Consider the following 230686-nt stretch of genomic DNA (forward strand, 5'->3'; position numbering starts at 1 on the left):
TATACATATGGCGGTACATTGACATGTTTTCATCCAGCCCCCAGCTTGCGGAAACATGGTCTATCATGATGTTGCCAACCGGGTTTCCGCCAATCGCATCATCCCTGCGTCCTACGAAGGTTTCTCCCCTTCTGAAGCGCATAAAACGCACAATCACATCATGTGTATTTAACCAAACTGATTCGCCTGCTACACAAACCCCGTCGCCCGGTGCAGTTTGCCCCGCAATGGTGATGTAAGGTGCGCGAATGATCAGAGGGGTTTTGATGCGGATAATACCTGAAACGTTAAATACCACGATCCTTGCCCCTCCCTGTTCACAGGCATCACGCAGAGAACCAGGACCGCTGTCGTTCAGATTGGTCACCACAATCACACGGCCTCCGCGACCGCCAAAGCTGTGCGCCCCTCCGCCTTCTGCCCCTGGAAATGCCAATAAGTCTGACTGTGGCAAGTCTACCGGTCTGCCGGCCCATGGGATATAGGGTTTTCCTTCTCTGGCTTCTTTTTCTATAACCGGAAGGGCTTTCTGCCAGGCTATTTCCGATTGTCGGTAGGCCTCCTTCATCATATCGTCGGAAGCTTTTTTAATATCTGGAGGTATATTTGGATATTGGGCGAAGGCGAGAGGTGCTGCAAAAACCAGCGCAATGAACAATGCCGCAGGTCGTTTTGCAGAAGATACAAATTTCAAAAATTGTGTTTTCATTTTTGTCTCGGATAATAGATATACCAAAAAGTACGCAATTATTTTTTAGATCAAAAATTCTAAAAATGACATAAAGGACGTGGCTCAGTTTTTAAGGTATTTCAGGTTAATAAAATTTGGTTAGATTGTATATTAACCCAAAAATGCAATCTAAAAAATGGCTTTTACTATAGCATTTTCGCCATCTATTGTACGATCTTATCAGATTGCATTTTATACGTCAAAATAACGTTTATGTCGCATAAATATTACAACCTGCAGTTGCCTCCGGCTCAAGGTTACAGCTGATAATTATAATTAATTATTTCAGAAAAGTTCCCCCCCCATTTCTTCTATTTCATCAGCTTTTCTACGGCCTGTTCCGTTGAGCCTACAAAATTAACCAACCGTCCACTGTTACTCTCGTAAATAAAATCCCGGATACTTTTGCCCGGATATTTTGAAAAATCACCGACAATAGCCAGCCTTATCCTGTAATTGCTGAACTTTTGAAGAACCTCCCCGGCAATACCGGTCTTCAAGTCAAAAAAATCAGGTGTAATGTTGCCCTCATGCAGGACAATGCGATCAAAATCCTGGTAATAAAGGTCGACCATCAATTGCAATGCCTCTTCGGGAGTGTTGATCAGTATCCCCTCCGCTATAACTTCTGCAATTTTGACAGGGTTTTCCCCTATGGGCTGGTGTGTTTTTACAATCATCATCTTAAAATTTCAGCATTGAAGCAGCTAAGATAATGATCAAAAGTTGTGAAAGGATTTTACCGCTTATATATTTGTGGCTTTTGAGGCCATTGCAGATGAGACCAGGCATGCTCAAACAAAAGTTATTTCCTGCGGGTAGATTTTCTGACAATCAATTTTGGTTTAATGCTGATTGTTTTAGGCTTAATCTGTGCTTTGCCTTCAGTTTGCTCGAAATATAGCTCTGCAATGGTTTTACCCATCTTGAAGCTATATTGATCTATAGTGGTAATGGAAGGACTGGTCAATTCTGTAAAAGGCTCATTGGAATATCCGCAGATGCCCAGTTCTTTTGGAATCTGAATGCCTTTATTCGCGGCAACTTCCAGTACACCCAGAGCAGAAAAATCTGAGGTGGAAGCAAATATCGCATCGGGTGGGTTTTCCAGGTCCAGTAATTTAGCCGTAGCAACAGCCCCCAGCTCCTTGGTCCAGGCATTTTCATACATCAGCTCCTCCAGTACGGGAATATTATGTTGCCTCAGCGCAGCCAGGTAGCCTGCCTTGCGCTGCCGGAAAATATCCAGCTGTTGCGGACCTTCCAACAGGGCTATCCTACGATACCCCTGCTCAATAAGATGCGACACGGCTTCCAATGAGGCTGTCTCGTTATTGTTGATCACCTTAAAAGTGTCCAGCTCATCTACCACGCGGTCAAACTGGATAAGGCCGATCTGCCTATCTAACACCTGCTGCAAATGCCCATAGGTCCCGGTTTCTGCAGCAATAGAAATAATGACACAACTTACATGCTGGTTTACCAGTGCATTGACACAATCTACTTCACGGGCATGCTGTTCATTGGACTGACATATAATCAAACTGTAACCCCTGCTATAGGTTACCTCTTCAATTCCGGCAATCACATTAGAAAAATAATCCTGATTGATCCGTGGCACCACCACCCCTATTGTGGGGTTGCTTCCTTTCCGCAGGTTTGAAGCCATCGCATTGTGCTGGTAATTCATTTCAACTGCAGTTTTGAGCACCAGGGCCTTTGTCTCCGCATTGATTTTACTGCTGTTACTCAGGGCTCTGGACACAGAAGAAGCCGCCAGGTTTAGCTTTAAGGCAATATCGTAAATGGTAGTTCTCTTCTGACGTTCCATATGGAATACAAAAATGATAAAAATAAATAAGGCAATCGATTGCAAAATAAAAATATTCTACTATTTTCGTTTCAGTAACCAGATTTGAAAAATCATAAAAAAGAAACATATGCTCCTACTAGGAATAGACATAGGCACTTCATCTGTTAAAGTTGCCATCATCCATGCGGAAACGCAGCGGCTGGTCGCAGCTGCACAATACCCTGAGGAGGAAAGTCCAATTATTTCTGTGCAAACCGGCTGGGCAGAGCAATCGCCCGAAATGTGGTGGGAACATATGCTCCTGGCTTTTGACAAATGCAAAGCCCAAGCCACATTTCAGCCCCGGGACATTGCATCCATTGGCATTGCCTATCAGATGCACGGTCTGGTATTGGTAGATAAAGAACAACAATTGGTACGTCATAGTATCATCTGGTGTGATAGCCGGGCAGTAGAAACAGGCAAGCGCGCTCTTGAAGCACTAGGACAAGATTACTGCCTGTCACATTTGCTGAATTCTCCTGGAAATTTTACCGCTTCAAAACTGGCCTGGGTAAAAGAGAATGAGCCGGAGGTTTATACCAGAACCGATAAATTTATGCTTCCGGGGGATTTCATTGCAATGAAACTCACCTCACAGATCACCACCACTGTCTCTGCCTTATCTGAAGGGGTATTCTGGGATTTTAAGACCAACAGCATCTCTGCCCCGCTAATGGACTATTATGGCTTCAGCCCCGAGCTTATCCCTGAAATCAGGCCTGTATTTGCTGAACATGGCCGAGTTACTGCTGCCGTAGCCCAACTTACGGGGCTTTCGGAAGGAACACCGGTTACCTATAAAGCGGGTGACCAACCCAACAACGCGCTCTCCTTAAACGTACTGGAGCCAGGAGAAATTGCGGCAACAGCAGGCACTTCCGGTGTCATTTATGGTCTGAGCGATCAGCTGGTTTCCGACCCACAGTCCAGGATCAATACTTTTGCACATGTGAATGACACAGAAGCCCAAAAAAGGCTTGGTATTCTGCTTTGCATTAATGGTACAGGAAGTATGAACCGGTGGGTACGCCATAACCTGGCACCGGGAGAAACTTATGAACAGCTCAATGCTTCGGCAGCGAAAGTAGCAATAGGCGCAGCAGGATTACGTGTACTTCCATTCGGAAATGGCGCAGAACGCATGCTCAACAATAGGATCATTGGTGCACAAATGGGGCATATAGACCTGAACATACATCAAAAGGAGCATATTTTCAGGGCAGTACAGGAAGGGATTGCCTATGCATTCCGCTACGGACTTGACATCATGCGTTCCAATGGGCTTGCCCCTAAAGTAATCCGTGCTGGTCAAGCTAACCTGTTCCTCAGCAACCTATTCCTTGAAGCTTTTGTAAACAGCACTGGTATTCCAGTAGAATTGTATGAAAATGATGGAAGTACCGGTGCGGCTTTGGGGTCCGGAATCGGTGCAAAAACATATAGCAGCAGTACCGAGGCTTTTCAGCAATTAAAACCTTTACAGTTCATAGCACCTTCATTAACGGACGAGTATGAGCCCAATTATCAGGACTGGCTTAAACTTTTAAAAGAACAACAATAACCTAAACACCATTTGAAATGACTAAAATAATAACAGGAGAAAAAGAATTTTTTAAAGGAATCGGACAAGTTCAGTTCGAAGGGACTGAATCTGACAATCCGCTGGCTTTCCGTTGGTATGACGAAAATAAGGTCATTGCAGGAAAAACCATGAAAGAACACCTGCGCTTTGCCTGTGCCTATTGGCATTCCTTTGTGGCAACCGGCGGAGACCCTTTTGGCGAAGGCACCATTATCCGTCCCTGGAACGAAAAAGCAGATCCCATAGAACGTGCAAAAGATAAAATGGATGCTGCATTTGAATTCATGACCAAGATGAACCTACCCTATTATTGTTTTCACGATGTAGACCTGGTAGATTATACAAATAACGTCGAGGAAAACGAAAGACGTTTACAAAGCATTACGACATATGCCAGCGAAAAGCAGGCTGAAAGCGGTGTAAAACTACTTTGGGGAACGGCTAACTTATTTTCCAACCGTAGATATATGAACGGGGCTGCCACCAATCCAAATTTCCATGTACTGGCCCACGCCGCCGCCCAGGTAAAATCTGCATTGGATGCTACCATTGCGCTAAACGGTGAAAATTACGTGTTTTGGGGTGGCCGGGAAGGTTATATGAGTTTGCTGAATACGCAAATGAAACGTGAGCAGGAACATCTGGCCGGATTTCTTCATGCTGCTAAAGATTACGCAAGAGCACAGGGTTTCAAAGGTACCTTCTTTATAGAGCCAAAACCATGTGAGCCCAGCAAACATCAATATGATTATGATGCCGCTACCGTAATTGGCTTCTTACGTGAATATGGTTTACTGGAAGATTTTAAACTGAACCTGGAAGTAAACCACGCCACACTAGCGGGACATACTTTCCAGCACGAGCTACAGGTGGCTGCAGATGCAGGTTTACTGGGTTCTATAGATGCCAACCGGGGCGATTATCAAAATGGCTGGGATACCGATCAGTTTCCAAACAACATCAATGAAGTTACGGAGGCGATGCTGATCATTCTGGAGGCAAATGGCTTGCAGGGCGGTGGAGTGAATTTCGATGCCAAGATCAGGCGGAACTCAACAGATCCCGCCGATCTTTTCTATGCGCACATTGGGGGGATGGATACTTTTGCCCGCGCCCTGGTTACGGCTGACCAGATCCTTCAGCATTCGGACTACAGGAAAATCAGAACAGAAAGATATGCTTCATTTGATAGTGGAAAAGGAAGGGATTTCGAGCAGGGTAAATTAAGACTGGAAGACCTGCGTGCGTACGCTATTGAAAAAGGTGAGCCTGCAACAATCAGCGGACAGCAGGAGTTGCTGGAAAACATCATCAACAGGTTTATCTGAATTTAAGTTCATAATCTCCTCAACCTTTCCTCTCGATTTTCAGTTAACAGCTCCGAAATCGGCACCGTTGCTATGACCGACTTCCTGGATGAAGCATCTTGATTATTGCAGACAAAAAAACCCGCTTCTTGTGGAAGCGGGGTTTTTCGTTTAGAATTTTACCAAAGCTCTTCCGGGGCCTCACCCTTCTTCAGTTTTTCTACGTTGGCGAGCAACAGCTTTTGTTTGTCGTTGCCTTGTATAAAACCATCTTTACTGGCTTTCAGCATCATTTCAGCAGCTTCCGTTTTTTTGCCGATTTTCATCAACAAACCTGCATAGACCGCTTCTGTAGAGAAATGCGGAAAATAGCTTTCTGCCATTTTTGCCCATTCTATTGCCTGAGTCAGGATTTTAGGGTCGTCTACCAGTGCATAAACAGCCTGGGCAGCCGAACGAAGTTTATAAGAGAAATCAACCATTTTCTGATTGGCAGATATCCTTTGCATGGATGCCCAGTTCTCTACTTTCGTTGAATCCTGTTTGCCGCTTAAATAAGGCTCCCGCATTTTCTGGTAAGCAGCTTTATCAGCAGCTATTCTTGCCTGGATGTCCAGGTTCAACAAGCTATTGTTTACGTAGTCGTGGGCCGCTGGCACCAACTTTTTAGCATTCTTGGTACCTTTATAGTAGTTCATCACCAACCCCTTCAGTTCTACATCAATTTCGTCCCTCTTCATCAATTCCATCAACTTACGTTTTGTAGCCAACATTACCGGCAGCAGCTGCTCCCTGTTATTTTTGATGATATCTGTATTGAAATACTGCTGTGTACCTACGTCCATCAGGCTCAGCACATAACCTTCTCTTTTCCCGAGCAATTGATCAAGTGCAGCATGGTTTGCCACCACATGACCATAAAATTTTCCACCCGGTACAAAAGTCATGTTCGGATCAAAGGCAAATACGCTTCCCATAAAATCTTTGTCAGACAGGTCATTTGCTGTCAGCAACGGAAAAACTTCTTCCAGCAAGGGCCCGTTAGGTACTTTCACCACTGCACGTTTCCTGATGTAGCCTTTCAGAAAATCCTTATCTCTTTTTCCGGCTGTATACTCATCTTCCCATTTGGCCAAAGGTTTCGGGTCATGCTTTTCCTTAATGGCAATAGCAGCCTCATTCAGAAATATTTTCGGCAGGTTATACCCCCCCGAACGGTAAACCAGCTCCCCGTCACCATTTACAAACAGATATGTTGGATAAGATTTCACGCCGAACTTTTTGGCAATTTCTATACCCTCGCCCTTTTCTGCATCAATTTTATAATTTACGAAGTTGGGATTAAACACCTCACCCACTTCTTTTAATGGAAAAACCTCGGCCACCATTTTTTTACAAGGCCCGCACCAGCTGGTATATACGTCTACAAATACCAACTTATCTTCCTGTTTGGCTTTAGCCAGTACTTCCTTCCAGGTACCATGGCTAAATTCAATTCCCTGGGCAAAAAGCTTACCTGTAAACATCATCAGACAAGCCACTAAAACATATCTCTTCATCATTATAAGATTAAATTATTTACCAAAAACCTGTTTTAGTTTTGCATCAATTTCGCTTCCGTCCCCTACGTACCGGGCAATGATCTTTCCCTCTTTATCCAATAGTATCTTGGTTGGAAAAGCCGTAACCCCATAAGATTTAACCGCGTCAAATTGCGCTACATCTTCATTGTTCAGTACCTGTATCCAATCTATCCCATCTTCCTGTATGGCTTTGATCCATGCCTTCCGACTAGATTCCAGCGTTTGCCCCTGTTCCTGCGCAATGCCTACAATCTCAAAGCCATCAGCTTTGTATTTGGCATATAATGATTTCAGGTGTGGATGTGAGGAACGGCAGGGCCCGCACCAGCTGCCCCAGAAATCGATCAGCACATATTTTCCTTTCAGGGTTGCGAGGTTTACAGGATTGCCATTGATGTCTTTTTTTTGAATAGCTATGGCCTGTTTGCCGATAGCTGTAGCTTCCATATTGGCTATTTTACCGGCAATAGTTTTGGCAAAACTGCTGTTTTTATGGGTATTGCCCAGTTTTCCATAAGCAGCTTTCAGTTCATCAAAAGTAAGTGAATTCTGCATACCTGATAAAAAATACATACTGACCAGTGAACCTGGGTTCTTTTTCATAAAATCAAGCTTCAGTTGCTCTTCTTTAGCAGAGTTGCCGGAACGTAATTTGTGTGCATTGATAAAAACGACAGAATCATCACCAGGTTTAAAACTAGCATAGGCACTTTTCATTGCCATCCAGCTTTGATCAGTCAGTTCATTTAACCTGGGTTTAATGGCTGCCCATTCTGCATTGGCCTTTCCGCCCGTTACTTTGGCCACGTAGATCTTATCGGCATCCCCTTCTACCTTTATTTCTTCATTGGTCAGGAAAAACTGAAGTGCAGGCCCCGGAATAAGGCCCTTTCCTGCTGCAATGAAAGATGCAGGGTTACGCCTCAGGCCAAAACTGACCAGCACTGGTTCCTTTACTGTCCCCTTAAAAACCATCCAGTCGTTTTCCCTTGTATAACTGGTGTCGATCACATATTTACCATTTTCTGAATAGGCGATATAGGGCGTATAATTTTTAAAATTGCTCACTTTCACTTTAAGGGTATAACCCTCCTGTGCAATGCAGCTCAACATACTGAGGATGCAGCATAGTGTTAAGACATACTTTTTCATATTAGATTTAATTATTTTTTTATCAATTCAGTTAGTTTCTTTTCCAGTTCTTCGCCACGCAGGTTTTTTGCCAGGATAATGCCGTCCGGACCAATAAGAAAGTTTTGAGGAACGGCCTTTACATCGTACATACCAGCCACCGCATTTTTCCAGCCCTGCAGATCGCTGACATGGATCCATGGCAGTCCATCAGTTTCAATGGCCTTTAACCAGGGTTCTTTTTTATCATCGAGCGATACGGCAATGATCTCGAAATTGCGGTCCTTAAATTTTTGATAAGCTTTTACCACGTTAGGGTTTTCAGCTCTGCAAGGCCCACACCAGCTTGCCCAGAAATCAATCAGTACATATTTACCTTTGAATGATGCCAGGGAAACCGGTTTGCCTTCCGTATTGTTCTGAACAAAATTGAGCGCGGGTTTACCGATGTCTGTTTTCATGGCCACCTTTAAGCGCTCGCCCAGCTTTTTGCCCTGAACCGAGGTCTTCATCCGCTGGCTCATTGCATTGAACACCGGACTGGTCTTTTCTACATCTATTACCACGCTCCTGCCTTCCAGCAGGTCGAGCGTAACGTAAGAATCCAGGTGCCGGCTCATAAAAGCATCTTCAACACCAGTCATCTCTTTACGGATGGCCTTTAACTGCGGGAACAGTTCCTCCCTGGCTTTATCGTTTTTTTCCTTGAAATATTGCTGCATTTTTTCACTCAGCGGCTTCATCTTGTCCTGCAAAGGCTTTAACTGCGATTGCAACAGCAGGTAATCTGCCTGTGCAGCTCCGCCTTTAATGAGCGCGTTCTTTAAGGTGGCACCTGCCACGCTGAAATTTTTGTTTTCCAGAAAGAACTCCTGCTCGTCCTGAGCAAGCCTCTTTTCCATGGTCATCGGGCCTTTGTCGGCAGGGTCTTTCAGACTAAGCTTTGCCTTTACAGCATCTGCCACCTTGCCTTTCAATGAAAAGCTGCCATTTTTTACCAGGGCCGAGTCTTTCAATCTTTGACCACCGGCATTATAGGTTAGCATCACCTGCTTTCCCTCCTGGTTTCCGGAGAGCTTTCCATTGATCAGGAAAGCATTTTGTGCATGTGCAGCCAGACCTGTAAGGCCTAGCGCTGCAATAATTAATGTTTTTAGCATGTTATTTATGAATTAAATTGGGATCTCGTTTAAGGGTTGTTCACTATTCCGGGATTCATATCCATGATTTTTCCAGGGATCCGGAAAGTAAACCGTTCCGGTTTCAAAGGAAAGCTGGCAATGACATCTCCGGTTTTTGACAGGACCTGGTGTGTATAGGTCTTATTGTTAAAAAGCGGATCGGTTGACAAACGCCTCATGTCAAACCAACGATGGCCCTGTAAAGCGAATTCACGGATACGCTCGTCCAGAACAAACTTTAACATATCCATGGGATCTGTCAGGTTAACGGTAGCGTCGGTGGCAGACATCCTGCTTTTTCGTAGCGTTTCCAGGTCCGACTTCGCACCAGCAACATCATTTGCCCTGGCCCTGCATTCTGCACGCATCAGGTAAAGATCTGGCAAGGTAATGCCAATCTGGATATAAGGGAACCCTGCTTTTCTTCTAACTTTTGGTGTAGCAATCAAACCACCGCCGTTTTGCCTATCGCTATAAAGCTTCAGCCTTTCATCCGAATTACCAGCTGTTTTAAACAAATCCATTGTTGCCGGAGATAACATAAAGTCATTCTGAAAGTAGGCATAGCCGCTCAGCATCGATTTATAGAAAAGGACTTCCTGGTTTTGCGGTTCATTGGCCGGACCAGTAACGTATCCATCCGGACTGCTCACCGGATTATATCCCCATGCGCCTCCCGGGGCAAGGTTTACCTTATAGTCGAACAAAGCCATGGAAAAATTGGTAGGCATATGTGTGAACGCATTGTTAAACTGTGCAAGGGCTTCAGCATATTTTCCCATAAACCAATAGGTCTTCCCGAGCAAAGCCTCGGCAGCCGATTTTGACACCCGCATTCTACTACCTAATGAAAGTGAAAGTTCTGGAATGGCAGTTTTTAAATCGTTAAGGATAAAATCATAAACCGCCTGTACGGAAGCACGTTCAAATTTATTGACGTTTACATCAGAAGTAGTAATGATGAAAAAGCCTGGGTCATTTGCAGCTGTGGCCGCAGCATAGGGCTTACCATAGTAATTGATCAGCCAGAGATAAATCCATGCCCTGTTGGTTAAAGCTTCTGCTTTAATGGCCAGCTTTTGTTGTTCCGTACCACCTTCAGATTCCATTACCTCATTGATAACCTTATTGTAGGTATACAATAATTTCAGTAAGGCAGCAGCCTCTACAGGGGTTTCAGTAGGCAGGTAAATGTCGTCTGCATACTGAAATGAAAGTTTGGCTGGAATAGAAACTATAGAGGTATAGTATGGTTCTACTGAAACGATTTCATCTCCCATCACCACATGGTTAAATTGTCCATTGGTGTAATAGGAAGAATTGTTTAAAAGGAGGTTGTAGTCATTTGTAACTTTTGCAATTACCTTTCCTTTCGGGTCTACTTCCAGGAAGCTCTTTTTACAGGAGCTAAGGCCTGTAACCAGGAGTATAACGAGGTATATTTTAATGTGAATATTCATCTTGATCAAAATTTAGATTAAAAGGTAACATGGGCTCCAAACGTTATGGTATGCTGGTTAACCGGCACCTTCCGGTAACCACCATTGTAAATGCCAATGATATTTGCAGAACCATCCCATCCGCCATAAGCATCCATAAATTCAGGATCAATGCCATGTGAATTTGCTTTCCACAACATCACATTGGAAAGCTGTACCCTAAATGTTACAGCATCGGCGCGCAGCTTTACCAGCATACTTTTTGGCAAACTATAAGCAAGCGTAATGTCCCTCAATTTAACATAGGAAGCATCAAGCACGTTCCGGTCGGCATTGGTATAATACGTCATGCTACCACGGGCAGCGGTAACCGGGGCAGTTGTGTATGCCGGAATATCGGTAAAGGCCTCATCTCCGGGCTTTTGCCATCTGTCCGAAAATTCTGCATTGATGTTACCAGTATACATCGCGTTAAAACCACTGTTCGCAATTAAGCCACGTCCACCAAAAAAGGAATTTACATCCCTTCTCATCACATATCCAAGGTTATATACTGCATTCAGGCTTAAAACAAAATCCTTGTAGCCAAAACTGTTGCTGAGCCCTCCGCTCAGTTTAGGTTGAAATGTTCCCATGTATTTCATATCGTCTATGCCTGCAATCGATCTGGCCTTGGTAACTGTACCGTCCTTAAGCCTGATCTGAGGGTCTCCCTTACTGTCCAGACCGGCATAATTGTAGGCAAAAACGGCGAAAGCCGGATAGCCCTGCACATAAGGGTTCGAGATCAGCTGATCGCCACGGATGATAGGTGTAGCACGGTTAACATAGGTGATTTCATTTTTATTGTAGCCCAGATTAAGTAAGGTGGTCCACCTGAAATCAGGAGTACTGATGTTTACGGAGTTCAGGTTCAGGTCTATCCCCTTATTGGTCATGTTGCCGGCGTTACCAGTAATGGTGGCATAACCTGTAAGTATGTTAACCGGCATTTCACCGATCAGGTTTTCGGTTTTTTTGTTATAGAGATCGATAGAGCCGCTCAGCCTACTTTTTAAAATTGCGAAATCTATGCCGACATTTAAATTGCGGGTGGTTTCCCAGGTTAGCTTCTTATTGGCCGGGGTAGACATTTCCAGTCCGGTGCCCTCGGGATACAGAATCCCATATCCGGTAAACAGTTTGGCCAGAATATCTTTAGACGCTGCGCTTCCTGGATTTGGGGAATTACCTGTAAGCCCGTAGCTGCCCCGCAGGGCCAGTTTACTTACCCAGGGCATTTTTTGCATGAATTCTTCTCTGCCTATTTGCCACGCCAGGCCAAAGCTCCACAATGGTTTGTTCTGGGCCGATTTATCTTTGCCAAATAAATTGGATTGATCTATACGTGTTGCCGCATTTAAAGTATACTTATTGTTATAAGTATACGCACCATTGGCATAGTAGGAAGAAATCCTGACCATTGATTCTGTTTCGCTGTAAAAATCAGGGCTTAGCGAGCTCGTACCGCTTGAACTGGTCGGCATTACCACATTTCCGACGCCGACTGAGAGTAAGTTATAGTCGATAATTGCGTTACTCAACAGCTGGCTGTTGTATCCTCTTACAACAGAACTGCTTAAATTGTAAAATTGCTCCTGTGCCTCCTGTCCGGCCAATAAGATCAATTGATGTTGGCCATTTTTCCAGGCCTGATCAAAGATTAGCTGGTTTCTCACGGTCCAGTTCCTTTGAAGTGCATTTGATGTGCTATGCCGACCTCCAGTTTCGGGAAGATAAGGTTTTGATCCATCCAGTGGGGTAAAGGATGCCAGTTCTGCCCGCACATCATAATTGTTCTGATCGAGATCATTTACCGTTTTGGTTTGGGCCTTACTGATACTGAATACTCCTTCATACCTCAGCCCCTTTAGCAGGTTTACGACAGTACCTGCATTGGCTCTTCCTGTAAATATGTTGCTCTTGGTTCGTCCCCTGCCCATTTCGTCAAGCGGGCTGTAGGCCAGGCTTACACGACTTTTATTTTCATAGCCTGTTCTGTTGGCGTTGTCACGATAAACCCACGATAAATCGGCATTACTGCCATCAGGGTTCTTAAACAATACATAAGGCAGGAATGCAGACGTAGGCTGGCTAAAATTAAGAGAGCCAAGGTCATTATTGATCAGATCGGCAACTAGGTAAAATTTAATGTGCTTGTTCAGTTGAAAATCCTGGCGAAGGTTTACGCCATAATTCCTGTTTTTATCACCTGGCCTGCTGTTTTGGGTATTGGTATAAGAACCCGAACCATAAAAACTGTATTTATTGTTCCCACCGCTTAAAGAAATGGAATGGTTCATCAAAACTGCATTGCGGTAGAACAATTCCTTCATTTGTGCTACACCATCCTGTGACGCCAGCTGCGCAAGTTTGGCGTTAACCTGATCCTGGGTCAGGTTATCCAGGTTATACAAAATGGTTTCATGTGGCATTACCGGGGCTTTACCAGCACCCTGGGGCTTAGAAATTGTCGCATAGCTGTTTAATGCCGGATTAAAAACCGCTTTTGCAGCCTCAATAAACTGACTGCTGTTCAACATGTTCAGGTTTCCGATATCTGGCTTGCCCTGCAGGTTTACAAAGCCATCGTAGTTGATGCTCAGGGCCTCCCTGGCCCTGCCCTTCTTTGTAGTAATCACAATAACGCCATTAGCTGCTTTGGAACCCCATATTGATGCAGATGTTGCATCTTTAAGGATCGTCACATCTTCAACGTCGTTGGGATTGATCTTTGCAACGTCATCAACAGGAACACCATTTAAAACAATCAGCGGGTCGCGGTTGGCATTCAGCGTGTTCAGTCCCCTGATCATTACAGAATTACCACTGGAACTTTTTCCAACACCACCGTTTCCGGTTGGGCTGGAAGAATTGTTGATCACCAGCCCTGGGATCAGCCCGTCCAGGCGTTGGAGCACATTTGTTGTTCCGGAGCGCGCTTCCAGAATTTTCATATCCGGCTTGGCATAAGCACCGGCGCTTCTTTCTTTAGATAAGGTCTGATAACCGGTATTTACCATGATGTTAACTTCTACAAGTTTTCCGGCATCGAGCTCCATAGTGATGTTGCCCAGATCTTTTGCAGCCCTTAACTGCTGTGGTTTGTAACCAAGAAAAGAGACAATAATAAAAGCCCGTTCATCTACATTTTTCAATGTAAATTCTCCGTTGATATTGGTTATGGCCACTGCATTCTTCAACTTAACTGCAATGCCATTGCTTCCGGTCCTGACAATTTCAATCGCATCGCGCTCCATGCTCACAATAATTGTTGCCCCCGCCAATGGCTTTCCTTCTTCATCTACAACCCGGCCTGTAACATCAATGGTTTTAAATACATTGATGATCCTATCCAGTATCGTAGGTACTTTGGCCTTGATGATGATGTTCCTGGAATCGATCACATACTCCAGGTCTTGTTCATTCATTACATAGGTTAAAGCTGTTTTAAGATCAGTATTCCTGAAACTCACATCTACCCTGCGGTTTACATCAATGCCCTGATCGGCATAAAACACATGGTATCCAGTTTGTTTCTTTACTTCAGCAAAAATCTCTTTTAAACTTGCATTCTTTTTCACGTAGTTCAGCCGCTGGGCAAAGCTTGCAGCGCTGACCTGGGTTAGCGACAGTATTAATATGAAAGTGGTCAGCCTCATGATTAACAATAATTTTACAGGCAGCTTCAGATGAAGCAAACCTGAATAAAAAGCATTTTTATTCATACTTTTGTAATGGTTTGAGTTGATTAGGAATAGTCGTTCTATTTATTTATCCCATTGCGGTTCCGCCCGCGGGGAAAGGTTGGCTCAAACTTCCGCCGGATTGTGTTCCACCACTTTCCGGCTTCTTTTTTGCCTACCCGAAGGGTTTTTAGGGTAAAGTTCTGCTCATGATTTAGGTTTTATGATTTTATAAGATTTGAATTCTTCTGTTCTCCAGTTTAAATTTTATTGTACCTGCAAATTCCAGCGCCTTCAACACACCAATTACATGGTCATAGCGCGATAAGGAACCACTGTAAGTACGTTCCTTAAGCTCAGGATTACTGTACACCACTTCCACATCATACCAACGGGAGATCTTTCTCATCAGGCTTTCCAGCGGTTCATTGTCGCATATAAATTCACCATTTTTCCAGTCTACCGCATCTGTTGCGTTCACTTCCCGGATACTGATGTTTCCAGCTGCCTGTACAGCCTGTTGGTCAGGTTTAAGTATTTTATGGTTAATCTGGATAGAACCCTCCAATAAGGTAGTTTTTGTAGCCGCTTCGTCGTCATAGGCATTTACATTAAAATGCGTGCCCAGCACCCGCACCTCCTGGTTTCTGGATTTTACAATAAAAGGCTGCTTTTTATTTTTGGCTACTTCAAAATAAGCCTCACCATTTAACTCAACCCTACGTTCGGCCAACGATTTAAAGCTGGAAGGGAACTTTATAGAAGAAGATGCATTAAGCTGTACTTTAGTGCCATCGGGTAACACCACTTCATAGGTACCACCTCTCGGGGTTACCACACTTGCCATTGCCGTCCGACTTGCCCTTGACGCAGTTGCTACCGGACTACCATCATTATAGCTCAATTTTCCATCGCCCATAACCACTCCTGATTTACCGTCGCTAAGGTCTATCATTTTACCATCATCAAGCGTGATGGTTGCCCTGTTCCTGCCCGGCGCAACATCATGAGCATATTGTGCAGTCCTGTCCTGAAAACCCGGGATATAGGAACTGCCAAGCCACAGTCCGACACCTGCCAGCAATATGATTGAAGCCGCAGCTGCAATACGTGGCCATAATTTGTGCGTTTTTGAGGGAAGTGCTTCTGTAGGTACAGCAGCCCACATTTCTTTTCTCAGGACCTCAAAATCTGTTTCCGACAATCCTGTGTGCTCATCAACAGCAAACTGCTGGTACCATTGGTCCACCAGCTGCTGCTCTTCAGGTGTGCACTGTCCGGTATTGTATTTTAAGATCAGTTCCTTTGCTTCTTCATTGGTCATAGTCTGACAGCTTTTTTATCTTCAATTACTACCATAAAGAATAAGTAAGGCAGAGGGGTGACAAGAAATGAAAAAAAATTAGCTGTGCTTACAGCTTAAAGAACATGGCCAGGTAAAGGACTAGTCCGAGCCTGACCCTAAGTACTTTTAAAGCCCTTTTTATCTGGGTACTTACCGTTTCTTCCGAAACCTTGAGCTCTTGTGCGATCTCCTTATGACTAAGCTGATCTACCCTGCTCATCAGAAAGATCGCCTGCATTTTTGGTGGCAGCGCAGCAATCTCACGACTAATGATATCCTGCAGCTGTTTTTCACGCACACGGTGGTCTGTAGCCCCCTCAGTATGGCTGGCGAAGCCTGCCAGTGAATCAAAATACCTTGATTCAATACTTTTATGACCAATAAGATCGAGTGTTTTATGTTTTACGGCCAGCATGAGGTATCCACCCAAACTGCTCTGGGGGTTCAACTGATCACGTTTTAACCATAAAGCTGCAAAAACTTCCTGCACAATATCCTTTGCTTCTTCCCTGTCGCGTAATTTTTTATAGACATGGGCAAAAAGCAGGCTATTATATTTATCAAAAATAGCCGCAAAAGCCTGCTTATTGCCTTCTTTTAATAAAGCAATCAGTTCAGTATCGTTAAGTTTACTGTAAGCAGACATCGTATCAACTCCCGGTATAAATTTATCTAAAAACTTTACAAGTCTAAGCTTTTAAAAGAAATAAACCATACAGAGAAAATTATATTGTACTATTGCTGCCTCTTGGCTGTACATTATCTTTATAATGTAAACCAATTCCAGTATCGGACATTATCGTTATACCAATTTACAAAACGATAAACAGTTCTGGTAAGCCGTATTTTTTTTCAACTTGACTCTGGCTGTACTCGCCATCTAAATACTCTAAAGCTACCTGGATCCTGAAACTATCAGAATGGATAGATTCTTTTCCTAATTTTCCCTTACGGGGTAATTCATTTGTAATACTCATTTTCTTAAGTTTTGAAAACTTTCTTATGTAAACTTTTTTTAGGAATGGACACAACCAGGCTAGTCTGTTAGCGCTGTACCATCAGGCTATCGCTTTCCTGTCAGGTACATATAGTTACTAATCTTATCGCTCTGCAAACCAACAGCTTCTGCCGTCCTCTTTTGCAGAAATACACCGGCAAAAGCACTCAGATCAAATACGATCATGATCCAGGCGAATAACTGCAGCCCCATTACTGCGCCGATAAACAGGTGCATCATTACAGCAGCAATAAGCGTTAACTGGTTGATACGCATAAACCGTATAAATATCAGTACCGGAAAAAATGCTTCTATAAAAAGCGTAGCCCAGCTTAAAAGCGCCGACATGCCCGGAAAACTCAACAGATTACGGAAGAGTGGAGTAAAATCCGTATAAAACTGTGGCTGATTGATGGCCTTCCAGATCGCAGTCCCTCCCATCCAGTCCTGACCACTTTTAGAAACCCCTGCTGTAAGGTATACCATGCAAAGGTGCAATTGTAACACCAGCAGGTAAAGTTTAAGGTTTTCGGCATTTATCGGACCGGCCTGCCCCCTCACCTCATCAATTGCATAGACCTTGCCTACCGGAAAAACAAAGGTGTAGAACAACAGCGAGAACAGAAAACCATCGAAGCCAAAGGCCAGCAGGTTATAGCCGTTAAAAATCATCATATGAATAACCAGACAGATAAAAGCACTGATCCGGGATTGATAGCCCAGCAACAATGTGCAAGCAGCAATACCAAAAACAATATAAGTGATGCTGAGAAAAAGATGCTCATTATGAATATGAAAAAAATCGGTCAGCAGAGGAAGTGCCAATGCATATTTTACGGCCATTGGCTTGGAAAGCACCCCCTGAATAATACCTTGCTGGCTGAAAAGCATGTCCAGATCATTAAATTCGGCAAAGATCTTAAAAAGCACTGCAATAGCAACCCCGATGCGTAATATGGCCAGCTGGAAGCCTGGTTTAAGCTGAAGAGATTTCATGATGGTAAAGTTTAAGGGTTTATTGGGTATAGGTACCGGTGTAAACCTCCCTGTAGGTGGCGGACGATTGGTTTAAGCGGTAGGCTGTAACCGTAGGCACCTGGTATTCACCCACCGAGATATGGGCTATAGCAGAGCCCGGGTATTTGGCAAAAACATAGCTGGCCACAATACGCGACATCAGTTCGTAGGCCTTTCTGTTCCGGAAAGTGTGGATGGCAGCTCCGAACCTGCTGTCGAACATGCTGGTCCCGGTGCCAAAGGCATCCTGCCGCAGGGTTTTATCAGACCTTAAGGTATAAACTTTAACAACAGTCTGGTTGCCTACGTTAGGCGAAAAGAAACTGTAACCAAAGCCACCGCCGGTATAGGATGCATATGGCAGTACAATACTGTCTATAAATTTACTTTTGTAATCAAACAGGTTTGAACCAACAAAAACAAACAGCAAGTGTATACCGAAAAACAATTTTAGGTGTAGATTTTTCATGATTTTTGGTTTTGGGATTAAAAAGGGGCGGGCCGTATCGCCCGCCCCACAATAGGTGATGTAAGGGTCGTTTTATCTCATTACTTTCATCGTCCTGTTGATCTGTACGGTTTTAATCGCTTGCTTCGACAGATTGGTATTCAGTTTAGAAATTACAGCATCCTGTATTTCCTTGCCCGAGAATACGTTTTTAACCAGGATCACAATGTCATTAGCTGCCACGCCACCGCCAACCGGCCTTGAAGTACCACCGATTTTACCGATACTGCCGAGCGCTGCTGTACCATAAGTTTTGGAGCTTAAACGGCCGCCTTTTGAATTGGTAACCGTAAAACGATAGGTAGAGGGATCCTGACCTTTTAAGCTTTCCAGGATTTTGTCAACTTCGGCCTGTGAAGAAGTATTAACGATCAGACCTTTTGCAGTTTCCTGCTGAGCTTTAACCGTAGTTCCAAACATAACAATTAAAGCTGCACACAATGGGATGAATAGATTTTTCATTTTTTCTGTTTTTTAAGGTTTAAATAATTCAATTTTCTATGTTGTCTAGACACACTACATTAGTCGTGGTCTTTACCAGAAGGGAAACAACATTTTAAACTTTTTTTTATTTTTTTCTTTTAAGCCAGAAAAACAGCATTGAAACAGCAATCAGCAGGGATCCCGCGATCCAGGAATATAGATTTTTATGATCTGCAGGAGGCAATGGGGCAGCATCTCCCACCAAAATTGCAGCTGCCCAGTAGTAAGGGAGGGTGTGCATCCTACCCTCGTCCCCAATCAGGTCAAGTTTTGCGGTATTCAGGGCCACGTCTTTGGGCAGCCCTTCGCGCAGGTGCGCATAAAAAGATTCTGTAAGTTTATAGGTGACCTGATCGTCTACCTGCCACAAGCTGGCAATGCTTGCAGGAACACCCGCAGCCATAAAGCCCCTGGCCATACTGAACACCCCTTCGCCGCTTGCCTGCCTTCCAATACCCGTATTACAGGCAGAAAGCAGTACCAGCTGGGTGTGCTTAAACTGAAGTTTTTGTATTTCCGAAAGGCGGACCGGGGCATCGGCCAAATACAAAACCGGTTCCCGTAGCTGTTGTATGTTCACATCCGGCGTATCGTAGCTGCTGGCATCTGCATGTGCATAAAGCTGAACCAAGGCATGCTTATCTGCATTTTTCAAAAAAGCAGCTTTAGTGGCCTGCGCACCTGTTAGCAACAGTGGTCCCTTAAACAGCGCGGCAATTTTGCGCAATGAAAGATCAGATCCCCGCAAATCGGAAAGACCGGATCCCGAAGCATAATTTAAAGGCGCAATTCCAAGAAAATCTCCTGAAGCCACAAATTCCTGCTGCTTTTTCATTAATACCCTGAAAGCAGGTACATAACTAAAAGCATGCTTTCTGGCCAGGTAGGCTACTGCTGCTGCACCGGTATCAGAAACAAGGACCTCAAAGGGTATAAAATGTCCGTCCTGCGAAACAACAACACGGGCGGTTGGCACTGCCAGCGATTTAAACAAATTGGTATACAACCTGAAAGCCAGCTTACGGTATGCAGTAAAGTTCTGGTTCAGCAATGCGGGCGAAGCGCATAAGGCCATCAACGACCTGCTTTGCTGTTCATAATCAGGATAATTAATTTTCAGGAGCCTTTGCTTTTGCCCGGAGACCATTAAAGCGTAAATGATCTTTTGACCCCGGAAATAGGAAACGAAAGTACTTTTATCCTTGCCCATTTTACTGCTTACACCTGCATAGGGATAGACCGAGCGGTCATATTTATAGCGATAATAGGCCGTATATTTTCGTTCCAGGGCAGCAATGTAATTTTCCCATTGCTGCTGGGCATTAAGCCATTTTTCTTTTGCCCGGGCATAATCTGCTCCTTTTGACGAATTGACCAGTAACTGCCCGCTCAGTATACCTGCCTTTATGCGCAACTGCTTTTCTTTGCTCCGCTCCTTTTCCGGTAACAGGCTTTCGGCTACCGTCTGGTTTAGCTGATCGTTTAACAGTACTGCCCGGCTTTTTTCAAGAAAGTAATAGGCCTTATCAACCGCTTTCAGCTGATAGCATACCTCCAGGCAATGCGCATACATTTCCCTGGTGTTTTGTCGCCATACCAATTTACTTTCGCTGGCGCTCTGTTTCCAGCGCATGAAATCGAGCGACTGGTCTGCCAGCTCAAAGGTGGCCAGCGACAGCAGGAGGTCTTCCCTTTTCTGCAATTGCTTATATCTTTGGAGCAGCGCAGCGCCTTTGTTGGACAGGATGGTCACCATAAAATAATCGTTGGCCACCAGTTTCAACTGCTGAACATCGGGATTGACGCTCAGGCTTGTATTGTTAAAGTTTATGGGCAGGGTATTCAGCGCTTTCTGGTAATATTTTAAAGCCTGGGTATAGTCTTTTGCATATCCATGTACTACCCCTATATTGGCATACAAAGCAGACAGCTGGTATACGTCGCCAACTGCTGTAGCCAGTTCAATTCCCTGGGCGTAACAGGCCAGTGCCTGTTTGCCCTGCCTCAGTACATCGGCATATACACAACCCATATCCTGCAGGTCCCTTGCACTTTGCTCCAGATTGCCATTGGCCTTGTTCAATGCGAAAGCCTTTTGGTAATACCGTATCGCCAGATCAGGTTTATGGCTTTTGCTTAGGATGGCTGCATATACCGAGTAGCAAGTGGCCAGATGTACGGGATCGTTTCCTGATTTTTCCAGCAGCGCAATGGCCATATTCACATCTGCCTCTGCCGTTTCAAAGTGCGAAAGTTCTCCTGCTGCCTGGGCGCGCTGGGCCAATAACGCGGCCCGCGCATTCTGGTCGCCCGTTATTGCAGCAAACCTGAGGCCTTCATCTGCAGCTTGCACCGCTTCCTGGTAATCTCCTGTTTGGTACCAGGCATAGGCCTGTTGCTCAAAAGCCATGAAAACGATAAAGTATTTATCAGGAAACCTGCTGCCTGTGGCAATACAGCGCGTAAAATAATGATGGGCCTCTTTAAGTAAATGTAAACGCTTGTAGAAGACCCCAAGGTTAAAATAACTGTTGACCAGGAACGAAGGATCAGTATCCGGCGCTCCCGAGGAGTTGACCATTACTGCTTCCCTGGTGTAAAACACAGCCTTTTCAGGATCACCAGCCTTATCGAAAGCATCGCCCAGACGGTGTACGAGCAATGCATACGCCGCATTTTTAGGGTAATGGGACCGGAACAGCCGTTCCTGCAATTGTTTGAACAGGCTTATCTTTTTCGCCGGACTATAACTCAGGTCTCCATGGATTGCATTGACCTTTTTAACCACTAGACTATCGGGCACAGGCGCTGCATTTATCCTGGGGGCCAGCAAGATCAACAACAATATACAAATCCGGTGAAAAGGCCGCATACGCTTACTTCAGACAGGATCCGTTTTTCACATACTTTTTGCTAAGCGGGGGCAGGTCTGTCAGGATATTTCCGCTGCCATCAGCAAGCCCAATTGTTTTCAGCGATTGTAAAAAGGCTTGTTTCTGAATACCAGGCACATAAAGTGCGGGATCACAATTGGCACCTATAGTACCACTGGCAATTGCCGTAGCAAAAGATGAACCACTGATAAAAGCACCCACCACACCTTCAAAGGGCACTTCAAAATCCATTCCCAGCCTTGTAAACTGATCGGCCATTACGCCCAGTTCCACAAACTTGTTTGAATAGTTTTGCGTAGCGCTCACGGTGCGTCCATCGGTAGTTGTAGCCACAATTACACTATTGGTTGCCGTACTGAGCTGGGCGGGATAAAAGTTATGAATGGCCAGGTTACGCAGCTGATCGTCTGTTAAGGTGACCCCGTATTCTGCCTGATAGATCTGCCGGGCAATTAAATCGTCGGCCGCGATCTGGTTGCCCGCAGCAGTGACAAACAGAATGCCCTTTTTCCTGAGTACACCTGTAATCAGCGTTTTCAGGTAAGGCATCGGCGTATCAAAATAGTAATAAAAGCCCCAGCTGGCATTGATGATCTTTGCCCCCTTGGCTATGGCGAAATTGATACCGCAGATGATGCTGAACAGGTCGCCCACACCATTCCGGTCATGGGTTTTCAAGGCCATGATTTTTACCCCATTGGTTTTGGAATGTTTGAACTGGTTGATGATATACTGACTTACTATTGTACCATGCCGGGCAGGGTTATCGTCTTCAAAATTGCCATTGTCCTGCACAAAATTCCAGCCGGCATGTACATCCTGATAACATTTTTCTCCTTTCGTTCCAGCTGCTTCCCCCCAAAGATATTGCGGGTCTGCCAGTTTAGGATCGAAGCCGGTATCCAGTACCGCAATCACAATTTCATGCTTCTTGTGCTGTGGGTTATGTTTTCTTCCTGCTTCAATTCTACGCTTCAGGCCTTCGTCAAGTTCGTTTACTGAGGGGGCCGGCACCTGGTTTAAAAAGTTCAGGGAATAGGATTCCCCTACGGTGGTAGCTGCAGGCCCCGATCCGGCCCTGATGGAATTGCCGCTGAGCAGGGTATGGATCCCTTTGGCCCTCCAGCGCTGTACCGGGATATCGCAATTGCCACAACTGCCGATTTGAATGTTATCAGCCTTAAAACCAGCTTTCCGGAAAGACTCACGGATGGTATTTACATCTTTTTCTGTCGGTTTTCTTTTGTAAAAGACCAGTAACTCATCCTTGCGGTACGACTGGCTAAGCAATCTTTCCAGTTTCAGGTTCTTCCGGCTGATCCAGGCTGGTCCTGCGGGGCGTTTCGGGTTTTCATTTTGGTGGTTCATTTGGATTAGGGATATAGGGTTCAACCATTATAGTTTTTTCAACCAGACCTCAGCCTCACTTTTTCCGGGCAGGTCCTGCTCAACAACCTCCTTCAGGCATTTGCGGGCAGCTTCTATGTCTGCAGGTCCCGAACGCTGCATCAGTGCTATCGCCTTGTAGAACAGTCCCGGATTGGTAAACAGGTCCATCCTGGCGAGTGCATCAAAACTATCAACCGCTCCTGTATAGTCGCCTGCCATCAATTGGGTAATACCCAGATTTTTAACCGCTTCCGCCTTCAGGGAACTGTCCTTACTTAAGGTTTTAAAAATATTGGATGCTTCGGTAAAATGCCTGTTGTTAAAGGCGGCAATTCCCTGCTGCATCCTTTCCTGTTCCCCGGCGCCCATGGTTACCCCCAATTGTTTAAAGTGAGTGGCTGCGTAAGCATTGGCCAGATCCTTCGGTGGCGTGTTGGTAAAGAAAATAAGCCAGGTCGCAATTAAAGCAATACAGGCAGCAGCATACCAGACCAGGTTTTTAATCCCAAAATACGGATGTCTTGTTGCTGTTTCAGCCGCCACCTCCTGATATAGTTCAGCGAAACGCTGGTGTTTTTGCTGATGCAGTTCCTCACGCAAGGCATCGCGCATCATCACATAGTCTGCCACTTCACGCGCAAATAAGGGATCGTTCAGGCAACGCTCTTCAAACGCTGTCTTTTCTTCCTCTGGCAATGTACCTTCAAAATAAGCTGCTATGTATGCCTGTTCCTCCATTTTTATATTGAGCTACCTGTCATTAGTTTTTTTAATTTATCCAGACAGCGCAACCTGCTGGTTTTTACCACCTCTGCCGAATTGTACTCCATTATGCCTGCAATTTCCTTGTCGCTGTAACCATCTTCAAAAAATAGCAGTACCTGCTTACATTTTTCACCTATTTCCTGAAGCCTTAGCATCAGACTTGTCCTTTGTTCTTTCGCAATCAGTTGCTGCACCACATTCCTGGCGCCGTCTGGCAGCTCCATTACCAGGCTGTCTATAGACATTCCATGATCGGCCTTTCGTTTATTAGTCGTTTCTTTTCGCAAAAGGTCAACACATTTGTTGGAAAATATTTGATAGGCGTATGATTTCAGGGTAGATCTGCCTTCGAACCTGGCTGATAGCACCTGCTGAATGATGCTGATAATGGCATCTGAATAGGCACTGGCAGCATCTTCGGCAGTGATGCCGTACTTCTTTGTGCCATGCTGGATGAGGTAAAAATAAGCCTTATACAAATCTCTTTCGAAAATTTGACGTTGTGATCCTCCCGCCTTCAGTCCTTCAATCAAAGCAGCATCTGAAACTAAACTCATTTTTATAAGTTATTGCATCACTAATGTTACAATGATAACGATTAATCTGCGTATTGTGGTAATAAAATAAAAAAGCCGATACCTTTCGATATCAGCTTTTTATACTTAAGGTCTACTGTCTGCTAGTAACCATTGTTGCCAAATTCGTTTCCATTATTGATGGTATTCAGGAAAGAAAAAGGAATAGGCCTGTTGTAGTGTTTCGCAGAGATAAAGCTGGCGGCAGCCCTGCCGTTATATTGCGCCAGGCGTGTTTCGAATGCTTTATGACGTTTTAAAAGTGCCCAACGGGTAAATTCACCGCACAATTCACGTGCGTACTCATCAAAAACATCGTTCATTGTTGCATTGGTTAGCTGCATGCCGGTGGCTACGTTAAAATCTGCAGGATTACGGCATGCGCGTTTGCGGAGTTCATTTAAATATCCTGCAGCTATAGCGCCACTTCCACCAGATTTAATGGTAGCTTCTGCTGCAAGCAAATAAACTTCTGCCATACGCATCACCATAATATTACCCAGTTTTTGCTGGAAATTACCACCCAGCCAGCCACCATCAAAATTGTGGTTAAACTTACTTAAAGCCGGGAAAAGGTTGGCCATACTTATAGGAGTTAATCCATTACCTGTAGGGTCTTTGTATTTAGACCCGGTCGCATCGGAAGGATCAAAAAGGTCGTTGATATTGACTACTGCATATTTGCGGAGTGCCTTTTCTGCAGGACTTAGCGGATCTTTACTTAAAAAAACGAAAAACCTGTCTTCGTCAACATCCAGTGGATATGGGTGGACATTCGCATTTGCAACGGTCTGTAAAGCAGCAATGGCGCCGGTAGTCACTCCCTTTGGCCATACTTTTGGCGGATACTGCCAGGTTGCATTCGCGGAAGCATTCTTAGCGTCTACATCCACGTAAGGATAGATCTTCTGGCCGATAAATGCGCTATTGATACCATATTTGGTACACATTGCAGCGGTTAGCGTAACTGTAGCATCGGTATAGCTTACATTTGCAGGACCGGGCGGGCTTGGATTGGTAGTTTTTGCCTGCACGCCCGAATAGTTTGTAAATGCTGTCTGAAAGGAATTCTCCCATCGCTTGTCATATGTCGCATTAAAACAATTGATCAGGTATTTTGTAGGCGCAATAAATGATTGGTTCAGGCGTCCGTAATAGGCATTTGAAGTATTGGAGCCAGCACCCCTTTTTAAAAGGTCTGTGCCTGCGCCAAATGCGTTATCAAGTGAGGGATAAAAATGCAGGTACCAATTGGGTTTTGAATTGCCTGTAAAAGCATCGTACGACGGACTATAGGGATTCAGGCCATAAGCGGTAAACAAGGCTTCCGCATTATTTCTATTGTTGGCATAAGCAAATACCTGGGCAAAATCAGTATATAACGTGGCACCATATCCTCCTTTATTTGTAATCAGATCTTCAGCCACTTCTTTTGCCCTCAGCCAGTAACTTTTTGTTCCCTCCATCAATCCTTCGCCCCCACCTTGTGCGTATACCCGGGCCAGCAGACCAAGCGCTCCTTTTTTGGTCACACGCTGAAGATTGTTCTGATAAGGTACTACAGGAAGATCTTGTGCTGCTGCAGTCAGATCTGCAACGATCTGGGTGTAAATTTCGGCAACGGTACTTCTGGTAGGATTTAAATTTTTCACCGGGTCATCAGTTGTGATCAGCGGGATATTGCCAAACTGTACCACAAGTACAGAATAGTAGTAAGCCCGCATTGCCTTTGCTTCTGCAACCAAGGTTTTAATATCAGCCGCATTGCCATCTTTAATCAGGGGAGCAATTTGAATGGTCTTATTGCAGTCTTTGATGGAACCCCAGGCAAAATCCCAGGTATTGGTAACCAGGTTAAAATTATTGGTAAACTCCTCATACCGCATCACCTGTCTGTTACTCACACTATTGGTTGGTGATGTCCATAAATCCGTTCCTGTTTCAGCTAAGAATCCGTATGGCATGCCGATTAATGAGCCCCAGAGCCCGGTGTAAATGTTAGATTGAAATGACCGGAAACCGTTAAAATCTCTAATTACTTCCTCTTCAGACAACGCATTAGGATTATATTCGTCTACCTTGCAGGATGATATGCTCAATATCATCAGTATGCCTAATCCGCATGTACAAAATACGCTCTTTATAAATTGATTTTTCATGACTAATTTTTTATTTAAAATGACACATTTAAACCGAACACAAACTGTTTGGTTAACGGATAATCCATCTCGCCATTCATTTCCGGATCGTAGTCTTTTAGCAAGTGGCTTTTTGTAATCACCAATGGATTGGTCAGGGTACTATAAAAACGCACTTTACGCATGGCAATCTTTTTTGCAATGTTTTCTGGCAAGGTATAACCCAGGGTGATGTTTTTGATTTTAAAGAAGGACCCGTCTACATAATTCAGTCCGGAAAATCCGGTCATACTTGAAGGGGACGCAAGAACATTCATTACAGGAAAATCATTGGATGGATTTTCTGGTGTCCAATAGTTAAAACTGGAAAGGAAGGTTCTTGGCGGACTGGCAACTGTTGCCAATGCACTTGGGTTATACCACCCCATCATCACGTAGTTGATGGTTTGCCCCCAACGCAAATAAGAATAGATCCCTAAATCAAAATTCTTGTATTTAAAATTATTCTGGAAGCCCAGTGAAAAATCAGGGGTATTGTGTCCTATAGTTTGAAAATCATTTGTATTGTTATAGGTGTAAAGGGAAGATGCAGCTGTTAATGCAGGGTTAAACCGCTGCGCATCAGCAAGGTTGGTATAATAGTAAAGGTCTGTACCCTCTCTTCTAAATACGCCGTCGGCCAGTTTAACAAGACCAGGTGTATTTACCTTTAAGTCTCCCGGACGTCTTCCAAATGCCCCGGCATCAGCTTCCTCGCCAATTTGCCAGATCCCATCAATTTTGTAGTTTCTAAATGTAGCAATGGGTTCGCCAATCGTTAACGCGTAATTTCCCCCTGCACGGTTGTCTCCTGCCGCCACATTATTGGTAATATTGTTGGCAGTACCATCTGACAGTTTTAAAATTTTCTCCTTATTGCGCGTGAAAGCAATTGAAGAGCTCCATTCAAAATTCTTACCCACAATATTACGTGTATTCATGGTGAGTTCGAAACCTTTGTTATTGGTCTTTGCAATGTTGAGATAAGTTTGATAAGGCGTACTGCCGGATCTGTATGCCCCGTAGATTATAGGTGAATTGAAGTTATAGATAACTCCGTCAGTATTGGTATTGTAATAATCCAGCGCCATATCAATGCGGTTGTTAAATAATCCCAGATCCATACCAAGGTTCAATGTTTTAGACTTCTCCCACACCAGGTTTGGATTGGTAATAAACTGCGAACTCCTGTAAATGGGTACAAGCTCACCACCTAAAGACATATTGGACTGCTCTACAAAACTGGAAGAAGAATTAGCAGGGATATAAGCGGTTCCGGCAATACCCCAGGTGGCTCGAACTTTCAGGTTATTGATGTATTTTTTTGTACCCTCCATAAACTTCTCATCAGAAACCCTCCAGCCAGCAGACAGTGCCGGGAAATTATCCCACTTATTGGTTTCGTATAATACCGAAGATCCGTCCCTGCGTATTGAAGCCGAAAAAAGATACTTCCCTTTATAGGCATAATTGACACGTCCCATTAAACCGAAGGTCTTAGACATTGTATAAGAAGATGTGGTGGTACTGTTCACATCGGGGGTAAATCTGTACCATTTAAATTTATTGTTGGCCACGGCCTGGCCCATCTCAGTTCTTGTGTCCTGAGTGTGAAAATAAGAGGTAACACCGGTAAAGGTAAAGTCATGGTCTGTTCCAAGCAGGTAATTATAGGTCAGCACGTTTTCCCACTGATATTGCTGGTAACGGTTCTGGTTGATCCTGGCTCTGGCAATGTTCGCATTTACATAAGTATAATTCACAGAACCCACCCCATCAAAACGATAAGTATTTAAGTAATCCATACGCACGCCCCCGCGACTTAAAATGGTGAGTCCTTTTACAGGTCTGATTTCTACATATGGATTAAAAAAGACTTTTGTGTTGTTGTCTACATTTCCATAAACGCCAGGCTGATAATCGAGTAAAAGATTGTATACGTTGCTACCCAAATCAGGGTTTATAGATCCGTCGGCTTTATAAGGCTGTACCAGAGGATCAGTAACAATGGCATTTTCCAGTTTGTCCTGCGCTTTATTCCTGTCTACATAAGAAGCCTGAAGGTTAGCCCCAATAGAAAGCCACTTTCTGATCTTGTGATCCAGACGCATGCTTGTGGAATAGAGTTTATAATCATCTCCGATATATTGGCCTTTTTCATCGTTTAAATTAAATGAAACGTATGCTTTTGTAGCATCAGTACCGCCGGAAGCAGCTAAGCTGTAATTTTGCAAAGCCGCGTTGTCTCTCATGAAAACATCTGCCCAATTCACAAAATTGCCTTCATTGAACAGTTTATATCTTTCCGGCCCGAAAATGGCTTCATCGTTTGCCGGGGATTGCCATTGAGGCGGACCAGCTTGAGGAAATCCATTTGCTGCAGTAACTGCAGTGGTTACCCATTTTCTGGTTGCACCATCAAAGTTATATTTATAGGCCTCTCTTTTGGCCTCCAGGTACTGTTCTTTGCTAAGTGCCTCCGGAACAACCGACCAGCCATTATTACCATAATAAGAGTTGAAATCGATGTTTAATTTTCCTGCTTTTCCACTTTTTGTAGTAATGATGATCACACCATTTGCTCCTGCGGCCCCATACACAGCGGTTGAAGCAGCATCTTTTAAAACATCAATGGTTTCAATATCGTAGGGGTTTAAAGTAGCATAGTCACCCGGCAAGCCATTGATGATAAATAAAGGCAAGCCACTGGCGGCAATTGACCTGGTTCCGCGTAACTGCAGGTTAACGCCCTCTCCGGCTTGTCCGGATGAACGCGTAATGTCAAGCCCGGCTACCCTACCCTGTAAAGATTCCATAGGGTTCGGACCTGGCCTGGCCGTGATTTCCTCTGATTTTACCGATACAACAGATCCGGTAAGGTCGCGTTTTTTGGTAGTACCATAACCGATCACCACAACTTCGTCCAGTCCGGCTGTACCTTCTTCCAGGGTAACATTTAAGGTTGTTCGGCCAGATACAGCCACCTCTTTTGTACCAAAGCCTATTGAACTAAAAATCAGGGTTTCAGTACCCAATGGCAGGTTTAAGCGGTAATTGCCGTTAACATCGGTACTGGTACCAGCATTACTTCCTTTAACTTTTACGCTTACACCAGGAATGGCTTGCTGTTTTCCGTCTTTGACAGTACCGGTAACCACGATCTGCATAAATTGCTTTCGGGCAGGACTGGCGTCTCTGGCAGGGGAACTCATTGGGCTGCTGTAAGCCGCCGATGACAACAACATAGAGGCCAGAAAAGGCTTCCACACCTTGTTCAATCTAAATGAGTAACGGTGGGTTTGTAAAATTTGCTTCATTTATATGAGGTTTTTGGTTAGTATTTTTAAAATTAAAACCAACAAAAAACATGAATAAAACTATGGAATCACACAAAACAGACGAAAAACATCGGGAATAACAGTCATTTACACGTTTAATATTTGGCTTATTCAAAGCTAGTTGCTATTTCTACTTTTTAATGTAGGATATTAGCTAAAACATATATCATCTTAACATTACAAGAATACGGGGCCAAACCTGTTTGTCTGTCCCCGTATAAATTCAATCTCATTCGTTTTTAAACCCTGTTTTTATCTGGCCACCTTTACATCAACATTCATAAATACTGCTTTTCCGACATTATTGGTTTCAATTGAATTCACATAAATGGCACCATATTTTCCTTCAGGAGTAAGGAAGTAAAATAAACTCCCCGCAATCAAACCAGTATTCGTGCGCGTTAGCGTCGGCTTTGCGCTTTTACCTGCAGTAATGATCTGTTCACCTGTTCTTAAATTCAGGAATGCACTGGCTTGTCCGGTTTTTGGCGCTGCAAATAAAGTTGCCCTTTTAGTCCAGGAACTGATATCGTACGCAGTAAAGGGCAAAGGATTTGAATTTAAGGCGTATACATCGTATTTATAACCAGTAATTCTACCTGTGGTAGCTTCTGTCACAGGAACCCTAAATAAGCCCATATCAATTTTGTCCGAATTAGTAGCTCCGGACGTGTAACTAAACAGTTCACCGGTAGACAATGCGTAATAACAATTGTTCATCTTTTCAAGTGTATCCGGAATTTTAAGTTCGCGCCCGGCCCAGTAATTATAATCGGATTTTACATCTAGAGTAATGGTTTTATAGCCATCCCCCAGATATACCCCCGATTTGTCCAAGGCCCAGATGCGATAGGAAATTTTACCTACACGCGTGTTCATCTTCAATTTTACTACGCCGGAATAGCTTCTACGCTCATTGTCTTTCAACATGATCTTGGTGGGGATAGCCGCTGAAGTTTCAAAAATAGCTACAGCATACATATCTTTTTTTGCAGATTCAATAGTATATTCCAGGTATACGCTATCACCCGGATTTAACTCCTTATAATCAGTAACCGCATAGGGGCTGTTCGAATGATAGGTAACCTTAACATCATCAAACATGTTAAAGATGTTCGTAGTTTCCTTTTTGCAGGAGGTGAATATAAGGCCGGCAATTGTTGCCAGATATAAATATTTATAAATTGATTTCATCATCATCTTTTTTAGTGGTTAGACCAAATAACTTTACAAAGGATCGAAAGTTCCTCCGTCCCATCCGATTGTTTGCTCAAGCAAAGGACTGGAATTCATAAAAGTAGAAGGTAAGGCATAAAAATAATAAGTTTCGGGAATACTAAAACCAGTTACGCCTACCGTGTTTACAGTTGTTTTGAAATACTTTTCGAAAGTCGTCTTATCGTTTACATTAACCCCCTCACGGAACATCGCACCCGTAGCAGGGTTTATGGCCTCCAGCTCGGTTCTGAGCGCATCCGTTTTAGTTTCCCAAACAAGTATGCGCATCTGGCCTGCTAACAAGTGAAAACGTCGTGTGCGCCTAAGGTCGTAACCACGCTTACCTTCAAATGCAAATTCAATCTTTCTTTCTTCCATAATCAAATCACGCATCTGGGTTGTATTTGTTGCCAGTGCCAAACCATAATCTTTGGCACCTTGTTGTATACCCGCACGAATTCGTATTTCCCTTACCAGATTTTTGGCTTCCGTAAGGTTCCCTACTTCATTAGCACATTCTGCATAGTTCAGGATTACCTCCGCATAGCGTAATTCTATCCAATCCATGCCGTTCCCGCCAAAATCATTTGAATAACTAACTGACCCCTTAGCCAGATCAGGATTTGCGAAACGCTTCATATAAAAGCCCAGAATCCCAGTACTTCCTTCAGACGCATTCTTAAGGTAATTCCATTGCCTGCGCGCGGCATTCCCACTTAGTTTCCAATTCGATCCATTATAAGCTATTGTGGCATCAAACCTTGGATCACGATTTAACCAGAACAATACAGGATCATAAGTGTATGAAGACCCCTGACCTATTGGCACTCCATCTTTCATTGGATAGCTTTCTACAAGTTGAAGCGTTGGCTGAAAAGCAGATGCTGAACCACCCTCTTGCCCTGGTCTTACTTTCGCTTCTACATTTTGTCCTCTTTTGGCAACCCCGCTGGAATAAGATCTTACAATAATTGCTTCTGTATTTACCGTGCCTTCTTTCAGAAACACATCCGAATAGTTTTGCATCAGCGCAGTTCCCGAAGCCTTACAAATATCATATGCATCCTTGCATGCAAGATAGGCCATTTGCCATCTGCTTGCATCATAAGGATGAGCAGGGTCGCTAACTGGATTAAATTGCGGACTGGCCCAATACAACAATACCCTACCTTTTAGTGCGGCAGCTGCCTTCCGTGTGAATTTACCGCGTTCAGTTGCATCATTCCATGTTACGCCATTTAACAATGTCATTGCAGAATCGAGATCACTTACAATAGATTTAAAACATTCTGCAGCTTTTGCCCTGCCTTCCAGTTTCACATTATCCGGATTTTGTGGTTCCAACACTAAAGGCACCCCTCCATATAAACGCACCAGTTCAAAATACGATAGTGCGCGTAGCGCGTAAAACTGCCCCCGAAGTTTATTTTTAATATCCTGAGCAAGATTCCCTCCTGGTATTTCTTTTAGAGCTGTATTGCATCGTGCTATATCAAAATACCTATTGTCACCTTTTGTACCCTGGTATTTGGTAGCTATAAATTTAACATCGTTGGATACTAAAGAGCCGTTTACACCAATTGCTTTTCTCATGATGGCATCACTTGAAGAAAAACGATCCTCATCGCTGGCATAAATCACATTATTTGCTGAATATTCATATGGAAATTCCGGCATCACTACATCGTAAGTATCATTTAGCAAAAATTGTATTGCTCCTTCGTTGTTCCAGATTTGGGAATCAAGTGCATTTCTGTCCTTCAGGTCAAAAAAATCCTTTTTGCAACCTGTAAATACAGACATTAATAAAGCTATTGCCAGAACTAATGTTGTTTTATGTTGAGTTTTCATGTTTACAGTTTTGAAATTAATGACCATTATAAGCTTACGTTTAGCCCAAGAGATATTGTCCTCAAAGTAGGATAATCATATATTGTGGAAGAATACGGGTCTTTATATTTTAGAGGATTAATGATTGTCCAAAGATTATTCCCTGTTAATACCAGTCTGGAATCTGCTATACCAATTTTGTTAAGGAAAGACTTTGGCATCTTATAGGTCAATGTCATGCTGTTTATCCGGATCATAGTGCCACTTACAGCCCAGAAATCAGAGTTCCAACCTGCCCCTATGGAAGCATCGTCATATCTTGGAAATTTCGCATTTGGATTTTCTGGCGTCCAATGGTCCTTCCAATATGCGGGTACATTTACTGTAGTACTCGCAGGTGCTTTTGATTTACTGTCGTAGAATTCCTTGCCCCCAAACCTGGTGACAAAGTTAGTGCTCAGGCTAAAAGTTTTATAAGTTACTCCTACATTGAAACCAACGCCGAACGAATTGGTGTTATTGAACATCGGAACCTGGTCTTTTTCTGTTATTTTACCATCACCATTTGTATCTTCATAATACAGCCATCCTACTTGAGGTATTTTATTATTTATGGTATAGGTTGGATTTTCATTCAGGAAAGCATCAACTTCTGCCTGGGTACGGAACATGCCCTTTGAGATCAGTCCGTAATTAGCACTATTGTATTTTTTTGAATCTGTACCAAATTGATATTTCAGGTCGGGATAAGTGATATCCCATAACTGAAATTCGTTATAAAACATCCTGTCAATACGGTTATTTGAAAAACCAAACATTACATCAGTACTGATACCCCAGTTTGTACCAAGTTTGGTTCGGTAGCCAATACTAAATTCGGATCCCCAACTGGTTCGTTGCTGGTAATTGATAGTGGGGGCCTCAAAACCTGCATACATCGGAAAGTTCTCGTTACTCCCTGTATCATAGGCATCGTAAGAATATCTATGGTAAAATTCGTAAGTAAAATTAATCTTGTTATCTAAAAGGGAAGCATCCAATCCAAGATTAAGCGTACGGGCCTTTTCCCAGGTAATATCTGGATTGGGCATTGCGGATGGGTTTGCCCCTCCCGTTAGTGTTTCATTATACAGATAACCATTAGGATCCACAATATAACGGTACTGCCATAAACGTGCGTTTACACGGCTCTCACCTACCAAACCATAATTTGCCCTAACTTTTAAACGGTTAACAAATTTTACATTCTGCTTAAAAAATTCTTCCTCACTAATTGCCCATCCTAAGCCCAGACTTGGAAATACCCCCCAACGATTACCAGGCGCAAAATTAGAAGAGGCATCAGCACGTGCTATGGCTTCAACGAAATATTTTTTATTATAATCGTAATTTAACCTACCGATATAGGACCGCTGTACGCTTTCGAAAACACTTTTATTTTGCAAAGTAAAAGACGATCTGTCAAAACCCCAGTATTCGTCAATATTTTCGAGAACCTGGTTTCTCCAGTAAACCTGAAGGCTTTCATTAAGCCCTTCTGATTGATCGAACGCTGTCATTATATTCAAATTATGTTTACCAATTGCTTTATCGTAACTCAGAGAAGCTATTGCCTGATAACTGGATCCAAGACTTGTACCCGTAAGCAACTGTGCGTTTGCAGGACTAATAGCTTGTATAACCGGATCTACAGTTGCAAGTGTATTGGTGTATAATAAACTGTTATTTCCTGTCATCTGGAAATTATATACGTTATAGGCAGGAATGTACTGATTATTGTTACCGCTTCGATTATTTTTACCAAACTGCACCCTGGCGGTTAAACCCGGAATGAATTTGGGTTTGTAATCAACCGAAGCATTTAAAGCTAAGCCTTGAGATTTATCCCATATGTTGTTACCCGCCTGCATTACTCCATATGGATTTGTTTTATTGTTATAATTTACCGGTTTACCATCAATTTGCATAGGTACCCATTTAGGTGTGGTAATTAGTTGTTGAAAGAATGCCTGATCATTTTCACCACCATTTTTGTAGGTGTCACTTGTTTTTTTGGAAAAGTCGGCATTTAAGGTCACTGTTGCATTTAACCCGTCGATGATCTTTGCCGTCATTCCCGAACGGAATGCGTATTTGCTGTATTTGATACCCCCATAATTCCCAGATTCGTCATAGTAATTTCCCCCGGCAAAGAACGTAATGGCATCAGATCCACCAGAAATATTCATGTTATGGCGGTTTACTGCAGAAGTCTTCCATAGTTCATCAAACCATCCTTTTATCTTATTATTCTTTAACAACTCCAAGTCCGCGTCTGAAAAGAATGCAGATGCACTTGCATTGGCAACTCGAAAACCATCATTCAACAGGACTGCGTGATCGTAAGCAGACAGCATATCTACGTTCGAAGCATTATCTGATACCCCCCTAAACCCAGTATAAGAAATTTGAGGCTTACCTTTGCGACCTTTTTTTGTTGTAACTAAGACTACCCCTTTAGCACCTGAAGCACCATATATAGCTGCCGAAGCATCCTTAAGAAAAGAGATATCTTCAACCATTGTAGGATCAATATTATCAAATTCATCTCTGGTAACCGTAATCCCGTCAATTACGTATAAAGGCTCACTGGTCACACCAAGTAGCTGGGCAGATTCCGATCGTGTCGAATTCCGAATGTTAATGGTAATTGAAGAACCAGGCTTTCCAGAAACTGCATTTACACCAACACCTGGCAACCTGTTTCTTAACGCAGCTGCGATATTGGGTACTGGAAGATCCTGAATGTCCTCAGCTTTGATATTTGCAACAGAGCCCAGAATCTCGGATTTCTTCTTGGTACCATAGCCCACTACAATCACCTCATCGAGGTCAGCGTTTGAAGAAGCCAGCGCAACGTTCAATGTAGACCTGCCTGTAAGGGAAATGGTTTGCCTGGTGTAGCCGATATAAGAGAATACAAGCACATCAGTTGCCGGATCGGCCTGAATGGTATAGATACCGTCAGCATTGGTACTTACATTGCTGGGTTTACCCTTAATGCTGACGTTTACTCCGGGTATTGGCCCGCCATCACTACCGTCGGTAACTTTACCGGTAATTTTCTTTACTTGCGCATACGACGAAGCACAAAAAAGCAAGGACAATAGCATTATCCCGTTTAACGTTCGTAAAAGTTTAAAGTTCATACTTGGTTGGTATTAATTGGTTTAATTTTTTATTTAAGACTGAAGGCGGTTAGTCCTTCCCTTAAACAAAAACAACTGGTTTATTTCGTAATTAGCTGATAATTTGTTTTTAGTTGTAGAAGTCTGATCGAATAGAATTGGTATTAGGTTTATAAATTAGTTTCTGTTGAGAAGAAAGATCCGTTACCAATTGAAATAACCGGTAACGGAATTCCTAACCAAATAAAGAACGAATGAGCGTAATCATCTAACCAAGAGTGCGTTGTTTTGTTTAATTTACTTTTGCAGCGGCTGCCTTTCTTCTCTTCTCCCACTCGGCCCCCTCCTTTTTCAGGTCATAGCCCGCAGCTGAAAGGTAATTGTTGATCCTCCCTTTATATTTGCCAAACCAGGCATGTTTCTTCTCTGCCGACTCCGCGTCAATGGCATGCTCGCGTGCCTCTGTAAGCCATGCCAGAATTTGTTTTTTCTGGTCATCGGTCAAAGTCAGTATCTGTTCCTGATATGCTTTATAGGTATTTGGCAGCACATTATAGGTCATGCCATTTTTAACCTGTTCTATCTGTTCTTCATTCAGCTGCGATGAAAGTTTAGACAGGTATTTTTTGTGGAGTTTAGCCAGTTTTGCATCCGTTTTAACGGCCTGCGCTTTTACAGCAGTTTCTATTGCCGCTTTATCCTGTAGTTTCTCCTTAATCACTTTCAGAGCTGCATCACGTTCGGTGTAAATATCGTTAAGGTTGCTGTACTGGTCTCTGATGATATTTGCTACCTTTTCCTGTCTGGCAACATCATTGAGCTGAAGTGCAGCTGTGATTTTTGCAGCACGTTGGGTAATAACCTCCATATAGGCTTCTTTTTCTGCCGGTAGGCCAGGTTGCTGTGCAAATGCACCGGCAACACAGTAGAGCACCAATGACATGAATAGATAAACTCGTTTCATAATTAATATTTGGTTATAGCCGTTGATGGGCTTTATACAAAACTCCACAATAGCGTGTTTCATTTACTAATGCTTATTATCAAATAATTGTATGATATTATCATAAAATACACTAATTTTAATAATATTACCTTTATTATTTGCTATAATAGCGTTTTCAATAATTAAATATAAATATAATATTCAAATATAAAAATAAAATGAAGCCTCATTTTCACAAAATCCCCGGCTCGCCTCAAAGCTCGTTTAGTATCCGTCACGACGTTAAATCCGATTTCGGGAACATCTGGCATTACCATCCTGAACTTGAACTTCACTATGTCATAAAAGGTGAAGGCGTACGGTTTATTGGCGACAACATCAGTAATTTTACAGCAGGAGAAATGATCCTTCTTGGTGAAAACCTGCCACATACCTGGCGCTGCAAGGATGAATATTTTCAAAGCAACCCGGATTTGAATGTGGAAGCGATGGTAATCCAGTTCCTGCCGGACTGCCTGGGAAAATACCTGCTTACCCTTCCTGAAGCCTACCTGATCCCCAAGCTGTTTGAAAAAGCCAAAAGCGGAATGGTTATCAATGGTAAAGCAAAGCAAAAAATTGCCCAGCTGATGAGCTCTTCTATAGAAGCGACCAACCTTGATCGTATCATTATATTGTTAACCATATTGAAGACCCTGGCAGAAACAGACGAGTATTCCAGCATTGTAACCGGAAAAAACACTTTTTACCAGAGCAATGAGTCGGAGACGCAGCGCATCAACAAAATCTGTACTTATACCATGACCAACTATAAAAAGGACATCACATTGGAAGAAATAGCATCGCTGAGTAACCTGAGTATCACTTCTTTTTGCCGGTACTTTAAACTGATGACCAAAAAAACCTATTATGATTTCCTGATTGAGATCCGCATAAGCCATGCCTGCCGTTTTTTAATTGAAAATAAACTGCCTACCGAAATGATCTGTTTTGACTGCGGGTTTAACAATGTATCTAATTTTTACCGGCATTTTAAAAAGGTAACAGGGCTAACCCCGCTTGATTACAAACGAAAATACCTGAATGAATAGCCTAGATCAACATTTTAATATCAAGATCATTTCTTAGCAGATCGTAACGCTGAAACAAAGCCTCTACTTCTTTTACAATCCTGTTATTGAATGTGCCCACATCCCTCCTGGTAAATGTGGAAATGCTGAGTCCTCTTTTTTGCAGAAAATATTTAGAAACTATGGGATAAACCTCATGCATCACATCCATGTTGTCGATCAGAAACTGCTGCACCCTGTTCACCTCTGCAGCTAACAAGGCATCATTGTAATGATCGCACAGCCACACAATCAGCTCAGGAAAATAGTTACCCTGAATGCAGGACAGTCCTGCCGATCCGGCTTTTAAAGATGCTACAGCATGCACCATATAAGCATCGTACAAACCAAACTTAGGATAGCCTGCTGTTACTTCCAGCTTTTCTTTAATCTGCCCAAGATCCAGACAGGTATCTTTATGGTAAATCACTCTTCCACTTTCCACAAACTTTTGCAATTGCCTGGCGTTTAATGTTCTTTTATAAGGCACAGGGCATTCATAAAAGCCCATGGGAATACCTGGAGTCTGATCAAACAGATCAAATACACGCTGATCAAATACCTCATCTGCTTCCTGCTCTTCAGCCAATAAACCTGCAATCATAATTACAGCCTCAGTTCCAAGGTCATTTACTCTTTTAACAAAGTCTGCCTGTCCTGGTATTGCACCTCCAAATGTACCTGTAGCTACAACTGGTACAGCCCCATCCACAACCTCGATTACATGGCTGATCACTTTAAGCCTTTCATCATTGCTCAATTCAAACATTTCGCTCGATAGGCAATTGGCAAATAATCCGGTTGCACCTGCTTTTAAGTACACTTCTGTAAGCTGCGTCAGTGCGGCATAATCTATTGCTCCATCGCCAGAAAAAGGCGTAAGCATGACCGGGATGAACCCTTTTTGTGAGTTTTCCATTGTATTTTATTCTGATATTTTTCTGTTAAATTTCTGTATGACCGGCTTAAACCGGAAAGCTTCAATCAGCGGTTTTTAAATTCTTATTCTTCAATTTTGTAAGCAATATACCCGCAAGGAAAATGCTGAGTGTACCGATTACGATGATCATATTTTTATGCAGGGGGCTTCTTAAAAACTCATATTGTTGCGGCAGTTGTGCAGAAAAAGTCATCCATACAATTACCGCTATACCGATGAGCGTTGCCAGAAGAGCTTCATGGTTTTTGGTTTGCCGGCTGATCATCCCCAGCAGGAACAAGCCCAGCATCCCGGCAGCAAAAATGCCCGACAACTCCCACCACACATCCAGTATACTTTTTACCCCTATCATGGCAATTCCGGCCCCCATGCCCAATAAGCCAAAAGCCACTGTAGCCAGATGCAGCAAGCGCAGGTTTTGCTGCTCTGTAATGCCTGGTTTAAAGTACCGCTTGTAAATATCAACCGTAAAAACAGTGGCCGATGAATTCATCCCTGAACTGATCGTACTCATCGCCGCAGAAAGGATAGCCGAAACAATCAGCCCTACCAGGCCTGCAGGTATTTTGGTTACCATAAAATGAGGCATGATCTTATCACCATAATCCGCAGGCTGGAGTGTCTTTTCCAGTTCCAGTATTTGGGCAGCCGATGCCTGCAGTGGCAACCTTTCTACCGCTACCTGATGTTTGACTGCCTGCACCAGCTCAGGATTCACCTCGTAGTAGGCATATAGCGCTGAACCAATGATAAAGAACATGAGCGAGGCAGGCACATACAGCCATACGCACAGCCAGATAGATTTGGATGCTGCTTTTGATGAAGATGCGGTATGGTAGCGCTGCACGTAGTTCTGGTCCATTCCAAAGTTATTCAGGTTGATAAAAAAACCATATAACAACACCACCCAGAAAGAGGAACTGATAAAATCGGGAGAAAAACTACCCAGACTAAACTTGCCGGCCGACTTCCCGATCTCGATTATCTTAGAAACACCTCCTGGCATATTGCTGACAATCAGGTAAAGAATAAGCAATGCGCCAAATGTTTTGACCACTGCCTGCACCACCTCGGTCCAGATCACGGCCTCAATCCCACCCATTACCGTATAAATAATGATGCAAATACCCATCACGATCATGATCATCTGCATAGAATACCCCGTAAGCGCCTGCAGACTTAAAGCAATCCCAAAAAATATAGAACCCATACGGGCCAGCTGCGTGAGCAGGAAACAGACCACTGCATAGGTACGTGCCCAGGCACCGAAGCGATGTTCCAGATGCGTATAAGCCGAAATTTCTCCGGTACTGCGGTAAAATGGAACAAAATACCTGGAAGCCACCCATGCGGCCAATGGCATGGATAAACTAAATACAAAAGCATTCCAGTTACTGCCAAAAGCTTTACCCGGAACCCCCAGAAAAGTGTTGCTGCTCAAAAAAGTAGCGTATATGGAAAGGCCTATTGCCCAACCGGGTATAAGTCCGGACGCTTTGGTGAATTGATCAGAATTTTTGTTGTTTCGGGAAAAATAAATCCCTACCAATATCATCCCGATAAGGTAAATGACGATTATCACAAGATCGAAAACGGGGAGCCCCTTCATTTTAGCGATAGATTGATTTATAAATTGGTAAAGCAAATATCTACTTGCAGGTTCCTATATTAATATAATATTTTCGCTATATGTTGTAATATCTTATCTTATTTCATTTCAATTTTTAACCTAAAGCCCGACTATTGTACATCAAGGGCATCGACACTCAAGCCTGATGCGTCATCAGCGATCAGACGGACCCGATAACTCCCGGCATTGATCATTGTCCCGGTATTGGTACTGAAGTAATTCCATTTGCCTTTTTTGGTGGGATTGAATTCAATCCGTTCTGCAGCCTTAAGTACCACTCCATCCATTGTAAGCAGTTCTATTTTGCCCTTCAGGAGATGTTCAAAAGGATTGTGGTATTTCAGGGTAAGTGAATAGGTATCAGCCACGCCTACATTAATGACGAACTCCAATACATCGTCTTTCGGTTTTTTAAAGGTAACGCGTTCTTTTTCCATCAAGACCTCCTTAACCAGTCCGCTCCCTTTTAAACCGGCATCAATGGCTTTATAAGTCGTAATGTTTTTCAGGTCATAGGCGGGTTGCATATTGGTTTTAGGTACAACTGCAATCGTATACCCGCTGGCATTTGAGGCCTTCGGCGGCAACTGCACAAGGGCTCCTTTTAAGAATGCTTTGCGGTACACCTTAAAGGTGGTGCCAATGCTGTTGGTGATGCTGTTCCGGGTATCTTCGTAGTCTTTTAACCAGCCAGGCTGTGCTGCAGCATCCACCGCCAGGTAAACATCCGCATCTGTGTTGACTTTAAACTGCAATGCCTCTGCCCGGCGGTTTGCCGTTTGCAGCCACTCTGCACCATATAAGGCTGAAGGCAGGGAAACAAAGGACACCTTTTCATCCGCATAATGCCGTTCGCCCAAATCCATCCAGGTCGCGGCCTTCATACCTTTTGCAGCCGTAACAATAGAAGCCGGCTCGGGTGCCGGGCGAATATTTTTATTTAGCGTAGCGATGGCAATAGCTGAAATTAAAGCCTGACCGGATTTTACCTGCGGGAAGGAGATGACCAGCATGCCACCTTTAACCTCAGCTTTTATGGTCTTTTTCAAAGCGGCATCATGCCCCGCTTCCTTCCATATATCCACATTTCTGAATACCGTATTACCATTTACCGCTACATCAAACAAGCGCATGCCGCTTGCATCCATCCCTCCCCCGGTGCCCAGCCAGGGTTCTATAAAATACAGTTCAATCAGGTACTCCCCGTCGGGTACAGGAAAATGATAGGTAAGCTGATCTCGTCCATATCGAAAGGTCTGAAACAAGGGCCAGTCTTCCGCTCCCCTGATGGGATCAAAGGTGCGGCGCTGACTGGCGAAAAATGCCGGTATTCCCGGGAACGCGTTCGTCCAGGATTTGGAGCCAAAGCTGCCCCTAACCAGGGCCCTGTCGGCCAGCCAAATCTGTCCGTTCCGGTCTTTATATTCCGGTCCGCCGCAGTTTACCCGGTACAGATAATGGTAGCCCCCGGCTCCTTTGGTCACATTTGCCGATGTTCTATTAAATTCGTTAAAATGGGGTGCTTCGGGTAAATGACTTAAAACAATGTAGTCTTTGGCAACTGCTTTTCCGTTTACATATCCTATGGCATACAGTACATTATAGCGGATATCTGCACCATCCCACTGAAAATGGGTACCGGTTCCAGCACGTTTTCTTTTTCCAAGAGATATTTCATCCACATCATTAAATAATTCTACCTCATCGCAATTGGAATATACGGTGATGCTGTCTTTAATACCCGGTTTCAGCCAGCGTGCCGGCCAGGTATGGGACACGATATACACCATTGGCTCAGTTGTTTTAGGCGCATAATTTGCCCTGAACATATAAAAAACATCCAAAGGCTCTTCCCATGGGGTAAACATCCCCTTGTAATTCACGGGTCCTATCCGGTCCAGTTCCCTTAGACCTTCGCCCCCCTGCACCCGGCCCGGATTGTCATGTGAGCTGAACAACCAGAAAAAGTGCCCCGCTGTTTTGTCTTTCACAGCTTCTGCCAGCCGTATCTTGGTTTCCATCAGCTGGCTCATGTTGTTCTCGCTATAGGGACCTTTCTGCATAAAGGGCCCTTCGGTGTGGAGGTCTAAGGTACGCCAGGCACCATATTCACCAATTAACACCTGTCGTTGTACATCTTCGCCATAAGCTAGCGGGTCACCGCCATAGGTCCCTGTCCAGTTTTGTGGTACGTCCCAATCCGTCCCTTTACCGCCATTACAGGTGGTCACTTTTCTTTGTGAAGAAGCTGTAGGATCCAGCTGTCGGATCAGTTCCGTGCATTCCCGGGCAAAATCCTCGGGCAGCGTACTTTCATTTTCCAGTCCCCACAATACCACAGAAGGACTGTTTCTGCGTTCTTTTACCCAGTCAGTAAGCAAGTTCTTGAAATTCCTTCTGAATTCAGGTGTGTCGTACCAGATATGGGCAGCCATTTGTGTCCAGGATAAGATGCCCAGCTTATCCCAATACTCCTGATAAAGGAGATTATGCGGCTGGTGCGCATCCCTGAAAGCATTAAATCCGGCAGCCCTGATCTGCATCACACGCGAACGGATCTGCTCATCACTAAAGGCATGGCTTTGTCCTAACAGGTGTTCATATTCGGCAACACCATTAATAAAAACAGGTTTACCATTCAGCAGAAAGCGTTTGCTATCGGCTGGATTTTCGCCTACAGGCCAGCTGATCCAGCGGATGCCATAAGGCGTATGCAACTCATCAATTATTTTATTCCCTTCGGTTATGGTAGTCTTTAAAGTATAGAGATAAGGATCTTCAAGCGACCATAACCGTACATTTTTAAATGCTTCCGTTTGTTGCTTAAGCTCAAGAACGGCACCTGGCATAAGTTTTTCAGCTGTTTTAATTTCAGCTATTTTTTTACCCGACCGATCAAACAGCTGGCTGCTGAGCGTAATGGTCCGCACTGCTCCGCTATAGTTTTTAAGTGTGGTCTCCATCTGCAACACGGCTGACTTTTCTGAGACTTTATTGTCGTTCCACACATGTACTCCAAAAGGCTCAATCCTGACATCCCCGGTTACCATCAATTGCACCGGCCTGAAAATCCCCATGGGCTGTGAACCTTCAGAAAATCCCCTTTCCGTAGAACAGCCCCCGTCTACCCAGGGCAGGTCCCTGATATTTGCCGGGTGATCTGCGCGAACAGCGAGGACATTGGGCTCACCGTTCAGCTTTATACCCTCCGTTACATCCAGTGTAAAGGTCGTTCGCCCTCCGGCATGATAGCCCACCTGTTTGCCATTGAGCCATATGGTGGCATAAGAACCTACCCCTTCGAAATATATAAAAAACCGCTTGCCGGCTTTATTTTCCCTGTGCACAAATGTTTTACGGTACCAGGCATAACCATGTCTGTTGCCGTGCAGCAGCCGGCGGTAGCCTTCATACTGGTCCCAGTTGTGCGGAACATTTACTGTTTTCCAGGATTTATCATTAAATCCTGGGGCCTCAAAACCCTTGTATGCTTTAATGTCGGTATCATTGGCAACAGTCTGCCACTTATTGTTCAATGAAATACTTTTACGCAATCCTGTTTGTGTAAATCCTGTACTTGTTATCAAAAAGCAAATCAGAAAAGCGCTCAGCTTTCTTTTCATCATAATTTCTCCAGATCTCCGTTAAACTTATAGGTCATGCCTTTCTGTGTGGCAATGCTTGTTATTTTATTTCCGTAGCGTAATAAACAAACGCCATCCCCTTTCGAATATACTTCAAACGCTGTCAACGCCCCTTTGCTCCATTTAATATTCAGCAGAAAGCCTCCTCGGGCTCCTATCCCTTTAACTTCACCATCAGGTAAACCGGCAGGCAAAGCCGGCAGCAACTCAACAAACTGGGTATGACTTTGTAAAAGCATTTCTGCAATGCCCGCTGCACCGCCAAAATTCCCGTCAATCTGAAACGGCGGATGTGCATCCAAGAGGTTTACATAGGCACCTCCCCCCTGTGCTGCCGGACTGATTAGCATTTTCACCATTTTCATCGCATGATCTCCATCTTTAAACCTTGACCAGAAGTTGATCTTCCAGGCCAGGCTCCAGCCCGTTCCTTCATCTCCACGGTAAATCAAAGACTGCCGTGCCGCCCGCATCAGGTCAGGGGTATCCCAGGTAATGTCATTTCCCGGATGTACGCCCCATAAATGCGAAACATGCCTGTGTTTATTGGTGGTATCGTCTTTATCCTCCAGCCATTCCTGCAGCTGATTGTATTTACCGATCTGATTAGGTGCTATCAGCGTTATTTTCTGCTGAAGCGTTTTCCTGAAAACCGTGTCAGTTCCCAATAGCTCAGTTGCCGCAATACAATTTTTAAAGAGGGTCCGGATGATCTGATGGTCCATAGTTGGCCCCGCTACCAATCCGCCGTTCTCGGGCGAGTTGGAGGGGGTACTGATCAGCCAGCCCGTTTTTGGGTCTTTAACTAAAAAATCGTTAAAGAATACCGCAGCCTGCTTCATAATGGGATAAGCCTCATTCTTCAGAAAATTAAAATCCTGTGTAAAAAGATAATGTTCCCAGAGGTGCTGGCATAACCAACCTCCCCCAGTTACCCAAATACCATGATTGGAAGCATTGATAGGCGCAGTGCCATTCCAGAGGTCAGTATTGTGGTGCAGCACCCATCCATTGGCATTGTAATGTATTTTAGCGGTCTGTGCCCCATTTTTTGCCAGTGCATTTATTTTTTTAAACAAGGGTTGGTTCATTGCCCCCAGGTTTAGTACCCCTGTTGGCCAGTAGTTCATTTCCAGGTTGATGTTGGTGGTATATTTACTGCCCCAGGGGGGTGTCAGTAAATCGTTCCAGATCCCTTGCAGGTTTGCAGGCTGCGTACCGGGCCTCGAGCTTGAAATCAGCAAATACCGGCCATACTGCATGTACAATGCCGCAAAGGCAGCATCATCTGAGCCTGCGAATTTCTCTATGCGCTCATCTGTAGGCATATCCGCATGCGCATCATTTCCAAAACTTACCGAAAAAGTATGATAGTATTTCTGATATTCTTTAATGTGGGCAGTTTTAACCTGTGCATAGCTTTTGCCACTTAAACCCGAAAGGGCTTTTACACAAGCTGTTGCCGGAATGCCCGTTACGTCTTTATCGTTCACAAAATTGGTGCCTGCGGTAAGGTAAAGCGTCACTGCATCGGCAGCCGTAATGCTGATTTTGTCTTGGCCCGCCAATAATTTCCCACCGGTAATTACGGCGCGCAACTGGGCTTCACCTTTGAGCACACCCCCTTTTACCCGTAAAGACAGGGCAACAGTATTGGCACTTATCTTTTTCAGGACATGGTATTTATGCGGACTGGACAACAAGGCATCCAGGCTGATGGCTGACTTTTTATCTGCCGTCAGCCGGATCACGAGGGCCTGATCCGGCTGCGACACAAAATACTCCCGCAGGTAACTGGTACCGTTCAGCTTATAGGCAGTAGCAGCTGTTGCTGTATTTAAATCCAGCTTTCGCTTATAACCGGAAGCCGCCATCTCATCTGTTTTAAAATCAAGGTACAAATCGCCAAACGGCTGATAGCTGGCCTGGAACTGCGGTACAACAGGAGCTTCGTCGTTTTGCACCTTATACTTCCATTCCTTAACCAGGGAAATCATATTTTCAGGCTTGTCTTTGGCATAAACTCCGATGGCTTTGCTGGTATCTTTATAACCGGCCAAACCGCCCTTATCGAAATAATTAAGCACTTGTATGGCAATGGTATTCTTTCCTTTTTTTATCAGGCTGGCTGGAATGGTATACTTTCTTGGCGCTGTACCATCTGTATTGCCGATCAGGCTTCCGTTTACATAAGTCAGGTCCTGATCGCGGATCCGGTTCAGATCGAGCACCAGATCTTTAACCTGCCAGTCGTCGGGCGCATCGAAGGTGGTACGGAACCACACCGCTCCGTCCAATCCCGAAAGACCAACGGACTCCCAGCCTTCATAACTCGGAACCTTAATGCTTTTCCATAACTGATCGTCGTAATGCTCCTGTGCAGGATTTCCCTGAAGGCCTTTCCCGGCTTTCATTTCCGCAACCCACTTGTCGCGGTCGCCTGCCCCGCTCATACTGCCCATAAACTTTTCAGCAGCCAGCTGCTCGGCTTCCTGTTGTTTGCCTTCAAATAGTAATTTCCTGATTTGAGGCAGGTAAGCAGCTGCGCCTTTATGGTTATAATCCCTTGGCCCGCCCGTCCATAAGGTTTCTTCGTTAAACTGGATGCGGTCTTTTGCTATTCCCCCAAATACCATCGCACCTATGCGACCATTCCCTATGGGAAGGGCATCTGTCCATTTTACGGCGGGTTTAGTATACCAGAGTTGATAATCGGGCTGCTGAGCAGCAGCTGTCACAGTAAGAAAAGAGAAAAATACTGCAAACAGCAGCTTTTTTAAGGCGTGAACCATGAGATACAGATTAAAAATTAATTTAGAGGATCCCCCGAAATAACCCTTACTGCTTCTGTAACTTTCCCTTCCGTTACTACAGGAGTTTTAACTTGCCTAAAGTTATTGTTTCCCAGCGTGATATCCTTACTTTTTTCTCCGATAATTTTCAAATATCTGTCAGTTCCCAATGCAGGAAAAGCATTATACACAAAGGCCCGGCTTACATTTCTGAATTCAGCCACCGGAACACCGGCATGTGGCGTATAGGTTTTTAACCCGTTAACCGTTAAATCACTCACTTCATTTGCTTTTAATGAAGGGCCAATAGTGGTATTTACCTGTACATTGTGAAACTCGATACGACTTGCATGGTTGATGCTGAAACCAGTTTTAGCCTCCATATTGATGTCATTAAAACTGATGTTTTCTATTGGCATTTCTTCAAGTCCATTTAAATAGCCGGCCTGGTTCACCTCTCCGGTGATATTGCTGAAATGGATATTCCGGAAACGCGGCGTACGTTCAGAAACCGCTTCCGGATTTGTTTTTGCATACTGCATATCCAGCACAATTGCCTGTTCCCGGATATTCTTCATGATAATGTTATCTACCCTGATCTCCTCCACTATTCCGCCCCTGCCACGTGCCGTCTTGATGCGGATACCCCTGTCGGTACCATCAAACACACAATTGGAGATGGTAATTTTGCGTACATCACCCGACATTTCGCTGCCAATTACCACGCCCCCATGCCCCGACAGCATGGTACAATTCGTAATGGTATAATTCTGCGCCGGGGCAGCCATCTTCCGGCCGGGCGCATCCTTACCGGATTTAATGGTAATGCAATCGTCCCCAACACTGATATGGCAATCAGAGATGTGTACATTGCTGCAGGATTCCGGGTTAATCCCATCTGTATTTGGCGCAAAAGCACCCGGATTGCTAATCGTTAACGCATGTACGGTTACATTTTCACAAAATTCGGGGTTTACGGTCCAGAATGGTGAGTTGCGTATGGTGATCCCTTCTATGAGTACATTTTTGCAATACAAGGGTTGTATAAACGGCGGACGTAAAAAACCTCGGGTCATTTGCTTAGGCTCATCCGGTAATAGTATGCCTTTGTTCAGTTCATCAAATAGGTGCTGCCATTTGGAGCGTGGCTGATCAGCTTTGTAGCCTTCCACAAAGTCCCACCACTTTTTACCGTGCCCGTCGATAATTCCCCTGCCTTTAATGGCGATATTCTCTGCCTTATAGGCATAAAACAAAGGCGAGAAACTGGTTACATCTACTCCTTCATACCTGCTTTTCACCATCGGCAGGTAATCGTCGAAGTTATCACTGAAATGCAGTTCAGCTCCGGCATCTATAAAAATGGTGATGTTGCTTTTCAGGTGAATAGCACCCGTCAGGTATTTACCTGCAGGAAAGTAAACTGTTCCGCCGCCAGCTGTTGATGCTGCATCAATAGCTTTTTTTATGGCCTGGGTAGCCAGTTTGCTGCTGTCATTTTTTGCGCCATATTTCAGCACATTGTAATAAACCTGTGCATCGGCATTCAGGTTCACGAAACATAAAAATGCAACTAAAAGGCTGTAGTACTTCATTTCGGTTATTTATTATTGATTTGGATGACTGCGGGTTTTAAACTCGTGCTATGATAAATTTCTTTTCCATTGGCATATACATACAATCCCTTTCCTTTATTGTATTTCTTGCCGGTTTTATCCCAGCGTATATTTAGTGTTCTCCGATGATAGCTGATATTTTCCAGTGAAAACCAGTCCCACTTCCCTTCGGGGATCAAAGGATAGAACCCCAGCGCTTCATCTGCCCTGGGTTTAATACCGATCAGATCGTTGATCACCAGATCGCAAAAAGTAGAATGGTTGTAAAAGCTGCTTCTTGGGTTATCTCCTTTCAGCCATTCCCCATTTTTTTCATCCTGATATTCGCCCAGATATGGCTTTCCATTCTTCTGGTGGGAAAGCGCATACTGACGCAACTCCTTGTAAAACACGGCCGGTTTCATTTTGCTATGGTTTTTATAATTGGTCAGCAGGTTGGCCAGGCCTTTTAAAGTTTGTGAACTGGCAAAAGGCCATAATGCACCGTCCCATTCACAGCTATGGCCCGAACCTCTTGTCCTGAAGGTCGGCTCCCTCCTTTCGGCGGTGGTCAGGCCCCAGGGCGCTTTAAACCCTGCAGTATCGAGCAGCTGGTCCCAGGCCTTTGCATATTGCGGTTCATCAGCAGGCAAATCAAAGTCCCAGGGCACAAAACCTATGGCCTCACGTGCATTCACCAGTTGTCCCTTCGGCGTCCTGGTTTTAAAGAAACTGCTGCCACTGTCCCACAAGCTATCCTGCACCAGCTTTTTAAGCTGCACCGCTTTAGCCCGGTATTTTTCTACCAGTGGCTGATCACCTGTAATTGCGGCTATAGCAGCCAGCGCTTTCGCATTTCCATACATATAACTGCTGATGGTTGGCCTCCGGTTCTCCTCTTTCCTGGACCCGCTTACGGATTCTTCCATTCCATCTTTTACATCAAACTGCCAGAACAAGCCACTTTTTACCTGTCTTTCTTTTTCCCATTTGCCATAGTCGGCATCCAGTGCAGGTAAAATCCGCTTAAGGTATTCCTTGTCAGGGTTAACCAGGTAATTTTGATAAACTGCATCGTCTATCCAGCTGCTGAACTGGTGAAAACGCGGTTTACTTTGCCCCACATCAGCATGGTACAACCAGAAATCAATATATTCCTTTAAGTATTCCTTGTTTTTAAGCCATCGACCTTCGTAAATATGGTGTCCTGCAGCACAACTGATAGCGTTGTATTTGCCGGCATGTTTTACTGGCTCAATAAACTCAGTAAAAATAAATCCTTCTGGTGTCTTTACCAGATGCTTGCGGAAGGACCACCAACGATAATAATAGTTCTTTTCTATTACCTCATCGGGGCATTCCAGCAGCGGTACATTTTGCTTTAACCAATCAAAAGCGAGTGCATTGGGTACAAAGTTCTTTACCGCTTCTGTATCAATAGCATTAAAATAGCTTACATATTTTTTGAGTCTTTCCGTTGCGGCGGACGACTGTGCAAAGCTTCCCTGCCCGCAAAACAGGAATAACGCCATTGTTATCAAGTGTTTTCTCTTCATCTTTATTCAAATAACCAGTCGATATCTTTTCCTTTTCCATCCAGGCCAGCATTGTAAATACGCATTGCTTTTCGGTCATCAATAAAACCCAAAACCATACAGGCACCTTTTCCTAATGTTAATGTGTTTATACCAGCTCCAAACGAATATGCGTGTATATTAACTGGCGGATGCCCTTCCAAAACCAGTGCATTGGAAATCTTTATTTCCGATTGTCCGTAATTGTTGGCGCTGGCATCGGTCTCCAGTTCAGGGGCTTTCAAATAAGCAGCATCTTTTTTATTGAAAAAACCCACCAGAACTTTTACGGCAGCAGCGTTACTGAATTTAAGGGTAGTGCCCGATTTTATTTGCTGTGCCTTGTTTAATTTTATGCCCTTAAGACCAAGCAGCTGTCCATCAACATCTTTGATACGGATCATTGAATCTGCATAAACTACGGTACCTCTGGTAATCGCATAACGTTCCTGACCAGACAACAGCTTTACCGGTGCATTATCAAATGCTTTTAGCTTATTTTCATTCCCCTGCCCTGCTGATTTTAAGGAATCTATACTTCTTTTAAAGTGGTTCAGTTCTTTGGTAAATACCGGAAGCATTTCTTTCCAGTGAATAAAGGTTTTATCCACACCCCGCATAGGAATTTTACGCTGCTTGGTTTGCATGCTGTTGGCATACAGGTAAGTTCCGGAAGTTAGTTTTACCAGCTCAGCATAGTGATCCACGCTCTTTTGCAGAAAAGGCAATGCTTGCTCCAGATCGCGAACATCATTTGAATATTTGTAGCGCAATACCAGAAGGGCCGACTTCACCTTTTCTGCGTAAAAGTTTGCCATGGCATTGTAGCAATACATATCATTTCTTAATCTTCTGAATTCTGCTGTATCCCTGCTTACTGCGGGCGAAGCTTCACAGATAGACTGCAATGCGGCTTTTCCATGTGCCACCACTTCCCGGGCCACCTGTACCGGCGTTTCGCCAATATGCCCCTGCTTTTTCCATTCTTTTTCAGCGTATTCGATAATCATCTCTCCTTCAGGGGCTTCCGATTCATACATTAAAGTGAACAGGCCGTAACGGTAAGGATTAATCAACTGCGTCATCAGCATACCTAAAGTAAGCGTTTGCCTGTTCCCATCTGTAATCCCATAACGGCGCAGCAGCTTAGGGGAAATTTCTCCGACTTGCTCATAAGCATTTAAAATGGCTTTTCCCGCGGTTAAATCTGTACCATATTTATTGGCCAGTTCCTGGCCCCAATAGCTGATCTCGTCTTCTCTCCTGCGGTTTGAGTTCCAGGCATATCTGGCCCATTCCTTATACCAGATCCAGTCCCGGTCCAGCTGCAGCTGTCTTGTACCTGTGTTGTCGGCTGTATAAGGCCAGTCCCAATAACCCGATTGTGGGTATAAGTGTAAACCTTTGGCCCCATATATTTTATTCATAGCCTGTACAGATTTTTGTATAAAATCTGCCGATCCATAGCGAAAAGGTTCCAGGTTGGCCAATATGTGTACATTGGCAATATGTACCGGCGCAACTGCACTTAGTTTCCTGTGCAGTTCTGCCCAGCTCCCACGGGGCTCGTAAGTAGTCAATGCTTCACCATTAAACTTATTTTCGGTATACAGATTTTTATACAGCGGCAAAGCGGCTTTCATCACGGCCGGGGCGTCAGTATCGTGCGCGCGCAGCACAATGGGTGGCTCATTCCTGATGCCTGCGGCCTTTAATCCATCTTTTACGCCCGGAATAATGGTTTGGGTAAACCAGTCGATATCGTCCTGCCCCACACCTTCCATGGCTTCTCCCAATGCAACCAACAAGCCTACATTGGGGTATTTTTCAACAAAAGCTGCAATAGATTTCCTTGTATAATCGGCAATCAGTGGAATAATGGGCCGGTTTCGGTCCTGTGTTTTAAGGCCATGCTTTTCAGCAAAAGGCTTGGGAATTAAAATATTGTAGAACATCTGGATCACCCATATCCCCCTTTTATCTGCTTCTTCTGTAAGGAACTTAAACATTTCCTCGTTCTTTTTAAAAGTGGCATCATCGACTTCAATTGCATAAGGGTAGTCTTTAAGTCGCACGAGTGATGAAAAAGGATGACCATTCCAAAGGTAGAGGGAATTATAACGATTTTCTACCATCATGTCCAGATAGCGGAGCCATAAAGCCTTGTCATAAAACCAGGGAAAACTCTCCGGAGTGTAGGGGTATTCATAAACATCATGTCCAGGCAAATAATCGGGTTTCTGCAAACCAATACAGGTTCCCCTTAATGCCATTTCCGGCTGATCGCTGATGGAAATATTTTCCGGGAGCTTACCATTTCTTGTAATTCTGTCTGCAAGTTCCATGCAGCCGTATAAGGTTCCTGAGGGGTCGGTGCCTTCCACAACCAGATTTTTGTGCTGTGCATACCCTATAATAAACCCTTCCTTTCCAGGCCGCTTATTATCACTGGCTCGTAAATCAGCCAGTAAGCGATCGTCTTTGACGCCCACCAGTATGAAGCCGCCGGTTTCAGGAGCTTTATCCTGCTGTACGATCTTAACATGATAACCGGCTAATTTCAAAGCTTTTGCAAGCCTTTCTGCGGCAAACTTCACTCTTGGATTACTTTGTACCGGAATTAAAATGCTGCGCTTTTCTGCACCAGGAGCAGCTGATGCAGTGATGCCGATGAACAAAAGGGCTGTAAAAATCAATAGCTGAAATCTTCTCATTCCATACAGTTTTTCAGGAAATCCAGATGAAAAAACTCCTCCGGAAATATTTGGTTATTTTGCGAATTTCAAATATAATACCCTACGTTCAGGCTTTCCTGTAGCATTTCCCCAAAATTCTATACGATTTTATCATCGCTCAGCCGTCAGCATCTATCTGCCAGGCTCCGTTGAATTTCTGATGAACAATGAAGTTGGAAAAACCACCGTTTCAAACTCCTCCGTTCGTTTATTTTCAATCTGGCCGATCAGGAGCTGGGTGGCCTTTGCCCCCATTTCAAATCCAGGCTGAAATACAGAACTTAATGGTGGGTTCAGAATATCCGCCAGGTGGGTATTGGTGAAACCCAGGAGCCCGAGCTCTTCGGGTATCCTGATCCTGTTTTTTCTTAGCAATGCCAATGTTGTGGTCGTTATCCTGTCTGAAGCAGTAAAAACGGCATCTGGCTTGTTCCCGGAGTTTAGCAATTCTGCCAGGGCCTCTTTTATCTCCTCGTCATTTTTTCCGCCATGCGGGCAATATTTAATGTGCTGCTCATTCAATTCTATGTGATGTTCCTGCAAGGCAAGCTTATAGCCCTGTAAACGTTCGGCGGTAATTGATGCATTGGCAGAGCTGGTAATGTGTGCTATTTTCCGGTATCCGGCCTGAATCAGGTGGCAGGTAGCCGCGTAGGCACCTTTTAGATTATCGGCTATAACTTTATGCGCCTCAATTTTATCGCTTACCCGATCAAAAAGTACAATCGGCAGGCCCCTGGCTTTCAGCTCGAGTAAATGTTCCGCATCCTGGGTTTCTGTCGTAACAGAAATCAAAAGCCCGTCTATTGATTTGCTGTAGAGATCTCTTAGGCTACGCAATTCATATTCATAGGACTCATGTGTTTGCGTGATGATAATGCTGTAGCCCTTTTCATCAGCTACAGACTCAATACCGTTGATTACCTGGGCAAAAAACGGGTTGTCTATTTCGGAAACAACAACACCTATTGAACGGCTACGCCCATACCTCAAACTCCTTGCCGCAAGGTTCGGATGGTAATTCAGCTCCCTTGCACAGTCGGCAACTAATTTCTTTGTCTTTCCGCTAATTTCATGACTGTCCCTTAATGCTTTAGATACAGTGGATCTGGACAATCCTGTCTTATCGGCAACATCTTGTAAGGTCGCAGCTTTCTGATGTAATTGAGTCATACTGCAAAATTAAAAAAAAGACGCCTTTACTTTCCTGTAGCCTTGGTATACTTTACCTCGGTAGTATCTGTTGGTAAGCGATGGTCAATTACAATTTTGATACCAGGTTGCGGAAGTTAATTACACTAGCGGCAACATCAGCGCTGTTGCTTTTCCAGTTGTATTCATATTCAGCGGAGATAGCCCCTTTAAAATTTTGTCTCTTTAACTCTGCAATGACAGCAGGGATGTCAGAAACACCTTCTCCCCAATGCACATCATGGCCCCCTTTGCCTTTTTGATGAAGATCTTTCATGTGTGAATGCAATATGTGTCCGTCAAGTTTTTTCAGACACTCCACAGGATCCAATCCTGAACGCACCCAATGACCTATATCAGCACATGCGCCTAAGCGTTTGCTTTTTCCTTTAATGGCCTTTAAAACCACCTCTGGATTCCAGTAATGAGAGGGATCCGGATGATTGTGAATGGCAACATTGATCTGGTACTTATCACATAGATCCGATATCAACTGCAGATCTTTTTCATTAGGCTCTGAAGTAATGGTGTGAATGCCCATTGTCTTGCAGAATTCGAATAACTTAATCCAGTCAGCTTCACTGTTAGCGGCTGTAACACCAAATGCCACAACTTTTACATTGTTTTCTTTAAGTTTCGCCAACACAGATTTCCTTTTAGCCTCATCCATATCCGGACCCATTGTTCCTTCTATGCCACCACCAATCTTCTGGCCCGGGTAAGCCTCCACGTACCTTAAGTTACAGCTATCGATCTTTTTAATTGCCTCGGCAAATGTGAATAGTCGGAAAGTATAGGCTTGGGCACCAAGTTCCCAACCTAATTTTGCCTCAGGATTTTTAGTGGAAGCATTAGAAGCGCCTGTCTTTACACTTTTACAAGCGGTAAGGCAAGCCAATAAGACAGCTGTTGTTTGTAATTTTAAAGCAAATCTATTTTTTAATAAATTCATATCCGGTTAATTAATGTTTGACAGTTCTCTGAGTTACGTTTATTATGCTGTCTTTCCAAAATGATATTCGGAAAAGAGCTTGGCAATATAGTTATTAACTCTGAATCCCGGAAGCGTTTGAGGCCAGGTTTATTGGCACCCGCATGGGTATACGGGCTGCCCTTTCTTGCCATCGCATTTAGATTCTATTTTCTTCCCAGCAGCTGTTTCAGGCTAACCGTTTTGTTGTTCACAATAGGCCTGGCATAAAAAGCCAGGAACAGGATATAAGCAAGCGTAATGTACAGGAACATGAGGGCAAAGCGCAGCCCTATCCAATCGCCTAGCGAGCCGATGATCAAAGGCACCAGTGCGCCCCCAAAAATGCCTGAACACAATATCCCGGAAAAGGAACCATGGTGCTGTGCCACAGAATTCAGCGCCAGTGAAAAGATAATGGAGAACATCACAGAAATGAAAAAACCTGCAGCCGGAAAAGCATACACCGCTAGTTCCTTACTGCCAAATAAGGCTATTGAAAGCACCGCTACAGCAATAAGGGTAGCCACTTTTAGCACTACCCTGGAGTCCCATAGTTTTAACAGGGCAAGCCCCAGCAGGCAGCCGAAAGACATCAGCCCCCAGAACCAGGCCACCGCCTGTGCACCTTCCTTATTGGGATCTACCTGGTGGTAGCTCCTTAAGAATTCCGACATCCAGTTGGCCAATGCCTGTTCTGTACCTACATAGGCTACAATCCCCAGAAAAAACAAGATTACGTCCCTGTTTTTTAACAGTTCGAGGTAAACACTGCCAGCACCCGATTTCTCATCGTCCTTTAATTCTACCACCGGCATTTTTATAAAGGAAAGCAATACCAGGATCAGTAAAAAGATAAAGCTAAACAGCCAGTACAAAGCTGTCCAGGACAGGCCATCTTTAACCAGGCTTGCCAGCAAGCCAATAAAAGGGTTTTGAACCTGGCTTGCCGATAGTTCGGTAAGCAGGTACGAAAATACAAAAGGGCTGATAAAAGAAGCCAGGCCAAACACCAACTGCCCCATTACCGAAAAGAAGGCAAAATTCTCTTCGCCGCCTGCCGTACGCATTAATGGATTGATGATTACCTGCAGCATGGCCATCCCTATGCCTATAATAAACAGCGAAGCCAGGGCTATGCCATATTGCGGATATAAGCCAAAGGCGATAGCGCCAATAAAATTCAGGGAGAAAGCAATGAGCATCGATTTCTTCTCGCCCAGCTTTTCAATCATGATCCCGGATGGGATAGACATGATCCCGTAGGCCAGAAAAAATGAAAAAGGCAAAAATGCTGCCATTGTCAGGCTCAGTTTGTAGGTTTGGATAATGATGGGCATTAAAGGCCCCAGAATATTGGTTACAAAGGAAATCACAAACCAGATGAGCAAAATCACGCCGACCAGGAAATTGTTACGCTGCATATTTAATTTTTTAAATGGTTAAAATTTGAAAACACCCTGGCCGCGCAGCCCAGCAAGCCAGCCTGGTTGCCTAATTTTGCGGCTACAATGCGGGTATATTGGCTAGTTCCGGGCATTGCGATCTGCATTACCCTTTTGCTGATCTCCTCTATGTAAAAATCACCGGCTTCACTGATGCCCCCGCCTATTACAACTTTTTGCGGACTAAAAACATTGATAAAGCTGGCAACACCGGCGGCCATATAGTCAAAATGTTTTCCCATCGCTTTCAGGGCCTGAGGTTCGTTTGCCCGGTAATTCTCTACGATCATCCTCCCGGTAATGCCCGATGCATCAGTCTGATGCATCGCGGCGTAATCCTCAATCAGCGCTGCTACAGAAGCATAGGCCTCAAAGCAGCCAGATGCCCCGCAACTGCATTTTGCACCACCATGCTGTATGGTGATGTGCCCCAGCTCAGTGCCCCTGTTTTTATAGCCCCCGTACAGTTTCCCTTCAATGATCAGCCCCCCGCCTATACCGGTTCCCACCGTAATAAAAACCACGTCCGAGCAGTTGCCTGCCGATCCGTAGATCAGTTCGCCCCAGCCCATCATATTCGCATCATTGTCGATCACCACATTCAGGTGTGTAGAAGCCGCAATGATGCTGCCCAGGTCCAGGTTTTCAAAGCCAGGAAGGTTGTCGGCCCCGCCAATTACAATATTGTTGTCTACAATACCCGGAAAGCCAATGCCTACACCCAGTACTTTTTCTGGTGATTGTTCAATACACTTTCGTATGGCCGCATGGATAAAGGCAATGACCTCTCCTTCGGTTAAAACATTGTTCAACGGAAATAAAAAAGAATAGATAACTTCTCCGGCGCTGTTTACTAGTCCGCATTTTAGGGATGAGCCGCCAACATCAATTCCGATAGCGTAAGATTTTTTCAATTTTCTAAGGTTTATAAAATCGAAATTACCCCGAAAGCCCGCAAACGGGTTTCAATATTGTCTTTTATGATTTAGATTTTGTGTTAAAGCTCAGGGATTACGCTCTAGATCCTTTTTAGCAAGGTACTCGGTGGGCATGCAATCGTAATATTGCTTAAAGGCAGTAGAAAAATAAGATGGGGAATTGAAACCCGACATGTAAGCCACCTGTGCAATGGTATATTGCCTGGATTCCATCAGCTCCACAGCCTTCTTAAAGCGGATCCTTTTGATAAAATCGGTAGCAGACTCTCCGGTAATGGCCTTTAACTTCAGATACAGGTTAGAGCGGCTCATGCCAATCTCCCTGCTGAATTTGTCTACAGAGAAATCCGACTCTGTAATGTGGTTTTCAATAATGGCAATAGCCTCCCTTAAAAAGTCTTCGTCCAGTGTATTGAAGGCAATGTTTTCAGGAATGATCTCTGTAGAGCTGGAATAATATTCTTTAAGTCTTTTGCGGGAACGGACAATATTCTGCAGCTTGGCTTCCAGCAGCGCGATAGAAAAAGGTTTGGTTACATAGTCGTCCGCACCTACTTCCAGGCCTTTGATCTGGTGATCGGTTTCGTTTTTAGCGGTAAGCAGGACAACTGGGATATGACAGGTCTGGATGTTCTGTTTTATTTTTTTACAGAAATGGATACCGTCCAGTTCGGGCATCATCACATCGCAGATAATGAGATCTACCTGTTCTTCTTCCAGCAGCTCCAGGGCCTCCCGCCCATCATAGGCCGTTCTGACTCGATAGGTATTGCTAAAATAGTTGCTCAGGTATGCTACAATTTCACGGTTATCGTCTATGACCAGCAATTTCTCCTTTTCATTGGCAGGATCTGACTCCGTAGTTTCAACCAATTCCGGCCCTTCGGTTTTATAAGGCTCATTCTCTACAGAAAGTGCGTAATTTACATGCTCTGTATGCTCATCAGCATCATATTGCTCATCATCCACCGGTAGACTTACCAGGAAACTGGCCCCCTCGCCCAATGCACTGTCTACGGTGATCTGGCCGTGATGCAATTCTACCAAACGCCGGGTAAATGCAAGCCCAACTCCCGAGCCCAGGTTCATTTCCTGTCCGTTTACCTGGTAAAAACGGTCAAATATCCTGCCCTGATGCTGAGGATCAATCCCTATTCCCGAATCGCTGACCTTAATCAGCGCATTTCCATTCTTTTTAGAGAGCTCTACAGCAATTGTACCCCCTGCAGAAGTATATTTAAATGCATTGGAAAGCAGGTTAAATAAGATCTTTTCAATAGCGTCTTTATCAAAATAGAAAGACAGTTTGGCCTCAGTGGAATTGAAGGTGTATTTGATGTGGTTTTTATCAGATAGGGTGACAAATGAACTGTATACCTCGTGGATAAAGCTGACCATATCGGCCTTGTTTACCTTTAGCTTTTTGGTTCCCAGCTCGGTTTTCTTAAACTCAAAAAGCTGATCTACCAGATGGTACAGCCGCTTGGCGTTAAGCAGCATCATTTCATGGTGCTTACGGAGCGACTTATCAGCCGAAGGCTTACTCAGTAGCTCTTCCAGCGGTGCGAGGATTAACGTTAAAGGTGTCCTGAATTCGTGGGAAACATTGGTAAAAAAGTCCATCTTCATCTGGTTGATGTAGTTTACTTTTTCCCTTTCCATCCTTTCGAGTTTCAGCTGGTGTAATGTCCTGATCCTTTCAGAAACCACTTTATAGACCATATATCCTGCCCCTGCTGCCAGCATAGATACCAGCAGGTAAAACCAGTTGCTGTTCCACCAGGGCGGCGACACTATAATTTCCAGGCTTTTTACCGCACTGCTTTCACCCAGCGGACCAACAGCCTTTACATGAAACTTATACGTTCCGGGCTGCAGATTGGTATAACTGGCTTTAGACACATTTTCTGTAAGCTGCCAGTCCGTATCAAAACCATCCAGTTTATACTGGTATTTCGTTTTGTTGGGGGCGATATAGTTAAAAGCATTAAAAAAAATGCTGAACTGTTTCAGTTCATGTCTGAAAGTAAGTTTTTCTGCCTGGTCTATATGCCGGTCCAGCACATCATAGCCGTCGTCCGGCACCACAGTTTTGTTAAACACTTCCAATCCGGTAAAGGTCACCTTCAGCTGCTGCTTGTTTTGTTTTAAATCTTTAGGATAGAAATAGGAAATCCCATTGATACCGCCAAAAAGCATCATACCATCTGATGCCTTGCAAAAGGCATACAGGTTGAACTGGTTGTTCTGCAGGCCATCCTTATTGTCAAATACCTGAACCTGCCGGGTATCGGGGTTAAATTTAACCAGGCCTTTGTTTGTGGAAATCCAGAGCAGTCCTTCATCATCCGGCTGAATGCCATAAATGGTACCTTTCAGAAAATCCTTACGCGTATTAAAACTGATAAAAGAACGGGTGCCTTCATCAAAAAGGTTCAATCCGTCACGTGTGCCCACCCAAATCCTTTGTTTTTTATCCTCGGCAATACAATTGACCACATCATTGCTCAATATACTGCCGGGAAAAGGGTCAAAAAGCATATTGTCAGGGTAAAAAATATTTACTCCATCTGTAGTACCTATCCATATCCTGTTTTTGGAATCTTCCAGCAAATAGGTCACTTCATCGGAAGTTAAACGTTTCCCGGCCTTGTCTATATAAATATGGGAAAAGGAGTTGCTGCCTGTGTTGAACTGGTCGAAACCGGTCCTGGTACCTACCCAGATCCGGTTCTGACGGTCTTTCAGTAAAGCATATACCATGTCGCCGCTAATACTCTCCGGGTTGGCAGCCGAATGCCGGTATACCCTGCTGCTGCCGCTGGCAGGGTCCAGTAAATTCAAACCTGCATTATGTGTACCGACCAGCAATTTTCCGCTGGGGTCAAAAGCGATCGATTTAATGTTATTTGAGCTTAAAGACCCCGTACCTGATTCCTTATAGGTATAATATTTAATGCTGCCGGTTTTTCTGTTCCAGTAGTTGAGGCCTTTATCGTTGGTACCGATCCAGAAGTTACCGCTTTTATCCTGGCGAATGACATTGACCACCTGATCGTTCAATGACACCCCTCCTGTATTCTGGTTCAGCAGGTTAAATTTGATATCGTTCTGATGGTAATAGTTGATGCCCCCGTAAAATGTCCCCATCCACATGCCATCCTGCTTATCGCGGTAAATGCAGCGTACCGAATTCTGGTTAAGGGTATAGGGTATGGACGACTGGTGATAATAATTCTGAAAAATACCTGTTTCAGGCTCAAGTATGGAAAGCCCCCTGAAAGTACCGAGCCAGATGTTTCCCTGGGTATCTTTGCTGATGCCCCTTACATCATTATCGGCCAGGCTCTGCGTTTGGGTCACCTGGTGCAGATATTGACTGGTACTTCCGTTCAGCAGGTTGTATTTAATCAGGCCGTTGCCCTCCGTTCCTATCCACAGCCATTGCCCCTCCATAAACAATTCGTTGATCCTGGGTTTGCTTGCGCCTAGGTTTATCGCAGAAAGTTTACGTGTACCTGCGTTCATTTTAAATAAGCCTACGTCTGTACCTACCAGCAAAGTGTTTTTGAGCAAAGCCAGATGAGTGACGCTTTTTATGCCATGGGCCGATGCATCAAAATTCACCTGTTTGAACTGGTCCGACTGCCGATCCAGGTAAAACAATTCACCTGATGTGGAGCTGACCCAAACCAGCTTACCTGCATCCTGGATAATTGAGGAGATGTACCATTCTCCGGATTTCCGCGGAAGTTTATAGTTCTGAAAGTTATTGCTCGTATAATCGTACCTGCTGACACCCTGGTTGCCGCCTATCCAAAGCGCCCCCTTATGGTCCAGGTAAATACTGCGGATGTAGTTAGACTGTAAACTGTTTTTGTCGCCTTTTGACGGTCTGTAAACGGCAAAGCTTTCTCCGTCGTAACGGTTAAGCCCATCCTGTGTGGCCATCCACATAAAGCCCAGTGTATCCTGAACAATGGCAAATACGGTGCTTTGTGAAAGTCCCTTATCTACAGAAATACCCCTGAAATAACGTTTTACCCCATTCACGGGCATATCCTGAGCAAAGCCGGTATAAACCAACCCTGCCAGTAACACCAGCAAACCATAACCGTATAAAGCAGCCCTTCTCATGATACCCCACGTTTAAAATCGTTGAATATACGCTTTTTTCTCTATCTGACCAAAGCATTAAAGGAGTCGCCATGCGTTTTGGCCCACTTTTTCAGGTAGCTGCGCATTTGGCTCAGGATCTTTTTGGCTGCCGGCTTAACCGCCAGGTTATCCATCTCTCCCGGATCATTTGTCAGGTTAAACAACTGCTCCCTGATCTCTCCTTTATCGTAAACAATATATTTAAAATCTTTGGTAATCACTGCCCGCCCCCTAATGCCCAGCAAACGCTCATTGTCTGCAAAGTCAGTCTCTATAACCAGCGTATCCCGCAGTTTTAAGTCCGGGTTGTCCAGGCGCCTGCCCAGGTCCAGACCTTTAAGGCCCGGGGGTTTAGGAATGCCGGCAAAGCCGCATATGGTTGGAATGATGTCAATACCATTACACACCAGCTGGTCGTCTGTCTTAGCTTTCCACTGCCCTATTTTGGAAATGATGAAAGGTATTTTTGCCGATTCTTCGTAAAGCACCTGTTTCTGGTTCCACTCATGTGCAGCATAGCCGTCGCCGTGATCGCTGGTAAAAATGATGATGGTATTGTCTTCAATGCCATATTTTTTCAGAGAGCCCAATACCATGGCAATGTAGTTATCTACTTTCTCTACAAGGCGGTTGTAAGCCCAGCGGTATTTGCGCCATTGGGTCTCGTTCCAGCCTACAGCAGATGGATAGGTACGCAGGTTCGACTTTTGCTGCTCCCTTACAATTGCCGGTTCATGTGTTGGGATACGCCAGTTGGCAGGCAATTTCGGGCATTGCGAAGTATCGGGTGCAGCATCCAGTACATCCATTTTCAATTCATCACCCCTGGCCCATTCACAGATGTCGTGCGGGTTCAGAAATGAAGCCACCAGCAGAAAAGGATTGTCTTTGTTCTTTTTGATAAAGGCTGCACAGCGCGATGGTGTAACTGCATCTGTATAATCGCCCGGGCCGGTATTTTCAATGGTTTCGAAACCATGCTGTGCAACCTTGGTTACAGGAACAGGCAGGTGCCACTTGCCGACGTAGCCAGTTTTGTAGCCCCCTGCCTTAAATATTTTTCCCATCATCAGTACGGAGTCTGCCCATTGCCCATCCTTTTCAGGTGAGTTTCCTGTAAAGCCGGTCTCGTGCGGCATCTTGCCACTGAAAATGGCCGATCTGGAAGGCGTACACAAGGGTTGCGCACAGTAGGCCCGTGTAAAGCGGGTGCCATTGGCGGCCAATACATCCATTGCAGGAGTATTCAGGTCTTTATTTCCTGCATTGCTCATCGCATCGGCCGTCTGCTGATCGGTCATGATGATGATCACATTTGGCCGGGAAGATTTTGGAGCCTGGGCCCCTGCATGTAGGGCAGCTGCAAGCAGTGCCGTACACATCCATCCCTTTATTGTGTACTTCTTCATATTTCTTACTTCAAATAATTATAGGCAGAATCCAGTTTAAAACGTTTTTGCATCTCTTTGCTTGGCTTAGGTGTTTTATCTGCCTCACTAAAATAATCAGCAGTATCCCAAACCTTTGAGTTCCCGTTTGTTTCCCTGGGATCCTTTGTTTCTACCAGGTAATTACGCATTTTAGCAGCCAATTCCTGTTTTATTTTCTGATATTCAGGAAGCGCTGCCAGATTGTGCAACTGATCGGGGTCTTTGTGAATATCAAACAGTTCTTCCGCCGAACGCTTGCCCATGCTCAATTCAAAAAGCGGCTTAACTTTCGGATCATTTTTATGTTCTATCAGGTAATATTTAGTTTCACCGGGCCAGTTGAACATATAAGGATCAATATCTCCGTAAAATGGCGGATCGCCTGCAGGCCATCTGTCTGGCTCATAATTTTTGATGTACAGGTAATCTTTAGTACGAATGGCCCTTCCAGGATACCCCAGACCATGCTGGCGCACAAAGGCATGACGCTCGCGGCCAAGTACAACGAAATCTCTTGATTTTTCCTCTTTTCCGTTTTCTACAACGGGCAATAAACTTTTACCCGTCATTTCAGCTGGCACCTTCGTTTTTCCCAATTCAAGAAAAGTAGGTGCCAGATCGTTCAGGGTAACCAGGTTATCGGCCACCACACCTTGTTTAAATTTGCCTGGCCATGAAATGATCAGAGGCACATGTGTACCGAAATCATAAAGATTGGCCAAACCCCTTGGCATTTGCCAGCCGTTATCGCTGCACACCACAATTACCGTATTGTCTAGCTCCCCACTCGCCTTCAACTGTTGTAAGGCCTCCCCCAATTCACGGTCAAAGGTTTCAACCGCAGCATAATAATCGGCAATATCTTTTCTGATACTGATATGGTCGGGCAAATAGCCCGGAACAGTTACCTTATTTGGATCAATGCCAGCCTTTTCACCAGAACCTTCTACATAAGGGCGGTGCGGGTGCAAACTGCTAACCCAGTAGCACCACGGACCTTCTTTTTTACCCTTTAAAAATTCTGCAAAGCTGCCAAACTTATTTCCTGCCGGGTTTCTTGGCCTCTTATTGGCCTCAAAACTACCGGGCCCCCAACCTTTACCCTGAAAACCGATCTGGTAGCCCGATTCCTCGAGCAGATCAGGATAAACCTTATACTGAACAGGCAATACGCCCCATAAATTTGCCCCTTCATTTAAACGCCAGATATCTTGTCCGGTCAACATCGCCGCTCTTGCAGGGGTACAGGAAGGCGAACTACAGAAAGCATTGGTAAAACGTACACCTTCCGCTGCAATGCGGTCCATATTCGGAGTACGTACAGTTTTGTCACCATAACTGCCCACATGGTTCCAGGACTGGTTGTCAGACATGATCATGAGGATGTTCGGACGCTCCTGTTTTTTTTTCGGTGAGGAACAGGATGCCCAGGTCAGCACCAGGACCAGTGCTGCCGGAATATATCTTAAATGGCTAAATTTCATCGTTGTCTATTTTGAAAGGGTTTCCGTTGGATTTGTATCTTTATATTGTAGCTGCAGTTTTTTCATTTCCGCTTTAAGCTCATTAATTACAGGCTGATATGCAGCATTGCTGTACAAATTGTGTAGTTCCTGCGGGTCTTTCTGCATATCGTACAGCTCCCACTCGTCTACATCATTGTAAAAATGGATCAGCTTATAACGTTCTGTCCTGATGCCATAATGCCTTTTTACCATATGCCAGCTCGGGTATTCATAATAATGATAGTACACGGCTTTACGCCAGTTTTCAGGGGCTTTACCTGCGTTGTCAAGCACCGGCCTTAGCGATACGCCCTGCATATCTCCGGGGATTTTTACGCCGGCGTAATCCAGTAAAGTAGGTGCAAAATCCAGGTTCATGGCAAAAGCATTGCTTATCGACCCTGCTTTAACTGAAGCCGGGTATCTTACCAGCAAAGGTGTACGAAACGACACATCATACATAAAGCGTTTATCGAAATAACCATTTTCGCCCAGATAAAAGCCCTGATCGGAGGTATATACAATAATGGTGTTATCCAGTTCCCCTATCTTTTTGAGGTAATCCATCAGCCGGCCTACGTTTTCATCTACCGAAACCACACAGGCCATGTAATCGCGCATGTACTGCTGGTATTTCCAGCGCACCAGGTCGTCACCCTTAGGTTTAAGCCTGTTAAACTCGGCTACACGTTTGTCATACACTTTTTTCCATTGCTGTTTTTCCTGCTCGTCCATGCGGTTATAAACCTCGAAAAAGCGGCTTTTATCCAGCGAAGGGTCGTTGGCCTGCTTGTAATCATCGCCTTTGGCATCTTTAAACTTAGCCTTAACGGGCAGTTTAGCCATGGAATCCAGCTGGGCGGTCGACATCATTTTCAGGTCCCATGCAGGCCACATATCGGTAGAGATGTTCATCATCTGTTCTTTCGCAGCCCTGCCCCTGCCTTTAAAATCATCAAGCAGTGTTGCTGGTTCAGGAAAAACCTTATCGTCGAACATGCCCAGGTGGCGTGGTGCAGGCAGCCAGTTCCGGTGCGGAGCCTTATGCTGGTAAATCATCAGGAAGGGCTGGTCCTGGTTCCGCTTTTCCAGAAAGCGAATAGCCTTATCAGTAATCAGATCTGTTACGTATCCTTTTTCCTTCACCACTTTACCATTCTCTATAAACTCAGGCTGGTAATATTGTCCCTGATTGGGCAAAATGCTGTAATAATCAAAGCCTACAGGATTAGAGCCCAGGTGCCATTTACCGATCATAGCGGTCTGGTAGCCTGCTTTTTTTAACAACTGCGGATAAATGACCTGGGTGCTGTCGAACACCTTTGAATTGTCGGTAAGGCCGTTCAGGTGGCTGTATTTTCCGGTAAGAATGGTTGCCCTGGAAGGGCCGCAAACTGCATTGGTCACAAAGCAGTTGTTAAACAACATCCCTTCATTGGCAATTCTGTCCAGGTTTGGCGTCTTAATCAGCTTACTGCCATAAGCACTCATGGCCTGAATGGTATGGTCATCCGTCATGATGAACACAATATTCGGCCTTCTGGCACTTTCAGCAGGTTTAGGCTGCTGGCATGACGCTAAAGCCATGCCAGCAATCAAACCTGAAAAGATCAGTTTCAGTTTAACCATTTTTAGTATTTAGGATTTTGCGATAGGTTCGTATTCAAATCCCTTTCAATCTGAGGGATCGGGTATAGTTCATTTTTGTTGTCTTTAAAATTATCTGCTGCTACATAAGCATAGTTACTACGGTAGGCTTTCAAAGCTGCCTGCGTAGCCCGGATGCTTGTTCCAAGAATATTCCAGCGGATCAGGTCCATCCTTCTCATGCCTTCAAAGCAAAGCTCCCATGCGCGCTCCTGTTTCACTCTTTCAAAAAAGTCTGATTTGTTCAAGCCTGCAGGTAAATCAACCGTTGCATCAGCAGTGTTCAGCGGCTTACCATATGCCCTTCTCCTTACCTGGTTAATGGCATCGTAAGCTGCAGCATTTGGTCCCTCGTTCAGCTCATTCTCAGCTTCGGCACGCATCAGGAGTACATCGGCATAGCGCAACAAGGTCCAGTTGATGTCTGTATTGTTCAGGTCTTTAGGCCCTGTATTCTGCCAATCACGTCTCCATTTTCCCGGGGCCCAACCTTCATCCAGGCGGCCAGTAAGCTGAGGTACCTGATTACCTGCTACATCCAGTTTATAAGTACACACGGCCACGTCTCTACGCAGATCACCAGTTTTATAGCTCTTTTGGAACAATGCCGTAGTTTTGTAAAAAGAGTTGGCCCTGCCGTAAGGGTTTCCGGCATCAGCAATAGGTGCGTTCCAGGTACCTACCACACCACTGTTTCCGGCTCCTCCCGTTGCGTTAAACAATGCCACTTCGTACATGGATTCTTTAGGCTCCAGGATAAATTTGCAATGGTTTTTGAAAATCTGCTCATAGCTGGTATTCAGCGCATGTTCACCTGAGCCCATCACCTCTGAAGTCATTTTCTGTGCAATGGCATAGTACTCTTTATAGTTGGAAGGACGTTCCATCTGACCGCTTTGTCTTAACGACCAGCCTCCGGCAAATAAAGCCACACGCGCCAGCATACCTTTCACTGCTCCCTTGCTTAACCTTTCGTCTTTAGATTTTGCAGAGTTTTCAGGAATAAGTGCAGCTGCTTCGGTCATGTCCTTAATGATCTGGGTATAAATTTCGTACCTGTCTGTCCTGGGCAGCAATACGTCATCTGTAGCTTCGGTAGATTTAAGCTTCATTGGCACATCACCAAACAAGCGCACCAGGTCGAAATAATACTGGCCCCTTAAAAATTTAGCTTCTCCCAATATCTTGTTCAGGATCGCTTTCTGCGCATCGGTACCGTTTTTATAAAGGTCCATCTGCGGCACCTTTTCAATTACGAGGTTGGCCCTGTTGATGCCCCTGTACATCTGTCTCCAGGTATCAAGCATATACGAATGGGCAGTAGGTATGCCATAATGGGCAACCTGCCTGGGGCCGTCACTAAGCGCTGTCCCCTGCATCTGGGCAATATCTGTATCGATATCAAATACCATTGACATGTAGAAACCATAGCCGGCTGTTCCCGTCATTTGCTGATAAACCCCAAGTACGGCCATATCTGCTTCATCAGTAGTTTTGAAAAAAGTATCACTTGCATAAAGCGAATAAGGTTCTTCTTTCAGCCATTTTTTGCAGGAAGTTGGCATAACAAATATAGCCGAGGCTACAACCATTAATTTAATATATCTTTTCATGATCTTAATCTTGAATTTTAGAAGGAAACATTTACACCGGCCACAAATGAACGGCTTCTGGGATAAGCACCAAAATCTACACCCGGTGTTAAACGGGTTGGGTTAGCCGTACTTACTTCCGGATCATAACCACTGTATTTGGTAAAGGTATGCAGGTTATAGGCTGTTAAATATACCCTTGCACCGCTCATTTTTAATTTGGACACCCAGTTTTTAGGGAAGGTATAACCCAGGCTTACATTGCTGATGCGCAGGAAAGAGCCATCTTCGATCATTTTATCGTACAGGCGCAAAGCGGCACCCCTACCGGTGTATGATGGTATGGTTTTACCTGCATTCAGGGCGGTCATTTCCTCAGGAGTGGTAATGCGTTGCCCGGCAGCATTTACCGTAATCCAGCGGTCCGCAAAATAAGCCATGGTATTGATGTTGTTAAGATTGGTCTGACTATTATTCAGGAGGTTTCCATTGTAAATGTCATTGCCATACGACCAGTTGATGAACACGCTTAAATCAAAACCTTTATAGCTGAAGTTATTGTTTAAACCTCCGATGAATTTTGGTGTAGCATTTCCGATTACCGAACGATCATCAGCATTGACTACCCCATCCCCGTTTACATCCAGATATTTCAATGTACCTGGTTTTGCCGGATTACTTGGGTCCTGGGCAATACCGCTTTTTAAAGTAAACACCTGAGTAGTTGGATTGTAATCAAAATCATCAACCGTATAAACTCCATTGGTTTTGTAACCATACATACGACCTACAGACTTGCCTACTTCTACGATATAATCATTTTCCAGGTTCTCTCCCCATCCTGAATTTGCCAGCATAAACTTATCACCTTTGTTCAGACTGGTTACCTTGTTGTTGTTGAAACCAATGTTAAAGGTACTGTTCCAGCTGAAATCGCTTTTCTTAATGTTAACGGTATTTAAAGTAAACTCTATCCCTTTATTGCTGGTTGAGCCCACATTGATGAGCATATTGTTAAATCCGGATACACCCGAAACCACTGAATTTAACAGCAGGTCAGAAATACGGTTATCATAGGCATCAACGGTTAATTGTACACGCTGACCAAATAAGCCCAGGTCCAGACCAAGGTTTTTAGAGATGGTCGTTTCCCATTTCAGATCCGGGTTAGGCAATGAATTCGGGAAAACAGCAATCACATTGGAGTTGTTCAGCGGATAAAAACCAGACTGGAACAGGTCCAGCGACAAGTAGTTACCAATACGGTTGTTACCTGAAGCCCCATAACTTACACGCAGTTTCAGGTCGGAAATCTGTTTGATGCTTTTCATGAAGCCCTCATCACTTATCCTCCAGGCAAAAGCTGCAGAAGGGAAATAACCGAATTTATTGTCCGCACCAAATTTGGATGAGCCATCGGCCCTGAAGCTGGCCGACAAAAGGTACCTGTCTTTATAGGAATAATTGGCCCTTCCAAATAAAGAGAATAATTTGTCATCTTCTTTCCTGGAGCTCAACGGTCCCAATACGGCACCCTGGCCAATATCGTCCAGTCCTAAATTCACATTAGGGAAATTACTTGCTGCCATAGAGAAGTTCTCCGACAGGTTGTACAATTGTTCCTGGCCCGCCATCACAGTAAGGCTATGTGATTTTTTTAATTTAGGGACATAAGTCAAAGTATTGCTGTAGTTCCAGCCGTTCTGATCGGCCTGAGCGATAGAGCCATTCGGCCCATTTGCACGCTTGGCATTCATAGAACGTGCATCATTAAACAGCTTTGTTTTGTTGTTGGCCGTCTTAAAGCCTACCAAAGCACGATAAGTTAAACCCGGAAAAATCTCATAATCTACAGAAGCGTTCAAATTCAAAAGCTTGCTATTGGCTGATCTCAGTTGCGATTCGGCATTGGTAATGGGGTTTTGCAGTACATTTCCTGAATTCTCATCCAGAAAAGGATCGGTATCCTGATTGATCAGGTCATCATCCGTTCCACCAATGCCAAATGTTGGCCTGTACTGCAAAATATTTTGCAGCTGGTTAAAACGGTTATTGCCTTCTCTGGTACCCACACCATAAACATTCTGGTTAGAGTAGTTTACAATTCCGTTTACCTTCAATTTTTTACCCAGGTTATGGTTCACGGTCAGTTTCATCACATCTTTCTCGGCCGAGCTGTTCAGCATCGTGCCTTCATCGTTGTTATGGGAATAAAACAGGTTAAACCTGGTTTCAGTACTTCCTCCACTCAAGCTTACTTTATGGTACTGACTGTTTGCCGTATTGCCCAATGCCAAATCCTGCCAGTTTATACCAGCCTTTCCGGCATATAGCTCATCTCTTCTGGAAAAATCGCCAAATGTCCTGGTGTAACGATCCATCTCGGTTGCATTACCCAATGCCCTTTCATATTGTAATAAGGTATACTGGTATGGGTTTAACAAAGGCAGTTCCCTGGTTATCTTTTTTGCACCATAATACATATCGTAATTTATGGTCAGTTTTCCGGCTTTAGGTTGTTTGGTCGTAATCAGGATTACCCCATTTGCACCACGGGCACCGTAAATAGAAGTGGCAGAAGCGTCTTTCAGTACATCTACGCTTTCGATATCCATAGGATCAAGAAAGCTTAGTCCATCTGTTTGCGGAATACCATCCACAACATATAAAGGCTCATTGCTTTGGGTAATGGAACCACCACCTCTTATGGTAATGGTAGGCTGGGCGCCCGGAGTTCCATCAGATGGCGCAACCGTCATCCCTGCAACGCGCCCCTGCAAAGCACTGGCTACGTTTGGCACAGGTACTTTACTTATTTCTTCCCCTTTCACAGAAGAAACTGCCCCGGTCAGGTCTTTCCGTTTCACTGTACCATAACCAATCACAACCACCTCGTTCAGGTTTTTGTTGTCATCAGCAAGTTTTACATTGATCACACTACGCCCTTTAACAGCCCGCTCGGTAGTGGTCGATCCTATAAAGGAAAAGACCAGTATGGCATCCTGCTTTACCCTGATTTCATACGCGCCATTGTTATCGGTTACTTTTCCGTTGGCAACACCTTTCTCGGTCACTGTGGCACCGGGTAGCGGGTTGCCCGCTTCGTCGGTAACCACCCCCTTAACACTTATATTTTGGGCATAGAGCGTAAGGTTACCCGCAACAATAATTAATAGCAGTAAAAATCGTTTCATAACATTTTTGGATTTACATAATTTGGTTTTATTGACAAAACGAATGTAAAACAGTATAATAAGAATGGATTTAGGTATTGTTTAAAATACTATCACTTTTGATTAATCCCCCTTTTATTTTACAAAAATACAAGCTCTTCCATCAATAACCTATTTCATCATTATGGCTACCTCCTGCAGTGGAACAATTTTTTTCAGGATTCAACAATTTTTAAATGAATATATCCCATTCTGAAAGCATGTCCTTTTCAGGCTCCCTACCTTCATCAACATTAAAAACAAAACTTAGATCGGAATATGAAAACACTACTCAGTACGTTTGCTGCAGCTATCGCCTTGATGGGCTCAGTAAATAGTATGGCAGTCACGAAAGGCAACGGGGATGACTGGTTAAAGAAATCTACAAAAACTGCAGTATACCAGTTAACCAAAGCTGCGCAGACTTATACACCGGGAATGAATCCGAGGTCCATCAATCCGGATGGTACGGTAAGGCTGGCGCCGCTGCGCGACTGGACCACTGGTTTCTTTGCGGGCAGCCTTTGGTATGGCTATGAGCTGTCGGGAGATCAAAATATGGCCACCGAAGCAAAAAGATTTACCCTGGCACTGGATTCTATACAATATGTAAAAGATACGCACGACCTGGGCTTTATGCTGTATTGCTCTTATGGAAATGCATGGAGAATAACCAGGGATAAAATTTACCTTAAACCTTTAGAAAATGGTGCAGCCAACTTATATGCCCGTTTCAACAAAAAAGCAGGCGTAATCCGCTCCTGGGATTTCGGCCACTGGCAATATCCTGTGATCATCGACAACATGATGAACCTGGAATATTTATACTGGGCCGGTAAAGAATTCAATAAACCGGAATGGTTTAATGCAGCTAAAACACATGCCGTAACTACGATGAAAAACCATTTCAGGAAAGATTACAGCTCTTATCACGTCATCAGCTACGACACCCTGAGCGGAAAAGTACTGCAGCGCGAAACCCACCAGGGCCTCACCAACGAATCGGCATGGGCACGCGGACAGGCATGGGGCCTTTATGGTTATACCATGAGCTATAAAGACACCAAAGACAAAAAATTTGTGGAGCAGGCAGAACACATTGCAGCCTTTATCATGAACCATCCTGCAATGCCGGCCGACAAAATTCCGCTTTGGGACTTTGATGTACATAACCGCGACCGGTCGCCAAGGGATGCCTCTGCTGCTGCTGTAATTGCTTCGGCATTGTTAGACCTGAGCACACAGGTTAAAGATGGACAGAAATATTTTAAATATGCAGAGGATATCCTGAAAACGCTATCTTCTGATGAATACCTGGCCAAACCGGGTGAGAACAAGTTTTTTATCCTGAAACATAGCGTAGGTGCACTGCTGTACAATTCAGAGATTGACACCCCATTAAATTATGCCGATTATTATTTCCTTGAAGCATTAAAACGTTATGCAGCGCTGAAAAAGATTGACCTGAAAACCCTGAACCAGTCTTAATTGAAAAAACAGGATCAATTGTAAAAATATCCGACCTGACTTACAAACAGTGAGTCAGGTTTTTTTTATTCCCCCCAAGGAATCGGCATTAACAAATGATCAGTTCAAACTGTCAGCGACAGCACCTTATCATTTGCAAATATCCCGGTTAACTGGTCAAAACTTAAATCAAAAAAAACAAAAGCGAAACCCAAAGCGCATACGGAAAGATAGATTTGATTTGATAACCAAACTATTAAATGTATGAAAAGAAAACTTTCCTTATTATCTGGACTTTGTTTCCTGGCTACGATTGCACTTGCCCAGGTTAAAGGCACTGTGGTAGACGAAACGCAGCTGCCTTTACCCGGGGTTACCGTAACTGTAAAAAATACCAAAACAGTTACTACAACCGATCCCAATGGAGCCTTTTCCATCAATGCGCCCTCTAATGCAACACTTGTGTTCTCCTACATTGGCTATATCAGCCAGGAAAAGCAAGTAAATGGTAATACTTTGCGTGTGGTATTAATAAGCGACAGCAAAGCCCTGAATGAAGTAGTAGTTACTGCCTTAGGTATCACTAAGGAGAAGAAAACACTGGTGTATGCTACCCAAACAGTAAATACCGAAGAACTCAGCAAGGCCAGGGAACTAAATGTGGTGAACTCCCTGACCGGAAAGGTAGCCGGACTTGATGTTGTCCGCTCTTCCTCAGGTCTGGGCGGTTCATCGAGGGTAACCCTGCGGGGCGACCGCTCTATCAGTGGCAATAACCAAGCCCTTATGGTAGTAGATGGTGTGCCGCTGGATAATTCCACGGCCCAGGCCGGAAGGGTTAACGGCGGAAGGGATTCGGGAGATGGCATATCCAGCCTTAATCCGGATGATATAGAATCCATAAACGTTTTAAAAGGTGCTTCTGCTACGGCTTTGTACGGAAGCAGGGCTTCTAATGGGGCAATCATCATCACCACAAAAAAAGGAAAACAACGTAAAGGTGTAGGCATTAGCTATACCGCTGGCCTACAGATAGAACAGCCTATCTTTTTACAGAAATTCCAGACCGAATACGGGCAGGGCGCTTCAGGCATCTTCAGTGCCTCAGGCGAACAAAGCTGGGGCCCAAAGCTGGATGGTAAAATGGTTCCTACCTGGAGTAAGGATCCTGCCGATGCCGGCAAGACCAATGCCTATGTTGCGCACCCGGATAATTTCAGGGATTTTTACAGCAACGGCACCAATCTGGTAAACAGTATTGCTTTAAATACCGGCACAGAACAGGCACAGGTGTATTTTTCCTATACCAATACCAACGCAACGGGTATTGTAGACAACAACAAACTGAAACGCCATAACTTTAATTTAAGGGCCAGTGGAAAACTTGGGGAGCGTTTTACTGCGGACCTCAAAGCTACTTACCTGAACCAGGACATCATAAACCGTTCAGGTGTTGGAGGTGGTAACGACAACCCCAACCTGGGCATCTACCGCGTGCCCATCAATATTGCCCCTGAAGATCTGCTGAATTACGACTATATTAATGGCTCTGGCTTTTTACGTCAAAACTACTGGAACCCAGGTGCCACTGCTGCTGCCAATCCATATTGGGCAAAAAACAGAAACCTGGCCGATGAAGAAAGAAACAGGCTTACCGGCTTTGCCTCTTTGACCTACAAGATCTTACCCTCATTAAATGTAATGCTGCGCTCCGGTATTGACAGGTACACGGACAACGGAGAATTTAAATGGTATAATGATACCTATGTTATAGCACCTCAGGGTGACTATCAGCTCAATACCAGGGATGTGCGAGAGATTAACCACGACTTCCTGTTCTCTTACAATCAAAACCTATCTAAAGCTTTTACCTTAAGCGCTAATTTTGGCGGAAATATCCAAAAGAATGACATTGTAACCACCGGCACCCGGAACAATAGCCTCATCATCGAAAACCTGTTTACGGTAGGCAATACCAATGGCTCAACACCAACTAGGGGCATTTATCAGAAAGAAAAACAAGCGCTTTATGCAACGGCCGATCTGAGCTATAAAAACTATTTAACCTTAACTGTTACCGGCCGGAACGACTGGTCATCTACCCTGCCTAAAGAAAACAACAGCTATTTTTTCCCTTCGGTAGGTCTTAGCGCACTGCTTTCCGAGATGTATAAACTTCCGGAATTCATCAGCTTTGCAAAATTACGGGGATCCTTTGCCCAAACAGGTAACGATGCCGATCCGTATAACCTTAGCCAAACCTATACTTCATTTCAGGGAGGAAACAGTGTAACTATTGGCAGGGATGCGACCAAGCCAATACCTGGCCTGAAACCGGAAATTACCACGGCCCAGGAACTGGGCTTGGAGGCCAGGTTCTTTAACAGCCGTTTAGGTTTTGATTTTACCTGGTACAACAGCAACTCTAAAAATCAATTGCTGGCCATTACCCTGCCGGCAGGCTCGGGATGGGCCAGCCAGTACATCAATGCCGGTAACATTAAAAACGACGGTATAGAGTTTACGCTGAACGGTACCCCCGTAAAAACCAGCAGCTTTAAATGGGATGTGTCAGTAAACTATTCTAAAAACAACAATAAAGTGCTGGAGATCTCGCCTACGCTGAATGAATTTCTATTAACCACCGCAGGCGACTTTATGAATACGGTCAAAATTGTAAAAGGCAAACCTTTCGGTGAGCTGTATAGTCGTGGTTACCTGCGCAATGCCGGCGGTCAGATCATTGTTGATGCCAATGGCCTTCCGGTCATCAGCGGTGCCCAGGATGTATATGTAGGCAATACCCGGCCCAATTGGACAGGTAGTGTGATCAACAGGTTTTCGTACAAAAACTTCTTTACCAGCTTTGTCATCAGCGCCCGCATGGGTGGTGTGGTATCTTCATTTACCAATGCCAATATTTATGCCGACGGTGTAGCCGCAAAAACAGCCCAAAACCGCGATGGTTTTATATTTGACGGCGTATTTGCCGATGGCAGCAAAAACAACAAACAGATTACCGCAGAGCAGTACTGGAAAAAAGTGGGTGGAAGGAACACCCCTGCAGGTGAGGTATTTACCTACGACGCATCTAACATCCGTTTAAGGGAATTTGTATTGGGCTATAACCTGAGCGGCAAACTTTTAAACGGAAAGCCTTTTCAATCGGCCAGCATCTCGCTAACAGGACGTAACCTGTTCTTTTTGCTGAACCGTGCAGAGGGCTTTGATCCTGAGCAGGTGATCGGAAGCGGAAATTCTACCGTTGGTATCGAGGCTTTTGCTCCGCCAACCACCCGCTCATTCGGTCTCTCGTTAAACCTTACTTTTTAATCCGGACTTATCCGAAATAATTCATATACATGATGAAAGCACATTATATAAAAAAGACATTAGGTACCTTACTGGCGGCAACAGTAATGCTGTCATGCACCAAAAATTTTGAAGACCTGAATACAGATAAAACCAAAATTTCGACAGTCGATAATGCCACACTGGAGTATATCTTTTCTGCAGCACAATACCGGGGCTGTTTTGGACCGAATACCACCAATTCCGGTGCCACCCCCTTTCAGCGTTTCGCAAACCGCTATTCGGATGCACAGGCCCAATATTTTTCCAATACGTCGCAATCTGCCGAGTCGGACAGGAACGTGATGGTGGGCAACTGGCTTAACGATGGCTGGAACCATTTTTACAGCAATGCAAACGCACAGCTTAGCGTAGTGATGGAACAAACCGAAGCGGGCGGTCCCTTGCAGGATCCTATAAAACACGCCATCGCCAAGGTATGGAAGGTATTTATGTTTATGCCGGTAACCGACAACTGGGGCGCCATTCCCTATTCGCAGGCCGGCAATGGCAATACTGAAGTATTGTACGACAGCCAGGAAGACATCTATAAAGATTTCTTTAAAATACTGAAAGAAGCCAATACCACTTTATCTGCCTATACCGGTACCACCCGTTATTTTGAAAAAGGGGACCTGATTTATGGTGGTGATGTAAAGAAATGGACAAAATTCTGTAACTCCCTCTGGTTAAGGGCTGCCATGCGGGTGTCTAAAAAAGATCCTGCGCTGGGCCGCCTGCAGGCCGAAGCGGCCATTACCGCCACAGGTGGTATGATTACGACCAATGCCGACAATGCACTGATGAAAGTGAGTACTACCACCCCGCACCTTACGGCATCTATATCTTCTTTTAATGAGTTCCGCATGAGTGCAGCTATGGAAAGCGTATTAAAAGGCTATAACGACCCTCGTTTGCAGAAGTTTTTTGACCCTGCCAGTGGCGGTGTGTACAAAGGCATCCGCAACGGCTTATCGCAGGTGCAGATTGGCCTCGCCCAAAACAACGTAGCCAACAACAGCAACATCAATTCTTCATTTGGCTTTGCCAACCGCGGTGTAGCCCCCTGGACGCTTTTTACCGCGGCAGAAACCTTCTTTTTGATGGCCGAAGCCAAACTGAACAACTGGACCGTGGGCACAGGTACGGCGCAAAATTATTATCAGCAGGGTATTGACGTGTCTATGGCACAATGGGGTGTAACAGATGCTACGGTGATCGGGAATTACAAAACCGGAACCAGCACACCTGCAGCCCTGGGCGATATTTACAATACACCGGCCATGACTAACATTCCTGTTGCCTTTGGCAGCACAGAAGCCGTACAGAGAGAGCAAATAGGTACCCAGAAATGGCTGGCACTTTATCCCTACGGACTGGAAGCCTGGGCCGAAGTCAGAAGAACGGGCTTCCCTAAATTGTATCCCCGTTTAAATTCTGACAATACCGATGCTCCTGCCGGTGATCCGGGAGCAGTAAAGAGATTAACCTACCCTCCTATTGAAGCCTCTGCAAATGCCGGTGGACTGGCATCGGGCATCAGCAAGCTGGGCGGTCCGGATAAAGTCACTACCAAACTGTGGTGGAACCCTTAAACCACAAAAAAAAAGGTGTTACAGCAATCTGTAACACCTTTTTTCCTTGCGGGTATGGCTCAATGCTTTTCCTTACTTTTAAAATACCGGATCATTTCAGCTTTCAACTGCCTGGCCGTCTGTGCATATTTTTTATCATTTAGCACATTAACCTTTTCCAGCGGGTCTTGCACATAATCATACAGTTCCTGGCCTACAACAGCAGATGCTTTAAAGGGCTTGTCAGTCCTGAAATTTTCTACCCAGATGGTATAACGGTATCTTTTTGTACGCATGGAATAACCCATAATCTTAGCTGTAGCGTCTGTCATGCGTTGTGTTTCAATTGCATTGGCACTTCGCGGGTACTGACTTAACGCAAACTCCTTTACCGAAGCACTCGGGTTCTTCATCAGCGGTACCAGGCTTTTACCTTCCAGGTGAGCAGGAACCGGAATACCGCTCAGTTCACAAAGCGTAGGAAAAATATCTACAAATTCTGAAAGGGATTTGGTGGCAGAAGCTTTAATATGAGGTGCTGAAAAGATCAGCGGGCTGCGTGTGGCTTCTTCAAAATTGGAGTGTTTGCACCATAGGTTATGATCGCCCAGATGCCAACCGTGGTCACCCCAAAGCACTATGATTGTATTTTTACTTAAGCCGAGTGAGTCCAGGGCATTCAGCACTATACCAATCTGTGCATCGGCATAGGAAACAGCAGCATAGTATCCATGTATCAGTTCCTTTTGCCGCTCTACAGGCAATGTTATTCCATAGCTTTTCTGATCGGTAAAGGCCAGTAAGGCCGGAATATCGGAGTAAGCACGCAGTTCTCCCGAATTCTGATAAGCCACATCCACTGCATTTTTTGATTGCTCCTGAAACGCAGCTACCGGCATCTTGTCCCGTTCATAAAGGTCCCAGTATTTTTTAGGCGCATTAAAAGGCAAATGCGGTTTGGCCAGACCTATTGCGAAAAAGAAGGGCTTGTTTTTCTTTTCAAGCGCAGCCAAAATGTCCTTTGCCTGAAGCGAATTGGCCCCATCGATATAGGCATGATCAGGTACATCTACACATTCCATTGAAGGCCGTATGGTAGCCAGCAGCATCTGATCGGTCAAGGTCTTTTCGCCAGCTGCTCTCCTCTGTTTTTCCACCAGTGCTTTCGTATCTTTTGCCTGGTAATAATTTAGAACAGGTTGCCCAGTAGAAGCCGCATAATAACTTTTGTCTGTTTTATAATGCGGAACAGTCCAGCTGGGTTTATCCAGGTCTTCATCCACACATCTCGGATCGTAAATTTTGCCGATAGCCTGGGTAGAATAACCCTGGCTGGCAAAATATTGCGGGATGGTCAGAATATCCGGATTCACGTCCCGCATCTTCGTTTTTAAATCCCATACTTTGGTCACGTCAGGCCGCATTCCGGTCATGATGCTGGCCCTGGTTGGGCCGCAAACCGCCTGTTGGCAGTAATTGCTTTTGAAAACCGTACCCATTCTGGCCAGACGGTCTATATTGGGCGTTTTAGCCAGCCCATCACCATAACAACCCAAAAGCGGCTTCAGGTCGTCTATAGCAATAAACAAAACATTAGGTTTATCAGGCTTTTGGGCAAAGCTTGAAAGTCCGGATACAGCCAGAATTAAAAAAGAGATGAGCGGAGTTCTTAGGATCATAATTGTATTTATTTTTTACCAAGGGCTATTTTTAGGGTCTGAGGAGCTGCTGAACCTGTACTGAAACTGATCACCACCGGATAAGCTTCTACACCAGGAAAGGGCGACCAATACCGGTCTGCATCTTTGCCCAGCGTTATTTTATAGGGCACGGTGCTGTTCAGCACTTTTAACTCCCATTCTTCATTTGGAACTGCTGTCTTGATGATGACCGTGCTGTCGTTTTTCAGCCGTAACGTAGTCCCCTTATCTTTCACTATAGGCTCAACAATGTTGTATTGCTGACTTTCTCCTTTTACAGTGATCTCTTTTACAAGATAACTGTCATAGAAACGGTTAGTTAAAAGATAGCTGCTGGCAGATTCTACCCCTTTTATGGTTTGCATATTTCCAACTGTGCTTACTTTAACATGATCAGTTTCCTGCAGCACGTCCATCTCGCCTTCGGCTTCAAATATATTGGCGTAGTAGGCGGTATCTTTTGTAAACTCAATCCTGGATGTCAATGGAAGCAGGTTCTTTTCAACTGGCATGTGCATGGCTTCAATCCTATCATAGGCAGAAACAGAGGAAGACTGTAAAAAGCCGTTTTTCCCGAAGCCATCGTACCAAAGATTGGTAATGCTGCCGCCACGGCAAACAGATTCACGCGGATATCTTCTTATTTCCCCATAGGCAGATACTGTGGCCATCATTTTAGGGGTACGGATAACCGCCACCTTAATATCCGGAAAAAACTGGTACCAGCTGAGCTGCTGTGCCGGCAATAAGGCTTTTTCCCGGGCCTTGGTTTTAGCACCATATTCAATAGCCAGTGCAATGCTCTGTGCCCTTGCAAAAGTAGAGTAATTGCAGGGCGGGGAACTGCTGCTATGATTTGCAGCATGCGGGCCGTAACCAATCCATCCATCCTGCATAGCGCAGGTATTTAAATATTCCAGGCATTTTAATCCTGCAGCCCCGAATTGCGGGTCCATATCGGCCAGCAGGGCAAAACTGAAATAAACACCAGGAGCAGTTTTTGTTCCGCTTTCATAATTCCATTTAAAAGAGCGTGTGCCCCATGAATTGTCGATAGAGCCGTTGGGATAAACAAACAGCCTATGCGTTTTAAGCAGGTTGGCCGCAATCTGCTTGATCCTTGGATCGTCTTTCAATAGGGCATAAAGTGCAATATAACCTATACTTTGCGCGATATTGTAACCTTGATCAATCCCTTTTCCTTCACCACTCAGAAAATTATCGTTGGTTACAAAGTTTAAAGTGCTGTTGTTCATCAGGGAATCGGCTTTAATGAGCCAGCGCTCTTTGGGCCTGGCGGCAACTTTATAGGTATAAAGCAAAGTAGCGGCACCGGTAGGATTATAATTGATATTTCCGAGGGGAAATGTTGCTACGATATAATCGGCAGCTGCATTCATGCTCTGGTTCCAGTTCTCAATTTCTGCTGCATTGAGCCAGGGTTTCAGAATGGTATAGGCACCGGCCAGCGAGATCAGCTGATCGGTAGTAGTTCCATGCCAGCCTTTTTGTTCAGGATCGGGCCAGCTCTCGCTCCAGCCCCCCGCATTTTTGCCTTTCGTTTCCTGGATTTTTACCAGCCAGTTGCCCAGTTTAATGGCAGCATCACGATATTGAACTTTATGGGTAAGTTTATAGGCAACAGCAAAGGGATACACAGCCTCTGCTGCCCGCGAATGTATGGGGTGATTTTCGGGATTGGTAGACCTGCAAACCAGGGCACCAAAGTTTGGATCGGAGCTCTCGTTGATTTGCGTGCTAAGCAGTACATCACATAGGGATTGTAATGTAGTCTGGTAAGGATCTTTCTGAGCAAATAAATTGCCCGAAATAAATAATAGCACAAATAAGATTGTTATCCTCATAATCTCGTTTTAGATTGTTGTTTTTCTTTCACACCACTCAAACGAATTTATGAAAATCATGAGCCGAACAGTTTCACTTCTGTTTTAAATACTTTTGAATTTGATTGAAATCACCGTATAATATATAAAAACAGTGTAAGACAGATGGATCATGCCTGAAACATGTTTGGTGTGCATTGGGGATCTGCCCTTGGTTGGTTAAGCATTGGATAAGCCTTAGTTAGGGGTTGGTTAGGCATTGGCATACTGAACAGCTTATCCAAGCCCTATCTAACGCCTGCTTAAGCCATGTGCAAACTCAGGCGCATCCCGAACGCAGCTACACCTGGTATCAAACCTGGAAACGGCAGACAGTGCAAAATAAAACTCCCTGCCAAATGGTGTTGACAGGGAGTTTCATATTTATTGAAAAGTAGCTTTACTTAGCCGGAGTGATCACAATTTTTCTGAACTCAATGGGTTGGTGGTCTCCCTGCAGATAAATTGGTCCTGGTTCGCCTTCATTGCTGTCCAGCGCCCCGCCGGTAATGCCCGGGATTTCCTGGTTGCTGATGATTGTTTTTCCATTTGCCACTACGGTTACCATACGGCCAACCAGGGTGATGTCATAAGTTTGCCACTGATCAGGCCCCAGGGTCACCATTTCATTGGCCGTCAAAAAACCGTAAATACCGCCAAACAATACACTGTTTGGATGCGCATCTTTTTTACTGTCTTCTATTTGCGTTTCGTAACGCCCCCTCAAATACACACCGCTATTGCCACCCTTGCCATATTTAAATTCAACATGCAGTTTAAAATCATTGAACTTTTGTTCGGTGATCAGGTTTGAACCTGCTTTCGGACTCGTTAATATGCCATTTTTCACTACCCACTGGTTTTCGCCACTGGCTTTCCAGCCTTTAAGGTCTTTGCCATTAAACAGGCTAACAGGCTTACCCCATACCGGGGCTGCTGTTCTCTTTAAATAAGGTGCTTTAACACCTTTCCAGCTATATTTTTTTCCATCGCAATCGGTCATGCTACCCTGCATACCTGTAGTGGTGAGCTCCCCTTCTATGATCATGTTCTGGCTTCCGCTTTCCCATTGCGGCGGAATCTCAAATCTGAACTTACCATTGTCGAACTTTACTTCTGCTACAGGCCTTGCGCTGCCCGACATTGCTACAAAATAACCGACCAGGGTTTTAAAGCCTGAAAGTTTTACCTCCAGCCATGAAGGTACCGGTTTACCATTAACATCAACGGTAAGGTCCCAGCGCCCGATCAACTCTTTAGCCTCTGCAGCCGTATGGATGTTAACCGGTGTAGAATTTTCAGATGCCTGCAAGGCCGGAGCTGTACCAGTCATCAATAAACAGCCTATGCCCAGGGCAAGGAAGTTTTTACGCATTAGATTTTCTTTCAATAACATTTTTAGGTTCATTTTAAGCCAGATGATCCAAATGGCAGGTTTGTATGTGAACGGCAAGATAAGGTTTATTTGTTTTTTGAGCAAACGGTGCAGAAAACTGCCTTTGTAAATTTCATAACATTTATTTTTTAATTACATAACATTTCAATTTATTAAAAAATATTATATTAGTGCTTTAAAAAATATTAAATTATATTTTTTATTCTTAAAGATTTTGATGTAACCGGTATCTAGGTCAGGCAGTAGCAGCAAAATACATCAAGCGTGAGTTGGGGTTATTTTTAAACGCATTCGTAACCAAAAACTAAATATCACTTAAACTACATCAAAATGAAGAAAACAAACTTAGGCCGTTATGGCCTGAAAAAGTCAATCCTGACTTTAACTGCTGCGCTCTGTTTTGCAGGATGCAAGCAGGCCGAAATGAACAAACCGGAAGATGACGCCAAGGGCAGGCCTCCTCAAGCCCTGTCAAATGCCGCATTGCTGGCCGGTGAAGGCCCTTTCAAAGTCCTTTCCTTTAATGTAAGGCACGACGATGCCGGTGACCCTCAATCACTCGACCAGCGCAAAGGAAACATCCGCCAGATCATCGTTGACAATAACCCGGATGTTTTTGGTGTGCAGGAATTTTCTGACGATTTCTTTGAAACCTGGTTCAGGGGACAAATGTCGGCATTGGGTTATGGAGAATATTACAGCACCGCCATCACCACCACCCCTAAAGCCATCTTTTATAAAACATCCAGGTTTACACTAGAAAGGAGCGGTACGGTAAGGCTTGGCGCCTCCCCCATTATCAATACAGCCACATGGGTAGTATTGCTCGACAATACCACCTCCAACAAATATTTCATCAGCAACAGCCACTGGCAGTTCGACTCACAGCCTACGCGGATTGCCAACGCCAATGCATTGGTTGATATGGTGAACCAATACAATACCGACAACCTGCCGGTAATTGTGTTTGGTGATTTTAATGCCCAGCCGGGCACAACCGAAATCGGAAATCTTAAAAGCGGTCTTGACGTAGTAGATGCGCTGGGCGACAGTACCGGCGACTATACTTTCCATGGCTGGGATGCTACCGGCAATTCAAAGCTCGACTGGATCATGAGTGACAGGAGTATGGCCTTTACGTCTTCCAGTGTAATTACCACCAGCTATGGGGGTTACTGGCCTTCGGACCACTGGCCAATCATTGCCACCTATGTACCTGGTATATTTGGCGGTCCGCATACCGATGCCAATGGTAAAAGCGCCAGCGCCAGTACAAACTTTTACTTTGCCGACGTAAATGGCGATGGTAAACAGGATAAAATATACTGGAACCCCACCTACGATAGCGGCAGACCACAGGTATTCCTGTCTAACGGTAATGGCACCTTTGCCTCACCGGCTGTGGTGCATGCCGCCGGCGCATCAACGCTCAGCACAACGCGTTACCACTATGCCGATGTAAATGGCGATGGAAAAGCCGATCAGATTTTATGGAACCCAACCTTAAACTCCGGACATACGCGTGTATATCTGGCTACAACCGGCGGCAACTTCAGTGCAACCGTTGTAGATAACCCCGAAGGAACAAGCGCAGGCACAACAACTGTTTATAATTTTGCAGACGTAAACGGAGATGGAAAAGCCGACAAAATATACTGGAACGCAACGTTCGATTCCGGAAAAACCCGGGTTTACCTGGCTACCTCTGGCGGGAACTTCAGCGGTTCGGTAGTAAATGGCTCCGAAGGTGCCAGTACTACTGCGGGAACTATTTTCTACTATGCTGATGTAAACGGTGATGGAAAGGTAGACAAAATACTATGGCACCCTACACTGAATTCTGGTAAAACCATGGTTTATCTGTCGGATGGTGACGGCACCTTTACCGCTTCCTCCACATTCAGCAACTCCGGTGCTACCAGCGTTTCGGCATCAACTGTATTCTATTTTGCCGACATCAATGGTGACGGCAGGGCTGATAAGGTTTACTGGAGGCCAGACCTCTACTTAGGTAAAATAAAAGCTTATTTTGCAACTACAGGAAATGCTTTTGGCGGCCCCATCTATTCCTTAAGGGGTACCTCGCAAAGCGCAAATACCAATTTCTATTTTGCAGATATTAGCGGTGATGGGAAAGCAGACCAGATCCGCTGGAATTATGCAGAGTATACCGGCGAATTGAGAAACTACTTCGCCAAATAAAATGTGATAAAGAAGGCTGTAAATTGTATTTTGCAGTCTTCTTTATTCTAAACCTGTTATGCGTAATGAACTTCCTTTTATCGGTCTGCTTTTAGAGGCGATAAAAACTTTCGGAACCGACAAATCATTTGCCAGGGGGGATTTTATTTTGAAACAGGGAGAAGTTGAAAAAAACCTTTATTATGTGGCATCCGGTGCCATCAGGGTTTTTCTGTTATCAGAGCATGAAGAACAAACCATCAGGTTTGGCTATACGGGCTCAGTGATCAATTCATTGCCCTCCTACATTAGCGGCAAGCCTTCTGATTTTTATATAGAGGCCATCCGTAAAACTACACTCAAAGTAATTTCGAAGGAGGAAGTCTTAAAGCTGGCCCAACAGGATGAAGCCCGCCTGAAAGCTTACCTCGGTTTAATGGAAACCGTCATCGTCCAACAAATGGAGCGGGAGATTGACCTGCTTACACTATCGCCTACAGAGCGACTGAACAGGGTTTTACAACGCAGTCCGGATCTTTTCCAGCACATCCCTTTGAAGTACATCGCCTCCTATTTAAGGATGGCACCCGAGACCCTAAGCCGGATCCGAAATTCTTGATTTCAATCAAGGGTCAGAAAATCCGTTCTTTTCAAATTTGCATCGAATCAAAGATCAATTATGAAAGCAGAAAACCAAGCGCTGATAACAACATTGTTAAGCATCACAGAAAAATCAATCTCGGAGGCCGTCTATCTTAAAACATTGAGCAGCGAACAGCTGAATTTCAAAAACCATCATCACCAATGGAATGCACTTCAATGCCTGGAACATTTAAACCTGTATGGAGACTTTTATCTGCCCAAAATCGAAGCTCAGATTCTGACGCAAAAACCAGTTAGCGGCAAACTCAGCTTTAAAGCTGGAATGCTGGGCAACTATTTCGCCAATATGATACAGGTCAAAGGTAATAAGGTTAAAAAATACAAGGCCATGAAGCATATGACAGCCCAAGGCGGACTGCTGGATACCCTTACAATTGAACGCTTTTTGAAACAGCAGGAATTGTTGAAAGCTTTGCTAAAACAATGCCTCTACATTGACTTGAATAAGTCAAAAGTTGAAACTGCATTGAGCCGGTTCATTAAACTGAATATGGGCGATACACTCCGTTTTATGGTATACCATACCGAACGTCATATGCTTCAGGCCTTAAATATGGTCAATTAAGCAAAAAAAAATTATATGTTTTCTTTTAATTTAGCTTTAAGTTGCTCAAGGTTCAGGTTTTCTGCAACTACAACGCCTTTTTCATCCAACAGGAACATGGCCGGAATAGCTCTGATTTTCCAGGCCGCGGCAGTAGCACCTTTGTCCAGAAAACTTGGCCATTTCAAATTTTCCTCCTGTTCAGCTTTCAGCCAATCGGATTCCTTTTTATCAATAGAGATGCTTACAATTTGCAACCCTTTACTATTCATTTCTTCGTATAAAGCCTTCAGCGCTGGAATAGACTTTCGGCAAGGCGCACACCAGGAAGCCCAGAAATCTACAAGTGTATATTTATGGCCTTTTATCAGCTGGCCAAGCGCTGCATCTTTTTTTGCGCTGCTGACAGCCTCAAAAACCGGCGCTTTCTGGTTTAAAAATCCTTTGGGAAACAGTTCGTCTTTTATTTTCCGGCCATAGTAGCTATTCTTGGCCGTTGCAGATAAAGATTCAAACAGCGGTTTCTGCTCAGGTGTAAAATAACTGTAAGCATTCAGCATCAGGAAAGCCCCCCACCAGGAATCTTTATTGGCCGTAATCAGATCTGTAGAGGTTTTGGCTACCTTATCAAAAAATGCTTTTTCTTCGGCTGCGAACTGCAGATAAGCAGGAGATTTCATTAACTCTGACACTTTTACAGAATCTTTCGCGTTCTTAGCCGCGCTAATCTGGTTCACAATGTCCTCTCCGCTTTTATGATAGGCTTCGTAATCCCGGTTCAGCATTTCCCTGTAAACAACTTTTTTCAGGTATTCCTCATGAACGGGGCTTCCGGTAATTTTCAGCCCCTTCAGATCTAAAAACTTAGCACCATTCTGTTCTACCAGGGCTGCTTTTGCAGTAACCGAGATATTGGTATTGTTTACCATTAACTGACAACCACCAAAATTACCTTTTACAGAAATACGGAACAACCTGGGCCCTTCTACCGCTCCTTTAAAACTAAATTTACCGGCTTTAACAACTGCATTGGCCACCGCTTTTTCATCATCATGTGTACCAGCCGGGATCAGTTCCAGTACGGTACCGTCCTGCAGACCGGTAAATATTCCACTGATGTGGTATCCCTGTTGAAGAACTGCAGCATTTGTAAGTATGGACAACAATAGCAATACTAATGTTGCGCCCATTTTAATTGATTTCATATGGAATTGTTAAATTATTTGTCTACGTTTTGTTTCAGTGTGCCGTTACCCGGATTTTTAATTGCGCCATAAGGGAAAGGCATGGTCCACAGGTGCGATGCAGGCGAGAGACTGTAGTTATTGCCATTCTCTGTTTTGGTCAATGTGCTTGCATATTGCGGATCTTTATTGAGCCTGCGGGCATCGGCAAAGACAGTAATGCTAAAAATCAGCTCATTGGCCTTTGTACGTTGTATCAGTTTTACAGCATCGGCAGTATTTGCAGCGCTAAGTGCTACATAATTTGCCGGGAATATGCGTTTTACACGTACCGCATTAAGTGTACCCATTGCTCCGCCTACATCATTTAAACGGGCCTGGCATTCTGCTTTGGTCAGGTACACTTCAGTGGTGGTCAGACCTCCAATATTGTAAAACCCTGTTGTGATGCTGGTATGATAGGTATCAGCACCTACAGTCCTCAGTTTCCACCTCGATTTAAAACGGGCATCCCCATTTTCGAACCGCGTTGCCCGGTCTAAGCGGATTGCAGCCTCACGACCAGGCTGATGGGTAGCTCCGTGGCGGAAATAATAATTCTCTACGTAGTTATGGCCCATTGGAGATGGTGCGTTGGTATATACGTTAGGTGCTTCTATCTGTGCCTTATACGTATTGTAGTATTGGACCCAATCAAACAGTTTATCGTTGTACTTTAAAGCTTCATTAGCTGCATTCAAGGCCTCCTGGTACCTGCCCATGGTTAGGTTAATTCTCGCTTTCAAAGCATATGCCGCTCCAAGGTTAGGGTGCAATACTGTAGCGCTGGTGGCCTGCAAGGCCGGGATGGCCTCATCGATGTCTTTCAGCATAAATGCATAGATGTCCTTAATGCTCACCTGGGTATATGCGGCACCGATATCGGCACTCAGTATCAGCGGAACAGATAGTTTACTGGCTGCATTTGCTTCTTCATAGGTATCGGCATAATAGTTGGCCAGAATGTAGTAATTCAGTGCCCTTAAAACCTTTGCCTGCGCAATCAGCTCATCTTTCTGTGCCTGTGTGGCCTCAGTAGCTTCGCCAGCATGCTCAACAAGCAGGTTGCTGGTTGAAATGGCCCCATAAGTGGCATAGTACGTGGTTTCATCTGCATTGTTCATGGCTATCCGGTCTGCGCTTTCATTCCAGAAATAGTTTGCCGTGTACAATGGGTAAAAATTTAAGGTTGAACTGGCCTCAAACTTATCGTTCTGCAACAATAGCGCCTGGGTAATCACTGCACGGTGGTTACCATATTCATCACGCATCAAAGCCTCATAATCCGTAAAAGTTTTAGGGATTTTTTTCCCGGGAGGAATAACATCTATAAACTTTTTACAGCCGCTGAAACTGATGAGCAATAACAGCAAAATTGACATTTTCAGGTTATTTAAAAATATTGTCTTCATATCTCAATCACTTAAAAATTAACATAAACACCCCATACATAGTTTGGCGAGCGATAGCCGTTCAATAAATACTTGGCTTCTTTACTTTTGGCAATGGTGAATGCATTCTCTACATTAAACTGGAACCTTACATTGCTCATGGCCGCTTTTTTAGCGATGGCTTGAGGGAGTTTATAGGCCAATGAAATATTTCTCAGGCGCAGATTGGATGCATCAATAACGTTGATATCGGCGTTCCGGTAAATATCCATGCTCTGACTATTGTATGCAGGGTCTTCGCCAAACACAAGCCTTGGAATGTTGGTCCAGGCTTCGTCGCCCGGATTTTTCCACCTGTTCACAATGTCTTTATTTACAGCACTGATCTGGGTGACCCATCCGCCGAGCGCCCCGTTGTATGCAGAACCGAGTACCGGCAGGAAAGTATTTCTCATTTTATGCCCGCCTTCAAATGTCAGCAGGAACGAAAACGTAAAATTCTTATATTCCAGCATATTATTTAATGAACCGCTGTAAACCGGCACAGTTGTACCGGCATAATGTACAGATTGCAGGTTGGCCGGGGAAGCCAGCACTTTTTCACCTCTATCATTGTATACCTGTGGCAAGCCCGTTGAGCTTAGTCCGGCCCAGCGATAGCTGTAAATGGCGGTGTATGGATTTCCTATCTGAGGGTAAGCCTGCGGATAATCCAGTTGCAGGAAATACACCGGGGCCTCTACGTTTACGTAAGTTACCTTGTTCTTATTGTTTGCATATTGCAGGCCCAGGTTCCAGGTTAAGTCATTTGAGCGGACAACATCTCCTGACAACGATACCTCGATACCTTTATTGGACATTTGCCCGTTATTAATGGCATAAGTTGAATAACCAAAGCCTTCTGTGGGTACGCCCATAGTGTTAGCCAGTAAATCCTTGCCCTGTTTGTAATAGTAATCCAAGGTTCCTGTTAAGCGGTTATTAAACAAGGTAAAATCTAAACCGGCATTGGTTGTAGTTGTTTTTTCCCAGGACAATAATGGATTTGGCCTGGAGCCTATCGTTCCGTATACACCGCCTACATTGTTGTTGGGATAATAATTTACGGTCATAAAAGGTGCGTTTGAAGGGTCTACGTTACCAGCGATACCATGCGATACCCTAAGCTTCAGCACATCTACCCAGGCGGCATCAAAAAAGGACTCTTTATAGATATTCCAGCCCGCACCAAACGACCATATCGGTGTATTCTGATACTTGGAACTTGTACCCCAGAGGTTAGACCTGTCCCAGCGCACACTGCCCGTCAGCAGGTATTTACTATCGTAGGCATAACTCAGGTTTGCATACAGGGAAATGAAGCGGTTAATATCTTCAGTCCTGGAACCGCTATTGAAACTGTTACCTCCAAACAAACCTCCCCCAAAACTGCCGAGCAGTTTTTCGTTCAGCAAAATATTCGTCAATGTCTGGGGATCGTAGCCATAAAGATATTTAACATCAGTATTCAACTTAGAATTTCTGAGTTCTGTGCCGGCAATTGCTGTTAAGTTGTGTTTTTCAGCAAAGGTCTTATCAATATTCAGCTGCTGACGGAAGTTGTAGGAATTGTTGAACCTGGTCTGGTTGTAATTGATGTTACCATAAGGCACATTGAATGTTGCAGTGGTTCCCGGGTTTCCGGTTGCAAAGCTGTTCACATAGCTACGTACATAATAAGTGTTTTTATCGTACAGGCGGTTTAAACGACCAGTGGCATATTCATATTGAAAACTCGCATTATAGCTGATCCAGTCATCAATTTTTGCTTTCAGCATAATAAATGATCTGCCACTCATATTTTTTTGCTTGCCAAGGTTCATGGACTGTTCGTCGAGCGGGGTAATGTCCATGCTGTATAAGCCATTGTTTTGGATAACGGTCATGTTATTGGCACTTATACGTGAAGCTGCCAGCGATGTAAAATGGCTGCCATCAGGGTTAATCAACCTGTCGTATGGCATATATGCATAGCCCGGAGAAAGTGTATTGTAGCTTTGTCTGGTCTCTTCATTGTAGGATAAGTAAGTTCCTATTTGCATATTCAACCATTTACTGATCTGAGTAGAATTGTTGAGGTTAAAACCAATGGTTTCGTCGCCCGCGTATTTATCTTCAGCTTTATTGTTACGATAAGTTACAGATGCATATAGGGCATTCGTTTCGGTTGCCGTGCCCACGTTCAGGTTATATTGCTGATAAAACGGATTGCGTTTGCTGTATTTCGCTACATCATCATAATACTGATAACCTGCCGATGCCAGTTCGTTCAGTTTTGTTTCCATGGCAGATTGCGTGGTCTGACCGGCATAATAACGAAGAATCGAATTGATCCCCTGGCTTGGATAGGCTATATTCTGCAGTAGATTTGCCGCATAAGTAGCTGCATTTGCCGTTTTCAGGTTAGGATTGTTGGCTGCCCATTCCCTTTCCAGATCTACCACATCGGCAGCGTTTGTAAAATTATCATTGTACATGCGATAGGGTGACACTGTCCAGGTACTTGAAGCAGCAATCTGCGGCCTGCCTTTTTTTCCTTTTTTAGTAACGATAACAACAACACCGTTGGCTGCGCGGGCCCCATAAATAGATGCGGCAGCAGCGTCTTTCAGTACGGTAATGCTCTCAATATCCTCGAGGTTCAATCCCGGAATGCCGTTGGTAGCATTTTCCGTTGAATTGAGGTTGATATTGTCAATAGGAAAGCCATCAACTACGTATAGCGGATACAATTTCTGTGTCATGGAAGTGGTACCCCTGATGAGGCCGTTGTTGTAACCCGCGATCCTGCCTTCCAGGAGGGAGCCCATGTTGCTTAGCCTTTGCTGCTCCAGACTCTTTGCAGAAACACTGGAAAAAGAACCGGTTACCCGTTCTTTTGGCAAGGTCTGGTAACCTGTTGATATGGTTACCTCGTTCAGTTCCCCGGCCGAGACCTCCAGGCTGATTGTGCCCAGATCTTTTGCTGCATTTACCTCCTTATTTTTATAACCCAGAAAGGAAATGACCAGCACCGCATTTTCGTCGACACTGTTCAGCGTAAAATTTCCTTCAGTATTGGTCAGCACCTGTCTGCTGCCCCCTTTTACTTTTACAGTTGCTCCGGGCAGCGGCAAACCTTTTTCGTCTACTACTTTTCCCTTCACATCAATTGCTGTAAACTGTCCGATGAGCTTATCAATAACAGATGTTTCTTTTCTCTTCACCAATACCGAATTGTTATTGATGGTAAATTCAAAAGGCTGATTTCTGAATACCTGTTCCAGCACCTCTTTAAGCGCTGCATTTTTTACATTTATGGTCACTGTTGAAGCATCCTTCAAAATAGAATTGGTAACCACAAAGCTATAGCCTGTCTGGTCACTGATCTGATCAAAAATAGTCAGTAGTTTGGCTTCCTTAAATGATAAGGATACCCTTTGCGCGTACGTTCCGGCGCTAACCTGCATGATCACTGCAAATAAGAGCAGAGTGGTTAACTTCATAACTCTCCATATTTTATACTGTGCCTGCGATGCGCACAGCATTTGGGTGCAAATTTTGTACATTTGTTTAGGTTCGGTTGTTAAGCTGTCTGCCTTGTATTTTCCAGATTCGCGGCATCCAGCAATGAGTTGATATTCGTATTAATTACTGCCACCGTACTTAAACCGGTCCGATTGCTGTCGGGCTGGTTTTTTTGTGGCCTGTTGTGTAGCATTTTACTTCATTACAGTCACCCTCCTTCCCTCTATTTTAAATTTCACAGCCTTAGCGTAGCTCAGCATGCTCAACACTTCACTGATGTTTTTGTTTCGGGCGATGGCGCCATTAAACTGCTCTTCGGGCATTTTACCAACATAACTTACTTCAATATCATACCAGCGGCTAATCTGCTGCATGACCTTGTCGATAGGCTGTGCCGTAAAACGGAAAAACCCGTTCTTCCAGGCCATCGTTTCCCTGGCATCTGCCGGCACTACTTTAATACCATTGTCCGCCGTCAATATGGAGGCTTCTCCTGGTTTTAAGATTTTTCCATGGGTTTTATCGGCAGCCAAGGATGTGACACGTAAACTTCCTTCCAGCAAAGTAGTTTTTGTAGTCATTTCTTCTTTATAGCTATTGATGTTAAAATGGGTTCCCAGAACTTCAGTCTGCTGTTTATCGGTTTGCACAATAAAGGGGTGCAGTTTGTCCTTTGCAATTTCAAAATAAGCTTCCCCAGTCAGCATTACCTTTCTTTGTTTTAAAGCAGCAAAAGACGCCGGAAACCGGATTGAGGACGCAGCGTTTAGCCAGATCTTACTTCCATCTGGCAAACTTATTGCATATGTTTCTCCCCTGCTGGTAGATAAAACATTCATCTGTCCCGGTTTCACATTATCACTTGCAACTACCTTATAGAGCAGTTCGCCTTCGGCCGTTTTTGATATACTGACCCCTGCTTCCCTGGCCAGCTGCCCGCTGCTTTGAGCTGAAAGTACAATCTGCTTTCCGTTTGCCAACGTTAGTGTTGCAGATTTTTTGCCTGGAGCAATATCATTGTTCACCACCAGCCGGGGTTGTTGCTGTTTATCTGAATTGTTATAAAAATACAGGCTGAAACTTAATATGATAGTAATAGATGCAGCGATGGAGGTATAGATCCATTTTCTATTATTCTGCAACTTGGTAATGCCCTTTTTACTTTGGATATGGACATTTACTTTCTGGTAAATCCCCTCCAGCCTTCCGGCTACATCTATCGCATTAATAGGTATTTCCTGCTGCCTCAGTTCGGCAATGATAAGTGCTTTTAAATGTCCTGCCTCATCTTCAGTTTTAAAGTGTTCAAGCAGTAGCTTAATTTCCTCTTCGCTACAGCTATTGAGCAGATATTTATGAAAAAGATGGTTTACAGAGGCTTTCATTTCCGGTAATTTGATAGCTAATACACCGCCAAGCGCAAATCCAATGACCCTTACTGAAAAAAAATCAAAACAAAAACACAACAACCTGTTAATCAGACCAATATTTTTACCTCATTTACAAAACCTGGGATACCGCAAAAAACGCCGAAAATGTGTTAAATTTGTAAATACATATCATTGGAGCTTGAGAATCCTGGAAGAAACATATCAGAAAGATTTGTTAGTAAAACTGAGCCATGGCGACGAACAGGCATTTAATGCACTGTATAAAGCCTATAGCCCACCACTTTACTACAGGGTGCTCCGCATGGTAAAAAATGCAGACATTGCAGACGAGCTGCTTCAGGAACTTTTTATAAAGCTGTGGGACAAGCGCAATACACTGGATACCGAAAAATCTTTCCAGGCCTATATGTATACGGTGGCGCAAAACCTGGTGTACAATTATTTCAGGAAAGTAGCCAATGATCAATCCCTGATCCAATCACTCATTGTCAATTCGGCCGACCATTATCTGGATGGACAGGAATTGCTGGAGAACAAGGAAACAGCGGGTATTTTACAGAAGGCCATCGACCAGCTTTCTCCTCAGCGAAAGCAAGCATTCCAGCTTTGTAAAATTGAGGGCCGGAGTTATGACGAAGCTGCCGGCATTATGGGCATTTCTGTTGCAACGGTAAACAGCCACATAACCAAATCGCTTCAGACCATTAAGGCGTACCTGCTGAAAAACCAGGACACGACCTTATTACTGATGACTGTCTATACCATAAATGTTTTAAAAAGCTAAGCAAAGGCTTGGACAACTTAAATCTGCTGCTACATCAGCTTTCACCTGATTATCTGTAGCAATAAAGTTGCACGTAAACCCCTCTTTAAATTTGGCTCATCCGCCATATATAATGCATCTTTGTTGCATTAAAATAATTATAAGGAAATGAAAAGACTTTTGTTGGCCGCATCTCTCGTATTTTCGGCTTTTATACTGCAGGCACAGGATAGCCCGCTGTGGCTGCGTTATCCGGCCATTTCTCCGGATGGAAAACAGATTGCCTTTGGTTATAAAGGCGATATTTACCTGGTAAGCAGCAGCGGCGGACAGGCGATCCCTTTAACGCTGAACGAAGCGCATGACATGATGCCGGTATGGAGCCACGACGGCAAAACCCTTGCATTTGCCAGCAACCGCTACGGCAACTTCGATGTATTTACCGTTCCTGTAAGCGGTGGTGCAGCAGAAAGGCTCACCTACCACAGTGCAAACGACTATCCTTACGATTTTACACCAGATAACAAGCAGGTACTGTTCGGTAGTTCGCGCAACAGCACTGCACAAAGTGCCAGGTTCCATAGCCCAAGGGTTTTCCAGAACCTCTATTCGGTAAAGCTTGGCGGGGGCAAACCCATCCTTGTTAGTGCGGCGGGCATAGAAAACGCACGCTTTAGCAGCAGTGGCAAACAGCTTGTTTTCGAAGATAAAAAAGGCTTTGAAGATGCCTGGAGAAAACACCATACCTCATCTGTAACGCGCGACGTCTGGCTGATGGATATTCCTTCCAACACGTACACCCGGCTTTCAAACTTTGAAGGCGAAGACCGGAACCCGCTGTTCAGTGCCGATGATCAGCTGATCTATTTCCTGAGCGAAAAAAATGGCAATCAGAACCTATACAGTATGCCGGTAAAGGGCGGTGGTAGTTATACACAACTGACCAGCTTTAAAGACAATCCTGTTCGTCACCTTAGCCGTTCCCATAACAATACCCTTTGTTTTTCACAAAACGGGGAGATCTATACCTTAAAAAATGGAAAGCCAGAAAAAGTCCAGATCCGCATCCTTAACGACGGGCGGGACAACCTGGTTAAAACCTATCCCGTAAATGGAGATATCAGCGAATTTGCGCTGAGCCCTAATGGAAAGGAAATTGCATTTGTAACCCGTGGTGAAGTGTTCGTAACCAGTGTTGACAATGGACAAACCAAGCAAATCACCCAAACACCGCAGCAGGAAAGGATGGTCACCTGGTCGCCCGACAGTAAGGCAATCATTTATGCTACGGAAAGGAACAAAAGCTGGGACATTTACCGCAGCATCATTGTACAGAAAGACGAACCTTATTTTTACGCAGCTACGGTGATCAGAGACGAACCGTTGATTGAAGGGACTTCAGAGCAGTTCCAGCCAGAAATTTCGCCCGATGGCAAAGAAATAGCCTATGTGGAAGACCGCAACATCTTAAAGGTGTATAACCTGAAAAGCAAATCGAGCCGCACCCTGCTTCCTAAAGGCCACAATCATTCTTATAGTGATGGCGACTGGAGCTTTCAGTGGAGCCCCGACGGCAAATACATCCTTACCGACGATCAGAACGGCTATATGTCCAGAAGCAACCTGGCCATCATTAAGGCCGATGGATCTGGCGAAAGATTATATCCTATAAACAGTGGCTTTGGCGAGCGCATGGGCAGATGGGCCCTCAACGGAAAAATGATGACCTGGGCCAGTGGCCAGTATGGCCGCAAATCGCTGGCCATACAGGGCAACCGCGAAATGGATATCTTTGGGGTATTTTTTGACCAGGCAGCTTACGATCAGGCCAGTATGAGCAAAGCTGATTACGACCTGTTTAAAGAAAGGCAGCAGCGCGAACGCATAGCTCCAAAGGATACCATAGCCGATAAAACCAAGCCTAAAAAACCAGACACCCTTAAAAAAGGCTTTGTGCCCGATTTCAGCAATCTTGAAAACAGGCGGGTAAAGCTCACCATAAACAGCAGTTCACTGGGCGGATATGCCCTTAACCCTGATGCCAGCAAACTGTATTACCTCGCAGCCTTTGAAAGCGGGTACGATCTTTGGGTTACCGATACCCGCAGCAGGGAAACCAAAATACTAGCCAAGCTTTCGGGCGCTCCGGGTGGTTTGGAAATGAGTAAAGATGGCAAGAGCCTTTTTGTAAGCAACCGTGGCCGCCTGGTAAAAGTAGAAAGTGAAAGCGGCAGGGTAAGCCCTATTGGCATCAATGGCGACATGACGCTGGACGCAGCAGCCGAAAGGGCCTTTATCTTTGAACATGCATGGCGCCAGGTTAAAGCTAAGTTTTACGATCCGGAACTGCATGGTGTAAACTGGGATATGTACCGCAATACTTACAGCAGATTCCTCCCGCACATCAGCAACAATTTCGATTTTCAGGAAATGCTGAGCGAGATCCTTGGCGAACTCAATGCCTCACATACCGGCGGACGCTATACCCCTGGCCTGCCCAATGCAGATGAGACTGCAGCATTAGGACTGCTGTATGACGAGACTTACAGCAATACAGGGCTTAAAATTACCGAAGTTATAGCTGGCGGGCCATTGGCGGTAAATACCAGCAAGGTAAAAGCAGGCTGCATACTTGAAGCCATTGACCAGGTTCCCTTAAGTACCGATGCAGACTGGGCAAAAATGCTCAACAATAAAAAAGGCAAAAATATCCTGCTCAGTTTCTTCGATCCTGCAGGTAAAACCCGCTGGACGGAGAAGATCAGACCCATCGGCCTTGCCGAAGAAAACAGCCTGATGTACAAAAGGTGGATCAAAAAGATGGAAGATATGGTGAGCCGTTTGAGTGGAGGAAAAGTTGGCTATGTACATGTTGAGGGGATGAACGATGCCAGTTTCAGAGAAGTATTTGATGTGGTATTGGGTAAAAACATGGAAAAAGAAGCTCTTATTGTGGATACGCGCTTTAACGGAGGTGGCTGGCTGCATGACGACCTGAACACCTTCCTTTCCGGCAAAAAATACCTAGAATTTTCGCCTCAGGGCAACAGGTTAAAAGGCGGCGAGCCGAACACCCGCTGGTATAAACCTTCCTGCGTGGTGATGAACGAAGCCAACTACAGCGATGCTTTTATTTTTCCTTACATCTATAAGCAAAACGGCCTGGGCAAACTGATCGGAATGCCGGTTGCCGGAACGGGAACTGCAGTATGGTGGGAGCGGCAGATTGACCCTACCATGGTTTTCGGGATTCCGATGATTGGTACCATAGGCAAAGAAAACCGCACAACCGAAAACTTACAGGTTGAGCCAGATATTAAGGTACCTGTTAAATACGAAGATTACCTGAGCGGAACAGACACCCAAATAGAAATGGCCGTGAAAGAAATGCTAAAGAGCATTAAAAAGTAGCAAAAATGCTAAAGTACCGGCCCTTGTTAAAGCAGGGGCCGGCGCCAATATCCGCACAAACAAAAAGAATATTTAAATACTTTATATATATATTTATAGTATATTTACATACTATATATGTATATGTGTATGAACTATGAAATCGTAAAAGAGGTAATACGGCTGGTTGAGCAATTTGACACTGGCATAAGCACCGGTTCTTATCCTAAAGATGTAAATGGCTTTAAACGCTGGATTTACGATAATGAAAAACAAAAGGCACTTCCGGCCGACGAACCCCTTTGGGAAGGAAAAGCGCATGGACGAAGTCCTGAAAGTGTGATCAGTACTTTATTGGTTCATATGAACAGGTATGCAAAAACTTATTCACGTGCAGCCATACACAATTCAGACTTTACCACACAGGAAGATTTCATCTACCTGATCAATCTCAGGGCTTTTGGGGCCATGACAAAAATGGACCTGATCAAAAAAAACATCCAGGATAAACCCACCGGCATGCAGATCATCGGCAGGCTAATAAAAAAAGGCTGGGTAGCACAAACCAATTCTGAAACAGACAAGCGCAGTAAGGTAATTTCCATAACCCAGGCTGGCCTCGAATCTTTGGACCGGCAAATGGATAAAATACGCCAGGCCACTACAATCGTTACTGGAAACCTGTTGTATGCGGAAAAAATGGAGCTTATACGGCTACTTGGTAAGCTTAATGATTTTCATCATCCTATTTTCTCGCAACATATGGAAAGCAGCGATTTATTAAATAAAGCAACCTATAGTCTTTCAAAAAATCAGCAGACATGAAAAACAAGATCGCCATAATCGGTTCTGGTATTTCCGGTCTGTCGGCTGCAGCATATGCTGCAAAGGCGGGTAATGAAGTCCATGTTTTTGAAAAGCACGATCAACCTGGCGGCCGGGCCAGGCAAATGAAAAGCGATAATGGTTACACATTTGACATGGGGCCCAGCTGGTACTGGATGCCCGACATTATCGAAGATTTTTTTAATGACTTCGGGCACCAGGCTGCCGATTTTTACCAGCTGGTCTCACTCGACCCGCAGTTCGAAATGATCTTTAAAGACGGAAATATCAGCGTACCTGAGTCGTACCACGAACTCAAAGTTATATTTGAAGCATTAGAGAAGGGGGCGGGCAGGCAGCTGGACACCTTCATGAAATCCGCCAGGTATAAATACGAAGTGGGAATGCGTGAATTTGTGAACAAGCCTTGTCACAGCTGGCTGGAATTTATGTCACCCCGCATAGCAGGCAGTGCGTTAAAGCTAGACCTGCTTTCCAGTTTCAGAAACTATGTAGGCCGGTATTTTTCACACCCAAAACTGAGGGTACTTATGGAGTTCCCGGTCATTTTTCTTGGCGCATCTCCGGAAAAGATCCCGGCCCTGTATAGCTTAATGAATTATGGCGGATATGCCCTGGGCACCTGGTATCCTATGGGAGGTTTTTACGAATTGGTAACCGCAATGAAAAAAGTTGCGGAAGAACAAGGTGCTGTTTTTCACTTCAACCAGAATGTAGAAAAAATCGTTACACATGGAGGCAGGGCAACAGGAATAATTACGAACGGCACCTACCTGGAATTTGATGCGGTCATAGCCTCTTCAGATTATCACCATACCGAAACCCTGCTGGACAGTGAAACTCGGAACTACAAGGAAGCGTATTGGGAAAAACGCATTTTTGCCCCTTCCTGCCTTATTTATTACCTCGGTTTTAAAGAAAAGATCCCAGGGCTTAAACACCATACCCTATTTTTTGAGCATGATCTGGATGAACACGTTAAAAGCATCTATGATGAAAAAAAATGGCCTGACAACCCATTGTTCTATGTTTGCTGCCCGTCAAAAACAGATCCGCAAGTGGCACCGCAAGGGCATGAAAATCTGTTTTTACTCATGCCATTGGCAACCGGCCTTACAGATGATGAACATATACGTGAGCATTACCTGCTTGAAATGCTCAAACGACTGGAACAACATACCGGAGCCCAAAATCTGTCTTCCAAATTAGCTTACAAGAAAAGCTACTGTATAAGCGACTTTGTAACCGACTACAATGCCTATGGCGGAAACGCCTATGGTCTGGCCAATACCCTTGGTCAAACGGCAGTATTGAAACCATCTATTAAAAACAAGCACCTGTCTAATTTATTTTATACCGGCCAGTTAACCGTACCTGGCCCGGGCGTACCCCCATCCATTATATCAGGTAAAATTGCAGCTAACGAAGTAAACACCCTTAAAATTAACAGGCATGAAAAAGCTATTTGATGAGTTATCTTATAAAGTAAGTGAAACCGTTACCCAAAAATACAGCACCAGCTTTTCCCTGGGTATCCTGGCTTTAAAGTCTGCTATACGCCCCGCCATTTATGCCATTTACGGGTATGTACGTCTGGCAGATGAAATCGTTGACAGTTTTCACGAATATGACAAGGCGCGCTTACTGGAGCGCTTTAAAACCGAAACCTGGAATGCTCTGGACGAAGGAATTTCACTTAACCCCATACTCCAGTCTTTTCAGGAAACAGTGAATCGTTTTGACATTGACAGATCGCTGATCGAACAATTCCTGCACAGCATGGAAATGGATCTGCAGCAAATTAATTACAATTCCGAACTTTATAAAGAGTACATCCTGGGTTCTGCAGAAGTTGTTGGCTTGATGTGCCTGCAGGTCTTTGTTGAGGGAAACAGAGAAGCCTTTGAAAGACTTAAGCCATACGCCATGAAACTAGGCTCGGCTTTTCAAAAAGTAAATTTTCTGCGAGACCTGAAAGAAGACTATCAGGCCCTGGGGCGCAGCTATTTCCCTAATATCCAAATGAATATTTTCAGCAATGAGACCAAGCGCGAAATAGAGCATGAAATTGAAGCTGAATTTGATGAGGCTTTGAAAGGTATTAAAAAATTACCCGTCCAATCCAGGTTCGGGGTATATCTTGCCTATAAATACTACCGGTCATTGTTTAAAAAGATCAAAAATACCCCGGCAGAGAAAATAATGCAGCAGCGCATCCGTATTCCCAACACAGAAAAACTTTCGCTGGCCATGCGTAGTTATTTACGATATAAAATTGCGGTGTTATGAAATTCCTTACTGTATTAACTATATTGTTTCTCCATGTGCACATAGTTAACGCCAATACAGAAGATATGGAGCATATCCGTACAAATTATGCAAAGGCTGTTTCCGACAAAAAACTATGCAAGGCTATGATTGAGGAATTGAGGACAAAAACCGGAAACCCCGTTCATCTGGCCTATTTAGGTGCTTTAAAAGTGGTATGGGCCAGGCACATCATCAACCCTATTGCAAAGTTCAGCACCTTCAACAAGGGTAAAAAAGATATCGAAAATGCCGTAAAAGAAGCGCACAACAACGTTGAAATACGCTTCATTCGCTTATCTGTACAAAAAAACTGTCCTTCATTTTTGGGATACAATGCCCATATTGCGCAGGATAAACAATTCATTCGTGACAACGAAAACAAAATCACTTCTGCCCGGTTAAAAAAAATGATTGCAGAACTATGAATTTTATCACAACACTATTGACGTTTATATCGATGGAGGCTGCCACCTGGCTCATCCACAAATATGTGATGCACGGCTTTTTATGGGTCTTACATCGCGATCACCATGACCACAGCACCGAGGGACCGCTTGAAAAAAATGATTATTTCTTTATCATCTTTGCTTTACCTGCCATTGCACTCATGTATACAGGCTCCATAAACCATTTCAGTGCCCTGTTTTACATTGGTCTTGGAATAACGCTGTATGGGATGGCCTATTTTTTTGTGCATGACATCTTTATACATCAGCGTATCAGGTTCCTGCGTGAGACGCAAAACCCTTACCTGCTGGCCATCAGACGGGCCCATAAGCAGCATCATAAGCATGTGGTAAAACATCACGGAGAATGCTTTGGTTTTCTGTGGGTTCCTCCAAAATATTTCAGAATGTATTTTAACAAAAATAAAAAATGAAGCCTTACACCTATTTGCTGATCAATTTTCTTACTGTGATCGTATGTTTCATTTTTTCATTCGATAAAAGAATACAATTCTACAAACACTTTCCTGCTTTTTTTAAAGCAGCTTTACTGGTAGCGGTTCCCTTCATAGCCTGGGATATTTATTTTACCAAGATGGGTGTCTGGTGGTTCAATACTGGCTATACAACCGGTATAACTTTATTCAGCCTACCGGCTGAAGAATGGTTGTTTTTTATTTGCATTCCATTTTCCTGTGTCTTTACTTATTTCTGTATCGACAAGTTTTTTGATCTGAGCTGGGCCGATGCATTTAATACCATCATTGTGTTCGTTAGTGTAATCACTTTAACCTTAATTGCCTTATTGCATTACGATAAGATCTACACCTTTGTAACTGCTGCAGCTACCACTTTAACACTTATTTTTCTACACTTTTTTGTAAGGGCACAATGGATTGGTAAAGCTTCGCTGGTATTTTTCATTTTAATGTTAGGTTTCCTTCCGGTAAACGGGGTACTCACCGGTACCGGACTGGAGGCGCCTATTGTAAATTACAATCCCAGGGCCTTCCTTAACATCCGTATACTTACCATCCCGCTGGAAGACGCCGTATATGGTTATACACAGTTCCTGCTCAATATTTATTTCTTTAAGCGCATGTCGAACCAGTTAATAAAAAAATAGATTTTTATGGTGCTAATTGCTTTTCATTAAAAAAACGTGCTCAGGCCACAGCCAGAACTCCAAATACGGATCCAAAATTGGAGAATGTTGCATTGGCTGCATCAACAGCCTGCTGCTCTTCTATAGCATCGCCCGCCTGTGCGTTCATGATTGCTACAAAATTGCCCCACATTTGTCCGGTAGCTTCACCATATCCTGAAAAGAAGGAAATACCCCTGGTGATGCCAAATTTCTCCAGCATTTTTACGATAATGGGTCCACCCATGATCGAACCTTCCATTACATAAAGCGCACCCAGTGCCTGAATGGTGTTAGTGATTTCAGGGACCTTTACAGCGGGAAGCTCACTTACATTTGCGCCCAACTCCTCAATGTCCTTTTTCAGATAGGAAGAGTTGCGGCGCGCGGCGCGATCGGGCAACAATTCGGATGTGATATATGGTGCAATTCTCTGCTCTACCGCATTAAAATAGGCATAAAAGTGCTTTAAGAAATCGGCATAATCTGAATCGCTGCGAATGGATTTCATTTTCAGTATTACTTTTTTTTCAAGGTCCTGGTGTGCTTCTCTGGTCGCTTCTTTAATTGTATTGCTTAGCATATACCTGATGCTTAATTATTAAGTTAATAAATATATTAATTTGATGTAGCTTCAAAATCTGGTGTTACTTTAGGCACACTATGTACTCAAACGTATAATTTTTTTTTTGCGTATGTAACATTTTTTTGATTTTGAGCTGTTCTTTTATTGCGCATCAGGTCATTTGTTTCCATAGGTTTTATCGCTTGGATTAATATGCAATTCAATTTCCCGCCCGATGCAGTTAACCACCTGTTTATCCGGAACCAGCTCTAACCGATCGGCTTTCTGGTCGGGTATATACATGGGCAGGTCGCCTCCTTCCAGATCTTTGGCTTCTATCCAGTTCCATTTGCCGGCAACGCAATAGACTGCCCCCATGATCCCGCCAAAATAGATCACTTTATAATACTTTTCCCTGGGAAGAATAGTTAAAGTCACTTCTTCCGTTCTGTATTCCAGCCGGATGTTAAAAACCCCTTGTTTCATGTGATTATATTTAAATCAGTTCCAGGCTACGATGCACTTCGGATGATGTGTGGCCTGGCCATGAATTAACCACCGGTAAGAGAAAATGTTTTCAGTTTCCGACAGCGTTGGCTGCTTGTGATGCGACGAAGCACTCAATTTTTTTATTACGGGTATGTTGTCAAACTTACTCAAGACGTATATGGCATGACTGCAGATAGCCTGGAACCTGAGATGTCAACAACATTAAAGCTTATCTGGAACTCTTTGAAAGTAATGTTAAAAAAGCTCTGAACATTAAATTCGCTTACTGACCAAATAACTGCTGGACAACCGGACCACTCCTCTTCAACTAAATTTATCACCACCGTGGCGACATGATTATCTATCCAAATCCATCGCAGAAATGATCTTGAAACCATAGCACTCTTGCTGGTGTGACCTTACACTTTAATAGCTTTTGAACCATGACGCTAAATGACAGTTATTCGGTTCTTAAAGAATAAATTTATTTAACCAGCTATTACCTGCTCCCCTTATACACGCAAGTACTAACGCCTTACCTTCCACATTCACATAATGCATCCAGGGCATCGCCTACAAATTCTTCCGGCAATTATAAAACCACTTCCTTATCGCCCCTTAGTGCGGCAGCTTCTAAAATTACAAAGGACTCCTTTGCCGGGTTGTAAATGATAAGACTTGCCTTACCCTACGTTATCACTATTAAAAGCCGATGTCGGCAAATTCTCCCATTTAATGTTCAGCACCGCATTTATCAGGCACAGCACCTCGAGTATCCAGGATATCAGTTCTCCCTGCTAAAACTGCTTTTTTAAAATCAATGCCATAATCAGGACCATCTCCTGTTACGGCTTCTTTCAGGTGATAACACACTGCTTACCTTGCAGGCCAACCCCTTCACCAATTGGGTCATAAACTAATGCCACAGTAATTTAAGTCTTCACATTGTCTTGTGCTCAAATCTTGGACAAAATCGGCTTCTACATTTTGTCTTACCCTTGAATAGCTGTACAATTTCAGCTCAATACTTCACCTGGCTTGGACTAATGCTGTACTTTTTCTTGAATGCATTACTGAAGTGCTGCAATGAGCAGTACCCCAATTTAAATGCGATTTCAGTAGCTTGTTTTTTGCCTTCCAGTAAATCTTTTTTTGCCAGCTCCAAACGCAAGTCAGATAAATAAGAAAAAGCTGTTTGATTAAACATCTCTTTAAACCCCCGCTTCAGTTTGTATTCATTTATCCCTGCTATTTTTGCCAATTCTACCAGCGTAGGCGGCGACTCCATATTTTTGACTAAATAATCGCGGGCAAATACAATCCGTTCTTTGTCGTAATCATGTTTGACGTATTCAGATTTTGATTTTTGAAAGTTATGAAATGATTCCGCCTGCAAAACAAGTAGTTCAATCGTTTTAGAAAGCAAAAATAACCGCTTTAACCCTCCCAAATAGTCACAGTTCAAAATCGAATAAATACAGGTCTGTAAAGGCAGATCAATATTTAGATTAGCATTCGAAAAAGCTACGGGTGTTCCCGAAACTATTTTGTCTGCAAATTGCTTAAGTGATTCATTTCCATCTTTTGATATCGCCAAAAAAGAATCCTTTTCAAATTGAATCATAAATGATTTCATGTGCAGTTCATCAAACTTCATTTTGCCTTCGGCTTTGGTGCCATAGAATAAATTATGTTGGTTCCCGTTCAACTCAAAGGAATTGCCCATTCCATCCTGTTTTATAGAAGTTCTTCCCTGCAAATTAAAGTGCATGGTTATCTGCTCTGTATCTCCTTTCCAATCCAGTTCGGCTGGTTTGTCAAGATCAGTTTCGGAGTACAGGATTCTGATGCCATCAAAAAGCCATTGTTTAGCCCTTAATTGTCCAAAAGGGATATCTATTTTAAAGGTGTCTTCTTTAAAACCCTGATTATTGATATCATTTTCATCGAAGGCCATTTTAAATGCCTTGCTGTCATTTCTTAACTCAAATCCCATGCTCCCTAATTTACTAGTTTAACTCCTTTTTTTGCAAGCTCGTTTCCTGATCGTCCAATAATTTTGAAAAAAAACGTCGCCTGGTGACGGTAAAACTAAAATTTAAACATGGAAAACATATACCAATACCCCAGAGCTACCCAATGGCTATTTTATTCCATCTGCGCTTATTTTATAATGAATGGAGCACAGGTCTGGGAAACCGTGCTAATGGTTCCGGCATGGACAGCAGCCCCTCCTGCTTCGTTAATCTTTTTTCAAAAACCCTATGGATTGGACTTTAAGGTGTTCTGGATAATAACACATGGGATACATGAATTGATATTTATTACAGCTTTGGTTTTTAACTGGAACGTAAAGAAACGGAGAAATTTAATTCTATTGATTCTTGCCGGACATATTGCAGTTAGGGCTTGGACATTGATGTATTTCGCACCAGCAATCATAGAATTCCAGGCATTACCTTGTACAAATACTGTTGATGTGTTTTTACAACAAAAAGCAGCGCATTGGCGCAATCTAAATTATATAAGAGTGGCGATATTTTTTGTACTAAACCTTTTACTGATACCGGGATTAAAAATAAAGGAGCAAAACAATGCATAAAACAGCAATCATCATAGGGGCCGGTGTTGCGGGCCCAATACTGGCTTTACAACTAAAAAAAATAGGTTTTGAGTCTGAAATATTTGAATCAAGATCAGAATACAATACAAAAGAGGGCGCCTTTTTAGGGCTCACTCCTAATGGCCTGAATGTATTGAAAGAATTTGTTGATTTGGAAGCGCTTAAAGAAGATTACACTCCGGGCTCAATGAAATTTTTCAACTCCAAGGGAAAACAAATAGCAGAACTGGGTACGGCTTACCAGAAACAGCAATATGGTGTAGAAACAATTCAGCTAAAACGCTCAAATCTTAATAAATATGCCCGGAAAGCAGCCATTGACGCCGGCATAACCATAAGGTACAACAAAAAATTTATCGGATATGATGAAACAAATGAACAGATAACGGCTCGCTTTGTAGACGGAACAAAAGCCACCGGAGATATTATGATTGGCTGTGATGGAATGTTTTCTGAGGTCAGAAACCAATTGTTCCCTGAAGCAGCCGTACTCAGGTACACAAAACTGATCTCTACCGGTGGTTATGCAAAGATTCCTGAACTTTCAAAACCGCTGGATTCCATACGGATGACCTTTGGCGAAAGGGGATTTTTTGCGTATTCAGTTTCTGACAAGGGCGAAGTCTGGTGGTTCAATAATTACTTCAGAGCGCAGGAACCAAAGCCACAGAAAATTGAGCAAACACTAAAGACTGAAATCCAGGACCATTTAGCAAATGTTCATAGGAACGATGATCCTTTATTTTCCAAAATCATCAAAAACAGTCATGAAATTATTGCTTACCCTATTTATGATGTCCCAAAGCTTTCGCACTGGTATAAAGGCCGGGTTTGTCTCATTGGAGATGCTGCACATGGCATTTCTCCACATATCGGACAGGGGGCGTCACTCGCATTAGAAGATACAGCTGTAATTGCTGACTTATTAAAATCATATGATGACTATAGAATAGCGTTTCAGATGTTTCAATCCGAGCGCCAGCCCAGGGTAGAAAAAGTAATAAAAAGCGCGAGAAAAATAGGCAATACCAAAACTAAGACAAATCCAATAGCTGCATGGTTCCGCGACCGTTTAATTGGTTTCTTTATTTGCAAGCAAATTCAGCAGCTCGACTGGATTTATGGCTGGACTTATTTACATACGAAATCTTTTACCTCCACTTCCGATACCCGGAAATATCCATAAGCAAAGTTTGCAAAATGGGTCTGATTGACGACATTCCCCCGCACCGAACCAGGTATTATCTGAAATGGCCCGTTCCCAGACCCGGATGCTGCTAACACCTTTCTGAAATAATCGTAATATCTTCTGGAAATGCCATACAACCTGATGTTTATCAAATCTCCGGCCTTCAGGTCTTTATCAGAAAAATATTCCTGCATTAAATTGCCTTGGGTTTTCTCGTCATCTATCGCTTTATAATCCGGAAACGTTGATACAGGTGATATAATACGGTGTAGATAGTAATTTTCCTCATTGCCATTATCCTGATAGTAGTAGGTAATTTCCACTTCATCACCTCCAAATCCGCCGTTATTATTCTGTTCAATTTTATTTTCAATATTCGGTACACCCATACAAGTTTCGGTTGCGGCATAGATTTCTCCATTTAAAACTATTTTTAAGGTATAAGTTTCCCCGATAACCGGATGAAAATTGGAGCAGATATATTCTCCCGTGCCAGGACTTTCTATAAAACTAAAGACAGCATTTGCTGAATTTGTGACCACTATTTCAGCTCCAGAAACTGTTGGAAATATTGTACTGTAATATCCTGTTGTGGTAGAAAGTTTGATTTTTTGCGCACTGCCGGTTGTACCCTTTACCCAATCAATCGATGCGTCAATGACCAATTTAGGTTCGGCCGTTTCCAAGTCAATCTCTATCACCTTTGTGCAGGACAGAAGAAAAAAACAGCAGGAAACAACCAGATATTTAAGTATAATTTTCATTTTTGCAGGATTAGAAATTAGAATCTGAAATTGTAAGTTACACCCGGGATGATACCGAAAATTGACATTCTATTTGCTTCGCTCAGCCCCGTCTCCCTGTTTTGTTCAAACATAACAGATGCAGCATTACCCCGGTTGTAAACATTGTAAATGCTGAATACCCACTCACTTTTCCAGTTTTTTTTGCTTTCGGGCTTTGGCAGGTAGGTGGCCGATAGGTCCAGATGATGATAAGCCGGAAGCGAGTTGACATTTCGCGCTCCGTAATTCGCAACCGTAATTCCCTGGTACTGATATTTGCCGATGGGATAGGTTGCTGCTTTCCCGGTCTGGTAGCTAAAAATGCCCCCAAAACTCCACTTTTTCGTTAATTGATAAGCGGCTGTAAGTGAAAGGTTATGTGTTTTATCATAATTGGCCCGGTACCATTCGCCATTGTTGATACCAGGCTCATCCGCATTTCTTCCCGGCGTACGTTGCATTGCCCTGGATAGCGTGTAAGAAAGCCAGCCGGTCAGCTTTCCTGTATTTTTCTTGAGCATCAACTCCAGTCCGTAAGCCCTTGCTTCCCCGTTTAGCAATACCTGTTCTAGGGCCTCGTTGGCAATCAATTCGGCCCCGTCAATGTAATCTGCTTTGTTTTTGATTTTCTTGTAAAAAGCTTCAGTTTCCAAAGCATATTTTCCACTGCTGAAATTTCTGAAATAGCCCAATGCAACCTGGTCAAGAATTTCTGGTTTCAGATATTGGTCGCTCGGTGCCCATATATCAAGCGGAGAGACGGAAGCTGTGTTGGAAATTAAATGGATATACTGGCTCATCCGGTTGTAACTCGCCTTAATGGATTGATTGTCATTGATGGCATAACTAACTGCCAACCGAGGCTCTAAATTCCCAAAACCAATGATCCTCTTGTTTTTGTTGTAATGTATTGTACCGCCGGGCGTTCCTTTCTCATAAATTTGTAACCCGGGGTTGAAAACTACTGCCTGATTATTGGCATAAGTATTTACATTCTGTTCGCCCAACCGCTGGAAATTGCTATAGCGCAGTCCATAATTCAATGATATCTTATCCGTGAGTTTTTGTTCGGCACTGATATACAATGCATTTTCCCAGGCATATTTTTTTTCAATCTGATCGGCATTGATCGGCGATGTGGCATCCATAGGTTTTATGGTGCCCGGATTGAATTGATAATAGATGGAATTGACACCATAATTCAATACCAGCTTATCCGACAGGAGATGGTTAAAATTGTACTTCAGATTATGATTACGAATGTCTGATACCCAATCAATGCCAACATTTTTTATCTTCAGGCCATAATCATACTTACTGTAAATGACCGATGCATTGGAAAAAAAATTCTTGGAAAAGATATGATTCCAACGAAGATTAAAGAATGAGTTTCCATAATTGTTACTGAAAAAATTGCTGAAATCCATTTTATCCTTGCCGAAATATCCTGAAAGAAAAACCCTGTTATTGTCATTGACCTTATAATTCAGTTTGGCATTCAAATCATAAAAGGAAACAGCATTAGGGTTGTCGGCCAGTTTCAGAAACAAATGGGCGTAAGAGGTGCGACCAGCAACTACAAACGAACCTTTATCTTTTACAATAGGGCCTTCTGCCAGTAATCTGCTCGAAACTGCCCCAACTCCACCCATTAGGTGATATTCTTTATTGTTCCCTTCTTTTTGATAAATATCCAAGACAGCCGAAGTGCGCCCACCGAAATTAGCAGGTATCCCGCCTTTATACAATTTCAGATCTTTAATCACGTCAGCATTAAAAACGGAGAAAAAACCAAACAAGTGTGAAGTATTGTAAACAACGGCTTCATCTAACAAGATCAGATTGCCATCAACCGAACCGCCCCTAACATTAAAGCCAGTAGCTCCTTCCTGTGCAGTAGAAACACCCGGAAGCTGCAGAATAGCCTTCAAAATATCAACTTCGCCCATAACTGCCGGCATCTTTTTGATGGTCGAGATAGAGAGTTTATGCACGCTCATTTCCGGTTTTCGGATGTTGCTTGCTGAACCATTGTGTTTTATCACGACCTCATCTAAAGCTTTGCTTTTTTCAAGCATCGAAAAATTTTTCTTAGTATTTTCTTCCAGAGAGATATGTTCTTCAATATTCTCAAATCCTACACAGCTGACAATGATTGTATATTCTCCTTTGGGCAGGGTGATCGCGTAAAAACCATATGCATTGGTAGCTGCTGAAACTCTTGATTCAGGAATAAAAATGCCTGCACCGCTTATAGTTTCGGTGTTTGTTTTTATGGTAACTACTCCACTCAATGTGACTTTCTCCTGCGAATAGGCCCCGAATGAAATCGCTATAAACAGCAGTGTACAAATTATTTCGTTTCTCATCCTTTAAAAATCGGTTTAACGATTACAATTTTGGATGTAAAACTACCCTTCGGGATAACAGCTTTTTTTTGAATTATACCAAACGGTGCATTTATTATAGCAAAGCATGCCAGGGCGCTACCAAAATATTTTTCTTGATTTAAGCGTTTCTTAGATGTTTCCTGCTTTTGTATAAAAAGGATGTACTTTGGTATAAAAAGCAGGCCATATCATAAATTTAAGTCTAGATTTGTTTTATAAAACTTTATGAATGAATGACTTTCCTCATCAGCAGTTCACTAACGAAAACTCACTTTTTCGTTTCCTGATTTCACCTGACCGCAGGATATTCCGGCACCTGCTGCTCATTGTTTTTATTGGAGCCGTATTGTTGAACAGCAGATCCGAGATTGACAACCCGATAGCGATATTTGTATATTTTATTCTATTGTTCTATGTAAATATGTACCTGCTGGTGCCAAAACTTTTGTCCAGGAACAAGAATATCGAATACTGCTTATCTGTGCTCAGCATCATTGTTGTAGTGGCAGTTTGTGGTTATTTTTTCAATCCTTTTGACAAAGACCATGGGCTGAATATCCCGCTTTTTTCCTTTCTTACCGTGCTGTTGCTGGCCGCTTCCTCCTCTATAAAACTGTTTCAAAAGGGAATGACAGATAAGCAATTGATCTACGAACTGGAACAATCTAAAACCTATGCAGAATTGGAACAATTGAAAAACCAGATCAACCCCCATTTTTTATTTAACATGCTAAACAATGCCAATGTGCTTACAAAGAAAGACCCCGAAAAAGCCTCGCAGGTTTTAATGAAGTTGAGCGATTTACTGCGCTATCAACTTTATGACAGCGCAAGAGATAAGGTGTTGCTGACCTCAGATATCCATTTCCTAGAGGATTTTTTAAACCTGGAAAAAGTACGGCGGGATAGTTTTGATTTCCTGATTTCAAAAGAGGGAGATTTGAGCGGCATACAAATTCCTCCCTTGCTACTTGTTTCGTTCGTTGAAAATGCGGTGAAGCACAATAACGATGTCACAAGAACCTCTTATGTAAACCTGTATTTTGATGTCAGAAATGATGAACTTTTCTTTAAATGCATCAATTCCAAATCTATGCTTAAATCCATCAATGATACAGGCGGATTGGGCTTGGCAAATGTTAAACGAAGACTGGAGCTTTTGTTCCCTGCAACACACCGTTTAAACATAGAAGAAGACACGGAATGGTATTGCGTAACCTTAACCCTAAAGCTATGAACTGTATTGTTATAGATGATGAACCATTGGCAAGAGAAGCCGTAGAGATCCTGGTTAACCAAACAGAGGGTTTAGATTTAATTGGTTTGTTCAACAGCCCTGAAACCGCAGTAAGTTTTATAGAAAGCCATACCGTTGAATTGATCTTTCTTGACATACAAATGCCTGGAATTAATGGAATTGAATTTGCCAGAACCATTCCGAAAGAAACATTTGTGATTTTTACAACCGCCTATTCTGAATTTGCTACAGACAGCTACGAAGTAGATGCTATCGACTACCTGATAAAGCCCTTAAAATTGGAGCGTTTTCAAAAGGCGATTGAAAAAGCCCGCAGTTATTCCAAATTATTCAAAACAGATTATACCAATAATAACATCGAAAAGGTAGCAGATGATTTTTTCTTTGTGAAGGCAGACCGAAGAATTTTTAAAGTCTATTTCAATAACATACTTTTTATTCAGGGTTTAAAAGATTATGTCGTTATGCACAGCGAAAATCAAAAAGTAATTACGGCCATGAATATCAAAACTATCTACGATCAATTGCCAAAAGATATATTTGTAAGGGTAAGCAAGTCCTATGTCATCAATGTTAAGCATATCAGTTCTATGGATAACAATACAGTTTACATAGGTACAAACGAAATCCCTATAGGCAATATCTATAGGGATTTCTTTTTCAATGAGTTTGTGACAAAAAAAATGGTGAACAGGTAAGCTATTTAACCTGCTTCAATATAACAAAATCTTCTTCCAGGCCATAACTATAGGTCTGATAATCACTTCCTGAAGGATAGGTTTTTACATTATACCATTTACCGGGATCTACCAATCCGGGCAAAGGCTTATTGTGGTGCGGCCCCAGTAAATTCTTCAGGCTTCCGATCACTTCAACCTCAACACGGTTGCCACCTTTTTTAAGACAATGGCCTATCTTCAGCTCATTGGGTTCTGAGCTGATAATTCCGGCCGGGACACCATTAACTTTTACCGCAGCAACTGTGCCGTTCCACTTTTTCAGTCTGAGGATATACTCCGTTCCAGTTTTTTGAACCTGAAGTTCCTTAATGTACCTAATGCCCTGCCCGTACAACGGCAGTCCTTGTTTATTCCATGGACCGAAAGTCAGCGCTTGGGGGGATACAATCTTCCAGCCTCTGGCAGCAGGGGCAAGGTTAAAATTGCCCAGAATATAAACCGGTTCTATCTCTGCATATACACGCATAGGCGAAACCGACAAGGCCAGGCTGTTTTTGCCCGGCTTCAGGTATTTACCAATTTCAAAAACACCAAAAGAGCGGTCGAGCCACCACTCACCTTTCAAGACATTTACTTGTGTGCCATTTATGGTAACACGCTGCCAAAGGCCGCGCTGTTCTACCACAGCACGGCATTGCTTGAGATTTACATTCCCGGCCAGTTCAAAATGATAAGTTGCCGTATACCCGGTGCCTACAGAAAAAGTGTCGCGGGCAACAATCTTATCCTTAAACTGCGTACGGTTATTCCATGGATTGCCAACCCCGTCTTTAAACCCAAAATGCTTAAAAGCTGTATTCGAAGCTACACCAACATGCAGGTCCCGGTATGCAGTGTCGGGCCGTTTTAATTCCAGATCGCAAAAGTCGATCATCAATGAATTTTCAGCCGGACGGAGAACTGCGGCCGGCTTTGTTTGTACAAGCGTTTGATGAAGTAACAGGTCGCTTGCCCTGAAGCCAGCCTGTTTCTTATCCGATGCAAAGACCATCATGCTTCCGGCTGGAGGAATCTCGAAACTGAACTCCACTTTACCCTTACCCTCTTTGTCTGGGTAATCCCGTATTTCTCCGGTAAACAGATCCATAACCAATGCATCTTTGCCGTTAAGCAGCACCTTACCTTTAGACGTCCCGTCCATACTGACGTTAGAAAGAAAGACGAGCTGTCCATCAGATAACTGCCTGCGCTGATAATAAAGGTTACCTCCCAGCCCATGACTGTCGGAAGCAGCGATCCTGAAATCTTTCGGGAGCAGATGTTCTCTGATGATCTGCTTCTGCGCTCCCGCTGTAACCTGCAGCACATTTATTTTACCAGCTGCGAAAAAATTATCCGCAGGAATGGCACCTCCGTCTACAAAAGCAGGTTTTTCAAACAGGATGACTTTACCACCCTGGCCGACATATGTTTTTAACAGGTTAAATGTAGGGCCATCAATATTATCCATACCTGGCGGAACAACTATCGTGCTATAGGCACGCTGCCCGATAACGAACTTTCCATTTTCAATTCTTCCCTGGTCTTTGATGATGTTTTCACAACCCAGATCGTACTCTACATGTTCTTTTTGTAAAGTGGTCACAAAATCATTGAAACTTTTTCCGATTTCAAAGAAGCGTTTGTTTTCCTTACCCCTAAAATAATACATCCATGCAGAAGTGGTAGGTTCCATAACCAGCACATCATTTTTTTGCTGACCACTGGCCAGGCACAACGACAAGCGCGCAAAATACTGATTCAGTGTTTTATAAAATGGCCACCAGGGTTCATGATAAGAAAAACTTGGCGGGTAATCGTATTTTCTGGCCCCGGTAATGGTCATGAACGAAAGGTGCTGGTTCATAAAATTTACCCCTAATACAAATTCCCAATCGGCCAGTCGCTTCATGTCTTTAAATGTAAGTTCCCAACCGCCGCCACCATAGGTTTCAGATAGTGTGCGTTGCTTACCCAGCTGATTGGCAACACTCCCCAGCTCTTTAACAGCCCTGATGTTGCCAAACTGCACCGGCTTTTCTTCATTATACTGGTTAAACAGCATATCTATTCCAGGCATCTGGTGCCAGGCATACATGGCCATATTGTCGGGCCCATGATATGGACTGGGCCAGCCATGTTCCCAGTAATGCCCCGTCCAGATCAGGTTGTGCTGCCGCGTATAATTAAACATCGGCTTCGACCAGCGGTCTATAAACAGCTGTAACAAGGTCTGATAATAGTTATGCCGTACTTTTTTCCAGTTCCCGGTTTCCTCAAACAGTGAAGGGAGCTGAAGGCTCAGGTCGTAACCCCATTTCTCTTTGAAACTAGCGAACAGATCTGGTGTCCAGCGCACACAGTCCCTTCCTTCATTAATAATGGTCGGTTCATCAGAAAAAATACCCGGAACAGTTTTTCCAAATTCATGACCCGCAACTCTTTCATATCCTTTAAAGGTAACGTCCATGAACTTCTGGGTTACTCCTTTGGCCATCAGGTCTACATAAGAGGAACCAATAGGGCCTGCCACCGTACCCCGGTTTGACTTTTCGTAATTCACTTTTTTGAAAATCCGGTACTTTCCTTTTTTGCCTTGCACTGCATTCAGGTTTGAACTTACATCGATGTATGTTCCGTTTTCGGCTTTCAATGCGATGAAAATATCTGCGGGGCTGTCAGGAAGCTGTTCAACCTCGCTCATGTAAAGCATCTGGCCCTGGTTATACGATTCCGGCATCTGATCGGGGACAAGGCCGCCCCCAAAGCCTGTAGGATAAGAATTTTCGTCATAGATCCATACCTTTAGCCCCAGCTTTTTGCCCAACTGCATGGTATAATCAAACAGCCTGAACCATTCTTCTGACAAATATTCGGTAATCAGTCCGGGCCTTGGGTGAACGATCACCCCGGCAAAGTCGTTTTTCTTATAATCGAGCATCATCGAATCTATAAGTTCCCTGCTTACCTTAGCATTCCAAACCCAAAAGGGCGTTGTACCATATGCCTTAACCGGGTCTTTAAAACTCTTTTTCAATACTTCAAAACTGCCGGGATTGGTTTGTTCCTCCCTTCTCAATTGAAAGCCTGCCAGACAGAACAATCCCATTGCCAGAATAAGGATTAATGGTTGTTTTAATTTCATTTGTGTGTTTCTTTAAATGCTGTTATCCAATGTTATACTGGTGACTACGCTCCTTCTGCCGGAGGGCGAAATCACAATTATTTTCAATACCCTTTTCTTTCCCTCCGGAACATCAAAGCTTACCGGTTCCCGATATTCATGGTCTGCATCGCCCGGCAAACGGTTATTCAGCGTATAATATATCTTAGCCCCGGCCATAGGCACCTTCAGGTCAAAGTAAAAGTGTTTTCCAGTCATGGTCGTGTCGGTATAGGCAAAAGGCGTTGGCACACGGTAATTGTAGCCCGATTTATCCAGCTTCCCAAGGTGCTTTGGCAAAGCGGTTTCAGCAAAAACTTTATAATCTTTGTTGTATTCCTGGCTCCACGCCGTTTCTGCAAGGGCAAACATTCTTGGAAATACCATGTATTGCAGTTTGGAAACAGAAGGGATGTGTTCAGTCCATACACAACCGGAAACACCCATAATGTGTTTTTTATCGTCATCGTTCAACCCTCCATATTCAGGGTTGTAGCCATAAGCTTTCCAGACCGGAGAAAAACCACCATGGTTTATAGGTTCCATGTCCGAACGGCTTTGTGCATAATCAAAATACAAACCATTATTTCCCGGTGCCAACACAATATTTAGCCCTTTTTTTAGCTGGGCCACTGCCCCTTTCTCTCCAAACCGGTTCATTATGGCAACCTGCTCGTTCAGTCCGCCTTCCAATATTTCATCCCAGCCGATCAGCTTTTTCTTCTTCGACAGGATTATCTTATTCAGCCTGGTGATAAAGTAGCCCTGCAGTTCATGTGTGCTGCCTATATTCATTTTTTTCATGAAGGCCTGTACCCCGGCATCTTTCTCCCAGAATCCTTTAAAACACTCATCGCCACCAATATGTATGTATTCGTAGGGGAACAGGGCTGCCACTTCTGTAAAAACCTTATCCAGGAACACATAAGTTGCTTCACTTGCGGGGTTAAGTGTATTGTCTGTATACATTTCATATTTCCCATCAGGGAACCATTTGGCAAAACTACTACCCGGGTTCACTTTGATGCTGGTATCCTGTGTGCAGGAAAGATGCGGGTAGGCGGCAATTGCCGCCATGGAATGTCCCGGCACATCTATTTCAGGCATCACCTGGATATTCCTTTCCGCAGCATACCTAACCACATCCTTTATTTCCTCCTGCGTGTAAAAACCACCATCGGTAGCTTTTTCGCCCGGACGTGGAGCTTCCATAGCGCCAAAATCTCCGTTACGTGGCACCCTAAAGGCCCCTATCTGCGTAAGTTTTGGAAGACTTTTGATTTCTATCCTCCAGCCCTGGTCGTCGGTTAAATGCCAGTGAAAGCGGTTTAATTTATAATGTGCCATGATATCAAGCAGATCTTTAACCTGGGCTACGGTAAAAAAATGGCGCGACACATCCAGCATCAGGCCACGATAAGCAAATCGGGGATAATCCGTGATGTTCATACAAGGGAGCTTTACGTTATCCGAAGCCTGAACTGGAAACAGCTGGATCAGCGATTGCATGCCGTAAAACAATCCTGCTTTTTTGCCCGTTATCATTATACCTTCTGGTGTAATGTTCAATTTATAACCTTCATCTGGCAAACCATCAGCGCCTTTGCTGGTAAACCTTATTCGATTGCGCTTACTTTGTACACTACCAGGTTTACTGCGATCCGAAACGTATGCTTTAAAAAAACGCGCAATGGGCTCCGCCTGCATATCGTCTGCTGTGATGCCTGTCTGGTCATTAAACACAAATTCACCCTCAAGTTTCTCAACCTTTGCCGGTGCCGGGATGATGGAGCTCCGCAACCCTGCATCCTGCGCCTTTGCACCCATAACACAAAACAGAAATACCAGAAAAAGGGCTTTTACTTTTAATCTCATATACAGACAACTTTAATAATTCGGATCAAATGATTTCCCCCTGTAAAAAGCTGCAGTACTCACAGTACGCGAATACAGAAATGCACCTGTAGCCAAATTGTAAAAGTCTACATGGTTAGCACACCAGCCGTTAAAGGTACACCCCGGGTCTTTGTAAGTCTGCACCATAATGTTCTGGCCCGGAAGGGTGCTTACCGAATTCACAAAAGGGCGTTGTGCAGCTCCGGTTATTGCTCCCGGAATAAATGCACCAGCAGATTTACTGAATACATAAACGCCTCCATTAGTAGTAACCAGCAGCTTATTGGTATCTCCATCATATGTGGCAATATCGTGCCCCCAGGGCGTAATGGTACTCAGCGAATAACTCATCAATAAAGACAGCTTAGGATTGGAAACCGTTCCACCATTTGCAGCAGTATTGTACGCGTACTTATTGAGGGTAGCCCCAATGGCCCAGAGACAATTCTGCGACGGGTCCCAAAGCACCTGATGGGCAGAGGTAAGCGGGTATATGGTGTTTACATATTGATTGGGTGCGGCCTGAGAAGAAGAATAAATCCGGATGTAATTGCCACCAGTACCGGCACTTGTGCCCGCGGCTGCAACCACACAATTTCCATCCGGAAGGATTTCAATACCGTGAATCCCCGCATCAGTAGGGAATCCTGTTGCCCATATCCGCTGCCCGCCCGGATATTTCGCAATTACGGATAGCCTGTTTGCATGGGCCACTATCACCTGACCAGAGCCCCAATGGTTGTTGTTTCTTACTTTCAGATCAACGGCATCTCCCCATAAGGGTATTTCTGCCGTAGAGCTATACCCTAAAGCGGTGGTTGGCTTAAAAGACCATTTGGGGCTTGCCCAGCTGGTCACAGCAGGATCGTAAGCCTCCATCGTGTCGCTGGCCTGATTTGTGGTACCAATCCAGCAACAAGTGGCTAAGGCGACATTAGCATTCGATTGTTTTTTTGCAGGAGCTTCTTTATCTGCTTCCTGTTGTCCACTATCTTTTTTACATGCTGAAAATAGAATTGAGCAGCAAAAAAAGAACATAATTTTAGCATTCAATGTTTTCATCTTGATAAGTTCTGATTGTCTTTGAATAATAGGGATGAATTAAAGACCGGCTACTGATAGTTGCTGTTCAGCAGTTTGACTTTATAAAAACACGCTCCGTTTACTACCCTGGTTCCATCCAGTTGACCGCCGGACGAATAAAAATCCACCGTACTTGTACTCCAGTCGTTCAATCCGCAACTCATAGCTGGCCTTGGGATTTTATTGTAATCCGGGCGGGTCAGTACAATTTGTCCACTAAGCTGGTTACCCATTCCTTTTACAAAGGTGAGGCCTGCCGTTGGTGCTAGCGAAAACGATTTTGTGGTTTTGTTGAACAGATATTCTCCGCCATTGCTGGTTACCCAAAGTAAATTGCTGTTGCCATAATATGGAGATATTTCGTGCCCCCATGCCGATGGGATTGTAGTTCTCCAGGAAACGATTTCTGTAAGCTCAGGCATGGCATCTGTACCGGTAATGGCAAGGGCGGTGAGGACATGCGCTTTGGTTGTGGAGTGCTGCCCGGTAACCCAGAGCACATTCGTTGTGGGGTCCCACAAAACCGCGTGTGCGGAAATTAACGGATATTCAGCATAATATTCCTGATCAGGGCCTTGTGAAGAGGCATACAGCCTTACCCAGCCCCCATCAGATGCTGCAATGGCAACATTGCCGTTTGGCAATAATTCTGCCGAATGAAGGTTCCCGCTAAGGCGCTTTGACCATTTCCGCTGTCCGGAGGGGTATTCAACAATGGCGGCAAAACTGTTATCAGTAATGGCCGCGTATTCGGCGCTGTTCCATACCGGCACCTTTCTAAGTTTAAAATCTGTCCCTCCGCCAAAAGTGCTGACATCGGCAGTCACAAAACCCAATGAAGTAGCAGGTGCCCATGACCATTTTTTTGCTTCAGCTGAATTCCAGTTTTCTATTGTCGGATCATAGATCTCTATCTTTTTGCTCGCATCATTGGTAAGCACTGTCAGAAATCCAGCAAAAGCTTCGGGCGGCTTGCTTACAAAAGGAGGTTTAACAACCGGTGGTTCTGCAGTATTGTTTTTACCGCAGGACCAAATCAGTCCTGCGGTAAATAAAGCACATAAAATGAGGTTTCTTTTCATGTCGGTGTGTTTATTGGTCAGTAGCCTTCATTCTGTGTAAGCTTTTCGTTCAGCAATATCTCTGCATTGGGTATCGGGAACAGCAGGCGGTTTTGCGTAACATTGTAACTTCCCGTTTGCAGGTAACTGTATAGCACTTTTTGCTTCACACCAAAAGCATTCATCACCGTTATGGCATTTCCCGTCCGCACCAGATCCAGCCAGCGTTTGTTTTCAAAGGCAAGTTCTGCTCTTCTTTCTTTCAGGATGGCTGCCCTCAGTACCGTCTGGTCTGTGCTTGTAATGTTAGCTGTGGCATTGCCAAAAGCCCTGCTTCTTACCGCATTCAGATAAGGCAGCGCCTCTCCCCCTTTGTTTTGCTCGTTCAGGCTTTCTGCCAGCAGCAGTAAAGTTTCTGCATAGCGGTAAACCGGCCAGTTGTCGTTGGTTTGCCCGCCGATAGTATGGGTATGCAGAAATTTCTTCGGAAACGGACGTCCTACCTTACCCGCAGGTGCGGTATACCCTACTACTGATTTTACAGCAGTAGCCGTAAAGTCATCTGTTGCATTGAAAGTACCCTCAGCAATAGCAATCGAAGCATCCAAACGCTGGTCCCCAGCCTCATAAGAACTGATCAGGTCTTGTGTAGGTGTGTTGAAACCTCCAACTGTAGTAACATTGTTAAAATTTACACCTGTAACCACCGTAGTGTTCACCATACGTGGTAAAAAATTATAAACAGAGCCCTCTACATTTGCCTGTGGCACGGCCAGGGCGGTATTGAACTGTATCTCAAAAACAGATTCCCTTCCATTTTTGTTAGCCAGCTGAAAGGCATCCCCATAATTCGGGAACAGGGTATACCCCATTCCGGTTACCTGCTTCAATACCTGCTCTGCCAGATCGTATTTTTTTAAGCTCATGTAAACATCGCCCAGCAATGTTAAAGCTGCACCTTTTGTTGCCCGACCGGTTTGAGGAAAAGCAGGCGCACCCAGCATCGCTGCTGCATCTGTGGCGTCGGCAATAATCAGGTTATACACTTCCTGAACTGAGGAGCGCGCAACATAGGTCTCTGCCCGTGTAAGAGGTGCACGTGGATAAATGGGCAATCCGCCATAATAACGCACCAGGTCAAAATAGGCTAAGGCACGGATAAATTTAGCCTGCCCAAGAATGGAATTGCGGCTGGCATCGGGCAAAGTAATGTCATCAATATGGTCTATAATGACATTGGCGGCCGAAATGGTATTGAAACCCGCATTCCATTTGGGTGGGGTCTGGTTGTTAAATTTATCGTCCAGAAAATCAGCGACCGCACAGCGGTTAACAGTAGCAACGGCCTGATCTGATGACTTATAATCGTAATGCGTATTATCTGAGCGCATTTCTCCCATCGTCCAGGCACTTCTGCTGTTGTAAAGTCCACGCAGTTGATTGTACGCACCGTTGACGGCCAGGTTAAAATCATTCTCAGTTTTAAAATAGTTGCCCAATGTGATGTTGTTGGGATTGGTTTCGTCCAGGAACTTTTTACACGAAAGTTCCAGGAAACTCAGTACTATTAGGATGAAGTAAGTAATCTTTTTCATTTTAATCGGTTTTTAAAGGTCGAGGTTTAAACCAAACGTAAATGTCCGTTGAAGTGGGTAAGCCCCAAGGTCCTGTCCCTGCTGGGTTACGAATCCGAGCCCTCCGGCGCTTACCTCCGGATTGCCCGGATAGCTGGTAAAAATGTAGGCATTCTGCACAGAAGTATATATCCTCAGATTTTTGATGTAGGGCGTTCTCCATTTTTTAAAGGTATAACCAAGGGCAACATTGTTGATGGTGAGGTGCGAGGCATCGTAAATAAACAAGGTATTGTCTGTACGGTAAGCTGCCGTGGTACCCGCCAAAGTTCGTGCGATCCTGCCGTTGCCGGGATCTTCTTCAGACCGCCAGCGGTTGAGCAGTTCCGGAGGCCCGTTAAACACCCCATCCAGGTTATAAGTACTTTCCTGCATGCCGTTTTTCAGCTTATTTCCGGAAGTGCCTGAGATGGCTATGCTCAGATCGAAATTTTTGTATTGAAAGTTATTGCTCAAGCCAAAAATAAATTTTGGGTTGGGATCACCAATCACAGTCTGGTCTTCCGGATAAGTGATTTTACCATCACCGTTCAGATCCTTAAATCTTACTGTTCCTGCACGGGAAAGTGTGGTTGTACCGGTACCATAATATTTAGGTCCGGCATCAGCCTCGGCCTGGTTCATAAATATCCCGTCAAATATATAACCATAGAACTGGCCAACGGGCTTGCCAACCAGTGTCCTGTAATCCGTAAATTCGCTGAGTGTCGTTGTAGGTGAATCTGCAAAAGAAATATTGTTCAATCCGATCCGTTTAACCAGGTTTCTGTTAAAGGAAATGTTGAAACTTGTATTCCACTTAAAGTTACCCGTCATGTTTTTAGAGCTCAGCACAAACTCATGTCCCCACTGGCTGATATCACCCAGATTATCTTGTACCGTGGTAAAGCCTGAAGATTGCGGTACAGGAACCGAAAACAATAAACCTGAAGTCAGTTTATTGTAGTAATCGTAAGTGAAATTGATGCGGTCATTAAACAACCCCAGGTCCAGCCCGGCATCAAACTGCTTATTACGCTCCCAGGCCAGGTCCTGATTGCCCAGACTGTTTTGTACTTTTCCCGGGGCCAGGCCGCCGGAAAAGGTGTAATTGGCGTTCCCTATACTGGCTGCTGTAGTATAATTACCAATTTCATTCATACCCGTTAATCCATAACTGGCCCTTAATTTCAGAAAGCTTATTTTTGGAACATTTTTCAGGAAACTTTCTTCGCTCACAATCCAGCCGGCACCAACCGATGGGAAAGTACCCCATTTGTAATTGTTGCCAAAACGGGAGGACCCGTCTCTTCTCAAGGTGGCCTGTACAATATAACGCTCTTTATAACTGTAATTTAACCGGCTCAGCACAGACATCATCGACCAGGCGTTAAAACTCGAAGTGTTGGTGGTAAAACGTGTGGCTGCACTTAAATAGGTAATCTTATCGTCCGGGAAATCGCGCCCTACCATGTCACTTGCCAGACCGGTTGAGCGCTGAATGCTGAGACCACCCAGTAATTGCAATGCGTGTTGCCCAAAACGTTTTTGATAATTAAGTGTGTTTTCGTTAAGCCAGGTATAGTCACTATTGCTCAATGCCTGACCCAGCGCGGTATTGTTACCCGGCGGAGGGTTTTCAATAGGCACAGCGTTAAAACCGCCCATAGAGGTAGAGGGAATAAACCTGTTGCGCGTCATATTTCCTATATCAGCACTTCCTGAGGTCCTGAAAGTTAAATCATTGGTCAGCTTTATTTCTGTAAACACATTGGCCAGTACGCGGATCCTGTTGGCGTCATCCTGTACCTCCAGCAGCTGCCGGAGTGGATTTGCCCAAACAAACTGATTGGTAAAACCTGTAATACCCAGTGCCAGCGAGCCGTCCGGATTATAGGGTGAACCCATAGTAGGGATCATTGAAGCGGCTGCAAATATATTCCGCTGACCGTCGACATTAAATCCGGTTCCCTGCCTGTTGTTGTGCTCCAGCTGGATAGATGGCGCCACACCAAAACCGATTTTGATGTTTTTACTTAAATTGATGTCGCCGTTGGCCCTTAGGGAAAAGCGTTTGTAGCCTGTATTTTTAAGTATGCCCTGCTGGTTAAAAAAGCCTCCGATCAGACTAAAAGAGGATTTTTCATTTCCGGTGTTGATGGAAAGGCTATAGTTTTGGACGGGCGCATTCCTGGTCAGTACATCAAACCAGTCTGTACCCACCCCATATTGTTCAGGATTTTGGTAAACTGACGGAACGGAACCAGTAAAACCTTCATATTTGATCTTATCCTCATAAAACCCTTTCATGTAGGTAGCCAGCTGGTTGGCATTCATTACCGGAGGAATGAGTTCTTTCATGAGGGAAGCAACACCATAATAAGAATTGAAATTTATTTGCGTACCTCCCACTTTTCCTCTTTTTGTAGTAATGATAATTACCCCATTTGCTGCCCTTGAACCATACAAAGCAGTTGACGAGGCGTCCTTCAGAATCGTGAACGACTCGATCTCGTCGGCATTGATGTTATTGATATTGTCTGGATTTGCCGGCATGGGCTGTCCGTCAACTACAATTAAGGGCCTGACGTTGGTCCCCAATGAAGCCGCCCCGCGTATCCGCAGGTCCATACCCTGCCCTGGGCGGCCTGTTGTTTGTGCCACCTGGGCACCGGGCAGCTTTCCGCTTAGCCGCTCTGCAAATGTTCCCGTTGGCTGGTCTTTAATATCTGTAGCAGATAATGTTGCAACAGATCCCACCAGGTTCCTGGCGGTCTGCGTGCCATAAGCCACTACCACCACTTCATTCAATGCGGTATTCGACTCTGTTAGCTGTACATCAATACTGGTTCTTCCTTCTACCGGAACCTCCCTTGTGATAAAGCCCATAAAAGAAAAAACCAGGCTGCCTGATGGTTCAGGTACCGTTATGGTATACTGGCCTGAGCGATTGGTACTTGCACCTCCGGAAGAAGCTCCCTTCAGCTTAACCGACACCCCAGGCAAGGGCTGGCCTTTGGTATCCGTTACTACTCCTTTTATAGTCACTATTTTTAATTCAGGGAGCTGGCCTCCTGCCATTTTTCTGACTACAATCATGTTGTCTATAAAACTGAAAGACACCTTTTGTCCTTCAAAGCACTTCTCCAGCACCGTGGTCAGGGGGCTGTTTTTAACATCCAGCGTAATCGGTTTGGTTTGCCTGATGATGTCTGCATCACATAAAAAATCAAAACCGGTTTGCTTGCGGATTTTACTGAAAACCTGCTCCAGCTTTGCATTTTTTTCTGACAACGTTACCCGCTGGGCAAAGCCGCTTGCACTTACCTGCAGCAAACCCGTGAGAAGAAAAAAAACTATTAGTTTCATGATCAAGAATAGTTTATAAGCCCTGTAACATTTTTTACTACAGAGTTCATAAGAATAAATTTCCATATCTTTGAATATTAGGTTGGTTTAATAATTTGTTCGATCTTATTATAATGTCTCTAAAGGCAATGATCACCTAAACCGCATTGATGCGGGTAAACCGGGGGCGCTGCAATCGCTCCTGGTTTTTTAGATAACTATGCTGAAATGATGTATAGCTATTTCATAACAATTATCCTCCTTTCTTTCCCCTTAGCATTCAGGTTATCCATTTTAAAACGTACCACCCCTGTAAGTTCCAGGCGTTTTAAGACTTCTGATACATTTTTAAAACGCGATACCGTACCCCATAAGGCCCTGTCCTTCAGGTCGTCCTCATAAACAACAGTTACATCGTACCAGCGGGATATTTTACGCATAATGCTCTCAACCGGCTCATTGGCAAACATAAAATATCCGTTCTTCCAGGCTACAACCTGTTCGGTATCTACATCCTTATTCAGTTCAATTACTGCCCCTTCCTGTTCCGAAATTTCAACCTGCTGCCCTGGTTTCAGCAAAACTTTTTCTGCTCCCCTGTTTACTTTAACTGCACCTTCAAGTAAAGTAACTTTACTGGCTAACTCATCTTTGTAGGCCATAATGTTGAAATGGGTACCCAAAACCTCTACTGCTGATTTACCATAATTCACTACAAATGGCTTTGTCTTATTTTTAGCGACTTCAAAATATGCTTCTCCACTGAGCGTTACTGTACGGTCATTGCCGGCGAACTGTGAAGGGAATGACAATTTGCTATCGGCATTTAACCAGACATGGGTTCCGTCGGATAAAATCACCTGATAAGTCCCCCCTTTTGGAGTGGCCGCTGTGATCATTTCACCGGATAAAATCCCCCTGGCTTCGGTACGCATGCCTACCACAGTGCCATCATTGTATTTCAATTTGTCCTGATTAATGAAAACAGCTTTTCTGGCATCACTGAGTTGAATTACCGCTCCATTTGAGAAGGTCAGCGTAGCCGTATTTCTGCCAGGAGGGATGTCGTTTTGGGTTACATTCTGCAATGGATATTCCATTGTTCGGTTCTGATAAAACCACAATCCGGCACATAGGGCGATCAGAATGGAGGCCGCAACCGCAACCCGAGCGAACCAGCTATTTTTTGCCTTGCCTTGTAATGTATGACTATTGATTTCTGCTGTTGTTTCAGCTTCAAGTTTATCGTTTAGTTTTTGGAGAATCCTTGCTTCCAGCACCGGCTCAGCTGCTGCAAAAGAAGCCGGAATATTTAATGGGGTATCCAGGTTTGAAGTATACCATTCATTAAACTCTCTGAGCTCATCTTCGGTAATGCTATGGTCCAGCCATCTAGAGGCAAGGTATCTATATCTTTGTAGTTCTTCTGAATGTTCCATTTTTTAGGGCCTGTAATTATAATATCCATCCTGAAATGAAAATCCCTTAGTTATATTCAAAAAAAATTACAATAAAGTCAAAAAGAACTGGTTAAACCTTGTCCGTAAAGTTTTTATCGCCTTTCCCATATGCGCCTCCACTGTTTTTTCAGAAATATTGAGCTCCTTGGCGATTTGCTTCTGAGACATGTTCAGGTTCCTGCTCATGTTAAAAACCAACTGGCATTTTTCAGGCAGTTCAGAAATGTACCGCTCAAGAATTTCTTTCAGATCCAAAAATTCCAGCCATTGCTGGGTAGAATCGTCGAGCACATGGTTGGCAATACTTTGTGTATATTTTTGCTCGTGGTACTGCTTGTCCAGTATTTTAATGATCCAGTATTTTACTGAGGTGGTTAGATAAGCACCCAAAGTAGTCGTGATCACGATGACCGCTCTCCGGTTCCAGAGCGACATAAAAATATTCTGAACCACTTCCTCTGCTTCTTCCAGATTGCCCAGTTTTTTTCCGGCGATGTAAAACAGTTTTTTCCAATACCGCTGATAAATCTCTGTAAAGGCAGCATGGTCTCCTTCTTTAAGCAAGTCAGTCAATTCCTCATCAGTAAGTGTGCCGTAGGCCGCCATGGTTCTTATATCTCGCTTAATACTATAAAAGATAAAGTTCCGGAAAAATTCCGCAATTAAACAAGCCGTAAGATATTAACTTTGTATTATATAATGTTACGCGTATGCCTCGATAGCCCGGGTCACCTGTTCCAATACTTCAAAAGCAGTTTCGGCCATCTTATTCCCTTTATTGTCGAGCAAGGGGTTCACCTCTACCACTTCAAAACATACAACTTTCTGAGATGCAACAATTGTCTCTATAACAGCCATGACCTCATACTGATCAAAACCTTTTGAAACCGGGGTGCCGGTCCCATCCGAGATCAGGTCACAATCCATACTGTCCACATCAAAGGATATATAGATCAGATCGCATTCCCGTATTTTCTCCAATGCCTCTCCTACGCAGATATCCAGTCCTCTGAAACGGACTTCTTCTACCTTATAGTTTCTGATACCTGAATTTTGCATCTGGGTATCTTCTGCTGCTTCCGTGTCCCTGACCCCGAAATAGATCAGGTGTTCGGGTTTTAGTTTAGGTTCAGCAGTTCCTATTTTCTTTAAGTTATCCCACAGCAATACGGTCTCTACCTCAACCTCATTCACCTTGCAACTCAGGTTATCGCTGGCCAGGGCAGCCGCCAGGGGCATACCATGTATATTTCCCGAAGGCGAGGTAAAAGGCGAATGCAGATCGGCATGGGCATCTATCCAGATCACAGCAAGTGTTTTATCCGGATACGCGGTTTTAATACCGCTTATGGTACCTAAAGCCGAGGAGTGATCGCCCGAAAATACCAGTGGAAAATAGTTTTCTGTTAAGGTGTTTTCTACAGTTCGGGCTACACGGGTACATTGCTCCAGCACATGCTCTATTCTTTTGGCAAATGAATTTCTGTCTTTATTGTAGATCGTCTCATTGTGGGTTTCTACATCAACAAAAGGAAAATTGTTAAAATATTCACTTCCCTTGTTGATGGCAGCGATTTCAATGGCATCTATGCCCATGTCAGATCCCCGGGTACCAGCACCAATATCAGATCTGTTTTTGATGAGCCTGATCGGATTTTTCATATAATACTAGGCAAATTCCATCAAAGACTTTTCGATGATGGCCAGACATTCTTTGATCTGCGCCTCAGTAATAACCAATGGAGGGGCTAAACGGATCTTATTGCCATGGGTAGGCTTTGCCAGCAAACCATTCTCTTTAAATTTCATGCAGATCTGCCAGGCCAGGTCAGACGTTTCTTCGCTGTTGATCACGATGGCGTTCAGCAGGCCCTTTCCCCTGATCAGACTGATCAGGCCAATTCTGTTTGCAATTTCAGTTAAGCCTGTCCTGAACAATCCGCCAAGCCGGTGCGCATTTTCTGCCAGTTTTTCATCAATTACAACCTGGAGCGCTTCCATGGCTACCGCACAGGCAAGCGGGTTCCCGCCATACGTAGAACCATGCTCTCCAGGTTTAATGGTGAGCATGACCTCATCATTGGCCAATACTGCCGAAACAGGCAACACACCACCTGAGAGCGCTTTGCCCAGTATCAAAACATCAGGCTTGCTGCTCTCATCAGCCCCCACATTGTATGAAGCCAGCATGCTTCCGGTGCGGGCAATACCGGTTTGGATCTCATCTGCAATAAACAGCACCTGGTGCGCTTTACATAAAGTCTGTATATGGCTTAAGTAATGGCTGTCTGGCACAACAACACCAGCCTCTCCCTGTATAGGCTCTACAATAAAGCCTGCAATATTTTTATCTGCTTTTAACAATGCTTCAAAGGCAGCGACATCGTTATATGGAACCTGCACAATCCCCTCTACAAAAGGACCAAAATCTTTCCTGGCGCTTTCGTCATCGGATGCAGAGATGACCGAAATGGTTCGGCCATGGAAATTGCCGTTTGCAAAAACTATTTTTGCCTGGTTGGCTGGAATACCTTTTACCTGGTAAGCCCATTTACGGCAAAGTTTTATGGCGGTTTCCACTGCCTCGACCCCGGAGTTCATCACCAGGGCTTTATCAAAGCCAAATAAATTGCAAATGAATTCTTCAAAACTACCTAATTTGTCGCTGTAAAAAGCCCGGGAAGTAAGGGTTAACTTTTCTGCCTGCTGTTTCAAGGCATCAACAATCCTTGGATGACAATGGCCTTGGTTAACAGCCGAATATGCTGAAAGAAAATCATAATAACGCCGACCTTCAACATCCCAGACAAAAACGCCTTCACCTTTTTCCAAAACTACCGGTAAAGGGTGGTAATTGTGTGCGCCGTACCTGTTTTCTTTTTCAATTAGCGTTTCACTTTTGCTTAAATTCGCTGAGATTTCCATTGCTGAAGTATTTGGTGTGAGGCAAAGGTAATTAAATTTATTATTTTAAGGGTCAAAAAGCTAAATTTGACTTTATTAAAAAGCATAAAAGTCAATTTAACTTAAATAGCTGTTTTAGCTAAAACCTAATCTTAATTATTAATGGAGCACATAGATGAATTTGACGTTCAAATTTTAAAGCAACTGGAACAAGACGGACGGATGGCCTATTCTGCTATTGCAACTGCCCTGGGTGTATCCAATACCATGGTTCACCAAAGGATAGCCCGGTTAACCGAACAAGGTATTCTAACCGGGATCAAACCCGTTTTAAATGAAAAAAAAATAGGCTACGACTGGGGGGCTTTTACTGGCATCACGCTAGAAAAAGACCATGATTCCAATCGCATTATAGACGAGCTCAAAAAAATCCCTGAGGTTACTGAGTGTTATTACATTACCGGTAACTATACCCTATATGTTAAGATCGTTGCCAAGAATCATGAACACATGAGGCAGGTCCTTTATGAAAAAATTGACAACATACCCGGCATTGCCAAAACCGATTCCATAATTGAGTTAGGTTGTGCTTTTAAAAGGAATATCATGCTGTAAGAATAGCTCGTCAGGATTCCAATCCCCTTGCGTTTTTTTACATTTAAAAAGATTAACTTCAGGTGAATAAAAAACGCTTGCCATGAAAAACAAAAACTACATCGTATTGCTGTATCTGGTTATCGGAAGTATATGGGTAATTCTGAGCGATCAGGTCATTTCAGTGTGGATTGATGGAATGCCGGCCCATAATCGGGCGGTGATGCACAGCTTAAAGGCTTTTTTGTTTATTGGCATTAGTGCCTTGCTGCTGCAATATCTGATCAACCTCTACCACAGGGGCCAAAAGAAAAACCTCGACTTCCTGAAAAAAAGCCTGGAAGAAAGCAGAAAACAGCAGTCACTCATCAACGAACAAAACACCATGCTAAAAGAAATTGCCTGGGTAAATTCTCATGAAATACGGAAGCCACTGGCCTCTATACTTGGACTGTCTGCATTGATCAGGGAAACCGATGATCAATTGGAAAAAGGCAAATATTATCCGATGATAGACCGTTGTATTGAGGAACTGGACGAAATCGTGTGCCAGTCTGCTGCCAGGTTAGATGAGCTCATTGCAAATGGGAATCATGATAATCATCCCTGAAAATCACCTCAACCTTTTTACCAAAAGTCTTTTACCATTGATTTCGAATTTAAATGTGGCATTTTTTTGCAATGTACTTAAAACATCAGTAATACGGTTGTAACGAATAACTGTACCAGATAGCAATTCATGTTTTAAGCTTTCTTCTTCATACTGAACATTAAGATCATACCATCTTGATATTTTGTTCATGATACTTTCCATCTCTTCATTCTTAAACTTAAAATAACCGCTCCTCCAGGATACCGCATCTTCGATATCGACCACCTTAACAGCCACACCACCTCTGCGCGATATTGTAGCCTGTTCCCCCGGCCTTAAAATCCGGCTATTTACCTCTACCAACCCTTCCAATAGGGTAATCTGCGCTGGTTCGGCAGGATAACTGCTGACATTAAAGCATGTCCCCAGCACAGCTATGCTATGCCTTTTACCCAGCACATAAAAAGGCCGCTTTCTTTTTTTTCCCTGCCATTGCCTGGCTGATTTGGCCACTTCGAAATAAGCCTCTCCAACAAGCCCTACCGTTCTTGCAAAATTGTCATTAAATGATGCAGCAATTTTTAATCTGCTATCTGCATTCAGCCATATCTTACTTCCATCAGCAAGCTGAACATGATATTGCATGGCAGGGGGCACACTGACAATCAGCTCATCGCTCTGTATGCTGAGGTCTTCACTTTCCCGGAGCCTGGCTTCAGTGCCCTGCACAAATGAGCCATCGTCGTAGCTTAATTTATCGCCTTTTATTACAATTCCAGACTTTGCTGCATTCAGCTGCAACACCTTGCCATTAGAAAAAGTGAGTGTTACGCCCTTCCTTACCTGGAGGCTGTCTTTAACCCCTGCAACCAGCGCACTGCTGTTTTCTACCGCCGGATTTGGATTGTATTTGTAAAACCAGAAGCTTAGCCCAAAAAATACCAACAGTATAGCTGCTGCAATACCTATCCTACCCAAACGGTATACCCGGGCCGGTTTCTGTATATCAGGGATAGCCTGACGAAGTACAATTTTTAAACTATTTTCTTTTCTTAACCACAGATCCTGAGGGAATTCAGCAGCAATCTGCTGATCCGCATATTGGTTGTACCAGCTTTCCAATAACCCGCGCTCCGAGGCAGTGGCCCTGCCCTGTTCATACCGTTCTATTGCTGCTATAACTTCCTCTTGTGTCATGTGTTTTGCATTCGCCTAAATTACAAGACAACTGTGAAGCCGGGATAGACTACATGAATTTATTTTTTTTTAATCCATCATGGCAATGATAGTCAGCAACACCGCATGGGACACCCCTAATTTGTTCCTTAGAATTTTGAGGGCTCTTTGTACCTGTGTACGTACGGTATGCTCGGATATGTTCAGCATTTCAGCAATTTCCTTGTGCGACATGTACTGGTTACGGCTCAATTCAAATATCTGCCGCATCTTTTCCGGCATTTTCTCTACTTCAGACTTCACAATGGCTGCAAGTTGCTTATACCGCAGTGCTTCATCTGCTTCATAACTTCCTTTTTGCATAAACAACCTGATGTCTTCCAGCCGGTTTGTTTTTACCTTTTCATGTTTGATCCGGTTAAATACACGGTTTCGTGTGGCGGTATACAAGTAAGCAGCCAGGGAGCTGCTGAAATGAAGTTCGCTCTTATGCTGCCAAAGCCAGCCGAACATATCCTGCAATACGTCCTGCGCCTGATCGTCATCGCTCAGCATGCGCCTCACATGGAGAAAAAGTGGGGGCCAGTACCTGTTATAAATATTGGTAAAAGCCTGCAGGTCGCCTTCTTTAAGCAAGGCGGTGAGTTCGGTGTCAGAAAGTACAGCACTGTTGACCATTATCTGTAAAGCATAGGTAAATACCGGGTACGAAAGTGCAAGTATAATATTTTTTCCTGTACTCTGACACGCCTTCACCGGCAGCGAAAAAAAAATTGACCGCTAATACACCTAATCAGGAACAAACATTCTTATTGGCACCCTGCACCTAATCATCTATATTTGAACGATACTTAACAAAATGATAAAACCGCTTTGCTTAGTTATAGTTGCTGTATTATGTGCTTGCCGGAATGGAGCTCCTGATCATAAAACGCTGTACCGTGCTATCCATACAACAGATACCGCTATGCTCAATATCCATCTGACTGAAAAAGAATTTTATGGTCAGCTTGAGATCAACTATAAAGGACTTTATACAGATTCCGGGAATGTAACAGGAATTATAAAAGGTGATACACTGAGAGGCACCTATCGTTATCGCCATTATGGAATAGAAACCTGGCATACCATTCCAATAGCCTTACTAAAGAAAGGGCACAGGTTGATTATGGGTGAAGGTGAGACAGAAATTTATATGAACATGCGCTATTTCAGGAAAAATGCGCCTATCAATTATCAGAACCCGAAATTTGTATTTGAGCTCTCTCAGTAACCCTATTCAGTCTTTTCATTATTATTCAGTATCGGACATATTGTAAACTTATTCCAGTATAGGACATCCCTATGTTATAGATTAGTTGCGTCGTAGTTGACAGGGGGTTGACAGGGCGTTGATTCGGTAAATGACGACCAAAGTGCGACTGAAGTCAGTACCTTTTCCTCTGCAACAACGGCGCAACTAAAGTACAGCAAAGGAGTTAAGTATTTTCGACACTATAACGTATAGACACCAACCCGGTGTCATATGTTTTACTTTCCAGAAGGCTGAGTTTGCGCCTTCCACCCTGCTTCCCGAACAGGGTTTTGCCGCTGCCCAGCAAAATCGGGTGCACAGACAGCCACAATTCGTCAACCAGCCCCTCCTTCATCAAGGCGCTAAATAACGAAGCACCGCCAAACAGCCAGATGTCTTTCCCTGGCAGATTTTTTAACCTTCTCGCTTCCGAAATACTGTCTCCCGATACCAGTGTCGCCCCTTCCTTTACAGCTTTCAACGTTGTAGAGAATACATACTCCGTAAATGCAGGCATCCCTGGTACTACCTCTCCATCAACACTTTCACTATACTGCTGCATCATTTCGTAACTCTTACGGCCAATAAAAATGGCATCGATGCGCTTAAAAAATTCGTTTAATCCATAGTCCTGATCAGTAAAGCACCAGTCATATTCGCCATTGGGCCCTTCAATGTACCCATCCAATGTGATGGCCAATCCTAATATTAATTTTCGCATGTTGTTTATATTTATATTGCAAAAATGCGCAGGTTCAATTGCAGTTAATTGTACAAAACGGACATCAAAATAAAATATCCTGGTTCAACGCTACTTGTCGCGGTGTATAACCTGTGTAGTCCTTGTAATCGCGAATAAAATGGGCCTGATCGTAATAACCACTTTTGCAGGCTATTTCGGTAAGTGAAAGTACAGGATGCCTTTTCAGGTGATCGAGTGAACGTATGAACCTGTAGACGCGAAGGTATTCCTTTGGTGACAAGCCCACCTGTTCCTGAAACTTCCTGGAAAGCTGACGCTGGCTAAGGCCAGTATCAAATGCGAGCTGCCTTGCAGGGACCAATCCGCCAGAAGATTGTGCTGCGCTCAGGCATTGGGTCATATGCAAATCATCCTTAGCATAAGCCAGTTGCCCAAACAAGTACTGCTGGATAAGGCCTACGCGATCCTCATTACATCCGGCACATGCCATCTTTTCTTCCAGCGCTGTGGCCATATCATGCCATACATCAGCAAGGGCGGTTGTAGTGTTTGACAATTCATGCATCGGGATTTGAATAAACCTATATGCCATACCCGGATGGAAACAAACGGCAACAACCCCTGCACCCTTACGCATCTGTACATCCATAAACTGGTTCATCCGGAAAGTAACTATACTGCGTTGATGTAATTCGCCACCAATGTGGGCAACAGGCGTATTGGTATAATTTAAAAACAGTTCCGCACAAGTATCGGGAAGTACACGAATATGGCTTGTCTCGGTATCATCGTCACAATCCATGGTACATATCAGTTTTACATAAGCCTGCAGAACCGGGATGATATCGTAGGTTTGTATACGCATACTGTATCGCTATAATTTATCTTTTCATCAAATATAAGGGTAATATTTTGGTTAGATTGCTGGCATACACGCATATTGGAGATTATATATGCCGGACAGGGGCTATCGATTCTGTCACCCTGCAAGAACTCGAAAAAAATTTCTACCTTGCCTTTTAGTAAACTTATATTTTTAGAACGAATGGTCAACGTTAATCAAACTGATGAGCAGGCTTTATTGCTGCAACTGAAGAACGGAGACGAGCGTGCATTTGAAATGCTTTACAACACTTATAAATTTCGGATAGCTGGAAACTTATTTAAACTCCTTAAATCTGAGGACCAGGTCAAAGAAATTCTGCAAGAGCTTTTTTTTAAAATATGGGAAGCGCGAACTCAGATTGATCCTGAAAAATCTTTTAAATCTTATCTTTTTCGGATCGCTGAGAACATGGTGCATGATTATTTTAGGAAAGTAGCAAAAGACAAACGTTTATTGGCCAAAATCGTAGCATCCAGTTCAGAAATGTACCTGCACATTGAAGAAGACATGCTGAATAAAGAGGAGGCTCAAAAGCTACAGCATGCCATAGACTTGATGCCTCCACAGCGTAAAATGGTATTCACACTCTGCAAATTAGAAGGTAAATCTTACAAGGAAGTAGAGGAGATTATGGGAATCAATGCAAAAACTATAAGTAGCCATATGCTGCAAGCCAATAGATTTCTCAGGGCATATTTTAAAGATTCAGCTACATTTACTATTTCACTGGTTTTAAGCGCTTTATTTAAAAATTTTTGATACTGATCATTATTTTTTGGAAATTAATTGTTATTTTTTTGTTAACCGACTAAGGATATTTTTGTTCAGCTCCGTATTAGCTGTAAAAATTGAACCTTGAGACCATCTGACCAACTCCATATCCTCTTCAAAAAATACCTGGACAACACCTCTAGCCTGGAAGAAACACAGTCTCTGATGAATTACTTTCAACTTGATGAAGATCAGGAAGCGTTGAAAGCCATCATCATAGATGTTTTAGAAATGGAGGACGAAAGTTACGCAACTAACGCTGCCATTGCAGAAGTACTGGCAAAAGTTGACCGCGATTTATTTTTTCAGATTAAAGGCTCCATTGAGGTTATACCCGTCAGAAAAAATAAAACCCTTAAACTATGGCTACAAATTGCTGGTGCTGCTGCTGTTTTGGTTGTTGCATTCACAGGCATTTATTTTTTCAATAGCCAATCGAAAAAGGTTGAAAAGGTTGACACTGTTGCCCCAATTGCGGTACATGATGTTAAGCCCGGTGATTTTGGTGCCACACTTACCCTGGCAAATGGCAGGAAGATCAGCTTGGCTAATGCTTCGAAAGGCGTAATTGGCAGAGAAGCGGGATTGACGATCACCAAATCCGGTGATGGCAGACTGGTGTATGAAGTTGATGAAAATATTGCTGATCCAAATACCTTGAATACCTTGTCTACCGCCCGAGGGGAGACTTACCAGGTACGTTTGCCTGATGGTTCACTGGTCTATCTAAATGCCGCTTCAAGCCTTACCTATACCGCTGCGCTGATGCAGGATGGAAAACGTGTGGTGAAGCTGATCGGTGAAGGATATTTTGAAATAGCGAAAGATAAGCAGCACCCATTCATTGTAAAGACAAACAGACAGCAAATAGAAGTTTTGGGCACACATTTTAACATCAACAGTTATGCCGATGACGCAGTAGAAAAAACTACGTTGCTGGAAGGAAGCGTTAAATTATCTGCATCGGGCAATTCCAAAGTATTAAAACCAGGCCAGCAAGCCAAGCTGTATGATGGTAAAATACAGATCAATGAAACAGATACCGACCTCGCCGTTGCCTGGAAAAATAATGAATTTGTAGTTGAAAGTGAAAACATCGAAACCATCATGAAAATGATCGGGCGCTGGTATAATGTGGAGGTTATTTACATTGGCGAAAAAACAAACCAGCGGTTCAGTGGTAAAGTGTCAAGGTTTGATAAATTATCAAAAGTCCTTGAGATCGTAGAATCAACCGGAGAAGCCCGTTTTGAAGTAAAGGGAAGAACCATATATGTATCAAAATAATACCTAAATAATAATTAACAGAATGATAACCTTGAACTACATCAGATGAAAAGAAAACTACAATAGCCAAAGATGTTTAAACGAAACCAGGCCCCGATTAGCCATCAGAACCTGGTAAAAGTTTGGAACATTTCAATTAAAAATCAAAGTGATAACCGCAGTTCTCTCTACGGTCCAACGCAAAAGAGACTGCTTAACCAAACCGACTACTAATGTATCAAAAATCAAGGAAATTTGGTATGCCTAAGCGGCTGTACCTAAAATTATTGTTGACTATGCGCTTAACCATCGTAATAATAATAGCATGCTTTATGCAGGTAAGTGCGTCGAGCCTTGCCCAAAAAGTGACTTTAACCAAATCAAGTGCTTCACTCCGATCTGTCTTTAAGGAACTGAACCAGCAGACAGGTTACAACTTTTTTTATACGGACAATTTGTTGGAAAATTCATCTCCGGTAACCATCAACGTTAAAAATGCTGAGTTACCAGCTGTCCTTACCCAGATTTTTGCCGGGCAAAACCTGGATTTTATTATCCGCAACAAAACTGTCGTTGTCAAAGCAGGCACACAGGTCAGTCAGGAAGTTATTTCCGGTTTTGTAGGTGACGCCAAAGACCGAAAACCTATTCCTGGCGTTACGGTGTCTATCAAGGGAACAAAGTCTGCGGTACAGACGGATAAAAACGGAAAATTTACCATAAGCATTTCCAAAGGTGCTGAATCTTTGGAATTCAGATTTATAGGTTATAAAACGGTCGATGTACCCATCTCACCCAATTCTAACTATTCCATTTACATGGAAGAAGATCAGCTCTCATTGAATGAGACGGTGATTACGGGGATGGTGGACAGGAAGCTCAGCACCTATACCGGGGCAGCCAAAACCATGACTGCCGCTGAGTTAAAGGCAGTAAACCCGGTGAATGTGTTTGCTGGTATTGCTGTGCTTGATCCATCTTTCAGGATGATTCCCAATAACAAAATAGGAGGGAACATCAATGCACTTCCGGAAGTGACTATGCGTGGGCAGACGTCCTATCCAACTCTGGGGTCAGAATTGATTGGAAACCCCAACACACCCTTGTTCATTCTTGACGGATTTCAGGTTTCATTACAAGCGATTGTTGATTTAGATATGAACCAGATTGCCTCAGTAACTTTATTGAAGGATGCCTCGGCTACTGCGATGTATGGTTCCCGTGGAGGTAATGGGGTGATGGTTGTGACCACTATCCTGCCACCAAGAGGAAAAGTTGAAGTTACTATCAGCAACAATTTAACTTTATCTTCTCCGGATCTGTCTGTTTACAACATGCTGAATGCAACAGAAAAACTGGATTTTGAGCGGCGTGTAGGATTAGTGAACAGCTATAGAGGTGATTTTATCAATTCGGAACGATACAAAGCCGTGGTTAGCGGTGTGAACACCGACTGGAAATCTATTCCTGTTCAAACGGGTATAAACAACAGAACCAACCTGTCTTTACGCGGGGGAGACGAGTCGCTGACTTTTAACCTAACCTTTAGTGGAAATTTGTTACAGGGGGTAATGAAGGGCCAGGACAGGAAAAATTATTCCGGAAGCTTTATGCTGAGTTATCGAACAAATAAACTAACATTCCGAAATAATACCATAGCTACACAGGTAAATTCCAACGATTCTCCTTATGGCTCATTTAGTCAGTACCTGGATTTGAATCCTTATTGGAAACCTTACGATGAAAACGGTAATGTCAACAAATACCTGGAAAACATCAACATGGGCTTCGGCGTAGGGAGTTCCATTGTATTGAATCCATTGATGGATATTACCTACAATACCATCGACAATAGAAATAAGAATTTTAATTTGAGGAACAATACCTCTGTACGTTACGATGCCAATAAATCTTTATGGTTCAATGGTGCCCTGGGCATCACAAAAGTGAATGGCACGGTAGATAATTTCTACTCAGCGCTCGATAGCCGTTTCAATGGTGTCTCAGATTTAAGTGCGCGTGGTACCTATTCGATCGACAACAGTACAGCGTTTGTAATGGACGGCAAGGGATCGGTAAATTACAACAAAAATTTTGGAATGCACGGTGTGACAGTATATGCGGAAGTCAGGCTCGCCAGCGCACGCCTTAATTCTTATGCCGTATCTACTCAGGGTTTTCCTTTTGATCGGTTAGATAACATCCTGTTTGCTGCGCAATATTTAAACAGCAGGCCTACGGGGACAGAAAGTACCATAAACAATCTTTCTTATACCGGAAGTGCGAACTACTCTTATGATAACCGGTATTTTACCGATTTCAACTATACCAGAGACGGATCTTCTGCTTATGGAGAAAATAATAAATTTGGTAACTTCTGGTCTGCAGGTTTAGGTTGGAATATAAATAATGAGAAATTCCTGAAGGATAGCAAAACAATCAACCTGTTGAGAATTCGTGGCAGCTACGGTTCTACCGGTACTTCTGTACAAAATCCATATGCAGCACAATTCAGGTACAACCTGGGCACGTCGACTGGCTATTTTGGCGAAGTGGGTGCTTTCCCTGGTGGACTTGGGAACCCGAATTTAAGCTGGCAGCAGGTATTGAAATCGAATGTTGGCATTGCTTCAGCCTTTCTGGACAACCGTTTGACTTTCAATGCTGAATTTTACAACGAAGTCACCCAGAATGCCCTGACTACTGTATCGCTGGCACCTAGTACAGGTTTTCCATCGTATACCGAAAATTTAGGTAAGATTCAGAACAGGGGATTGCAGCTCGACCTGGGTTATACCATACTATCTCAACCTCGTAAAGGCTTAAAATGGAATGTTTCTGTGAACACAGCCACGAATAAATCTGTGTTAAAAGAAATTTCTGAGAAATTGAAAGCCTTCAATGCTGCACTAAATACCAACAACCCCAATCAGACCGCTGAAAATGCCCAGTTTATTGAAGGCAGGTCAACGACAGCTATTTATGCCGTGAGGTCATTGGGTATTGATCCTGTTACGGGCCAGGAAATTTATCTTAAATTGGATGGTACCCCAACCTTTATGTGGGACGTTAATGATAAGACCTATGTTGGCGATACCCGCCCAAAGTGGACAGGTGCTGTAATTTCAAATTTTCTATATGAAGGTTTTGCCTTAAACTTTAGCATCAATTATAATTATGGTGCTGATCTGTACAACAGTACACTGTTAAACCGGGTGGAAGCTGTTGATGCACGCAACAATGTGGACAGAAGAGCATATGATCTTGGCTGGACGGGACCTGGTAGTGTCAGTCCTTACAAAAGGATTACTTCCGGTACGCCAATACCAACACAACTTACTTCAAGATTTGTGCAGCGCGACAACAACATTCAGCTCAGCTCAGTTAATTTAAGCTATCAATTCAAAACACCATTCGTTAAAAGATTGGGCTTGCAGAATCTGACTGTTAGTGCAACAACGAATAACCTGGCCAACTTCAGCACCATTGCAATTGAACGCGGTACAGACAATCCGTTTGCCAGAGAATATACATTTGGTCTGAGTGCAAGATTTTAAATTCAAAAAATAAATTTCATATCCCAATGAAAAGAACAACATTAATCATAGGAATTCTGGCAATAGTTGCGGTGTTTTCCAGTTGTAAAAAATTTTTGGATGTAACGCCAAAAACAAGTTTGTCAGAAGAACAATTGTTTACTTCAGAAGTTGGTTTCCAGCAGGCGTTATCTGGTGTATATGGCCAACTGGCCAGCAATAGTCTTTACGGAGATAACCTTTCCATGGGTTTTGTATCTGCGCTGGCACAAAATTATTCGACACTTAATAGCAATGCAGATGTTTCACTGCAACAAACACAAGTCCTGAATTATGCTTCAGCAGAAGTGGCAGGGTATACCAATGCCATCTGGTCTACCAGTTACAGCACAATTGCTGCAGCGAATAAAATAATTGCAAATACAGAAACAAACCGGTCTTTGCTAAGCAATAGTTCCTACGCATTATTGCGCGGTGAAGCTTTAGCTTTAAGGGCATTTTTACATTTTGACTTATTGCGCATGTTCGGACCCGAATATACTGCAGGTGCCAATTTAAAAGCCATCCCTTATAAAAAGGATGTCAACGAAAACGCAATTATACCGTCTACTACTGCTGATGTGGTGAAATTCGCCTTAGCTGATCTGACGGAGGCCGCAAATTTATTGCTGCCGGTTGATCCGATCGTAACCAGCGATTTGAGGAGCAGACGGATTAAGCTGAATTACTATGGTGTAAAAGCACTGGAAGCAAGAATAAAATTATACAGTGGTGATAAAGCGGGAGCTGCTGCTGCCGCAAATGTAGTGATCAACTCTACTAAATATACATTTGTCACCCAGGCTGCTGCAGGTGCGGTCAGCTCAGGATTGGTGGTACGCGACCGTCTATATTTCAACGAACAGGTCTTTATGATCAGGGTTAGGGATATCTTACCCACCGTACAACGATATTTTAGATTTAGGGGGGCCTTAGGTCAAACCCTCACACGTACTTCTGCTAACTTTACTACGCTGTATGAAACCACATCGGGCGGCGGCACAGACTTCAGGTACCTATACCGCCTTGAGCAGGATGGCGGAAGTTTGTTTCCTTCTAAATTTTGGCAGGCCTCAACTGCTACAACGACAATTACCGACAATTTACTGGATCAGTATGTGCCTGGTATTCGCCTTGCGGAGATGTATTATATCCTGGCTGAAACTGCGGAGACGCCTGCTGTTGGTGTCGGATATTTAAATACGGTGCGCCAAAACAGGGGGCTTTCCAATCTGGCAACAACCATTACAGCTACTGCACTTACCGCAGCGATCACCAAGGAGTACCAGAAGGAATTTTATGCGGAAGGCCAATTGTTCTTTTACTATAAACGAACTAAAACATTGAGAATGCAGTTCCGTAATATTGACATGGCGCCAGAGCAGTACGTGCTGCCAATTCCAGCTGCTGAACTTCAATTTAATCCGAATTATGCTAATTAATCACACTCGTATTATGAAATACTTATTATATGTGACGATGGTCTTCTCCCTTTTTTCCTGTAAAAAAGAAGCGGTAGAAACTTATCAAGGAAAAGATGGCGTGAGCTTTTTTGCTTACACCTATCAACAATTACATACCACAGCGACGAGAAGTTACTCTTTTGCCTTTCAAAGCACTGTAAAAACAAGGGATACCATGTATATACCTTTGAGGATTACCGGAAAGCTATCTGATCAGCCACGTACCGTATTGCTAAAAACAGCTCAAGGAACAACCGCTACTGCGGGCGTGGATTTTGAGCTAAAAGAAGTGGCCATTCCGCCTGGGGTCTCCATATTTAACTACCCTCTTGTGTTGATCAACTCTGTTGGAATGGCAAGTAATGTGTATAGAATTGTGTTGGAGCCGGCAGAAACCAAGGACTTTACTTTGGGTACTTTAGGCCAGACACCTTACAATAACGTTAACCAGGGTACGGAGGAAAACTTTAGATACCTGAAGATAGATGTGACCGCCCAATACATTGAGCCTGCTTATTGGGAGGTATATCTTGCCGCGGATTTTGGGGCATTCAGTGCCGTAAAATATAAGTTCATGGTTAAAGTACTAGGTATAACAGATTTTTCTTATGAGCAGATCGGCCCTGATGGTTTGCTGAACTTTCCTGTTGCACTAAGAAATGCACTGGCTACTTATGAAGCCGCAAATGGTCCATTGTTAGATGAGAACGGTCAAAAGATTTCTTTCCCTTAATTTAGATATTATGCACTTAAAACATTTTTTAAAGCTTAGCATGATTGTTGCAATCCTGCTAACATTTGCCTGTAGTAAAGATAATAACCTATCTAAATATGAGCAAATTAACGACATTAAGATTACCGATGCAACAACCAGTTTTACGATACCTCAGCTGGATTCGCTGATCATTACACCAACATTAGCAGAAACCATGCCTGCAGGCGATTCATTTACCTACAGTTGGACCATTGATTCAAAAGTGATTGCCCAATCTAAAAATTTGCGCATAAAAGTTACCTTAAGTCCAGGTACATATTTGATAACTTATAAGGTAACGAGTAATAAAAATGGCATTTATACGCTACAGCGTTATACGGTTGTCGTAACCGGAGTCTATCCCAATGGCTGGTACATTGTCAGTAGTAAAGATGGAAAGGGTAAGGTCTCGTTGATCCGTACCGATGATGTGATTTTTGAAAACCCCATGGAAGTGGCCAACAATAAAACCTATCCAGGAAAGCCATTAGGCTTATATAATTTTGGAAAAGGTGGTTTCTTTTATTATTTCACCGATCAAAATGTGTATCGGTTTAACATGAACGACTGGCTGGAGCTTGGTGATAAGAGTTCTATACTTCCGAATTTGGCTACACCGCTTCCATTTAAAAGTACACCAGTTTTTATCATGAACACCTCGAAATTTGACCAGTTCATTGTTGCGGACGGCGGCTTATATGCCGGCATTTCAGGCTCAACTTCAGACAATGTGAAGCCTTTCAGCCAACGTATTCCTGGCGACTATGACCTATTCCCGGGTGTGTTTCCTAACACTTATAACCTGACCTATTTTTATAACAATGCCAAAATGCGCTTTATGCGAATGGGTATTTTTTCAAGAATTCTGGAAGATGCACCTGCTACAACAACAAGCTCGTTTGACATGGCAAATGTGGGAAGAAAAATGATTGCTTATGATCGTGGCATATCAACCCTATTTGAAGAAGAAATTGAGTGGTATTTCATCATGGAAGATAATAACGGCCGCTACTTAATGTCCTTGACCTACGATAACTTCGGCAATACCCAGCCCGGGGTTAATCAACCAATGATAAATAGTCCGGAAATTGGCGGCGCAAATAAATTTGCAACCTCCTCCATCTTAAAGCAACTTTATTATACTGTTGGCAATAAGGTGTATTTGTACGACATGCTTGCAAAATCAGCACGCCTGATTTACACTTTCCCAGCTGGATACGTAATCAAGGACATTGAGATGCTGCGCAGCACCAGCAAACAACTGGTAATCGGAGTCAACAATGGTGCAGCGGGTGAAGTATATTATTTCAGCATCAATGGTCAGGGAGAATTCAGCAACGGTACTTATGATAAGAAATTTACCGGCTTTGGTGAAATTGTTCAAGTTGCCCAGGCCAGGCAAAATCTGTAGACGAATATGAGAAAATTACTTATGCTCATCGCAATCCTGTCTACAGGATATTCAGGATACAGTCAGCAGGCAGAACCCGCCTATAAAGCAAGTCTTGATTCTTTGAAGATCTTTATTGATCCTTTAAAAAAGGAAGCGATTCTTGAAAGACTGGTGAAAGCGCACCCTGGCGATAGTTTTGACCAATACAGAGCTACACTTGTAGATAATTTTGTTGTGGCAAAGAACTCGGCAAAAGCTTTATTCCATTTTAATCAGATTGCAGAAACTGCACGGATCATGTATGTTGGATCGGTGGCAACAGGAATCATGGCCTTCGATTTGAAAGCTGCAGAAACTTTAATTGAGCAAGAACTGGCAAATTCAACAAATGCTCCGGAAGACCGTCAGTTCTTGTTGCATCTGTATAGTCAGGTAATGGGTAAGCAAGGAGATTATAAAAAAGCCTTTGCTGCTATCAAAGAATGTTATGAGCAGGCTGTAAGAAAACCTGCGCGCCTGGTTGCAGAGTATTACTACCTAATGAGCAAAACAGGCGGATACAAGGAGGCGCTTCCAGAGCTGGAAAAAGCAGTATTGGCAGGTTTAGCCGATGATGACTATAAGGCCGAATTAAAAAGTGCCTACGCAAAAGTAAATCCGGGAAAAGATTCATATGCGTACCTCTCAGCATTGACCAATCAGGTTGAAGAAAAATACAAGAATGCAATAGCTGCCAAAATGTTCGATGAGCAGGCGCCAAATTTTAAAGTTACAGACATCAAAGGCAAAGAAGTGTCATTGTCAGATTTTAAGGGCAAAATCGTTGTTCTTGATTTTTGGGCGACCTGGTGCGGACCTTGTAAGAAATCTCTTCCAGCAATGCAAATGCTGGTCAATAAATACAAGCATGATCCGAGTGTAGTGTTTCTCTTTATACATACATGGGAGACTGTTAAAGATCCTAGATCGGATGCTGTGAATTATTTGCTAACACACAACCTGGATTTGCCTTTGTACATGGATGTTAAAAATCCGGCTACAAAAAGTAACCCTGCAGTGTCTTCATTTGGCGTGAAGGGAATTCCAGCAAAGTTTATCATTGATGGCTACGGCAAAATACGCTTCAAGGAAAGTGGATTGGTGTGGCCAGATGAAGCTGCGGTTAAGGAACTTTCAGCCATGGTAGAGATGTCGCGTTAAAATCCAATCATCCGGATATGGGCGAACATTATGCTAGCAACCTCTCGTGTGCCTTTCGGCACATGAGGGATTGTTTTGATGAAACAGATACAAATAGCTACAGTGCAATAGATTTATAGTTGAAAAAAACAGGGTGTAGAACAGGGCATAAAAACCTCGATATTCTTTACTTTTCCCTGATATGACTAAAACGAAAAAACCCTCTAAACTGTGAAATTTAGAGGGTTTTCGATAGAATTTGACTTCTATATTGTCGGGGTGGCAGGATTCGAACCTACGACCTCCACATCCCAAATGTGGCGCGATACCGGGCTACGCTACACCCCGAACTGGTATCTTCTTTTTCAGTATACTAAACACGCTTCCGAGTGTTTTTTGTCGGGGTGGCAGGATTCGAACCTACGACCTCCACATCCCAAATGTGGCGCGATACCGGGCTACGCTACACCCCGAACTTGGTATCCTTTATTCCCTTTTTCGAAGGGATTGCAAAGTAACAACATTAAAATGAAAATTCCTACTTTGTTCAACAATTAAATTCATTTTTTTTATGCCCTCAATTGCTTAGGGCGCAAATATAGAAATAATTCATATTGCCGCAAATTACATTTTAAAAATATATTTTCCCGAGGAAAGCAATACCAATCCATATCCGTTTTTAACCTCCAAAATCTTTATATATTTGCGTTCTCCGATCACCTCACGAAGCATATGCTCCGGCAGATTTAACCGGCCCCTGCAATTCGGTGGCACAGTGACTTCAAGCTCCGTCCTGCCGGCCTCACGCCGCCAGGCAGTTTTGATCTGACCTGCCGGGGAATCAAAACTTGCTCTTGCCCAGCTTAGTTGTTTCTGATCCAGGCCCGGCATCTTTATGATAAAATCCTGAAATCCAGGCCTGGCAGGATCCCGTTGTATTCCTGCCAGACCTTCAATATACCAGGCCCCGGGATACAGGTAAGAGCTATGCAGCAGGGAATGCCCGGGCAGGTCCTTTTCCCACATTTCCCAGATGGTAGTAGCACCATTGGCCTTCATATATCCCCAACTTGGGTAATCTTTTTGTGAGGTCATGGAATAGATCAGGTCATCTCTTCCTTCCTGTCGCAGCAACTTGAACAACATCGCCCCTCCTGTAATGCCCACATTGATGTGTCCCTTATGCAAAACCAGAATATCCTTTTCCAATCGTTTCATGACAGCTGCCCTTAAATCTGCAGGAGGTATTTCTGCCAGCAACGCTGCTGCCAGGTTAGCCATGGAGCTGTCTGCATAGCTATGATCAGCGGCACGATAAAACCTTGCATGAATCGCAGCCCTGCAGCGTTCCGCCTGCTGTTCCCAGTGTTCCGCTTCCACATCTTTTCCGATTACCCGCGCTATTTTTGCCGCGGTACGTAAATTAAATACCCTGTAACTGTTGTTTAAACATAAAGTTTCCTCCTTATTGTTGTTCATGCCCTGCGCTGTTGCACCAGGCCATAACCAATCGCCCAGAAAATCCCAGTCGCCTCCAAAACGCTGTAAAATATCATCCTTGGTATGTGAATCCAGGAACGAAAGCCAGCCCCTGATCAGCTCAAAATTCTTTTCCAGTATGCGTTTATCTCCTTCGTGCTGATAAACAAACCAGGGCAACGATACTACTATACCTCCCCATGCGGGCCCGCCACCACCAGAATAAGTAGGCGCGGTATGTGGCAAAACCCCATTGTTCATCAGCCGTCCGCTCATCACCTTTTTTCTCGCAAATTCCGGATCATACATATTACCAACAATAGACTCCGTTCCCTGTACATCCCTCCAGTCCTGCATCCATTTGGTATAAAATGCACCCAGCTTATAGTTGTACATTCCGGTCTCACAGGTTGCATGTGCATCACCCCCATAACCCAGTCTTTCGCGTTGCGGACAATCCACTACAAAACCACCAATAGAAAGGTTTTGAAAAGTCCATTTTACTTTATCATAGATCCAGTTCTGCAAGGTATCAGAACATTCAAAATTAGTCGCCGCCTGAAAATTCGTTCTCACCATCCAACCCCGGATTTCACTTAATTGCGGCTTATACTTTAAGCCCCGGATGACAATCCATCTGCCAGAACTATAGTTAAAACGGTTCCGGAAAGTTCCTTTGCCCCTTGCGCCAATGATATAAGCACTGTGCAGGTTAAAAGTCTGATCCATCTGTTCTCTTTCCGAATATTCAAACGCTATTCTATCACCTTTATTCCCCCGCAGATCAACCTCCGTCCAGCCCGCAAAATTAACACCCATATCCACCCGGTACGAACCATCCGGTCTGGACTCAATGCCAATGGCTTTAATTTCATCGAACAGCCGGTTTGGTTCAACAGTTTGCGCTGATAAAATCAGATCAGGTTGGTAAACAGTTACCTTACTCCATTTTGCTTCATCGCAGGTGATGGTATTCCAGTCCGCAATTTCCTGATTGGCATCCCACAGCTCGCCTCCCATTTTTGCAAAATCCCAGGTTCCCAGCAACTTACTCGGACTTGCATGTGTTTTCCAGCTTTCGTCGGTTTGCACAACAAGTGTAGGTTTTGCTCCTGCAACAGGTGTTTTTGTATTGTAAATGGCAGTTTGCGCGATCACAATAGGTGTATTGGGTCTGCCTGCTGTTAGGTAAGGACCAAAAATTGACCAGGAAGTCCCCAACCAAATGGCAATTACATTTTTCCCGGGCTTTAGCGCAGCCGCGATGTCATAGGCCACATAACGTGCACGTTTGGTATGATCCGTTACTGCCGGCGACAATACATCGTCGCCGACCTTCTTTCCGTTCACATATAGCTCGTGGTAACCTACCGATGCCAGAAACAACACTGCCTTTCCCGGCTTTTGTGGTAAGTTAAAAGTTTTCCGCAGCCAGGGATCAGAGATATTACAATCTTTTTGCGAAGGGTCAAACAATTCATTTGTTCCGATCCATTTGGCTTTCCAATCATTCTGCTGAAGTAAACCCGTTGCCCAAAATGCAGTTTTACTCCAGGCTGAGACCAGTCCCTTTTCGTCTTTAACAACTACTTTCCAATAGTAATAACGATCGGACCTAAGCACCTTACCTTTATATTCAATTTGCTGCATCTGATCAGAGTTCACCCAGCCAGAGTCCCATTCATCCCCTTTATTTTGATGAAGTAACCGTACCTCAGAGGCTACAATAATCCGATAGGCTGTTTGTTTTTGACCGAATGCCGCCACATTCCCAGCTTTATGGGTCCAGTTAAAACGCGGACTCATTTCATCTAATCCAATTGGATTTTCCAAATACTCACAACGTAAATTTTCAGGTTGCAGACTACTTTCCCCAGCAGTAGCTAAAGCCAATTCTACGTCCGAAACAAACCATACCAACAGTATAATCAGGTATTTCTTCATCATCATTATTTATTTGTCCAATTCAATGTATGGGACCCAGACCCCAATACAATTTTCAGTTTACCGTTTCCCATGTATTGTTTTTTAACGGCTTTGTGCTGACTTAAAGGCTTTTGATTTAAATTTAACAGTTTTTCTTTAACAACAGGCAAAACAACCAGGGCCTCTGTATTTGCCGGGATGCTCACCTGCAAAGCCGATTTGCCTTTTTCCTTTTTCCAGTCCACTACAATATCCCCTGTAATGGCTTTATAACTTGCTTTAACCCAATCAACCCCCTCTACAAATTGAGGCTCAATTAAGATCTTACCAAAACCAGTATCATCTGCCTGTTGTTTGATTCCAGCCAGTCCGCTGTAAAACCACTCTATCAGGTGTCCCAGCATCATGTGGTTATTGGAAACATTCTTTAAGGCCGGCCAGGATTCTGTAAGCGCAGTTGCCCCGTTACGAATCTGATAACCATAACCTGGCACATCATCTCTGTTGTTCATTTGATATAACAGTTGCGATGCACCGCCATCTTCCAACACTCTGATCAGATAACGATAGCCAATGTCACCGGCAGTAAGTGCATACCCGCTGGTCCTTATAGATTCCTTCAGGTTAGCAAACACCTTTTCTTTAAATGGTTCATCTACTAATCCCATATAAATCGACATAGCATAAGCTGTCTGGCTTCCTGTCGAATAAACGCCCGTCGCGGGCTCAAAAAACTTTTTATTGAATGCTATTTTAATTTGTTCGGCTAATTTCTGGTAAGCTTTTGCTTCTTCTGTTTTTCCAAGGATTCCTGCGGCCTTAGCCAGTAACACAGCGTCGTAGTAAAAAGTTGCAGTGGCTGTCAAAGCCTTCGGGGTAAGCTGCGATTCTCCCGGACTTTTAGGCCCAAGATCAAACCAATCCCCCAAACCATGCGACAGAATATGTGCATCCGCCTTACTTTCCAGGTAACTGATATAACGCTTCATCATGGGATAAGCCTTTTCAATTGCTTTTTTGTCGCCATACCATTCATACAAATACCAGGGTATAATAACAGCAGCACTACCCCATTCCGGAGAATCCCTGAAACCATCTTCAAATACCACATATTCAGGAACAATGTCAGGCACCAGACCAGAAGAAAGCTGCGACTCCGTCATGTCCTCTATGATTTTATTGTAGAAGAGCTGAATGTCGTAATTATATTTCAACGATCCCCCCACAAGATGTGTCTGCTCCAGCCATCCCAATTTCTCTCTATGTGGACAATCGGTACTTACATGACTCATATTACTCTTCATTGCCCAGTCAATCAGCTTAAAAGTCTGATTAAACAGCGTATTTGAACAGCTGAAGGTGCCAACCTCTGGCGCGCTATTGCGCGTGTGCAACATTTGAAGCCTTTCTACTGTTGGTCTTCCCGATATTGCAGGTTGTCCGGCTGGAACACCCCCTTCCACTAAAGCATACCTAAACCCGTAATAGCTAAAACGTGGTTCCCAGATTTCTTCATCGCCACCTTTAAGCGTATAATCAAAATAATAAGGACTTCCCGACGCACTTTGATCTGCCATTCCCCGGTCATCTAAAATTTCAGCAGGGACAATTCGTATCCGGTCTCCTTTCTTACCTTTAACTTTTAAACGGATAATTCCTGATGCATTCTGACCAAAATCATATAGATAACTGCTATCCGTTATTTTTCTGAGTGTCTGCTGCTCAAATGTCTGCATCACTTTTAAAGGATAGCTGGATTCTGCTTTCATTTTCCCTCCAGGCCCCTTAAGTAAATTGCTTTTTTCCAGTACTGGTCATTAAATCCGGCTCTATCCCAACCTGTTTGTTCCTTACGGGCATCATAATCTTCTCCACCATAGATGCTGCTGTATACAACTGCCGAAGGACTTGTTTTCCAGCTATCATCCGTTACCACTTCCGTAGTACTGCCATCTTTATAACGGATCATCAGTTTTAATCTCAACATTGGAAAAGCTTCAGCCCTTGCCATTTTACGGTAGCGCTCGCGGTTTATATACATAAACCCCGGACCAACAATCGCTCCCAATGCATTTTTTCCGCTAACCAATGAAGCAGTTACGTCATAGGTACTGTACAGATTTGTTTTGGAATAATTGGTCCATCCGGGGGCCAGAAAATCATCTCCTACTTTCTTACCGTTCAGCTGCAACTCATAGTGCCCCAGCCCCGAAACAAACACATATGCCTCCGCTATCGGTTTGTTGATATCAAAAGTTTTTCTAAAATAAGGAACAACAGCAGGTTGTACAGCTTTTTCACCCAATAAACTACCATCTCCATGTAATCCGGGGACAACTTTCCTAGCATCTTCCAATACCTGGTAAGCTATCCACCTGCTTTGGTCCCATTCTTTGGTTTGTAAAATACCGGTAGAAAATGTTGCAGGCCTGCTCCAGTCAGAGACGGTTCCGTTCGAAGACCAGACTCTGACCCGCCAATGGTAACGTTTTCCGGAGGATAGCAACTTTCCTCCGTAAACTGCTGACATCGCAGTACCGGCATTCATTTTTTGTGAGTCCCACAGATCTGCCTTACCCAGCAGCACAGCATTAAGACTGCTAAAAACCTGTAGCTGCCAGGCATGTTGTTGAAATGATTGCTGGTCAGCACTGATGTTCCAATTGAATTCGAGCCTGTCCGTTTCCACCCCAAGCGGACTTTTTTTATGATTGCAAGTTAAATTTACCGGTTCAGTAATCGCATTTGCATTTACTGTAAGCAGTAAAAGTACGGCAATGCTTAAATATTTATAGATAGTCATTCGATACCTGGTTTCAGTTGTTGTTTTTATTAATTTGCTCCAGTGAAGCATATTTGGTTTGCCCTTCTGTACCTCCGGTAAAACCCCAGTTCCCCTTATCGCCCACATCTGCAACTCCGGCAGCAAGAAACAACAGAACGACGACCGCCATTCCATATTTAAATCTTTTCATAAATCTCCTGGTTTTTTAAGACACCATCTATCTCAGTTCGTATTCAGTGGCCTTGCTCATCTGTACACCATTTTTAAAAGTTGCAGCCTTAACTTTCACATTGGGATTCACGTTAAACGGGCCCATATATTTCATTGAATGCTGACCGGGTTCTGTTCCGTCAAGCGTATAATAAATTTCAGGATTGTAACTTTGGGTCTTCAATGCGATTTGTGCTTTTTGTGTCCTCGCTCCCTTAATAAACTCAAAACTTACCTGATAGGCACTTTTTGAATAGTTGATTCCCGAAGCCTCGTAGCGGCTATACTCTGTTTCCATTTTGTGTTTAAACTTCTCCCAGTTCTTTTTTTCCGGTGTAGACCAGGCTACCTCTGCCAGGGCAGATAAACGCGGGAAGGCCATGTACTGCAAGTGATGGAAGTCCGGAATAAACTCAGTCCAGATGTTCCCCTGGATTCCTTTTATGTATTTAACTTCATCAGCATTCAGCGCTGCAGGTATAGGCTCAAAATTGTAAACACGCTCCAGTGTATTAAAGCCATCAATGGTAAGCGGTTCCAGCTCAGGTGAACCCTGGTAATAATCCAGGTAGAGGTAGGTAGTCGGCGTCATCACCACATCGTGGTGTTTTCTAGCAGCAGTAACACCCCCGGATGTTCCTCTCCAAGACATTACCAGTGCATCTGAAGTAAGCCGGTTTCCTTCCAGGATCTCGTCCCAGCCAATTACCCTTTTATTTTTAGCTTTCAGTACCTGGGCTATACGATTGATAAAATACCCCTGCAGTTGATGCTCATCTTTCAAACCCTCTTTTTTCATGCGTGCCTGACAATACGTACAAGTTTTCCAATTCGTTTTGCGGCATTCATCCCCACCAATATGGATCACCTTTCCGGGGAAAAGTGCAGCCACCTCTGTAAACACATCTTCCAGAAATTTAAATGTATTTTCTTTCCCGGCACAATACACGTCGTCGAATACCCCCCATTTGTCTTTCACTTCAAAAGGCCCCGGCTTTTCACCGCAGCCCAGTTCTGGATAGCCGGCGAGCGCCGAAGTACAATGCCCCGGAAGATCTATCTCAGGAACAACTGTAATATATTTCCCCTGCGCATAAGCAATAATGTCCCTGATCTGTTCCTGTGTGTAAAACCCACCATGAGGTAATGTATCAAAACGCTCCGGCTGTTCTTCAAAATGTCCGATCAGTGATCTTTTCCTCCATGCACCTACCGAAGTCAGCTGTGGATATTTTTTAATCTCAATCCGCCAGCCCTGGTTATCCGTTAAATGCCAATGGAAAGTATTGAGTTTATAGCTTGCCAGGAAATCTATGTATTGTTTTACCTGTTTAACGGTAAAAAAATGCCTTGACACATCCAGCATAGCGCCTCTCCAGCTAAAACGTGGCTGGTCCTGTATGTGAAGTGCCGGAACATTTGCGCCCTCCAACGGATTTACAGGTAACAATTGCAGTAAAGTTTGCATCCCATAAAAACAGCCCTGAGGTTGTTTTGCGGTAATCACAATACCTCCAGAACCAATATCCATCATATAACCCTCGGCACCTATTCCCTGCAGTTGATCCGAAAGTTTAAATACAATCTGATTTTTGCCCGGCAGAGCAGTTATTTTTTTAACAGGGATTTTTTTTCCCGTATAGGCTTTAATTTTTTCGGAAAACTGATCCCCGATAAACTTCATTGCGGTATTCCGGTCATCATATAAAATAACGGTAGCGCTATTGAACCCGAAGCTTCCCGGCTTTACTGTTACAAGTTCCGGCTCCGGAATAATTGAAAGTTGTCGCGATGGATGCTGCGCTTTTGTCGTGCTGTTAAAAACAATAAAAACAGCCATCCATAATGTCATTAATCTATTCATGCATTAATAGTTTATATCTAAAGCAGTTTATTATTTATATAGGGCGTACAATTTACCCTCACCTGGTAAAAAATTATCTGTTAATTTATGATCGGCAGCTTTGTAATCGATATCCTTTTCCAATCCGTCAGCTTTGGAAATTCCTTTCACGTTCGTAACTGCCGTACCGATCTTAAATGCAAATGTTTTATTTTCGGTCAGCGACTTGTTTACCACCATAATATAAACCCGGTTGTTCGCCGGGTTCACAAAATGCGTAATCAGCATAAACTCATTTTCATTTTCAGCTTTCCAGATAAAATCTGAAGGTGTTCTTTTGGTACCGGAAGGGATACTTAACCCCGCATGGAAAACATCCATTGCATCCAGTTTCATCAGCGTTTTACCCAGCTGCCGCATTTCCCCGTTGATGAGTTTAAAAGGTTCATACAGATCGGTTTTATTTCCCTGAGCATCCACTATCGCATTGGTAAATTTTTCTGTAGAACCAATCGGGGTCCAGTACGTAAACCATACCGGCAATTTAATACCGTAAGCCAGGTTCGTAAATGCACTATACCTGAGTTCATTCGCATCAGGTCTTCTTAGACCAATGTCACTGCCTATCGACTGTAAATACGAAGAAGTCCTGACCTTATATTTTAACCCTGCTTTTCTGATGACATCAAGGTCCTTATAATAAGGAACTTCCCTTAAAGTCCCATCTTTCATAAAAGGGTAATTGTCAAATGACAGGTATTTAAGGTTTACCGCCCCAACCAGTTCTATCCATTGCTCAACATATTCTTTTTCATATTCTACATTGGCCAAAGCACCAGTGGCATAGCTCGGAAAAAGATTCACATGAGGTACCTTTTCCGGATCAAGGTTAATCAGTTTTTTATACCTCATGGCTGCATCGGCCAGATCAGGCACACGGGGTTCGTCTTTAATGTAATAGCCTGCAGTTGCCGGATGATTTTTGTAGGCATTTACCATCGCAGCCATATCTGCATCTGTCCCGTCAACACGTTGGTCGGCCACAAACATTTTCAACTGATTTGCTGCAGCCATATCCAGCATAGCCAGCTTGTTTGTCTGGGAATAGCTTAATGAAATGTCCTGGATCAGATCAACATTCGCCTCCCTGATATTCTTAAAATGATGATCAGTGATGTAACCGATTCCCGGCGATACATAAATGCCAATCATCATGTCGTCCTTTACTTCAGCAACCGGAGGCTTAACCGGGTCCGGCTTTATTTTTTCAGTCTGTGCTTTACTGCAACTGCATACCCCGGTAAGCACAAGCATACCGGTACACATTAATAATGATTTAATTAACCTGTTCATTTGCGTGATATTGGTTTAGGTGTGAGGTAGTAATTTCTTCCTCCCAAAAAACAGGAGGAAGAAATGTTTTATGGTAAAATTAATTTCAGGGCGAGACCATTTTTCTGATGCGGTGATTTGCTTTGTCTACCACATACATGGTTCCATCCGGGGCAATTGTAATCCCTGTTGGGACCGTAAATCTGGCAGCCGTTCCGGATCCATCTAAATAACCCTGCACAGCTCCCCCTGCAATGGTGGTGACCTTATTGGTACCTGCTTCAATCCTTCTGATATTGGAAGCATTGGCGGCTATCGTCGGCGCATCAAATAAGTGACCACAACCAGCAACATAAATGTTGTCACTGGCATCAACAGCAACACCCCATGGATGTTCAAACCTGGCATTCAGGCCAATCCCATCTGTTTGCCCCGTTGTGCCTGCCAGGCCGGCAATTTGGGTAACAGCCCAATTGCCCGTATTTACCTTGTATACATTCGAACTGCCGTTATCTGCAATCACAAGATTCCCCTGACTATCCATTGTAATCCCTCCGGATACGACCGGAACACTGAGTGTCCTTGTAGTCATCACCCCTGCCGGACTCACTTCAAAGAGCTTATTGTTACTTGCAGAAGGCAAAGCACTCACCAGGTAAAATTTACCGGTATTTTTATCCATCGTAATGCCCTGCGGAAAAGGGATAACCCAGCCGAGCACAGTGGTTACTGTACCCGCCGGTGTGATTTTACGAAGTGCCCAGTTCCAGGTATCCGCTACATAAATATTGTTGTTCGCGTCTGCAACTACAGCCGAAGGATGGTCAAATAAAGCTGCCGTACCTACGCCATTGGTATTGCCGGCAACACCGGGATTACCTGCAAAGGTACTGACTAATCCGGCCGGAGTAATCTTTCTGATGCAATGGTTATTGATATCAGCCACATAAACATTGCCGTTGTTATCCGTCGTGATACCCGCATTGGTCACAAAATCAAACTTAGCCACTGTGCCTTGTCCGTTTAAGAAACCAGCAACTCCTGCACCGGCAAAAGTACTTACAGTTGCCGTGTAAGCAACTTTTTCCAAAGCATACAACTTTCCTTCACCTGGCAAAAAAGTATCTGACAGGGAATGACTGCCGACTGCAAAATTGGTAGCTTCTTCCAAACCTGTAACCTTGGAAACAACCTTAACATTTGCTACCTGGTTTGCTGTTGTAAAACCAAAAGTATTACTGCCCGTAAAAGATTTATTGACCACCATAATATATTCCTTACCCGCAACAGGGTCTATAAATTGGGTGATGATCATAGATTGGGCAGCATTCTGGGGCTGCCAGATAAAATTTCCCGCCGGCCTTACAGTGCCGGTGGGAATTGTTGTTCCGGTATGATACACAGCATTGGCATTCAGCTTCACCAGTGTTTTGCCCAGCTGCTTCATTTCAAAGTTTAATGCTTTAAAAGGAAGGTACAGGTCGGTCTTATTTCCCGCAGCATCTATTATTCCATTGGTAAAGGTTTCTGCTCCGCCTGTTGGTGTCCAGTAACTAAACCACACAGGCTTTTTTATTCCATAAGCCAGGTGCGAATAAGCACTATACCTCAATTCGTTCGCATTCGGTCTTCTCAGGTCCGTTGAGTTCCCTATAGATTGCAGGTACCCTGAAGTTTTAATATTGTATTTTAATCCAACACGCCGGATGACATCCAGGTCATGAAAATAAGGCACATCCCTGAACGTTCCGTTCAACATAAAGGGGTAGTTATCCATTGCAAGGTAGCGCAGATTAGCAGCTACTACCTTCTGTATCCAGTTTTCCACATAATCCAGCTCATAGTTGATACTTCCCAACGCACCGGTAGCATAACTCGGGAAAAGATTCACATGAGGATCATGGTTATTGTCGAGCGTAAGCAATTTCTGATAACGATTAGCTGCGTCCTGAAGCTGACTTACTGTTGGTTCATCCTTTACATAATAGCCCGAAAGTGCCGGGTGGTTGATATAGGTATTCACCATGGCGGTAATGTCTGCATTAGTCCCGTTTACCCTGTTGTCGGCAACTACCATTTTCAAACCATGGCTATTGGCCATGTCGAGCATCGTCAGCTTGTCAACCGGCGATATCCAGCCTGCAATATCCTGTATCACATCGATATTTGCCTCACTAATTGCTCCATATTGCAAATTAGTCGTAAACTCAAACGGAGGAGCGATATAGATACCTATTGGCATCCCCTCTTCAACACCATTCAACAACATCGCCTGATCGGCCCTGCCCATATCTTTTCCGGGCATTTCTGTGATAAACTTCTGGCAACCGGTAAAAATAAAAGCACAAAAACTTAGTATAAGGAGCGCAAAGCGCCCCTTATTGATACAATATCCAGCATTCATAATCAGTTAAATTAAATGAACTAGTTATTCCGATACAATTTTTCTGATGCGGTGATTTCCCTTGTCCAGTACATAGATTGCACCGTCAGTCCCGATAGCAATGCCGGTCGGCACTGCAAACCTGGCCACTCCACCCAAACCATTGGTAAAGCCCTGCGTATCGCCACCGGCGATAGTCGAAACTTTATTTGTTCCCGCTTCAATCATTCTGATATTAGAGGCTGAAGCCGAAATATCCGGTCCCTCAAACCTATGTCCGCAACCCGCAACATAAATATTATCTTTAGCATCCACGGCAATACCCCATGGGTGGTCAAACCTTGCCACCGCACCTATTCCATCTGTCAGACCTGTTTCTCCAGCAGCACCGGCAATTGGGGTACGGGCCCATGTCGTGGTATTGACGCTATAGATCACCGAGCTCACATTATCAGCAATAATCAGGTTCCCCTTGCTGTCAACGGCCATTCCTCCAGAGAAAATTGGTACATCAACCCCGCGCTCGTTTAATACCCCCGAAGCTGAAAATTCATAAATTTTCCCACCGTGATAATTTGCGGCCAATGCACTGCTGATATAAACTACTCCTGTATTTTTATTTATGGCAATTCCCTGCGGAAAGGCAAATGCCTGCCCACGGATAGAACTGACCAGACCTTCAGGTGTAACCTTCCGTACAGCCCAGTTCCATGCATCAGCAACGTAAAGATTATCATCTTTATCAACTGCTACATCCATAGGGTGGTTAAACAGCGCGACATCTTTATTGCCATTTACATACCCTTCCACGCCAGGTTTACCGATAAAAGTACTCACCACACCGGCAGGCGTAATTTTACGGATACAATTGTTAAAAATATCGGCTACGTAAAGGTTCCCTTTAGAATCAATATCCATCCCTGCATTACTTCTGAAATCGAATCTGGCCACATCCGCTGCTCCATCCGAAAAACCGGCAACACCAGCCCCTGCGAACGAACTAACCGTTCTTTTTAAAGTGTAAACAAATGGCTCCGTACTGGTTACCGTTTTTCCTGCAATGGTCACTTCGATTTTCCCTGAACCAAGTGCAGCAGGTATCTTAACAATCATCCGGTTTTTATTGGCACCCAGAACAGTTACCGGCTTTCCGTTAATTTTCACACTGATGTCCGATAAAGCACTGCTGTAATTGTCACCATAGATCATTACCTCAGTAGCTTCGCTTCCCTCAAGGGGTGAAAATTTACTGATCACAAAAGGAGCATTACTATTGTGCGTATAACTGTCATCAGTCTGTTCAAAAAACTGTTCTTTACACGAGGCCAGTCCCAATTGAAGCAGTAGCGTAGCACCATAAAAAATGGCTTTCATTGCTTTATATTTTTTCATCTTAAATATCCTTAACATTAGTTGTAACCATAATTTTGATCCAGCGCAGTATTTCTATTGCGCTCCGTCTGTGGAATGGGGTACAGGTCAAATGCATCCTCGTAAATCCTTGACTCTACCAGGAAAGGTGTATAAGAAAAACTTCCTGCACCCTGTTTTACGATACGCATACCTCTGGCTTCGCGCATTACACTTTTACCGATACGCCATCTCCTGATATCCCAGAAACGGAAACCTTCAAAGGCCAGCTCTACCCTTCTTTCCCTTCTGATCCGCTCTCTCATTTGCGCTTTGTTAAGCCCTGCAGGTAAAGCAGGCATATTCACACCAGCCCTGCTACGCACAGCATTCACGGCTTCATAAACACTATTATCCGGAGCTGCTAATGCCTCATTTCTGGCTTCGGCAAAGTTCAGCAGGGTTTCCTCATAGCGCATATAAACCCAGAAATGATCTCCAGGTCTGTTGTCAGGAGTCATGCTTCCATTTTCGTCCAATAGTTTACGTAGATAATATCCGGTTTGAGTTTTGGCACCTTCTGCCGAAACCAGTCCATCTAAACCATCGACAAAAGTTTCAATAACATTATCTCTCCAGGTACTGCCGTTATAAAGAATGGAAGCAGCAAGCCTGGGGTCGCGGTTGGCATACGGATTATTGGCATCATATCCTGAACCGGCATCACCAGGCTTTAACCCGTTTTTCATTTCATAATCGTCAACCAGGTTCTGCAACGGCTGAATCCATGCTAAACCACCCTGACTAGGGACAAACATCTGCTGAACCCAGGCGGTATTGTTTATTGTTGACTGAAATATAATGTTCGGGGCAGTTCTTTTATGAAACAAACCCTTGTAATCACCGTCAACCTGATATAAATTAAGCTTCATCACATCCTCAGCTGCCTCAGCTGCACGCTCCCATTTCTGAACATCAGAAGTAGGATTGTGTAATAAACTCGCCGCATAGAGCAGGACGCGTGACTTCAGCATTAAAGCAGCCCCTTTAGTCGCCCTGCCAATATTTGCCGAAGTATTTACCGGAACCAGGTTCGCTGCTGCTTCATTACAGTCGTCCACAATAAAACGCACTAACTCTTCTTCCGAGTTTCTGGGAATATTCAGGTTATCATTAATTTGCAAAACCCTGTCTATTACAGGAACAGTGCCATAACGCTTATGCAATTCAGCATAAAAATAAGCCCTTAAGAAATAAGCTTCTCCTTTCATACGCACTTTACCGGCAGTCTGTGTGGCATTTTTTACCGGTACTGCATCTACCTTTTCAATAAAGCGGTTGACTTTACGAATAGCCGCATAGAGCGATGCCCATACATCAACAGGATTATGGTTCTGGCTGATCAGGCCCCGGGTAAAAACCTGAGGCCCGTTAAAATACACAACCGGACATTTAGCCTCGTCCGAGGCTGCGGCATAGGTAAAACTATTTACCGGCATCCATTCATTCGATAGCTGGGAATAAACATTGGCCAGATATCTTTCAGTCTGAACATAGTCTCCGAAGACCTCCTCTTCCGATAAGCCCCCTGTTTCGGCCTTATCCAGGTATTCGTCAAATTTTTTACACCCCGAAAATGCAATTACTCCCAGAATGCAAATCACTATTAATTTAAATTTCATGTGATAATAAGTTATAGGGTTAGAAACTAAGAGATGCACCAAAATTGATGATCCGTTGTGCAGGATACACGTTACCTATCGTATTTGGCTGCCAGTATTCCGGATCAAACATAGGCTGGGCCTTCGTCCAGGTATACAGGTTCATACCATTCCCATAAATACGGAAACTGGATAAATTCGCTTTCTTTGTCAGCCTGATATTTTTAAAAGTGTAACCTATTTCTAAATTTTTCAAGCGGATATAACTGTTGTCTTCCAGGTAAAGCGATGACATACGGTGGTTATTACTATTTCCGCCATAATGAAGTGCAGGCCAGGTCGCTGTATTTGCGGTCTCAGGTGTCCATCTGTCCAGGTGCTGGGTTCTCGCTTTTCCTCCTTCATAAAATTCCCATGACATCCCTCCTACCAGTGTCCTGCTGCTGTTTGCCGCACCCTGAAAAAGGAAACTGATGTCGAAGTTCTTCCAGTTCACCCCACCAGACAAACCAAAAGTAATTTCAGGAATATTACTTCTTCCCATTGGTCCCATATCGTTGTCGTTGATCACCCCGTCTCCATTCAAATCTTTATACTTTACATCCCCCGGGATTAAGCGTCCGTATTGTGCCGGACTCAGACGGATATCCATTTCATCTCTAAAAAAACGTTCTGCTTCTAAAAGAAAAATCTGTCCAAGTGGATGCCCGGTTTGATATTGATAAGCATACTCCCTGTTTTCCTCATCCATAAAGATGATTTTATTCTTTGCCAGGGCAAAATTACCGCTCAAAAAGTATCCGCCATTGTTGAACCTGTTGCGATGCGTAAGCTCTACCTCAAATCCTTTATTGTTTACCTTTCCCATATTTGCTGGCGGCAGGTTATCCCCGCTCATCCCCAGCATCGTAGGAAGCGATTTACGGGTAATCAGGATATCCGACCTTTTTTCTGTGAAAAAATCTGCGGTCACTGAGAAAAGATCTTTCAGCAATTTGACTTCAAAACCAATATTTGACTTATGTGCAGTCTCCCAGGTTACAGCCGGATTTGACATTGCCCCTTCATAAATCCCCTCTATTCCAACAAGCTGGTCACCATACAAATAACCATTCCCTGCACTTCTCACATATTCCGAGCTAAACAACCATCTCCTGCCGGGTAACTGATCATTCCCTGTTAAGCCGTAAGAGCCTCTTATTTTTAAGAAATCTATAATGGAATTTCCTTTCAAAAAGGACTCTTCAGAAAGCACCCAACCTGCCGATACTGCCGGAAAAAAACCATACCTTTTTTCTTCGGAAAAGTTATCCGTTCCATTATATCCGGCATTAAACTCGGCAAAATACCGGTTTTTATAGTTATATGTCAACCTGGACACAATGCCCTGAGATACATAAGGAATTTGATTACCTCTTACTTCCTGTGCACGGTTTACAAGCAATAATGCTGTAAAATCATGGTCTTTATACTTTTTGGTATAGTTCAGGGACACATCCATCCACACGTCCCTTTTCTGGTTAAAACCTGAAACCGGGGCAGAAAGCGGGGCATCCGTACCTTTGTATGTATAATTGGCAGGATCGTTATAATCTCCCGTGCCTTTGTATTCAGCAGTCATTACCGACTTCGATCTTCTGAAATCATTCTGGAAATAACCATCAAAAGAATAATTCCCTTTAATTGTTAATCCAGGAGTGATGAAATTCAGTTTTCTGGTGACAGACAGCATACCCGATAACGAAGAGTTAAAAGATTCACGAAACCCGGTCTGGTTTAATAAACGGGCCGGGTTCAGAAACAACCGCTCTCCATAACTTCCTGTCGGATATTTTACAGGAAAGGCGTTTGGAGGTATCTGGTTTAAAGTCCAGAAAAGGTCGGCAACCGAAACATTAGGATCTCTTTTGTTCTCTATAGCACCAAATAAATTTAAAGCCATAGAAAAATTATCGTCGAAATCGATGTCAATATTAGAACGGAAATTATAACGCTTAAAATTGGACGTGGGGTCATATTTAGGGTCCTTTTCCGTTTTGTATATACCTCCCTGATCCGTATAACCTACATTCACAAAGTAACGGGACTGTTGTCCGCCGCCACCAATGTTAAAATTGGCCTGTGTCTGCATGGCGGGCTTCATCATCTCGCCCAACCAGTCAACATTAGGATATTTGTAAGGATCTGAGCCGCTTCGATATGCTTCCAGTGCCGCTACATCATAAGGGGCTGTACCTCCAGGATGATCATTCAGATAAGCTTCATTAGCTAAAACAGCATAGTTATAGGAATCCAGATATTCAGGAAGACGAATAGATGTCTGCACAGCACGCTGAACGCTTGCCGAAACCGTTGGTTTGCCTTGTTTGCCCCTTCTGGTCGTTACGATGATCACACCGTTTGCCCCCTTTACACCGTACAGCGCTGTAGCCGATGCATCTTTTAGGATGGTGATGTTATCAATTTCGTTTACGTCGAGCAAAGCAATAGCACTGTAGTCTTTCTTTACCCCGTCAATGGTAATCAATGGCTCCTGGCCATTCATGGTAGCCCGGCCTCTGATGAGCAACTGAGACTTATCATTACCCGGTTCTCCACTAATTTGTATGGCCGTAAGACCTGGCAATCTTCCCGCTAAAGCGTTGGTAATGTTAGCCGTAGGACTTTGCTTGAGTTCCTTCAAACCGATGGAAACAGAAGAACCTGTCTGGGCAATTTTTTTCTGCGTTTGTCCAAAGCCCAGGATCACCAGTTCATCGAGCGACTGATCGCTTTCCTTCAGTACCACATTCACTTCCTGATCGGTGTTTCCGATACTGATCTCCTGGCTTACATAGCCGATATAGGAATACACCAGCACAACATTGCCCTTAGGCAGCTGAATGGTATACCTGCCTTCCTTATCTGTACTGGCGGTAGTTTTGGTACCTTTAATTGTTACAGAGGCTCCGGGTAATGGGAATCCCTGTGCATCGGTTACTTTTCCGCGAACGTTGACCACGGAAAGGAAACTGCTTATCTTATCCAGGAACGAGGGGGATTTTTTAAAAAGGATGATGTTGTTATCTACAATTTTATATTCCAGAGGAAGGTTTTTAAGTACTGACTGTACGGCCTCTTCAATAGCTGCGTTTTGCAGCGTAACACTTACCCTGGGTTTGTCCATGTCATAATCCCTGCTCAAAAAAACATACCCTGTTTGCTGCTCTATAGCATTCAGTACGATCTTCAGGGGAACATTCTTTTGATGGATATTGACACGCTGGCCAAAAGAACTGGCATGCACGTGTGCCAGTGATAAGACCAGTATAAAAATGATCAACTTCATTATCAATAATAGTTTGGGTGGCAGCCATAGTGGGGGCACGCCTAGGTAAAAAGCATTTAATTTCATACTTTTGATTGGTTTGGGCTAATTCCTAAATCGGTTCATAAAAGATTTATCCCGGTTTTCCGGGAAGGGCTGGCCCAGGCTATTCCCGCAAAGGTGCTCGAACACCTTTGCGGTTTTTACCGGACGCCAATAAGGGGAGCATTAAGGCCCCATTCGTAGCTTTTCCTTCATATTGGTTTATTTGGTTATTTATTGTTTTGTTTTAATTCTGTATTAATTATTGTTTTACGGCAATATAATAATGGTTTTTCCTTCGAGCCTGAACCTGACGTTGGCATATTTAAGTACTTCAAGTGCCTTTGACAAATTGAGGTTCCGGTACACCTTACCATCAAAACTAGCCTTAGGAACCGCCCCTTCATATTTCACATTAATGTCGTACCACCTCGAAATCTGACGCATTACTGTTGGCAGGTCATCTTTATCAAAAAGGAAAAATCCGTTCTTCCAGCCCATGGCCTCCTCTACATTAGCCTGAGCCACACTTAGGTTACCGTTGTCAGCCAGACGGGCCTGCTCACCCGGCTTCAAAACCGTCTTATCGTTTATTTCTACTGCACCTTCCAATAGTGTAGTCAAAGTTTGCCCCTCATCAGCATAACTGTTGATATTGAAGTGGGTACCCAGCACCCTGACTTGCTGTTTAGCCGTTTCTACAATAAAAGGATGCGACTTATCTTTTGACACTTCAAAATACGCTTCTCCATTCAACTTCACCGTACGTGTTTTCATCCCCGCAAAAGAAGCAGGGTAGCTTAATGTGGTTGCCGCATTGATCCATACCAGCGTGCCATCCGGTAACCGCAGCCGGTATGTTTCTCCTCTGGCTGTGCTGAGGCTGTTATTTTTAGTTCCGGCATGTCGGCCCCGGTCTTTAATTTCATAAATGAGCTGCCCCTCTTTGCGCTTTGTGATGACCACACCGGCTTCCTCTGCCAGTGCACCACTTCCTGCTTCATCCAATACTATCTTTTTACCGTTCGCCAACGTTAGCGTTGCTGCATTTCTCCCCGGGGAAATTGCCTGGGCCCTCAGCAAGGCCTTTTCTACACCAGAATTTCCGGCATCGTAATAAAAATAGCCACCCAGCCCCACAATCATCAGCACAACAGCGGCAGCCACAATCTTAAGCCAAAGCCTTTGAACCGGCCGGATGTACCTGCCTTCAAATCTGGAAAATGCGGCAGCGGCATTGAAGTGATGCATTACTTTAAGCTCCGTCCTTAGCCCCTCTTCCGATGTCAAATGATTAAACAGCAACTGATTTTCAGGATCAGATCCAAGCCATTGTTCCAATTCCTTTTTTCCCGGATCATCTATTGTCCCTGCGTTATAGTTACCAATTAATTTAATGACCTTTTCGTAATCCTGCCTCATGCTGATGTTTAAATTGCGCTTTTAGTACTTAAACCACATAGCTGCTAAAAAGTACCGTCAAAAATTTATTTTATTGTCATTTTATAAAAAATATTCAGAAGCCTTGTCTCTCCATGAAGCGATAAATGGGTTGCATCCATTCACCGGGAGGTAGTTTAAGCACGAAACCATGATCCCCTTTTGGAAATAAATGCAGTTCCGAATCAACTTTATGCTGTTGTAAAGCCCTGTAAAATGCGATGCTGTTGTCCACTTTTACCACCTGATCATCCCCTGTATGGGTAAGATAAGCAGGTGGGGTATCCCTGGTAACCTGATTTTCATTAGAGAACAAACTTACACGCTCCTGGCTTGGCTCTTTACCCAGCAGGTTAATCCTCGATCCCATGTGAGTTAGTGCAGTATCCATGCTGATTACGGGATAAACAAGCACCATAAAATCGGGTCTCAGGCTTATATTTTCTTTATTAGGAACATAGCTGGTTTTGTAATGGGTGCCCAGCGTGCTGGCCAGATGGCCCCCGGCACTAAAGCCGATCACCCCGATCTTTGAGGGATTGATATGCCAGTCGGCCGCCTGTGCCCTTACCGTCTTCATCGCCTGCTGTGCGTCCATTAAAGGGCCCAAGCTCTTATCCTCCATCTTTTGTGCATCAGGTAAGCGGTATTTTACAACTATAGCAGCAATTCCCTGTTCCAAAAAAGCCCTGGCAATGGGTGTCCCTTCTGTGTCGGTTACCAGTGTACCATACCCGCCGCCCGGAAATATAATGATGGCTGTGCCACTGGCACGATTAGCAGCCGGTAAATAAACAGTTAGGGTTGGTTGCTCCCTTTCATTCAGCAGGGCCTTACTGTTTGGAACGGCATCCGGATAAAGCGGTAAAACCTGTTGGGCAAATGCTCCATGTGTCAGCAGCAGCATAACGATCATGGTTAAGGACTTCATCATGGTCTTGTTTCGTTCTTTGTTCATATTTGATTTACTACTTAAACCACATGAACACGGAAAAGTACCGATAAAAATTACAGGGACTTAAAACCATAAACCAGCATAAAAAGTGCAAAAACTTCCGGCTTCAAACAACTCCTTAAACTGCTGATGCCTTTTGATTTGAGGTTTTTTACGGTTTGTATAGAAATCCCCAGCATTTCGCTGATCTCTTCATTTTTCATGCCTTCAAAATAACTCATTCGAATGATTTTTCCGGTATGTCCGGGCAGCTTATCAATTTCGATCATGATTTCGCGCAGCACTTCTGCTTTGATGAGCTGGTTAACCCATGCTTGCTCTTCTGCCGGCAGCTCTGCATTGTAATGCCACTGACGCTCTTTGGCCCTGGTGGTTGTTTTGATGTGGTTTAAACATGAATTCCGTGTTGCAGTATAAAGGTAGGCCCTGATGTTCTCATCAGCTGTATCCTTTTGTTTACCGTGCAGCAATTTCAGAAAAACATCTTCCACAATATCTTCCGCCTCGTCCTGATCGCCTACAATATTGAATGCGAAGTAACAAAGTGCAGCATAAAAATCGAGATACAACTGTTTAAAATCCCGGACCCCGGTCGCCATATTATTTCAAATGTTGATTGTTCATCTGAACGGTAAGGATACAGCTTATTTTTGAAATTATAAAAAGATCAAAGCTTATAAACACAAAAAGCACTGATTACCAGTGCTTTTGAGTCTTCTGCGGAGAGGGCGGGATTCGAACCCGCGGTACCGTTACCAGTACGACAGTTTAGCAAACTGTTCCTTTCGGCCTCTCAGGCACCTCTCCGTTTCCATTCAGCTATCTTCGCTGAGGGAGTGCAAATATAGTAACGTGATTGATGTTTGCAAAATAAAATTACAGAGTTTGTTGATAATCTATACGCACATGATAAATGCTCATAAGCATAGTCTTGAATATCAGCTTTATAGTTTCAAGATCTTTTAATGTAATATCACAATTATCTAATTGATTTTGTTCCAGCTTATAGTCAATGATCCTTTCAACAAGGTCATTTATGCTCTGCGCGTCCGGATTTTTCAGGCTTCTGGAGGCTGCTTCCACAGAATCTGCCAGCATCAGCACCCCGGTTTCTTTAGAAAAAGGAATAGGCCCGGGATACCTGAAAATGTTTTCATCTACAAACTTTTCGGGCGAGTTTTTTAAGAAGGACTGGTAAAAATAATCTACCCGGGTATTCCCGTGGTGCGTCCTGATAAAATCGATCACGCTTTCGGGCAGCTGGTGCCTGCGTGTAATCTCTATGCCTTTATGCACATGTTTTATAATGATCTGCGCACTTTGTTCATAAGGCAGCTTGTCGTGCGGGCTCAAAGCGGTATTTTGGTTTTCTATAAAATACTGCGGGTTTTCTATTTTCCCGATATCGTGGTACAGGGCCCCTGCCCTTACCAGCAAAGAGTTCCCCCCTATTTTAAATATGGCAGCTTCGGCCAGGTTGGCTACCTGCAGCGAATGCTGAAACGTGCCGGGGGCTTTGAAAGCCAGCTCCCTCAGTAATTTGTTATTGGTATTGGTGAGTTCTATCAGCGCCACATCGGAAGTAATGCCAAACATTTTTTCAAATGCATAAATGAGCGGATAAGCCAGCAGCGAAAGCAGCACACTGACAATAAAAGGCACAAAATTGATCCACTCTATTTGGCTCAGGGATCCCTCCCGCAGCAAGGCAATCCCCAGGAAAGAAATAAAATAAGCGGAAAGGATGAACAAGGCCGACAACAGCAGCTGCTCCCTTTTGATCAGGTTCCTGATGCTGTAAATGGCCACCATACCCGAAGTAACCTGGTAAAACACAAATTCAAAGCTGTTGGCCACAAAAAAACCGGAAATCAGCACCACCAGCAGGTGCAGGTACAATGCCAGCCTGGTATCAAATAAAATGCGGATAATGATGGGCACAATACAAAATGGAATGTAATAAATGCTGGGCAGGTTAAGTTTAATGGCCCAGGTTAAAGCCAGCAACATGGTAGTAATAACCAGCAGAATGAGCGACAATTGCCTGTTATCTGCAAAAATATCCTTCCTAAACAGTTTAAGGAACACCATCAGCAGGCTTACAATAAAGCCTACCAGCAGGATCTGCCCCAAATACACCAGTTTACTATCGCCAATGGTCTTGGTCTGTGCCTCATAAGCTTCTTTAAACGACAGCAGCTTCTGATAAGCTTCATCATCAACCACATTGTCTTTGGAAATGATCAGCTCACCTTTCTGTACCATACCGCGTGTGGTAGATAAGCTGTTCACCGTATTGTTTTGTACTATACCAGTCAGTTTCTCATCAAAAACAATATTGGGCTGCAAATGGTCTTCTACCAGGTTAACGATCATCTCCTTGATCTTAAGGTCAACCGCCCGGAAATTATCCTTATAATATTTAAGTGCAGAAGGTACTGTAAACACGTCCTGTGTATTTACCGTTTTACTGATGTTGTTGTTCAGTAAAGAGAAGTCGTAACCGGCATTGCTCCCCTTCTGGTGCTTCACATTCAATGCAATGATGCCTTTGTTGTAAATGAATTCGAGCAGTTTAAAAGACGACTGTCTGTAATTCTGCTTTTCATTTTCAGGAAAGGCATTTGTTCGCCATTTTACATCAAATTCATTCGAATAAGCCTCTTCAACTACATTGATCAGTTCTTTATTGAACTTATATATTGGCAATACATTGTCCAGCGCGTCCTTTTTATCAATTGTTACCTGAGGGCTCGTTTTTAAAATGGCAAAGCTGAAAGGCGATACCAGGTCTTTGTTTTTCCATATGGTACCCTTTTCAAATTCATAACGGAACCTGGGTTGTTTAGGCAAAAAAGCGGTAATAATGATTACCGAAAGCACCATCATGATGTATTTGATGTTGGATGAATACTTCCTGTAAAGGACCTTATGCGAATTCTTTCTGATCTTAGCCAAAGTGATGTCAATTGATTATTACTCAAAAATAGTATAAATTTCTATCTTTTGCCGGGCTTTTGTCTGCCTTTGTTCGGGGCTTGTGCCGCCCTGGCCCGCAAAACAGGTACTTTTTCCGAACAAAGGCATAGCAAAGGCTTAACTAAGCCATACCAAGCGGGCTTCTTGTCTCTATTGTAAACGTTAAATTACCTGCGGTTTAACCATCGGTACACGGTAATTAATTAACTTTGCTTTTAACTAACTTAAAAACATTAATGAAAGAAGTAGTCATTGTATCCGCTGTCAGAACCCCAATCGGAAGTTTCGGAGGCTCGTTATCGGGTTTTTCTGCGCCACAACTTGGTGGTTTCGCGATTAAGGCAGCTGTTGAAAAAGCCGGAATAAAACCTGGCGACATTCAGGAAGTTTACATGGGCAATGTTTTGTCTGCGAATCTGGGCCAGGCCCCCGCCACACAGGCAGCTAAGTTTGCAGGCTTACCGGATGTGCCCTCAACCACCATCAATAAAGTATGTGCTTCGGGCACAAAAGCCATTATGCTGGCGGCCCAGAGCATCGCGCTTGGCCAGAACGATATTGTGCTGGCAGGCGGTATGGAAAGCATGAGCAATGTTCCTTATTATCTGGATAAAGCCCGTAACGGTTACAGACTGGGACATGGTCAATTGACAGACGGACTGGTAAAGGATGGCTTGTGGGATGTGTATAACGACTACCACATGGGTTCGGCCGCTGAGTTGTGTGCTGCTGAATGCGGCATTAGCCGCGAAGAGCAGGATGCTTTTGCCATCAGTTCCTATAAAAGATCGCAGGCCGCCCAGAATGAGGGCAAATTTACCGCTGAAGTGATTGCCATTGAGCTGAAAGACCGTAAGGGTGATATTACCTTGATAGACAAGGATGAAGAACCTTTCGCAGTAAAATTTGATAAAATACCGGGCCTGAAACCTGTGTTTAAAAAAGATGGCACAGTAACTGCCGCCAATGCATCTACTTTAAATGATGGTGCGGCAGCTTTGGTTTTAATGAGTGCTGATAAGGCAAAAGAACTTGGACTGAACCCATTGGCAAAAGTGTTGGCGTATGCCGATGCACAGCAAGCCCCTGAGTGGTTTACCACTGCTCCTGCCAAAGCAATCCCGCTGGCACTTCAACGCGCAGGAAAAACGATTGCCGATGTAGATTACTTTGAGATCAATGAAGCTTTTTCAGTAGTTTCGCTGGCAAACAATAAAGAATTGGGATTAAATGGCGAAAAAGTGAACGTAAATGGTGGTGCGGTATCATTAGGTCACCCGCTGGGTGCTTCAGGTGCAAGGATTGTGGTTACGCTCCTTTCTGTTTTGGCCCAAAACAATGGCAAAATAGGTGTTGCCGGAATTTGTAACGGTGGTGGCGGTGCCAGCGCCCTGGTTATCGAAAAACTGTAAAAATGATTAAGGCCTTAAAAGCTTTACTTTTTTTAATACTCTGCTGCGTCGGAACCTCTGTTTGGGCGCAGCATAGCTTTGACCTGACCAATATTCCTGCGTTAAAAAAATACCAGGATACCCTGCTGGGACTAAGTAATGCCGTTTATACTGCTGAGAACGACCAGCAGCGGCTGGAAGCAAATTCCCGGTTTATCAAAACGCTGGTGAGCGCGTTAAAAACCCGTTCTTCTTTCAGTTATCCTTTTGACTCACTAAAAAAAATAACAGTATTGAAATCACCCGACAATGCCTTAAGGCTTTTTACCTGGTATGTCCCCAATGATGACGGTACTTACCGCTTTTTTGGCACCATTCAAATGGCTACCAAAGACGGCAGCTTAAAAATGTTCCCCCTGATTGACGGGACAGCCGGTATTCAGGACAACAACCAGGTTACGGGTAATAAAAACTGGTTTGGTGCCCGTTATTATGAGATTATTCCTGTTAAAGTGAACGGACAACAGCCCTATTATGTACTTATAGGATGGAAGGGCAACAATAGCAAAACCTCCAAAAAAGTAATAGAGATCCTTTCTTTTGACCGTGCAGAACAGCCGGTATTTGGGAAAGCGGTTTTTGATGGTGCGAAAGGTTCGGCGCCCAAAAACCGGATGGTGTTTGAGTACAACAAATTAAATTCGATGACGCTGACCATGGATAAAAATGTAGGCATGATTGTGTTTGATCACCTGGCCCCTTTTACACCCGATATGGCGGGGAACTTTGAATTTTATGCATCCGACCTGAGTTTCGATGCCTACAAGTTTAGCGGCGGAAGGCTAAAGCTGGTTGAAAATGTGGAGCTTAAGAACGAACCCAATGCGATGGACGAGTTCTATGCCGATCCAAAAGACAAAAGTATCAAAGCACCCAAAAAACTTTAGCAAATGAAGAAGCAAACCCAATACCTGTTAAAAATTTGTGAGTTTGCCTCCATGTACCTATCTTGCGGGGTGATTTATAGCAATAACATTCCGCTAAATTGTAAAACAACAAACTTATATATAAGAATTGCCCCGGCAGCTTAAGAAAATAAAAAACAGAAAAACTAACTAAACTTATTACACAAGAAAACTAACATGAATACACAAAGTTTGGACACCCCAAATAACTTTTTTGAAAACAAGGTACTAGGACATCCGGCAGGATTGTTTGTGCTGTTCTTTACCGAGATGTGGGAAAGATTTTCGTATTACGGAATGCGTGCTTTATTGGTATTGTTCCTGATCTCTTCATTGGATAAAGGCGGCTGGCACTGGCCGGAAGAAAATGCCCTTGCTTTATATGGCACTTATACCTCACTGGTGTATTTAACTACCATTATGGGTGGTTACCTGGCCGATAAATACCTTGGTTATCGCTGGGCTGTAGTTATCGGTGCCCTGCTTATGACCATGGGGCATGCCAGCATGGCCGTTGAAACACCGACTTTCCTGTATCTAGGGATTGGCCTGCTAATTTTTGGTAATGGTTTTTTCAAGCCTAATATGACTTCTATCGTTTCGCACATTTACAAAGATCATCCTGAAAAGAAAGACGGTGCCTATACCATTTTCTACATGGGTGTAAATGCGGGTGCGTTTTTGGGTATCATGCTTTGCGGATATATTGGTGAAACCGTAAGCTGGAGCTGGGGCTTCGGACTGGCGGGGATTTTCATGTTTTTTGGAATGCTGCAATTCTATTTTACCCAAGGCATATTTGGCGATGTAGGTAAAAAACCAACCAAAGAAGATAACCTTAAAAAAGCCAGCAATGATGATGGAGACAAAAGAGTACCTTTTACCGGGTTTGACCTTACTTTAATGGTTGCAGCTTTGTTATTAGGACTGGTTTGGATCCTGAACGACCCTTATTCTAAAATCAGTGGCCATAACCTGCTTAATTTTACTGCATTGGGTTTATCGGGTCCTAGCTTTACCATTGTTACGGGTGTAATCCTGTTTTTAATTTTATTGGTGGGCAGGATCCTGCGTTACGCTAAAGTAACCCGCGACCGTTTGATTGCCGTAACCATTTTCGCTTTCTTTACTGTTTTCTTCTGGGCTTCTTTTGAGCAGGCAGGTGGTTCTATGACCATTTTTGCAGATAAATATACCCAGCGCGACTTCTCGGGAAGTGCGGCTACAGCTTTTAAAATCGTCAACACCCTGCTTACCGTTGTACCATTGGGCATCATCACTTTTGTGTTGTGGAAGCTGTTCACACAAACTTTTAAAAAGTTCCCTCTGGGTAACTTTATCCTTGGAACCAGCTTTGTGGTGATCTGGGGCGTAGTGATCTGGATGTTGAAAATTGAGTTCCAGAAAGAAACCACCACTGTCGCCGCTTCATGGTTCGGTATCCTGAACTCTTTCTTTATCATTTCATTTGCACCACTGGTGTCGAAGGTGTGGGAAAGCAAGTACAACCCGCCAGCAGCGTTTAAATACGGTATTGGTATGACTTTGCTTGGACTGGGATTTGCTTCCCTTGCCTATGGCGCATCTGCCATCAGCGGTCCGGATGCTTCCATTAAAGTGAGCATGATCTGGCTGATCTTTGCCTACCTGTTCCACACCCTGGGTGAATTGTGCCTGTCGCCTGTCGGACTTTCATACGTAAGTAAACTGGTTCCGGCCAGGATGATCGGTGTGATGTTCGGTATCTGGTACCTGGCCATCGCCATCGGTAACAAAACTGCAGGTGCAATGGGCGGAATGATTAACGAGATCACACAGAAATATTCGCTTTCGACTTTCTTCCTGATCTTTACGCTAGTGCCAATTGGCCTGGGCCTCCTGGTGATGCTGTTGCATCCATTGCTTAAACGGTTAATGCACGGCGTTAGATAATCAGAACATGGCTAAACAATTGTCTTTAGAAGAAATTCAGAATTTTAAAGGAAAGTACCCTAAGCAGCTTTGGGCGCTTTTCTTTTCAGAGATGTGGGAACGTTTCTGCTTTTATGGAATGAGGGGCATGCTGACCTATTTTATGGTTACGCAACTGTTTATGAAGGATGTTGATGCGAATCTGCAGTATGGCGCAACCCAGGCTTTTGTTTACGCCTTTACGTTTATAGGTGGCCTATTTGCTGACAAGATACTCGGCTTCCGCAAATCCCTGTTCTGGGGTGGCATCCTGATGATCATAGGCAGTGGTATTCTGGCCTATGATCCACACCAGTTTTTTTTTCTGGGGATTAGCTTTACTGTTGTAGGAACAGGTTTTTTTAAACCCAATATTTCGACAATGGTAGGAAAACTGTATAAGGCTGGTGATGCCCGCAGGGATGCCGGTTTCTCGGTTTTTTACGCCGGTATCAATATTGGCGCTCTATTGGGCGGTTATGCCTGTATAACTATAGGAAAACAATATTCCTGGCACCTGGCCTTTGGCCTGGCTGCTATCGTAATGACCATCAGCCTGATCACTTTTCTTTTTACCCAGAAAAAAATGGGGCCTATTGGTCTGCCTCCCGGTGAGGATGAAGAAATTACCGACATTAACCTGGCAGGTATTGACGACAAAGTGATGACGGAGCCTGTACAGGTGAAACGCAGATCGGTAAATAAAAAATGGTACGATTACGCCGTGTATATCGGCTCGCTTGCTATTGTTCCGGTAATTATGATCATGGTCGCCAAAACCCAGTATACCGACTGGTTCATGTATACCATCGGTCCGGCCACTCTACTCTATCTCCTTTATGAAATGGGCAGGTATGGCTGGGCGGAGCGCAAAAAGCTGATCGCAGCATTGGTATTCATTTTCTTTTCTGTGTTGTTCTGGGCGTTTTTTGAGCAATGTGGCGGCTCGCTGAGCTTGTTTGCGGCACGAAACCTCGACAATACGGTTTTAGGTAGTATCAAACTTGACCCCAATGGGGTCAATAATTCTGCGAACTCCCTCTTTGTGATCATTTTTGCTTTCCTGTTCAGTCTGATCTGGATAGCTTTGGCCAAAAAGAAAATAGAACCCAATACGGTAGTTAAATTCGGACTTGCTTTTTTATTTCTTGCAGGATCGTTCTTTATTTTTTATAGCACACGTTTCTTTACCAATGGACAAGGTATTGCATCCCTGGACGTATTTACCATGGCCTACCTGGTCATGACATTTGGTGAACTCTGCCTTTCTCCTATCGGGCTTTCCATCATGACCAAATTATCCCCGGTTAAATTGCAGGGTGTGATGATGGGCATGTGGTTCCTGGCCAGCGCATATGGTCAGTATGTGGCCGGTTTACTAGGCGCAGGAATGGCTGAAGCAAGTGAAAATGATACTCTTGTACAAAAACTGATGACCTATACAGAGGGATATAAACAATTGGGTATTTATGCCTTAATAGCAGGTATAATTCTGCTTGTTATTTCGCCTGTGGTTAAAAAGCTGATGCAGGAAGTTAGCTAACGGCTTTACTTTTAACATATTTTAACCCGTAACCTTGCTTTGGTTACGGGTTTTTTCATTTAGAATCCATAATTTCGCTACTTAATTTATTTTCCGTGTCAGACAGTTTAATTATTATTCCTACCTACAACGAAAAAGAAAACATAGAAAAGATCATCAGAAAGGTTTTTTCACTGAATTACTTTTTTGAGATCTTAATTATTGATGACGGATCGCCTGATGGCACGGCTGATATTGTAAAAAAACTGCAGCAGGAATACCCCGCCCTGCACCTTGAACAGCGAACAGGTAAGCTGGGATTGGGAACGGCCTATATTCATGGTTTTAAATGGGCTTTGGAACGCACCCAGTACGAATATATTTTTGAGATGGATGCCGATTTTTCGCATAACCCTGAAGACCTCGTGAGGCTCAGGAATGCCTGTGTAAACGGCGCCGACGTGGCTATAGGCTCCAGGTATGTAAACGGCGTAAATGTGGTGAACTGGCCTATGAGCCGCGTACTGATGTCTTACTTTGCTTCCATGTATGTAAGGCTCATTACCCGCATCAATATACAGGATGCCACGGCAGGTTTTAAATGCTATCGCCGCCAGGTGCTGGCTACCATACCGTTGGATAAAATCAAATTTGTAGGCTATGCCTTCCAGATAGAGATGAAGTTTACAGCCATTAAATATGGGTTTAAAGTAGTAGAAGTACCGATTATCTTTACAGACCGCACAGAAGGGGTTTCAAAAATGAGTACACGGATTTTCAGGGAGGCTTTTATTGGGGTAATCCAGATGAAGGTCTGGAGCTGGTTCAGGAAGTACGATCGTCCGGCCTAGGCTTGCCATCGCGCATCATGGTACCAAAATCCCAGTCCTTATCCATCGCAGCAACAATCTTCACGATCCGTTTGGTACGTGTTGGTTCTGTCTTCGCAGTATTGAGCCAGTTGATGTACCAGTTCTGGTGTGATTTCGGTTGTTTCAGGAAGTTCTTTAGCAAGTGTGGCTCATCTGACAGGCAAAGCTCCAGGTCTTCCGGCATCTCTATTTTAAAGGTAGTGTCTTCTTCCAGCTGGAGTTCAAGTACAGCGCCTTTTTCTTTTTTGAGTTTTTTACGCAATGTACCGTTCAATGCCATAATGAAATCGCCTTCGCCCATTGGCACCAGCGATACACCTTCGATCTGAACCTGATCGAGCTTTCCTTTTACCCTGAAGCTTTTTCGGCAACCGGCCTTGATCTGATTGGCAACAACCTGGGGAACAAACACATAGGTCCAGCCCGATTTTTCGCCCATTTCATCGAAACGCTCTATTTCTGCTTTAAAGGTTATCATATGAATTGAAGTATATGAAAGTTAAAATTATGATTTTCCCGGATGTTTTTGCATCAAAAAAAAGGATTGTTAATGTGAGGACATAGGAAGATTTGCCCATTTAGCGAAGCGGGCAAATAATTCCAGTCTGAACATCACAATCCTTTTTAAAAATACGACAAATAAATATTAGAACTTCTCTTCGACGCCTAAACCAAACAAAGCAAAATCATATTTCACAGGATCATCAGGATCGAACTCACGTAAACGTTCGGTTAATTCCAAAGCAGTTTTCCAGTCGGTCTGTTTCCTTTCAATTATGCCCAGCCTGCGTGCTACCCTATCTACGTGCACATCGCAAGGACAGATCAGATCAGCGGGCTTTAAAGTATTCCAGATCCCAAAATCAACACCCTTATCGTCTCGCCGCACCATCCATCTTAAAAACATATTTAAACGCTTACAGGTCGATTTTTGCGAGGGAGAAGAAATGTGTTTGATGGTTCGTCTCGGATAATCGGGCAAAGAGAAAAAATAGGAACGAAAATAATTGAGCGCCTGCTCGATCTTGGGCACCTGCTGGTTCAGTTCGGAAAGCATGCAGCTGGACGAGGTATATACAGCATAATTCCCAATGACCTGCGTGGACATAAAATCTGTCTGAAAACTATTGCCTGGCGAAAGGAAAGCCGTTTCCAGGCTATCCGACTGGCGGTAATGCTGCTGAAAGAATGCAACAAAATACAACAGGTCGGTATCGTTAAAGGTACGGTGTTTAAAACCCAGCAGGCGCTTCAGGTCTGCGTCGGTATGTTCCAGCATAAAATGATGCGGATCATTGTCCATTCTTCCCAGCAGTTCCCTGCATTTATTGATGATGGTCTTACGTTGGCCCCAGGCCAAAATTGCCGCAAAAAATGCGGCAATTTCTATATCCTGTTTCTTTGAAAACCGATGTGGAATGCAGATCGGATCATTCTCGATAAAATCAGGCCGGTTGTACTGTGTTACCTTTACCTCTAAAAAATCCTTTAATTCTAAAAATTCCAATGCTGGTTATTTAAGTGCCCGCTCCAGGTCGGCAAGCAGGTCATCAATGTCCTCAACACCGACACTTAAACGGAGCAGGTTATCGGTTACCCCTACTTTTTCACGTTCTTCTTTTGGAATAGAACCGTGGGTCATGCTTACCGGGTGGTTGATGAGCGATTCCACTCCGCCCAGTGATTCGGCAAGAGAGAAGACTTCAAATGAGCCGGCAATACGGAAGGTTTCCTGCAGGTCCGCACCTTTTAAAGTGAAAGACACCATACCTCCGAAATCACGCATCTGCTTTTTGGCAACATCATGGTTAGGATGGTCTTCAAATCCCGGCCAGTAGATTTTGTCGACCTTCGGATGTTTCTTCAGGAAATGCGCTACTTTGGCCCCGTTTTCGCAATGCGCCTTCATGCGCAGGTGCAGGGTCTTGATTCCTCTTAACACTAAAAATGCATCCTGAGGTCCGGGTGTTGCGCCACAGGCATTGTAGATGAACCACAGGTCTTTGTACAGTTGCTCGTCATTTAACATTAAAGCACCCATAACCACATCAGAGTGACCACCCAGATATTTGGTGGCCGAATGCATCACGATATCAGCGCCCAGGTCAATTGGGTTTTGCAGGTAGGGCGAAGCAAAAGTATTATCTACAGTCAGCAATACCTTGTTCGCTTTTGTGATTTTAGCAATCCCTTCAATGTCTACAATCTGCATGGTAGGATTAGTTGGTGTTTCTATCCATACCAGCTTGGTTTTATCGTTCAGATAAGGAACGATATTTTCTGGCTTGGACAAATCCAGAAAATGAAATTTAATGCCGTATTTGGCATACACCTTGGTAAAAATACGATAAGAACCGCCATACAGATCGTTACCGGTTATCACCTCATCACCAGGCTGCAGTAATTTCATTACCGTATCTGTAGCGCCCATACCACTTGAAAAGGCCAGGCCATATTTGGCGTTCTCCAAAGCAGCAAGACAAGCCTCCAGTGCCTTTCTTGTAGGGTTAGTCCCTCTTGAATACTCAAAGCCTTTATGATCGCCTGGCGATTTTTGCCAGTAAGTCGAAGTCTGGTATATGGGGGTCATTACTGCCCCTGTTGTTGGATCGGGCTCCTGGCCCGCATGAATGGCTTTTGTTGCAAATTTCATATGTTGTTGTTTTGCTCTGTTTCTGCCTTAAACTGATAGCCCATGTGTTTACCTGTAGGGTAACCGCTGGCCACCAGCATAGATTGTTTTTGATTTAAAGTTACGTTTTTCATCTGCGCGAAGGGAGGGATCAGCAGGTCGGAATCCAGGCAAAACAGGATTGACTGTTCAATGATCTCATTGAGTTTTTGCTCCGTCACCACATTATTGGCAAAATCCTGGTACAGAAAATCCAGCGCCCCCTCTCCTTCTACCATAAAATGTTTTTCCTTATTGATCAGGATGCGGGCAATTAGTGAGCCTTCATCAGCCAGACGGTTGTATTTGATAGAATCTGCAAGGAAATTGTGGATGTAAATGATCCCGCAATAACTTAAAGAATCATCGTCCTTGACGTATTTAGTCTGGTAGATGGAATGCGAAGGGTCAAACGTAAATATATTGGTATGCATAGATACCATCAGCATATCTCCAGAAAATTTAAGCTGTGCCTCAAACTTATTACTTTCGTTAAAATGAACCTCTACTGATGGATCCTTGGTTGTATAGTCCTGCTGTAGTTTGAGTGCTATGGCTGCAAGCTGTTTTTTCAGCAGTCCGAACACTTCCGTTGTACTTCTGTAAATGGCCTGTTTTAAGGAAGCTTTATTTTCAAATTCAGTTAATATTTTCTGATAGTTTTCCGTGGTATCCATGTTTAAAATTTAGTATGCCCTTGCAAATAATACCCGCTGTTTAGATGGCTTACCCGAATAAATACAAAGCCCATCCTCCAGTTTATTACCTAAAGGAACGCAGCGGATGGTCGCTTTAGTCTCTTCTTTGATCTTTTGTTCTGTTTCAGGCGTACCGTCCCAATGTGCTGCAATGAAACCTGCCTTACCATCCAGCAATTCTTTAAACTCCTCATAAGAATTGGCTTCCGTGATGTGTTCGTCCCTGAAACCCAAGGCTTTCTTATAGATGTTTTCCTGGATTTCTTCAAGCAATTGTACAATGTGGATTTCGAGGCCATCCTGAATGACAGTTTGTTTTTCACGGGTATCCCTGCGGGCAAGCTCTGCCGTTCCGTTCTCCATGTCACGTGCACCTATGGCAATGCGGAGTGGAACGCCCTTCAACTCATACTCTGCAAACTTAAAGCCCGGACGCTGGGTGTCGCGATCATCATATTTTACAGAAACACCCATGCGTTTCAGTTTAGACATCAGTTCATCTGCAAAAGCAGTGATCTTCTGCAGTTCTTCATCGTGTTTATAGATCGGAACAATTACCACCTGTATCGGTGCCAGCTTTGGTGGCAACACCAGCCCGGCGTCATCACTATGTGCCATAATTAAAGCGCCCATTAATCGGGTAGATACACCCCAGGAGCTGGCCCATACGTGATCTAATTTCCCTTCTTTACTCGTAAACTTCACATCAAAAGCTTTGGCAAAGTTCTGGCCCAGGAAGTGCGAGGTACCTGCCTGCAGGGCTTTACCATCCTGCATCAATGCTTCGATACAGTAGGTATCCAATGCACCAGCAAAACGCTCGTTAGGGGTTTTTACGCCCTTTACTACCGGAACGGCCATCCATTTCTCAGCGAAATCAGCGTATACGTCCAGCATTTTTTTGGTTTCTTCAATCGCCTCATCGGCAGTAGCATGTGCGGTATGCCCTTCCTGCCATAAAAACTCGGTAGTGCGGAGAAACAGGCGGGTACGCATTTCCCAGCGCACCACGTTGGCCCACTGATTGACCAGGATCGGCAGGTCGCGGTACGACTGGATCCAGCCTTTGTAGGTGTTCCATATAATGGTTTCGGAGGTTGGCCTCACAATCAGTTCTTCTTCCAGTTTGGCGGTTTCGTCTACAATGATGTTTCCATTCCCATCATTTTTAAGACGATAATGTGTCACAACGGCACATTCTGTAGCAAAACCCTCTACGTGGGAAGCTTCCTTTGAAAAAAATGACTTAGGGATGAATAAGGGAAAATATGCGTTGCTATGGCCTGTATCTTTAAATTTTTGGTCTAAAACCGCCTGCATCTTCTCCCAAATGGAATATCCATAGGGTTTTATGACCATACATCCTTTAACAGATGAATGCTCGGCCAGGTCGGCCTTTATAACAATGTCGTTATACCACTGGGAATAATCTTCGTTTTTACTAGTAATACCTTTGCTCATAGCTTGTTTGGAACGTTTTTTGTGTTAAATGACTTGTACAGTAGGCTACAAATTTATAAATTTATACCTACAAAAAAACGCAACACACACAAACGAGGGATATAGTTATGAAATCAACAAATTTATTCACCAGCATGCTTGCACTGACAACTGTAGTTGCAGTGTCTTGCTCTGCGCCCAGGTTAGCGCAGCAGAATACGAATGATGATGTTTATAATTCCCAGGCCCAGGCCAGGGAATACAGACAGCAGGTGCCTGTAAGACAGTCTGAAGACAGTATTCAGGACGATGAGTACTACGGTACCAGCGATCCTTACTACGATATGGATTACTCTTCCCGTATCAATAGATTTTACAATAACAATATGTCCTGGAGAGGCTATTATGATCCATACTTTGATGGCGGATGGTATGGCAATTACGGCATGTCACTGGGCTTTGGCTTTGGATACAATCCTTTTTACGGATCAATATGGAATTCTCCGTACTATGGAGGATGGGGAAATTATTATTCGCCGTTCTGGGGATATAACAACTGGGGCTGGAACAACTACTATGGTGGAGGTTATTATGGCGGAGGCTACTGGGGTGGCGGATATTGGGGTGGCGGTTTTTATACCGGAAGAACCACTAACGTACCCGATTACAGGGCAAGGCCTTCACGTGGAAGCGCTAATGGCTATAACGGAAACCGTAACTATGGAGAAGGCAATTATTTATCACCACGCTCCAGCTCAAGAGGACAAAGTGCTGACCGTCCTGTGGCAGTAGGTTCGAGACCTTCAAGGGGCAATACCGTAAACACTGGCTCCAGCAGCAGACCAGCTACAACTGAAAGTACAAGACCAAGCAGAGGCGAATCGACAAGACCTACCAGGGAATCTTATACGCCTCCTCCAACCTATAATCCTCCTCCATCCAGGGGCAGCAGCGATGGCGGCTCACGTGGCGGCGGCAGTTATGGTGGTGGTAGCAGTGGTGGAACAACAAGACCATCAAGAGGCGGCGGCAGGTAATTTAAGCGAAACATACAAATGAAGAAATTTACACAAATGCTAATGGTAGCTATAGTAGCTACCACAGGCACCACATACGCCCAGTACGCAGGTGATGCTGTACGGTTCTCTAATGGAAACTACGGAAGTTCTGCAAGATTTAAAGGGATGGGTAATGCCCAGATTGGTGTGGGAGGAGACATGAGTTCATTGGGCGGTAACCCAGCCGGATTAGGCCTTTTCACCCGTTCAGAGTTTAGTTTTACACCCGAATTTAATGCAGCGACAGCCAAATCAGATTACCTCGGACAGAAAAGCAGCGGTTCAGACAACAAGCTGAATATCAATCAGGCAGGGGTGGTATGGTATAATCCTACCTATAAAATGCAGGGCCGGGATACCAAAAAAGGTGTTTTAAGTGCCGTATTTGGCATCGGCTTTAACCGTAATAACGACTTTACCCAGAATTACAGCTATTCAGGAAACAATGCCGTAACCTCAATGCGTGACTATTTTGCGGAACAGGCCAATTTCAACAAAAACAACTCAGGGAACCTGAATTCAAAGTCACTCGAAAACATGGCCTTCCAGAATTACCTGATCAATAAGATCACTCCTGCGGGGCAGCCCACTTTCTATACTGCCGATCCTTTTACAGCCAATAAACAGCAGCAAAATTCAACAGCTGCCGGCGGGACTTCAGAACTGAATTTTTCCGGAGCGCTGAACATTTCCAACCAGCTTTATATCGGGGCTTCGATAGGCATGGTTAATGGAAGGTATGTCAGAGACGCAGAATATATAGAAAGCGGCGTAGTCAATCCATATAATGATGATCCGTTAGAGGGGCCTATTGGTTATACAGGCGAAGAAAACTATAGCTTTTCGTATGTGACCAGCCAGGAAACCAAAAGCTCAGGGATCAATGGTAAATTGGGTTTAATTTTCAGGCCAGTAGCTAGTTTCAGGATCGGGGCTACTTTTCAGACACCTACCTGGCTCTATGTAGAGGACAATTTCTCTGAAAACATTTACACCACCCTATCCGGTTCAAAATTACCAAACAGTGTTGGCCCGCTGAACTATAATTATACTTATCGTTTAAGAACCCCGATGAAGGGTTCCCTGGGTGCCAGCTATGTTTTTGGCGGACAGGCGATGCTTTCTGCAGATGTAGACTTTATTGACTATGCCAGCACTCGGTTCTCTATGGACGGAGGTGGTGCCCCTGATCAAACGATCGTAAATAACAATGCAGACATTAAAGATATGTATACTTCAGCAGTCAATTACCGTATAGGTGGTGAATATAAGTTCAACAACCTGAGCCTGCGCGCTGGTTATGGTTTGAATGGTAGTCCGCTAAAGAATGATGATGATAAGATCTTTGACACCAAATACTACAGCGGCGGCCTGGGCTATCGTATCAATGAATATTACTTTGACGTCGCTTATCAGCGTGTGGAATCGCAGAACCGCTTAAGCCCTTATGTATTAAATGATGGCTCTGAGCCGGTAGCGTCAGTTAAAAATGGCAACAATAACATATTCCTTACTTTTGGAATCCGTTTTTAAACGAAAATCAGATTAAACAGAAAAGGCCGGGACTATTCCTGGCCTTTTCTGTTTAAATGCCTAAATATTACAATATCCCGTACAAAGAGGCCCCTTTTACACCTAACCTTTCTATATTCCTTTCTACGTTTTCATCTTTGATCAGCTCGGGTGCATGGTGTGGTTTTTTACGGGCATCAATAATTACCGGCCCTGTACAGCCCCAGTGTTTGTTACTGATAAAACTCCCTACCCCATGGATATCCGAGGCGGGATTACTGCGCGTAAAGGTAACCCAAACCAGGTTATCGATACTAGCAGCGGTAAATTCATGGTCATCACACAACACGATCAAAGCCAGACCAGCTAAATCCTGCTCCTTTAAACAGTAGTCAAGTGCAAGCATTTCCTGTTCAGCATGTGCCTGATCGATATAAGTGCGTCCCTTAATGGCAATTACACCCGGAATGGCCATTTTAAACTGGCTGAAAGGTTCAGGGATTGCAAAATCTTTAGGCAAGCCCGATGTAAGGATTCTTTTTTGAGGGCCCGCGGCAGCAAAAACCGCCTTAGAACCGCTGTTCAGCCCATCACCACTATAATCGAGTGTATCAATAGTAGTATGTGTATGGAAATGCAGGTCAGTTTTGAAATCCATCCTTGAAAGCACATGCTGCATAAAGCCCGACAGGTTATGCGTATCCAGGTGCTCGTCATCTTCCCTGGCAGCAATGAATAAATATTTGGCCAGGCTCAGCTGGTTTTTTCCTAAAATATGATTGGCGATGGTCAGGATCTCCTGCGGCCTGCGTTCGTTTAAGTATGGGGTATACCTTTCACTGCCTATCGCAAAAAGCAAGGGATGTACACCGGCTGCATCTACCGCATTCACTTCCTTTAAACCGTGAATCTCTTTAGGCAGGGCCGAACCGGCAATCTCATGGATCAGTGCACCAAAACTGGTGTCTTCCTGCGGAGGTCTGCCCACTACAGTGAATGACCATATTGCGCCCTTACGGTGGTAAACGTTATGTACCTTCATTAAAGGGAAAGGATGTGTTAAGCTGTAATAACCCAAATGATCACCGAAAGGCCCTTCCGGTTTGTTTTCATGCGGATATACTGTGCCGGTTATTACAAAATCGGCATCAGCAGAGATACAAAAACCCTCTTCATCATAAAAATAACGGAAACGCCGGTTACCCAGGGCGCCGGCAAAGGTCATTTCTGACAGCCCCTCCGGCAGCGGCATTACCGCAGCAAGTGGATGTGAGGGCGGTCCGCCTACAAAAATGCTTACTTTAAGTGGCTGTCCTTTGGCATTGGCTTTACTTTGGTGTACACCTATCCCACGGTGGATCTGATAATGCAGACCTATTTCTTCGTTCAGCTCATAATCGTTTCCGGCAAGCTGTATCCGGTACATACCCAGGTTGGCGTTTAATATACCGGGTTTATCGATGTCTTCTGTATATACCTGGGGCATGGTCACAAAAGGGCCGCCGTCCATGGGCCAGTTTACAATCTGGGGCAGGGCGCTGATTGCAGTTTTGCTGAATACGGATTTAAAGCTTTGTTTCAGGGGTAATGCGGTGAGGGCCGTAAAGCCTATCCCGGGCAATTTAAGTGGGTTCCTGAGTGCTTTCATCGGATCGGAACGCAGCTGTACCAGCTGTTCGACTTTGGGCAGACTGTCCCTGAACATAAATTTGGAGCGTTCCAGGGTCCCGAATAAATTAGATACTGCAGGAAATTTACTTCCTTTAATATTTTCGAAAAACAATGCAGGTCCTTTTTTTTCATATACGCGTAAATGGATGGCAGCCATTTCCAGGTAAGGATCTACTTCTTCTTTTATTCTGATCAAATGACCATGCTTTTCGAGGTCGGCAACACATGCCGCTAAACTTTGATATCCCATTACAGCCAAAGATATTAAAGAATTGTGGTTTTAAGTCTCAATTTTGCAAAGGAGCCTGGATATAAAACCGTCATCCCGAAACGCTGGGAAAAGATTGATCCTGCGGCTCGAGATGACGGAACACCTAAAAACGAAGTATTTAAGAAACAATTATTTTTTGCCGGCAAACGAGCGCAGCATCCAGGTATTTTTTTCTTTAAATTGCATAAACCGGTTTACCATATCATTGGTGCCATCATCACCGGCTTTGTCTGTAGCCTCCAGCAGTTCCCGTTCCAGTTCTATGAGTTTGGCCATATCGTCCAGCACTGCATCTACCATATCCAGATCTTTCATCCCAATGGTATTGATCTCCTTAATCGATGATTCCTTTATGTAGTCTGCAAAACGGCTGTGCGGCGGTTTGCCCAGTGTCAGCACACGCTCGGCAATTTCATCAATCGTTAACTGTGCATTGGTATATAACTCTTCAAATTTAATGTGTAAGGTAAAAAAGTTCTGGCCTTTGATGTTCCAGTGACAACCTCTTAATTTCTGATAATGGATATGATAATTGGCGAGGTAATCATTTAACATATCAACTACAGGTTTTACTTGCTTTTCGTCTAAACTAATTTCTTTTGCGTCCATGATGTTATTTTTAAATTTTGTTCCCGAAAACAGGATCGTGTGAATGGACAACAGCTAACTTAAAAAATGGTTTTAAAAATGTGTAAACAGAAAGCAATACCACAAAAAAAAGAACGTTTAATAATCGAATCCGACGCTTTATTTATATTATTCGTATAATTGCCGTTTAAATTTTACAAAGACATTAATGCATAAATATTATATAGTATCCGTTTTCGCCCTGCTTTTAAACCTGTCGGCTGCACATGCCATCACAAGGGATTCAATAGGCGTAGAAAACCACAACGGAAAGAAATTGATTGTACACCAGGTTGTTGCTAAAGACACCTATTACTCTATAGCCCGCCGCTATAACGTACTTCCGAAAGACATCATGGCCTTTAATGACAGCAAATTCTTACAGATTGGTGTCATCGTAAAAGTACCTACCAATATCCCTTTCGGGACACAGACAGTTGGTGCAGCAAAAGGAACCCAACCTGCCACTGCAGCAACAAGTACTGAGACAGGTTTAACCGAACACGTGGTGCAGAAAAAAGAAAACCTGAACATGCTGGCCGAGAAGTATGGTACTACGGTAAATGAAATAAAGAGAGTAAATAACCTCAGAACGATAAACCTGCAGATTGGTCAGGTACTGCAAATACCAGGGAGGGCAGCTGAAGAGCAGCAGCCAACAACACCTGTACAAAGTGCGCAGGTTCCTGTGGTACAGCCTAAAAAACAGGAAACACCGGTAAAAACGGACATTCCTGCCGAAAACAGGTATAAAAAACCAGAAGAAACACCTGCAAGGAAAGAACAGCAGGCCAGTACCAATGCCAAGCAGGAAGAATTTCTGGAACATACCGTAGCCTCTAACGAAACCATTTATTCCATTGCCACCACCTACAAGATGACGATGGACCAGTTAAAGGCCAAGAACAACCTGACAGACAACGCACTTCATGTTGGACAAAAATTACTGATCAGGGGGCAATATCCGGTAAAAAGCGCATATGCACCTGCAGCAGCACACCCCGATACTTTAAATTCCATTAAGGAGCCTACATTAAGGCACCCTGCAAGCAGGTATGGATTGAACCAGGTTGATGAGAAAGGCACAGGGGTATGGATTGCAGACGCTGATCTTGATCCTTCAAAGATGCTGGTACTGCACCGTACTGCACCGATAGGAACAGTGATGAAAATTACAAACCCTATGACCAATCGCTCTACCTTCGCCAAAGTTGTTGGTAAATTCACGGAGAATGAATCCACAAAAGATGTTATCATTGTAATGACTAAAGCTGTTGCTGATGCACTGGGTGCTTTAGACAAGAGATTTTATTGCAATTTAACATACGGCGGACAAGACAATGAACAATAAGCCATTCATTATTGGTATTGCGGGGGGCAGCGGCTCGGGCAAGACTTTTTTCTTAAACTCATTTTTGCATCACTTTAAAAATGATGAAGTCACCCTTGTTTCACAGGATGATTATTATTTCCCTGCCGGCGAGATGACCCCGGAAGAGAACAAACTCTATAATTTCGACCTGCCTTCTACCATAGACGATCAACAGTTCCTGTTTGATATCAGGAAACTGATTAACGGTGAAGTCATTTATAAGAAAGAATACAATTTTAACAATCCGCTAGCGGTTACCAAGATCCTGGAGATCAATCCCGCTCCTATCATTATTGTAGAGGGGCTCTTTATCCTGCATTTTAAAGAAATTGCGGCCCTGCTCAACCACCGTATTTTTGTTGAGGCTGAAGAAGAGGTTGCCCTGCAGCGCCGCATCAGGCGTGATGGCATGGAGCGTGGTTATCCGGAGGATGATGTGCTGTACAAATGGCACAACCATGTGGTACCTGCTTATAAGGAGTTTTTACTGCCCTATAAAGGCAATTGCGACACCATTGTTATAAACAATAACGATACACCGGAAGAGATCATCCGGATCACCGAAGAAATATCTGCAGATCTGAAAAAGGAATACTGTAAAAAAGATTAAACGAAAAAGGAGCTTACCGCTCCTTTTTCGTTTAGCTCAGTACCATCTCAGGTACATTGTCATCTGCAAGCAACTTTCCCGTGGTCGATTGCCTGATGAAGTCAACACTTACACCCGGCGCCCTTTCTATCAGTTTAAAACCACCTTCCGGCAATATATCCAGCACAGCAAGTTCCGTTACAATCTTTTTGATGCAATTTACCCCGGTTAAAGGCAAAGTACATTTGGGCAGCAATTTGCTTTCGCCGGCCTTGTTTACATGCTGCATGGCCACAATAATGTTTTTGGCAGAAGCGACAAGGTCCATAGCCCCTCCCATACCTTTTACCATTTTGCCAGGAATTTTCCAGTTGGCAATGTCACCATTTTCTGATACCTCCATTGCCCCCAGAATGGTCAGGTCTATTTTCTGGCTTCTGATCATCCCAAAACTAAGCGCAGAATCAAAGATAGAAGACCCCGGAAGGGTGGTAATGGTTTGTTTTCCTGCGTTGATCAGGTCGGCATCTTCTTCACCTTCAAAAGGGAAAGGCCCCATGCCCAGTAAGCCGTTCTCCGACTGCAGCACCACATTTATTCCTTCGGGAATGTAATTGGCTACCAGGGTTGGAATACCGATACCCAGGTTTACATAATATCCGTCGCGTATCTCTTTTGCGATGCGCTGTGCAATTCCGTTTTTATCCAGCATATTAATATTTTATAGGATTATCCTCTAGTTCTGACTGTACGTTGTTCTATTCTTTTCTCGTAGTTTGCACCCTGAAAAATGCGGTGTACAAACACGCCTGGTGTATGGATCTGATCAGGGTCAAGCTCCCCTGCCTCTACCAGTTCTTCTACCTCTGCAATTGTTATTTTACCGGCCATGGCCATTACCGGGTTAAAATTCCTGCTGGTAGACCGGTAGATCAGGTTTCCAGCCGTATCGCCTTTCCAGGCTTTAACAATTGCGAAATCGGCATCAAAGGCATATTCCATCAGGTAGTCTTTCCCTTTAAAGTTTCTTATTTCCTTACCTTCGGCCACTTCGGTACCAACACCGGCAGGAGTAAATATAGCAGGCATGCCATAGCCAGCAGCCATACAACGGGTAGCCAGCGTGCCCTGGGGGATCAGCTCTACTTCAAGCTCTCCGCTCAGCAACTGACGCTCAAACTCTGCGTTTTCGCCTACGTATGAAGAAACCATTTTCTTTACCTGGCGCTGCTGCAGCATCAGGCCAATCCCAAAATCATCAACCCCTGCATTATTGGAGATGCAGGTCAGTTCCTTTACCCCTTTTTTCACGAGCGCAGTAATACAGTTTTCCGGAATTCCGCATAAACCAAATCCACCCAGCATTAAGGTACTTCCGTCTTCGATGTCTTTTATTGCCTCTTCAGCACCTGAAACAACTTTATTGATCATATCATATAGATTTTGACGCTAAATTATACTATATCCGGCGTACCGACCAACTTATTTGGCAATTTCTATGATCTTATCGTTGCCACCGTTACTGCTGCCAATGTATATTTTACCGTCGGGCGACTGACAGATAGCCCTTAAGCGGCCAAATTCGTTTATAAAAAAATCTTTGCTGCCGCTAATTTTATCGCCTGCATCATTCAGTTTCAGCTGGGTAAGCCTGGAACCTTTTAGACTTAGCAACAACAAGGAATTTTTAAATTGCGGAATGAGATCAGCACTGTAATAAGTTAACCCTGATGTGGCAATAGTAGGTGTCCAGGCCATTAATGGCTCCACTACATTGTTGGCACTGCAAAAACTCTGCTCCCCGCTTTTATCGCAAAAACCTTCAACATTTGGCCAGCCGTAGTTTCGTCCTTTCAAGATCAGGTTCACTTCATCATCGTTATTAGGTCCATGTTCTGAAGCATAAAGCTTTTGGCCCACCTGCACCAACCCCTGCGGATTACGGTGCCCATACGTCCATATTCTGTTGTTGGGAATTGGATTATCTGAAGGTATGCTTCCGTCCATATTTACCCGAAGGATTTTTCCTGATAAAGAGCTTGTATTTTGCGCGCTGGAAGCCTCACTGGCATCTCCGGTAGTAATCAGCAGTTTCTGATCTGCCGTAACCAGTAACCTGGAGCCGTTGTGAATGGAGGATGCCGGAATGAGATCAAGAATGGTAAGCGGACTGGTTAAACTGTTAGCCGAATAGGTGTACCGTACTACTTTTTCTTTATATCCAGAGCCTGAATTGTAGTTGTAAACTATATACACCCAGGGATTGGTATTGAACTGCGGGTTCAGGGCCATGCCCAGCAAACCGCCTTCGCCATTAGCCACTACATCCGGTACATTAAACAATAAGGTAACCGCACCAGTCTGAGGGTTTACACGACTGATCTTCCCGGCCCGTTCTGTAATCCACAGCTGCTGATCAGGTCCATAAACCATTTCCCATACATGGGAAAGTCCGCTGCTGACGGTACGGGTTTTCAGTTCTACATCCGGGAGCGGCTCTCCCTGGTTATTCGGCGTTTTGTTCTTTTTACAGGCATACATCGAGAGCAGCAAGGCAAAAATGCTGATGGCTAGGGTCTTCATATCAGTATCATTAAATCAGAGGGAGCATCCCATCCTCTAATATAACATACTCATTTTAAATATGTTTAATTAAAATAAACATAGGTAATGCCATCCCCGCCCCTGTCAGCATGCTCATCTTCTACCCGGTTTACCTGGCTGTATTTTTTCAGGTATTCCCTGATAAGTTTTCTGAGTATCCCGTCTCCTTTTCCATGGATGAGTTTTACAAAAGGAAAGCCCAGCATGATGGATTTGTCCAGGTATTTCTCTACTTCGTGCAAAGCATCCTCACCACGCATCCCTCTCAGGTCGAGCTCTGCATTAAAATTACTGATGGCCTCAGAAACACTTCCGGTATAGGAATTATTGATTGCCGCCTTCTTTGCCTGCTTATTGCTGATTTTGAACACCCTGTTTTTCTTCAATACTGAGCGCAGATCGCCCAAAGCTACCACCAGGTTGTCGCGGTTGATCTCTACCACCTGTCCTGTGGTTTCACTGTCTTTCAGCTGTATCCAATCACCCACCTCTATTGGCGAATTTAGATTTACAGGGATTGCAGGCTCAGGCTTCCGCTCCTCCTTAACCTGGTTTTGCACCAGCACCTTTTGCAGGTTTTGCCGCAATTGTTTGGTCACCGTCTTATCAGCCTGTTTTTCCTTGATCTCTGCAATGGTATTTTCAACCAGCTTATTGGCGCTTTTAATGATCGACTGGGCCTCCAGCTTTGCTTCCTTGATCAGTGTCTTTTTATTATCTTCCAAAAACGCTTTCAGCTTCTCATTTTCGGCAACCAGGTTTTTTACCTTATTCTGCTGGTTAGATAAATTCAGTTTGGTATCATAGATCTGCTTTTTCTCGCGTTCCAGGTCTACCAGCAAGCTGTCTATCCTGTTCTGGTTGGTACCTGTTTTAATGCGTGCCAATTCCAGTACCTCTTTCTGCAGGCCGATATTCTGTGCAATTTCAAAAGCATAGGAACTCCCGGGTTTACCAATTTCAAGCACATACAGCGGCTTCATCCTGTCGTTGTCAAACAACATAGATGCGTTTTCCAGTCCGGGTGTATTGCCGGCAAAGAGCTTTAAATTGGAATAGTGGGTGGTAATTACCCCCCTTACCTTTTTATTGTTCAGCACCTCCAGCACAGCCTCGGCCATAGGGCCTCCAAACTGCGGATCGGTGCCTGTACCAAACTCATCAATCAGTACCAGAGATTTTGGTGTGGCATGTGCCACAAAATACCGCATTTTGGTTAAATGGGCACTGTAGGTACTCAAGTCACTTTCTATCGACTGGTCGTCGCCAATATCTGCAAAAATATTATCGAATACACCCACCTCGCTCGATTCGTGTACAGGAATAAGCAGGCCCGATTGTACCATCAGCTGCAGCAGTCCTACTGTTTTCATACATACCGATTTGCCTCCCGCATTTGGTCCGGAAACCAGTACGATCCGCAGTTCTTCGTTAATATGGATGTTTAATGGAACAACCGTTTTCTTATCTTCTTTAAATGAGAGGTACAGTAAAGGGTGTCTGGCATTCACCAGCCTGGTTTTGGCAGCTGGGATCAATATGGGCATATCGGCCTCCACCTCAATGGCAAACAAGGCTTTTGCCCTTACAAAATCCAGTTTGGTAAGGAAACCATGGTATGAAAGTAACAAAGGGGTAAACGGCCGCAGTTCGTCAGTCAGCGCAATCAGTATCCGGATAATTTCCCTGCGCTTGTCGAACTCCAGGTCGCGCAGTTTATTATTCAAGGTAAAGACCTCTTCTGGTTCTATGTATACGGTTTGTCCGCTGGCAGATTCATCGTGGATAAATCCCTTCAGTTTACGTTTGTTCTCGGCCAGTACCGGTATACACATTCTGCCGTCACGCATGGTCAGGCTCCCATCGGCTACCCAATTGTTGCCTACCGCCTGTTTATAGATGGAGTCCATGCGCTTACGCACATCCTGCTCTGTTTTGGCAATCTCGCCGATGATATTTTGCAGCGCTGGCGAGGCGTTAGGCTTGATCTTGCCTTTGAGATCAAGCACCGTTTCTATCTTTTTAAGGATATTCTTTTCTACAGGGAGATGTTCAAACAGGGCCTCCAGGTTTGGGTATATTTCTTTGCGCTCGTCAAAAAAACGCAGCACGGAAAATACCGTTTGCAAGGATGCATACATCTGATGCAGCTCTTCTTCTACCAGGTAAGTTCCCTCTACCCTGATTTTGTCCGCCAGGCTTTTGATATCAAAAAAGGTACTGATCTGCAGGGGTTCCTGATTTTCCAGTATACTTTTAAATTCCTGCGTTTGCCTTAAAAATTTATTGATCTGATCATATTTGGTCATGACCTGCATTTTGGCAACCATCTGTTGTCCCATCGGACTTAAACAGTGTTTATGAATAAGCTGTCTTACCTCATTAAACCCCAAACGCTCTAAACAATTCTCCGGATACAACATACTTATTTTAAATCATTCAGACCTTTATAGTCCATTTTTAATCTGATCACGTCTATTTTCTTTTTCACTGTATCTTTTGCGGCCGTATCTTTCGGTTTCGCAACCGGCTTTAGTATCAGCTCGCGCCAATAAGCTGAATCGGCTTTCCGGGCCGAATCCCTGACCAGCTTTAACCGGGCCTTGGCTATCTCCCCTGCATTAAATAAAGAATCTGCCTTTAGAATGCTGTTTTTTTCCTTCGTGAGCTCGGCCGTCACTTTTAAATAAATATCGTTCAAGGCTTTAGGATCTGTGTTATAATACTCCATACTTTTGGCATATAATGCAGAATCTATATTGTATTTTTTGTAAATACCTTTGTAATAAGATGCTGCCAGTACTTTTATGGAATCGGGATGTGGTGTATTGGTCACATACCCATCGGCAATGTGAATATCCTGCAATACCTTAGCCATCTCTTCAGGCTGTATGATATCCTTGGGGATACCAGGCTTGCACCCGGAAGCAAAAAAAAAGACCATTGCAATACAGAGAAAATTCTTCATTATGTTAAAACATCATTATTTCTTAGCCAAAGTTCGCTAAGGTTATTAATTTTACCAAAAATACTGATAAATGAGTATAGCAGATAACTTATTAAAATATAAAAGCGAACTGGACCAGGCATCTGTTAAATTAATTGCAGTGTCCAAGTACCAGCAAGCAGATGCAGTTTTGGAAGCTTATAATGCCGGGCAACGGGTATTTGGTGAAAATATAGTACAGGAACTGGTGGAAAAACAAGCCGTTTTACCTACAGATATAGAATGGCACCTCATTGGTCACCTGCAAACAAACAAGGTGAAATACATAGCCCCTTTCATCAGTCTGATTCAATCGGTAGACAGTTTAAAATTATTAACGGAGATCAATAAACAGGCAGCTAAGAATAAAAGGGTAATTGATTGCCTGCTGCAAATCTATATTGCCGATGAGGAAACCAAGTTCGGACTGGGCTTTGACGAGGCTGTAGAACTGCTCCGCTCTGATGAATTTGCAGCTATGCAAAATGTACGTATTGTTGGCGTGATGGGCATTGCAAGCAACCATGCACAAGAAAAACAGACTTTGGAAGAATTTAAAGAACTCAAGGTATTGTTTGATGGCATCAAGGTGAGTTTTTTTAGAAAAGCAGATTATTTTAAGGAGATATCAATGGGCATGTCTGGCGACTATAAACTGGCTATGGACCAGGGAAGTACGATGGTGCGTATTGGTAGCAGTATTTTTGGCAAAAGACGAATTAAACATTACACAGTAGAATGAGCATTAACATCAGGACAGCAAAAAAGGAAGATTGCGTACGCTTACTGGAACTGGTAAATGAGCTGGCCATATATGAAAGGTCACCCGAGGAAGTGACCGTAACGCTGGAAGAATTTATTGAGGCCGGATTCGGCGAAAATAAGGTATGGGATGCCTTTGTTGCCGAAGAGAATGACTTTATTGCCGGCTTTGCCATCTACTACACCAGGTATTCTACCTGGAAAGGCCGCAGGCTGTACCTCGAAGATTTTATTGTAACCGAGGCCTACCGTGGCCGGGGTTTAGGTAAACTGCTTTTTGAAGCGGTGTTAAAAGATGCAGCCGAAAAAAATTTTAATGGGATGACCTGGCAGGTGCTGGATTGGAATGAACCGGCTATTAATTTTTATAATAAATATGATGCCCAGCTCGAACCAGGCTGGCTGAATGCTTCTTTTTCCAGGGAAAAAGTAACTGAACTACAGCAGGTTAAGAATCTGAAGAATAGCAAATAAAATCAATCAGCATGAAAAAACGCTATATATTGCTGCTGGCAGCCTCTTTTGCTGCCTGCAACAGCGAACAAAAAATGACCGGAAATAGTGATTCTGCAACAGTCAAAGGTGCAACGGCGCAATTGACCTTTACCTATGACTCCGTAAAAGTATACAGCAAATATCCTGTTCCGGCTGAAAATGGAAAAGATACCTCAAAGGCAGTAATTTCCTATCCGGTATTTGCAGACGAAAAAATAAACCAGTTTATTGAACAAAAGGTAATGGCTTCTGCCAGTGAAGGTGAACATTACACTTCTTATCATGAATTCACCAACGCCTTTATTAAGAACTTCGATGATTTCAGCAAAGAAAACAAAGCCTATGCACAGACCTGGTTTATGGATGGGAAAGTGGAAGTCAAAGAGCAGCAGCCGCAATATTTATCGCTTCTGTATACCTATGTGAATTATGAAGGCGGTGCGCATCCCAACAGTGTTTTTACTTACCTCAACTATAATCCGGTAAGCCATCAGGAAATCATACTGGATTCGCTGATCTTACCTGGCACCATGCCTAAGTTAACTGCCCTTGCAGAGCAGATTTTCAGAAAAAATGAGAAAATAGGTCCTAATGAAAGCTTAAAGGACAATTATTTCTTCGAAAACGACAAGTTTGCCCTAAACCAGAACTTTAGCATTACCAGGGAAGGATTAAAATTCCTCTATAATCCTTATGAGATTAAAGCGTATGCATTTGGTGTTACAGAATTGCTGGTCCCATTTAGCGAATTAAAAGAAATTGCCAGACCAAACCGCTTACTAAACCGCGAAAATTAACAGATGAAAGTATTTAAATTTGGAGGCGCATCTGTTAAAGATGCCGAAGGTGTAAAAAACGTTTCATCCATCATCAATAGCCATAATGGCAATGAATTACTGGTTGTTGTTTCGGCAATGGGAAAAATAACCAATCAGCTGGAAGAGCTTACCAGGGCCTATTTGAACGGCCAGGACGATGTTCAACATATATTTGAAGCAATAAAGCTGTACCATTTTAATGTGCTGCATGAGCTTTTTGCGGATCATAGTCATCCTGTCTTTGACGATGTAATGAACACATTTGTAGAGATTGACTGGCTGATAGAAGAAGAACCCGATGATGCACCTGATTACATATACGATCAGATTGTTTCTATAGGGGAACTGGTTTCTTCTAAAATACTGGCCGCCTGGCTGGGGACTTTGCGCCCTGATGTAAAATGGCTGGATGCACGTAGTTTCGTGCATACAGACAACACTTATCGCGAAGGGCTGGTAAACTGGGAGAAAACAGAAGCAGAGATACAAAAAAACCTGGTACCTGTATTACAGCAAAACATCGCGGTTACACAAGGCTTTATTGGCAGTACCAGTGAAAACTTTACCACCACATTGGGGCGCGATGGTTCTGATTACTCGGCAGCTATATTTTCGGCTTGTCTTAACGCAGAGTCGCTAACCATATGGAAGGATGTTCCTGGGGTTTTAAATGCAGATCCGAAGTGGTTCGATGAAACGGAGCGCATTCCGCAGCTCTCTTATCACGATGCCATAGAGCTGGCCTATTACGGGGCTACCATCATCCACCCTAAAACCATAAAACCGATCCAGAACAAAAGTATTCCGCTGTACGTGCGTTCATTCCTTCAACCTGATGCTGAGGGTACTGACATCACAGATCTTAAGAACCACCTGCCTGTACCCTCTTTTATTTTTAAGGTAAACCAGGCTTTATTGTCTATTTTCCCTAAAGATTTTTCCTTCATCATTGAAGAAAACCTGAGCGAGATCTTTAGCTTGTTCCACAAGCATAGGGTAAAGATCAATACGATGCTCAATTCGGCCATCAGTTTTTCTATCAGTTTTGATTATGATGCCCGGAAGCTGGATAAATTGATGGCTGATCTTTCTAAGGACTATAAGGTGAAATACAATACCGGTGTAGAGCTGGTGACCATCAGGTATTACAACCAGGAAACAATAGACAGGGTAACGGTAAATAAAAATATATTGCTGGAAGTAAAAAGTAGAAATACCTGCCAGATTGTAATGCGCGATAAGTAAAAAAGCTATTGAACAAACTCATTTTAGATAAAGCCGTTCAGGAATACATCAACAGTCATTTGAATGATGATGTACATAAGATTGCTATGGCCAAAAGTCCTTTTGAGGGCATTGAAGCCAGGGAACTGGCAGTTCAGATTGCTGGAAAAAATAAAGCTGCAAAAAAATTACCGCTCTGGTACGCAAAGGAAGGCATTTATTACCCGCCGCTCCTTTCTGTAGAACAATGTTCATCGGAACGCACCGCTGCCTATAAAGCCACGCTGGCAGATGGAGAAAGCCTGATTGACCTGACCGGGGGATTTGGGGTAGACAGCCTTTACTTTGCCCGGCGGTTTAAATCCGTAACCCATTGCGAGCTTAATGCCGGCCTTTCTGAAATTGCTGCACACAATGCCCGGTTGCTGGGAGCGACCAACATTCAGTTCCTGGCAACTGACGGAATGAACTTCCTTAAAAACAACAAACAGACATTTGACGCCATTTACCTGGATCCTGCAAGAAGGACTACCGCAGGCAAAGTTTTTATGCTAAAGGACTGCAGCCCCAATGTGGTAGAACACCTGGATTTGCTGCTGTCCCGTTCCCCTCGCATTGTTATAAAGACAGCGCCTTTGCTGGACCTCACTGCAGGTTTAAAGGAATTGAAAAATGTATCAGAAATCCATATCGTAAGTGTAAGAAACGAAGTAAAGGAATTACTTTGGGTAATAGAGGAGGCCAATGCGGGCCTTGTTAAAATTGTTTGCCGCACCATCAATGAAAGCCATAAAAGTTTCAGTTTTTATAAGGGGGATGAGGAAATCAGCCATGCGCAATTGCTGAATGGAACACCCTCAGGTTACCTGTACGAACCAGATGCCGCCTTATTGAAAAGCGGGGCCTTTAACCTGGTTGCGCAGGTTTACGGACTGGAAAAGCTGGACAGCCAGACCCAGCTTTATACGGCTGAGGTACTCAACAACCGCTTCCCTGGCAGAATATTTAAGATCAACCGCATCCTGACAGCTGCTGAACTGAAAAAAGAGAAAGCACTAACCGGTAATGTCATCGTTAGAAATTACCGCGATAAAGCAGAAAACCTGGTTAAAAAATACAAGATCAAAGCCGACAACAACAAATTTCTGCTCTTTACACAGAGCAAAACAGATGGTTATATCGTAATTGACGCCACTATTGAGCAGCACTACTGACCAGATATTTTAACATTCTTTAACATACTTTAACACTTACAAACTGCTGGTATACTGACGGTTTCAGTACTTTTGATTAAACCCATCAATCAAACCTGAATACCATGACTTACCAACGCCTTAACAAACTTACCGGATTTATACTCTTTGGTTTGGCTAGCCTTGTCTACTGGCTTACAATGGAACCCACCCTCAGTTTTTGGGATGCCGGGGAATTCCTGGCTGCTTCCAATAAACTTGAAGTAGGGCACCAGCCCGGAGCACCACTCTATTTGATGATTGGCCGGATGTTTTCCTTACTTGCCATGGGTGATACCAGTAAAGTAGCCTACTGGATCAACTTTAGTTCCGTCATTTTTAGCGCTGCAACCATTATGTTTTTGTTCTGGACCATCACTGCCCTGGCCACTAAACTCTACCCTAAAGAAAAAAGCAACACCCAAACGTTTGCTGTAATAGCAGCAGGAACCATTGGTGCGCTGGCCTATACCTTTTCAGATACTTTCTGGTTCTCGGCAGTAGAAGCCGAAGTTTATGCGCTTTCCGCGCTATTTACGGCCATTGTATTCTGGGCTATCCTGAAATGGGAAAATGAGCCTGACAACCGCTGGCTGGTATTTATTGCCTTTATGATCGGTCTTTCTATTGGTGTACACCTGCTCAGCTTACTTGCCATTCCAACAATAGCATTGGTCTATTATTTTAAAACATCGGCCCATACCGGGTTCACAGGAACACTTAAGGCATTTCTTTTCGGCTGCCTGCTGCTTGGCATCGTGCAGTTTGGTATTGTTCAATACCTGGTATTGGCGGCAGCAAAATCTGATCTATTCTTTGTAAACACGCTTGGATACGGATTTGGAACCGGGGCATTTGCCTTTATCCTGTTGCTTGCTGCAATTATTGCTTATGGCATTTACCATTCGGTCAGGTATCATAAATACCAGCTTAACCTTGCACTGGTATGTTTAACAGCAGTACTTTTTGGCTTTAGTTCCTATTTTATGATCATCATCCGGGCCAACGCCAAACCCAATATCAACCTGTCTAATCCCGACAATCCCTTTTCCTTGTACAGCTATCTTGGCCGTATCAATTATGGTGATACACCGCTTTTATACGGACGTACTTTTGATACCCAACAAACAGGTATCAAAGAAACCGGCACCGAATACCGGAAAGGGGCAAAACAATACGAAGAATCTGGTAAAACTTATAAAGCAACCTACGATAAGAACATGTTGTTCCCGCGTATGCATAGCAATAAAGGCAGCCATCCTGCATTTTACCGTCAATGGGCCGGATTAAGAGAAGGAGAAACACCGGGTTTTGTACAAAACCTGGACTTTTTTAGCACTTACCAGGTTGGCTTTATGTACATGCGTTATTTCTTATGGAACTTTTCAGGAAGACAAAACGACATACAGGGACAGGGAAACCTTAAGGAAGGCAATTGGATCACAGGAATAAAGCCACTGGATGCCCTTCGTTTGGGTAAGCAATCTGTACTCCCTCCTTCCATCACTGCCAACAAAGGCAACAATGCATTTTATGGCATGCCACTGCTGCTGGGCATTGCCGGTATCATTTACCTGTATAGGAAAAACAAGCAGATTACTATAGTGCTGAGCGCACTTTTCTTTTGCACCGGACTGGCCATTATACTTTACCTGAACCAGGACCCCTTACAGGTCAGGGAACGGGATTATGCTTATGTAAGCTCATTTTATGCCTTTGCCATTTTTATAGGTTTTGGTGTGCTGGCCGTTAAAGAAGCATTAAAACGAATTGCAGGGCCTAAATTAAGCCTGGCCATCGCTGGTATAGTCAGTATGCTGATGGCCCCTGCAATCATGGGCGTTCAGGGTTGGGACGACCACGACCGTTCGGATAAAGAAACGGCACTACAGTTTGCTAAAAATTACCTTAACTCCTGCGCAGCCAATGCGATACTTTTTACCAATGCAGATAACGATACCTATCCTTTATGGTATGCCCAGGAAGTAGAAGGGATCCGGACAGATGTAAGGGTAGTTAACCTGCAGTTTTTAGCAGATGCCGATTACATCAACCAGATGAAAAAACAAGCCTACCGCTCAGCACCACTCCCTATTGCAATGGAGGCTGATAAGTATCAAAAAGGGGTACGCGATTACCTTCCCTATATAGACTACGGCTTTAAGGACAGTGTAGAACTGAAAGACCTGCTGGCAGTACTTACTTCAGATAATAAGGAAGACAAAGTAGAAATGCAGGGCGGTTCTTTTGAAAACTTTCTGCCTACGCAAAAATTAAAATTAAGCATTGATCCCGATCAGCTGATCAGGACCAATACTATTGCAGCAAAAGATAAAGGCAGAATAGCAACCCAGATGGAATGGAACTTCAATAAGGATTTTGCCGGTAAGGCCGACCTCGCCATTTTTGACATCCTGGTGCACAACAACTGGGAAAGACCAGTTTACTTCGGATCATCGCTTTCTGCGGACACCTACGTTGGCCTCGATAAATATCTGTATCTCGAAGGCCATGCTTACCGTTTGTTACCCCTTAAAAGAGAGGTGGGTGATAAACGTGACAAAACAGAACTGGCCAATACCGATGTGATGTACCGTAACACCATGCATAAACTCAACTTTTCTGCTTTCAGGAAAGCAAGTTACCTGGATCCTGAAAGCAGACGGGTTGCGCATGATACCTGGGCTTTTCAAAATACGCTGGCCACAAACCTGATGCGGGAGGGCAAGAATGAGCAAGCAGGAGAAATCATGACAAAAAGCTTAAAGGAATTGCCTTTAAAACTGTATTCCATTCAAGATACCTTAAACAGGCTCGAAACCATCAATATCCTTTATGGCTTAAATGACAAAACAAAAGCCGCCCAGCTAACCAGACAAACTTTTTCTTTTTTAGATCAGGAACTCACTTACATTGCCTCACTGGAGCCGCGTCTGCAAATGGCTTCACTAAATGATATACAACTGGGCATGTATGTATTGGGCAATTTAGACGAACTCACTTCAAAAGGCGATGCACCAGACTTAAACCTGCAAGTTAAAAAACGATTTAAGGAACTCGAAGATACTTTTACAAGGTCGCTGGGCTAACACACCCCGGCAAACAGAAAGGGGCTTTACAGCCCCTTTTTATTATTTATTAGGTTGAGGTGTTGTCCTCAGGTAAGGCTTGATCACCTTGTGCCCTTTGGGGAACCTGGCTGGGATATCTTCAGTCTTGATGCTGTTCATAACCACTACATCCTGCCCATCCTCCCAATCGGCCGGGGTGGCTACGCTGTAGTTGGCGGTAAGCTGCAGGGAATCGATGACCCTTAGCACCTCGTTAAAGTTACGCCCCGTAGAAGCAGGATAAGTCAGCATCAATTTAACCTTTTTATCTGGCGATATAATGAACAATGAGCGTACGGTTAAAGTCTCAGAAGCATTCGGGTGGATCATGTCGTACAGATCGGCCACTTTTTTATCCTCGTCAGCAATAATCGGAAAGTCTACTTCCGTATTCTGGGTCTCGTTGATGTCCTTGATCCAGCCTTTATGAGACTCCGCAGAATCTACACTTAAGGCCAGCACTTTTACATTCCTTTTTTCGAATTCCGATTTCAGTGCCGATGTGCGGCCAAGCTCTGTGGTACATACCGGAGTATAATCTGCGGGATGAGAAAACAGCACGCCCCAGCTGTCTCCAAGAAATTCATAGAAATCAATTTCGCCAATAGAAGTTTCCGCTTTAAAATTGGGCGCTGTGTCCCCTATTCTTAAACTCATAATTTTATATTTTTAGGTGTAAACAAATGCATTAACAAGATAAATAATAATGTCTACAAATTAAGTATAGTATTTAAAATAATTCTCCCTGTTTTGTAATTTCTTCAGGCTTATTTATGAAATCAATTTCAGGCACCTTGGCCCCCAAATGTTTGTTGAACTGCTGAATGGTATAATTGGCCAGGATCGGTGTATCTTTTTCATCATGCTGATGCAGAAAAAAGTATACTTTATGGAGGCCTTTATCCAACCAGATTTTAATTCTGCTAACCCATTCATCTATCCGGGCAAAGTCAGACGCCTGATGCGCCTGTCCGTTCCCTACAAATCGTATAAATATTTCGGGTATGGTCAGTTCCATATGCACACAATCCCGCCTGCCGCTGGCATCGGTAATTACCACACCTTTTTTGAGCCGGGCGAGCATTTCAAAAAAATGCGGGCGGACGGCATCGTCAGCAAACCAGTCCTCATGTCTTACCTCCACAAAAACCTCCAGATCAACAGGCAAATGTTTGAGGTAGTTTTCAAGCACATCAAAATTCTTTGGACCAAAATTATCTCCAAGCTGCAAAAAGCAGGGCCCCAGGAATTTTCCAAATTCTGAAATACTTGATAAATAGAGATCAGTCGGTACCTCTGCATCTTTTAACCTTTTAATGTGACTGATTGTCCGGGAGAATTTGGGGCAGAACACAAAGCCGTTGTCCGAGTTTTCTTCGGCCTTAACTTTCCATTTACGGATCAGTTCAGCATTAGGGATGCTATAGAAAACCGCATTCAACTCTATAGAATTGAAATGTTTGACATATTCGTCTAAAAAATCGGCTTCTTTTGTTTTTGGGGGATAGATCATGTTAACCCACTCTTTACGCCCCCATTTTGCACAGCCTATGTAAAACGCAGGATGGCCAACAGGCTTGAGGCCTGCCAGTGTTTTTAAAGTTTGTTTACCGTCCTGGGGTAAAGTAAAATCTACATCTTTGATTTGGCTGTCTGCTACCTTTCCGAAATCCATATTGAAAGTCTATATAAAATAAAACCCCGAAACTTAGTTAAAGTTTCGGGGTCTTCAAATTTATGTGTCAATTATTAATTATAAACTTTTATCATGAACACAAAGTCCTGCATCTTCTCAATCTGTTTGGTCACCTTCAGCCCCTGTAGCTGGTTCTTTTTAGTGGTGGCTATTCTCCTTACCAAAGAATCCTGAGGAATGGCATTTAAGGCCTCTGCTATGTATTTAGATTTTACGGCAAATGCGGCTCCATCTGAATTACTTTCTTTGGCATTGATAATGCCGATCACATTTCCATAATTGTCTAATAATGGCCCTCCACTGTTGCCGGGGTTTACATTAATGGCCACCTGGTAAGCCAGTGTATCACCATTAAAACCTGTTTTAGAACTCAGGTAACCTTTTCCAAATACCACATCGTCTTTAGGATAGCCTAAAGTAAAAACCTGTTCGCCCATACCTGCGCTGCTTTTCTTTAATGAATAAGGCAAAGCTGCCAGCGGAGAAAATTCTTTGTCGGTAATTTTTAAAATGGCAATGTCATTTACAGGATCACTGTATACCATTTTAACTTTATAAGAATCGCCCTTATAGTTTTGCACATAAACAGAATCAGACTTCTCAATCACGTGATGACTGGTTAAAATGTAACCATTGGATGAAAGTGCAAAGCCTGTACCACCAAATTTTCCCGGATTTACATTAGGTTTACTGGCATTCTGGTTCGATTTCACATTTCTGATTAAACTGTTGGTTGAACTCCTAAGATTGTTCATCTCTTTGTTCAGTTTTTCATAAGAACCGTATTGCTGTGTATTTTGCTGTATAGAATAAATAGTGACTACGGTTAACAAAATAAAGGCAGCGGCCACAGCAATTGCAGCTTTATTTTTACGCCATAAATTCACAATGAAAGATGGGTGCGGGCCAAGCTGCTTGCTCAATCCTTCCACATCTATACCGGCATGCACCTGGTTCATTCTGTGTTTTAAATCAGATATGGCGGCATAGTTATCCATAGATTCCAGGAAAACCTTATGTGAAACGACCTTATGGTCAACTGCAGGATCGTTTAACCGCAATTGCTCGAAAGCTTTGGCTTCTGTCTCATTCAGTTTACCGTTTAAGTAATCTTCTATTATACCTTCTAACTCTATCTCGTTTCTCATATCAAATTAAGATTGAAAAAATAATTTCTTTAACCTTTGTAAACATTTGTATTTCTGTGTTTTGGCATTATCTGTATTGGTATAGCCAAACTTTTCACAGATCTCCTGCATAGAAAGGTTATTTATGTAAAAATCCTGAATAATAGTTTTACAGGGTTCACCCAGGTGAAGAAGGGCCGACTGCATTTTTTCAAATTGCTGGTCTTTTTCTTCATGCTGTTCTACATCAGACTCCACCGCTATCACATCTTCAAAATCTGCAATGTCATTTGATTTCTTGCTTTGCTGCGAAAGCTTCTTTAACCAAATTCTTCTGCAAACAGAGTATATATACGTTTTAAGTTTACTGCTTAATTCAAAATTGCCGCCTTTTATCTTGTTATATAAAACGATTATGCCCTCCTGATACACATCTTTTGCATCATCTTCATTACCGTTATTATTCAAAATAAACTGTAAAACCATCGGGAAATAACCCGTGTACAGTTTATTCAGCGCTTCTTCTGAGTTATTTAAGATGCCTAAAACAACCTCTCTATCCGTTGGAACTGAACTGCTTAACTTATTACTCACTAATTAATACCTTTATAGGTGAATGGTAACCCAATGTTAGCTAAAAAAAATATTTTTTTTTCTCTAATTTCGTTTAATACTTAAATAAGGCCCGGGTAAACCACTTCAGGCCTATTTCAAACCTACATTTAATCTTATGAACATACAAGCCGAACACTTTTTTGAGAAAGCCCATAAATGGAAAGAAGAGTTTTATTTGTTGCGGGAAATTGTGATCGGGAACAAGTTGCTTGAGGAGGATTATAAATGGATGCATCCCTGTTATACTTTTCAGGGAAAAAATATTGTTCTTATTCATGGATTTAAGAATTATTGTGCATTATTGTTTTATAAAGGTGCTTTGATGCAAAACACTGAAGGAATCTTAATCCAGCAGACCAAAAATGTACAGGCGGCAAGGCAGCTCAGGTTTACCGATATAGGCCAAATCATAAAACTAAGGCCTGTGATTACGAAATACATTAAGGAAGCTTTGGAAATCGAAAAATCAGGAAAAAAAGTAGAAATGAAAAAAGCTGCGGACTACCCTGTCCCTGATGAATTTCAGGGTGTTTTGGCAGAAGACGAGGCTTTAAACAAATCATTTTATGCTTTAACTCCGGGGCGGCAAAAAGGATACCTGTTTTATTTCAACCAGCCCAAACAGTCAAAAACCAGAGCAGCAAGAATTGAAAAATACTATCAGCAGATTTTAGACGGAAAAGGTATTGATGATAAATAGAGCTAAGAACAAACTTTTGGTATGAACAATGTTCTTCTGTCACATATCCTAAATCATTGTTCTGTTAAGCCAGATCAATTAGATTTACTCGACTCATTTTTTGAATACAGGATTTACAAAAAGAACAAATTGCTGTTAAGCGAAGGACAGCGCTGTCATGAAAAATTTTTTATCATCAAAGGTTGCACAAACCTTTTCTACCTTAAGCAAAACGGTACAGAACAGACCATCGACTTTGCGATAGAAAATTGGTGGACATCAGACTTTATGGCTTTTCAGCAAAATACCGCTTCACAGTTTTCCATCCGGGCTGTAGAAACCACAGCAGTACTGGCCATCACTTACGAACAGCAGTGCAAGTTGCTTCAGCAGGTACCGGAATTAAGTGAGTACTTCCATCGTACATTTCAACGGGCATATGCCGCTGCTCAAATCAGGCTCAAATTGCTATACGGGTATTCTAAAGAAGAACTATATCATCATTTTAATCAAAAATTCCCAGCTTTTATCCAACGCGTGCCGCAATACCTTCTGGCTTCCTTTTTAGGCATTACCCCCGAATATTTAAGTGAAATAAAAAAGAAACGCATTTCTTAAGCCAGTTTAAGTTTTTTGCGTTTTTTAGTATCCAACTTTGTAACTGAAAACTTTAATAATTTAAACAGTATAAAGATGAAAAAACGTATCAACATCACCCCTGAAGAACAGCCAAAGGCCTACAAAGCGATGATGGCACTGGAAGCATACCTCGCCCAGATCTCCCTTTCCAAAACTTTAAAAGAGCTGATAAAGATCCGGGCCTCACACATCAATGGGTGTGCCTTTTGTATAGATATGCATACCAAAGATGCGATGAAAGAAGGAGAAAGTGTTCAACGCCTGTTTTTAACAAGTGCCTGGAGAGAAGCAACCAAATTTTTCACAGCTGAAGAACAAGTTGTATTAACAATGACAGAAGAAATCACCCTGATCCATCAGCAAGGACTGAGTGACGCAACCTATCAAAATGCCCTTCAGTTTTTTGATGAAAATCAAATTGCAGAAATTATTATGGCGGTTGTTACCATCAATGCCTGGAACCGCATCGCCATCAGTACGCACAAGGAAATCGAAGGCTAATTTGCATAATCAGCAAAAACTGTCTTAATTTGTAGTATTAAAGTTTGTTAAACATATCATTATCGGCAGGGCAAAATCTGCCATTGCTTCCCGGGAGAGTTTCCTTAACTACCCCGCATGTATTATAATGTTTAATTTTTAACAAGCCATATGAAACTGATAAATTCGGCACTTGCTGATTTCTATAATAAAAGCAACGAAGACACCCGTCTTCAAACAGGCCTGGGCCCATTAGAATTTGAGAGAAACAAAATCCTGATTAACCGTTATGCAGGTACCCGCCCACTGCATATTGCAGATATTGGCGGAGGTACCGGGCATTATGCCAGCTGGCTCAGTGCCTTGGGCCACAAAGTAACACTAGTAGATCCACTCCCCAAACACATCGAAAAAGCTAAACGTAAGACAGGCAGTTTTCGATGTATCCTTGGGGAGGCCCGTCATCTGCCGTTCAACAATGCGAGCTTCGATCTGGTCATCCTTCATGGGCCGCTGTATCATCTGCAACGCCAAAACGACCGGTTGCTGGCAATTAAAGAAGCCCGTAGAATTGTACGGCCAGGAGGAATGGTATTAGGTTTTGCAATCACCCATTCGGCATCGGCGCTTGCAGCCTTGCATAATGGAATGATTCACGATACTCAAATTTTCCATATGTGCAGCTCGGAGCTTTTAACAGGCGAACATCATGCACCAGATGACCTGAATGGTATTTTGCAATGTGCCTACTATCACCGTCCTGATGAGCTTTTGAATGAATTTATACAAAGCGGCTTCCACATTAACGGCCTTCATGCTGTTGAAGGGATGGCATGGATGGATCATAATTTTTTCGAAAGCTGGCATGATCTCCAAAAGAAAAAAAACCTAATGGAATTAATAAGTATGACCGATCAAGATCAATCCCTATTGTGTCTGAGCCCGCATATGATGGTCTCTGCGAGTCCATTTTTATAGTGTTGCCTGTAAAAAAAGGCCAATGGTAAAATTACCATTGGCCTTTACAGCAATATTAATTATATTTAATTACCCATGCCAGTGGCAGGGTTGAAAATCTCAGCCAGCCGGCTACGGCGGCGCAGAACCGCCAGAATGACGCCGTTACCATGTCTGCATCCCCGGCAGATCACCACAACAGAATTGCCATCCTGCCCTTCACTTTTATGATGGACAATCAATCCGGATCGGAAGAAGTAGGGATGAGGGCCCAGCAGGATACCTATGATTTTCTAACGAAGCACTCAGCCGGGTAAACTATTTTGGATCCAAGAAGCACCAATGCCAAGCTCATCAAAGCTGGTATCACCCGGGACAAAATGATTGGATTTACCATGAAAGAAATCTGCGATGTTTTAGGCGTAGAATATGTAATTGATGGTGCTGTTACCCAGAATAAAGGATATGCTACGACATCTTCGAGCGGGACCTCAAATGATAAGGTCAAAAGTGTTTCAGGTTACAACACCAACTATAGCAATGCCGTCCAGCGTTATGATGTTGCCGTAAGCCTGCACATATATATGGACAACAATGCCAGTATTTATAACCAGAGCCATAAAGCATTTTTGAGCAATACTGACGGTTCGTATACCAGCTCCTTGGAATACTTGCTTAAACGTTGCCCGCTCTATAAGAAGTAACGACCTATATCAAAATTACAGTATCAGCTCTTGATATATACTTTTAACCGGGCAACTATTTCTGCATTAAAATAATAGTCACTATATCTGCCCTGGATATCTTCGCGCACCATTTCTTTATCTGCAGGATAAATCTCATTCGTATCAACAACATATACCTCTGATCCTTTGAATGCATAAGCAAAGCCATATACGGCCATTTTTCTTGTTACAGCATCAAATTCATAATCAGAGAACCAGTTCTCAGATATATTGGAAATTCCCCATTTCCCTGTCTTCTGCATAGCGAAACAGTCTTCATGCAACCAAATCATATCCTGATAATCATCAAGCGGGATAAGCCAGTTTGGATTTTCTGCATTACCATCAAAAATACCTTTCTGATCCCCCTTTTGGGCCAGAATGAAATCAGTTGTTTTCTGATTTCTATAAGCCAGCAGATCGGTAAGCGTATCATACTCATAAGGTAAAATAACCTTTTGTTGCTGCAAACCCAATGTACCATATTTTTTACCCTTTCTCAAAATGAGTGCATTTGGAAAATTCGTTTGCCTGATGATCTTTTCGAAACCTTTTTCAAGCATTGTTCCATCCCTGCCAAACAGCATTGCCTGGTTTGAATCTTTGTGTGGGTTAACCAAAAGGTAGCCTTCCCCAAGGTATTCAATAGCAGAAGGAGGAAATTCTCCTATAGGTTTGAAATATTGGTTAAGGATAATCTGGTTTCTTTTTCCAGTAACTTTCGAATGAAAATAACCGCTTCCCTCCTCAACAGGATGCTCTAATTCAAATGCTAAGATCGTCTTACCCTTACTATCTATAATACCCCATTTATCATGCTGCTTTGCTGTAAAATTACCTTCATCGTCCAGCGTGTGTATTTCATTATATTTAAAGGGGACTACAACAGCATTCTGTACATTTATAACCCCATATTTCTGATCTTGCTTAACAACGGCCACTCCCCCTTCGAAATCAAAGGCGTCCTGGTACACAGGAGCAATATGGACTTTTCCAGACTTGTGGATGTATCCATATTTTTCATTCTTAAGTACAACAGCGAGATTTTCGCCTGCAAATCCATAAAACTCATCATAAATGGGTTCAACAAGCACTTTCCCTTCTGCATCTTTTAAACCCCAAAGCCCATTCTGCTGAAAATGTTCTACTTCACCATATGTCTGATCATTGTCATCCACTTCCAGTTCGAAGATATGCTTCAAACCATAATCATAATCAGGATAATTCAACAAGGACTTAAAATCAGTAAAGCCAAGAACAGACTCCCTATTGAATAAAGAAACATCCAGAAGTGAAATATCATCATTTTCAATAGCCCTGGCAATAACAGCATTATTAATTGCAATATTTTTTAGAAGCTCATTAGCCTGCCACTGGTGCCCCTGGTCGCCCATGTTGAATACATCCCAGGCATCAACATGAAAATACGGCTGTTCCAGCTTACCTAAAAATTCAAACAAGGATTGCTTGGCTAGTTGATACTTTTCAACATCATCTATCATTTCGTCCTGATGCCGCTCTAAGAATTCGTAAAAAAGTTTGAGGTTGTTTATCCCTTCAGGTGCATTATAATAAAGCCCGTAATTTTCAGGGTCGGTATGCGTGTTGTAAATATTACCGGACACAAAACCATTAGCAATTAATAAAGGCTGCAGCAATAATGGGACATCGTAACCCCATTCCGTCAACATACAATTGGATTGCCTGATTTGTTCAGGTGCAGCGACATTATAAATATAAACTCGGTGTGACATTTATTCTTTCAAGGTTTTATTTAGACATTAAAAATTGTACCATTATATCTTTGCCTTAATCAATTCACCTACAATTTAGAGCCAAATGCCATATTTTAAATTTACCCGTACCTATTTAATATATAATAGCAGTTAAAACCAATTTGATTGGAAAAACAAAAAATTCGGAATATATGAGGTTTTAGCAAACAATAAAACCATTTTGTAGTTTTGATCATCATGATTTTCAATATAAGGACAATAGAAAACACCTGTACACCTCTCATACTTATTTAAAGGCTTTCGGCGGTAAAATTGCGAACTTTGCGTACTACCGCTTAATCCTTATGGCATCTATTTGGGGAGTTTTGATTATGGAGTTGTCTTTACCCTCATTTCATTTCCCTATTTTAGAATATTAAAATTCATATTTTTGCCCAATGCAACAGATACCAACTGAAGAATCCTTTTCTGCACCGGGCTCTTTAAAAATTATATGTTACGTCTTCAGTATTATCCTGTTGTTTGTGGGAATTAATATGCTCACGACTAAAGATATGGCCATTGAAATCATTTTTTTATTCCCATTGATTTTTCTGATTGCCATTTCCATGTTCATTTACACCAAGCTTAAGCTGATCATTTCGAATGCAGGCGTTCGCTTTGTAGGCGGTTTAAAACAACATGTTTTTTCCTGGAGTGAGGTGACAAAGGTAGATATGATCAGGGTTGGAAAATACCAAACACCAATAGCAACCGTATACTATTCCAACAGAAAGTTGGATTTACATAAAGGCTTTTATCTTCAACCGAAATTCAACAGAATTTTATCGCTTTTGGAATTGGCAGTTGATCCGGCTTTGTTTACGGAAGAGTACCAAGTCATTCGCCATCAGATCAATTGATAGCCAGCTTAGCTATAATGCGCTTCCACTAGCTATGCCCATAGCTCAACCCCCAACCTGGCCGGCTTAAAAAAAGAAAGATAAATTTGAAAAGAATAAATAAATGATGATATATTTGCGCCGCGGAAATTATTTGAAAAACTTACAAAGCTGTAAAACAGCACATTAACAATTAAAAGAACAATTATTAAAAATAATTTCACTTTTTTTTGAAATAACTGGGTTACCTTTTAAACTTTCGGGTATTAACTGTAAAATTAATTAATTATTTAAAATAGAATTAGAATGAAAAACGCATTTAAATTTGGCTTTTTAGCTTTAGCAATCTCTTTGTCAGTAGCAGCTTGTAACTCAACTGAAAAAACTGGTGAGTCTACAGACACTACATTAACTGATACTTCTGCTGTTGTTACTACAGTTGATACTACAGTTACTGATACAACTGTAAAAGACACTACAGTTAAAACTACTACTGAAGAGACTAAACCAGCTGCTCCAGCTCACTAGTCAAGTGTAAAACTTATAAAAAAGGCCCTGGATATTCCCGGGCCTTTTTTATTGCCCAAAATTTAATTAATGTTACCTTTGCGCTTGTAAAAAATCATTACATTCATGAATTTAACTCCACTTCAAGCGATTTCCCCGGTAGATGGCCGTTACAGAAACACTACGCAGAACCTTTCAAAATATTTTTCAGAATCAGCCCTGATCAGATACAGGGTCTTTGTAGAAATCGAGTATTTTATCGCCTTGTGCGAGGCTGCATTACCAGGATTAGATCAGTTTGACAAAGCGAAGTATACCCAGCTCCGCCAGATCCATGAACAATTCAATGACGATCACGCGCAGGAGATCAAAGACACTGAAAAAAATACTAACCACGACGTAAAAGCCGTAGAGTATTTCATTAAAAAGCAGTTCGACCAGCTTGGACTTGCCGATTATAAAGAGTTTATCCACTTTGGCTTAACCTCGCAGGACATCAACAACACTGCTATCCCGTATAGTTTTAAACTGGCGCTGGACGAGGTGTATTATCCTGCCATCTCCAGCCTTATTGATAAAATAAAAGAACTTGCTGCCGAATGGGTCAATGTACCTTTACTGGCGCATACGCATGGACAACCGGCATCCCCGACCAAACTGGGCAAAGAGTTCCTGGTATTTGCAGAACGACTGGAAATTCAATTGAATGGCTTAAAAAGCATTCCCAACAGCGCTAAATTTGGTGGTGCTACCGGAAACTTCAACGCACACCATATCGCTTATCCAGGCATCAACTGGGTAAATTTTTCCAATAACTTTGTAAACGACATACTAGGACTTAACCGCGCACAGCATACCACCCAGATAGAGCATTACGATCAGTTTGCTGCGCAATGCGATGCCCTGAAAAGGATCAACAACATTATTATTGATATGGATAGGGACATCTGGGCCTATATCTCTAAAAATTATTTCAAGCAAAAAATAAAAGAAGGAGAAGTGGGCTCATCGGCCATGCCACACAAAGTGAACCCTATTGATTTTGAAAACGCAGAAGGCAATGCCGGGATAGCTAATGCCCTTTTTGAGTTCTTTGCGGCCAAGCTGCCTATCTCTCGCTTACAAAGGGACCTTACAGATTCTACAGTACTGCGCAACGTAGGCGTACCAATGGCGCATACAGCAATTACCATTGCTTCAACGTTAAGAGGTTTACACAAATTGTTATTGAACGAAGAAGCCATTAATGCCGATCTGGAAAATAACTGGGCGGTAGTAGCCGAAGCCATACAAACGGTGCTAAGAAGAGAGGCCTATCCGAATCCTTACGAAGCGCTGAAAGACCTTACCCGTACCAATCAGAAGATTACAGCAGTAACCATGGCCGATTTTATTGACGGACTGAATGTAAACGACGACATCAAAAAGGAACTGAAACAGATTACCCCGTTCAATTATACCGGTATATTTTAGTGTTGTCCAATGGTCAGCTAAGATATAATGACCTAAAACAGACACCACTAAAAGAAATTGCAGCAATGAATTATTTATTTTTGTATAAAATTTAAGGCAATGACGATCAACGTATATACAGAACAAACCCCAAATCCGGCTACCATGAAATTCATGATCAATAAATTATTGATCAATGGCAGTGAGGATTTTGCGACTAAAGAAAGTGCTGAGCATTCCCCTTTTGCAAAGGAACTCTTTAAATTCAGCTTCGTAAACGGTGTATTTTTCGCAAGCAACTTTGTGACCATCACCAAAACAGAAGATGCGGAATGGCCGGATATTGAACCTATCCTGAAGGAATTTGTGAAAGGTGCGGTCGAATCAGAATACAAAATTAAAGAAGATACTTCTGCAGAAGCCCCTGTTTTTGAAGGGAGTGACCTGGAAATTAAAATACAGCAGATCCTGCACGACTATGTCCGTCCTGCGGTTGAACAGGATGGCGGTGCCATCAGCTATAAATCTTTTGATGATGGCATAGTTACCGTAGAGCTCAGAGGATCCTGCAGTGGCTGTCCTTCTTCTACCATTACCTTAAAATCGGGCATACAAAACCTGCTGCAACGCATGGTACCTGAAGTAAAAGAGGTAGTGTCGGAAGCACTTTAAGCTTAGATTTAAAAAATACAAAAAGGCTTGATGTAAATCAGGCCTTTTTTATTTTACCTGTATTATATTAGCAGAAACTCAACCCTATGGAAAGCATAAATATAAAAGCAGGTATATTAACCCTGGTCCTGCTTCTGTTCACTTACGTTTTTTACCTCAGGCAGCCATTGAATTTTCTGTCCCTTGGTGCTGCAGCAGGAACAGCGGCACTGGTGTTGATCATTGCCCTAATCTATTTTTTCGGCACAAAATTTATTGGTTATGCCATACAACATAAATTCTATCCTAATATAGCCCTGCGTATGCTGCTTCCCTTTGTTGCGCTTACGCTGCTCAGCTGGTTGGTGTACGCCTTCATTGAGGTCAAACCTTTTGGCTCATCCAAAGATTTCCTCGCCATTTTAAGCAATTTTACGTCCCGGCATCTGTTATATATCGCTGTCTGCACCACTTTAACCAGTCTGACTTTTTCCTTTCCACCACAAAAAGACAGCATAACAGATGCGTTGCTGCTTCGTCAAAACCTGCTGTTTCTTGTGGCCACAATCTTTGCTTTTGTACTGAGTGTGTTCGCCGTTTACAAGGTAAAACTGATTGACCAGCCCAGGCTTGACCCCAAATATACCCTCTATAAAAGTTTAAACGAAAACCAAGATTTAAAGCATTATGAACTTGAGCAACTGCCGGTTTCCGAACCGGGGACCATCCTTGATAAACCTTACCTCCTAGCCCACAAGCAGGAACTGGTTCTGGTTTCCATATCCGGCGGTTCCAACCGTTTACCTCCTGTAGAACGTATTTACAAACTGGACCAGAACGGTAAATTGATAAACTCAGTAAATGCACAGACACTTATATCTGCAGATTTTTTTCCGCTCGTATTGCAGGCCGACGGATTGCTGACCGACCATTCGGGCAAGGCGCTGATCACCTGGATTTTTGACGGTAACACCAGCAGGCAAGCTAAAGATCGGATCGTTAAAAGCAATGATTGGGTATTTGTACCCCTGGCCGAAAGTAAGACTCATATAAACATGGTGTACTTTAACAAAACAGCTCCTTTCCATTGCAACAACCTGAAAGAACTGAAATACAATGGCAACAGGTATTACGATATTACCTTGCAAAAAGAAATCCTTAAAATTAAGGTAGACAGTGTTTTCTCGCATTCCGATAACTTAGGAAATTGCATAGAAAAGAAGCTGGAATACTACAGTTCAGCGGCGCTGAATTTTAGTTTGCTGCGCTTAAATGAACATGAATACTATATCATCAAGCCAACTCCTTAATCCATTTGTTTTACAAGACAAAATCCATTTCAAAACCGTAAAAATATTTCGGTGGATGTTTTACAGTTAAAACCACCCCTTGTCTAAACTTAAGTGGCAACAGATACTGAGCGGGCAAACGCAGCCAGCCGGGCATATTGTAATAGTTAATGTTTAGTAAGGATCCCAACTGCAATCCTGCTGAAGGCACGAAAATGGGCGATGTTTCCCGGTTTCCATACTGAATACCCCCTTCCATATATCCATAAATCCCAATAAATTTTTTATCATTCAGCCAGTAATCAAAATTACTCCTGATCCCAACCCTGAATTGATGTGTTGCCCCCTTATGAAACTCATCCCTGTAGGGGCCTGTTTCGCCCCAGCTGTATGCTACAGTGTATCCATGCCAATAATCCCATACTCCCTTTTTCCCTCCTTTTGAATTAAAAGTATGGCGGTTTGAAATAGATCCCGCATTGATTCTAAAATCGAATGAACGATAATAATTTTTAGTAGAAAATGACGGCCCGTTTATTCCAATAACAACCGAGTTCCCAATCCTGCTCCTTACAAAATTACGGTAAGGCAGTATTTGATTTGTTTTTTTCATGGAATCCGTTACTTCAGTGTTTTCAAACAAAGAAGGCAGATCGGAGTTATAGGGGATCGGCACCAGCTTAAGCGCAGGAAGATTATTGAGCAGATAGTTTTCCTGCATTTTTTTCCCTTCAGGAATACGCATCAGGAAATCACTTTCCCTGCCTGTCAAGGCTGCATTTTCATAGGCTATCCATAAATCGTTTAATGAAAGTTCAACAGCTTCAAGTACCCTGGCCGATTCTTTGATAAATTCAGGCTTATTAAATGTCCCATCTCCATGTGCTTTCCAAATTTCCGCCTTTCTATTCAGCACCATCGTACCGTTTGCAGAATAAAAATCATGCAGTGCTTTATTATTCACTACCGATGCTGCCACAGTCCTTTTTACCACCAGGTGTCCCGAAGAAAAGGAGTCTTCCAAAAAGTGATCTGCAAAGCCATTAAACAATAGCGCAAACATCAGTAAGGTCCTTGCCTGCTCGGGGTTGCCTTTAAGCCTGCCGCTTTGTGCAGCCCAATCCATAGCCACCAGGTGCAATGTGACATACATATTGATGGCATTTGTTTTATTCAGCCTGGTAAAGGCCTGTCTTGCCAGTTCCGGGCGCTGACATTGCCCAATCACGTCTTTATCAAAAGCATGCAATTGCTCCTGGAAAGGTTTACCATACTGATAAAAATGCGAAAGATTCTTCATTGCCAGCAGGGCATAGCCAAAATCAAGTTTAACCAACTTACCATCCGGAGCCGCACTGTAACCCGCAGCGATATATTCCTCGTGCAAGGTAATGATCTTGTAGACTGCGGAACTGCTGTCAGAAAGAAATTCAATCAATGTATAGGGATCGCGTAAATGATCCCCGCTCAACCCATTTAAGGTTCCATAAGAAATTCTATTTTTTTCTTCTACGGCCGCATTGACTGTCTTTAGCGACATTGGAAAATCATAGGGGCCGCCAGCCTTACCTGCTTTCAAATTCAGCAAGGAGCGGAAAGTGGCAGCAGCACTGGTATGCTGAAGTGAACTGATAAATTTAGTAAATGCCTGGTCGCCTATTAATTTATGTTCTCCATAGTTGTATGCAAAAACACCTGAAGGCAAAACAAGCAGCACCACAACAAGAACCAAAATACTGATCTTTTTCATCATGCACCAGGTTAGTTTCAAAAGTCATTAGTACAACCTAACCCATATCAAATACAACTGCCATAAAGTGAAGGACTAGTTATAACCCAAATATTTTTAAATATGCAGGTTTTTTTGTAGTTTTCTCACTAAGCTTATACCACAATCAGCTCTCCCAAATAAACACTCGTACTTAACTCAAGCATCAAAATTCCGGTAAAATAATCATTGGGAATATGGCGGGAGGCAATTAGCTGATTTCACGCTATTCCTCTCTCTCCCCTACGGGGATCTCTCCTCAGAGAGGAGAGAGACGGGGTGTATAAAAAGTTTAACACAAAGTTGGAACAGCTTCGCAAAACACATGCCCTTTTGCGAACAAAGCCCTATTCTGCCCCAACCCTGTTACGAAATTGGGTATAACGAAGCATCAGCAAGTATTTATAACTAAGCGTTAAAATGCCTTCCTATAGTTTCCAAAACTTCCGCATCAATATGCCCATTAGTAGCTAAAATCTCCCTTTTCACTATGAATTCATCTCCCCCATCAAAATTCATGATCTGTCCGCCGGCCTGTTGCACCAGGTAAGCTCCTGCAGCCACGTCCCATGAGTTGAGATTATATTCAAAGAAAGCATCGAACCTGCCGCAGGCCACATAGGCCAGATCAACAGCGGCCGAACCGATACGCCGCAAACCGTGGCACCTGCGCATCATCTCTGCAAACAGCTCCATATACTGCGCCTGCTTGTCAAACTGATGGTACGGAAATCCGGTGGCCAGCAGGCAACCCGAAAGTTTGTCCCTCGAAGAAACCCTGATGGGCTTATTGTTCAGAAATGCAGGCCCTCCTTTATGGGTATAGAACATCTCTCCGCGATTGATCTCGTACACTACGCCTATTACCGGCTTGTCTTCTTCGTACAAGGCAATGCTGATGGCATAGGTGGGTATGCCGTGAATAAAATTGGTGGTGCCATCAAGTGGATCAATGATCCAGTTGTATACAGTCCCTTTACTGTTAATCGTTTCCTCTTCTGTGGTAAAACCAGCTTCAGGCAACAATTTGGTCAGGTTCCTCACCAGCTGTTTTTCAGCATTCTTATCCACGTAAGAGACCAGGTCGTTCAGACCTTTGAACTCGATGGCACTGGCATCGAAATTCATGGATTCTTTTCTGATAAAATTGCCGGTAAGCCTGGCTATGGCAATTACCTTAGCACACAATATTTCGTAGTTCAAATCTGATAGATTTTAATAGTTGGCCAGTTTTTCTTTATTTTTTACTGAATAGGCTACAAGAAGCAGACCAGAAAGGAACAGCAGACTGGAGATCAGTTCTGCCTGGGTAAAACGGATACCTGCCACCTCGTATTTGGTATTTACCCTGATCAACTCTATAAAAAAGCGCTCCAGACCATTCAGCATTAAATAAATACCAAACATCATTCCTGGTGATTTAATGCGGTCGCGCAGTTTCCATAAGATCAGGAAAAGGATAAAGCAAACTACAACCTCATAAATAGGTGTAGGATATACCGGCATCGGAAGTTCATTACAGAATTTGCCCACACAGCCCGCAATACGTTCGCCTTCGTTGGCCACGTTATTTGGATAGGTATAGCCCCATAGCCAGTCGGGAATCCAGCTGGCAGGTTTTGGATGCACATTTACAATGCCCCAATCCCCGTCGCCCGACATGTGACAGCCGATACGGCCAACACTGTAAGCCAGCATCATCCCCGGTCCGCCAATGTCCAGCATATGCAGCGGTTTGATGCCATTTTTACGGGCTATGTACAGCACCGCGGCACCACCACAGATCAGTCCACCGTAAAAAGTCAGCCCGCTAAAAGAAAGCAGACTGTTTATAGGGTCCTGTACAAAAGTGTCCCAGTGTTCCAGATTATCGAATATTTTGGCCCCTAAAAAGCCCCATACTGCAGCCCACACAATCAGGCTGCCCATCAGTTCATAAGGGTGCTGGGTTACTTCTACCGTTTTAGGCTTAGGCAACTTTACTTTGTTCTTTTCCTGGTAATCCCAATAGGCAAACAAACCTGCAAAGAACAGTCCACCCAATATATTCCCTTTGGCAGAAAGCAGTACCGTTTGGGCATCATTAACAAAAAGCTTATAATTTAAAAAAGCATAAACCAGTTTATAGCCGATCAGAAAACCAAAAATACCGTTAGATATCAACTCCAGGGTACTGGCAGGTTTACCTACAGTTACCGTCTTCTTTACAGGATGTAAAATACCAAGGGCTTCTTTACGCTTAAATTCTTTGGTAAAGGCCCAGTAACCGGCAATAAAGGCCAGTGCTACAAAAACGCCGAAAGTGTTAAATGGAAGCGGAACCTGTATACCAAAAAGGTATTCTATAAAATGAGATACGGTAGGAAACATATATGAAAAAAAGTTTTATGCGAATATAGGATTAATGCGCTAATACTTCTTCTGTTTCTGCAACTTCTACCTCTCCATCGGCAGTTAGTGCTACCAGCTTAACGGTTTTGATCTCATTAACCATTACAGGATCATATTTCGCCCTTACCTTAACATAGTTTTTGGTAAAGCCGTGCATAAATCCGCTCTTCTGGTCATCCTCAAAAAGTACTTCGCCAACAGCACCCAGCTGAGCCTCGTAAAAGGCCCTTCTCTTTTTATCAGAAAGAATATGCAGCATCTTGCTCCGGTCAGCACGGGTACTGCCTGCTACCCGGCCTTTCATTTCGGCTGCCGGGGTCTGCTCGCGTTCAGAATAGGTAAACACATGCAGATAAGAAACATCCAATTCATTCAGGAATTGATAGGTATCCAGGAAATCTTCCTGTGTTTCGCCCGGGAACCCTACAATTACATCTACCCCAATACAGCAGTTGGGCATTACTGCCTTTATTTTGGCTACACGCTCTGTGTACAGCTCGCGCTGATAACGTCTGCGCATCAATCCAAGGATTTTGTTGGAGCCCGACTGCAGCGGAATATGGAAATGCGGCACAAATCTTTTTGAGGAAGCCACGAATTCTATGATCTCATTGCTTAGCAGATTGGGTTCTATAGACGAAATCCTGATTCTTTCTATACCTTCAACTTCATCCAGCGCTTTTACCAGGTCGAAAAATTTATCTTCCCGCTGCCCATTCCTGATGCCAAAATCGCCCAGATTTACCCCGGTAAGCACAATTTCTTTTACACCGCTTTCGGCGATCTGCCTGGCGCGGCCGAGTACATTTTCTATGGTATCACTCCGGCTTCCACCCCTGGCAAGCGGAATGGTACAATACGTACAAGGGTAATCACATCCATCCTGTACCTTCAAAAAGGTACGGGTGCGGTCGCCAATAGAATAAGCAGCAATAAAGTTATGGTTTACCTTTTCAATGTTCTGCTGGTGGACCACAGCTTTAGGTTGTTTGGTCAGGTCTGAAATGTATTCTACAATCCTGAACTTTTCAGCAGCACCTAAAACCATATCCACACCTTCTATCTCGGCAATTTCGGTTGGTTTTAACTGGGCATAGCAACCTACAATGGTAACATAGGCATGGGGTGCATACTTCAGCGCTTCCTTAACAACCTTGCGGCATTTTTTATCAGCATGCTCCGTAACAGAACAGGTATTGATCACATATACATCTGCGCCAGCTGTAAAATCCACTACAGCATAACCTGCGTCGGTAAATAGCCTGCCAATTGTTGAAGTTTCCGAGAAATTCAACTTACAGCCTAAGGTATAAAATGCAACTTTCTTCATTGAATTTGCAAAGATAGGAAAAATCTATTCATTCCAGCGGTAGCTGTCCTGCTCCAGGCCAGCCAGATCAATTACCCGGCTTACTACAGTTTGCGCAACCTCCTCAATGGATTTGGGGATACTGTAAAAAGAAGGGTTTGCAGGACAGATGATTCCGCCTGCTTCCGTAATGGTTTTCATGTTATTGATGTGGATCAGGCTAAAAGGCGTGTCACGCACCACTGCAATGAGTTTCCGGCGCTCTTTTAAGATCACATCTGCCGCCCTTGAGATCAGATCGTTTGAAATTCCCTGCGCTATGCGCCCTAAAGTCCCCATCGAACAGGGAATAATAATCATGGTGTCATATTTTGCAGAACCCGAAGCAAAGGGCGCGTTGAAATCCATTTTTGGATAAAAAGTAAAAGGATAATTGTTGTAATCCTGGTTACCCAACTCAAAGCGCCACACCTCTTTTGCATTGTCTGACATTACTACTCCCACTTGGTCAATCTGATCCGATAACTTCAGCAAATTGTCCAGTAACAGCCTGGCATAGATGGAACCGCTGGCCCCGGTAACCGCAACAATTAGTTTTCTCTTGTTCATAGAAGGGGTAAATATACAGAAGAAGACAATAAAAAAGGGCCGAAAAATTAATTTTCGACCCTACATCTACCTATGAAAAACATACCCTCGAAAGGGTAAGCCCAAATGTAATTATCTTTTTTAATAAATGAAAGTTTAAACACACTTTTTTCAACTCTTTTTCTTCTCATCTCATTTTTTTAGCCCGGCAGAAAAAGTAGCTTACGTCTTCCTCTTGCATCATTAAGCGATTTTGGCATAATCTATAGCGATTTTGTCTTATATTAGGTATTTTTAAAACATTTTTCTATTTTTAAGTCAATACAACTAACCAAATAGAGATGAAGCCTCAACTGCTGAAAGTTTCCAATAACCTGGTAAATTCGTTTAGCGCCAGAAGAGACAGGGTGCCTTATATCAACAACCGCTGGCATTACCATGCCGAAGTAGAACTCATCTATTTTAAGAAAGGCAATGGTACACAGTTTATTGGCGATAGCATTAAGCGTTTCAATTCTGGAGACATTGTGCTGGTTGGTGCACATTTACCGCATTACTGGAAATTTGACGACAGCTACTTTACCGCTGAGGAGGAAGACAACGCCGATGTCGTAGTGGTCCATTTTTGCGAAAACTTCTGGGGCAACCACTTCCTTTCCCTTCCCGAAAATAAGGGCATCCGCTCAACGCTGGAGAAAGCACAGCGCGGGGTTCAGATCAGGGAAAATCATAAAAAACAGATTGGCGAGTTGATGGAACAGATACTGGTAGCTACCGGTCCGGCAAGGATCATCCTGCTGATGGAAGCATTGCTGGCTATTGAAAGCAGTGCACAGGACAAGCCCCTTTCTTCTATAGGCTTCCGCAACGATTTTGAAGAAACAGAGAACGACAGGATCAATGCGATCTACAATTATTCGCTGAACAATTTCAAAAGAAAGATACAGATGGAAGAGATGGCAGCAGTAGCCAACATCAGTCCGAATTCCTTTTGCCGGTATTTTAAATCACGGACCAGAAAAACGTATACACAGTTTATCAGTGAGATCAGGGTTGGACATGCCTGCAAACTGCTGATAGAAGACAACATGAATGTAAAACAGATCTGTTATGAAAGCGGCTTTCATAATTTTGCCAGCTTCCATAAACATTTTAAGATCATTACCGGGCAAAGCCCCCTGTCCTATCAGAAATCTTACCTTAGCAAATAGCTTACCTGATTTTTCGAATGGCCTTTTCGTAAGCCTCGGCATAGCGCATCATCCCGATGTCGTTTGGATGTGTACCATCCACCATGGTGTTGATGTCCTGATTAATCTCGGCTTTCGTCAAAAGATAAATATTTTTCAGGCCCCTGCTTTTCATGGCCTTGAAAGTTTTATCCATTACCGCATTTACCCGTTCATATGCACGCTTCCTTTCCGGATTTAAGCCTTCATCCGTGTAGCCATCGTGTTCAGTAAGTAAAATAGGTACCCCTGGCTTTTTCTTTTGCAACTCGGCAACAGCATATTCAATTCGTTTGTTGATTTCCTCATCCGTAAAATACTCACCGGTCATGTTCGGCAGGCAGTCAAGCACATACAGTTTCGCATCAATTTCGGGCAGCAGATCTACGATTGCCTTTTCCATAGGCCCGTTACCTGAAAATGCCAGGTTAATGAAGGGCTGTTCCAGCTTACGGCTTAAGATAGAACTCCAGACCATACCGGCGCGACTGGCACAGGCCCCCTGGGCAATGGAAGTTCCGTACACCACGATCGGCTTTTGAGGCACCGGCAATGGAACAAAAGTATTTTTTTCCGGAACGCTGATTTCCAACCACTTTACGGAATTGTAAAGGGGAAGATATAAAGTATATTCAGGTTCTTTTATGCCAGCTGCCTGCAACTTGGTAAAACGGTATACAATGGTGTCCTTAAAGGAATAAGCACCCCTTGCCCAAAGCCATTTCCCATCGCCGCCTTTGGCATACAAATCTACCCCACTCACACCTGTTGCCGACATATGCGGCATTTGCAGGTTGCCTTTTACCTGGTATTTCACCACAATCTCTTCCGCATCCGATCTGAAACGCAGGTTCATACCCGTACTGTTTTTCGACAGGTTCCATACCGGCTTACGCACAGCGGCCTCTGCCCTTGCAGGTAAACGATCGTAATAATCCTGAGCCTCTTTAGGCCAGGCCTGTCCGGCTACCATGCTTTTGGCTTCACCTGCAGGGTTCCAGATCTTGTAGTTTTTTTCGGTTTGGGCGAAAGCAGATTTTACAGTAAAAAATAACAGGAAGGCGAAGAATAAATTTGGTTTCATGTGCTTGTCTTAGTGTTTAATCTAAGGTATAAAAAAAGCAGACCAAAAATAGCCTGCTTTTAAAAATAAATTAAAAAGTAGGAATATTACCTGCCCATCCAACCACCATCAACGGTCATCACTGTACCGTGCATATAGTCAGATGCTTTTGAAGCCAGGAACACTATTGGTCCCATAAAATCTTCTGCTTCGCCCCAGCGGCCTGCCGGAATGCGCTCCATAATAGAACGGCTTCGGTTTTCATCAGCCCTTAAAGCCGTGGTATTGTCGGTAGAGATATACCCCGGAGCTATTGCATTTACGTTTACGCCTTTGGCTGCCCATTCATTGGCAAATGCTTTGGTCAGCTGTCCTATTGCGCCTTTGCTTGCCGCATATCCGGGAACGGTAATACCGCCCTGAAAAGTAAGCAATGAAGCTGTAAAGATGATCTTTCCGCTTCCCCTTGCAACCATATCCCTGCCAATTTCCCTGGTCAGGATAAAAGGTGCAGTCTGGTTTACAGCCACTACCTCATCCCAGAATTCATCCGGGTGTTCGGCAATAGGCTTTCTCAGGATAGTTCCTGCATTGTTCACCAGGATATCGATCACCGGATGCTCGGTTTTCACCTGCTCACAAAATGATCTGATCGCCTCACGGTCGTTAAAATTGCACTGATAGGCATAAAACTTCCTACCAAGCGCTGTAACCGACTTTTCTACATCACTGCCACTCAGCTCCAGGTTTGCCGATACCCCAATGATATCTGCACCTGCTTCAGCCAGGGCCTCGGCCATTGCTTTGCCTATACCGCGTTTGCAGCCTGTTACCAAAGCTGTTTTTCCTTTCAGGTTAAATAAATCTAGTACTGCCATTTTCTATTTCTTTTATAGGGTGCTATTGCACGCTCACTTTTAAAGGTTGTTCCAATTGTTTTTTAAAGGTTTCAAGGTATTTGAACCAGGCCGCCGCGTTTGTAATTTCATTGGCCTTGCTCCATGCCGAACCATTGTAGTACACAACAGCCTGATTGTTTTTTGCCGAAGTATAAGTCAGCAAATGCTTTTTATCAGCACCCATAACCACCGGTTCCCCGGTAACGATCGTTCCTACACCAGTAATCCCGTCCGGTCCATGCTGGGGTTCCCAATAACCTAAAATTCCTTTCTGCTCATCCATTAAAATGGTACCAGCTTCTTTTCTTTTTACAATACCCACAGCTACTGGCAGGGCATCACCATTATAAGTATATACAGCCTCTATCCTGTTCATGTGCGATCCGGCGTCGAGTGAAATGGTCTTCGTTACCGTTACAGATTTACCAGCCACATCCCAGGCATCATATCCCAACTGGAAGGTAGTGCGCAGCGGACCATTATCCAGCACTTTCCAGTGGTGATAATTTAAAGGGAAATAAACAGAATCTTTCACTAAGGGAGCAATATCGCCTGCCCCAAGGGTAAGTCCTACACTATAATAATCCATTCCATCTCCATGGTCAGTATGGTAATCACCGGTTTTGTACCAATCGTTGATCACCAGCTTATTTGTTCTTTTCACCCATACATCCGTTCCAAAAGCATTGTCTTTTCTGGTCTCCAACGCCTTTCCGTACATGCGGAAAGCCACTTTGTCGTTCTCCCAGGCAAAGTCATCATAACGCTCAGGCACATAACGGCCATAGGTCTTTTTTACAACAGCTGCCGGTTTACCGGCTACGATCAGCAATTTGCTGCTGGCATTGGCTTTCAGACTAAGCTGCACGAGCAGATTTTGGATGCTCTTTCCTCCGCGCTCTCCACCATGTTCCAGCTGAAAGGGAACCTCCTTTTTTGTTAGCGCACTGATGACTTTAAAATTAGCCGTATCAATGCCCGGATATTTCGCGGTTACAGCTGTCCAGCTTACAGCCACAACTGCATTGTTGCGATCTGCATTTAAGGGGTTGCTTACTGTAATCGTAGCTTTTGCAGCCCCGCTTTGCGCCATTACAGGTACAGACAGTACCGGTAACAGCAATAAAACACCTAATATTCTTTTCATTGTATATTGATCTTTATTATTTCAAATCATTGATTGCACAGTGGTCCATATCTCCATAGTCCAGATTTTCACCAGCCATCCCCCAGATAAAGGTATAATTGCTGGTACCTGCGCCAGAGTGGATAGACCAGTTCGGAGAGATGACGGCCTGTTCGTTCTGCATCCAGATGTGCCTGGTTTCCTGTGGCTCGCCCATAAAATGACAAACGCTTTGGCCTTGCGGCACCTCAAAATAAAAATATACTTCCATCCTTCTGTCGTGTGTATGCGCTGGCATGGTGTTCCATACACTTCCGCTTTTCAGCTCGGTCATTCCCATCTGCAGCTGGCAGGTTGGCAGTACACTGTTCACCAGTAATTTATTGATCACACGGTGATTGGCAGTCTCGGGGCTACCCAATTCAACAATTTCTGCATCCGCCTTTGAAACCTTTTTATTAGGATAGGTATGATGCGCAGGCGCGGAGTTGATATAGAATTTGGCAGGATTACTTTTATCCTCGGATGCAAAGCTTACCGTCTGGGTACCCTTTCCAAGGTACAGCGCCTCTTTAAATTCAAGGTCATAAGTTACCCCATCTGCAACAATCTTACCTTTCGCTCCAACATTAATGATACCCAGTTCCCTCCTTTCCAGAAAATAAGCGGCCTTCAGGTTCTCAGGGTTAGACAATTCCACTGTCTCATTTACCGGCATCACACCACCGGTGATGTAACGGTCGTAATGCGACAAGGTCAGCTTAACGGCATCGGCCTCAAACAGGCTCTCCATTAAAAAATTCTTACGCAAAGCGGCAGTATCAAATTGCTTCGCTTCACCCGGACTTACTGCATAGCGGCTTTCAAAAGATGTTTTCATTATATTGTATTTTTATTTATTGTACTTGTAGACATTCTGCTTACCAGCTGTACGGGAACAACAACAGCCTTGGTGATATACGCAGGTTCGGCCGGATCGCTGTTTAATAGCGCTGTCAGCGCCTCTACAATCCGCTTGCCCACCGTTTCCGGGAACTGTTCTACCGAAGTGATCGGCGGTGTAATAATGGCAGTCCTGGGGTCATTGGAATAACCTGCTACTTTAAGCGCATCCGGTACGGTGATGCCTTTTTCGATGGCAAACTGTATCGCTGCAATGGCTGTGGTATCATTATCTGCAAACAAAGCATCAGGAACCTCCCCGCCCGCAAACATTTCCCGCATGGCACGCATGGCATTTTCTGCACTCAGCTCCTGGTGGAAGATCCAGTCCGGTATCAACTCCAACCCATGCTCTTCCATCGCTTTAGCGAAACCCGCAGCCCGGTCCTGATATAAATTGGAGGTTAGCGGCCCGGAAATGTGTGCTATTTTTTTACATCCGGCCGCAATAAGGTGACTGGTGGCCTGATAAGCCCCGTTAAAATCGTCTCCCTTAACTATTGTGGCCCGGTAAGGTTCAACAGGTACCCGGTCATAAAATATCACCGGGGTACCGTTTTCGGTAAACTTATCAAAATGGCTGAAATCTACGGTCTGAAGGGTGCAAGCAGCAATTAAAGCATCCACCCTCGAAGCGTATAAAGTCTCGGTCAGTTCCCTTTCCATACTTACCGAATCGTTTGACTGGCAGATGATCAGGCTGTACCCCTGTTTATGAAGATCGTTTTGAATCGTAGTAATCACCTCGGCATGAAAAAACATCGAGACCCGCGGTACAATAAGCCCTACAGTCCGGCTTTTGTTGCTCCTCAGGCCCGAGGCCATATGGTTGCGTCGGTACCCGAGCTTAGCGGCCATATCTATGACATCCTTGCGTGTCTTTTCCTTCACATAGGGATGGTTATTTAAAGCACGTGAAATGGTTGCAGGAGAAAGTCTTAATGCTTCTGCAATATCCAGTATGGTATTCTGATAAGTTTTTTTTCCCGTAGCCATAAAAGCAAATATTTGGCAAGCTAACATTTTTTTCAATTACATGAAAACGTTTTCAGAAATTAGCCATTTTGTTACCTGTACTATGACAGCACAGGATGGTCTGATTGTTTTAAAACAGTATATTTAAGCCCAAAACCCTATAATAAATGAACGTAGGCCTATTTATACCTTGCTATATCGACCAGTTTTATCCAAATGCCGCCATTGCCACGCTAAATCTATTAAGCAAACTTGGCATAACAGTAAAATATCCTGTCAACCAGACCTGCTGCGGGCAGCCCATGGCGAACTCTGGTTTCGAACATTTAACCCAGGGATGTAACGATCTTTTCATTGATAACTTTGCTGAATTCGATTATATCGTTTCCCCTTCCGGGAGTTGTGTGCTGCACATTAAAGACCACCTGCATTCGCCTGAAGCGGAAGAAAAAGCATCCGGAATCCGGAAAAAGATATATGAGCTGACGGAATTTTTAACAGATATACTGAAGGTAGAGCAGCTGCCTGCCCGCTTCCCGCATAAGGTAGGCATGCACCAAAGCTGTCATGGACAACGTGGTTTAATGCTTTCGCAGATGACCGAGCTGGTAGATGCCCCTTTTTCCAAGCCCCTGCAGCTGCTGAAAATGGTAGAAGGTCTGGAACTGATTGAACTAAACAGACCCGATGAATGCTGTGGATTCGGGGGAACCTTCTGTGTAGCAGAAGAGGCAGTATCTGTAAAAATGGGCAAAGACCGGGTTGCAGACCACATCAACAATGGCGCAGAATACATCACAGCCGCCGACATGTCCTGTCTGATGCACATGGAAGGCATCCTTCGCCGTCAGCACAGCAACGTAAAGGTTTTGCATATTGCCGAAATATTAAACGCACAATAGTCACCCATTCCAGCAATACATTACTATGAATTCAGGAACAAAAGACCACGCACAATTATCCGACATTTTCAACAAGGACGAAGCAAGGGTAAACTGGCACGACGAGACTTTATGGTTTGTACGTGCCAAACGCGACAAAGCCGCACACAACATACCCGAATGGGAAAACCTGCGGGAAGCTGCTTCCCATATCAAAAACAACGTACTTTCCAACCTGCACGATTATCTGCTCGAGTTTGAAGAAAAAGCACAGCAGAATGGTGTAAAAGTGCATTGGGCAGCCAATGCCGAAGAACACAACCGCATTGTACATGCAATCCTGAAGGGTCACCGGGTAGACCGCCTCATCAAAAGCAAATCCATGCTTACCGAGGAGTGCCACCTGAACGAATACCTGCAGCAAAATGGAATTGAAGTTATTGATACCGACCTTGGTGAACGCATTGTACAGCTGGCCAAAGAACCGCCAAGCCATATCGTACTGCCCTGCATCCATAAAAAGAAAGAAGAGATCGGAGCCCTGTTCCATGAACATCTGGGTACCCCCGAAGGTATGGCCGACCCGCAGTTTTTAACTGCAGCAGCACGTGAACACCTCCGCGAAACATTTTTAACGCGTAAAGCCGCCATTACAGGCGTAAACTTTGCGGTTGCCGAAACCGGAGAATTTGTGGTTTGTACCAACGAGGGGAATGCCGATATGGGCGCACACCTGGCCGATGTGCACATCGCCTGTATGGGTATCGAAAAGATCATCCCCAAAAGAAAGAACCTGGGCGTATTTTTAAGACTGCTCACCCGCAGCGCTACGGGACAACCCATTACCACTTATTCCAGTCACTTTAAAAAACCACGGCCCGGACAGGAAATGCATCTGGTGCTGGTCGACAATGGCCGGACTACCCAGCTGGGGAGGCCCGATTTCAGGAACTCACTCAAATGCATCCGCTGCGCAGCCTGCATGAACACCTGCCCGGTTTACCGACGCAGCGGCGGCCACAGCTACCATACTGCTGTTGCCGGCCCGATTGGCTCCATCCTGGCCCCTAACCTGGACATGAAAGACTATGCCGATCTTCCCTTTGCCTCTACCCTTTGTGGGTCCTGCAGCAATGTATGCCCGGTAAAAATCAATATACATGAACAGCTGTATAAATGGCGACAGGTAATTGTGAAAGAAGGCTACGCCGACCCGAAGAAAAAGATGGCCATGAAAGCAATGGAATTTACACTGTCCAGTCCGGCTATCTACAGAAATGCAGGTAAGGCAGGCAGATGGTTCATGAAACATGCGCCTTTTACCGTAAACAACAAATTAAACCTCTGGTACCAGCACCGCGAAATGCCACAGGTACCGGCACAATCGTTTGGGGAATGGTATAAAAAGAACAAGAAAAATGACTAGCAGAGAACAGATACTGGCCAGGGTGCTGGACAACCAGCCCGACATGAAACCACTTCCGGCCGACCTCCATACAGCATTTCCGGCTGCAAACCCAGTAACCGCATTTGCAACCGTATTAACAGCAATTGGTGGGGCTTTTGTTGAGGTCGCTGATTTCCAGGCAATACAGGAATACATCAAAACACATTTCGGCGGACGCATCGTCTCCACCCTGCCTGAGCTGGCCGGAATATCGGAGCAAGGCTGGGAAAACCAGGACCCGCATAGCTATGCCAATGTAGACCTGGCCATCATCAAAGGCCATTTCGGTGTAGCAGAAAATGCTGCCATCTGGATTACGGAAGACCTGATGCAACAAAGGGCCGTTCCCTTTATCTGCCAGCAGCTGGCCGTGGTGATCAGCAAAAAGGAGATTGTACAAACCATGCACGATGCCTATGTAAATATAGGCACCGCCGATTATGGCTTTGGAAGTTTTATAGCAGGGCCTTCAAAAACAGCCGATATAGAACAGTCGCTCGTGCTGGGTGCGCACGGGCCAAAAGGCATGACGGTTTTTGCGCTGGATTAGTCCTCTACAAAATCAAGATCTTTATGGTGCGTTTCAGGGATGGTCCTGATACAGTAAAAACCAATTCCAAAGCACAGTAAGCCTAAGATACCAGCCGCATGAAGCTCCAGCACATGTGGCTTTAATGTAGTATATATGGTGGTCATCAACACCACTGTACCTCTTACCATGTTGGGAATAGTGGTAGCCGCAGTAGCCCTTACATTGGTACCAAACTGCTCGGCGCCTATCGTCACAAACATTGCCCAATAACCTATGCCAAAACCGATCCACAGGCACATGGCATATAAACCAGTAGCCGAGCTGATGCCACCGTACAGGTAAATGATGGCCCCTATGGCTGTAAAGATCATCAGGTAGGTTACTGCCCTCACTCTCGATTCCAGCCAGTAACTTACCAGTCCGCTCACCAGGTCGCCCGCTGCAAGTCCAACATAACACCACATTACCGCCAGTCCAGGTTTGATCGCTTCGCTGATCCCAAGGGCCTTGCCAAACTCATTGCTGAATGTGGCCAGGATTCCGATCACGTACCAGGTTGGCAAGCCAATTCCGATACATTTGAGGTACAAAACCAGGCGGCTTTTTTTTGTAAAAAAAGAAAGGAAGTTCCCTTTGGCCACATTGTGTTTTTCTTTCATTGCATGGAACATGCCCGACTCAAACACCCCTATCCTTAAAAACAACAGTAAAATACCCATACCCCCGCCAATAAAATAGGCATTCCTCCAGCTAAACAGCTCTACCGTAAAATAACCCACTACTGCACCAAGCAAACCTACACCAGCTACAACCGAGGTGCCAATAGCCCTCAGTCGTTTGGGTAAACTTTCAGACACCAGGGTAATGCCAGCGCCAAGTTCGCCAGCTAAACCTATCCCTGCTATAAAGCGTAATATTTTATAGATGGTAACGTCATGTACAAAACCACAGGCAAAATTGGCTACCGAATAAGTAATAATGGAACCAAACAGCACCGAAAGACGGCCTTTTTTATCGCCAAGGATGCCCCATAAAATCCCACCAAGCAATAAGCCGGTCATCTGCCAGTTTAAAATGCTTGCGCCTTCTATTGAAACAGCAGCCTCATTGAGGCCAAGTTCGGTTAAGCTTGGAATGCGGACTATGCCAAATAAAAGCAAATCGTAGATATCTACAAAATAGCCTAATGAGGCTACAATAACAGGGGCGCTAAACAGATATGCTGCCGCGCTTTTCTCTTTGGTGATGTTGGCCATCTGTATAATTTATAGTTTGGTTTGGTGATTTATAAATGCTAAGATATTTATTTTTATAAATAACTATCATATTCATTTTAAAATTATTTCATAATACCCTTACCTGATTTCTTCTTTACAGTTTAGTAACACTAACATTACCTGCTATTTACATCCTGATAATACTTTCGCAGCTAAACTTAAGAAATAGATATGAGAAGATTTTTACTATTTGCACTTTCTTTAACAATTGGTATTACCAGCTGCAAAAAAGACAAAACCCCAGGTGAAGAGCCCGATTTTTTTGTGAATGAAGACGCGGCTACTTTCGCTGAAATTGGCACAATTGATATTGGCGAAACCGGGGCTGCCGAAATATCTGCCTACGATCCCGAGACCAAAAAGCTCTTTGTGGTAAAAAATGAGAACGAGGGTCTGCCAAACCAGGTTAACCGCATCGAAGTAATCGATTTCAAGAATCCTTCAGCAATGACAGTCATCAGCGACATTGGCATGGAGCCATTTGGTGGTGCAGTAAACAGTCTGACCGTACACTCCGGTAAGCTTGCGGCCGCTATACAAGCCGGAGATAAAACGGCTAACGGTAAAATAGTGGTATTTAAAACCAGTGACCACAGCGTCATC

General features: G+C 43.7%; 171 protein-coding genes and 3 tRNA genes (2 of these 174 running past the window's edge). 62 read left to right on the plus strand and 112 right to left on the minus strand.

Translation table 11 applies throughout. The features are described 5' to 3' along the window. The 3 genes from B9A91_RS00780 to B9A91_RS00790 all read right to left on the minus strand — a co-directional run. A protein-coding gene (locus B9A91_RS00780; RefSeq protein WP_084236480.1) for a pectate lyase family protein crosses the window boundary here: on the minus strand, positions 1 to 709 show its 5' end (the start). Its footprint begins 971 nt before the window's first position; only the first 709 of its 1680 coding nucleotides appear in the window; the start codon lies at positions 707 to 709; its stop codon lies beyond the left edge, outside the window. A 332-nt stretch (positions 710 to 1041) separates the two neighbouring features. Further along, a complete protein-coding gene (locus B9A91_RS00785) occupies positions 1042 to 1413 on the minus strand; it encodes a DUF4180 domain-containing protein (protein WP_317043313.1) in 372 nt (123 codons plus the stop codon). 122 nt (positions 1414 to 1535) lie between these two features. After that, complete coding sequence (locus B9A91_RS00790) at positions 1536 to 2561, minus strand: LacI family DNA-binding transcriptional regulator (protein ID WP_084236482.1); 1026 nt, start codon at positions 2559 to 2561, stop codon at positions 1536 to 1538. Positions 2562 to 2670: 109 nt separating this feature from the next. On the opposite strand from B9A91_RS00790, the gene B9A91_RS00795 reads away from it, so the two are divergent. Together B9A91_RS00795 and xylA are read left to right on the plus strand one after the other, a co-directional pair. Next, entirely contained in the window at positions 2671 to 4146 is a 1476-nt protein-coding gene (locus B9A91_RS00795; protein ID WP_084236484.1) for a xylulokinase, read from the plus strand. Between the two features lie 17 nt (positions 4147 to 4163). After that, positions 4164 to 5495 (plus strand): xylose isomerase, encoded by a 1332-nt coding sequence (xylA, locus tag B9A91_RS00800; protein ID WP_084236486.1) that lies wholly within the window; start codon positions 4164 to 4166, stop codon positions 5493 to 5495. Between the two features lie 158 nt (positions 5496 to 5653). Here xylA and B9A91_RS00805 read toward each other — a convergent pair whose 3' ends face one another. From B9A91_RS00805 to B9A91_RS00900, 21 genes are all read right to left on the minus strand, one after another. After that, positions 5654 to 7036, minus strand: a complete 1383-nt coding sequence (locus B9A91_RS00805; protein ID WP_084236488.1) for a thioredoxin family protein — start codon at positions 7034 to 7036, stop codon at positions 5654 to 5656. A gap of 12 nt (positions 7037 to 7048) precedes the next feature. Beyond that, a complete protein-coding gene (locus tag B9A91_RS00810) occupies positions 7049 to 8209 on the minus strand; it encodes a TlpA disulfide reductase family protein (RefSeq protein ID WP_084236489.1) in 1161 nt (386 codons plus the stop codon). An 11-nt stretch (positions 8210 to 8220) separates the two neighbouring features. Beyond that, complete coding sequence (locus B9A91_RS00815; protein ID WP_084236491.1) at positions 8221 to 9348, minus strand: TlpA disulfide reductase family protein; 1128 nt, start codon at positions 9346 to 9348, stop codon at positions 8221 to 8223. Between the two features lie 29 nt (positions 9349 to 9377). Next, complete coding sequence (locus B9A91_RS00820; RefSeq protein WP_084236493.1) at positions 9378 to 10829, minus strand: RagB/SusD family nutrient uptake outer membrane protein; 1452 nt, start codon at positions 10827 to 10829, stop codon at positions 9378 to 9380. Positions 10830 to 10846: 17 nt separating this feature from the next. Beyond that, entirely contained in the window at positions 10847 to 14509 is a 3663-nt protein-coding gene (locus B9A91_RS00825) for a SusC/RagA family TonB-linked outer membrane protein (RefSeq protein ID WP_159451596.1), read from the minus strand. Between the two features lie 253 nt (positions 14510 to 14762). Next, positions 14763 to 15857: a FecR family protein gene (locus B9A91_RS00830; RefSeq protein WP_084236497.1), complete on the minus strand. Its 1095-nt coding sequence runs from the start codon at positions 15855 to 15857 to the stop codon at positions 14763 to 14765. Positions 15858 to 15945: 88 nt separating this feature from the next. Then, positions 15946 to 16524 (minus strand): RNA polymerase sigma factor, encoded by a 579-nt coding sequence (locus B9A91_RS00835; protein WP_084236499.1) that lies wholly within the window; start codon positions 16522 to 16524, stop codon positions 15946 to 15948. Positions 16525 to 16690: 166 nt separating this feature from the next. After that, the gene (locus B9A91_RS24050; protein WP_159451597.1) at positions 16691 to 16855 is read right to left on the minus strand and encodes a hypothetical protein; all 165 of its coding nucleotides are present in this window, start codon (positions 16853 to 16855) and stop codon (positions 16691 to 16693) included. Positions 16856 to 16941: 86 nt separating this feature from the next. Beyond that, positions 16942 to 17871, minus strand: a complete 930-nt coding sequence (locus tag B9A91_RS00840; RefSeq protein WP_084236501.1) for an HTTM domain-containing protein — start codon at positions 17869 to 17871, stop codon at positions 16942 to 16944. A gap of 19 nt (positions 17872 to 17890) precedes the next feature. Then, on the minus strand, positions 17891 to 18361 hold the full coding sequence (locus B9A91_RS00845; RefSeq protein WP_084236503.1) for a hypothetical protein: 471 nt from the start codon (positions 18359 to 18361) through the stop codon (positions 17891 to 17893). Between the two features lie 72 nt (positions 18362 to 18433). Beyond that, positions 18434 to 18862, minus strand: a complete 429-nt coding sequence (locus B9A91_RS00850) for a hypothetical protein (RefSeq protein WP_144008816.1) — start codon at positions 18860 to 18862, stop codon at positions 18434 to 18436. 106 nt (positions 18863 to 18968) lie between these two features. After that, the gene (locus tag B9A91_RS00855; RefSeq protein WP_159451598.1) at positions 18969 to 21686 is read right to left on the minus strand and encodes a CHAT domain-containing protein; all 2718 of its coding nucleotides are present in this window, start codon (positions 21684 to 21686) and stop codon (positions 18969 to 18971) included. Positions 21687 to 21759: 73 nt separating this feature from the next. After that, a complete protein-coding gene (locus B9A91_RS00860; protein WP_084236509.1) occupies positions 21760 to 23145 on the minus strand; it encodes a S8 family serine peptidase in 1386 nt (461 codons plus the stop codon). Between the two features lie 27 nt (positions 23146 to 23172). Continuing rightward, positions 23173 to 23904, minus strand: coding sequence for a tetratricopeptide repeat protein (locus B9A91_RS00865; protein WP_084236511.1), 732 nt, complete (start codon positions 23902 to 23904; stop codon positions 23173 to 23175). A gap of 2 nt (positions 23905 to 23906) precedes the next feature. Then, complete coding sequence (locus B9A91_RS00870) at positions 23907 to 24488, minus strand: RNA polymerase sigma factor (protein ID WP_084236513.1); 582 nt, start codon at positions 24486 to 24488, stop codon at positions 23907 to 23909. Between the two features lie 122 nt (positions 24489 to 24610). Continuing rightward, the gene (locus B9A91_RS00875) at positions 24611 to 26665 is read right to left on the minus strand and encodes a RagB/SusD family nutrient uptake outer membrane protein (protein WP_084236515.1); all 2055 of its coding nucleotides are present in this window, start codon (positions 26663 to 26665) and stop codon (positions 24611 to 24613) included. Between the two features lie 14 nt (positions 26666 to 26679). Then, on the minus strand, positions 26680 to 30000 hold the full coding sequence (locus B9A91_RS00880) for a SusC/RagA family TonB-linked outer membrane protein (RefSeq protein ID WP_084236517.1): 3321 nt from the start codon (positions 29998 to 30000) through the stop codon (positions 26680 to 26682). Between the two features lie 273 nt (positions 30001 to 30273). Next, entirely contained in the window at positions 30274 to 31221 is a 948-nt protein-coding gene (locus B9A91_RS00885; protein ID WP_084236519.1) for a hypothetical protein, read from the minus strand. Between the two features lie 27 nt (positions 31222 to 31248). Then, a complete protein-coding gene (locus tag B9A91_RS00890; protein WP_159451599.1) occupies positions 31249 to 33090 on the minus strand; it encodes a RagB/SusD family nutrient uptake outer membrane protein in 1842 nt (613 codons plus the stop codon). A gap of 26 nt (positions 33091 to 33116) precedes the next feature. Next, positions 33117 to 36257: a SusC/RagA family TonB-linked outer membrane protein gene (locus tag B9A91_RS00895; RefSeq protein ID WP_084236523.1), complete on the minus strand. Its 3141-nt coding sequence runs from the start codon at positions 36255 to 36257 to the stop codon at positions 33117 to 33119. Positions 36258 to 36528: 271 nt separating this feature from the next. Next, complete coding sequence (locus tag B9A91_RS00900; RefSeq protein ID WP_084239529.1) at positions 36529 to 37200, minus strand: DUF3826 domain-containing protein; 672 nt, start codon at positions 37198 to 37200, stop codon at positions 36529 to 36531. 200 nt (positions 37201 to 37400) lie between these two features. On the opposite strand from B9A91_RS00900, the gene B9A91_RS00905 reads away from it, so the two are divergent. Then, entirely contained in the window at positions 37401 to 38273 is an 873-nt protein-coding gene (locus B9A91_RS00905; protein ID WP_084236525.1) for an AraC family transcriptional regulator, read from the plus strand. 1 nt (position 38274) lies between these two features. Here B9A91_RS00905 and B9A91_RS00910 read toward each other — a convergent pair whose 3' ends face one another. From B9A91_RS00910 to B9A91_RS00990, 17 genes are all read right to left on the minus strand, one after another. Then, entirely contained in the window at positions 38275 to 39210 is a 936-nt protein-coding gene (locus B9A91_RS00910; protein WP_084236527.1) for a dihydrodipicolinate synthase family protein, read from the minus strand. A 61-nt stretch (positions 39211 to 39271) separates the two neighbouring features. Then, entirely contained in the window at positions 39272 to 40840 is a 1569-nt protein-coding gene (locus tag B9A91_RS00915) for a sodium:solute symporter family protein (protein ID WP_084236529.1), read from the minus strand. Positions 40841 to 40971: 131 nt separating this feature from the next. Next, complete coding sequence (locus tag B9A91_RS00920; protein ID WP_084236531.1) at positions 40972 to 44487, minus strand: malectin domain-containing carbohydrate-binding protein; 3516 nt, start codon at positions 44485 to 44487, stop codon at positions 40972 to 40974. Continuing rightward, complete coding sequence (locus B9A91_RS00925; RefSeq protein ID WP_084236533.1) at positions 44484 to 47297, minus strand: glycoside hydrolase family 95 protein; 2814 nt, start codon at positions 47295 to 47297, stop codon at positions 44484 to 44486. Before B9A91_RS00925 ends, B9A91_RS00920 begins: the two co-directional genes overlap by 4 nt. A 17-nt stretch (positions 47298 to 47314) precedes the next feature. Next, complete coding sequence (locus B9A91_RS00930) at positions 47315 to 48892, minus strand: glycoside hydrolase family 28 protein (protein WP_084236535.1); 1578 nt, start codon at positions 48890 to 48892, stop codon at positions 47315 to 47317. Between the two features lie 5 nt (positions 48893 to 48897). Then, positions 48898 to 50448 carry an MGH1-like glycoside hydrolase domain-containing protein gene (locus tag B9A91_RS00935; RefSeq protein WP_084236537.1) on the minus strand — a complete coding sequence of 517 codons (1551 nt, stop codon included), beginning with the start codon at positions 50446 to 50448 and terminating at the stop codon, positions 48898 to 48900. A gap of 2 nt (positions 50449 to 50450) precedes the next feature. Then, complete coding sequence (locus B9A91_RS00940) at positions 50451 to 53180, minus strand: alpha-d-galacturonidase (RefSeq protein ID WP_084236539.1); 2730 nt, start codon at positions 53178 to 53180, stop codon at positions 50451 to 50453. Between the two features lie 153 nt (positions 53181 to 53333). Next, entirely contained in the window at positions 53334 to 54374 is a 1041-nt protein-coding gene (locus tag B9A91_RS00945) for a LacI family DNA-binding transcriptional regulator (protein WP_084236541.1), read from the minus strand. An 88-nt stretch (positions 54375 to 54462) separates the two neighbouring features. Further along, the gene (locus B9A91_RS00950; RefSeq protein WP_084236543.1) at positions 54463 to 55344 is read right to left on the minus strand and encodes a sugar phosphate isomerase/epimerase family protein; all 882 of its coding nucleotides are present in this window, start codon (positions 55342 to 55344) and stop codon (positions 54463 to 54465) included. Between the two features lie 185 nt (positions 55345 to 55529). Next, positions 55530 to 56786, minus strand: a complete 1257-nt coding sequence (locus tag B9A91_RS00955) for an MFS transporter (protein WP_084236545.1) — start codon at positions 56784 to 56786, stop codon at positions 55530 to 55532. 2 nt (positions 56787 to 56788) lie between these two features. Then, a complete protein-coding gene (locus B9A91_RS00960; protein WP_084236547.1) occupies positions 56789 to 57721 on the minus strand; it encodes an ROK family protein in 933 nt (310 codons plus the stop codon). Positions 57722 to 57811: 90 nt separating this feature from the next. Further along, positions 57812 to 61882 carry a hybrid sensor histidine kinase/response regulator transcription factor gene (locus B9A91_RS00965; RefSeq protein ID WP_084236548.1) on the minus strand — a complete coding sequence of 1357 codons (4071 nt, stop codon included), beginning with the start codon at positions 61880 to 61882 and terminating at the stop codon, positions 57812 to 57814. Positions 61883 to 61923: 41 nt separating this feature from the next. Next, complete coding sequence (locus B9A91_RS00970; protein WP_084236550.1) at positions 61924 to 63312, minus strand: sulfatase family protein; 1389 nt, start codon at positions 63310 to 63312, stop codon at positions 61924 to 61926. Positions 63313 to 63317: 5 nt separating this feature from the next. Continuing rightward, on the minus strand, positions 63318 to 64817 hold the full coding sequence (locus B9A91_RS00975) for a sulfatase family protein (protein WP_084236552.1): 1500 nt from the start codon (positions 64815 to 64817) through the stop codon (positions 63318 to 63320). 6 nt (positions 64818 to 64823) lie between these two features. Further along, positions 64824 to 66467: a sulfatase family protein gene (locus tag B9A91_RS00980; RefSeq protein WP_084236554.1), complete on the minus strand. Its 1644-nt coding sequence runs from the start codon at positions 66465 to 66467 to the stop codon at positions 64824 to 64826. Positions 66468 to 66469: 2 nt separating this feature from the next. Next, positions 66470 to 68098 carry a RagB/SusD family nutrient uptake outer membrane protein gene (locus tag B9A91_RS00985; protein WP_084236557.1) on the minus strand — a complete coding sequence of 543 codons (1629 nt, stop codon included), beginning with the start codon at positions 68096 to 68098 and terminating at the stop codon, positions 66470 to 66472. Positions 68099 to 68115: 17 nt separating this feature from the next. After that, positions 68116 to 71271, minus strand: coding sequence for a SusC/RagA family TonB-linked outer membrane protein (locus B9A91_RS00990; protein WP_084236559.1), 3156 nt, complete (start codon positions 71269 to 71271; stop codon positions 68116 to 68118). 297 nt (positions 71272 to 71568) lie between these two features. Between B9A91_RS00990 and B9A91_RS00995 the strand changes: the two genes are divergently transcribed. From B9A91_RS00995 to B9A91_RS01005, 3 genes are all read left to right on the plus strand, one after another. Further along, positions 71569 to 72777, plus strand: coding sequence for a glycoside hydrolase family protein (locus B9A91_RS00995; RefSeq protein ID WP_084236561.1), 1209 nt, complete (start codon positions 71569 to 71571; stop codon positions 72775 to 72777). A 243-nt stretch (positions 72778 to 73020) separates the two neighbouring features. Then, positions 73021 to 76089 (plus strand): SusC/RagA family TonB-linked outer membrane protein, encoded by a 3069-nt coding sequence (locus tag B9A91_RS01000; RefSeq protein ID WP_084236563.1) that lies wholly within the window; start codon positions 73021 to 73023, stop codon positions 76087 to 76089. Positions 76090 to 76118: 29 nt separating this feature from the next. Continuing rightward, positions 76119 to 77702, plus strand: coding sequence for a SusD/RagB family nutrient-binding outer membrane lipoprotein (locus tag B9A91_RS01005; RefSeq protein ID WP_235012355.1), 1584 nt, complete (start codon positions 76119 to 76121; stop codon positions 77700 to 77702). Between the two features lie 59 nt (positions 77703 to 77761). Here B9A91_RS01005 and B9A91_RS01010 read toward each other — a convergent pair whose 3' ends face one another. The 3 genes from B9A91_RS01010 to B9A91_RS01020 form a co-directional block, all read right to left on the minus strand. Then, complete coding sequence (locus tag B9A91_RS01010; protein ID WP_084236565.1) at positions 77762 to 79360, minus strand: sulfatase; 1599 nt, start codon at positions 79358 to 79360, stop codon at positions 77762 to 77764. A gap of 8 nt (positions 79361 to 79368) precedes the next feature. Continuing rightward, a complete protein-coding gene (locus tag B9A91_RS01015; protein WP_084236567.1) occupies positions 79369 to 81246 on the minus strand; it encodes an ulvan lysase-like protein in 1878 nt (625 codons plus the stop codon). Positions 81247 to 81664: 418 nt separating this feature from the next. Next, positions 81665 to 82639 (minus strand): 3-keto-disaccharide hydrolase, encoded by a 975-nt coding sequence (locus B9A91_RS01020; RefSeq protein WP_084239531.1) that lies wholly within the window; start codon positions 82637 to 82639, stop codon positions 81665 to 81667. Positions 82640 to 82990: 351 nt separating this feature from the next. Here B9A91_RS01020 and B9A91_RS01025 point away from each other — a divergent pair, with 351 nt between their 5' ends. The 3 genes from B9A91_RS01025 to B9A91_RS01035 are packed head-to-tail and all read left to right on the plus strand — an operon-like array spanning position 82991 to position 86069. Next, positions 82991 to 84862, plus strand: a complete 1872-nt coding sequence (locus tag B9A91_RS01025; RefSeq protein WP_084236569.1) for an FG-GAP-like repeat-containing protein — start codon at positions 82991 to 82993, stop codon at positions 84860 to 84862. A gap of 58 nt (positions 84863 to 84920) precedes the next feature. After that, the gene (locus B9A91_RS01030; protein WP_084236571.1) at positions 84921 to 85460 is read left to right on the plus strand and encodes a Crp/Fnr family transcriptional regulator; all 540 of its coding nucleotides are present in this window, start codon (positions 84921 to 84923) and stop codon (positions 85458 to 85460) included. 60 nt (positions 85461 to 85520) lie between these two features. Beyond that, on the plus strand, positions 85521 to 86069 hold the full coding sequence (locus B9A91_RS01035; protein WP_084236573.1) for a DinB family protein: 549 nt from the start codon (positions 85521 to 85523) through the stop codon (positions 86067 to 86069). A gap of 11 nt (positions 86070 to 86080) precedes the next feature. Here the strand turns inward: B9A91_RS01035 and B9A91_RS01040 are convergent, their stop codons facing one another. From B9A91_RS01040 to B9A91_RS01055, 4 genes are all read right to left on the minus strand, one after another. Then, on the minus strand, positions 86081 to 87253 hold the full coding sequence (locus B9A91_RS01040; protein ID WP_084236574.1) for a TlpA disulfide reductase family protein: 1173 nt from the start codon (positions 87251 to 87253) through the stop codon (positions 86081 to 86083). A 14-nt stretch (positions 87254 to 87267) separates the two neighbouring features. Beyond that, the gene (locus B9A91_RS01045) at positions 87268 to 88683 is read right to left on the minus strand and encodes a RagB/SusD family nutrient uptake outer membrane protein (RefSeq protein ID WP_084236575.1); all 1416 of its coding nucleotides are present in this window, start codon (positions 88681 to 88683) and stop codon (positions 87268 to 87270) included. 11 nt (positions 88684 to 88694) lie between these two features. After that, complete coding sequence (locus tag B9A91_RS01050) at positions 88695 to 92186, minus strand: SusC/RagA family TonB-linked outer membrane protein (RefSeq protein WP_084239532.1); 3492 nt, start codon at positions 92184 to 92186, stop codon at positions 88695 to 88697. Between the two features lie 216 nt (positions 92187 to 92402). After that, positions 92403 to 93593, minus strand: a complete 1191-nt coding sequence (locus tag B9A91_RS01055) for a FecR family protein (protein ID WP_084236576.1) — start codon at positions 93591 to 93593, stop codon at positions 92403 to 92405. Between the two features lie 184 nt (positions 93594 to 93777). Between B9A91_RS01055 and B9A91_RS01060 the strand changes: the two genes are divergently transcribed. The 8 genes from B9A91_RS01060 to B9A91_RS01095 all read left to right on the plus strand — a co-directional run bounded on the left by B9A91_RS01060 (position 93778) and on the right by B9A91_RS01095 (position 102480). Continuing rightward, positions 93778 to 94383, plus strand: coding sequence for an RNA polymerase sigma factor (locus B9A91_RS01060; protein WP_084239533.1), 606 nt, complete (start codon positions 93778 to 93780; stop codon positions 94381 to 94383). A 147-nt stretch (positions 94384 to 94530) separates the two neighbouring features. Then, complete coding sequence (locus B9A91_RS01065) at positions 94531 to 97773, plus strand: S41 family peptidase (protein WP_084236577.1); 3243 nt, start codon at positions 94531 to 94533, stop codon at positions 97771 to 97773. A gap of 129 nt (positions 97774 to 97902) precedes the next feature. Continuing rightward, the gene (locus B9A91_RS01070) at positions 97903 to 98577 is read left to right on the plus strand and encodes a MarR family winged helix-turn-helix transcriptional regulator (protein ID WP_084236578.1); all 675 of its coding nucleotides are present in this window, start codon (positions 97903 to 97905) and stop codon (positions 98575 to 98577) included. Beyond that, complete coding sequence (locus B9A91_RS01075; protein ID WP_084236579.1) at positions 98574 to 100067, plus strand: phytoene desaturase family protein; 1494 nt, start codon at positions 98574 to 98576, stop codon at positions 100065 to 100067. The genes B9A91_RS01070 and B9A91_RS01075 overlap by 4 nt, the downstream gene beginning before the upstream one ends. Further along, positions 100051 to 100887 (plus strand): phytoene/squalene synthase family protein, encoded by an 837-nt coding sequence (locus B9A91_RS01080; protein ID WP_084236580.1) that lies wholly within the window; start codon positions 100051 to 100053, stop codon positions 100885 to 100887. The genes B9A91_RS01075 and B9A91_RS01080 overlap by 17 nt, the downstream gene beginning before the upstream one ends. Continuing rightward, positions 100884 to 101333: a hypothetical protein gene (locus B9A91_RS01085; protein WP_084236581.1), complete on the plus strand. Its 450-nt coding sequence runs from the start codon at positions 100884 to 100886 to the stop codon at positions 101331 to 101333. Before B9A91_RS01080 ends, B9A91_RS01085 begins: the two co-directional genes overlap by 4 nt. Continuing rightward, on the plus strand, positions 101330 to 101788 hold the full coding sequence (locus B9A91_RS01090) for a sterol desaturase family protein (RefSeq protein ID WP_084236582.1): 459 nt from the start codon (positions 101330 to 101332) through the stop codon (positions 101786 to 101788). Before B9A91_RS01085 ends, B9A91_RS01090 begins: the two co-directional genes overlap by 4 nt. Beyond that, positions 101785 to 102480, plus strand: coding sequence for a lycopene cyclase domain-containing protein (locus B9A91_RS01095; protein WP_084236583.1), 696 nt, complete (start codon positions 101785 to 101787; stop codon positions 102478 to 102480). Before B9A91_RS01090 ends, B9A91_RS01095 begins: the two co-directional genes overlap by 4 nt. A gap of 40 nt (positions 102481 to 102520) precedes the next feature. On the opposite strand, the gene B9A91_RS01100 is transcribed toward B9A91_RS01095, so the two are convergent. The 3 genes from B9A91_RS01100 to B9A91_RS01110 all read right to left on the minus strand — a co-directional run bounded on the left by B9A91_RS01100 (position 102521) and on the right by B9A91_RS01110 (position 105548). Continuing rightward, entirely contained in the window at positions 102521 to 103081 is a 561-nt protein-coding gene (locus B9A91_RS01100) for a biliverdin-producing heme oxygenase (RefSeq protein ID WP_084236584.1), read from the minus strand. Positions 103082 to 103240: 159 nt separating this feature from the next. Beyond that, positions 103241 to 103549 carry a hypothetical protein gene (locus B9A91_RS01105; protein WP_084236585.1) on the minus strand — a complete coding sequence of 103 codons (309 nt, stop codon included), beginning with the start codon at positions 103547 to 103549 and terminating at the stop codon, positions 103241 to 103243. Between the two features lie 1024 nt (positions 103550 to 104573). Continuing rightward, positions 104574 to 105548, minus strand: a complete 975-nt coding sequence (locus B9A91_RS01110; RefSeq protein WP_084236586.1) for a helix-turn-helix domain-containing protein — start codon at positions 105546 to 105548, stop codon at positions 104574 to 104576. A gap of 108 nt (positions 105549 to 105656) precedes the next feature. Between B9A91_RS01110 and B9A91_RS01115 the strand changes: the two genes are divergently transcribed. Together B9A91_RS01115 and B9A91_RS01120 are read left to right on the plus strand one after the other, a co-directional pair. Further along, on the plus strand, positions 105657 to 106154 hold the full coding sequence (locus B9A91_RS01115) for a hypothetical protein (RefSeq protein WP_084236587.1): 498 nt from the start codon (positions 105657 to 105659) through the stop codon (positions 106152 to 106154). Continuing rightward, complete coding sequence (locus B9A91_RS01120) at positions 106147 to 107361, plus strand: FAD-dependent oxidoreductase (protein WP_084236588.1); 1215 nt, start codon at positions 106147 to 106149, stop codon at positions 107359 to 107361. Before B9A91_RS01115 ends, B9A91_RS01120 begins: the two co-directional genes overlap by 8 nt. On the opposite strand, the gene B9A91_RS01125 is transcribed toward B9A91_RS01120, so the two are convergent. Continuing rightward, positions 107307 to 108128, minus strand: a complete 822-nt coding sequence (locus B9A91_RS01125; protein WP_084236589.1) for a DUF4249 domain-containing protein — start codon at positions 108126 to 108128, stop codon at positions 107307 to 107309. The genes B9A91_RS01120 and B9A91_RS01125 overlap by 55 nt on opposite strands. Before the next feature lie 17 nt (positions 108129 to 108145). Then, positions 108146 to 110518, minus strand: a complete 2373-nt coding sequence (locus B9A91_RS01130; protein ID WP_084236590.1) for a TonB-dependent receptor — start codon at positions 110516 to 110518, stop codon at positions 108146 to 108148. Between the two features lie 250 nt (positions 110519 to 110768). On the opposite strand from B9A91_RS01130, the gene B9A91_RS01135 reads away from it, so the two are divergent. Continuing rightward, entirely contained in the window at positions 110769 to 111776 is a 1008-nt protein-coding gene (locus B9A91_RS01135; protein WP_084236591.1) for a sensor histidine kinase, read from the plus strand. Beyond that, on the plus strand, positions 111773 to 112495 hold the full coding sequence (locus B9A91_RS01140) for a LytR/AlgR family response regulator transcription factor (RefSeq protein ID WP_084236592.1): 723 nt from the start codon (positions 111773 to 111775) through the stop codon (positions 112493 to 112495). The genes B9A91_RS01135 and B9A91_RS01140 overlap by 4 nt, the downstream gene beginning before the upstream one ends. 1 nt (position 112496) lies before the next feature. Here B9A91_RS01140 and B9A91_RS01145 read toward each other — a convergent pair whose 3' ends face one another. From B9A91_RS01145 to rocD, 10 genes are all read right to left on the minus strand, one after another. Next, a complete protein-coding gene (locus B9A91_RS01145; protein ID WP_084236593.1) occupies positions 112497 to 115661 on the minus strand; it encodes a glycosyl hydrolase in 3165 nt (1054 codons plus the stop codon). A 12-nt stretch (positions 115662 to 115673) separates the two neighbouring features. Next, positions 115674 to 117554 (minus strand): beta-N-acetylhexosaminidase, encoded by a 1881-nt coding sequence (locus B9A91_RS01150; RefSeq protein ID WP_084236594.1) that lies wholly within the window; start codon positions 117552 to 117554, stop codon positions 115674 to 115676. A gap of 12 nt (positions 117555 to 117566) precedes the next feature. Beyond that, positions 117567 to 118637, minus strand: coding sequence for a DUF6528 family protein (locus B9A91_RS01155; protein WP_084236595.1), 1071 nt, complete (start codon positions 118635 to 118637; stop codon positions 117567 to 117569). A gap of 50 nt (positions 118638 to 118687) precedes the next feature. Then, positions 118688 to 119740 (minus strand): DUF6528 family protein, encoded by a 1053-nt coding sequence (locus tag B9A91_RS01160; RefSeq protein WP_084236596.1) that lies wholly within the window; start codon positions 119738 to 119740, stop codon positions 118688 to 118690. 17 nt (positions 119741 to 119757) lie between these two features. Beyond that, positions 119758 to 121314: a RagB/SusD family nutrient uptake outer membrane protein gene (locus tag B9A91_RS01165; protein WP_084236597.1), complete on the minus strand. Its 1557-nt coding sequence runs from the start codon at positions 121312 to 121314 to the stop codon at positions 119758 to 119760. A 12-nt stretch (positions 121315 to 121326) separates the two neighbouring features. Then, positions 121327 to 124701, minus strand: a complete 3375-nt coding sequence (locus tag B9A91_RS01170) for a TonB-dependent receptor (RefSeq protein WP_159451600.1) — start codon at positions 124699 to 124701, stop codon at positions 121327 to 121329. A gap of 218 nt (positions 124702 to 124919) precedes the next feature. After that, positions 124920 to 126119: a FecR family protein gene (locus B9A91_RS01175; protein WP_084236599.1), complete on the minus strand. Its 1200-nt coding sequence runs from the start codon at positions 126117 to 126119 to the stop codon at positions 124920 to 124922. Between the two features lie 66 nt (positions 126120 to 126185). After that, on the minus strand, positions 126186 to 126746 hold the full coding sequence (locus B9A91_RS01180; RefSeq protein ID WP_084236600.1) for an RNA polymerase sigma-70 factor: 561 nt from the start codon (positions 126744 to 126746) through the stop codon (positions 126186 to 126188). A gap of 96 nt (positions 126747 to 126842) precedes the next feature. Further along, positions 126843 to 127802 (minus strand): arginase, encoded by a 960-nt coding sequence (locus B9A91_RS01185; RefSeq protein ID WP_084236601.1) that lies wholly within the window; start codon positions 127800 to 127802, stop codon positions 126843 to 126845. A gap of 6 nt (positions 127803 to 127808) precedes the next feature. Beyond that, on the minus strand, positions 127809 to 129065 hold the full coding sequence (gene rocD / locus B9A91_RS01190) for an ornithine--oxo-acid transaminase (protein WP_084236602.1): 1257 nt from the start codon (positions 129063 to 129065) through the stop codon (positions 127809 to 127811). 141 nt (positions 129066 to 129206) lie between these two features. On the opposite strand from rocD, the gene B9A91_RS01195 reads away from it, so the two are divergent. Next, positions 129207 to 129659, plus strand: a complete 453-nt coding sequence (locus tag B9A91_RS01195; RefSeq protein ID WP_084236603.1) for an Lrp/AsnC family transcriptional regulator — start codon at positions 129207 to 129209, stop codon at positions 129657 to 129659. 82 nt (positions 129660 to 129741) lie between these two features. Next, positions 129742 to 130248: a histidine kinase dimerization/phospho-acceptor domain-containing protein gene (locus tag B9A91_RS01200; protein ID WP_084236604.1), complete on the plus strand. Its 507-nt coding sequence runs from the start codon at positions 129742 to 129744 to the stop codon at positions 130246 to 130248. Between the two features lie 3 nt (positions 130249 to 130251). Here the strand turns inward: B9A91_RS01200 and B9A91_RS01205 are convergent, their stop codons facing one another. Beyond that, on the minus strand, positions 130252 to 131427 hold the full coding sequence (locus tag B9A91_RS01205) for a FecR family protein (protein WP_084236605.1): 1176 nt from the start codon (positions 131425 to 131427) through the stop codon (positions 130252 to 130254). A 69-nt stretch (positions 131428 to 131496) separates the two neighbouring features. Further along, entirely contained in the window at positions 131497 to 132162 is a 666-nt protein-coding gene (locus B9A91_RS01210) for an RNA polymerase sigma-70 factor (protein WP_144008817.1), read from the minus strand. A 211-nt stretch (positions 132163 to 132373) separates the two neighbouring features. Between B9A91_RS01210 and B9A91_RS01215 the strand changes: the two genes are divergently transcribed. Next, positions 132374 to 132679, plus strand: a complete 306-nt coding sequence (locus B9A91_RS01215) for a hypothetical protein (protein ID WP_159451601.1) — start codon at positions 132374 to 132376, stop codon at positions 132677 to 132679. A gap of 205 nt (positions 132680 to 132884) precedes the next feature. On the opposite strand, the gene B9A91_RS01220 is transcribed toward B9A91_RS01215, so the two are convergent. Both B9A91_RS01220 and B9A91_RS01225 read right to left on the minus strand, forming a co-directional pair. Further along, complete coding sequence (locus B9A91_RS01220; protein WP_084236608.1) at positions 132885 to 133421, minus strand: dihydrofolate reductase family protein; 537 nt, start codon at positions 133419 to 133421, stop codon at positions 132885 to 132887. Positions 133422 to 133485: 64 nt separating this feature from the next. Beyond that, on the minus strand, positions 133486 to 134268 hold the full coding sequence (locus tag B9A91_RS01225) for an AraC family transcriptional regulator (RefSeq protein ID WP_084236609.1): 783 nt from the start codon (positions 134266 to 134268) through the stop codon (positions 133486 to 133488). A gap of 147 nt (positions 134269 to 134415) precedes the next feature. On the opposite strand from B9A91_RS01225, the gene B9A91_RS01230 reads away from it, so the two are divergent. The 7 genes from B9A91_RS01230 to B9A91_RS24505 all read left to right on the plus strand — a co-directional run bounded on the left by B9A91_RS01230 (position 134416) and on the right by B9A91_RS24505 (position 144711). After that, entirely contained in the window at positions 134416 to 135048 is a 633-nt protein-coding gene (locus B9A91_RS01230; RefSeq protein ID WP_235012359.1) for an RNA polymerase sigma factor, read from the plus strand. Positions 135049 to 135144: 96 nt separating this feature from the next. Continuing rightward, positions 135145 to 136347 carry a FecR family protein gene (locus B9A91_RS01235; RefSeq protein WP_235012365.1) on the plus strand — a complete coding sequence of 401 codons (1203 nt, stop codon included), beginning with the start codon at positions 135145 to 135147 and terminating at the stop codon, positions 136345 to 136347. A gap of 311 nt (positions 136348 to 136658) precedes the next feature. Then, a complete protein-coding gene (locus tag B9A91_RS01240) occupies positions 136659 to 139883 on the plus strand; it encodes a SusC/RagA family TonB-linked outer membrane protein (RefSeq protein ID WP_159451602.1) in 3225 nt (1074 codons plus the stop codon). A 26-nt stretch (positions 139884 to 139909) separates the two neighbouring features. Next, a complete protein-coding gene (locus B9A91_RS01245) occupies positions 139910 to 141343 on the plus strand; it encodes a RagB/SusD family nutrient uptake outer membrane protein (RefSeq protein ID WP_084236612.1) in 1434 nt (477 codons plus the stop codon). Between the two features lie 13 nt (positions 141344 to 141356). Then, positions 141357 to 142097 (plus strand): DUF4843 domain-containing protein, encoded by a 741-nt coding sequence (locus B9A91_RS01250; RefSeq protein WP_159451603.1) that lies wholly within the window; start codon positions 141357 to 141359, stop codon positions 142095 to 142097. A 40-nt stretch (positions 142098 to 142137) separates the two neighbouring features. Beyond that, a complete protein-coding gene (locus tag B9A91_RS01255) occupies positions 142138 to 143529 on the plus strand; it encodes a PKD-like family lipoprotein (RefSeq protein WP_159451604.1) in 1392 nt (463 codons plus the stop codon). 6 nt (positions 143530 to 143535) lie between these two features. Then, complete coding sequence (locus B9A91_RS24505) at positions 143536 to 144711, plus strand: redoxin domain-containing protein (RefSeq protein WP_084236615.1); 1176 nt, start codon at positions 143536 to 143538, stop codon at positions 144709 to 144711. Positions 144712 to 144964: 253 nt separating this feature from the next. Here the strand turns inward: B9A91_RS24505 and B9A91_RS01265 are convergent. The 17 genes from B9A91_RS01265 to B9A91_RS01340 form a co-directional block, all read right to left on the minus strand. Further along, a tRNA-Pro gene (locus tag B9A91_RS01265) sits at positions 144965 to 145038 on the minus strand. 51 nt (positions 145039 to 145089) lie between these two features. Beyond that, a tRNA-Pro gene (locus tag B9A91_RS01270) sits at positions 145090 to 145163 on the minus strand. A 151-nt stretch (positions 145164 to 145314) separates the two neighbouring features. Further along, positions 145315 to 148119, minus strand: a complete 2805-nt coding sequence (locus B9A91_RS01275; RefSeq protein ID WP_235012372.1) for a family 78 glycoside hydrolase catalytic domain — start codon at positions 148117 to 148119, stop codon at positions 145315 to 145317. Further along, positions 148119 to 149864, minus strand: coding sequence for a family 78 glycoside hydrolase catalytic domain (locus B9A91_RS01280; protein ID WP_084236616.1), 1746 nt, complete (start codon positions 149862 to 149864; stop codon positions 148119 to 148121). Before B9A91_RS01280 ends, B9A91_RS01275 begins: the two co-directional genes overlap by 1 nt. Beyond that, a complete protein-coding gene (locus B9A91_RS01285; protein ID WP_159451605.1) occupies positions 149861 to 150898 on the minus strand; it encodes an alpha-L-rhamnosidase N-terminal domain-containing protein in 1038 nt (345 codons plus the stop codon). Before B9A91_RS01285 ends, B9A91_RS01280 begins: the two co-directional genes overlap by 4 nt. A gap of 13 nt (positions 150899 to 150911) precedes the next feature. Continuing rightward, positions 150912 to 151070, minus strand: coding sequence for a hypothetical protein (locus tag B9A91_RS24055; protein ID WP_159451606.1), 159 nt, complete (start codon positions 151068 to 151070; stop codon positions 150912 to 150914). A 27-nt stretch (positions 151071 to 151097) separates the two neighbouring features. Next, positions 151098 to 152954, minus strand: a complete 1857-nt coding sequence (locus B9A91_RS01290; protein ID WP_235012377.1) for a beta-N-acetylhexosaminidase — start codon at positions 152952 to 152954, stop codon at positions 151098 to 151100. Between the two features lie 30 nt (positions 152955 to 152984). Then, positions 152985 to 154286 carry a hypothetical protein gene (locus tag B9A91_RS01295; RefSeq protein WP_144008818.1) on the minus strand — a complete coding sequence of 434 codons (1302 nt, stop codon included), beginning with the start codon at positions 154284 to 154286 and terminating at the stop codon, positions 152985 to 152987. A gap of 85 nt (positions 154287 to 154371) precedes the next feature. Beyond that, positions 154372 to 156669, minus strand: a complete 2298-nt coding sequence (locus B9A91_RS01300; RefSeq protein ID WP_144008819.1) for a hypothetical protein — start codon at positions 156667 to 156669, stop codon at positions 154372 to 154374. 24 nt (positions 156670 to 156693) lie between these two features. Continuing rightward, positions 156694 to 158040 (minus strand): IPT/TIG domain-containing protein, encoded by a 1347-nt coding sequence (locus B9A91_RS01305; RefSeq protein WP_159451607.1) that lies wholly within the window; start codon positions 158038 to 158040, stop codon positions 156694 to 156696. Between the two features lie 17 nt (positions 158041 to 158057). Then, a complete protein-coding gene (locus B9A91_RS01310; protein ID WP_084236621.1) occupies positions 158058 to 159680 on the minus strand; it encodes a RagB/SusD family nutrient uptake outer membrane protein in 1623 nt (540 codons plus the stop codon). Between the two features lie 19 nt (positions 159681 to 159699). Further along, entirely contained in the window at positions 159700 to 162987 is a 3288-nt protein-coding gene (locus B9A91_RS01315; protein ID WP_159451608.1) for a TonB-dependent receptor, read from the minus strand. Positions 162988 to 163278: 291 nt separating this feature from the next. Next, a complete protein-coding gene (locus B9A91_RS01320) occupies positions 163279 to 164430 on the minus strand; it encodes a FecR family protein (RefSeq protein WP_084236623.1) in 1152 nt (383 codons plus the stop codon). A gap of 94 nt (positions 164431 to 164524) precedes the next feature. Then, positions 164525 to 165406: an alpha/beta hydrolase gene (locus B9A91_RS01325; RefSeq protein ID WP_200815593.1), complete on the minus strand. Its 882-nt coding sequence runs from the start codon at positions 165404 to 165406 to the stop codon at positions 164525 to 164527. A 50-nt stretch (positions 165407 to 165456) separates the two neighbouring features. Then, positions 165457 to 166002 carry an RNA polymerase sigma-70 factor gene (locus B9A91_RS01330; protein WP_084236624.1) on the minus strand — a complete coding sequence of 182 codons (546 nt, stop codon included), beginning with the start codon at positions 166000 to 166002 and terminating at the stop codon, positions 165457 to 165459. A gap of 121 nt (positions 166003 to 166123) precedes the next feature. Next, positions 166124 to 166210, minus strand: a tRNA-Ser gene (locus B9A91_RS01335). Positions 166211 to 166279: 69 nt separating this feature from the next. After that, positions 166280 to 168361: an HD family phosphohydrolase gene (locus B9A91_RS01340; protein ID WP_084236625.1), complete on the minus strand. Its 2082-nt coding sequence runs from the start codon at positions 168359 to 168361 to the stop codon at positions 166280 to 166282. 257 nt (positions 168362 to 168618) lie between these two features. Here B9A91_RS01340 and B9A91_RS01345 point away from each other — a divergent pair, with 257 nt between their 5' ends. The 5 genes from B9A91_RS01345 (at position 168619) to B9A91_RS01365 (ending at position 175061) form a co-directional block, all read left to right on the plus strand. Then, on the plus strand, positions 168619 to 169794 hold the full coding sequence (locus B9A91_RS01345) for an acetyl-CoA C-acyltransferase (RefSeq protein ID WP_084236626.1): 1176 nt from the start codon (positions 168619 to 168621) through the stop codon (positions 169792 to 169794). Positions 169795 to 169796: 2 nt separating this feature from the next. Further along, a complete protein-coding gene (locus tag B9A91_RS01350; RefSeq protein WP_084236627.1) occupies positions 169797 to 170720 on the plus strand; it encodes a hypothetical protein in 924 nt (307 codons plus the stop codon). Between the two features lie 195 nt (positions 170721 to 170915). Continuing rightward, positions 170916 to 172670, plus strand: a complete 1755-nt coding sequence (locus B9A91_RS01355; RefSeq protein WP_084236628.1) for a peptide MFS transporter — start codon at positions 170916 to 170918, stop codon at positions 172668 to 172670. 7 nt (positions 172671 to 172677) lie between these two features. Continuing rightward, entirely contained in the window at positions 172678 to 174231 is a 1554-nt protein-coding gene (locus B9A91_RS01360; protein ID WP_084236629.1) for a peptide MFS transporter, read from the plus strand. Between the two features lie 95 nt (positions 174232 to 174326). Then, complete coding sequence (locus B9A91_RS01365; RefSeq protein WP_084236630.1) at positions 174327 to 175061, plus strand: polyprenol monophosphomannose synthase; 735 nt, start codon at positions 174327 to 174329, stop codon at positions 175059 to 175061. Here B9A91_RS01365 and B9A91_RS01370 read toward each other — a convergent pair. The 5 genes from B9A91_RS01370 to proS form a co-directional block, all read right to left on the minus strand. Continuing rightward, a complete protein-coding gene (locus B9A91_RS01370; RefSeq protein ID WP_084236631.1) occupies positions 175036 to 175560 on the minus strand; it encodes a YdeI/OmpD-associated family protein in 525 nt (174 codons plus the stop codon). The two genes, B9A91_RS01365 and B9A91_RS01370, sit on opposite strands and share 26 nt — an antisense overlap. Positions 175561 to 175728: 168 nt before the next feature. Beyond that, positions 175729 to 176589, minus strand: coding sequence for a TIGR02757 family protein (locus tag B9A91_RS01375; RefSeq protein ID WP_084236632.1), 861 nt, complete (start codon positions 176587 to 176589; stop codon positions 175729 to 175731). 6 nt (positions 176590 to 176595) lie between these two features. Next, entirely contained in the window at positions 176596 to 177735 is a 1140-nt protein-coding gene (locus tag B9A91_RS01380; protein WP_084236633.1) for a cystathionine gamma-synthase, read from the minus strand. After that, positions 177732 to 178430 carry a hypothetical protein gene (locus B9A91_RS01385; protein ID WP_084236634.1) on the minus strand — a complete coding sequence of 233 codons (699 nt, stop codon included), beginning with the start codon at positions 178428 to 178430 and terminating at the stop codon, positions 177732 to 177734. Before B9A91_RS01385 ends, B9A91_RS01380 begins: the two co-directional genes overlap by 4 nt. A gap of 9 nt (positions 178431 to 178439) precedes the next feature. Beyond that, positions 178440 to 179912, minus strand: a complete 1473-nt coding sequence (proS, locus tag B9A91_RS01390; protein ID WP_084236635.1) for a proline--tRNA ligase — start codon at positions 179910 to 179912, stop codon at positions 178440 to 178442. Between the two features lie 107 nt (positions 179913 to 180019). Here proS and B9A91_RS01395 point away from each other — a divergent pair, with 107 nt between their 5' ends. Both B9A91_RS01395 and B9A91_RS01400 read left to right on the plus strand, forming a co-directional pair. After that, positions 180020 to 180928 (plus strand): hypothetical protein, encoded by a 909-nt coding sequence (locus tag B9A91_RS01395; protein ID WP_144008820.1) that lies wholly within the window; start codon positions 180020 to 180022, stop codon positions 180926 to 180928. A gap of 18 nt (positions 180929 to 180946) precedes the next feature. Then, the gene (locus tag B9A91_RS01400) at positions 180947 to 182482 is read left to right on the plus strand and encodes an OmpP1/FadL family transporter (protein WP_144008821.1); all 1536 of its coding nucleotides are present in this window, start codon (positions 180947 to 180949) and stop codon (positions 182480 to 182482) included. Positions 182483 to 182549: 67 nt separating this feature from the next. Here B9A91_RS01400 and B9A91_RS01405 read toward each other — a convergent pair whose 3' ends face one another. Both B9A91_RS01405 and B9A91_RS01410 read right to left on the minus strand, forming a co-directional pair. Beyond that, the gene (locus tag B9A91_RS01405; protein ID WP_084236638.1) at positions 182550 to 184382 is read right to left on the minus strand and encodes a UbiD family decarboxylase; all 1833 of its coding nucleotides are present in this window, start codon (positions 184380 to 184382) and stop codon (positions 182550 to 182552) included. 150 nt (positions 184383 to 184532) lie between these two features. After that, positions 184533 to 185012 (minus strand): Dps family protein, encoded by a 480-nt coding sequence (locus tag B9A91_RS01410; RefSeq protein ID WP_084239538.1) that lies wholly within the window; start codon positions 185010 to 185012, stop codon positions 184533 to 184535. 187 nt (positions 185013 to 185199) lie between these two features. Here B9A91_RS01410 and B9A91_RS01415 point away from each other — a divergent pair, with 187 nt between their 5' ends. Next, positions 185200 to 186381 (plus strand): LysM peptidoglycan-binding domain-containing protein, encoded by a 1182-nt coding sequence (locus B9A91_RS01415; protein ID WP_084236639.1) that lies wholly within the window; start codon positions 185200 to 185202, stop codon positions 186379 to 186381. After that, on the plus strand, positions 186371 to 187012 hold the full coding sequence (locus tag B9A91_RS01420) for a uridine kinase family protein (RefSeq protein WP_084236640.1): 642 nt from the start codon (positions 186371 to 186373) through the stop codon (positions 187010 to 187012). Before B9A91_RS01415 ends, B9A91_RS01420 begins: the two co-directional genes overlap by 11 nt. 31 nt (positions 187013 to 187043) lie before the next feature. Here B9A91_RS01420 and B9A91_RS01425 read toward each other — a convergent pair whose 3' ends face one another. From B9A91_RS01425 to B9A91_RS01445, 5 genes are all read right to left on the minus strand, one after another. Continuing rightward, a complete protein-coding gene (locus B9A91_RS01425) occupies positions 187044 to 187703 on the minus strand; it encodes a CoA transferase subunit B (RefSeq protein ID WP_084236641.1) in 660 nt (219 codons plus the stop codon). Between the two features lie 17 nt (positions 187704 to 187720). Further along, the gene (locus tag B9A91_RS01430) at positions 187721 to 188422 is read right to left on the minus strand and encodes a CoA transferase subunit A (RefSeq protein WP_084236642.1); all 702 of its coding nucleotides are present in this window, start codon (positions 188420 to 188422) and stop codon (positions 187721 to 187723) included. A 51-nt stretch (positions 188423 to 188473) separates the two neighbouring features. Continuing rightward, the gene (locus B9A91_RS01435; RefSeq protein WP_084236643.1) at positions 188474 to 189574 is read right to left on the minus strand and encodes a PQQ-dependent sugar dehydrogenase; all 1101 of its coding nucleotides are present in this window, start codon (positions 189572 to 189574) and stop codon (positions 188474 to 188476) included. A 65-nt stretch (positions 189575 to 189639) separates the two neighbouring features. Then, a complete protein-coding gene (locus tag B9A91_RS01440) occupies positions 189640 to 192018 on the minus strand; it encodes an endonuclease MutS2 (protein ID WP_084236644.1) in 2379 nt (792 codons plus the stop codon). 2 nt (positions 192019 to 192020) lie between these two features. Continuing rightward, the gene (locus B9A91_RS01445) at positions 192021 to 192563 is read right to left on the minus strand and encodes a DUF4296 domain-containing protein (protein WP_084236645.1); all 543 of its coding nucleotides are present in this window, start codon (positions 192561 to 192563) and stop codon (positions 192021 to 192023) included. Positions 192564 to 192633: 70 nt separating this feature from the next. Here B9A91_RS01445 and B9A91_RS01450 point away from each other — a divergent pair, with 70 nt between their 5' ends. The 6 genes from B9A91_RS01450 (at position 192634) to B9A91_RS01475 (ending at position 200201) form a co-directional block, all read left to right on the plus strand. Further along, positions 192634 to 193323: a YggS family pyridoxal phosphate-dependent enzyme gene (locus tag B9A91_RS01450; protein ID WP_084236646.1), complete on the plus strand. Its 690-nt coding sequence runs from the start codon at positions 192634 to 192636 to the stop codon at positions 193321 to 193323. Beyond that, positions 193320 to 193817 (plus strand): GNAT family N-acetyltransferase, encoded by a 498-nt coding sequence (locus B9A91_RS01455; RefSeq protein WP_084236647.1) that lies wholly within the window; start codon positions 193320 to 193322, stop codon positions 193815 to 193817. Before B9A91_RS01450 ends, B9A91_RS01455 begins: the two co-directional genes overlap by 4 nt. Before the next feature lie 11 nt (positions 193818 to 193828). After that, positions 193829 to 194635, plus strand: a complete 807-nt coding sequence (locus tag B9A91_RS01460; RefSeq protein WP_235012379.1) for a DUF3298 and DUF4163 domain-containing protein — start codon at positions 193829 to 193831, stop codon at positions 194633 to 194635. Positions 194636 to 194638: 3 nt separating this feature from the next. Further along, entirely contained in the window at positions 194639 to 195901 is a 1263-nt protein-coding gene (locus tag B9A91_RS01465; RefSeq protein WP_084236649.1) for an aspartate kinase, read from the plus strand. Positions 195902 to 195909: 8 nt separating this feature from the next. Next, a complete protein-coding gene (locus tag B9A91_RS01470; RefSeq protein ID WP_084236650.1) occupies positions 195910 to 197094 on the plus strand; it encodes a THUMP-like domain-containing protein in 1185 nt (394 codons plus the stop codon). Between the two features lie 104 nt (positions 197095 to 197198). Further along, positions 197199 to 200201 carry a glycosyltransferase family 117 protein gene (locus B9A91_RS01475; RefSeq protein WP_084236651.1) on the plus strand — a complete coding sequence of 1001 codons (3003 nt, stop codon included), beginning with the start codon at positions 197199 to 197201 and terminating at the stop codon, positions 200199 to 200201. A 42-nt stretch (positions 200202 to 200243) separates the two neighbouring features. Here the strand turns inward: B9A91_RS01475 and B9A91_RS01480 are convergent, their stop codons facing one another. The 4 genes from B9A91_RS01480 to B9A91_RS01495 form a co-directional block, all read right to left on the minus strand. Continuing rightward, positions 200244 to 200879 (minus strand): peroxiredoxin, encoded by a 636-nt coding sequence (locus tag B9A91_RS01480; protein ID WP_084236652.1) that lies wholly within the window; start codon positions 200877 to 200879, stop codon positions 200244 to 200246. Between the two features lie 73 nt (positions 200880 to 200952). Further along, entirely contained in the window at positions 200953 to 201897 is a 945-nt protein-coding gene (locus B9A91_RS01485; protein WP_084236653.1) for a DUF72 domain-containing protein, read from the minus strand. A 74-nt stretch (positions 201898 to 201971) separates the two neighbouring features. Then, a complete protein-coding gene (locus B9A91_RS01490; protein ID WP_084236654.1) occupies positions 201972 to 203066 on the minus strand; it encodes a S1C family serine protease in 1095 nt (364 codons plus the stop codon). A gap of 6 nt (positions 203067 to 203072) precedes the next feature. Next, positions 203073 to 203639, minus strand: a complete 567-nt coding sequence (locus tag B9A91_RS01495; RefSeq protein ID WP_084236655.1) for an RNA polymerase sigma factor — start codon at positions 203637 to 203639, stop codon at positions 203073 to 203075. Between the two features lie 136 nt (positions 203640 to 203775). Here B9A91_RS01495 and B9A91_RS01500 point away from each other — a divergent pair, with 136 nt between their 5' ends. The 6 genes from B9A91_RS01500 (at position 203776) to B9A91_RS24315 (ending at position 207119) form a co-directional block, all read left to right on the plus strand. Next, on the plus strand, positions 203776 to 204360 hold the full coding sequence (locus B9A91_RS01500; RefSeq protein ID WP_084236656.1) for a YdeI/OmpD-associated family protein: 585 nt from the start codon (positions 203776 to 203778) through the stop codon (positions 204358 to 204360). A gap of 21 nt (positions 204361 to 204381) precedes the next feature. Then, entirely contained in the window at positions 204382 to 204957 is a 576-nt protein-coding gene (locus B9A91_RS01505; protein WP_084236657.1) for a Crp/Fnr family transcriptional regulator, read from the plus strand. Positions 204958 to 205032: 75 nt separating this feature from the next. Beyond that, entirely contained in the window at positions 205033 to 205479 is a 447-nt protein-coding gene (locus B9A91_RS01510; RefSeq protein ID WP_084236658.1) for a carboxymuconolactone decarboxylase family protein, read from the plus strand. A 150-nt stretch (positions 205480 to 205629) separates the two neighbouring features. After that, complete coding sequence (locus B9A91_RS01515; RefSeq protein ID WP_084236659.1) at positions 205630 to 206436, plus strand: class I SAM-dependent methyltransferase; 807 nt, start codon at positions 205630 to 205632, stop codon at positions 206434 to 206436. 149 nt (positions 206437 to 206585) lie between these two features. Continuing rightward, a complete protein-coding gene (locus B9A91_RS24310; protein WP_235012381.1) occupies positions 206586 to 206732 on the plus strand; it encodes a hypothetical protein in 147 nt (48 codons plus the stop codon). A gap of 6 nt (positions 206733 to 206738) precedes the next feature. Next, positions 206739 to 207119 carry a hypothetical protein gene (locus B9A91_RS24315; protein ID WP_235012383.1) on the plus strand — a complete coding sequence of 127 codons (381 nt, stop codon included), beginning with the start codon at positions 206739 to 206741 and terminating at the stop codon, positions 207117 to 207119. A gap of 23 nt (positions 207120 to 207142) precedes the next feature. Here the strand turns inward: B9A91_RS24315 and B9A91_RS01525 are convergent, their stop codons facing one another. Continuing rightward, positions 207143 to 208894, minus strand: a complete 1752-nt coding sequence (locus tag B9A91_RS01525) for a WG repeat-containing protein (protein ID WP_084236660.1) — start codon at positions 208892 to 208894, stop codon at positions 207143 to 207145. Positions 208895 to 209313: 419 nt separating this feature from the next. On the opposite strand from B9A91_RS01525, the gene B9A91_RS01530 reads away from it, so the two are divergent. The 5 genes from B9A91_RS01530 (at position 209314) to B9A91_RS01550 (ending at position 213677) form a co-directional block, all read left to right on the plus strand. After that, positions 209314 to 209778: a hypothetical protein gene (locus tag B9A91_RS01530; protein WP_084236661.1), complete on the plus strand. Its 465-nt coding sequence runs from the start codon at positions 209314 to 209316 to the stop codon at positions 209776 to 209778. A gap of 285 nt (positions 209779 to 210063) precedes the next feature. After that, positions 210064 to 210285, plus strand: a complete 222-nt coding sequence (locus B9A91_RS01535) for a hypothetical protein (RefSeq protein WP_084236662.1) — start codon at positions 210064 to 210066, stop codon at positions 210283 to 210285. Positions 210286 to 210390: 105 nt separating this feature from the next. After that, a complete protein-coding gene (gene purB / locus B9A91_RS01540; protein WP_084236663.1) occupies positions 210391 to 211737 on the plus strand; it encodes an adenylosuccinate lyase in 1347 nt (448 codons plus the stop codon). A gap of 99 nt (positions 211738 to 211836) precedes the next feature. Next, complete coding sequence (locus B9A91_RS01545; protein ID WP_084236664.1) at positions 211837 to 212388, plus strand: NifU family protein; 552 nt, start codon at positions 211837 to 211839, stop codon at positions 212386 to 212388. An 86-nt stretch (positions 212389 to 212474) separates the two neighbouring features. After that, complete coding sequence (locus B9A91_RS01550; protein ID WP_084236665.1) at positions 212475 to 213677, plus strand: hypothetical protein; 1203 nt, start codon at positions 212475 to 212477, stop codon at positions 213675 to 213677. Between the two features lie 10 nt (positions 213678 to 213687). Here B9A91_RS01550 and B9A91_RS01555 read toward each other — a convergent pair whose 3' ends face one another. The 5 genes from B9A91_RS01555 to B9A91_RS01575 form a co-directional block, all read right to left on the minus strand. Next, a complete protein-coding gene (locus B9A91_RS01555; RefSeq protein ID WP_144008822.1) occupies positions 213688 to 215409 on the minus strand; it encodes a hypothetical protein in 1722 nt (573 codons plus the stop codon). 423 nt (positions 215410 to 215832) lie between these two features. Further along, entirely contained in the window at positions 215833 to 216627 is a 795-nt protein-coding gene (locus B9A91_RS01560) for an inositol monophosphatase family protein (RefSeq protein ID WP_084236667.1), read from the minus strand. A 12-nt stretch (positions 216628 to 216639) separates the two neighbouring features. Beyond that, the gene (locus tag B9A91_RS01565; RefSeq protein WP_084236668.1) at positions 216640 to 217794 is read right to left on the minus strand and encodes a prolipoprotein diacylglyceryl transferase; all 1155 of its coding nucleotides are present in this window, start codon (positions 217792 to 217794) and stop codon (positions 216640 to 216642) included. A gap of 31 nt (positions 217795 to 217825) precedes the next feature. Then, complete coding sequence (gene mtaB, locus B9A91_RS01570; protein ID WP_084236669.1) at positions 217826 to 219145, minus strand: tRNA (N(6)-L-threonylcarbamoyladenosine(37)-C(2))-methylthiotransferase MtaB; 1320 nt, start codon at positions 219143 to 219145, stop codon at positions 217826 to 217828. Between the two features lie 24 nt (positions 219146 to 219169). Further along, the gene (locus B9A91_RS01575) at positions 219170 to 219733 is read right to left on the minus strand and encodes a UbiX family flavin prenyltransferase (protein WP_084236670.1); all 564 of its coding nucleotides are present in this window, start codon (positions 219731 to 219733) and stop codon (positions 219170 to 219172) included. Positions 219734 to 220053: 320 nt separating this feature from the next. Between B9A91_RS01575 and B9A91_RS01580 the strand changes: the two genes are divergently transcribed. Then, entirely contained in the window at positions 220054 to 220923 is an 870-nt protein-coding gene (locus tag B9A91_RS01580) for an AraC family transcriptional regulator (protein WP_084236671.1), read from the plus strand. 1 nt (position 220924) lies between these two features. Here the strand turns inward: B9A91_RS01580 and B9A91_RS01585 are convergent, their stop codons facing one another. The 5 genes from B9A91_RS01585 to B9A91_RS01605 form a co-directional block, all read right to left on the minus strand. Further along, on the minus strand, positions 220925 to 222025 hold the full coding sequence (locus B9A91_RS01585; RefSeq protein WP_084236672.1) for an SGNH/GDSL hydrolase family protein: 1101 nt from the start codon (positions 222023 to 222025) through the stop codon (positions 220925 to 220927). A gap of 86 nt (positions 222026 to 222111) precedes the next feature. After that, on the minus strand, positions 222112 to 222882 hold the full coding sequence (locus B9A91_RS01590; RefSeq protein WP_084236673.1) for an SDR family NAD(P)-dependent oxidoreductase: 771 nt from the start codon (positions 222880 to 222882) through the stop codon (positions 222112 to 222114). Between the two features lie 22 nt (positions 222883 to 222904). Then, on the minus strand, positions 222905 to 224050 hold the full coding sequence (locus tag B9A91_RS01595) for a DUF4861 family protein (protein WP_084236674.1): 1146 nt from the start codon (positions 224048 to 224050) through the stop codon (positions 222905 to 222907). Positions 224051 to 224066: 16 nt separating this feature from the next. Then, a complete protein-coding gene (gene kduI, locus B9A91_RS01600; RefSeq protein ID WP_084236675.1) occupies positions 224067 to 224909 on the minus strand; it encodes a 5-dehydro-4-deoxy-D-glucuronate isomerase in 843 nt (280 codons plus the stop codon). Next, positions 224909 to 225967 carry a LacI family DNA-binding transcriptional regulator gene (locus tag B9A91_RS01605; RefSeq protein ID WP_084236676.1) on the minus strand — a complete coding sequence of 353 codons (1059 nt, stop codon included), beginning with the start codon at positions 225965 to 225967 and terminating at the stop codon, positions 224909 to 224911. Before B9A91_RS01605 ends, kduI begins: the two co-directional genes overlap by 1 nt. Before the next feature lie 146 nt (positions 225968 to 226113). Between B9A91_RS01605 and B9A91_RS01610 the strand changes: the two genes are divergently transcribed. Genes B9A91_RS01610 through B9A91_RS01620 form a run of 3 tightly spaced genes read left to right on the plus strand, consistent with a single transcriptional unit; the run spans position 226114 to position 228824 of the window. Further along, positions 226114 to 226848 carry a (Fe-S)-binding protein gene (locus B9A91_RS01610; RefSeq protein WP_084236677.1) on the plus strand — a complete coding sequence of 245 codons (735 nt, stop codon included), beginning with the start codon at positions 226114 to 226116 and terminating at the stop codon, positions 226846 to 226848. Positions 226849 to 226873: 25 nt separating this feature from the next. Beyond that, positions 226874 to 228253 (plus strand): LutB/LldF family L-lactate oxidation iron-sulfur protein, encoded by a 1380-nt coding sequence (locus B9A91_RS01615; protein ID WP_084236678.1) that lies wholly within the window; start codon positions 226874 to 226876, stop codon positions 228251 to 228253. After that, complete coding sequence (locus tag B9A91_RS01620) at positions 228246 to 228824, plus strand: LutC/YkgG family protein (protein ID WP_084236679.1); 579 nt, start codon at positions 228246 to 228248, stop codon at positions 228822 to 228824. Before B9A91_RS01615 ends, B9A91_RS01620 begins: the two co-directional genes overlap by 8 nt. Here B9A91_RS01620 and B9A91_RS01625 read toward each other — a convergent pair. Then, complete coding sequence (locus B9A91_RS01625; protein ID WP_144008823.1) at positions 228821 to 230062, minus strand: MFS transporter; 1242 nt, start codon at positions 230060 to 230062, stop codon at positions 228821 to 228823. The genes B9A91_RS01620 and B9A91_RS01625 overlap by 4 nt on opposite strands. 192 nt (positions 230063 to 230254) lie before the next feature. Here B9A91_RS01625 and B9A91_RS01630 point away from each other — a divergent pair, with 192 nt between their 5' ends. Next, positions 230255 to 230686, plus strand: the start of a protein-coding gene (locus B9A91_RS01630; protein WP_084236681.1) for a choice-of-anchor I family protein. It continues 1113 nt past the right edge of the window; only the first 432 of its 1545 coding nucleotides appear in the window; the start codon lies at positions 230255 to 230257; its stop codon lies beyond the right edge, outside the window.

The organism is Pedobacter africanus (assembly GCF_900176535.1).
GTDB lineage: Bacteria > Bacteroidota > Bacteroidia > Sphingobacteriales > Sphingobacteriaceae > Pedobacter > Pedobacter africanus.

What these genes read in the sequence shown, in the direction of transcription:
- B9A91_RS00870 (WP_084236513.1), bottom strand. Translation starts at nt 24,488, where the DNA reads ATGAGTTTAGTTTCAGATGCTGCTTTGATTGAAGGACTGAAGGCGGGA.
- kduI (WP_084236675.1), bottom strand. Translation starts at nt 224,909, where the DNA reads ATGAAAACATCTTTTGAAAGCCGCTATGCAGTAAGTCCGGGTGAAGCG.
- B9A91_RS00930 (WP_084236535.1), bottom strand. Translation starts at nt 48,892, where the DNA reads ATGAAGTACTACAGCCTTTTAGTTGCATTTTTATGTTTCGTGAACCTG.
- B9A91_RS00880 (WP_084236517.1), bottom strand. Translation starts at nt 30,000, where the DNA reads ATGAAGCAAATTTTACAAACCCACCGTTACTCATTTAGATTGAACAAG.
- B9A91_RS00980 (WP_084236554.1), bottom strand. Translation starts at nt 66,467, where the DNA reads ATGGTTAAACTGAAACTGATCTTTTCAGGTTTGATTGCTGGCATGGCT.
- B9A91_RS01530 (WP_084236661.1), top strand. Translation starts at nt 209,314, where the DNA reads ATGCAACAGATACCAACTGAAGAATCCTTTTCTGCACCGGGCTCTTTA.
- B9A91_RS01305 (WP_159451607.1), bottom strand. Translation starts at nt 158,040, where the DNA reads ATGAAAAAATATAAAGCAATGAAAGCCATTTTTTATGGTGCTACGCTA.
- B9A91_RS01180 (WP_084236600.1), bottom strand. Translation starts at nt 126,746, where the DNA reads ATGGCGGCCTACGGCACACTTACTGATGAGGAATTGACTGACTTGCTT.
- B9A91_RS01330 (WP_084236624.1), bottom strand. Translation starts at nt 166,002, where the DNA reads ATGGCGACCGGGGTCCGGGATTTTAAACAGTTGTATCTCGATTTTTAT.
- B9A91_RS01140 (WP_084236592.1), top strand. Translation starts at nt 111,773, where the DNA reads ATGAACTGTATTGTTATAGATGATGAACCATTGGCAAGAGAAGCCGTA.
- B9A91_RS01595 (WP_084236674.1), bottom strand. Translation starts at nt 224,050, where the DNA reads ATGAAAAGAATATTAGGTGTTTTATTGCTGTTACCGGTACTGTCTGTA.
- B9A91_RS01585 (WP_084236672.1), bottom strand. Translation starts at nt 222,025, where the DNA reads ATGAAACCAAATTTATTCTTCGCCTTCCTGTTATTTTTTACTGTAAAA.
- B9A91_RS01455 (WP_084236647.1), top strand. Translation starts at nt 193,320, where the DNA reads ATGAGCATTAACATCAGGACAGCAAAAAAGGAAGATTGCGTACGCTTA.
- B9A91_RS01035 (WP_084236573.1), top strand. Translation starts at nt 85,521, where the DNA reads ATGAAAGCAGAAAACCAAGCGCTGATAACAACATTGTTAAGCATCACA.
- B9A91_RS00850 (WP_144008816.1), bottom strand. Translation starts at nt 18,862, where the DNA reads ATGAAAAATCTATTCATCCCATTGTGTGCAGCTTTAATTGTTATGTTT.
- B9A91_RS01250 (WP_159451603.1), top strand. Translation starts at nt 141,357, where the DNA reads ATGAAATACTTATTATATGTGACGATGGTCTTCTCCCTTTTTTCCTGT.
- B9A91_RS00785 (WP_317043313.1), bottom strand. Translation starts at nt 1,413, where the DNA reads ATGATGATTGTAAAAACACACCAGCCCATAGGGGAAAACCCTGTCAAA.
- B9A91_RS01465 (WP_084236649.1), top strand. Translation starts at nt 194,639, where the DNA reads ATGAAAGTATTTAAATTTGGAGGCGCATCTGTTAAAGATGCCGAAGGT.
- B9A91_RS01525 (WP_084236660.1), bottom strand. Translation starts at nt 208,894, where the DNA reads ATGTCACACCGAGTTTATATTTATAATGTCGCTGCACCTGAACAAATC.
- B9A91_RS01200 (WP_084236604.1), top strand. Translation starts at nt 129,742, where the DNA reads ATGAAAAACAAAAACTACATCGTATTGCTGTATCTGGTTATCGGAAGT.
- B9A91_RS01620 (WP_084236679.1), top strand. Translation starts at nt 228,246, where the DNA reads ATGACTAGCAGAGAACAGATACTGGCCAGGGTGCTGGACAACCAGCCC.
- B9A91_RS01490 (WP_084236654.1), bottom strand. Translation starts at nt 203,066, where the DNA reads ATGAGAAACGAGATAGAGTTAGAAGGTATAATAGAAGATTACTTAAAC.
- B9A91_RS01170 (WP_159451600.1), bottom strand. Translation starts at nt 124,701, where the DNA reads ATGAAACTAATAGTTTTTTTTCTTCTCACGGGTTTGCTGCAGGTAAGT.
- B9A91_RS00865 (WP_084236511.1), bottom strand. Translation starts at nt 23,904, where the DNA reads ATGGAGGAACAGGCATACATAGCAGCTTATTTTGAAGGTACATTGCCA.
- B9A91_RS00975 (WP_084236552.1), bottom strand. Translation starts at nt 64,817, where the DNA reads ATGAAATTTAGCCATTTAAGATATATTCCGGCAGCACTGGTCCTGGTG.
- B9A91_RS00940 (WP_084236539.1), bottom strand. Translation starts at nt 53,180, where the DNA reads ATGAGAAGATTTCAGCTATTGATTTTTACAGCCCTTTTGTTCATCGGC.
- B9A91_RS01430 (WP_084236642.1), bottom strand. Translation starts at nt 188,422, where the DNA reads ATGATCAATAAAGTTGTTTCAGGTGCTGAAGAGGCAATAAAAGACATC.
- B9A91_RS24505 (WP_084236615.1), top strand. Translation starts at nt 143,536, where the DNA reads ATGAGAAAATTACTTATGCTCATCGCAATCCTGTCTACAGGATATTCA.
- B9A91_RS00945 (WP_084236541.1), bottom strand. Translation starts at nt 54,374, where the DNA reads ATGACTCAATTACATCAGAAAGCTGCGACCTTACAAGATGTTGCCGAT.
- B9A91_RS01415 (WP_084236639.1), top strand. Translation starts at nt 185,200, where the DNA reads ATGCATAAATATTATATAGTATCCGTTTTCGCCCTGCTTTTAAACCTG.
- B9A91_RS01130 (WP_084236590.1), bottom strand. Translation starts at nt 110,518, where the DNA reads ATGAGAAACGAAATAATTTGTACACTGCTGTTTATAGCGATTTCATTC.
- B9A91_RS01315 (WP_159451608.1), bottom strand. Translation starts at nt 162,987, where the DNA reads ATGAAGTTGATCATTTTTATACTGGTCTTATCACTGGCACACGTGCAT.
- B9A91_RS01080 (WP_084236580.1), top strand. Translation starts at nt 100,051, where the DNA reads ATGAAAAAGCTATTTGATGAGTTATCTTATAAAGTAAGTGAAACCGTT.
- B9A91_RS01300 (WP_144008819.1), bottom strand. Translation starts at nt 156,669, where the DNA reads ATGAATGCTGGATATTGTATCAATAAGGGGCGCTTTGCGCTCCTTATA.
- mtaB (WP_084236669.1), bottom strand. Translation starts at nt 219,145, where the DNA reads ATGAAGAAAGTTGCATTTTATACCTTAGGCTGTAAGTTGAATTTCTCG.
- B9A91_RS01120 (WP_084236588.1), top strand. Translation starts at nt 106,147, where the DNA reads ATGCATAAAACAGCAATCATCATAGGGGCCGGTGTTGCGGGCCCAATA.
- B9A91_RS01565 (WP_084236668.1), bottom strand. Translation starts at nt 217,794, where the DNA reads ATGTTTCCTACCGTATCTCATTTTATAGAATACCTTTTTGGTATACAG.
- B9A91_RS01000 (WP_084236563.1), top strand. Translation starts at nt 73,021, where the DNA reads ATGAAAAGAAAACTTTCCTTATTATCTGGACTTTGTTTCCTGGCTACG.
- B9A91_RS01220 (WP_084236608.1), bottom strand. Translation starts at nt 133,421, where the DNA reads ATGCGAAAATTAATATTAGGATTGGCCATCACATTGGATGGGTACATT.
- purB (WP_084236663.1), top strand. Translation starts at nt 210,391, where the DNA reads ATGAATTTAACTCCACTTCAAGCGATTTCCCCGGTAGATGGCCGTTAC.
- B9A91_RS00890 (WP_159451599.1), bottom strand. Translation starts at nt 33,090, where the DNA reads ATGAAAACTCAACATAAAACAACATTAGTTCTGGCAATAGCTTTATTA.
- B9A91_RS01460 (WP_235012379.1), top strand. Translation starts at nt 193,829, where the DNA reads ATGAAAAAACGCTATATATTGCTGCTGGCAGCCTCTTTTGCTGCCTGC.
- proS (WP_084236635.1), bottom strand. Translation starts at nt 179,912, where the DNA reads ATGAGCAAAGGTATTACTAGTAAAAACGAAGATTATTCCCAGTGGTAT.
- B9A91_RS00970 (WP_084236550.1), bottom strand. Translation starts at nt 63,312, where the DNA reads ATGAAGAAGTACACAATAAAGGGATGGATGTGTACGGCACTGCTTGCA.
- B9A91_RS01175 (WP_084236599.1), bottom strand. Translation starts at nt 126,119, where the DNA reads ATGGAACATTCAGAAGAACTACAAAGATATAGATACCTTGCCTCTAGA.
- B9A91_RS00900 (WP_084239529.1), bottom strand. Translation starts at nt 37,200, where the DNA reads ATGAAACGAGTTTATCTATTCATGTCATTGGTGCTCTACTGTGTTGCC.
- B9A91_RS01145 (WP_084236593.1), bottom strand. Translation starts at nt 115,661, where the DNA reads ATGAAATTAAAACAACCATTAATCCTTATTCTGGCAATGGGATTGTTC.
- B9A91_RS01070 (WP_084236578.1), top strand. Translation starts at nt 97,903, where the DNA reads ATGAACTATGAAATCGTAAAAGAGGTAATACGGCTGGTTGAGCAATTT.
- B9A91_RS01615 (WP_084236678.1), top strand. Translation starts at nt 226,874, where the DNA reads ATGAATTCAGGAACAAAAGACCACGCACAATTATCCGACATTTTCAAC.
- B9A91_RS01500 (WP_084236656.1), top strand. Translation starts at nt 203,776, where the DNA reads ATGAACATACAAGCCGAACACTTTTTTGAGAAAGCCCATAAATGGAAA.
- B9A91_RS01590 (WP_084236673.1), bottom strand. Translation starts at nt 222,882, where the DNA reads ATGGCAGTACTAGATTTATTTAACCTGAAAGGAAAAACAGCTTTGGTA.
- B9A91_RS01395 (WP_144008820.1), top strand. Translation starts at nt 180,020, where the DNA reads ATGAAATCAACAAATTTATTCACCAGCATGCTTGCACTGACAACTGTA.
- B9A91_RS01290 (WP_235012377.1), bottom strand. Translation starts at nt 152,954, where the DNA reads ATGAATAGATTAATGACATTATGGATGGCTGTTTTTATTGTTTTTAAC.
- B9A91_RS01575 (WP_084236670.1), bottom strand. Translation starts at nt 219,733, where the DNA reads ATGAACAAGAGAAAACTAATTGTTGCGGTTACCGGGGCCAGCGGTTCC.
- B9A91_RS00790 (WP_084236482.1), bottom strand. Translation starts at nt 2,561, where the DNA reads ATGGAACGTCAGAAGAGAACTACCATTTACGATATTGCCTTAAAGCTA.
- B9A91_RS24050 (WP_159451597.1), bottom strand. Translation starts at nt 16,855, where the DNA reads ATGAGTATTACAAATGAATTACCCCGTAAGGGAAAATTAGGAAAAGAA.
- B9A91_RS00950 (WP_084236543.1), bottom strand. Translation starts at nt 55,344, where the DNA reads ATGAATTTATTAAAAAATAGATTTGCTTTAAAATTACAAACAACAGCT.
- B9A91_RS01085 (WP_084236581.1), top strand. Translation starts at nt 100,884, where the DNA reads ATGAAATTCCTTACTGTATTAACTATATTGTTTCTCCATGTGCACATA.
- B9A91_RS01605 (WP_084236676.1), bottom strand. Translation starts at nt 225,967, where the DNA reads ATGGCTACGGGAAAAAAAACTTATCAGAATACCATACTGGATATTGCA.
- B9A91_RS00920 (WP_084236531.1), bottom strand. Translation starts at nt 44,487, where the DNA reads ATGATGAAAAGAAAGCTGAGCGCTTTTCTGATTTGCTTTTTGATAACA.
- rocD (WP_084236602.1), bottom strand. Translation starts at nt 129,065, where the DNA reads ATGGAAATCTCAGCGAATTTAAGCAAAAGTGAAACGCTAATTGAAAAA.
- B9A91_RS00915 (WP_084236529.1), bottom strand. Translation starts at nt 40,840, where the DNA reads ATGAAGGGGCTCCCCGTTTTCGATCTTGTGATAATCGTCATTTACCTT.
- B9A91_RS01215 (WP_159451601.1), top strand. Translation starts at nt 132,374, where the DNA reads ATGCTCAATATCCATCTGACTGAAAAAGAATTTTATGGTCAGCTTGAG.
- B9A91_RS00795 (WP_084236484.1), top strand. Translation starts at nt 2,671, where the DNA reads ATGCTCCTACTAGGAATAGACATAGGCACTTCATCTGTTAAAGTTGCC.
- B9A91_RS01025 (WP_084236569.1), top strand. Translation starts at nt 82,991, where the DNA reads ATGAAGAAAACAAACTTAGGCCGTTATGGCCTGAAAAAGTCAATCCTG.
- B9A91_RS01010 (WP_084236565.1), bottom strand. Translation starts at nt 79,360, where the DNA reads ATGATCCTAAGAACTCCGCTCATCTCTTTTTTAATTCTGGCTGTATCC.
- B9A91_RS01580 (WP_084236671.1), top strand. Translation starts at nt 220,054, where the DNA reads ATGAAGCCTCAACTGCTGAAAGTTTCCAATAACCTGGTAAATTCGTTT.
- B9A91_RS01545 (WP_084236664.1), top strand. Translation starts at nt 211,837, where the DNA reads ATGACGATCAACGTATATACAGAACAAACCCCAAATCCGGCTACCATG.
- B9A91_RS01075 (WP_084236579.1), top strand. Translation starts at nt 98,574, where the DNA reads ATGAAAAACAAGATCGCCATAATCGGTTCTGGTATTTCCGGTCTGTCG.
- B9A91_RS01400 (WP_144008821.1), top strand. Translation starts at nt 180,947, where the DNA reads ATGAAGAAATTTACACAAATGCTAATGGTAGCTATAGTAGCTACCACA.
- B9A91_RS00860 (WP_084236509.1), bottom strand. Translation starts at nt 23,145, where the DNA reads ATGAACCACCAAAATGAAAACCCGAAACGCCCCGCAGGACCAGCCTGG.
- B9A91_RS01125 (WP_084236589.1), bottom strand. Translation starts at nt 108,128, where the DNA reads ATGAAAATTATACTTAAATATCTGGTTGTTTCCTGCTGTTTTTTTCTT.
- B9A91_RS01350 (WP_084236627.1), top strand. Translation starts at nt 169,797, where the DNA reads ATGATTAAGGCCTTAAAAGCTTTACTTTTTTTAATACTCTGCTGCGTC.
- B9A91_RS01005 (WP_235012355.1), top strand. Translation starts at nt 76,119, where the DNA reads ATGATGAAAGCACATTATATAAAAAAGACATTAGGTACCTTACTGGCG.
- B9A91_RS01280 (WP_084236616.1), bottom strand. Translation starts at nt 149,864, where the DNA reads ATGAAAGCAGAATCCAGCTATCCTTTAAAAGTGATGCAGACATTTGAG.
- B9A91_RS00820 (WP_084236493.1), bottom strand. Translation starts at nt 10,829, where the DNA reads ATGAATATTCACATTAAAATATACCTCGTTATACTCCTGGTTACAGGC.
- B9A91_RS00815 (WP_084236491.1), bottom strand. Translation starts at nt 9,348, where the DNA reads ATGCTAAAAACATTAATTATTGCAGCGCTAGGCCTTACAGGTCTGGCT.
- B9A91_RS01160 (WP_084236596.1), bottom strand. Translation starts at nt 119,740, where the DNA reads ATGAAAAGAAACCTCATTTTATGTGCTTTATTTACCGCAGGACTGATT.
- B9A91_RS01155 (WP_084236595.1), bottom strand. Translation starts at nt 118,637, where the DNA reads ATGAAAACATTGAATGCTAAAATTATGTTCTTTTTTTGCTGCTCAATT.
- B9A91_RS00845 (WP_084236503.1), bottom strand. Translation starts at nt 18,361, where the DNA reads ATGAAAAATCTACACCTAAAATTGTTTTTCGGTATACACTTGCTGTTT.
- B9A91_RS01450 (WP_084236646.1), top strand. Translation starts at nt 192,634, where the DNA reads ATGAGTATAGCAGATAACTTATTAAAATATAAAAGCGAACTGGACCAG.
- B9A91_RS01015 (WP_084236567.1), bottom strand. Translation starts at nt 81,246, where the DNA reads ATGAGGATAACAATCTTATTTGTGCTATTATTTATTTCGGGCAATTTA.
- B9A91_RS01020 (WP_084239531.1), bottom strand. Translation starts at nt 82,639, where the DNA reads ATGCGTAAAAACTTCCTTGCCCTGGGCATAGGCTGTTTATTGATGACT.
- B9A91_RS01255 (WP_159451604.1), top strand. Translation starts at nt 142,138, where the DNA reads ATGATTGTTGCAATCCTGCTAACATTTGCCTGTAGTAAAGATAATAAC.
- B9A91_RS01050 (WP_084239532.1), bottom strand. Translation starts at nt 92,186, where the DNA reads ATGAAGTTAACCACTCTGCTCTTATTTGCAGTGATCATGCAGGTTAGC.
- B9A91_RS00985 (WP_084236557.1), bottom strand. Translation starts at nt 68,098, where the DNA reads ATGAAAAGATATATTAAATTAATGGTTGTAGCCTCGGCTATATTTGTT.
- B9A91_RS01295 (WP_144008818.1), bottom strand. Translation starts at nt 154,286, where the DNA reads ATGAACAGGTTAATTAAATCATTATTAATGTGTACCGGTATGCTTGTG.
- B9A91_RS01610 (WP_084236677.1), top strand. Translation starts at nt 226,114, where the DNA reads ATGAACGTAGGCCTATTTATACCTTGCTATATCGACCAGTTTTATCCA.
- B9A91_RS01225 (WP_084236609.1), bottom strand. Translation starts at nt 134,268, where the DNA reads ATGCGTATACAAACCTACGATATCATCCCGGTTCTGCAGGCTTATGTA.
- B9A91_RS01510 (WP_084236658.1), top strand. Translation starts at nt 205,033, where the DNA reads ATGAAAAAACGTATCAACATCACCCCTGAAGAACAGCCAAAGGCCTAC.
- B9A91_RS01425 (WP_084236641.1), bottom strand. Translation starts at nt 187,703, where the DNA reads ATGCTGGATAAAAACGGAATTGCACAGCGCATCGCAAAAGAGATACGC.
- B9A91_RS00935 (WP_084236537.1), bottom strand. Translation starts at nt 50,448, where the DNA reads ATGAAGAGAAAACACTTGATAACAATGGCGTTATTCCTGTTTTGCGGG.
- B9A91_RS01195 (WP_084236603.1), top strand. Translation starts at nt 129,207, where the DNA reads ATGGAGCACATAGATGAATTTGACGTTCAAATTTTAAAGCAACTGGAA.
- B9A91_RS00830 (WP_084236497.1), bottom strand. Translation starts at nt 15,857, where the DNA reads ATGACCAATGAAGAAGCAAAGGAACTGATCTTAAAATACAATACCGGA.
- B9A91_RS00910 (WP_084236527.1), bottom strand. Translation starts at nt 39,210, where the DNA reads ATGGAAAACTCACAAAAAGGGTTCATCCCGGTCATGCTTACGCCTTTT.
- B9A91_RS01370 (WP_084236631.1), bottom strand. Translation starts at nt 175,560, where the DNA reads ATGATAACCTTTAAAGCAGAAATAGAGCGTTTCGATGAAATGGGCGAA.
- B9A91_RS01275 (WP_235012372.1), bottom strand. Translation starts at nt 148,119, where the DNA reads ATGATGATGAAGAAATACCTGATTATACTGTTGGTATGGTTTGTTTCG.
- B9A91_RS01445 (WP_084236645.1), bottom strand. Translation starts at nt 192,563, where the DNA reads ATGAAGAATTTTCTCTGTATTGCAATGGTCTTTTTTTTTGCTTCCGGG.
- B9A91_RS01030 (WP_084236571.1), top strand. Translation starts at nt 84,921, where the DNA reads ATGCGTAATGAACTTCCTTTTATCGGTCTGCTTTTAGAGGCGATAAAA.
- B9A91_RS01165 (WP_084236597.1), bottom strand. Translation starts at nt 121,314, where the DNA reads ATGAAAAAGATTACTTACTTCATCCTAATAGTACTGAGTTTCCTGGAA.
- B9A91_RS01150 (WP_084236594.1), bottom strand. Translation starts at nt 117,554, where the DNA reads ATGAGATTAAAAGTAAAAGCCCTTTTTCTGGTATTTCTGTTTTGTGTT.
- B9A91_RS01515 (WP_084236659.1), top strand. Translation starts at nt 205,630, where the DNA reads ATGAAACTGATAAATTCGGCACTTGCTGATTTCTATAATAAAAGCAAC.
- B9A91_RS01040 (WP_084236574.1), bottom strand. Translation starts at nt 87,253, where the DNA reads ATGAAATCAATTAAAATGGGCGCAACATTAGTATTGCTATTGTTGTCC.
- B9A91_RS01105 (WP_084236585.1), bottom strand. Translation starts at nt 103,549, where the DNA reads ATGAAACAAGGGGTTTTTAACATCCGGCTGGAATACAGAACGGAAGAA.
- B9A91_RS01065 (WP_084236577.1), top strand. Translation starts at nt 94,531, where the DNA reads ATGAAAAGACTTTTGTTGGCCGCATCTCTCGTATTTTCGGCTTTTATA.
- B9A91_RS01380 (WP_084236633.1), bottom strand. Translation starts at nt 177,735, where the DNA reads ATGAAATTTGCAACAAAAGCCATTCATGCGGGCCAGGAGCCCGATCCA.
- B9A91_RS01505 (WP_084236657.1), top strand. Translation starts at nt 204,382, where the DNA reads ATGAACAATGTTCTTCTGTCACATATCCTAAATCATTGTTCTGTTAAG.
- B9A91_RS01055 (WP_084236576.1), bottom strand. Translation starts at nt 93,593, where the DNA reads ATGAAAGCCTCTGTAAACCATCTTTTTCATAAATATCTGCTCAATAGC.
- B9A91_RS01090 (WP_084236582.1), top strand. Translation starts at nt 101,330, where the DNA reads ATGAATTTTATCACAACACTATTGACGTTTATATCGATGGAGGCTGCC.
- B9A91_RS01385 (WP_084236634.1), bottom strand. Translation starts at nt 178,430, where the DNA reads ATGGATACCACGGAAAACTATCAGAAAATATTAACTGAATTTGAAAAT.
- B9A91_RS01360 (WP_084236629.1), top strand. Translation starts at nt 172,678, where the DNA reads ATGGCTAAACAATTGTCTTTAGAAGAAATTCAGAATTTTAAAGGAAAG.
- B9A91_RS01115 (WP_084236587.1), top strand. Translation starts at nt 105,657, where the DNA reads ATGGAAAACATATACCAATACCCCAGAGCTACCCAATGGCTATTTTAT.
- B9A91_RS01100 (WP_084236584.1), bottom strand. Translation starts at nt 103,081, where the DNA reads ATGCTAAGCAATACAATTAAAGAAGCGACCAGAGAAGCACACCAGGAC.
- B9A91_RS00990 (WP_084236559.1), bottom strand. Translation starts at nt 71,271, where the DNA reads ATGAAACGATTTTTACTGCTATTAATTATTGTTGCGGGTAACCTTACG.
- B9A91_RS01440 (WP_084236644.1), bottom strand. Translation starts at nt 192,018, where the DNA reads ATGTTGTATCCGGAGAATTGTTTAGAGCGTTTGGGGTTTAATGAGGTA.
- B9A91_RS01095 (WP_084236583.1), top strand. Translation starts at nt 101,785, where the DNA reads ATGAAGCCTTACACCTATTTGCTGATCAATTTTCTTACTGTGATCGTA.
- B9A91_RS01325 (WP_200815593.1), bottom strand. Translation starts at nt 165,406, where the DNA reads ATGAACAAAGAACGAAACAAGACCATGATGAAGTCCTTAACCATGATC.
- B9A91_RS01410 (WP_084239538.1), bottom strand. Translation starts at nt 185,012, where the DNA reads ATGGACGCAAAAGAAATTAGTTTAGACGAAAAGCAAGTAAAACCTGTA.
- B9A91_RS01205 (WP_084236605.1), bottom strand. Translation starts at nt 131,427, where the DNA reads ATGACACAAGAGGAAGTTATAGCAGCAATAGAACGGTATGAACAGGGC.
- B9A91_RS01535 (WP_084236662.1), top strand. Translation starts at nt 210,064, where the DNA reads ATGAAAAACGCATTTAAATTTGGCTTTTTAGCTTTAGCAATCTCTTTG.
- B9A91_RS00885 (WP_084236519.1), bottom strand. Translation starts at nt 31,221, where the DNA reads ATGATGATGAAATCAATTTATAAATATTTATATCTGGCAACAATTGCC.
- xylA (WP_084236486.1), top strand. Translation starts at nt 4,164, where the DNA reads ATGACTAAAATAATAACAGGAGAAAAAGAATTTTTTAAAGGAATCGGA.
- B9A91_RS01475 (WP_084236651.1), top strand. Translation starts at nt 197,199, where the DNA reads ATGACTTACCAACGCCTTAACAAACTTACCGGATTTATACTCTTTGGT.
- B9A91_RS01310 (WP_084236621.1), bottom strand. Translation starts at nt 159,680, where the DNA reads ATGAAATTTAAATTAATAGTGATTTGCATTCTGGGAGTAATTGCATTT.
- B9A91_RS01110 (WP_084236586.1), bottom strand. Translation starts at nt 105,548, where the DNA reads ATGGGATTTGAGTTAAGAAATGACAGCAAGGCATTTAAAATGGCCTTC.
- B9A91_RS00810 (WP_084236489.1), bottom strand. Translation starts at nt 8,209, where the DNA reads ATGAAAAAGTATGTCTTAACACTATGCTGCATCCTCAGTATGTTGAGC.
- B9A91_RS01480 (WP_084236652.1), bottom strand. Translation starts at nt 200,879, where the DNA reads ATGAGTTTAAGAATAGGGGACACAGCGCCCAATTTTAAAGCGGAAACT.
- B9A91_RS01355 (WP_084236628.1), top strand. Translation starts at nt 170,916, where the DNA reads ATGAATACACAAAGTTTGGACACCCCAAATAACTTTTTTGAAAACAAG.
- B9A91_RS00895 (WP_084236523.1), bottom strand. Translation starts at nt 36,257, where the DNA reads ATGAACTTTAAACTTTTACGAACGTTAAACGGGATAATGCTATTGTCC.
- B9A91_RS01625 (WP_144008823.1), bottom strand. Translation starts at nt 230,062, where the DNA reads ATGGCCAACATCACCAAAGAGAAAAGCGCGGCAGCATATCTGTTTAGC.
- B9A91_RS01135 (WP_084236591.1), top strand. Translation starts at nt 110,769, where the DNA reads ATGAATGACTTTCCTCATCAGCAGTTCACTAACGAAAACTCACTTTTT.
- B9A91_RS24310 (WP_235012381.1), top strand. Translation starts at nt 206,586, where the DNA reads ATGTCTGCATCCCCGGCAGATCACCACAACAGAATTGCCATCCTGCCC.
- B9A91_RS01435 (WP_084236643.1), bottom strand. Translation starts at nt 189,574, where the DNA reads ATGAAGACCCTAGCCATCAGCATTTTTGCCTTGCTGCTCTCGATGTAT.
- B9A91_RS00955 (WP_084236545.1), bottom strand. Translation starts at nt 56,786, where the DNA reads ATGCAGCGTAACAATTTCCTGGTCGGCGTGATTTTGCTCATCTGGTTT.
- B9A91_RS24055 (WP_159451606.1), bottom strand. Translation starts at nt 151,070, where the DNA reads ATGAAAAGATTTAAATATGGAATGGCGGTCGTCGTTCTGTTGTTTCTT.
- B9A91_RS00925 (WP_084236533.1), bottom strand. Translation starts at nt 47,297, where the DNA reads ATGGTTCACGCCTTAAAAAAGCTGCTGTTTGCAGTATTTTTCTCTTTT.
- B9A91_RS01485 (WP_084236653.1), bottom strand. Translation starts at nt 201,897, where the DNA reads ATGGATTTCGGAAAGGTAGCAGACAGCCAAATCAAAGATGTAGATTTT.
- B9A91_RS01320 (WP_084236623.1), bottom strand. Translation starts at nt 164,430, where the DNA reads ATGAGGCAGGATTACGAAAAGGTCATTAAATTAATTGGTAACTATAAC.
- B9A91_RS00995 (WP_084236561.1), top strand. Translation starts at nt 71,569, where the DNA reads ATGAAAACACTACTCAGTACGTTTGCTGCAGCTATCGCCTTGATGGGC.
- B9A91_RS00875 (WP_084236515.1), bottom strand. Translation starts at nt 26,665, where the DNA reads ATGAAAAATCAATTTATAAAGAGCGTATTTTGTACATGCGGATTAGGC.
- B9A91_RS01345 (WP_084236626.1), top strand. Translation starts at nt 168,619, where the DNA reads ATGAAAGAAGTAGTCATTGTATCCGCTGTCAGAACCCCAATCGGAAGT.
- B9A91_RS00825 (WP_159451596.1), bottom strand. Translation starts at nt 14,509, where the DNA reads ATGAGGCTGACCACTTTCATATTAATACTGTCGCTAACCCAGGTCAGC.
- B9A91_RS01550 (WP_084236665.1), top strand. Translation starts at nt 212,475, where the DNA reads ATGGAAAGCATAAATATAAAAGCAGGTATATTAACCCTGGTCCTGCTT.
- B9A91_RS01245 (WP_084236612.1), top strand. Translation starts at nt 139,910, where the DNA reads ATGAAAAGAACAACATTAATCATAGGAATTCTGGCAATAGTTGCGGTG.
- B9A91_RS01045 (WP_084236575.1), bottom strand. Translation starts at nt 88,683, where the DNA reads ATGAAGACAATATTTTTAAATAACCTGAAAATGTCAATTTTGCTGTTA.
- B9A91_RS00835 (WP_084236499.1), bottom strand. Translation starts at nt 16,524, where the DNA reads ATGTCTGCTTACAGTAAACTTAACGATACTGAACTGATTGCTTTATTA.
- B9A91_RS00805 (WP_084236488.1), bottom strand. Translation starts at nt 7,036, where the DNA reads ATGATGAAGAGATATGTTTTAGTGGCTTGTCTGATGATGTTTACAGGT.
- B9A91_RS01405 (WP_084236638.1), bottom strand. Translation starts at nt 184,382, where the DNA reads ATGGGATATCAAAGTTTAGCGGCATGTGTTGCCGACCTCGAAAAGCAT.
- B9A91_RS01420 (WP_084236640.1), top strand. Translation starts at nt 186,371, where the DNA reads ATGAACAATAAGCCATTCATTATTGGTATTGCGGGGGGCAGCGGCTCG.
- B9A91_RS00905 (WP_084236525.1), top strand. Translation starts at nt 37,401, where the DNA reads ATGAAGCCTCATTTTCACAAAATCCCCGGCTCGCCTCAAAGCTCGTTT.
- B9A91_RS01240 (WP_159451602.1), top strand. Translation starts at nt 136,659, where the DNA reads ATGCAGGTAAGTGCGTCGAGCCTTGCCCAAAAAGTGACTTTAACCAAA.
- B9A91_RS00965 (WP_084236548.1), bottom strand. Translation starts at nt 61,882, where the DNA reads ATGAGAAGGGCTGCTTTATACGGTTATGGTTTGCTGGTGTTACTGGCA.
- B9A91_RS01555 (WP_144008822.1), bottom strand. Translation starts at nt 215,409, where the DNA reads ATGATGAAAAAGATCAGTATTTTGGTTCTTGTTGTGGTGCTGCTTGTT.
- B9A91_RS00840 (WP_084236501.1), bottom strand. Translation starts at nt 17,871, where the DNA reads ATGAAATCTCTTCAGCTTAAACCAGGCTTCCAGCTGGCCATATTACGC.
- B9A91_RS01285 (WP_159451605.1), bottom strand. Translation starts at nt 150,898, where the DNA reads ATGACTATCTATAAATATTTAAGCATTGCCGTACTTTTACTGCTTACA.
- B9A91_RS01185 (WP_084236601.1), bottom strand. Translation starts at nt 127,802, where the DNA reads ATGAAAAATCCGATCAGGCTCATCAAAAACAGATCTGATATTGGTGCT.